Below are 193,428 nucleotides of genomic sequence, written 5' to 3'. Positions count from 1 at the left end.
GGGTCGTGACCTAGCGGCAAGCGGCGGTTCAGGCCGAGTCGGCGCGCCACAGACCGCGGCCCGCGCCGCGCGGGCGCAGCCGCAACGCCAGCAACGCCACAATCGCCCCCATGTAGAACAACGGCTCGAGCTGGAGCCCCTTGGACAGCATGACGAAGTGCAGCGCGCCAAGCACCGCAACCGCATAGGTCACGCGATGCAGGCGCCGCCACATGGCGGCCCCCAGACGGCGCACGGCCCAGTCGTTCGAGGTAAGCGCGAGCGGAACCATGAGCAGGAAGGCGCCCATGCCGATGGTGATGTAGGGGCGTTTCAGGATGTCCGACCAGACCCGCGCCGGATCCTGAACGTCGAGCAGCAGCCAGACGGCGAGGTGCAGCGCGACATAGGTGAACGCGATGAGGCCCAAAGCCCGGCGAAAGCGCAGCAGGTTCACGCCGAGATGCCGGCGCAGAGGCGTGATCGCGAGCCCCGCGATCAGGAACTGCAGCGCGTAAAGGCCGAGGCGGTGCTCCAGGACCTCCACCGGCTCCACGCCCAGCCCGCCCGTGGCCCCGGCCCAGAAGAGCCACGGCACGGGCGCGAGCGCCACGGCCCAGACCGCCCAGACCGGGACGCGCCGCGCCCCGGCAGAGATCGCCCGCGCGAGCGCCATCAGAAGAACTTCGTGAGGTCCATGCCGGCGTAAAGGGGCGCCACCTCATCGGCGTAACCGTTGAACATGAGCGTGGGCTGGCGCGCCGAGAAGAGCCCGCCGCCGATGCGCCGCTCGGTCGCCTGGCTCCAGCGCGGATGGTCGACCTCGGGGTTCACGTTGGAATAGAAGCCGTATTCGCGCGGATTGGCCTTGTTCCAGCTCGTGGGCGGCTCTTCCTCGGTCAGCGTGATCCGCACCACGGACTTGATCGACTTGAAGCCGTATTTCCACGGCACCACGAGGCGGAGCGGCGCGCCGCTCTGGTTGGGAAGATCGCGGCCGTAGATGCCGGTCGCCATGATGGTAAGCGGGTGCATCGCCTCGTCGAGGCGAAGGCCTTCGACATAGGGCCAGTCGAGCACCGGGAAACGCGTGCCCGGCATCTCCTCGCGGTTCAGGTAGGTCTCGAACGCCACGTATTTCGCGCCGGGCTGGACGCCCGCCATATCGAGCAGGTCCGCCAGCTCGAAACCGTTCCACGGCACGACACGCGACCACGCCTCCACGCAGCGGAAACGGTAGATCCGCTCCTCCATCGTCATCCGCGCGAGGATATCCTCGAACGCGTAGTCCGCCGGGCGGTCCACCATCCCGTCGATCCGGATCGACCAGGGCGACACCGTCATCTGCCCGGCGCGGCGCGCGGGATCCTTCTTGTCCGTGCCGAACTCGTAGAAATTGTTGTAGGTGGTGATCTCTTCCCAGCTGTTGGACTCAAGATCCTCCGCGGCGGCCTCGGCAAGGGGGGCGAGGCCCGCCAGCCCCAGCGCCGCGCCGCCCGCGATCAGGCCGCGGCGGCTGATCCAGGCGCCTTCCGGCGTCACGTCATTCTCCGTCAGGTCGTTCTTCCAGCGGTGGGACATGGGGCTCTCCCTGATCCAGTTATCGCTCGCAACATAGGTTACGCCGCCGCGCCGCCCAATGCACGGCGCGTCACGATGGCGTTGGGATCGGCAGAGGCGCGGTGTCACGGTCGCAAGCCCCGTGGTGATGCAGCGCCCGCTCGCGGGCTGGCCATCGGCTGCGAAGCCGGTTGGCCGGGTCGCCCGCATGTTGATTTGCCTCAATGTCACGCGGCCGCGGGGGCCTTACCGTCAAGACCGGATTGGCGGCCCGGTCCCTCCGCGCCGCGCACCTTTCTGGGAGGACACCATGACCGCATTCGCCCGCGCAGCCGCCGCGCTGTGCCTTGCCGCCGGCCCGGCCCTTGCCGAGGACATCGTCACCTACGACACGGATCTGTCCTACGGCGATGTCGTGTTCGGGCTCGAGAACGCGATCCTCGACGAGGGGCTGGTGATCGACCACACCAGCCATGTGGGAGACATGCTGGCGCGCACCCGCGAGGATGTGGGCTCGGACGTGCAGCTCTACGAGGCCGCGGACGTGTTCGGCTTCTGCTCGGCCAAGGTCTCCCGCAGCGTGATGGAGGCCGATCCGATGAACGTGGCATACTGCCCCTACCATATCTTCGTGGTGCAGCAGGCAGGCGAGGACCGGGTGATGATCGGCTATCGCGGCTTCCCCGACGGACCGATGCAGGAAGTCGAGGATCTTCTGGACAGGATCACGCGCGCAGCCATCGCCGAGTAACCGGCGATCACGGCGGATCACGAAAATTTAAGTCGAAACCTGCGAGGCACCGCGCTTAGCGCGCCGTCTTGCGACGTCAAGCCGCATCGGCGGAAATCCCCGGTGAACCGGACCGGTCCGCGTGCCGTAGTCTGCAACGGATGATCGGTGCGGCACGCCGCCGCCCCGGCACCAAGGCCTGCGCCATCGAGCGCAGGGACATGACGTTCAAGGAGGAAACTCGAATGTTCCGCAGAACTTTCTTCGCGATGACCGCTGCAACCGCCCTGGCCGCGCCGGCCTTCGCCGACAACCACATGGGCAAGGACATCGTCGACACCGCGGTCGAGGCCGGCAGCTTCACCACGCTCGCGGCCGCACTCGAGGCGGCAGGCCTCGTCGAGACGCTGAAGGGCGAAGGCCCGTTCACCGTCTTCGCGCCGACCGATGACGCCTTCGCGGCGCTGCCCGAGGGCACCGTCGAGGGCCTGCTCGAGGATACCGATGCGCTGACCGCGATCCTCACCTACCATGTCGTGCCGGGCAAGGTCATGTCGGGCGATCTGTCGGACGGCATGATGGCCGAGACCGTGAACGGCCAGTCGGTGACCATCGGCACCGAGGGTGGCGTGACCGTGGACGGCGCGAGCGTCATCCAGGCCGACGTGGAAGCCTCGAACGGCGTCATCCACGTGATCGACGCGGTTATCCTGCCGGAGTGATCCGGCGCGAACCGCAACGATCTTTTGGCGCGGGGCGGCTCAGCCGCCCCGCCGTCGTATCCTGACAGTGCATTTCGAAAGGAGACAGTGATGAACCGCCGTTTCGCACTTCGCGCCCTCGCCGCCACGGGCCTCGCCGCGGGCCTCGCCGCCTGCGCACCGACGCCGAGCCAGCCCGATATCGTCGGCGTCGCCGCGTCGAACGACCAGTTCTCGACCCTTGTGACCGCGGTGCAGGCCGCCGGCCTCGTGGAGACGCTTCAGGGCCCGGGGCCCTTCACGCTCTTCGCGCCGACGAACGCGGCATTCGAGAAACTGCCCGCCGGCACGGTCGAGTCGCTTCTCCAGCCGGAGAACCGCGACCAGCTCGTGAGCGTTCTGACCTACCACGTCGTCCCCGGCGCGGTGACGTCCGACCAGCTTGCCGGCAAGCGCCTCAGCGCCGAGACCGTGCAGGGCCAAAGCCTTCACATCAACGCGACAGGCAGCGCCGTGCATGTCGAGAACGCCCGCGTCACGCAGGCCGACATCTCGGCATCGAACGGTGTCATCCACGTGATCGACACGGTGCTTCTGCCCGAGTGAGCCGCCGGTCCGGCGCGTGGAAAAAGGCCCCCCGGCAATCGCGGGGGGCCCGTCCGTTTTCGCAAGCCTGCAAGCGTCAGTGCAGGACTGCGTCCTGCGGCGGCTCGCTTCCGGAACTGGCGACATGCCCGCCGATCTCCAGCCCGTCCGGGCCGGCCGTCACCGTCAGCACATCGCCGTCGCGCACGTCGCCGGCCAGCAGCTTCTCGGCCAGCGGATCCTGCAACGCGCGCTGGATCACCCGCTTGAGCGGCCGTGCGCCGAAGACCGGGTCATAACCCTCGTCGGCGAGCCACTTGCGCGCCGTGTCGTCGAGCTCCAGCCGGATCTTGCGGTCCGCGAGACGCCGCGCGAGGCGCGAGAGCTGGATGTCCACGATGCCGGTCATGTCCTCGCGGTCCAGCCTGTCGAAGACGATGATCTCGTCGAGCCGGTTCAGGAACTCGGGGCGGAAGTGGTTGCGTACCGCCTCCATCACCTCGGCCTTGGCGGCCCCCGGATCGGCGCCCTCGGGCAACTGGCTCAGCGCCTGACTGCCGAGGTTCGACGTCAGCACGATGAGCGTCTGCTTGAAGTCCACCTTGTGGCCCTGCCCGTCGGTGAGCTGACCGTCGTCCAGCACCTGGAGCAACACGTTGAACACGTCCGGGTGCGCCTTCTCCACCTCGTCGAAGAGCAGCACCTGGTAGGGCCTGCGGCGCACCGCCTCGGTCAGCACACCGCCTTCCTCGTAGCCGACATAGCCCGGCGGCGCGCCGATCAGGCGGGCGACGGAGTGCTTCTCCATGAACTCCGACATGTCGATGCGAACCATCGCGCCCTCGTCGTCGAAGAGGAAGTCGGCAAGCGCCTTCGTGAGCTCGGTCTTGCCCACGCCGGTGGGGCCGAGGAACAGGAAGGAGCCGAGCGGCCGGTTCTCGTCCTGCAAGCCGGCACGCGCCCGGCGCACGGCGTTCGACACCGCCCGCACCGCCTGCGCCTGGCCGACCACCCGGGCGTGAAGCTCCTGCTCCATGCGCAGCAGCTTATCGCGCTCGCCCTCAAGCATCTTCGACATCGGGATGCCGGTCCAGCGTTCGACCACCGCAGCGATCTGCTCGGGGCGCACGGCCTCCTCGACCATCACGTCGGCCTCGCCCTCGACGGCCTCGGCCTCGGCGAGCTGCTTCTCGAGCTGCGGGATGACCCCGTAGCTGAGCTCGCCCGCACGCGTGAGGTTGCCCTCGCGCTTGGCCTGCTCGAGCTCGTTGCGCGCCTGGTCGAGCTGTTCCTTCAGCCCGCGCGCCGAGGCGAGCTTGTCACGCTCGGCCTGCCATTTCGCGGTCATCTCGGCTGACTGCTCCTGCAGGTCCGAAAGCTCCTTTTCCAGCTTCTCCAGCCGGTCGCGCGAAGCCTGGTCGTCCTCCTTCTTCAGCGCCTCGGCCTCGATCTGCATCTGCAGGATCTGCCGGTCGAGCGCATCGAGTTCCTCTGGCTTGGAGTCGACCTCCATCCGCAGCCGCGATGCCGCCTCGTCCATGAGGTCGATCGCCTTGTCGGGCAGGAAGCGGTCGGTGATGTAGCGGTCGGACAGCTGCGCCGCGGCCACCAGCGCGGAATCCGAGATCCGCACCCCGTGGTGCAGCTCGTACTTCTCCTTGATGCCGCGCAGGATCGAGACCGTGTCCTCGACCGTCGGTTCCGCCACGAAGAGCGGCTGGAAGCGCCGGGCGAGCGCCGCGTCCTTCTCGACATGCTTGCGATACTCGTCGAGCGTGGTGGCGCCGACGCAGAGAAGCTCCCCGCGCGCGAGCGCCGGCTTGAGAAGGTTCGACGCGTCCATCGCCCCGTCGGCCTTGCCCGCGCCCACGAGCGTGTGCATCTCGTCGATGAAGAGGATGATCTCTCCCGCCGCCGCGGTGACCTCCGAGAGGATCGCCTTCAGACGCTCCTCGAACTCGCCGCGGTATTTCGCGCCGGCGATGAGCGCGCCCATGTCGAGCGCCAGAAGCTTCTTGTCCCTCAGGCTTTCGGGCACGTCGCCGTTCACGATCCTCAGCGCAAGGCCCTCGGCGATGGCGGTCTTGCCGACGCCGGGATCGCCGATGAGAACCGGGTTGTTCTTGGTGCGCCGCGACAGCACCTGCATCGCCCGGCGGATTTCCTCGTCGCGGCCGATGATCGGGTCGATCTTGCCCTCGGCCGCGGCCTCGGTCAGGTCGCGGGCGTATTTCTTCAGCGCGTCATAGCCCTCTTCCGCGCTCTCGGTGTCGGCGGTGCGGCCCTTGCGCAGGTCGTTGATCGCCTCGTTGAGCTTCTGCGGGTTCACCGCACCGGCGTCGAGCGCGTCTTTCGCGGGCGAGCGCACCAGCGCGAGCGCGGTCAGGATGCGTTCCACGGGGACGAAGCTGTCGCCCGCCTTCTTGGCAAGCTTCTCCGCCTCGTCGAGCACCTTGGCGGTCTGGGTGTCGAGATACATCTGCCCGGCCCCGTCGCCCGAGACCTTGGGCAGCTTGGCCAGCCCGGCCTCCGCCGCCTCGAGCACGCGCTCCGGCGCGCCGCCGGCGCGGCGGATTAGATTTGCGGCGAGCCCCTGCTCGTCGTCCATCAGCGCCTTGAGCAGATGCTCGGGGCCGAGTTTCTGATGTCCCTCGCGCACCGCGATGGTCTGTGCCGCCTGGACGAAACCGCGCGAGCGTTCCGTGAACTTGGACAAGTCCATGGGTCTTTTCTCCTTTCATCAAGCACCCTTGCCGGGGCCGCCCGCCTTGCGGCACGCCCCCCATCGGGCCTTCTGTTGCAAGATGGCGACACCCCATCGGGGCTTCAAGACGCGGGCCGCGCGTTTTTTCGCCGGCTTGCTCCCGCGCGCGCTTTGCGGCAAGCGGGACACGTGACAGGAAGGGGACCCGCATGAGCGACGACCGCCTCATCGTGGCGCTGGACGTGCCCGACGCGCATACCGGCCTCACCCTCGCGCAGCGCTTGGGCGACGCGGTGGGCTTCTACAAGATCGGGCTCGGCATGCTCACGGGCGGGGGCCTTGCGCTCGCCAACGAGCTGAAGGGTGAGCACGGCAAGCGCATCTTCCTCGACATGAAGCTCTTCGACATCGGCGCCACGGTCGAGGCGGCGGTGCGCGGGCTGGCGCGGTTCGATCTCGATTTCCTGACGGTTCACGGCGATCCTCATGTCGTCCGCGCCGCGAAGGCGGGCGCGGCCGGGTCCGGGATGAAGATCCTCGCGGTCACGATCCTGACCTCGCTCGACCGTGCGGATCTCGACGCGAGCCTCATCCGGGCGGGCGCGGTTCCCGACCTCGTGGTGGAGCGCGCCGCGCGGGCCTTCGAGGCCGGGGCGGACGGCGTCATCGCGAGCCCGCAGGAAGCGGCGATGATCCGCGCGCGGCCCGAGGCGGCGGGCCGGCTTATCGTGACGCCCGGGGTGCGGCCCCCGGGCGCGGGCCTGGGCGACCAGAAGCGCGTGGCCACGCCGGCGCAGGCCATCGGCGCCGGCGCCGACCACATCGTCGTCGGCCGCCCCGTCTGGCAGGCGGCGGACCCGCGCGCCGCGGCGGAGGCGATCCTTTCCACCCTGCCCTGAGCCGCCCGGGATCGCGCCTCGGGGAATCGCGCGCCCCGAAGACCCTGTGCGCGCCGCCGCGCAATGCTATGATCGCGCCATGCCCGCCCTCTGCCGCGACTGCCTGACCACCTTCGAGACCGGACGTCGCTGCCCTGCCTGCGGGCGGCCGCGGGTCACGTCGCATCCCGAACTCTTCGAGCTGTCCATCGCCCACATGGACTGCGACGCCTTCTACGCCAGCGTCGAGAAACGCGAGAACCCCGAGCTGGCCGACCGGCCGCTCATCATCGGCGGCGGCCGGCGGGGCGTCGTCTCCACCGCCTGCTACGTCGCCCGGATCCGCGGCGTGCGCTCGGCCATGCCGATGTTCAAGGCGCTGGAGCTCTGCCCCGAGGCGGTGGTGATGAAGCCGCGGATGGATCTCTACGCCGAGGTCAGCCGCGCGATCCGCGCGATGATGACGGAACTCACCCCCGCGGTGGAGCCGCTGTCGCTCGACGAGGCGTTCCTCGATCTCTCGGGCACCGAGCGGCTGCACGGGCACCCGCCCGCCGTGATGCTCGCGCGGCTCGTCCGGCGAATGAAGGACGAGCTGGGCGTCACTGGCTCGATCGGGCTTTCGCACAACAAGTTCCTCGCCAAGGTGGCCTCCGACCTCGACAAGCCGCAGGGATACTCGGTCATCGGACGGGCCGAGACGCAGGATTTCCTGCACGACCGGCCCGTGCGCCTCATCTGGGGCGTGGGCGAGGCGGGGCAGGAGGCGCTCGCCCGCGCCGGCATCCACCGTTTCAGCGATCTGCGCCGCTGGGAGAAACCGGCGCTCGAGGCGCGCTTCGGGTCCATGGGCGGGCGGCTCTGGCATCTCGCGCGGGGCGAGGACACGCGCCGCGTCTCGGCCGACGGGCCGGTGAAGTCGATCTCCAACGAGACGACCTTCGGGGAGGACACCGCCGACCCGGATCTGCTGGACGGGCATCTGTGGCGCATGTCGGAGAAGGTGTCGGACAGGGCGAAGGCCAAGGATCTGGCGGGCCGCGTCGTCACGCTGAAACTGAAACGCGCCGATTTCCGGACCGTGACGCGCCGCCAGTCCCTGCGCGACGCAACCCAGCTCGCCGACCGGATCTACCGTACCGCGCGCGGACTTCTGGACGCGGCGGGGGCGGACGGGCCCTACCGATTGCTGGGCGTCGGCCTGTCCGAGCTCTGCCCGGCGGCCGAGGCCGAGCGGTCGGGCGACCTGCTCGACCCACAGGCGGCGCGGCGCGGACAGGCCGAGCGCGCGGCCGACACGATCCGCGCCCGGTTCGGACCGGCGGCGATCCTGAAGGGGCGGTCCTTGCGCTAGCGCCTCACTCGGCCGCGAGCGGCCGCGCCTCCGCCTCTCCGATCGCCGCGATGTCCGCGATCACGCCGCGCAGAAGGTCGCGGAAGGCGTTGAAGTTCGCGTTGGGCCGGATCACCTGCTCGTTCATGTAGAGCGCGCGGTCGATCTCGATCTGGACGGCGTGCTGGTTGCGCGAGGGGCGCCCGTAGTTCTGCGCGATGTAGGCGCCGGCGAAGGGCGCGTTGCGCACCACGACCAGCCCCGCGGCGGAAAACGCCGCCTCGATCCGGTCCACGATCTCGGCCGAGGCCGAGGCGCCGAACCTGTCGCCCAGCACGATCTCGGGCCGGCGGGCGCCGGCGCGCGTGATGCCGTCCACCGCCTCATGGGGCATGGAATGGCAGTCCACCAGGATCGCCCGGCCGAAAAGACCGTGGGCCTGCGACAGCTGGTGCTGCAACTCGCCGTGATAGGGCCGCCAGTAAAGCGAGATGCGCCGCTGCGCCTCTTCCAGGGGTATCTTGCCGCGATAGATTGCGCGGCCGTTGGCGACCACGCGCGGGATCACCCCGAGGCCCGAGGACACCCGCGGGTTGTGGCTCGTCCGGCGCACGCCTTCGATGAGCGCCGGGTCGAGCTCCTCGGCGGAGCGGTTCAGGTCCACGAAGGCGCGCGGCACACCCGCCTTGAGCAGGGGCGCGCCGAAGTCCGGCGCGCATTCGAAGAGCCTGTCGACATAGGCGTCCTCCGACGAGCGTATGGAATGCTCGTCGAGAACGGTCCGGCGCAGGAAGCTCCAGGGATAGTCCCGTCCACTATGGGGAGAGGCGAAGACGACGCACGATGTGCGCTGCCTCGGATGGCTGATCTGGTACGGCGAATGGGCCACGCGTTTCTCCCTGCTGAGGGTGATGATAGCGCGATTGCACACCCTGCCAAAAGACCTTGATCCACCCCACGACTCCTTTTATAGAGCGCGCTACCGGCGCGGACACCCGCGCCCCGTTTTGTTTGGGGGCATGGAATCGGTGCCGGTTTTCGGGCGGTTAGCTCAGCGGTAGAGCACTACGTTGACATCGTAGGGGTCACTGGTTCGATCCCAGTACCGCCCACCACCGGCCGCTCCGCCCGCAAGGGCGGCCCGACACAACGGTCTGGCGCATCCGGAAGGCACGCGCCGCGCGAAGAAGGAGAGGACCATGAAGGTCAGAAACTCGCTGCGCTCGCTCAAGACGCGCCACCGCGATTGCCGCGTTGTGCGCCGCAAGGGCCGCGTCTACGTCATCAACAAGTCCCAGCCGCGCTTCAAGGCCCGCCAGGGCTGAAAGAACACCGGCCGCCGTCAGGTGGTCGCCGGGCCGCGCCGGCTGGCGCGGCCCGTTTTCATGTGCGCGGACGCGTCTTCTGGATGATGCGTCATGAAACTGGCATGTTCGGCTGGCACCAAGACGGAAACCAGCACGACAAGGCCCCATGCCCGACGACAAAGCACCCCGCCAACGATTTTCCCCGCCGCCCACGAGCGACGCGCAACGCAACCCGACGCCATCTCCCGCGCCGCGCGCGTCGCACCGCGCGCTCGATCATCCCCACGAGACGCTCGACCGCGCCACCCGCGCGGTCCTCGCGCGGCAGACCGGCGGGATATCCCCGCACGCGGCCTGGGCCGCCTGGGCGGACTGGGCCACGCATCTTGCCCGCGCGCCGGGCCGCCAGCTCGAACTCGTGGAGCGGGCCCAGCAGAACTGGTGGAAACTCGCAGGCTTCGCCGCCGCCGCGACGAACGCCGAGGCGTCACCCCCGTTCGAGCCGGGCTCCAACGATCACCGCTTCGGCCATGCCGACTGGGGCCGGTTCCCCTTCAGCCTCTACCAGCAGGGCTTTCTTGCGGCGCATGACTGGTGGGACCTCGCGACCCAGCCGATCCGCGGCGCGCGGCCCCAGAGCGCGAAGCGCGCGGGCTTCATGGCGCGCCAGATGCTCGACGCCGTCTCGCCCTCGAACATGCCCTGGCTTAACCCGGAGATCCTGGAGACCGTGCGCGAGACGCGGGGCCATGCCGTCCTCGACGGGGCGCGGCATCTCGCCCGCGACATGGGCGACGCGCTGACCGGAGAGACCAGCGAACCGGACTCGGAGTACCGCGTGGGCGAAACCCTCGCCTGTACGCCCGGCCAGGTGGTCTTCCGCAACGACCTCTTCGAGCTGATCCAGTACACCCCGCAGACCGAGACCGTCCAGGCCGAGCCCGTGCTCGTCGTGCCGGCCTGGATCATGAAATACTACATCCTCGACCTGCGCCCGGAGAATTCGCTCATCAACTGGCTCGTGGGCCAGGGCTTCACGGTCTTCGCCATTTCCTGGGTGAACCCCACGGCAGAGCACCGCGACCTGTCGCTCGACGATTACCGCCGGCTTGGCGTGATGGCGGCGATCGACGCCGTCTCGACCATCTGCGAGGGGCAGCGCATCCATGCCTGCGGCTATTGCCTGGGCGGCACGATCCTCTCCATCGCGGCGGCCACCATGGCGCGCAACCATGACGACCGCCTCGCCTCGATCACCCTTCTCGCGGCGCAGACCGACTTCTCCGAGGCGGGCGAGATCATGCTTTTCGTGGACGAAAGCCAGCTCGCCTTCCTCGAGGACATGATGTGGGACGAGGGCACGCTGGACAGCGATCACATGAGCGGCGCATTCCGCGCGCTGCGCCCCGAGGACCAGATCTGGACGCGCTGGGTGCGCCGCTACCTCATGGGCCAGGAGGAGCCCGACGCCGACATCCTCGTGTGGAACCGCGACACCACCCGGATGCCGGCGCGCATGCATTCGGAGTATCTGCGCGCGCTCTTCATGGAGAACCGCCTGACCGGAGGCCGTTTCGCGGTCGAGGAGCGGGTGATCGCGCTGCGCGACATCTCGGCGCCGATGTTCGTGGTCGGCACCGAGAAGGATCACATCGCGCCCTGGCACTCGGTCTACAAGGCGAAGCTCTTCACCGACACCGACATGCGCTTCGTGCTGACCTCGAGCGGCCACAATGGCGGTATCGTGTCGGAGCCCGGTCACCCGCACCGGCATTACCGGATCGGGCACCGCGCCCCCGGCGCGCACTACATGGACCCCGACACCTGGCTTGAATGCGCCGTGAAGGAAGACGGCTCCTGGTGGCCGGAATGGGCGCGCTTCCTGCGCGAGCAGGGCAGCGGGGCAGAGATCCCGCCCCCGCCGATGGGCGCGCCCGGCAAGGGGCTCCGCCCGATCGAGCCCGCACCCGGCAGCTACGTCTTCCAGCGCTGAGCCCCGCGCGCGGCGCGGATCAGTCGTATTTGCGCCGGTCCTCGATCACGAGGCCGTCGCGCGGCAGGCTGCCGGGCTGCACCACCTCGACCCGGCCGCGCATCTTCAGAAGTTCCGCGACGCTCGCCTCGAAGGCGGCGGGATCGCCGCCCTCGGCCTCGACCTGCACGGTCATCGCGTCCATCTCTCCCTCGCGGAGGGCGATGACGCGGGCCTTCGCGATCTCGTCGTGGCGCGCCACCAGCGCGGCCACCTGCTCGGGGCGCACGAACATGCCCTTGATCTTCGTGGTCTGATCCGCGCGGCCCATCCAGCCCCGGATCCGCATGTTTGTGCGGCCACAGGGGCTTTCCCCCGGCATCACCGCCGAAAGGTCGCCGGTCGCGAAGCGGATCAGCGGATAGTCGGGGTTGAGCGTGGTGACGACGACCTCGCCCACCTCGCCGGCCGGCACCGGGTCGCCGGTGCCCGGGGTCACGATCTCCACGAGGACATGCTCGTCGAGGATCATCCCCTCCATCGCCGCGCTCTCATAGGCGATGTTGCCGAGATCGGCGGTGGCATAGCACTGCAGGCAGGCGATGCCCCTGTCGGCGTATTCCTGGCGCAGCGACGGGAAGAGCGCGCCGCCCCCCACAGCCGCCCTCGTGAGCCTCAGCCGCTCGCCCATCTCGTCGGCCTTGTCGAGGATCACCTTCAGATAATCGGGCGTCCCGGCATAGGCCGTGCTGCCGATATCCGCCGCGGCGCGCACCTGAAGCTCCGTCTGCCCGGTGCCCGCAGGCAGCACCGCCGCGCCAACCGCCCGCGCACCGGACTCGAAGATCATGCCGGCGGGCGTCAGGTGATAGCCGAAGCAGTTCTGCACGATATCGTCCGCGCCCACGCCGCAGGCATGCAGGAAGCGGCCCATCCGCCACCAGTCATGCGCGTCACCGCCCGGCTCGTAGATCGGTCCGGGCGACTGGAACACGTGCGCGAAACCCGAGGCCGACCGGGTCGTGTAGCCGCCGAAGGGCGGGTCGCCGGCCTGTGCGCGGCCCAGCCGCGCCTTGCGCAGCACCGGCAGCGCGGAAAGCGCCTCGGCCGATGTGATCGCCTCGGGATCCACCTCCGCGAGCGTCTCGGCATAGCCCGGAAGCGCCTTCGCGCGGGCCATCTGCGCGGGCAGCGCCCCGGCGATCCATGCCGCGCGGGCATCGGCGCTCCGGGTTTCCAGCTCGTCGTAGTGGGTGCCTGTGCGGGCCGTGTCCATCGCCGTCTCCCTTGCTCAGAGCCACCGCTTGCGACGGCGGTAGGAGCGCACGTCGCGGAACGACTTGCGCCCCTCCTCGGACATGCCGAGGTAGAATTCCTTCACGTCCGGGTTCTCGCGCAACTCGTCGGCGGGGCCATCCATCACCACGCGGCCCGATTCCAGGATGTAGCCGTAGCGCGCGAAACGCAGGGCCACGTTGGTGTTCTGCTCGGCCAGCAGAAACGTCACGCCCTCGTTCTCGTTCACCGACTTCACGATGCCGAAGATCTGTTCGACGAGCTGCGGCGCGAGGCCCATGGACGGCTCGTCCAGCAGGATCGTCTCGGGGCGCGACATCAGCGCGCGCCCGATCGCCGTCATCTGCTGCTCGCCGCCCGAGGTATAGCCCGCCTGGCTCTTGCGCACCTGCTTCAGACGGGGAAAGTACTCGTAGACCATCTCGAGATCCTGCTGGATCGCCGCGGCCCCCGCGCTGCGCGTGTAGGCGCCCGTCAGCAGGTTTTCCTCCACCGTGAGATGCTCGAAGCAATGGCGCCCCTCCATCACCTGGATGACGCCGCGTTTCACCAGCGCGGAGGGGTCGAGATGCTGCACGCGTTCCCCGCGGTAGACGATGGAACCCTTGGTGACCTCCCCGCGCTCGGAGGCCAAGAGGCTCGAGATCGCCTTGAGCGTGGTGGTCTTGCCCGCCCCGTTGCCGCCGAGAAGCGCGACGATGCCGCCCTTCGGCACGGAAAGGCTCACGCCCTTCAGCACGAGGATCACGTGGTTGTAGATCACCTCGATGTTGTTGACCTCGAGGAGCGCCTCCTCCGTGCGGCCTGCGTCGAGCATCCTCGCCTCTCTCGTTTCGGGGCCGGTCGGGGCGGCGGTGCCGCCCGGCCGGTCCTCGCTCCCTGGATACCGGGTGCCCGGCCGCCCTTGCAGGCGGGCGGCCGGGGCGGCCGGTTCAGCTCTCGTTGCAGCGCAGATCGATGTCGTTCTCCGCGGCGAAGGCCATGGAGTCCTCCTCGATCAAGGGCTGCAGGATCTCGTCGTCGGGCGCGATGTAGTCGGTCAGCGCCGTCCACTCTCCGGCCGAGGCGTCCCATTGCTGGACGATGCCGCCGCCCGAGCCGCCGTGGTTCGAACAGGTCACGCCGAACTCGGGCCCGATCCCGGGCGCGCCCAGCGCCTCCATCTTCGCGGCCGTCATCTCCAGCGCTTCCATGCCGTCGCGCATCATCGCCGCGTCGATCTGGTCGGTGCCGTGGATCTCCTGCGCGGTCTTGGCCGCCTCGACGGCGAGCATGGCCGCATACATGCCGCGGGTATAGAGCACCTTGCCCACGTTGGATCCGTCGCCGGCCGCGAGGCCCTTGTCGATCACGTGGGTGCGGATGTCGGCGAAGACCGGGTAGTCCGCGATCCGGTTCATGTTGAGCGACTTGTAGCCGTCGGCGGCGGCGCCCGCGGGCGTCACGTCATGCTCGGCGCCCGCCCACCAGTTGCCGATGAAGTTCTCCATCGGGAAGCGGATGTTGGCGGCCTCCTGGATCGCGACCTGGTTCATCACGCCCCAGCCCCACATGATCACGTAGTCCGGCCGCTCGCGCCGGATCTGAAGCCACTGGCTCTTCTGTTCCTGGCCGGGGTGGTCCACCGCGATGGTCGTGAGCTCGTAGCCGTGCTTCTCGGCCAGGCTTTCGAGCGTGCGGATCGGCTCCTTGCCGTAGGCGGAGTTGTGGTAGAGCAGGGTGATCTTGCTGTCCGAAAGATCGCCGCCGTTCTCGTCCAGCAGGTACTTGATTGCCACCGAGGCCGCGTCCCAGTAGTTCGCGGGGTAGTTGAACACCCACTCGAACACCTCGCCGTTCTTCGCCGAGGTGCGGCCGTAGCCCATGGTGTGAAGCGGGATGCCGTCGGCCGAGACCTTGGGGATCAGCTGGTAGGTGATCCCGGTCGAGAGCGGCTGGTAGATCAGCGCACCCTCGCCCTTCGTGGCCTCGTAGCACTCGACCCCCTTCTCCGTGTTGTAGCCCGTCTCGCACTCGATCACGCGGGCGGGCACGCCGCCGATGCCGCCGTCGCGCTCGTTCACCATGGTGAAGTAGTCGCGGTAGCCGTCCGAGAACGGGATGCCGCCCGCGGCGTAGGGGCCGGTGCGATAGCTCAGGTCCGGGAACACCAGGTCGGCGAGCGCCGGCCCGGCGGCCATGCTGGCGGCAAGCGCCAGGGCAGTCAGTGTCTTTCTCATTGGGGTTCTCCTCCCTTTCGATCTTCGTTCAGTGACGGCGGCTCCTCTTCCGCCGTGCCCGCCCCCTCAATAGGGGAAGGGCCAGAGCCTCAGCTTTTCCTTCGCGAGGCGCCAGAGCTGGGCGAGGCCATGCGGCTCGGCCACCAGAAAAAGCACGATGAGCCCGCCCACGATGATGAGTTCCAGATGCGCGGCAAGGTCCGACGGCCAGCCGAGCATGCCCACCAGCACGTTCTTCAGGAAGACCGGCAACAGCACGAGGAAGGCCGCGCCCGCGAAACTTCCGAAGATCGAGCCGAGCCCGCCGATGATGATCATGAAGAGCACCAGGAACGACTTCTGGATGCCGAACGCCTCGCCCACCTCCACCGCGCCGAGATAGACGGCGAAGAAGAGCGCGCCCGCGATGCCGATGAAGAAGGACGAGACGGCGAAGGCCGACAGCTTGGCGGCGAGCGGGCTCACCCCGATGATCTCGGCGGCGATGTCCATGTCGCGGATCGCCATCCATTTGCGGCCCTGCGTGCCGCGGGTCAGGTTCCGCGCGACGATCGCCAGCACGGTGACGAAGACGAGGCACAGAAGATAGGCCGCCCAGGCCGGTGCCTCGGGTCCCGTGACGGCCACGCCGAAGACCGTGCGCTCCGGCGCGGTGATCTGCCCGGAGGCGGAGTAGTTGTAGAACCACGGCACCTTGTTGAAGAGCCAGACGAGGAAGAACTGCGCGGCGAGCGTGGCGACGGCCAGATAGAAGCCCTTGATCCTGAGCGAGGGCAGCCCGAACAGCACCCCCACCGCCGCGGTGATCCCCCCGGCGAGGACGATGTGAAGGACGATCGACACGTCGGGAAAGGCCGTCATCAGCTTGTAGCAGCCGTAGGCCCCCACCGCCATGAAGCCCCCGGTGCCGAGGCTCACCTGCCCGCAATAGCCCGTCAGGATGTTCAGCCCGATCGCCGCGATGGCGTAGATCAGGAACGGCAGCAGGACGGCGTTGGCCCAGTAGTCGTTGACGACGAACGGCACGACGAGGAACGCCACGGCCAGCACCGCGTAGTAGCGCCAGCGATCGAACCGGATCGGGAAGGTCTGACTGTCGGCGACGTAGCTCGTCTTGAAGTCGCCCGCCTCACGATAGAGCATCTCGAACCTCTCCCTGTTCCTGTGCCCTGGCGCGCGCCTGCGGCGTCAGCTGCTTCGAGGGTTTCGCGTAGCCCGTGGCCTCCGCCGCCCGCGCGAGCCAGAGCCAGCAGGTCACGCCCGTCGCAAGCCCGGCGAAGGCCAGCAGCGCCGCGACGGCGATCTGCCCGCCCGACAGCTCCCCCGCGGCGGCGAGGGCGAGGTAGCCGAAGGCCCAGAAGCCCGACCAGGCGACTACATTGGCGATGGCGATCAGCTTGCCCACGGGCTCAGACCCTCTCGATGATCTTCTCGCCGAACAGGCCCTGCGGCCGGAAGACGAGGAAGACGAGCGCGAGCACATAGGCGAACCAGTTCTCGGTTGCGCCTCCGACCATGGGGCCGATGAGGAACTCGAAAAGCTTCTCGCCCACGCCGATGATGAGGCCGCCGACGATCGCGCCGGGGATCGAGGTGAAGCCGCCCAGCATCAGCACCGGTAGCGCCTTCAGCGCGATGAGCGAGAGCGAGAACTGCACGCCCATCTTCGTGCCCCACATGATGCCGGCCACAAGCGCGACGATGCCCGCCAGCGACCAGACCATGACCCAGATGAAGTTGAGCGAGATGCCGACCGAAAGCGCGGCCTGGTGATCGTCGGCCACCGCGCGCATGGCACGGCCTTGCTTGGTGTATTGCGCGAAAAGGATCAGCAGCGTGACCAGCGCCGCGGCGATCAGCGTGGCCGCGATGTCGAGATTGTCGATGAAGAACCCGTAGCCGAACCAGGTGTAGGTCATCTCGTCGATCGTGGTGTTGATGCCCTGCGGCAGCCCGACGTCGAGGTTCTTGATGTCCGCGCCCCACATGACGTCGCCCAGCCCCTCGAGGAAATAGGCCAGTCCGATCGTCGCCATGAACAGGATGATCGGTTCCTGTCCCACGAGGTGGCGGAAGATGAGCTGCTGCACCGCCCAGGCCAGCCCCACCATGACGAGCGCGGTCAGCAGGATCGCGGCCAGCGCCGGAAGGTGCCAGCCGAAATGGTGGATCTCGGTTCCGAAGACGGCGTTGATGAGATGCGAGAAGGGCACCTGCCCGTCCATGATGCCGACCAGCGTCAGCGCCGCGAAGAGCGCCAGCACCCCCTGGCTGTAGTTGAATATCCCGCTCGCCTTGAAGATCAACACGAAGCCCAGCGCGACGAGCGCGTAGAGCACGCCGGCCATCAGGCCGTTCAGCACGACCTCGATGCCCCAGAAGAACTGTTCAGGCATCGCTCGCCTCCCTTGCCGTTCCCGACGCACCGCGCGCCACGCCCGCGGGACGGCGGGCGGGGCGATGGCGAAGCCGAGCGCCGTCCGTCCGTCGCTCAGTCATGGGCCACCCCCAGATAGGCATCGATCACCTCCTGGTTGTTGCGCACCTCGTCGGGCGTCCCGTCGCCGATCTTCTTGCCGTAATCCATCACCACCACACGGTCCGAGACGTCCATGACCACGCCCATGTCATGCTCGATCAGGGCGATGGTGGTGCCGAACTCGTCGTTCACGTCCAGGATGAAGCGGCTCATGTCCTCCTTCTCCTCGACGTTCATGCCCGCCATCGGTTCGTCGAGCAGCAGCAGCGCCGGCTCGGCAGCGAGCGCGCGGGCCAGTTCCACCCGCTTCTTCAGCCCGTAGGGCAAACGTCCGACGGGCGTCTTGCGGATGTGCTGGATCTCGAGAAAGTCGATGATCCGTTCCGCGTTCTCGCGGTTTGCCACCTCCTCGCGCTCGGCCGCGCCCTTCCAGAGCGCCTGCGCGAAGATCCCCGTGCGCATCTGCGTCAGCCGCCCGGTCATCACGTTGTCGAGGACGCTCATCCCCTCGAAGAGCGCGATGTTCTGGAAGGTGCGCGCGATGCCCTGCCGCGCGACCTGGTAGGGCCGCATCCACGGGCGCTTCTCGCCGCGGAACCAGACCTCGCCCTCCTGCGGCACGTAGAAGCCCGAGATGACGTTCAGCATCGAGGACTTTCCCGCGCCGTTCGGCCCGATGATCGCGCGGATCTCGCCCTCGCGGATGTCGAAGGAGATGTCCCTGATCGCGGTGACGCCGCCGAAACGCAGGGTGATGTTCTTCATCTCCATCACCACGCCGCCGATCGTGCGGCCATCGGCGGTGACATGGCCCGCGTCGCGGTGCGCGCCGCCCTCATGGGTGCTTTCATGCACCGTTTCGGCAAGATCGTCTCGGCTGACGACGGGATCGGCGCTCATTCCGCGGCCTCCTTCCGTGGCGCGCGCACCGGCACGACCTCCGCGTCGCGGATCTCCAGCGTCGCCTTGATCTTGCCCTTGCGGCCGTCCTCGTAGGTGACTTCCGTCTCGGTGTAGACGCTCTCCGAGCCGTCATAGAGCGCGGTCACGAGGTCGTCGAACTTCTCGCCGATGATCTTGCGGCGCACCTTGCGGGTGCGGGTCAGCTCCCCGTCGTCGGCGTCGAGTTCCTTGTGCAGCACGAGGAAGCGGTGAACCTGGCAGGCCGACAGCATCTCGTCCTCGGCGATGGAGCGGTTGGTCTCCTCGACGTGGTTCTGGATCATCTCCAGCACCCGCGGGTGGCCCGCCAGCTCCTGGTAGGAGGCGTAGGCGATGTTGTTGCGCTCCGCCCAGTTGCCGACGGCGCTGAGGTCGATGTTGACGAAGGCGCAGCAGCGGTCGCGGCCCGCGCCGAACACCACCGCCTCCAGGATGTTGGGGTAGAACTTGAGCTTGTTCTCGACGTATTTCGGCGCGAAGAGGCTCCCGTCCGCCATCTTGGCCACGTCCTTCGCGCGGTCGATGATGCGCAGGTGCCCGGTATCGGGCTCGAAGAAGCCCGCGTCGCCCGTGGCCACCCAGCCGTCCGGATCCTTCGTTTCGGCGGTGGATTCGGGGTTCTTGTAGTATTCGACGAAGACACCGGGGCTGCGGTAATAGACCTCGCCGTTCTCGCGCACCTCGACCTCCACGCCCGGGGAGGGCACGCCGACGGTGTCCGAGCGCACCTCGCCATCGGGCTGCTGGGTGATGAAGACCGACGCTTCCGTCTGGCCGTAGAGCTGCTTCAGGTTGATCCCGAGGGAGCGGTAGAAGTCGAAGATCTCCGGCCCGATCGCCTCTCCGGCGGTGTAGCCCACGCGGATGCGCGACAGGCCCAGCACGTTCTTGAGCGGCCCGTAGACGAGGATGTTGCCGAGCCAGTAGCGGAACCGGTCCCAGCCGCCCACGGGCTTGCCGTCGAGGATCGCCGGCCCCACCCGGCGGGCGTGCGCCATGAAGGCGTCGAAGATCCGCTTCTTGATCTTCCCCGCGTCCTCCATCCGGATCATCACGGTGGTCAGCTGCGTCTCGAAGATGCGCGGCGGGGCGAAATAGTAGGTCGGGCCGATCTCGCGGAGGTCGGTCATCATCGTGTCGGGGCTCTCGGGGCAGTTCACGCAGAACCCCGCCCAGTAGGCCTGCCCGATCGAGAAGATGAAGTCGCCCACCCAGGCCATCGGCAGGTAGGCCAGCACCTCCTCCTGCCGTGTCAGGGCATCGAACTCGGCGGAGGCCTTCGCCGTCTCGATGATGTTGCGGTTCGAAAGCACGACGCCCTTGGGCTTTCCCGTGGTGCCCGAGGTATAGAGCATCACGCAGATGTCGTCGTAGGTCAGCCGCGCGCGCCGCCGCTCCAGCTCCGGCGCGAACTCCTCTTCCGCGGCGCGGCCCTGATCCTGAACGTGGCTGAACTGGTGCAGCCGCGAATGTTCGTATTTCCGAAGCCCGCGCGGATCGATGTAGATGATGTGCTCGAGCTGGTGCAGGCGCTCCTGCACCTCGATAAGCTTGTCGACCTGCTCCTGGTCGGCGACGACGGCGAAGCGCGCGCCGCAATGCCCCATCACATAAGCCATCTCCTCGGCGACGGCGTCCTGGTAAAGCGGCACGGGCACCGCGCCCACCGACTGCGCCGCCACCATCGCCCAGTAGAGATAGGGCCTGTTGCGCCCGATGACGGCGACGAAATCCCCCTCCGCCACGCCAAGGTTGAGAAGCCCGAGGGCGAACGCGTCGATCTCGCGCGCGGCCTCGGCCCAGCTCCAGCCCTGCCAGATGCCGAATTCCTTCTCCCGGTAGGCCGGGGCATCGCCGAACGCGCGCACATTCCGCTCTAGTAGCGCCGGGATCGACCGAAGATCCGCCGCGCCCGCTGGTGTCGTCGCCAAGATGTCTCCTCCCAGTCCCGGGGTCGTCTCCGGGGCGCCGCCCTCCCAAGCGACGAGGTCATATCTGACCCGTGGGAAAGGCTCGGCGTCAACCTTTTCGGGAAAATGTCGAAATCCTTGCAAATTGTAACAGGCCCGCTGCGGAGGCCCTTTGCGCCCGATGCGTCCGGTGCTAGCCATTCCATCCGGGAGGAGAGGACGCCGATGGCCGAGCACGCGCGCGGCACCGAGGCCCTGATGATGGCGGGGCTCAACCTGATCCAGCAGGCGCTGTCGATCTACGACAGCGATCTGCGCCTTGCGGCCTGCAACCGCCGATTCCAGGAGATGTTCGACCTGCCGCAATGGCTGGTGGAGCCGGGGGCGCGCTTCGAGGACACGATCCGCCACCTCGTGACGCGGGGCGAATACGGACCCGTCGAGGACGTGGAGCAGGCGGTGCGCGACCGCGTCGACATCGCCCGCGCCTTCGAGCCGCATTACATGGAGCGTACCCGCGCCAACGGGCGCACCATCAGCGTCGAGGGCGCGCCGCTGCCCCAGGGCGGCTGGGTCACCGTCTACACGGACATAACGCCGGCCAAGCAGCACGAGGCGCTTCTGCGCGCGCGCTCGGCCGAGCTGTCGGACCGGCTGATCGCCCATTCCGAGGAACTCGCCGCCACGAACCGGCAACTCGCCGCCACGAACGCCGCGCTCGAGGAGGCGACGCGCCAGCTCACCGAGATGGAGGCGCGCACACGCCTCACCGCCGAGATGATGCCGGCGCACATCGCCCATGTGGACGGCGAGCGGCGCTACACCTACTCGAACCGGCGGCTGTCCTTGGTCATGCCGGGCCGCCCGCGCGACATCGTGGGCCGGCCCGTCGCCGAGGTTCTGGGGCTTCAGGCCCATGCCCGGATCCGCCCGCGCCTCGACGCCGCCTTCGAGGGGCGCGAAAGCGTCTTCGAGTTCACCGACGAGATCAGCCAGCGCCGCATCCGCGCGGCCTTCACGCCAGACCGGCGCGCGGACGGGATCGCGGGCGTCTACATACTTTCGATGGACGTGACCGAGGAGACCCAGGCGCGCGCCACGCTCCAGCAGACGAGGCGCCGGGAGATGGCGGCGCGGCTCACCTCGGGGCTCGCGCATGATTTCGCGAACCTGCTCACCATCATTCTCGGCAGCCAGGCCCAGCTCGCGCGGCGGTCGCTCGACACGGACGCGCGCGCGCTGGTGGAGGCGACGCTTTCCGCGGCGCACAGGGGCGGCACGCTGCTCGACCGGCTGGCCGATCTGACCGGCGCGCGGGACTGGCGCCCACGGCCGTGCGACACGTCCGCCTTCCTCGGCGATCTCGCGACGCTGGCGCGCGCCGCGCTGCCCGACGGCGTCGCGCTCTCGGTGGTGAACGGGCTGGAAGGGCGGCGGATCCTGCTCGACGCCGGGCTCGTCCAGGACGCGCTCCTCAACCTCATCCTGAATGCGCGCGACGCCTGCGGCGGCGCCGGGCGCATCTCGGTCGTGCTGGAGGAGGTGCAGGGGACCTGGGCCGAGTTCAGCGTCAGCGACACGGGCCCGGGCTTTTCCGATGCGGCGCTCGCCCGCGCGCTGGAGCCGTTCTATACCACCAAGGGCGGCGAGGGGTCCGGCCTCGGCCTCGCGATGGTCTACGACATGGCGAAGCTCGCCGGCGGGCGCGTGACGCTCGGCAACACCCTCTCCGGGGCGCGGGTGGCGCTGCGGCTTCCGCTTCGGCCCGCGCCGACGCTGGGCGATGGCCGGCTCGTGCTGCTGGTGGAGGACAGCGCCGATCTGCGCGCGTCGCTCCGCGCCATGCTGACGGGACTTGGCCACGCGGTCGCGGAAGCGGCCTCCGTGGCGGAGGCGCGCGCGCTTCTCGACGGCCTGCCGGAAATCGGCGCGGTGCTTTCCGACATCTCGCTCGCCGGTGCCGAGACGGGCCTCGACCTCGCCCGCGCGCTCGGCCCCGACGGCCCGCCGATCTGGTTGATGACCTCGCTGCCGCCCGAGGATCCCCGCCACCGCGAGGCGCTGTCGCTCGCGCCGGTTCTGGCCAAGCCCTTCGGGGTGGAGACGCTCGCCGCCGCGCTCGGCCCCCAGGCCGCGGCATGAGCGCGCCGCTCGTCACCATCCTCGACGACGAGCCGGCGATCCGCGCCATGCTCGCCACCGCGCTGGAGGAGGCGGGGTTCCGCACCATGAGCTTCGCCCGGGCCACCGAATTCGAGGCCGCGCTGCGCCAGTCCGCGCCGGATGTCTGCCTCGTGGATCTCGGCCTGCCCGACCGCGACGGGCTGACGCTCGTGCACCGGCTCGCGCTGCAAAGCGGGGCGGCGGTCATCATCATCTCGGGCCGCGCGCAGGTGCAGGACCGGGTCACCGGGCTGGAACTCGGCGCCGACGACTACATCATAAAGCCTTTCGACCCGACCGAGGTGGTCGCCCGGATCCGCGCGCGGCTGCGCAAGCGCGCGCCCGCGCCCGCCGCATCGGAGACGGCGCGCTTCGAGGGCTGGACCGCGCATTTCGACCGGTACACGCTCGAGGACGACGCCGGGACGGAAACCCCCTTCAGCCATGCCGAGGGCGAGGTGCTGCGGCTTTTCCTCGAAAGCCCGCGCCGGCTCATTTCGCGCGGGCACATGCAGGAAGCGCTCGGCGGCGCGGCCGGCGAAAGCTTCGACCGCGCGATGGATGTCCGCATCTCGCGGCTGCGCACCAAGCTGCGCGAGGATCCGCGCAACCCGCGCCTGATCAAGACGGTCTACGGCGCGGGCTACATCTTCCTCGGCGAGGTGCAGTGGGGCTGAGCCCATGCGAGGCCGCGCGGCGCTTTCGCCCAACGGTTTGGCAAGCCCCGCGAAATCGGCTAGGCGCTGTCGCCGGAACAAGGCGGGACCTTCATGGGCGAGATCATCCTGATTCGGCATGGCCAGGCGAATTCGGCAGCGGCGGACGAGGCGTCCTACGACCGGTTGTCGCCGCTCGGCCACCAGCAGAGCCAATGGCTCGGCAACCACATGCGCGAAACCGGCGAGACCTTCGACGCGGTGCTCACCGGCACGCTGCGCCGCCACCGCGAGACCCACACGGCCATGGGAGAGCTCGGCCCCGCCCCCGAGGCGGATCCGCGCCTCAACGAGATGGACTATTTCAACCTCGGCGACGCGCTGCGGCAGCACCGCGGCACGCCGATGCCGCGCAGCGACGAGGAGTTCGCCGCCCACATCACCGAGGTCATGCAGGCCTGGCACGACGCAGAGATCATGGGCAACGAGACCTTCAGCGAGTTCGAGCTTCGCGTCACCGACATCCTGCACGAGGCCGCGCAGCCCGGCCGCCGGGTGCTCTGCGTGACCTCGGGCGGGGTGATCGGCATGATCGTGCGCAGCCTTCTCGGCCTCGACCCGAAGAGCTTCGCGCGGATCCTGATGCCGATCCTCAACAGTTCGGTCCACCGGATCCTCGTGACCGACCACGGCACGATCCTTTCCGGCTTCAACGCCGTGCCGCATCTCGACCGGCCCGACCGCGCCCACGCGCGCACCCATTACTGACGGAGGCAGCATGGCGCATCTCTGGGTCAGGGCCGAGGAGCGGCCGAACGAGCGACGGGTCGGCATCACGCCCGCCGGCGCGGCCGACCTTCTTCGGCAGGGCATCCGGGTGACGGTGGAGGACAGCGCGACCCGGGTGATCCCGGCCGCCGACTACGCCGCCGCCGGCTGCGGGCTGGCCGAGGCCGGAAGCTGGCGGGAGGCGCCGCGCGACGCGCTGATCTTCGGCCTGAAGGAGCTGCCGGAGGACGGCACGCCGCTCGTGCACCGCCACATCATGTTCGGCCACGCCTTCAAGGGACAGCACGCGGGGCAACGGCTGCTCGCGCGCTTCGCGGCGGGGGGCGGGGCGCTCTACGACCTCGAATATCTCGTGGACGAGGCGGGGCGCCGGGTGGCGGCCTTCGGGTACTGGGCGGGCTACGCCGGCGCGGCGGTCAGCCTCACGGCCTGGGCCGCGCAGGCCCGTGGCGGTCTCTGCCCGCCGGTTGCGCCCCGCGACGACACGGCCGCGCTTCTGGACGAGCTGGGGCAGGACATGGCGGGCCTCGACGCGCCCTCGGCCATCGTGATCGGCGCGAAGGGGCGCGTCGGCACGGGCGCGGCCGACCTCTGCGAGGCGATGGGCATCGCGCCCATGCGCTGGGACATGGAGGAAACGGCCCATGGCGGCCCCTTCCCCGAGATCCTCGGGCACACGCTCTTCTTCAACTGCATCCTCGCGCGGCCGGGCACGCCCGTCTTCGTGGGGCGCGAGGCGCTGGAGGCCGACCGGGCGCTCCGGGTGATCGGGGACATCGCCTGCGATCCCGACAGCGACTACAACCCGATCCCGCTTTACGACGCGGCCACGAGCTGGGCCGCGCCGGTGGTGCGCGTACACGACGCGCCGCCGCTCGACGTCATGGCCATCGACAACCTGCCCTCGCTCCTGCCGCGGGAGTCCTCGGAGGACTTCGCGGCGCAGCTCTTGCCCTCGCTCCGGGCGCTCGACAAGCTGGAGAGCGGCGTCTGGGGCCGGGCGCGGGCGGAATTCGACAGGCATGTGAGGGAGGTGCAGGCATGACGATCCACTGGTGCGGAACGGGGCTTTCGGCGGTGCCCGGGCTCAGGCGGCTGATCGAGGCGGGCCACGACGTCCATGTCTGGAACCGCACGGCGGAAAAGGCGCAGGCCGCGGTGGGCGACCTGACCGACCGGATCTCGGCCTTCGACATCGACGCGCTCGCGGCGGCGCTGGAACCGGGCGACGTGGTGGTGTCCATGCTGCCGGGCGACTGGCACGTGCCGCTGGCCGAGCGCGCGATCGCGGCCGGGGCGGGCTTCGTCTCCTCCTCCTACATCTCGCCGGAGATGCGCACGCTCGACAGCAAGGCGCGGGCGGCGGGCGTGGCGCTCGTGAACGAGGTCGGGCTCGACCCTGGCATCGACCACCTGATGGCGCATCACCTCGTGGCCGAGTACCGCGCCTCGCCGGCCTTCGACCCGGAGAACACGCTCTCCTTCCTGTCCTATTGCGGCGGCATCCCGAAGCAGGCCAACGCCTTCCGCTACAAGTTCAGCTGGTCGCCCCTCGGGGTGCTGAAGGCGCTCCGCTCGCCCTCGCGCTCGATCCGCGACTTCAGCGAGCTTCGCGTGACCCGGCCCTGGGACGCGATCCGCCGCTACGACGCACCGTTGCCGCGCCCCGAGAGCTTCGAGGTCTATCCCAACCGCGACTCGCTGCCCTTCATGGAGGAATACGGCTTCGAGCCGCGCTGGAAGGTGAAGGAATTCGTGCGCGGCACGCTCCGGCTCGAAGGCTGGTCGGACGCCTGGGCCGACATCTTCCGCACGATCGAAACGCTGCCCGAGGGCGAGGAGGGCGAGACGATCCTCCGCGATCTCTCGGAACGGCTCTGGGCCGAGAATGCCTATGACGAGGGCGAGGCCGACAGGGTCGTGCTCTGCGTCTCGCTGCTGGCCGAAAAGGCGGGCGCGCCCGTCTGGCACAAGACCTACGTGATGGATGCCTGGGGCGACGCGCGCGGCACCGCCATGGGCCGTCTGGTCAGCCGGACCGTCGCGCAGGCGGTCGAGTCCGTTCTCGCGCGCGAGATACCGGCGGGCGTTTCCGCCGCGCCTTCGGATCCGCGCCTCGTCGCGCGCTGGCTGGAGGAGATCGACCGGCTGGCCCAGCACCTCGAGGTGGTGGACTACCTTCGCTGAGGGCGTGCCGCGCCTAGCTGTGCCCGAGAAGATCGTCCTCGTCGTCGGCGAGCGGCAGGCCCAGCGCCTCCATGCCCGCCTCGAGGTGATCGGACAGATGCGGCGTGCCGATGAGGTAGTCGGCGGTGGGCGTCGACGCCTCCGCCTCGGCGGTGCGGACCGCTTCCCCGAGTTCCTCGGCGTCGAAGGCGCCCCGGCCGATCCACATCACCGCCACGAGTTCGTATTTCTCGTCCTCGGGCAGGTTGTCGATGAAGGCGCGCAGCTCCGCCTCGGCCCGCCCGAGCTCGCGGTCCATCAGCACGACCTGCGCGACCTTGCGCGACGAAATGCTCAGCATCCTTTCTCTCCTTCCGGCTGGGCGGCGGCTGCCGCGAAGCCGCTCATGCTATGAGAAGACACGGTAGTAAAGCCAGTCCGGCAGAAAGAGGCTTCCCCGGAACAGAAGCGAGAAGAGCGTGGGAAAGTTGCGCGCGAAGCCGCCCGCGCTCATGTGCTCGAAGATCTCCCGCGCCGCGTGCTCGGGTTCCATCAGGAAGGGCATGTGGAACTCGTTCTTGTCGGTGAGCCGCGTGCGCACGAAACCCGGGTTGACGAGTTGCACCTCGACGCCCGTCTTTCGCAGGTCGCAATGCATGCTTTCGGCCAGCGCCATGACGCCGGCCTTCGAGGCGGCGTAGCCGATCGCGCCGGGCAGACCGCGGAATCCCGAGAGGCTGCCGGTCAGCACGATGTGGCCCCGATCGCGCGCCACCATGGCCGGCAGGACGGCGCCCACCGCGCGCACCGCGCCGGTGAAGTTCACGTCGGCCATGGCCTCGACCTGCTCGGGCTTCCACTCCTGCGACGGCATCGGCCAGTAGACCCCGGCGAGGAACACCATCCCGTCGATCTCTCCGATCTCGGCCGCCGCGCGCTCGAGGCTTTCGCGGTCGGTCACGTCCACCGGCACGGCCGAGGCGCGCCCAGGCAGGCCCTCCGCCAGCGCCTTGAGCTTTTCTGCGCTGCGCGCGGACAGGATGAGTTCCACGCCCGCCGCGCTCATCTTGCGCGCGAGCGCCTCACCGAGCCCTTCGCTCGCCCCGATCAGCCAGTAGCGTTTACCAGTCCAGTCCTTCACGCCGTCTCCTTTCCGTGAGTAGTCGCCGGTTCCGCCCGAACGGCCCAGCGGCTGCCGACCGGGTCCGCGTCGTTGTTGTCCGCCGCGCGGACCCGCCGGGCCGCAGCGGCTGCGCGCGCCCGGATGCTTGCCGCGGACGGACGGGTGCTGCCGCGTCGCATGCCCGTCTCGCATTTGTGCCAGCCCGGCTGCGCGTCCACAACATCCACGATGCCGGCGCGGGCGTGTCCGTCCGTGCCGGTCACGGCATTCGGGCGGGCGCTCATCGCCTCACTTCTCGTCGAGGGGCGCGGTGACGAGCAACCCCATGGCCAGGAGTTTCAGCACGCAAGGTACGCCCGCGTAGAGGAAGGTCAGCGTCCAGAGGGCGGTTTCGTCGTTCTCGGTGCCGGCCTCGAAACCCGCGGCCTCGAGCGCGGGCAGAAGCGAGACCGCCGCGATCGCCAGCGTGGCCTTCGACACGAAGGACCACAGCCCGAAGCCCTCCGCCGCCCCGGGCGCGACCACCGCGAGACGGCTCGCGAAGAGCGCGGGCAGCACCACCATGTCGGCGCCGAGCGCCGCGCCGGTGATCACGCAGATCACCGCGAAGGCCGGCCAGTCCCCCGCGCCGAGCCCGAGCGCGAAGATGAAGCCCAGGACCGACAGCGACATCGCGCCAAGAAGCACGCGCCGCGCCCCGTAACGGTCGGCCGCCACGCCCCAGGCGGGCGCCGCCCCGGCCGCGGCCATGAAAAACAGCAGCAGCAACGGCCCCTCGTAGCCCGGCGCCTGAAGGCGGCTTTCGACGAAGAACAGGAAGAGCGTGGATGTCACCGCCACGGGCGTCGCGTTCGCGAGCGCGACAAGCAGCAGCCGGCGCGCGCCCGGGTCAGCCAGCACGGGTCCGAATCCCCCGCCGCCCAGCGCGTCGCCGGCCGGGCCGCGCCATTCGCGCCGCATCGAAAGGCCCGCCGCCAGCGCCAGCGCGGCGAAAACCCAGGCGAAGACCGAGAATCCCAGCACGGCGGGGGCCACCGCCGCCGCGGAAACGCCCAGAAGCGCGCCGGTCTCGCGCCATCGCGCGACACGAAGATGCCCACCCTGTCCGAGGTCGTCCGCCTTGGTCACGCCTTGCGCGTAGAAGGCGATGGTCAGGAAGCTGAACGCGGAGAAGACGAATGTCAGCATCAGCGCGAACCACAGAAGCGGGGCCACCGGCGGCGTCACGCCGAAAAGCCCGACCATCGCCGCGCCGATGATGGCGACGCCTGCCGCGACGGCGATCCGCCGGCGGCCCCGCAGCATCGCGACGAGCCGACCGAGCAGCGGATCCTGCACCACGTCCAGAAGGCGCAGACCGAAGAGCACCGCGCCCAGCGCGGCAAGGCTCACGCCGTATTCGTCCACATAGACCTTCGGCGCGTGGATATAGAGCGGAAGCCCGGCCGCCGCGAGCATCGCGGCGAACAGGCCATAGGCCGGGAGGCGCTGGGTCATCGGGTGATCTCGGCCTCCGGCGGCTCGGGGCGGGAATGGAAGCGTGCGCCCTTCCACCACAGCTTCAGCGCCTGCCAGTGAATGAGCGCGAGCACCCTCCGCGAGCCGAAGGGCCGGCGCAGACCGGTACCGAGAAGCCGGCGGGTGGTCAGTGGGCGACGCGGCCCCGTCAGCGTGGCCAGAAGGCCGCCATCCTCCCGCAGGTAGTCGATCCACACGCCGACACGCTCGCGGGTTATGTCGAAGCGGAAAGTGTAGTCGCCCTCCACCGGCTGGAACGGCGAGACGTGGAAGATCTTGCGCGAGGTCAGCCGGTCCTCGGCCGCGATCGGGCGCAGGTCGTCGTGATGCACGAGATAGGAGTGACGGTCGCCGAAGGTGTTGTTGACCTCCGCGATCACAGCACAAAGCCGCGCCTCCGCGTCATGGCACAGCCAGAAGCTGACCGGGTTGAAGACGTGGCCCAGCACCCGCGGCTGCGCGAGCAGCAGCACCGGTCCCGGCAGATCGAGCCCGTGGGCGGCAAGCACGTCGCGCACCCAGGCCGCCCCGCGCCCCGCGCCCCGCGCCCCGCCGTGATCCACGTCCCAGAGCGAGACGAGGTTCCGCGCGTTGCGGGAAAAGAGCCGCGGCGCGGCAACCTCCGCCTCCGCGTCGAGCAGAAGGTAATCCACGCCGTAGCGGAACGCGTTGCGGACCTCGCCCTTCCGCCCGTGGAAGGTCTGCCCGGCGATATGCTCGATCCGCGCGGTCACGCCGCCGCGATCCCGGCGTCGCGGGCAAGGATCGTCCGCGCCACGTCATGGGCGCTCGACAGGCCGTCCTCGTGGAACCCGTTCTTGACCCAGGCGCCGCAGAACCATGTGCCGTTGGCGCCCTGGAGTTCGGGCAACCGCGCCTGCGCCTCGAGCGCCGCGGTGTCGTAGACCGGGTGCGCGAAGGTGGTCTCTTCGTGGATGAGCTCCTCGCGGATGGGGCGCGCGTCGTTCAGCGTCACGAAAAGCGGATCGTCCTCGGGGATCGGCTGAAGCGAGTTCATCCAGTAGCTCACCCCGATCCGCCCCTGCGGCCCGCCAGGGTCCTCGGTGTAGTTCCACGACGACCAGGCGAGCCGCCGGCGCGGCATCACGCCGGTGTCGGAATGCAGCACCACGCGGTTGGGCTGGTAGCCGATGCGCCCGACCGTGGCGCGCTCCTCGGCGGTCGGATCCGACAGAAGCCGCATCGCCTGGTCCGAATGGGTGGCGAACACCACTTCGTCGAACCGCTCGGGTGGGCCGCCGGGCACCGCCACCTCCACGCCGCCGGCATCCCGGCGCACGGAACGCACCGCGCAGCCCTTGCGGATGTCCACTCCCTGGCCGCCGAGCGCCGCCTCGAGGCGGCGGACATACGCGATCGAGCCGCCGGCCACGGTGTACCACTGGTGCTGTCCGGTGATCCCGAGCAGGTGGTGGTTGCGGAAGAATTCCAGCATCGCGCGGGCCGGGAATTCCAGTATCTGCGCCTTGGGCACCGACCAGATCGCGCCCGAGAAGGGCAGCAGGTAGTAGTCGCGGAACCAGCGGCCCGAGCACAGCCGGTCGAGCAGGCCGCCCACGGTCAGCCCGGCCTCCTGCGCGGTGTCGTACCCCCGCGCGTTGAAGCGCAGCACGTCGCGGATGAGCCGCCAGTAGCGCGGGTCTGCGAGATTGCGGCGCTGCGCGAAAACCGACCCTAGACTGGAAAGACCGTATTCGAAGCGCCCCCCGTCGATCGAGACACCGAAGCTCATGCGGCTTTCCGTCACGGGCACGTCGAGGTCGTCGAACAGCCGGGTGAGAAGCGGGTAATTGGCGTTGTTGAAGACGATGAATCCCATGTCCACCGGCTGGTCGCCGCGCTTGCCCGCGAGCACCGTGCGCGCATGACCGCCCAGCCGCGGCTCCGCCTCGAAGAGCGTCACGCGGTGCGCGTCCGCCAGGTAATGCGCCGCGCCCATGCCGGAAATGCCTCCGCCGATCACGGCGATCCTGCGGGGGGTGGTGGGGGGCTGCTCGAATGGCATGGGGGGCGGACTCCGTCTATTGGGTTGTCTTGTGCACTTCATTACGGTGATCTTGGCCGGGCCGATGACAAGGAATCTTTCGGCCCGGGTGATCCACCGCTTTCGGCGACCCGTAATAAAGGTATGTTTACGGATGTCGACACACTCGACCACGCATTCACACCGCCTCCGGCGCCTGTGCTTTCCAGCTTTCCGGGCGGGCGCGCCGATGCAGCGCGGGCCGCGATCGTGACGGGTGCGGGAGACGCCAAGAGCGATGCCGCCTGCGACTGGACCGCGCATGTCCATCGCATCCGGGACACGCGCGATCAGGGCGCCTTCGCCGAGCTTTTCGGACATTTCGCCCCGCGCGTGAAGGCGTTCCTGATCCGGTCGGGCGCGGATGCCGGCCTTGCCGAGGAATGCACGCAGGAAGTGATGGCGACGCTCTGGCAGAAGGCGCACCAGTTCGACCCGGCCCGCGCCAGCGTCGCCACCTGGGTGTTCACGATCGCGCGAAATCGCCGGATCGACGCGCTGCGCCGCCAGCGCCGCCCCGAGCCCGAGGATCTTCCCTGGGGGCCCGAGGCGGACCCCGACCAGGAAGAGGTGGTGACGCTCCAGCAGGAGACGGACCGCCTGGCCGAGGCGCTGCGCGCGCTGCCGGACAAGCAGAGATACCTGATCGAGCGCGCGTATTTCGGGGAACTCAGTCACACCGAGATCGCCGCCGAGACGGGCCTGCCGCTCGGCACCATAAAATCGAGAATTCGCCTGGCGCTGGAGCGCCTGCGCCACGAAATGAAGTGACCATGCCGATGAGTGCCAAGATCAAGCATCACCTGAGTCCGCAACTGCTGATGGCTTACGCCGCCGGCGCCCTGCCCGAGGCCTTCGATCTCGTGGTGGCGTCGCACCTGTCCCTGTGCGACGCCTGCCGTGCCGAGGCCGAGAGTTACGAAACCCTGGGCGGCGCCGTACTGGAAAACGAGAACGCGGTGGCGCTCGACGAGGACAGCCTCGCCGCGACGCTGCGCCTGATCGAGACGGGTCTTCCCGAGCCTGCCGAAGCTGCCATACCGGAGGCCGCGCCCGGCGAGGCGTTGCCCGCGCCCGTTCGGGTCTATGTCGGCGGCGGTCTCGACGACGTGCGCTGGCAGAACATCGGCCGCGGCGTTAAGCAGGCCCTCCTGCCCATGACCGGCGAGGCGCGCGCGCGGCTTCTCTACATCCCCGCAGGCATGGCGGTTCCGGATCACGGGCACAGCGGTGCCGAGGTCACGCTCGTCCTGCGCGGCGCATTCAGTGACGAGAGCGATCGCTTCGGGCCGGGCGACGTCGAGATCGCCGACGAGAAGCTGCACCACAGCCCCGTCGCCGAAGAGGGCGAGGATTGCATCTGCCTCGCGGTCACCGACGCCCCCTTGCGGTTCTCGGGCCTCGTGCCGCGGCTCGCCCAGCCCTTCCTGCAAATCTGATCCCGGCCGGCGGTCCGCTCACTCCGCCGCGTCCGGGGACGGCGGTCCAGCCGCCGCCTCATCGATCGGGTCGTCGAACTCGAACCGGTCGAGCCGGTGCGCCCGGGCGGCCGCCTTCTCCGCGCTCAGCCTGATCTCGGCGACGTCCCGCGCCGCCTGTCCGAAGTGACGGTCGAGATTCTCCACGCGCTGCCCGAGCCGGGCCATGTCCGACCCCAGCAGCGACAGTTCCCGGCGGATCCGCGCGGCCTCGGCGCGCAGCCGCGCGTCCTTCAGGACCGCGCGCATGGTATTGAGCGTGGCCATGCAGGTGGTGGGCGACACGATCCAGACATGCGCCGCGAAGCCCTCCCGCACGAGGTCCGGGAAGTTGCCGTGAAGCTCTGCGTAGACGGCCTCGGACGGCAGGAACATCAGCGCCCCGTCGGCCGTTTCGCCCTCGACGATGTATTTCTCCGCGATCGTGCGGACATGGGCGCGCACGGCCTGCCGGAACGCTTGCGCCGCGCGCTGCGCCGCCTCGCGCGTTTCCGCGCGCCGCAGCGCCTCGTACGCCTCGAGCGGGAACTTGCTGTCGATGACGATGGGCCCGGGCGGGTGCGGCAGGTGCACGAGCGCATCGGGCCGCGCGCCCGAGGCAAGCTTGCCCTGCACCGAATAGCTGTCGCGCGGCAACGCCTTGGCGAGGATGTCGTAAAGCTGGATCTCGCCGAACGCCCCGCGCGTCTGCTTGTTCGACAGGATGTCCTGCAGGCCGAGCACATCGCCGGAAAGCTGGGCGATCTTCTCCTGCGCGCGGTCGATGGTCTTCAGACGCTCCTGAAGCTCGCCCAGCGAATGGGCGGTGCGCCGCGCGCTGCCCGAGAGGCTCTCGCCGATCCGCTCGTTCACCTGCGCGAGGCGCTCTTCCATCAGGCGCAGCGTCTCCGTCTGCGAGCGGGCCTGCGCCTCGGCGACGTGGGTCAGCCCGCCCGAAAGCCGGTGCTGCCCGTCGCCCAGTTCGCGCACCCGCTGGCCGAGCGCGCCCAGTTGCCGTTGAAGCGGCTCGACCGTGCGCGCCGCCCGGCCCGCGGCGCGCGCGGTCACGACCAGCAGCCACAGGGCGAGCAGGAGAAGCGCCGCCCCGCCGATGAGCGCGAGGGCGAGGGGGTCGTCAAGCGCCACGGCGCGGTCGCCGAGCTCGATCATCGCCGTCCGAAAAGCCGCTCGATGTCGGCAAGCTTCAACTCGACGTAAGTGGGCCGCCCGTGGTTGCACTGGCCCGAAAGCGGCGTCGCCTCCATCTCGCGCAGCAGCGCGTTCATCTCCTCGGCCCGCATCCGCCGTCCCGCACGGATGGAGCCGTGGCAGGCGGCGCGGCTCAGCACCGAGAGCAGCCGCGTCTCGACCGCCTGGCTTTCGCCCTCGTCGGCCAGCTCGTCGGCCACGTCGCGCACGAGCGCGCGCGCATCCACCGCGCCCAGCGCGGCCGGGGTCGCGCGCACGGCGATGGCGTCGCCGCCGAAAGGCTCGAGCGCCAGCCCGAGACGGGACAGATCCTCCGCCGCGTCCAGAAGGCGCGCCCGGTCCGGGCCGGCCAGCGACACGATCTCGGGCATGAGCAGGGCCTGCGACGCGACATCCGCCTCGGCGAGCTGGCGCTTCAGCCGCTCGTAGACCAGCCGCTCATGCGCCGCGTGCTGATCCACGATCACCACGCCGTCTTCCGTCTGCGCGACGATGTAGGTCTCGTGAAGCTGCGCGCGCGCGGCGCCGAGCGGCAGCCGCTCCGCGGGCGCCGCCTGCGCGGTTGGCGCGTCCTCGGCCACGTCCTGCGGCGCGTCGATCCGCGCGCTCCAGTCGTCCGCCATCTCGGCGAAGCCCGGTGCCTGGGCCATGTAGGAGGCGGCCCGCGCCCCGGCGGAGGGCCGGTCCATCTGGTAGCGGGGCGCGGCCGGCGCTTCGGGCCGCGCCGCGCCGAGCGCCGCCCCCGCCACGGTGGTGGACGCCCGGTGCCCGGCCTCGGCCAGCGCATGGCGAAGCGCCGAGACGATTAGCCCGCGGGCCACGCCCGGGTCGCGAAAGCGCACCTCCGTCTTGGCGGGATGCACGTTCACGTCCACGAGCCGCGGATCGCAGTCGATGTAAAGCGCGGCCACCGCGTGGCGGTCGCGCGGCAGCACGTCCATGTAGGCGGCACGCAGCGCGCCCACCAGCATCCGGTCGCGCACCGGGCGACCGTTCACGAAAAGATACTGCGCCACCGCCGCCCCGCGCGAATAGGTGGGCAGCGCCGCGTAACCGCGCAGCCGCAGCCCCTCGCGCTCGGCCTCGATGGGAAGCGCGTTTCGCAGGAAATCCTCTCCGAGCACTGAGGCGAGCCGCCCGGCAAGCGCGTCGAAAAGATCGCCGGTCTCCGCGTCGGCGCGGAAGCTGACCCGCCCTTCGCCGCCACCCGTCACGTCGCGCAGCGTGAAGCCCACGAAGGGTTCGGCCATGGAGAGGCGGCGCACGGCGTCGGCGATGGCCTGCGCCTCTGCGCGGTCGGTGCGCAGGAACTTCAGCCGCGCGGGCGTCGCACGGAAGAGGTCGCGCAGTTCCACCACCGTGCCGCGGTCGAGCGCGGCGGGCCGCACCGGGCCCATGTCGCCGCCCGTGACGGTCAGCGACGCGGCCTCCGCGCCCTGCGCCCGGCTGGTGAGCGTCAGCCGGCCAACCGCGCCGAGCGAGGCCAGCGCCTCGCCGCGGAACCCGAAGCTGCGGATATCGAGGAGGTCCGACCCGTCGATCTTGGAGGTGGCATGACGCGCCACCGCGAAGGGAAGGTCGTCCGCCGTCATGCCGCAGCCGTCGTCGCGGACACGGATCAGCGTCTTGCCGCCGTCGGCCTGGGCGATCTCGATCCGCCCGGCACCGGAATCGATCGCGTTCTCCACAAGCTCCTTCACCGCCGAGGCGGGCCGCTCCACGACCTCGCCGGCGGCGATGCGGTTGATGGCGGCCTCGTCGAGCGCACGAATGACCGGGCGCGACGCGGTTATCTTGTGGCTGAACTCGTTCATTCAACAAGACCTAGCACGCCCATGCACGATTCGACCACCCGGCACGGCCGCGTCGCCGCCCTCTGTGCGGCGGCGCGGCGAACCGCTAGTCTTGGGCGCGCGGGGCCGCATCCGGACCCCGACCGACCATGCAGCCAAGGAGACGTTCATGAAGACCGAGACCGTCGGCGACGCCAAGCTCGAGACCTGGAGCCCCGAGGAGGTGTCCCGCGCCGCCCGGGCCGGGGAGATCGTGCTGATCGACGTGCGCACGCCCCAGGAATACATGTTCGAGCACATCGAGGGCGCGCTTCTGATGCCGCTCGCCTTCTTCGACGCGAAATCCCTGCCCGGCCAGTCGGAGAAGCGGCTCGTGTTCCACTGCGGCTCCGGCGTGCGCTCCGAGAAGACCGCGCGCGCCGCGATCGACGCGGGTTTCGATCGGATCGCGCACATGGAAGGGGGGTTCGCCGCATGGAAGACCGCGAAACTTCCCTATGTCGGCACGAACATGGCAAGCGGCGCGCCGCAGAAGGTCGAGCCCTGAGCCCCGCCGCGATAACCGACGGAAACGAAAAAGGCCCGGGCACGACCATGCCCGGGCCTCTTTTCAGGTTCTTTCGGGATCGGCTCAGGAAGATCCGCCCTTGGAGAACTCGGGGTAGGCCTCCATGCCCAGCTCGGACACGTCGAGGCCGTTGATCTCCGCCTCCTCGTCGACGCGGATGCCGATCACGGCGTTGAGGATCAGCCAGACGATCAGCGACAGGACGAAGGTCGCGCCGATGATGCCGACCATGCCGAGGATTTGCGGGACGATCGTGGAGGTGCCGGTCAGCACGACCGCGAAGGTGCCCCAGATCCCGGCGAAACCGTGCACCGGGATGGCGCCGACCACGTCGTCGATCTTGAACTTGTCGAGCATCGGGACGGTCAGCACCACGATCACCCCGCCCACGGCGCCGATGATGCCCGCAAGCAGAAGCGAGGGCGCGAGCGGCTCCGCGGTGATCGAGACGAGGCCCGCCAGCGCGCCGTTGAGCACCATGGTCAGGTCGGGCTTGCCATAGAGCACTTGCGTCAGGATCAGCGCGGTGACGGCGCCCGATGCCGCGGCCATGTTGGTGTTGGAGAAGATGCGGGAGACATCCGCCACGTCGCCGACCGACCCCATGGCGAGCTGCGAGCCGCCGTTGAAGCCGAACCAGCCGAGCCACAGGATGAACATCCCGAGCGTCGCCAGCGCCAGGTTGGAGCCCGGCATCGGGTGCACCTTGCCGTCCTTGTCGTACTTGCCCTTGCGCGGGCCGAGCACGATCGCGCCGGCAAGCGCCGCGGCCGCGCCGCAGGCATGCACGACGGTCGAGCCGGCAAAGTCGGAGAACCCGGCCTCGGACAGCCAGCCGCCGCCCCACTGCCAGGACGCCGTGAGCGGGTAGATGAAGCCCGTCAGGACGATCGTGAAGATCAGGAACGGCCAGAGCTTGATCCGCTCGGCGAGCGCGCCCGAGACGATCGAAGCGGTCGCCGCGCAGAACATCAACTGGAAGATGTAGTCCGATCCGGTCGAGGCGTAGGAGGCATCATCGGCGTCCGCGAGCGTCACGCCCACGGGCTCGAGCACCGCCCAGGCCGGGAAGAGGCCCGAGAACCAGCCCTCGATAGCCCAGTCGCCCAGCGGATACATCAGGTTGTAGCCGATCAGCCAGTAGAAGATCGCCGCGAGCGAGAAGAGCCCGACGTTCTTCGTCATCTGCATTGTCACGTTCTTAGAACGGACGAGCCCGCCCTCGAGCATGGCGAAGCCGGCGGCCATGAAGAACACCAGGAAGCCGCCGATCAGGAACAGCAGCGAGTTCATGATCCAGACGAATTCGTCCGTCGCCAGCGGCGCCGGCGCCTCGTCCTGCGCCATGGCGAGCGCGGGCAGCGCCGCCAGCACGCCGGCCAGGGCAAGAGTTCTCGTGAGTTTCATAGGTTTTTTCCCCTCTTTCATCCTGTGACCCGCGTCAAAGCGCGTCCGCGTTGGTTTCGCCCGTGCGCACCCGAACGGCCTGCGCAAGATCCAGGACGAAGATCTTCCCGTCGCCGATCTTTCCGGTGCGCGCGGTCTTGGCGATGGTCTCGACCACCTGGTCGACCATGCCGTCGTCCACCGCGATCTCGAGCTTGACCTTGGGCACGAAGTTCACGGCGTATTCCGCGCCGCGATAGATCTCCGTATGGCCGGACTGCGACCCGAACCCCTTGATTTCCGTGACCATCATGCCGCGGACGCCGACGGAGGTGAGCGCCTCGCGCACCTCCTCGAGCTTGAACGGCTTGATCGTTGCTATGATCAGTTTCAACGTCATCCCCTTCGCTTAGGCAGCTGCCGCTGCTCCTGTGCAGATGCAGAAAATCGGTCAGGGGAGGCGGTGCAAAGATTTGCCCCCGCTCGGGGACGGCAAGGCGCGAACATATGCGTAATTTTTGAGCATTAATAAAAATATGCCTTATTTTTAATCTACACGTGAAGCTGCACCGCGGCACGGACGCCCTAAACATCGCGCCGTTTAAAGGATATGCTCGCCCCCAGAGCAGGCGCCGAGAGAAGCATAATGAGTGATTCAGGCCGCAGGCCGCCCCGGCTGGTGGCGGATCGCCGGGGCAAGGGCCGCGGGAAAACCACCTCCAGGACCGCCGCGCGCAAACCCGCGCCGCGCAAACGCAGGACTGGCAGCCGGCGCAAGGCGCCGCGCAATCCCGTCGTGGCGGCCGTCACGGGCCTTTTCGCCTTCGTCACGCGGATGCTCTGGGGGCTGACCTGGCGCGTCACCCTCATCGTCGCGCTGCTGATCGGCGGCGGCGTCGCCTATTATTACGCCACCCTGCCTCCCTACGAGCAGATCCTGGACGGGCGGGCGCGCGGCTCGGTCACCCTGCTCGACCGGCAGGGCGAGGTGTTCGCCTGGCGCGGCGAGGTCTTCGGCGGCGTCGTGACGGCCGATACCGTGTCGCCGCATCTCAAGAACGCCGTGATCGCCACCGAGGACAAGCGCTTCCGCCTGCATCCCGGGGTGGACCCGATCGGCATCGCGGGCGCCATCCGCATCAACCTGTCGGAAGGGCGCGGGCCGCTTCAGGGTCACGGCGGCTCCACGATCACCCAGCAGACCGCGAAGCTGCTCTGCCTCGGCGTGCGATACGACCCCGCCGCATGGGAAACTCAGGCCGCCTACGAGGCCGACTGCCGGCAGACCACGCTCTGGCGGAAACTGCGCGAGGCGCTTTACGCCATGGCGATGGAGGCCAAGTACTCCAAGGACGAGATCCTCTCGATCTACCTCAATCGCGCCTACATGGGCGGCGGCGCGCACGGCGCCGAGGCCGCGGCGCAGCGCTTCTTCGGCAAGCCTGCGCGGAACCTCGCGCCGTCCGAGGGCGCGATGCTCGCGGGGCTGCTGACCGCGCCCACCGCGCTTGCACCCACCAACAACCTGGAACGCTCCCGCAACCGCGCGGCCACGGTGATCCGGCTGATGGAAGAGCAGGGCTACCTGACGGAGGCGGAGGCGCAGGCCGCGCTCGCGCAGCCGGCCGCGCTCTCCGAGACCGCGGAGGCCAAGGCAGGGGGGTATTTCGCGGACTGGGTGATGTCCTCGACGCCAGAATACTTCACGCGCGACACCACCGAGGACGTGGTCATCACGACCACGCTCGACCGGGCCATGCAGCGCGCCGCCGAAGAGGCGCTGCTGCACATCTTCGAAACCAAGGTACGCGAGGGCTCGGAGGCGCAGGCCGCCATCGTCGTGATGTCGGCCGACGGCGCGGTGCGCGCCATGGTGGGCGGCCGAAAGACCCGCGTCTCGGGCGTGTTCAACCGCGCGACGCAAGCCAAGCGCCAGACCGGATCGGCCTTCAAGCCCTTCGTCTACGCCACCGCGCTCGAACTGGGCTACCACCCCAACGACATGATCCGCGACGAGCCGCTCACCATCGACATTCCCGGCTCGGGCCCCTGGTCGCCCGAGAACTACACCAACGATTACGCGGGGCTCGTGACGCTCACCGAGGCGTTCAAGCGCTCGCTGAACATCCCGGCGGTGAAGATCTCCGAACATGTGGGGCGCGAGAACGTGCGGCGCGTGGCCGCCGATTTCGGTATCGAAAGCGATCTCGCCGCCGGCCCCGCGCTGGCGCTCGGGGCGTCGGAGTCGACGCTGCTGGAGATGACGGCCGCCTATGCCGGGATCCTGAACGGCGGATCCTCGGTATCGCCCTACGGCCTGATGGAGCTGCGGCTGAAAGGCGACGCGGGGGCGCTCATCGACAATTCGGAAGGCGGCATCGGCGAACGCGTGATCCGCGAGGAGGCCGCGCGCGAATTGATCTACATGATGGAGAAGGTGGTGAGCGAGGGCACGGGCCGCCGCGCCGCCCTGCCCGATCGCGAGGCCGCGGGCAAGACGGGCACCACGCAGGCCGCGCGCGACGCCTGGTTCGTGGGCTTCACCGCCGATTACGTCGCGGGCGTCTGGATGGGATACGACGACAACACCCCGCTCTCAGGCGTCACCGGCGGCGGGCTGCCCGCCGAGATCTGGCATGAAACCATGCGCCGCGTGCACGCGGATCTGCCGCCGCGGCCCCTGCCGATGCTGCGCCCGGCGGAACGCGCGCCCGCGGCATCGCGCGACGGGCCCGCCGCAGAGCGGCGCGGCCGTGACGATGTCGCCGATTCGGTGCTGGAGCAGGTGCTGCGCGATCTTTTCGGCGCCAACTGACCGGACCGGCGCTCAGCCCGCGCCGCGCAGCTCCGCGATGAGCCGGTCGATGTCGCCGCCCCGCCGGTCGAGCATGGCGCCGATCTCTTCGCGCTCCGTCAGGAGCATGTTCACGCCTTCGATGAACATGTTGAAGAAGAGATCGCGGCCCGACCGATCCGAGACGTGGAAATCCACGATGAAGGGGGACTGGCCCGGCAGGTAGGCGGTGGTGCGGACCTGGTAATAGTTCTTCACCCGGCTCACGGTCTCGACCTCGAGCCGCCCGCCGGAAAACTCCCGGAACCGCTTGCCGTACTTGCGCGAGATGTAACCGGTGAACGCCTCGGTGAAGGCGCGCATCTGCGCCTCGCTCGCCCGGCGCCGGTCCACGCCGAGGGCGTAGGCCGCGATGGTCGGCACGTCGGCGTAGCGCCGGAAGATGCGCTCGAATTCTGGGTACATCTGCCGTTCCGACCGTCCGGACGAGATGACCGCGTTGATCTCTTCGACGAGGCTGTCGACGAGGCCGCGCGCCCGGCCCTCCGTCAGCGCGAAAGCGGGGCGCGGCGCGAGCGAGGCGGCGCTGATGGCGCCGGCAAGGAAGCCGCGGCGGGAGATGTCAGTCGCCATAGAGTTCCTCGTAGGGATCGGTGAAGGTCTCCTCGGCCGGCGCGCCGCCGCTGCGCGCGCCCAGCTCGAAGCGCCGGCTCTGGAGATAGATCAGGCGGGTCTGCGCATAGCTGTCGGCACTTTCATGCAGAACGGAGTCGTAGGTGTCCGAGAAGCGCCCGCGCTCCGTCAGCCCGCCAAGGCCCCGCGCCACGAGCCCCGAATACCGTTCGGGCCGCGGCAGAGCGATGTCGAGCGGGTTGAGGAACCAGCCCACGAGGCGGCCCGCCGAATCGCGTTCGGTGGAGGGCCCGAAAACGGGCGACACGCGATAGGCGCCCTCCGGAACGCCCCAGACCGCCAGCGTCTCGCCGAAATCGGTCGCCTCGGCCGGCAGCCCGAACTCCTTGGCGACATCGAAGATGCCCCCGAACCCGAGAACCGCATTCGTCGCGAACCGCACGGTGTTGAGCCCGGCGCCCCGGAGATCCCCCTGCAGGAGGCGGTTCACGGCATAGCCCGGGGTCGAGAACGTGTCGCCGAACTGAACGATGCTGTCCTCGATCCCGTCGGGCACGGCCCGGGTGTAGCCCCGCGCCAGCGGCCGGACCACGGAGCGGTCGAGGCTCTTGTTGAACTCGTGAACCCGCCGGTTCGCCGGCTCGTAGGGATCGTGGATCCCGCCCTCGTTTCCGGGCTCGGGCACGGAACACGCGGCCAGAAGCGGCAATGCCAGAAGCATCACGAGGCGGCGAAGGCGCAAAGGGGATACCATGGATTTCCTTCAAGGATCATCTAAGCGCGGAAGAGACCCGCCCGGCGCAGACTAGGCGCTTTCATGAGGACAAGCGAGCGGAATGCCCATCACCCTCCGCGCCGTCCTCGCCGCGCTGTGGCGGATGCGCGACAAGTGGACCCGCCCTGCAAACTCTGGCAAAAGCACGTTGAGCGGACAAGAGCGCAGGGCGGAACGACGCGTATGAGAAAGATCGATCCTTCGCCCGGGCTGGAAGAGCTTCGGGCGGCGCGTCGCGAGAACCGCGGCTATTTCTGGTTCGTGGGCGTTTTCAGCTTCTTCGTGAACCTGTTGATGCTGACGGGGCCGCTTTACATGCTCCAGCTTTACGACCGTGTCCTGAGTTCGCGGTCCGAGGCGACGCTCGTCGCGCTCTCGATCCTCGTTGTCTTTCTCTACGGCATGATGGGCTTTCTGGATTACGCCCGCTCGAGGATCATGGCGCGCGTCGGTGCGCGCTTCCAGTCGCGGCTCGACAGGCGGGTCTTCGACGCGGTGATGCGCAAGTCGGCCATCGCGCCCGACCAGCGCTCCGGCACCGGGCTGCGCGATCTCGAATCGGTGCAGCGCCTGCTGACGTCGCCGGGGCTCATGGCCTTCTTCGACATCCCGTGGACCCCCTTCTTCCTTTTCGGCATCGCGCTCTTCCATCCCTGGCTGGGCATCCTGGCCGTGGCCGGCGGCACGCTGCTCATCGCCTTCACGGCGATCAACCAGTGGCTCTCGCGCCGCCCGCTCGACAAGGGCAACACCGCCGTCTACCGCGCCGAGACCATGGCGAACCAGATCCGCGACGAGGCGGAGACGGTGCAGAGCCTCGGAATGCGCGGCGCGGCCTTCGATCGCTGGCGGCAGGCGCGCGACGAGGCGCTCGACAACCAGGTCGGCGCCTCCGACGTGGCCGGGACCTTCACCTCGCTGACCAAGACCTTCCGGCTGATGCTGCAATCGGCGATGCTGGGCCTCGGCGCCTGGCTGGTGCTGCGCGGGGAGCTGACGCCCGGCGCGATGATCGCGGGCTCCATCCTGCTTGGCCGGGCGCTCGCGCCGATCGAGCTTGCCATCGGGAACTGGCCGCTGATGCAGGCCGCCCGGCGCGGCTGGGCCTCGCTTGCCGAACTCCTGTCCGAGGTGCCCCCCGAGACGGCGCGCACCAGCCTGCCCGCGCCGCGCGCGAAGCTCGACGTGCAGCAACTGACCGTCGTGCCACCCGGCCAGACGCAGGCGGCGCTCCGGATCGTCAGCTTCGCGGTGAACCCCGGCGAGGCGCTCGGCGTCATCGGGCCGTCGGGCGCGGGCAAGTCCACGCTCGCGCGCGCGCTTACGGGGCTCTGGCGGCCGGCAGGCGGCAAGGTGCGCCTCGACGGCGCGACGCTGGACCAGTACGCGCCGGAAGTGCTCGGGCGCCATGTGGGCTACCTGCCGCAGAGCGTGGAGCTTTTCGACGGGACGGTCGCCGAGAACATCGCCCGCCTGTCCCTGACCCCGGATCCGGACGCGGTGGTGAAGGCCGCCAAGCTCGCCGACGCCCACGAGATGATCCTGAAACTTCCCGATGGCTACGACACCAAGCTGCGCAACATCGGCGGGCGGCTTTCGGGCGGCCAGACCCAGCGGATCGGCCTCGCCCGCGCGCTTTACGGCGATCCGGTCCTGCTCGTGCTCGACGAGCCGAACTCCAATCTCGACAACGAGGGGAGCCTCGCGCTCAACGCGGCAATCCGCGGCGTCAAGGCGCGGGGCGGCGCGGTGCTCATCATGGCGCATCGCCCGGCGGCGATCGTGGAATGCGACATGCTGCTGATGCTCGACCAGGGCAACCGGGTCGCCTTCGGCCCCAAGGACGAAGTGCTTCAAAGCCAGGTCAAGAACCATCAGCAGATCCTGAAATCCGCGACGCCGGGAGGCATGCGATGAGCGACGAGGCGACCTCTCCGCGCTTCCGGATGCGGATGCCCATGGCCGTGGGACTCGTCGCGCTGGTCACGCTGGTGGGCGGCTTCGGAACATGGTCGGCGATGACCGAGATCTCGGGCGCCGTCGTCGCCTCCGGCCAGATCGAGGTCGAGCGCAACCGGCAGGTGGTCCAGCACCCGGACGGCGGCGTGGTGGAGGGCATCCTGGTCGACGAGGGCGACACGGTGCAGGCCGACCAGGTGCTCATCCGCCTCGACGCCGGCGAAATGCGCTCCGAACTTGCCATCGTCGAAGGGCAGCTGTTCGAACTGATGGCCCGTCGCGGCAGGCTCGAGGCCGAACGCGACGAGGCGGATGCGCCGGTCTTCGACAGTCTGCTCGTGGAACGGGCCGACATCAGCGCCGAGGTGCGCGGCCTCATCGACGGGCAACTGCGGCTCTTCGAGGCGCGGCGCGAATCCGTCGAGACCGAAGCCGGACAGCTGCGCCGCCGCGCAGCGCAGATCGGCAACCAGATAGAGGGGATCGACGCGCAGCAGACGGCGCTGACGCGGCAGCTGAGCCTGATCGAGGAAGAGCTTTCCGACCAGCAATCGCTTCTCGATCGCGGCCTCGCGCAGACTTCGCGCGTCCTCTCGTTGCAGCGTGAGGAAGCCCGGCTCAGCGGGCTGGTGGGCGAGCTGACCGCCCAGCGGGCGCAGGCGCAGGGGCGCATCACCGAGATCGAGATCGAGATCCTGAACCTGCGCTCGCGGCGACGCGAAGAGGCGATCACCCGGTTGCGCGACCTGCAGTTCCGCGAACTCGAACTGTCCGAGCGCCGCCGCACCCTCGTCGAGCGGCTTCGCCGGATGGAAGTGCGCGCACCGGTCGCGGGCATCATCTACGGGCTTCAGGTCTTCGCGCCGCGCTCGGTGATCCGCCCGGCGGACCCGCTGCTCTACATCGTGCCGCAGGATCGCCCGCTCGTGATCGCGGCGCGCGTGGCGCCCATCCACATCGACCAGGTCTATCCCGGGCAGGACGTGACATTGCGCTTTTCCGCCTTCGATCAGCGCAGCACGCCGGAACTCTTCGGGCAGGTGACGCAGGTCTCGGCCGACATCTTTACCGACGAGGCCACGCAGAACGCCTACTACCGGGCCGAGATCACGCTGTCGGAAGCCGAACAGGACCGATTGCCAGACGACCCGGTGCTCGTGCCCGGCATGCCGGTCGAGGCGTTCATCCGGACCGATGACCGCACCCCCATCGCCTATCTGCTGAAGCCGCTCACGGACTATTTCTCGAAGGCGTTCCGCGAGCGCTGAGCGGGCCGCGCCGAACGCCCCGCGCCCGGCCCGATTGGCGCTTTTCGCGGCCGCCGCCAGACTGTAGCGTCCGCCACGACTCTGGAGGAACACGGGAGGACAGCATGAGCGGAAAGATCGAGGCACGGCTGGCGGAGCTTGGGGTGACGCTGCCCGACGCGCCGGCCCCGGCGGCGAATTACGTGCCTTACGTGCAGACCGGGAACCTGGTGCACGTATCGGGCCAGATTTCCATGGACGAGGGCGGCGCGCTCATCACGGGCAAACTCGGCGCGGAGCTGTCCGCCGAGGCCGGCGCGGCCGCGGCGCGGCGCTGCGCGCTGTCGCTTCTGGCGCAGCTGCGCGCGGCCTGCGGCGGCGATCTGGACCGGCTGACGCGGGTCGTGAAGCTGACCGGCTTCGTCAACTCCACCGCCGACTTCACCGAGCAGCCCAAGGTGGTGAACGGCGCGTCGGACTTTCTCGTCGAGGCGTTGGGCGATGCCGGCCGGCACGCGCGCTCGGCCGTCTCGGCGGCGTCGCTGCCGCTGGGCGTCGCCGTCGAGATCGAGGGGATCTTCGAGATCGCATGACGGCGCTCGACCCGGTCTTCCTGAAAACGCCCATCGCCCACCGCGCGCTTCACGGCGAGGGCCGGCCCGAGAACAGCCGCGCGGCGGTGCGCGCCGCCGTCGCGGCGGGCTACGGCATCGAGATCGACCTGCAGCCCTCGGCCGACGGCGAGGCGATGGTGTTTCACGACTACGACCTGCGGCGGCTGACCGGCGAAACCGGCGTGATCCGCACGCGCGACGCGGCGGAACTCGGGCGCATCGCGCTGTCGGGCGGCGACGGCGAGGGCATCCCCACGCTGCGCGAGATCCTCGCGATCGTGGGCGGCCGCGTGCCGCTGCTGGTCGAGCTCAAGGACCAGCACGGCCGCATGGGACCGACCGACGGCGCACTGGAGGCCGCGGCCGCGCGCGCACTTGCCGGTTACACGGGGCCGCTGGCGGTGATGTCCTTCAACGGTCACGCCGTCGCGCGCATGGGCGCGCTTCGGCCCGACATCCCGCGCGGCCTCACCACCAGCGCCTTCGACGAGGCGCTCTGGCCGCACATGCCCGAGGAACTTCGCGCCCGACTGCGCGAGGCGCCCGAATTCGAGCGCAGCGGCGCGATGTTCATCAGCCACGAGCATACCGACCTCGATCGCCCGCGCGTGGCCGATATCCGCGCGACCGGCGTTCCGGTGCTGTCCTGGACGATCCGGTCGGAGGCCGAGGAACGCGCGGCGCGCCGGCTGGCGCAGAACGTGACCTTCGAAGGCTACCGCGCGGCGGTTCCGGCTTGATCGCGGACCGTCGCGGCCCAGTTTCCCGCATGATGGACGACGGTGCACAGGACGAGCCGATCGAGGTCACGGCCCATGCAAGCCTCGCCGACATTGCGGCGGAGGACTGGGATGCCTGCGCCTGCCCCGAGGCCGCCAGCGGCGGTCGGCCGATCGACCCCTTCACGACCCACCGCTTCCTGTCCGCGCTGGAGGAAAGCGGATCGGTCGGGCCCGGCACCGGCTGGGAGCCGCGCCACCTCGTGGCGCGCGCCGGCGGGCGCGTCATCGCCGTGGCACCGCTTTACGCCAAGGGCCACAGCCAGGGCGAATACATCTTCGACCACAACTGGGCGCACGCCTACGAGCGCGCCGGCGGGCGCTACTACCCGAAGTTCCAGATCGCGGTACCGTTCACGCCCGCCACCGGGCGGCGTCTTCTGGTCCGCCCCGGTGAAGAGCTCCGGGGCCGCGCGGCGCTGGTGCAGGGGGCGGTGCAGCTTGCCGCCGACAACGGGCTCTCCTCGGTCCACGTCACCTTCTGCACGGAAGAGGAGGCCGCGGCGGGCGAGAAGATGGGGCTGATGCGCCGCGTGACCGAGCAGTTCCACTGGCAGAACCGCGGTTACGCGGATTTCGACGCCTTCCTCGCGGACCTCTCCTCCCGCAAGCGCAAGACGATCCGCAAGGAGCGCCGACAGGCCAACGAGTTCGGCGGCGAGATCGAGATGTTGACGGGCGACGCGATCCGGCCCGGGCACTGGGACGCCTTCTGGCGCTTCTACCAGGATACCGGCGCGCGCAAATGGGGCCGCCCCTACCTGACACGCGCCTTCTTCGACCTCGCGCAGGAGCGGCTTCGCGACGACATCCTCCTGGTGATGGCCCGCCGCGAGGGCGGCCATGTCGCGGGCGCCATGAACCTGATCGGGCGCGACACGCTTTTCGGCCGTTACTGGGGCTGCGTGGAGCATCACCCCTGCCTTCATTTCGAGGCCTGCTACTATCGCGCGATCGACTTCGCCATCGCGGAGGGTCTTTCCCGCGTCGAGGCCGGCGCGCAGGGGGAACACAAGCTTGCCCGCGGCTACCTGCCATGCGAGGTGCATTCCCTGCACTGGATCGCCGATCCGGGCTTCGCCGACGCGGTCGCGCGCTACCTCGAGGCGGAGCGGCGCGCGGTGACGCAGGACATAGAGGTGCTCACGGCCTACGGGCCATTCCGAAAGGCAGATGTGGAGGAACCCGAATGACCGAGAAGCTCAGCGATACCGCACGCAAGACCGTGTTGCAGCCGCTCCTGGACGCCGGCTGGCAGATGGTGGACGGGCGCGACGCGATCACCCGCACCTACCAGTTCGACAATTTCGTCGAAGCCTTCGGCTGGATGACCCGCGCGGCCTTCTGGGCGGAGAAGTGGGACCATCACCCGGAATGGTCCAACGTCTACAAGACCGTCACCGTCACCCTGACGACCCATGACGTGGACGGGCTGTCGTCGCTCGACGCCAAGCTCGCGCGCAAGTTCGACCAACTCGCCGGCCTGGGGTGAGCGAGACGCACGGGCCGGCCCCCTTCGGACAGGGCACGCGGCTGCGCCCGGCCGAGGGATCGACGGGCGAGGCGGTGCTCGCCGCGCTGCCCGCCGTGGCGCTGGTGGCCCTGCCCGGGCTCTGGGCGCTCGCGACCGGAACGGAGCTGCCCGGCCCGCTCGCCCGTGCACTGCCTGCCATCGTCGCCGCGCTCGGCCTCGCCGGGATTTGGGTCGGCGTCCCGCGCTGGGCGCTCGGCTATCTCGGTTATCCGGTGATCCTCGCGGCGGTGGGCGGGCTGATCCTCACGCTGAAACGCCTGCCGGGGCTGGAGCCGATGGGCTGGCTGGCGTCGGCGCTTTTTCTCGCAGGCCTGCCCCTCGCGCTCGGTGCCGGGCTGGTGGCCGTCGGCCATCGCTGGCCCAGGGCGCGCCCGGCGGCGATGGCGGCGCGCGCCGACCCGTCGCATCTCGCGCTGGTGTTCTTCCCGGCGGCGGCCCATGCGGTGCTGGTGGGCGCCGACCTGCCCCCCGCCGCCGCATCCGCGGCCGCCACGGCGGGCGCGGGCGCGTTGATCGCCGCCGCACAGATCGCGGCGCTGCGGGCGCGACGGCCGGCAGCTCGCGTCGTCCTTCTGTCCGGCGCGCTTCTGGCTGTCTGGGCCGGCACCACTCTCCTGGGCGGGCGCGGGGCGGGCAGCGGCCTTTCGGCGATCCTGTTTCTGGCGCTTCTCGCAGCGCCGCTCCTCGCAGGGTCACGGGGCCGGGGCTAAGCCCGCGGCCCCGCGCCCTTCACATCGCGGCGAGAAGCGCCTCGCCCGCCGAGCTTTCGCAGGCGCCGGGATTGTCTTCGACATGCAAGAGCTTCACCTCGCCGTCCTCGACCAGCATGGCGTAGCGCTTGGAACGCGCGTGCAGCCCCGCGGGCGGCGCGTCGAAGTTCATGCCGATCGCCCTGGTGAAGGCGGCGTCGGGATCGCCCAGCATGGAAAGACCCGCCGCGCTCGCGCCGGTGGCCTCGCCCCACGCGCCCATCACGAACGGGTCGTTCACCGCGACGCAGACGATCTCGTCCACGCCCTTGCCCGCGAACCCGTCCTTCGTGCGCACGAAGCTCGGCACATGGGCCGAATGGCAGGTGGGGGTGAAGGCGCCGGGCACGGCAAAGATCACGACCTTGCGGCCCGCCGTGATATCCTCGAGCGCCACCGCCTCGGGGCCATCCGCGCCCATGCGCATCAGCGTCGCGGCGGGCAGCTTCTCGCCTGTGGAAATGGTCATGTCTGTCCCTCTCTCCAGTTTCATTGCACCTGTCTCCAGCCCCGATATAGGCTCCGGCGCGGGGCAGGACCACGGCAAACGGGAAGGGATGCGGGATGGAGCGGATCGTCATCGTCGGCGCGGGGCAGGCGGGCGCGTCGCTCGCCGCGCGGCTCAGGGCCGAGGGACATGAGGGCGCGATCACCATGATCGGCGAAGAGCCCGTGCCGCCCTACCAGCGCCCGCCGCTGTCCAAGCAGTATCTCATGGGCGAGATGGCGCTAGAGCGGCTCTTCCTGCGGCCCGAAAGCTTCTACGCGGAAAACGGAATCGACCTGCACCTGAGCGAAACCGCGGTGGCGATCGACCGCGCCGACCGGACGGTGATCGCGGGCGGCCACACCCATCCCTACGACGCGCTCGCGCTCTGCACCGGCGCGGTGCCGCGGCGGCTGCCCGGCGCGATCGGCGGGGAACTCGCGGGCGTGCATGTCGTGCGCGACCTCAAGGACGTGGACACCATGGCCCCGGCGATCCGGGCGGGCGGGCGCGTCCTCGTGGTGGGCGGCGGCTATATCGGGCTCGAGGCCGCGGCGGTCTGCGCGAAGGCGGGCATGGAGGTCACTCTGGTGGAAGCGGCCCCCCGCATCCTGGGCCGCGTCGCCTGTTCCGAGACGGCCGACTACTTCCGCGCGCTGCACCGCGCCCGCGGCGTGGACCTGCGCGAAGGCACCGGGCTCGAACGCCTGGTGGGCGAGGACCGGGTGACGGGCGCCGCGCTCTCCGATGGCACCGAGCTTGCCCTCGACATGGTGATCGTGGGGATCGGCATCACGCCCGCGACCGCGCTGGCCGAGGCGGCGGGGCTCGCCATCGAGAACGGCATCCGCACCGACGCGGAGGGGCGCAGCTCCGACCCGGCGATCTGGGCAGCGGGGGATTGCGCCTCGTTTCCCTGGCGCGGCGGACGCCTTCGGCTGGAAAGCGTGCAGAACGCGATCGACATGGCCGAAACCGTGGCGCGGAACATGCTGGGCGCGGGCGTGGCCTACGATCCCACGCCCTGGTTCTGGTCCGACCAGTATGACGTCAAGCTCCAGATCGCCGGGCTCGGCCAGGGGCATGACCGCGTGGTGGTGCGCCCCGGGACGACCGCGGGATCGGTGTCGCACTGGTATTTCGCGGACGATACGCTGCTCGCCGTGGACGCGATGAACGCGCCCCGCGACTACATGGTCGGCAAGCGGCTGCTTGAGGCGGGCCGCTCGCCCGACCGGGCCGCCCTCGCCGATCCCGGGACCGACCTCAAGGCGCTGCTCGCGGCGTGAGGATCGTCGGCGGACGGTGGCGGGGCCGGGCGCTTGCGGGGCTCGGCGCGGGGGATGCGGGCGCGCATCTGCGCCCGACGCAGGACCGTGTGCGCGAAAGCCTTTTCAACGTGCTGGGCGGCGGGCGCTTCGGCGATCCGGTCACCGGGGCGCGGGTGCTCGACCTCTTCGCCGGCACCGGGGCGCTCGGGCTCGAGGCGCTGTCGCGCGGGGCCGCCCGCGCGACATTCGTGGACGAGGGCGCCAAGGCGCGCGCGCTCTTGCGCCGCAACGTCGAGATCTGCGGCGCGGGCGGAGTGACGCGGATCTGGCGGCGCGACGCCACGCGGCTCGGAGAGAACCCGGGGGAGCCCTTCGACCTCGTCTTCCTCGATCCGCCCTACGGCAAGGCCCTGGGCGGGGCCGCGCTGGAAGGCGCACGGCGCGGCGGCTGGCTCGCGCCCGGCGCGCTCGTGGTTTGGGAGGAAGGCGGGGCGGTGGTGCCGCCCGAGGGTTTCGAAACGCTCGAAGCGCGGCGGTACGGCGACACGACCGTCACGCTTCTCCGGGCGCCCTGACCGTCACCGGCGCCCCGGCGGCCAAAGCGCGCGACGGGCGATCCCCGCCGCGCGTGCCGTCCCGATCAGGTGGTCGGGATGATCACCACCTCGACGCGGCGGTTCTGCTGGCGCCCCTCGGGCGTCAGGTTGCTCGCGACGGGCTGGTCCTCGCCGCGACCGATGATGCGCAGGCGCTGGGGCCGCACGCCGTCCGTCACGAGGGTCGAGGCCACCGCCTCCGCCCGGCGCTCGGACAGGCGCTGGTTGTAGGCCGCCTCGCCCGTATTGTCGGTATGACCGATCACCTGGACGGCGCTGTCGGGGTAGCGTTGCAGGCTCTGGGCCAGCACCGAAAGGTCGCCGCGCAGGCCGGGGCGGACCGCCGCGCTGTCGGTGTCGAAGAGGATACCGTTGGGCATCGTCACGATCAGGCGGTCGCCCGTGTTCGTGATGCTGATGCGATCGTCGTCGAATTGCTGGCGGAGTTCCCTTTCCTGTCGGTCGAGGATGCTGCCGGTGATACCGCCCGCGGCGCCGCCGATGATCGCGCCCGCGACCGCGTTCCGCCGGCGCTCCTCGGGGTTGTTGCCGGCGATCGCGCCCGCTGCCGCGCCCAGCGCGCCGCCGAGCAGAAGGCCCTGCTGGGTGTTGCGGTTGGGATCGTTGGGGTCCGTGGTGCAGGCCCCAAGAGCCACCGCCGACGCGGTGGCCAAAATCAGGGAACGCTTCAGTGAAGTCATGTCTGTGCCTCGTCTTTCTGGGTCCGTGTCGGCCCGGTTCCGACACAGTATGCCAAGAGCCCGGCGCCTCCGACACCGGTTTTCCACGAGTCCGGGCGGTTCTTCGCCGGTCGGCATGCGCCGGTCACGCCTCTGCCCGGGCCGATTCCCAAGCGAGTATGGCACGCTTGACCGGCAGGCCCCAATGATATCCCGCAAGCTTGCCGGACCCCGCGATCACGCGATGGCAGGGGATGAGCCAGCCGACCGGGTTGCGCCCCACCGCCGCGCCCACCGCGCGCACGGCACGCGGGCTGCCGATGGCGCGCGCGATCTCGGCGTAGGTCGTCACGTGGCCCGAGGGCACGGCGAGCAGCGCCTCCCAGACCTTGATCTGGAAGGGCGCGCCCAGGACGTGCAGCGCCGCGCGCCCGCCGCCGCCGAAGGCGGCCTCCACCGAGGCGCGGAGCGCGTCCGCATCCTCGGCGAAGCGCGCGGCGGGCCAGCGGGACGAGAGATCCTCGAAAGCCGCCTCACGCCCCGTCTCATCGGTGAAGGCCAGCCCGCAGAGGCCGTGCGCGGTGCCCATGGCGAGCACCTCGCCGAAAGGGCTGTCGAAACACCCCCAGCGGATCGAAAGACCAGCACCCCGTCGCGCGTAGTCGCCCGGCCGCATCGCCTCCCAGCGCAGGAACAGGTCATGGAGACGCCCGCCACCGGAAAGCCCCGCGGCATGGGCGGCGTCGAGCGTGGTGAAACGCTCGCGCAGAAGCGTCTTGGCGTGGCCGAGCGCGAGGTATTGCTGGAAGCGCTTGGGCGAGACGCCCGCCCAGCGCGAGAAGACGCGCTGGAAATGGGCCGGGCTCATGTGCATCCGGGCCGCGAGTTCGTCGAGCGACAGCGGCGTCTCCGCCGCGTCGATCTCGGCGATGGCGCGGCGCACCAGCTGGTAGTGATAGCCCGCCCCCGCCCCGGGGTCCGCGGTGCCGCCGGTTTCCGCGTTGCCGTCCATGCCGTCCTCCCGCGACCGGTGTCCTGATGGCGACAGGGCTAAGCCCGGACGCGCGCCCGCGCGACCCGGTTGTTGCGCATCCCGCCCCGGCGGGGCATGAGGAGCGCCATGGCCGCGCAACTCGACTACCACAGCATCCGGGAGATCTTCACCCGCTTTCGCGCGGCCGAGCCCGAGCCGGAGGGCGAACTCGAGCACACCAACGCCTTCACGCTGCTCGTCGCGGTGGCGCTCTCGGCGCAGGCCACCGACGCGGGCGTGAACAAGGCGACCCGCAAGCTCTTCGAGGTGGCCGACACGCCGCAGAGGATGCTGGAGCTGGGCGAGGACCGGCTGATCGAGCACATCCGGACGATCGGCCTTTACCGCAACAAGGCGAAGAACGTCCTGAAGCTCTCGCGCATTCTCGTCGAGGCGTTCGGGGGAGAGGTCCCGTCCTCGCGCGCGGCGCTCCAGTCCTTGCCGGGAGTGGGCCGCAAGACGGCGAACGTGGTTCTGAACATGTGGTGGCGCCATCCCGCGCAGGCGGTGGACACCCACATCTTCCGGCTCGGCAACCGTTCGGGCCTCGCGGTGGGCAAGGACGTGGTCGCCGTGGAGCGCGCCATCGAGGACAACGTGCCCGCCGAATTCCAGCTCCACGCCCATCACTGGATGATCCTGCACGGCCGCTACGTCTGCAAGGCGCGCAAGCCCGCCTGCGCGGCCTGCCTCATCCGCGATCTCTGCGCCTACGAGGAGAAGACCCTGTGAAACGCTACCAGGTGGTCGGCATCGGCAACGCCATCGTCGACGTGATCAGCAACTGCGACGACGGTTTCCTTTCGCGCCTGGGAATCGAGAAGGGGATCATGCAGCTGATCGAGCGCGACCGCGCCGAGCTGCTCTACGGCGCGATGGAGAACCGCTGGCAGGCGGCCGGCGGTTCGGTCGCCAATACCCTCGCGGGGCTCGGCAATCTGGGGCTGCGCACCGCCTTCATCGGGCGCGTGCGCGACGATGCGCTCGGCCGCTTCTACGCCGAGGGCATGGCGCGGGACGGCACCGCCTTTCCGAACCCGCCCGTGGCAGAGGAGGAGCTGCCCACCTCGCGGTCGATGATCTTCGTCTCGCCGGATGGCGAGCGGTCGATGAACACCTATCTCGGCATCTCGGCCGAGCTTGGGCCCGGCGACGTCGACGAGGGCGTGGCGGGCGACGCCGAGATCCTGTTCCTCGAGGGCTATCTCTACGACAAGCCCGCGGGAAAGGCGGCCTTCACCGCCGCGGCGCGCGCCTGCCGCGCCGCGGGCGGCATGGCGGGCATCACCCTGTCGGACCCCTTCTGCGTGGATCGCCATCGCGAGGATTTCCGCCAGCTCGTGCGCGAGCTCGATTTCGTCATCGGCAACGAGCACGAATGGGAATCGCTTTACGAAACCGATCTCTCTGCGGCGCTCGAGCGGGCCGCGGCGGAGAGCGGGCTGGTGGTGTGCACCCGCTCGGGCCACGACGTGGTGCTGGTGCGCGGCGAGGAGGAGGCAGTGGTGCCGGTGGAGCGTGTCACCCCCGTGGACGCCACCGGCGCGGGCGACCAGTTCGCGGCCGGGTTCCTCTACGGCCTTGCCGGCAACCAGTCGCTGGAGATCGCGGGCCGCATGGGCGTGGTGGCGGCCGGGGAGGTGATCTCGCATTACGGCGCGCGCCCGGAGACCGAGCTGAAGGCGCTGTTCGCCGAGGCCGGGCTGCCGGTCTGAGCCGAAACGCAAAAGGGGGGCTGTCCGCCCCCCTCGGCCCGTTCCGGGCCTCACCCCCGAGAGTATTTCCACCAAGAAGAAGCAGCGCGGGTCGCGCCGCCCCCGCGTCAGGCCGCCGAGAACCCCTTTTCGAGCGCGTCGAGAATCGTGTCGACCTCCGCCTCGGTGATGGTCAGCGGCGGCGACATCAGGATGTTGTGCATGCCGAGCCGGACCATGGCCCCCGCCTCGTAGGTGGCCTGGTGGATGCGCTTCATGGTGGCCGCATCCATCGGCGTCCGGGCGGCGCGGTCCGACACGATCTCGATGCCGGTCATCAGCCCGTGCCCGCCGCGCACGTCGCCCACGATGTCGTGCTTCTCGGCAAGCCGCTTCGCCCCCTCGTAGAGCTGCGTGCCGCGCGGGCCGGCGTTCGAGCGCGTGTCGAGGCGCAGCGTCTCCTCGAGGCAGGCCACCACCGCCGCCGCGCCCACCGGGTGGGCGGAGTAGGTGTAGCCGTGGAAGATCGCGCCCTCGGCGTCGGCGGTTTCGAAGACCTCGGCCACCTTCTCGTTGACGAGCGCGGCGCCCACCGGGAAGTAGCCCGAGGTGATGCCCTTGGCGACGCTCATGAGGTCCGGCTTCACCCCCCAGTGCCGCGCGCCCGACCAGTCGCCGGTGCGCCCGAAGCCGGTGATCACCTCGTCCGAGATCATCAGGATCCCGTGACGGTCGCAGATGTCGCGCATGAGCGGCATGAGCGTCTCGTGCGGCACGATGACGCCGCCGGCGCCCTGGATCGGTTCCATGATGAAGGCGGCGATGGTGCCCGGCCCCTGGAAGGCGATCTCGTCCTCGGCGATCGCGGCGATCTTCTGCGCGAGCCGCGCCGGGTCGATCTCGTCGAAGGGATTGCGGTAGGTGTAGGGCGAGGGCAGGTGGAAGCAGCCGGGCAGCAGCGGCTCGTAGTTTATGCGGAAGCGGTTGTTGCCGTTCACGCTCGCCCCGCCCCAATGGGTGCCGTGATAGCCCTTCTTGAGCGAGAGGAACTTGGTGCGGCCAGGCTCTCCGCGAAGCTTGTGGTACTGACGCGCGAGCCGCAGGCAGGTGTCCACCGAATCGGAGCCGCCCGAAGTGAAGAAGACCCGCGCCATGCCGTCTTCCGCGAAGAACTCGCGCACCATCCAGGAGGCCTCGATCGCCGGCGGGTTCGAGGTGCCGGCGAAGGCGGAGTAGTAGGGCAGTTCCTGCAGCTGGCGGGCGATCGCCTCCTTCACCTTGTCGTTGGAGTAGCCGAGATTGACGCACCAGAGCCCGCCCACGGCGTCCACCGCCTCGTGGCCGTCGATGTCGATGATGCGCACGCCCTGCGCCTTGCGGATGATCTTCGGCGCATCGGTCTGCGCCGCGCCCGGATGGCCCATCGGGTGCCAGAGATGGCGGGCGTTGTTTTCCTTCAGGAAGTTATCGTCCTTCATGGCGGACCTCGCTGTCATGATTTGATCAAATCCTACCAGTCCCTGCGGCAACGTCCAGCCCGCGCGGCGGAAGATGGACAGCGCGCGCCCGCACATGTAGGACACGCCGGTCATGGCGAAGACGAACGCGAAAAAGGACGACGGCAATTACAGGGTCGTGGCGGAGAACCGGCGCGCCCGCTTCGATTATGCGATCGAGGAGGATCTCGAATGCGGGATCGTGCTCGAAGGCTCCGAGGTGAAATCGCTCCGCCAGGGCGGCGCCAACATCGCCGAGAGCTACGCAACGGTGGACGACGGGGAGCTCTGGCTCGTCAACAGTTCCATCGCGCCCTATGCCCAGGCCAAGACCTTCGGCCACGAGGAGCGGCGGCGGCGCAAGCTTCTCGTCAACAGGCGCGAGCTCGCGCGGCTGTGGTCCGAGACCCAGAGGAAGGGCATGACGCTGGTCCCGCTCGTGCTCTATTTCAACCACAAGGGCGTCGCGAAGCTGAAGATCGGCATCGCGAAAGGCAAGAAGCTCGCCGACAAGCGCGAGACGCAGGCCAAGCGCGACTGGCAGCGCCAGAAGGCGCGGCTGCTCAAGGAGCACGGCTGAGCCCCGCCGCAGGCCGCCAGCCGGCCCCAACCTTGCTCTTGCGTGCCCCGGGTAGTAGGCAATGCGCGACGCGGCTGAACGACGGGTGAAGGCGGTGCAGGACGATCCGAAGACGCTGGTTTCCACGGGCTGGCTTGCCAGACACCTCGACGATCCCGACATGCGGGTGCTCGACGCGTCCTGGTACCTGCCCGACAAGGGCCGCGACCCGCGGGCGGAGTACGACGCGGCCCACATCCCCGGCGCGCGCTTCTTCGACCTCGACGACATCTCGGACGCGCGGTCCGAGCTGCCGCACATGGCGCCGCCCGTCGAGAAGTTCATGAGCCGGATGCGCGCCATGGGCGTGGGCGACGGCCACCAGGTCGTCGTCTACGACACCGCCGGCCTCTATTCGGCGGCCCGGGTCTGGTGGCTTTTCCGGCTGATGGGCAAGGACGACGTGGCCGTGCTCGACGGGGGCTTTCCGAAATGGCAGGCCGAGGCGCGGCCGGTGGAGGACCTGCCGCCGGTCCCGCGCGACCGGCACATGACCGCGCGCCGCCAGAACTACCTCGTCAAGGACGTGACGCAGGTGGCCGCGGCCGCGAAACTGGGCGACACGGAAATCCTCGACGCGCGCCCGCCCGAACGGTTCCGCGGCGAGGCGGAGGAACCGCGCCCCGGCCTGCGCGCCGGGCATGTTCCCGGCTCCCGCAACGTGCCGTTCCAGGCGCTTCTGAACGGGGACGGCACGATGAAGGACGCGCCCGGCCTGCGTGCCGCCTTCGAGGCCGCCGGGGTGGACCTGTCCCGGCCCGCGATCACCACCTGCGGTTCCGGGGTGACCGCGGCGATCCTGAACCTCGCCCTCGAACGGCTCGGCAAGACAGATCACGCGCTCTATGACGGCTCCTGGGCCGAGTGGGGCCAGTTCGCCACGCTGCCCGTGGCCACCGGAGAAGACTGATGTTCGAAGAGCTCAAGGCGCTACCCGCCGACAAGATCCTCGCCCTGATGAAGGCGTTCCGCGAGGATCCGCGCGACGACAAGATCGACCTTGGCGTCGGCGTCTACCGCAACGCCGAGGGCGTCACCCCGGTGATGCGCGCGGTGAAGGCCGCCGAGAAGCGGATCTGGGAGGCGCAGACCACCAAGGCCTACACGGGGCTCGCGGGCGATCCGGCCTTCGGCGACGCGATGGTCGACCTCGTTCTCGGCGGCGCAGTCCCGCGCGAGCGGGTGGCGGCGGTGGCGACGCCGGGCGGCACCGGCGCGGTGCGCCAGGCTTTCGAGCTTACGCGGATGGCCAATCCCGGGTTGCGCGTCTTCGTCTCCGACCCGACCTGGCCCAACCACGTCTCGATCCTGAAATATCTCGGCATCGAGATGGTGCCCTACCGCTACTTCGACGCCGAGACGGGCGGGGTCGATTTTGCGGGCATGCTTGCGGATATCGGCGCGGCGCGGCCGGGCGACGTGGTGCTGCTGCACGGCTGCTGCCACAACCCCACCGGCGCGAACCTCAACCGTCCCCAGTGGGCCGAGGTGATCGCCGCGCTTCAGGCTACCGGCGCGACGCCGATGATCGACCTGGCCTATCAGGGTTTCGGCGACGGGCTGGAGGCGGACGCGGCGCCCACGCGCCAGATCGTCGCGTCGATGCCGGAGACGCTCGTCGCGGCGAGCTGCTCGAAGAATTTCGGCGTCTACCGCGAGCGCACCGGCATCCTGATGGGCACGGCGGCGGATCCGGGGCTGCTGCAGGACACGATGGCGTATCTCAATCGCCAGAACTTCTCCTTCCCGCCCGATCACGGCGCACGGATCGTGACCGAAGTGCTGACCGACCCGGAGCTTCGCGCCGACTGGGAGGCCGAGCTCGAGGAGATGCGCACCGGAATGCTGGAGTTGCGCGAGCAACTGGCGGGCGAGCTTCGGCAGCGCTCCGGCTCGGATCGTTTCGGCTTTCTCGCTCAGCATCGGGGCATGTTCTCGCGGCTGGGCGCGGATCCCGACAAGGTCGAGACGCTGCGCGCCGATCACGGCATCTACATGGTGGGCGATTCGCGCATGAACATCGCGGGGCTGAACCGCGAGTCGGTGCCGAAGCTGGCCGAGGCGATCATCGCGGCCGGGCTCTGACCCGTCCGGCGCGGCCCGGCTCACATCGGGACGCGTCCCCGCGGCCCCAGAAGGAAGGCGTCGTCGCCTTCGAAAACCGCGGGCACGAGGTCTCGGCCCCATCCCGCGCCACCGTCCAGATTGACGCGGTTGCCGTAATGGCGCGGATACTCGATCGCGGTATGCCCGTGCACCACGAGCCAGGGGAACGCGCGGGCGTGGTCCAGGAACGGGTCGCGGATCCAGAGAAGATCGTCCTCCGTCTGCTCCTCGAGGGGCACGCCTGGCCGGATACCGGCGTGGACGAAAAGCAACCCGCCGGCCATGTGCCAGAGCGGGCGGGCGCGCAGGAATTGCAGATGCGACGCCGGCACCGCGTCGCGCGCCTCGGCCAGCACCTCCAGCGGGGGGCGGTCGTCGGCCTTTATCCCGTAGGACGCAAGCGTCGCCGGCCCGCCAAGCTGGGGGGTCAGCCAGCCCCGCCCCGACAGGATGCGCGGATCGTGCTCGGCGCCGTGATCGAGGAACCGCTCGAACAGCCGGTCGTGGTTGCCCTTCAGGACGATCCAGGGCCGCCCCTCGGCAAGGCCCCGGATCAGCAGGTCGATGACGCCGCGGCTGTCGGGGCCGCGGTCGACGAGGTCACCCAGGAAGACCACGGGCGCGTCCGGCGCGCCGGGGTCGTCGTCGATGCGGGCCAGCGCCTCTTCCAGCGCGTCACGGTAGCCGTGGATGTCGCCGACGGCGTAGATCGTCATGAGCCATTCCCATTCAAGCCGGACCCGGCCAGCCCGCGCCGCGCGGGGGCGGTCACGCCACGTCGAACTCCAGCGGCTTCACCTGACCGAAAAGACCGGTCGCCCGCAACTCCTCGACCGCCGGGGCCGGGATCGGCGCGTCGACATAGAGAAGCGCGATGGCCTCGCCCTTCGCGGCTTTCCGCCCCAGGGTGAAGTTGGCGATGTTCACGCCGTTCTTGCCCATGGTCTGGCCGAGCGTGCCGATGATGCCGGGCACGTCCTCGTTGGTGGTATAGACCATGTGCCGCCCGATCTCGGCGTCGATGTTGATGCCCTTGATCTGGATGAAACGCGGCTTGCCGTCGGAAAACACGGTCCCGGCGATCGAGCGTTCGCGCTTGCCGGTCACCACGGTCACCTTGACGTAGCCTTCGAATACGCCCGATTTCGCCTGGTTGGTCGTCGAGGTCTTGATGCCCCGCTCCTGCGCGATGAGGGGCGCGGAGACCATGTTCACGTCGGGATTGGCGCGCTTCATGATCCCGGCGATGACCGAGCAGTTGAGCGCCTCCAGGTTCATCTCGGAGACCGAGCCGTCATAGAGGATGTTGATGGCCTGGATCGGCTCGTCGGTCATCTGGCCGATGAAGCTGCCCAGATGATCGGCCAGCTTGAGCCAGGGGCCCATCACCTTGGCCTCCTCCGCGGTGACCGAGGGCATGTTGAGCGCGTTGGTCACCGCCCCAGTCAGCAGGTAGTCCGACATCTGCTCGGCCACCTGGAGCGCGACGTTCTCCTGCGCCTCGGTGGTGGCCGCGCCCAGATGCGGCGTGCAGACCACGCCCGGCAGGCCGAAAAGCGCGTTCTCGGTGGCGGGCTCGACCTCGAAGACGTCGATGCCCGCGCCCGCGACATGGCCGGATTTCACCAGCTCGGCCAGCGCCGCCTCGTCCACCAGCCCGCCGCGGGCGCAGTTGACGATCCGCACGCCCGTCTTCGTCTTTTCCAGGTTCTCGCGGCTCAGGATGTTCTTCGTCTGGTCGGTCAGCGGCACGTGCAGCGTGATGAAGTCGGCCCGGCCGAGCAGCTCGTCGAGCTCGACCTTCTCGACGCCCATCCTGTCGGCCTTCTCCTGGCTGAGGAAGGGATCGTAGGCCACGACCTTCATCCGCAGGCCGCGGGCGCGATCGCACACGATGGAGCCGATGTTCCCCGCCCCGATCACGCCCAGCGTCTTGGCGGTAAGCTCCACGCCCATGAAGCGCGATTTCTCCCACTTGCCGGCATGGGTCGAGGCGCTGGCCTCGGGGATCTGGCGGGCGACGGCGAACATCAGCGCGATGGCGTGCTCGGCGGTGGTGATCGAGTTGCCGAAGGGCGTGTTCATCACGATCACGCCCTTCTTGGAGGCCGCCTCGCGGTCCACGTTGTCCACGCCGATGCCGGCGCGGCCGATGACCTTCAGGTTGTCCGCCGCCTCCAGGAGCTTCGCGGTCACCTTCGTCGCCGAGCGGATCGCGAGCCCGTCATAGCCGCCGATGATCTCCTGCAGCTTTTCCTTGTCCTTGCCCACCTCGGGCATGAAATCCACCTCGATCCCCCGGTCGCGGAAGATCTGCACGGCGGTGTCCGACAGCTTGTCGGAAACGAGAACCTTGGGAGCCATTTTTGTTTTCCTCGAAGAACGGCGCGTGCCGGGCACGCACCCTGCTGTTGGGTTGCTGGTCCCGGCGCCCTTCACGACGCGCCGGGCGGGATATCGGGGGTGGGGCGCGTGCCAGGCACGCGCCTTCGGTATCACGCGGCCTGGGCCTGCTCGGCGATCTGGGTCTCGAACGCCCAGTCGAGCCAGGGCAGCATCGCCTCTATGTCGGCAAGCTCCACCGTGGCGCCGCACCAGATGCGCAGCCCCGGGGGCGCGTCGCGGTAGGCGCCCACGTCGAGCGCCACGCCCTCGGCCTCCAGCCGCTTGGCCACCGCCTTGGCGAAGGCGGCGCCATCGGCGATCCGCGCGTCGGTGAACTTCAGGCAGACGGAGGTGTTCGACCGTGTCGCCGGATCCTTGGCGAGGTTCTCGATCCAGTCGCGGGCCTCGCAGAACTCCCAGACGGCCTTCGCGTTGGCGTCGGCCCGGGCCTTCAGCCCCTCGAGCCCGCCGATTTCGCGCGCCCAGTCGAGCGCGAGAAGGTAGTCCTCCACGCAGAGCATCGAGGGCGTGTTGATCGTCGCGCCCTCGAACAGCCCCTCGTTGAGCTTGCCGCCCTTCGTCATGCGGAAGATCTTCGGCAGCGGCCAGGGCGGCGTGTAGCTTTCGAGCCGCTCGACCGCGCGGGGGGAAAGGATCAGCATCCCGTGCGCCGCTTCGCCGCCCATGACCTTCTGCCAGGAGAAGGTGACGACGTCGAGCTTCTCCCATGGCAGGTCCTGCGCGAAGGCGGCGGAGGTCGCGTCGCAGATCGTCAGGCCGGCGCGGTCGTCCGGGATCGCGGCGCCGTCGGGCACGCGCACGCCGCTTGTCGTCCCGTTCCAGGTGAAGACCACGTCGGCGTCGAAATCGACCTGCGAAAGGTCCACGATCTCGCCGTAGTCGGCCTCGCGCACGGTGGCGTCGAGTTTCAGCTGCTTGACGGCGTCCGTGACCCAGCCCGCGCCGAAGCTTTCCCAGGCGAGCATCTCGCATGTCCGCGCGCCGAGAAGCGACCACATCGCCATCTCGACCGCCCCGGTGTCGGAGGCGGGCACGATCCCGATGCGGTAGTCGTCGGGCACGCCGAGGATTTCGCGCGTGCCCTCGATCGCGGCCTTGAGCTTCTCCTTGCCCACCGCGGCGCGATGGGAGCGCCCGAGCGGCGCGTCGGCCAGCCTGCCGAGGGTAAAGACGGGGGGTTTGGCGCAGGGGCCGGAGGAAAAACGCGGATTGCCCGGCCGCGTCGCCGGTTTGGTCGAAGCCGTCATGTCGATATCCTTCCAGATATTCGCCCCTCGTTGGGGAGGGGTGTCCCGCGAACGGGGTTAGGACCGTTTCGCGCCTTTCACAAGATGGAAAATGTCGCTAGATCGCGCGAAAGCGTCGCATCGGCTCGATGCGCGCCCACGATAGGAAACGCCCCGCCCCCATGCAGACCGTCACGCTTCTGACCGACCCCGCCCGCCCGACGCTGGAGACCGCGCTCGTTGAGAGCCTTCGAAACGCCTGGGGCGGAGGGGTCGCGCGCTGGCTTTCGCCCGGCGAGGCGGCGGAGTTCGAGGTGCCCGCGCCGCCCGGCAACCTCCGGGATGTCTGGGAAGAGCTTCAGCGCCTCGGCGTGGACCTCGCGGTGCAGCAAGCGGGCGATCGGCGCAAGAAGCTGCTGGTGGCGGACATGGACAGCACCATGATCCGGCAGGAATGCATCGACGAGCTGGCCGAGGTCGCGGGCGTGGGCGCGCATGTCCGCGAGATCACCGCGCGGGCGATGAACGGCGAGCTGGATTTCGAGGGCGCGCTCAACGAGCGCGTGGCCCTGCTCGAGGGGCTCGACGAAGCGGTGATCCAGGAGGTGCTCGCCTCGCGCATCACCCCCATGCCGGGAGGCGCTGCGCTGGTGGCGACGATGCGCGCGGCCGGCGCGCACACGCTTCTCGTCTCGGGGGGCTTCACGGCCTTCGCCGGGCCGGTGGCCGAGGCGATCGGCTTTAACGAGGCGCGCGCGAACCTGCTGGAAAGCGTGGACGGCAGGCTCACGGGCACGGTCGCGCGGCCCATCCTGGGACGTGACGCCAAGGTGCGCGCGCTGGAGGAGACCGCGGCGCGCCTCGGGATCACGGACTCCGAAGTGCTGGCCGTGGGCGATGGCGCGAACGATCTCGGAATGCTGGAGCGGGCGGGCCTCGGGGTCGCGCTTCATGCCAAACCCGCCGTGCAGGCGCTTTGCGAGGTCCGGGTGAACCACGGCGACCTGACGGCGCTGCTTTACCTGCAGGGATACGCGCGGTCGGAGTTCACCGCGGCCGGCCGCTAGCGGATGGTGGACGCGGCCGCGGGGCGCGCGCGGTCACGGCGCGGCGCTGCGCGTCGTGGCGGGGGCCCGCAGCGCGTCGGCGGGCCGGATCGATCCCGTCTCGATGCCGCGCCGGTTCCGGATCGGCGCGTCCATCCGCCGCCGCACCGCCGGGTCGCCGGCCTCGAGCACGCCGAGCCGCACGAGCAGTGCGGCCATCGCGCATTCCGAGGCGCGCGTCGCGCCGTCGGCGATCTTGAGCGCGATGCCGAGGCCCATCTCGGGCAGGATCGCGGTAAAGACGCCCTCGGCCCCGGTCTTGATCGCCGCGCGACCGCCGGCGGCGCGCATGAGTTCGGTGCAGGCGCGGCCCTCCCCGGCCACGAGATCCGGATGCGCCATCATCGCCGCCACGAGCTCCGCCGCGGCGCGGCTGGCGGAGTCGGCCCGCTGCTCCGCCGTGGCGAACCACGCCATCGCCCGCGCGAGCGCCGAAAGCCGGGTCGCGAAGTTCGGGACCGAACAGCCATCGATGCCGTAGCCGGGGCTCGGCTCGCCGGTCACCTCCTCGAAGGCGGACCGGCAGGCGCGCTGCACGGGATGATCGGGGGCGACGTAGTCCGGCCCCGCCCCCAGGTGGCGGGCCAGCGTCAGCATCCCCGCATGCTTGCCCGAGCAGTTGTTGTGGATCTGCGAGGGCTGCTCATGGGCGCGGATCAGGGCGAATTTCGCCTCCCTGTCATCGGGCATCTGCGGCCCGCAGCGCAGCTCCGCCTCGCCCATGCCGAGGCTGTCGAGCCACGCCGCGACCCGCCCGGTGTGGATCGCCGCGCCGTTGTGGGAGGCGCAGGCCAGCGCGAGCTGCTCGCTCCCGAGTCCCGCCTCGCGCGCCGCGCCCGAGGCGACGAGCGGAAGCGCCTGGATCATCTTCACCGACGAGCGCGGCAGGATCACGGCATCGGGATCACCCCAGGCCTCCAGCACCCCGGAAAGGTTCGCGATGACCGCGTGGCCGGCGTGCCGGCTTTCCAGGAACGGGCCGCGGTGGACCTCTGTCATCAGCGTTGCGTCCGGCATCCGGTTTTCCCCTCACGAAACGGCGATTTTCCGCCAACCGCTCTTTCGCGCGCCGGGACTTTGACGCTAGATTGCGGCGTGCCACATAGGCATGTGACCGCCCGCGCGCCCGCAACAGAGCCGGCCAACGGCTAGCGCGACAGGCGGTATCGAGGCAAGGACGGCATGGAGGCTGGAGGCATGATGTCACGGATCGCGCTGGGCGTCGTCGGCGCGCTGGCCCTTTTGGCGCCCGCCGGCGCGATGGCCCAGGACGAGCAGAGCACCAACCGGGTCGCGGCGGAGACGGACTGGAGCGTCTTCGTCGAGGATGATCCCACCGAATGCTGGGCGGTGTCCCAGCCGAAGGAGACGGTGAACACCCGCGACGGCCGCGTCGTCGCCGTGCGCCGCGGCGACATCCTGCTCTTCACCTTCTTCCGCCCCGGCGCGGGGATCGAGGGGCAGGTGACCTTCACCGGCGGCTACCCCTTCGCCGAAGGGTCCACGGTGAACGTGAACATCGGCGGCACCGAATTCGAGCTTTACACCGACGGGGAGTGGGGCTGGCCCGCCACCGCGGAGGATGACCGCCGGATCATCGAGGCGATGAAGGCGGGTGTGGATGCCGTGCTCACCGCGCGCTCGAGCCGGGGCACCACCACGAAGGACACCTTCTCCCTCCTGGGCTATACCGCCGCGCTGGAAGAGGCCCAGCGGCGCTGCTCGGGCGACTGATCGGGCGCGCGCCCTGCGCCGGACGCGTCCACCGCCCCGCGACCCCTTTGGCGCGGGCGCGCGAATCCTATATGGGTGGGACGTCTTTCAGTTAGGATAGCCAGATGTCAGCCAGCGCGCCGATCACGCAGGATCTCGTCACCATCCCCCGGAAACTGCCGGAGGGACGGATCAATCTCGTGGGCCTCACCCGCGAGGCGCTGCGCGAGACGCTCGTGGCCCACGGCACGCCCGAGAAACAGGCGAAGATGCGCGTGGCGCAGCTCTGGCAGTGGATCTACCATCGCGGCGCGCGCGACTTCGCGGAGATGACGAATCTCTCCAAGGCCTACCGCGCCGAGCTGGCCCGCCATTTCACCATCGAGATCCCCGAAGTGGTCTCGAAACAGGTCAGCGCCGACGGCACGCGCAAGTATCTCGTGCGGATCGCCGGCGGCCACGAGGTGGAGACGGTCTATATCCCCGAGGAAGGGCGCGGCACGCTCTGCATATCGAGCCAGGTGGGCTGCACGCTCACCTGTTCCTTTTGCCACACCGGCACGCAGAAGCTGGTGCGCAACCTGACCGCCGGCGAGATCGTGGGTCAGGTCATGGCCGCGCGCGACGACCTGGACGAGTGGCCCAGGCCCGGCGAAGGCATGGGCGAGCGGCCGCGCCTCATCTCCAACATCGTGCTCATGGGCATGGGCGAGCCGCTCTACAATTTCGAGAACGTGCGCGACGCCATGCAGATCGCCATGGACGGCGAGGGGATCTCGCTCTCGCGCCGTCGCATCACGCTGTCCACTTCGGGCGTCGTGCCCGAGATCATCCGCTGCGCCGAGGAGATCGGCTGCCTGCTGGCGGTGAGCTTCCACGCCACCACCGACGAGGTGCGCGACCGCCTGGTACCGATCAACAGGAAGTGGAACATCGCCACGCTGCTCGACGCGCTGCGCGCCTATCCGCGGCTGTCGAACTCCGAGCGTATCACCTTCGAATACGTGATGCTGAAGGACGTGAACGACAGCGATGCGGACGCGCGGCGGCTTGTCAGACTGATCGCGGGCATCCCAGCCAAGATCAACCTGATCCCGTTCAACGAATGGCCAAGCGCGCCCTACGAGCGTTCCGACTGGGAGCGGATCGAGGCCTTCGCCGACATCGTGTACAAGGCGGGCTACGCCGCGCCGATCCGCACGCCGCGGGGCGAGGACATCATGGCCGCCTGCGGCCAGCTCAAGTCCGCGACCGAGCGCGCGAAGAAGCGCCGCGCCGAGATCGAGGCAGAGGCCGGCCTCTGAAAGGCGCCGCAGCTCTCGCATCACCGCATGAGGCGGGGTATGTCGGCGCCATGACTCGCTTCGCCCCCCTTCCCAGCCCCGAGAACAGCGATGGGCACGCCCGGCGCACCGGCGTCGAGGTGGAATTCGGCGAGCTGAGCGAGATCGCGGCGGCGGATGTGATCGCGAAGCATCTCGGCGGGCGCGTGGTGTCCGTGGGCGGTCACGACCGGCGGGTTGAGGACAGCCGCATCGGCGGCATCGATGTCTACCTCGACACCGCGCTCCGGGAAAAGCTCGCCAACTGGCCGCGGCTTCTCGATGCCGGGCGCGAGCTTGCCCGCGAGGTCGTTCCGGTGGAGATCGTGACGGAGCCGCTCGACCGCGACGGGCTTCTCGCGCTCGACGACGCACGCAAGGCGCTGCGGGAGGCCGGCGCGACGGGCAGCCGCGCCGGCGTGGTCTTCGGCTTCGGCGTGCATCTCAACGTGGAAATCGTCTCGGACGCGGCGCAGGACGTGGTGCGCCCGCTCCTGGCCTACGCGCTCGTGGAGGATTGGCTTCGCCTCGCCGCCCCGATCAACGAGGCGCGCCGCGTGCTGCCCTTCACCGACCCCTATCCCACGAGCTTCGTCCGGCGTCTCGTCGCGCTGGGCCCCGAGGCCGGGCTGGCGCCGGTGATCGACATCTACCTCGAGGAGACGCCGACGCGAAACCGCGGTCTCGACATGCTGCCGGTCTTCGCCCATCTCGACCCCGATCGCGTCGCGGCGGCGATCACCGGCGCCACCTCGGCGCGCCCGGCCTTCCATTTCCGGCTGCCCGACTGCCGGATCGACGAGTCCGACTGGTCGCTCGACCTGCCATGGCGGCAATGGCGCACGGTCGAACGGGTCGCCGCGGACGGCGATCTTCTCGGGACGCTCGCGACACGGTGGGAGGCTGCGCATGGCGCCGTGACCCTGTTCCGCGGTGCCTGGGGCGAGGAGGCGGGCGCGATCCTCGCCGCCAGGGGGATAGAGACGCCGTGAGCCCCCCGCGCATCGCCGTGACCGTCTCGCGCCGCTCGGGATGGCGGATCTTCCCGTGGATGGCGCTGAACATCTGGTGGGCGGGCGGAAGGGCCGTGCGCTGGGAGGCGGGGCGCCCGGCCGACCTAGACTCGGTGGACGGGCTGGTGATCGGCGGCGGCGACGACATCTCGCCCGATCTCTACGGCGGCCGGATCGTCACCTCGGCCCGCCTCGACCCCGACCGCGACGCGCTGGAACGCGAGCTCGTCAAGGCGGCGCTCGTCCGCGACAAGCCCGTGCTGGGGATCTGCCGCGGCAGCCAGATGCTCAACGTCGCGCTGGGCGGCTCGCTCCACCAGGACGCCTACGCGGTCTACACCCGCAGCGACCGCCGCTGGACGGTGCTGCCGCGCAAGCAGGTGCACGTTCACCCCGGCACGCGGCTTGCCGCGCTCGCCGGCCACGAGCCCATGCGCGTGAACGCGCTTCACACCCAGGCGGTGGACCGGCTGGGGGACGGGCTGCGGGTCGCCGCGCACGACCTCGGCGGCATGGTGCAGGCGATCGAACGGGTGGAGGAGCCCTTCGCCCTCGGTGTGCAGTGGCATCCGGAGCACCTGATCTACGCGCGCCGCCAGCGCCGGCTTTTCCGCGCGCTCGTCGAGGCCGCGGGGGCGCGGCAGCAGGCGGCGCGCCAGATGCCGGCGGTGGACCGGATCGACTGACCGGGCCGTCTACCCGGCCGCCGCGGCGCGCGCCTCCCGCACGCGCCGGGTGACCCGCGCGCAGAAATCCGGATCGGCGGCCTCCAGCGCGTCGAGCAGGGCGCGCAGTTCCGCGCGCACCCCGTGCAGCTGATCGACGAGCGACATCACCAGGCCCAGCGCATCCTCGTCGAGCGCGTGGCTCTCCGCGAGATCGCAAAGAAGCTCCAGCCGCGCGATGTCCATCTGCCGGAACTTCGGCCCGTCTTCGGAGTGGAGCGGGCGGACGAGATCGGCCTCGATGAAGGCGACGAGCTGCGTCTCGGTCAGCCGCGCGACAGCGGACACGGTCTCCGTGCGTGTGTAGAGGCATTTCATGTCGGCATCCCCTCGCGTGGATCGTGGGCGTGCTCCTCGCGCCAGCGCTGCATGAAGGCTTCGAGCTCTGCATCGATCTCGGGCGGCGCCACGATCGACAGCTCGACCAGCTGATCGCCGCGATCCTTTCCGCCCCGCCGCTTCGCGCCCCGGCCGCGCAGCCGCAACACCCGTCCGCTGCTGGCGCCCTTGGGGATGGACAGGTTCACCGGCCCGTCGATGGTGGGCGTGCGCACCTTGCCGCCCAGCACCGCCTCGTCGATGGCGATCGGCAGGGTGACATGTATGTCGTCCCCCTCGCGGCGGAAGATCGGGTGGGGCTCGACCTCCAGCGTCACGTAGGCGTCGCCCGGCGGCCCCTCGCCAAGGCCCGCGCCGCCCTTGCCGCGCAGCCGCAGCGTCTGCCCGTCCGCCGCGCCCTCCGGGATCGTCACCTCGAGCCGCCCGCCCTCGGGCAGCGTGATCTGCGTGCGCGTGCCGCGCGTGGCGTCGAGGAAGGGCACCTTCAGCGTGTAGTGGCGATCCGCCCCGCGGGCGTGGACCTCGCGCGCGCCGCGGCCGAAGCCACTCGCGAAGGGCCCGCCGCCCTGCCCCCGCGCGCGCAGGAACTCCGCGAAGATGTCGGACATGTCGTCCTCTTCCCCGAAGGCGTAGGCCCCGGACCGGGCGCCGCCGCGATAGGGGTTGCCCGGCTGCTCGGCGAAATCGCGGTAGAACGGCTGCGCGCGCTCCTGCCCGGTCTCGTCGATCTCGCCACGATCGTAGCGCGCGCGCATCTCGGGATCCTTGAGAAGCTCGTAGGCCGCGTTGGCGGTCTTGAAGCGCGCCTCGGCGGCCGGGTCGTCGGGCTTGAGATCGGGATGCGACTCCCTCGCGATCTTCCGGTAGGCCTTCTTGATCTCGGCCTCGCTTGCGGTCTTCTCGACGCCCAGCGCCTCGTAGGGATCGAAACTCATGGGCCGGCTCCTCGCGCGTCCGCGTTCCGCCCCCGATGTGATACCGCTTCGCGGCCGGGATACAAGGGGCGCCCCGGGCGCTCAGCGGCCCGGGATGCTGCCGCGCTTGCCCATCGGGCCCCAGTTCTCGATGATCTCGACGGCCTCTTCGGCCGTTTCCGCGTAACGGAAGAGCGACAGGTCGTCGTCCGAGATCGTGCCCGCCTCGGCCAGCGCGTGCCAGTCGATGATGCTCTCCCAGAACTCCCGCCCGAAAAGCAGGAACGGAACCCGCGTCATGCGGCCGGTCTGGATCAGCGTGAGCGCCTCGAACATCTCGTCCATGGTGCCGAAACCGCCGGGGAAGATGCAGATCGCGTTGGCGCGCATCAGGAAGTGCATCTTGCGGATCGCGAAGTAGTGAAAGTTGAAGCAGAGATCCGGGGTCACGTAGGGGTTCGGGATCTGCTCGTGGGGCAGCACGATGCTGAGGCCGATGCTCTCGCCGCCGGCCTCGTGCGCGCCGCGGTTGCCCGCCTCCATCACCCCCGGCCCGCCGCCCGTGACGATCACGTTCTCTCCGGTGCCGAGGCTGCGCTCGGTCATCATGCGCGCGAACTCGCGCGCCACCTCGTAGAAGCGCGAGAGTTCGGCCAGCCGGGGCGTCTTCGCCCCTTCCGCCTTCGCAGGCTCCGGGATGCGCGCCCCGCCGAAGAGCACGATCGTGCTCTGCACGCCGTGGGCGTCCATTAGGAGCTGGGGTTTCAGAAGCTCGAGCTGCAGCCTGACCGGGCGCAGCTCGTCGCGCAGCATGAACTCCTCGTCCACGAAGGCGAGGCGGTAGGCCGGCGCGCGGGTCTGCACCGTGCCGGGCTTGTGCTCGGCGGTGGACCGGTCCGTTCCGGCGTCCGGGAACGGGCTGCGGCGATCGTCCTTCGTCGGGGCGCGTCTGTCCTGCGTCATGGCGCTCTGACTAGCGCAGCCGCCGCGGCTGCGCGAGGCCCGATTGTGCCGCCGTCCCGCTCGGCCTATACCCACCCCGAAGAGGAATTTCCGGAAGGAGAGGCACGGCATGTCCCACGCCCGGCTCGAAGCCGCAATCGACGCCGCCTGGGAGGCGCGCGACACCATCACGCCCGCCACCGGCGGCGAGGTCCTCGAGGCCGTGGAGGAGACGCTCCAGGCGCTCGACACGGGCGCGCTTCGCGTGGCCCAGCGCGGAGAGGACGGCGACTGGCACGTCAACCAGTGGGCCAAGAAGGCGGTGCTTCTGGGCTTTCGGCTGCATGACATGCAGGCGCAGGACGGGGGGCCGCAGGGCGCGCACTGGTGGGACAAGGTGGACAGCAAGTTCAAGGGCTGGGGCGAGACCGACTGGCGCGCGGCCGGTTTCCGCGCGGTGCCGAACTGCGTCGTGCGCCGGTCGGCCTATGTCGCGCCCGGCGTGGTGCTGATGCCGTCCTTCGTGAATGTCGGCGCCTATGTGGACAGCGGCACGATGGTCGATACCTGGGCCACCGTCGGGTCCTGCGCGCAGATCGGCAGGAACGTGCACCTGTCGGGCGGGGTGGGCATCGGCGGCGTGCTGGAACCGCTCCAGGCCGACCCCACCATCATCGAGGACAACTGCTTCATCGGCGCCCGCTCCGAGGTGGTGGAAGGCTGCATCGTGCGCGAGGGCTCGGTGCTCGGCATGGGGGTCTATATCGGCAAGTCCACCAAGATCGTGGACCGCGAGACCGGCGAGGTCTTCATGGGCGAAGTGCCGCCCTATTCCGTCGTCGTCTCGGGCTCGATGCCCACGAAGAACGACCTGAACCTCTACTGCGCGGTGATCGTCAAGCGCGTGGACGAGAAGACCCGCGCCAAGACCGCGATCAACGATCTTCTGCGCGCCTGAAGACGCGCGCCCGGCCCCCGGGCGCGCCGCGACCGCGAAACAGAATTGTCGGTTTGATCGGAAGTGGTGAGCCGTGCAGGATTCGAACCTGCGACCCACTGATTAAAAGTCAGTTGCTCTACCAACTGAGCTAACGGCCCACGAGGCGTGTGTGTATGAATCGCGTTCGGAGGGGTCAACCCCGAAAATAGCCGCCCGTGCCGCGGTGCTCTGGATTCGCCCCGGCGCTCCGATTATATCCGCGCGCATGGGTCAAGGCGCAACTCCCGGCCAGCCGTTCATGAAGATGCACGGGCTCGGCAACGATTTCGTGGTGCTCGATGCGCGGCAGGGCGGGGGCGCGCCGTCGCCGGCGCTTGCGCGCGCGCTCGCCGACCGGCACCGCGGCGTGGGCTTCGACCAGCTCGCCGTCATCCATCCGGGCGAGAACGCCGACGCGCGGCTCGAGTTCCTCAATGCCGACGGCTCGCCCTCGGCGGCCTGCGGCAACGCCACACGCTGCATCGCGCGGCATCTGATGGAGGAGACGGGGCGCGACCGGCTTCGCCTCGCCACGGCGCACGGGGTTCTGGAGGCCGTGGACGCGGGCGGCGGCCTCACTTCCGTCAACATGGGCGCCCCCGGCACCGACTGGCACGACATCCCGCTCGCCGAGGCCATGGACACGCTGGAACTGCCGATCGAGGGCGCGCCCACGGCCACCAGCATGGGCAACCCGCACTGCACCTTCTTCGTGGAGGACGCGGAGGCCGTGCCGCTCGCGCAGTTCGGCCCCCGCTACGAGACGCACCCGCTCTTTCCCGAGCGCGCGAACGTGCAGGTGGCCAGCGTGATCGCCCCGGACCGGCTGCGGATGCGGGTCTGGGAACGCGGCACCGGCATCACGCTGGCCTCCGGCTCCTCGTCCTGCGCCGTGGCCGTGGCGGCCGCGCGGCGCGGACTCGCGGGGCGGCAGGTGGCGGTGGTTCTCGACGGCGGCGAGATCGGGATCGACTGGCGCGAGGACGGCGTGTGGATGACGGGGCCCACGATGCACGTGTTCTCGGGCACGCTCACGCCCGACTTCCTGGAGGAGGCGGGATGAGCGCGCCCCGTTTCACCACGCTCGGCTGCCGGCTCAACGCCTACGAGACGGAGGCGATGAAGGAGCTCTCCGCCGCCGCCGGCCTCGGCGACGCGGTGGTCGTCAACACCTGCGCGGTGACGGCGGAGGCGGTGCGCAAGGCGCGGCAGGAGATTCGGCGCCTGCGCCGCGAGAACCCCGAGGCGCGGCTGATCGTCACCGGCTGCGCCGCGCAGACCGAGCCCGGGACCTTCGCCGCGATGGGCGAGGTGGACGCGGTGATCGGCAACGCCGAGAAGATGCGCGCCGAGACCTGGGCGGGTCTCGCCGCAGACTTCGTGGGCCAGACCGAGCGCGTGCAGGTGGACGACATCATGTCCGTGCGCGAGACGGCGGGGCACCTGATCGACGGGTTCGGCACCCGCTCGCGCGCCTATGTCCAGATCCAGAACGGCTGCGACCATCGCTGCACCTTCTGCATCATCCCTTTCGGACGCGGGAATTCCCGGTCGGTGCCGGCGGGTGTCGTCGTGGACCAGATCGCGCGGCTGGTGGAGGCGGGGTACAACGAGGTGGTGCTGACCGGCGTCGACCTCACGAGCTGGGGCGCGGACCTGCCCGCGGCGCCGCGCCTCGGCGATCTGGTGCTGCGCATCCTGAAGCTCGTGCCGGATCTGCCGCGGCTCCGGCTTTCCTCGATCGATTCGATCGAGGCGGACGAGAGCCTCATGCAGGCGATCGCGACCGAGCCTCGGCTGATGCCACATCTTCACCTCTCGCTTCAGCACGGCGACGACCTGATCCTGAAGCGGATGAAGCGCCGGCACCTGCGCGACGACGCGATCCGCTTCTGCGAAGAGGCGCGGCGGCTGCGCCCCGACATGACCTTCGGTGCGGACATCATTGCCGGCTTTCCCACCGAGACCGAGGCGCATTTCGAGAACGCGGTGCGGCTGGTGGAGGAGTGCGGCATCACCTGGCTGCACGTCTTTCCCTACTCGCCGCGGCCCGGCACGCCGGCCGCGCGGATGCCGCAGGTGGACGGGCGCGCGATCAAGGACCGCGCGCGGCGCCTGCGGGCAGCAGGCGCGGCGCGCGTCGCGGCGCATCTCGCGGCGCAGCACGGGCGCACGCACCGGGTGCTGATGGAGCATCCGCGCCTAGGCCGCACCGAGCAGTTCACCGAGGTGAGCTTCGCCGAGGATCGGCCCGAGGGCGCGATCGTCTCCGCGACGATCGAGGGCGACGACGGCGCCCGGCTTCTCGCCGCCTGAGGCGCGGCGCGGGCGGAGATGGACAGTGCCCCGCCGCGCGCCTAGGCTTCGCGCGACGCCACGGGAGCATCGCAATGCAGCTTCTCACCGCCCCGCCCTCCCCCTTCGCCCGCAAGGCCCGGGTCTGCCTGATCGAGGCGGGCCTCGCCGACGATGTCGAGGAGGTGAACGTCGCGGCCTCCGCCCTCGCGCCCGACCCGGCGATCACCTCCCACAATCCCCTGGGCAAGATTCCTGCGCTGATCCGGGAAGACGGCCCCGCGCTTTACGACAGCCGGGTCATCTGCCGCTGGCTCGATGCGCGTGCGGGCGCAGGGCTCTATCCCGACGCGCGGCTCTGGGAGACGCTCACGCTCGAGGCGACGGCCGACGGGATCATGGATGCCGCGGTGCTGATCGTCTACGAGCACCGTTTCCGGCCCGAGCCGCACCGCTCCGAGGACTGGATCGAGGGCCAGTGGGGCAAGATAGCGCGCGCGCTCGACACGCTGGAGGCGCGCTGGATGAGCCATCTGGCAGGCCGCCTCGACATGGGGCAGATCGCGCTGGGCTGCGCGCTGGGCTACCTCGACTTCCGTCACCCCGACAGGCCCTGGCGGGCCGGGCGCGGCGCGCTCGACGACTGGTACGCGGTGTTCGGCGAGCGCGCGGCGATGCGGGCCACGCGCCCGGCCTGACGCGCCGCCTCAGAACTTGTAGCTCACGCCGACATTGATCGCGTTGGTGTAGAGGTCGGTTTCGAAAGAGCCGCCGCTGTCGAGATCGACGTCGTTCCACGACGCGGTGAACTGGTATTCGCCGAAGGCCGCCCAGCTTTCGGTGAGGTCGTAGCTCGCGCCCGCGAAAAGGCGCACGGCCGGCCCCGTGAGCTGGTAGCCGTAGGTGCGCGGCCCGCCGGCGCTGGCCTGCACGTCGACATGCGGGATCGCGACCCCGACACCCGCACCGACATAGGGCGTGACACCGCCCCACATGTCCTTCCAGCGGCGCTGCGCGTTCACGGTGACGATGTTGTGCCCGTCGGTCAGCTCGAAACGGTCGAAGCCGAGGGCTGCGCGGTCCGAGTCGGGCATGTAGGCCTTGGTATGGGTCGCCTCGAAGCCCCAGCCGAAACTCTCGCTCCGCCAGAACGTGACGCGCCCGCCATAGTAGGGCGGCATGTCGAACGACTTTCCGTCCCAGCCGATTGTGCGGGAAAACGCGCCCGCGTCCGGGTCGCTGCCCTCGACACGGCTGTGCGGCAATGTCTGCCAGCCGATGTAGAGGCCGAGTTCCGTCTCCGCGGCAGCGGGCATCGACAAGAGCCCCGAAAGGGCCGCGCCGAGGGCGATCGTCCACCGTTGCATTCGCTTGTACCTCGCTATCTACCGCGTGGGACCGCGGGGTGCCCGTTCTTTACGCCTCCTCGCGGGCGGGCTCAACCGTCCTGGCGGGCGGGCTGAACCGCGACCAATCGGCGCTCCCGGCCGATGGCGGGCCGGGTTGCGCTGGACGGGGGGACGCCACCCCGCTAAATAGCCACTCGACCGCGGGGGCTTGCGCAAGCTCCCTGGTGGCATGACCATTCCAGGGGCCATGGCCGGCCCAAGCAAGGAGATGACGACGTGTCCCACGCCGAAGACCACGACAGCAGCCGGAGGGATTTCCTCTATTACGCAACGGCGGGCGCCGGGGCCGTGGCCGCAGGCGCCGCGATCTGGCCCCTCGTCGACCAGATGAACCCCTCGGCCGACGTCCAGGCACTCTCGACGATCCGCGTCGACGTGTCGGGCGTCGAGCCCGGAACGCAGCTGACCGTGAAATACCTGGGCAAGCCGGTGTTCATCCGCCGCCGCACCCCCGAGGAGATCGAGGCGGAACGCCAGGTGGAGGTCAGCACGCTGATCGACCGGGAGGCCCGCAACCCCAACATTCAGGGCGACACGGCCGCGACGGACGAAAACCGCACGCTGGACGAAGGTGGCGAGTGGCTGGTGCAGATCGGCGTCTGCACCCATCTCGGCTGCGTTCCCATCGGTGACGGCGCCGGCGACTTCAACGGCTGGTTCTGCCCCTGCCACGGCTCGCACTACGACGGCGCCGGCCGCATCCGGAAGGGGCCCGCGCCCGAAAACCTTCACATCCCCGTCGCCGAATTCGCCGACGAGACCACGATCAAGCTCGGGTAAGGAGACGCACCAATGTCTGGTATCCCGCACGACCACTACGAGCCGCGGAGCGATGGCGAAAAGTGGCTTCACCGCCGTCTGCCCATCGCGGCCCTGCTCTACGACACGATCAAGATCCCCACGCCCATCAACCTGAACTGGATGTGGATCTGGGGCATCGTCCTGACCTTCACGCTGGCGTTGCAGATCATCACCGGCATCGTGCTCGTGATGCACTACACGCCGCATGCCGACATGGCCTTCGCCAGCGTCGAGCACATCATGCGCAACGTGAACGGCGGGCACTTCCTGCGGTATCTGCACATGAACGGCGCCTCGCTGTTCTTCGTCGCCGTCTACGCGCACATCGCCCGCGGGCTCTACTACGGGTCCTACAAGGCGCCGCGCGAGATCACCTGGATCATCGGTATCCTGATCTACCTGCTGATGATGGCGACGGCCTTCATGGGCTACGTGCTGCCGTGGGGCCAGATGTCGTTCTGGGGCGCCACCGTGATCACCGGCCTCTTCGGCGCGATCCCGTTCATCGGCGATTCGCTGCTGGTCTGGCTGCAGGGCGGCCCGGCCGTCGGCAACGCGACGCTGCAGCGGTTCTTCTCGCTGCACTACCTTATGCCGTTCATCATCGCCGGCCTCGTGATCGTCCACATCTGGGCCTTCCACACCACGGGTAACAACAACCCCACCGGCGTGGAGGTGCGGCGCACCTCGAAGGCGGAAGCCGAGAAGGACACCGTTCCCTTCTGGCCCTACTTCGTGATGAAGGACCTGTTCGCGCTCGGCGTGATCTTCATCATCTTCTTCGCCATCGTCGGCTTCATGCCGAACTATCTCGGCCACCCCGACAACTACATCGAGGCCGACCCGCTGGTGACCCCGGCGCACATCGTTCCGGAGTGGTACTTCCTGCCCTTCTACGCGATCCTGCGCGCCTTCGACGACTCGGTCTGGATCGTCCAGTTCACGAGTTTCATCACCGGCGGCATCATCGACGCCAAGTTCTTCGGCGTGCTGGCGATGTTCGGCTCGATCATCGTGGTCGCGCTGGTGCCTTGGCTCGACACGTCGAACGTGCGGTCGGGCCGCTACCGGCCGATGTTCAAGTGGTGGTTCGCGCTCTTCTGCGTCGACTTCTTCGTGCTGATGTGGGCGGGCGCAATGCCGGCGGAAGGCATCTACCCGGTCATCGCCCTGATCGGCGCCACCTACTGGTTCGCCTTCTTCCTCGTGATCCTGCCGCTCCTGGGCGTGCTGGAGAAGCCGCAACCGCAGCCGGCGACCATCGAAGAGGATTTCAAGGCCCATCTCTCGTCCGACGAAGGCACGGCCAAGCCCGCCGCCCAGCCGGCCGAGTGAGAAAGGACGCAAACGACATGCTGAAGAAACTCGCAGCCTCCGCGGCCCTGTCGCTCGCAGCCACCGGCGCTTTCGCCGCCGGTGGCGCCGGGGATGTGCAGGATTTCGCCTTCTCCTTCGAGGGGCCGTTCGGAACCTACGACCAGGCGCAGCTCCAGCGCGGCCTGCAGGTCTATACTCAGGTCTGCTCCGCGTGCCACGGGCTGGAACATGTGCCGATCCGCACGCTCACCAGCGAGACCGGCCCGGGCATGCCGGCCGATCAGGTTCGCGCCTACGCCGAGCAGTTCATGGTCATCGACGCGGCCTCGAATCCCGAACTCGTGGATGACGAAACCGGCGACCTGCGCCCGCTGCGGCCGACGGACCACTTCCCGGCGAACGAAACGCAGGGCGCGCCCGACCTTTCGCTGATGGCCAAGGCCCGGGCGGGCTTCAGCGGCCCCTACGGCACCGGCATCGCGCAGCTCTTCAAGGGCATGGGTGGTGCGGAATACACCGCGTCGCTGCTCCTCGGCTACACTGGAGAGGACAAGGTGGAGGCCGGCGCCGTGCTCTACGAGAACACGGTGATCGACGGCGGCTGGATCAACATGGCCCCGCCGCTTTACGAAGGTGCGGTGGAATACGCGGACGGCACGCCCGCGACGGAAGAGCAGATGGCCAAGGACGTGGCCGCCTTCCTGATGTGGACGGCCGAGCCCAAGATGATGGAACGCAAGCAGGCCGGCTTCACCGGGGTGCTGTTCCTGACCATCCTGACCGTGCTGCTTTACCTCACCAACAAGCGTCTCTGGGCGCCCGTCAAGGCCCGGGCGAAGAAGGGCGAGTGACACCGCTCGCCTGAACCGGATCCCATCGCCCCCCGCGCCCCGGCGCGGGGGGTTTTTTCATGCGCCGTCGCGGCAGTGACGGCGGAAGGCCCGCTTCAGCAGATCCAGCTCCTCGCGCAGCAGCGCGATCTCGGCGCGAATGTCGTGGTCGAGCGCTTCGCCCGCGAGAATGCAGAAGCTTTCCAGCGTCTCACCGCTTGCCCCGTCCCGGATGACGAAGGTCTGCACCCCGTCGGCGATCGCGGCGGCCGGCACCGGCACGCTGAGCCGCCAGAGCGCGCCGTCCTCGGCGGACTGTTCCAGCCGCACGCCTTCGACGGGGCGGGCGTCGTGCAGCACCTCGATCTCGGGCGGGGCCGACGCGCCGGACACGAGGCCCTCCCACAGGCCGCCGGAAAGCCGGGTCTTCGTCACGGTCAGCGTGGACATGGGCTGCCCCTCAGATCTGCGCGCGGACCCTGCGCGACATCGTGACGTCGCGCAGGACGATCTGCGTCATGGCCGGCCGCTCGAAGATCAGGTCGAGCCATAGCCGCTCCGTCCGGCGATCGTTGAGGCGGGTGTAGGCAAGATCGAACTCGGCGACGGCGGGGTCCGCCCCCGGCGTCACCTCCCGGACAAGCTGCTCGGTGTTGGGACCGTGCCGGATGTTCAGCCGGACGAACACCTCGAGCGGACGCTCGGTTTCGATGGCGGCCTCCACGGCGATGACGTGCCGCTTCTGCAGCCCCTGCGCCGCGGCGTCCGGCACCTCCAGCGCGAGGGACAGATAGCTGCCGTCGAAGCCGAAAACATCGGCCTGCAGGGCGTAGGGCGCAAGGCCCGCCGCGCAGCGGTTGCGGACCTGGCGCAACGCGATCTCGGCGCGCGGGCAGTCGTGGAAAAGCCGCGCCTGCGCGCCAAGCGCGCTGCCCGCCGGCACCGACGCCATGCCCGGCGTGTCCAGCGGCCCGTCCCAGAGCTCCGGACGCCACCACCAGTCGGTCCCGGGCCGTGACTGCGGCACCGCGTCACCGGCGGCCGAACCGGCGAGCCGCGCCTCGCCGGTGTGGATCAGCCGGTCGAGTTGCGCGCGCAGACCGCGCGCCGCGTCGATCTGCCGGCGAAGATCGGGAAGCGAGGCGTCTTCGGCGCCGCGTGCGGCACGCGTCCAGGCGCGCAGCGACCGCCGCCGCGCCAGCCCGTCCAGAATGCCGCCATCGCTCGTCATGCCGTTCCCCCGGGAGGAATTCCACCGCTCCTGATAGCGCAAAATACGCGTCAGGTGAACAAATCCCGGATCGCCGCGAATGGCCCGCCACCGGGCGGGACGGTGGCCGGGGCCGTGGCGGTGGCCGGAGCAGGGCCGGCGCGAAGCCGCGCGGCCACGCCCGCAAGAAGCGTGCCGCCCTCTTCCCCCGCCACGGAGCTGCCGAGCGGCGCGTAGGCGGCGAAGCCGACGACGCGGCCGGCCTCGACGGTGGCCCCGCGCCAATGCCGGGGATCGCCGCCGGGCAGCGCCGCGTCACCGCCCTCGCCCAGATGAACGAGCGCCAGCGCCCCGGCCTGGCGCATCGCCAGCACACGCGTGGCCCCTGACGCCGCGGCGAGGGCGCGGGCGTCGGGCTCGGCCAGCGCGGGGTCCCGCGCCGAGACGGTAACCGTCACCAGCGCGGGCGCGACCGCCGGCCCCCGAACACGACCGGAGGCAAGGCTCGCGCAACTCGCGATCAGCACGAAACTTGCCTCCTCGCTGTCGCGCGTCGCGCTCTCGTCGATGCAATAGCCGGGCGGCGCGACGACGACGAGCGCCCCGCGGGCGACCGTGACCTCTCGCGGCGCGGAACCGGCGCCGCCGGGGGCCGTGCAACCCCCGGCCGACACCAACGCGACAGCCCCGAGCGCGGCGACAGCGCCGGCTCTAGAGGTCCATGTAGACATGCTTTTCGGCTTTGCCGCCCGGATGCGTGACCGCGCCCTTGTAGGTCTCGCCCACGATCTGTGCGTATTTCCACAGCGCGCCGGAGGCGTAAATCGTCTCGCGCGGGCCCTGCCACGCGTCACGCCGCGCCTTCAGTTCCTCGTCGGAGACATCCACGCTCAACTCACCCCCGATCGCGTCGATGGTGATCATGTCGCCGTTCCGGATCAGCGCGATCGGCCCGCCATGGGCGGCTTCGGGACCCACATGGCCGACGCAGAAGCCACGTGTGGCGCCCGAGAAGCGCCCGTCGGTGATGAGCGCGACCTTCTTGCCCATGCCCTGCCCGGACAGCGCGGCGGTGGTGGCGAGCATCTCGCGCATCCCCGGCCCGCCGGCAGGTCCCTCGTTGCGGATGACGATCACCTCGCCCTCCTCGTATTCGCGCGCCTTGACGGCGGCGAAGGCGTCCTCCTCGCATTCGAAGACGCGCGCCGGGCCGGTGAAGCGCTGTTCTTCCGCGGCCATGCCGGCCACCTTCACGATCGCGCCCTGCGGCGCGAGGTTGCCCTTCAGCCCGACCACGCCCCCGGTTGCGGTGATCGGCGTCGCGACGGGATGGACCACGCGGCCGTCCGCCTCGCGCTCGACGAGGTCAAGCTCCTCGCCGATGGAGCGGCCCGTGACGGTCAGGCAGTCCTCGTGCAGAAGCCCCGCCTTGCGCAGCTCCTTCATCACCACGGGCACGCCGCCCGCCTCGTAGAGATCCTTGGCGACGAACTGGCCGCCGGGCTTCAGGTCCACGAAATAGGGCGTGTCGCGGAAGATCTCGCACACGTCGTCTAGGAAGAAATCGATCCCGGCCTCGTGGGCGATGGCCGGCAGGTGCAGCCCGGCATTGGTCGACCCGCCCGTGCACGCCACCACCCGCGCGGCGTTCTGAAGCGACTTGAGCGTGACGATGTCGCGGGCGCGGATGTTCTTTCCCAGCAGGTCCATGACGGCGCGGCCCGAGGCCTCGCCGTACTGGTCGCGGCTTTCATAGGGCGCGGGCGCGCCGGAGGAGTTGGGCAGCGCGAGGCCCATCGCCTCGGAAACGCAGGCCATGGTGTTGGCGGTGAACTGCCCGCCGCAGGCCCCCGCCGAGGGGCAGGCCACGCGCTCCAGCACCGCGAGCTGCTCGTCGGAGTAGTCGCCCGCCTGGTGACGGCCCACCGCCTCGAACACGTCCTGCACGGTCACGTCCTTGCCGTCGAGCCGCCCCGGCAGGATCGAGCCGCCATAGATGAAGACCGAGGGCACGTTGAGGCGCACCATCGCCATCATCATGCCGGGAAGCGACTTGTCGCAGCCCGCAAGCCCCACGAGCGCGTCGTAGCAGTGCCCGCGCATTGTAAGTTCGACCGTGTCGGCGATGGCCTCCCGCGAGGCGAGCGAGGAGCGCATCCCCTCATGGCCCATGGCGATGCCGTCGGTGACGGTGATTGTGGTGAACTCGCGCGGGGTGCCCTCGCCCTGACTCACGCCCATCTTCACCGCCTGCGCCTGGCGGGAGAGCGCGATGTTGCAGGGCGCCGCCTCGTTCCAGCAGGTTGCCACGCCCACCAGCGGCTGGTGGATCTCCTCCTCGGACATGCCCATGGCGTAGTAGTAGGACCGATGCGGCGCGCGCGCCGGGCCTTCGGTCACGTGGCGGCTCGGCAGCCGGGACTTGTCGAACTTGCGCTTGAGCATGCGTCGGGCCTCCCTCGGGTCGATTGGATCAAGGGGATACGGAAACGCCCGCCAGCGCACAAGGCCGATTGCGGGAATGCGCGCGGCGCACTAGCTATCGCTGCATGACCGGCCAGCCCTACGCCCGCCACGACGCGTTCGTTGCCCCCGCGAGATCCACGCCGGAGCCGTGGCGCCTGCTGCTCGGGGTGCTCCTGGTGGCGCTGGTGCTCTTCGGGCTCAACTGGGCGATGCGCGCGGTGCTCTACGCGGTCTCGCCCGACAGGCTATACGACGCGCTCACCTTCGAGGACGGAACCGGGACGACCCCGGCCTCGGCGCTGGTGATCCTCTACAGCTTCGTTTTCATGGCGCTCGGTGCCGCGGCGGCGGCGCATCATCTGCACGGCCGCAGCTTCGCGAGCCTTCTCGGCCCCTCGTTGCGGCAGGCGGCGCGCGACTTCTTTCGCGTTCTCGGCGCGCTCGGGCTTCTTTTCCTGCTCGTGATGCTGCTTCCGCCGTGGGGCGCGCCGGGGGCGGCCGCGCCCGAGCCGAACATGGCGCCGGGGCTCTGGCTCGCGCTTTTGCCGTTCACGCTGAGCGCGCTCGTGGTGCAGACCGGCGCTGAGGAAGTGCTGTTCCGCGGCTACCTCCAGCAGCAGCTCGCCGCGCGCTACCGCAGCCCGCTCATCTGGATCGGCGTGCCCTCGGCGCTGTTCGCCTTCGGCCACTACGCGCCGGGCCAGTTCACGGGCAATGCGTGGCTGGTGGCGCTCTGGACCGGCGCCTTCGCCATCGCGCTCGCCGACCTGACCGCGCGGGCGGGCAATCTCGGGCCGGCCATCGCCATGCACTTCTTCAACAATCTCTTCGCCGTGGCCCTCACAGCGATGGAGGGCAACCTCTCGGGGCTCGCGCTCTACGTCTACCCCTTCAGCACGACCGACACCGACGCCATCCGCAGCGCCCTGCCAGTGGATCTGGCCATCATGGGATGTTCCTGGCTGGCTGCGCGCGTCGCGATCCGCCGCTGATTGCAATCCGGCGCTCGCGGGCTTATTTCGCCCCAGTCCCCGCCCAGCAAGGCACCGCCATGAACTGGATCACCAACTACGTCCGGCCCCGCATCAACTCGATCTTCTCGCGCCGCGAGATGCCCGAGAACCTTTGGACGAAGTGCGACGAATGCGGGACGATGCTGTTCCACCGTGAACTCAGCGACAACCTCAACGTCTGCACGAATTGCGGCCACCACATGCCGATCAGCCCGCGCGAGCGCTTCGCCGCGCTTTTCGACGCCGGCGTCTTCAAGGAGGTCGGCGTGCCCCAGCCGGTTGCCGACCCGCTGCAGTTCCGCGACCAGAAAAGATATCCGGACCGCATGAAGGCCGCGCAGAAGGCCACCGGCGAGAAGGAGGCGATGCTGGTCGCCGAGGGCGAGATCGGGCGCACCCCCATCGTCGCCGCCGCGCAGGACTTTTCCTTCATGGGCGGGTCGATGGGGATGTATGTCGGAAACGCCATCATCGCCGCCGCGCGCCGCGCCGTCGAAACGCGGCGGCCCCTGATCCTGTTCTCCGCCGCCGGCGGCGCCCGGATGCAGGAGGGGATCCTTTCGCTCATGCAGATGCCGCGCACCACCGTCGCCGTGGAGATGGTGAAGGAGGCGGGGCTGCCCTACATCGTCGTGCTCACCCACCCCACCACCGGCGGCGTGACGGCGAGCTACGCCATGCTGGGCGACGTGCAGATCGCCGAGCCGGGCGCGCTGATCTGTTTTGCCGGGCCCCGCGTGATCGAGCAGACGATCCGCGAGAAGCTGCCAGAGGGCTTCCAGCGCGCCGAGTATCTTCTGGATCACGGGATGCTGGACCGCGTGACGCCGCGCGGCCAGCTCCGGGACGAGCTCATCTCGATCACGCGGATGCTGCTGAACCTGCCCCCCGCGGTGAAGGGCGACCTGCCGGCGCCCGAGACGCCGGGCGACGACACCGCCGTCGCCGCAAAGGAGCCCGCCGCGCGATGAGCGGACTTGCCTCCGACGTCATCCTCGAACGGATGATGTCGCTGCACCCCAAGGTGATCGACCTCACGCTCGACCGGGTCTGGCGGCTGCTCGCCGCGCTGGGCCACCCCGAGCGCGCGCTCGCGCCCGTCATCCACCTTGCCGGGACGAACGGCAAGGGCTCCACCCTCGCCTTCCTGCGCGCGGGTCTCGAGGCCGGGGGGCAGCGGGTGCACGCCTACACCTCGCCGCACCTCGCCCGGTTTCACGAACGCATCCGGCTTTCCGGCGCGCTGATTTCCGAAGAGGCGCTGACGGCGGCGCTCGACGAATGCGAGGCGGCGAACGGCGGCGCGCCGATCACCTATTTCGAGATCACCACCTGCGCGGCGCTTCTGGCCTTCGCGCGCACGCCCGCCGACTGGACGCTTCTGGAGACCGGCCTCGGCGGGCGGCTCGACGCGACGAACGTGGTCGACGCGCCGCGGCTCACGATCGTGACGCCCATCTCGCGCGACCACGAGCAGTTCCTCGGCGACACGGTGGCGAAGATCGCCTTCGAGAAGGCGGGTATCCTGAAGCGCGGCACGCCCTGCGTCGTCGGCCCGCAACCCGAGGACGCGATGGAGGTGATCGAGCGGCAGGCCGCGCGGCGCGGCGTTCCGCTTCTCGCCCATGGCCAGCACTGGCATGCCCGGGAAGAGCGGGGGCGCCTGATCTACCAGGACGAGCGCGGGCTTCTGGACCTGCCCCTGCCCGTCCTGCCGGGCGCCCACCAGATCGACAACGCGGGCGCGGCGCTCGCCGCGCTGCGCCACCTCGGCTTCGGAGAGGACGCCTGCGAGGCCGCCGTGACGGGCGCGGAATGGCCGGCGCGGATGCAGCGCCTGCGCCGCGGACCTCTGGCCGAGAGCGCGCCCGGCGTCGAACTCTGGCTCGACGGCGGGCACAACGCCTCCGCCGGCGCCGCGCTGGCGCGCCACCTCGCAAGCCTGCCGTCGCGGCCCACCCACCTCGTCTGCGGGATGCTCAATACCAAGGACGTGGCGGGCTATCTCGCGCCGCTAGCGGGCGTGGCCGACAGCCTGACGGCGGTGTCGATCCCAGGCGAGGCGAACACCCTGCCCGCCGAGACCACCGCCGCCGCGGCCGAGGCCGCGGGCCTGCCCGCCCGCACCGCCGAGAGCCCCGCCGCCGCCCTCGCCGCCCTCGCCGCAGAGACGCCCGATGCACGGGTGCTCATCTGCGGCTCGCTCTACCTCGCCGGCGCCATCCTGCGGGAGAACGGGTAGGACGGCGCCCGCACCTCGTTCTTCGCGCGCCCGAGGAGCGCGCGCCTGCTCGGCCCGGGCAAGGTGCCCGAGGGCGATGTAGTATTCCGTGTCGATCGACCCGTCGGGCCGCCTCCGGATCCTTGTCGTTTCGATGTCCATGTCGGCCTCCTTCGTTGCGCGTTTCATCCTGCCGATCGGCCGGTGGCGCGCTTGAAGGCCGCCTTCAGAATTTCGTGAGATTTGCGGCCGTCTCCCCCTTTGACCGTGAGGCGCAGGCCGCGAAGGCGCTCTAATCGCGCCACGACCTATCGGTTCGGCGCCTTCGAGCTCGACACGCCGCGCTTCGAGCTTCGGCGCGACGGCGCTCCGGTGCCGCTCGAGCCGCAGGTGTTCGAACTTCTCGCTCTCTTCGTGTCGCGCGCGGGCGAACTCGTCACGCGGGACGAGATGATCGACGCGGTCTGGGGCGGGTGTATCGTCTCGGAGGCGACCATCTCGTCCCGTGTCAACGCGGTGCGCCGCGCTCTCGGCGACGACGGCCGCCGGCAGGCCATGCTCCGCACCGTACCGCGCCGCGGCTTCCGTTTTGTGGCACCTGTCGAGAGCGGCGACAGCGCGGCGCCCATGACAAGGCTCGCCGGCGGCGACCAGGACGGTGCGCGTCGCGCGGTCCGCCGACGGCACGAGAACCGCCTACGCGGTGAGCGGCGCCGGGCCGCCGCTGCTGCGCGCCGGGCATTTCCTCACGCATCTCGAGCGCGACTGGCACAGCCCGATCTGGCGCCCGCTGCTGGACCGGCTTGGAACCCGGTTCACCGTCATCCGCTACGACCAGCGCGGCACCGGCCTGTCCGACCGCGAGCCGGGCGACCTCGATCTCGACCGGTTGACGGAGGATCTGCGCGCGGTGGCGTACGCAGCGGGGCTGGAGAGGTTCCCGATCTTCGCGGCCTCGCAGGGCGTTCCCGTCAGCCTCGCATTCGCGGCGCGGCATCCCGAACGGGTGAGCCGCCTCGCCCTCTACGGCGGCTACGTCGAGGGCCGCAGCCGTCGCGGCAGCGGCGAGGACCTGGAGCGCGCGTCGGCGATCCTGACCATGATCTGGGAAGGCTGGGGCGTGCCGGACAGCCCGTTCGTCACCGCCTTCGCGACGCTTTACCTGCCCGACGCCGGCCGCGAGGAACGCGAAAGCATCGTCGCCACCCAGCTCGCGTCCGCAACGCCCGCTAGCGCGGTGGCCCTTCGGCAGGCAATCGACGCCTTCGACGTGTCGGCGCGGCTCGGGCAGGTCGCCGCGCCCGCTCTCGTGTTGCACGCCCGCGGCGACGCGGTGCAGCCGGTCAGCGAGGCGCTGCGGTTGGCCGAAGGCCTTCCGGATGCACGTCTGCGAATCCTGGAAAGCCGTAATCATGTTCCGGTGCCCACGGACCCGGCATGGCGCGAGATGACGGAGGCCGTCATCGGCTTCCTTTCCGAAGGCTGACCGCCGTCAGGGATGGCCCCAGCCGTGGCTCATCATCTCGCGCAGCCGGCTCGCGGTGCGCGCGAACTCGAAGCTGCCCTCTCCCTCGACGTAAAGCATCTCGGGCAGGGCGGCGGCGGTGCAGATGAGCCGCACCCGCGCCTCGTAGAGCGCGTCCACCAGGGTCACGAAGCGCCGCGCCTCGTTGAAGTTGGAGCGGCCGAGCTGCGGGATGTCCTCGAGCACGAGCACCCGCACCGCATCCGCGATGGCGAGGTAATCGGCCGGCCCCAGCGGTTGTCCGCAAAGGTCGTGGAAGCGTGCCCGCGCCACCCCGTTGTGGAAGGCGGGCAGCACCACGTCGCGGCCCTGGACGCGCAGCGTGAGCGGCGCGTGATCGCCGCCGGTCAGCCCGTCCCAGATCTCGGCCACGGTGCGCCGTGCCACCGCGTCCACGGGCGTGAAATAGACCGGCGAGCCCGCAAGCCGGTCCTGCCGGTAGTCGGTCGCCCCGGCGAGCTCGTGGACGACCAGGCGCTCCTTCAGGAGGTCGATGAAGGGCAGGAAGAGCGCGCGGTTCAGCCCGTCCCTGTAAAGATCGTCGGGCGCGCGGTTCGATGTCGCGACCACGACGACCCCCGCCGCGAAGAGCTGCTCGAAGAGCCGGCCGACGATCATCGCGTCGGTGATGTCTGTGATCTGCATCTCGTCGAAGGCAAGGCAGCGGATCTCGTCCGCGACGGCGGCGGCCACGGGCCGGATCGCGTCGTCCACCCCCTCGGCCCGCGCTGCGGCCATGCCGGCGTGCACCTCCTGCATGAAGGCGTGAAAATGCACGCGGCGCGTGGGCGCGGGCGAGGCCGCGGCGAAAAGGTCCATCAGCATGGACTTGCCGCGCCCGACCCCGCCCCAGAGATAAAGGCCCCTCGGCGGTTCCGGCGCGCGGCGGAAGAGCCCGCGCTTCACGGGCTGGGCGAGAGCGCGGCGGATACGCTCCAGCTCGGGCAGCACCGCCTCCTGCGCCGGGTCCGGGTCGATCGCCCCGGTCGCCACGCGCGCGGCGTAGAGATCCTGCATCGTCTCGCTCATGCCGTCCGCCATAGCGCGGGCCACGACGCGCCGCCAGAGTCGTGGCTCAGCCGGGCGGGTCCTCGACGAAGTCGCGCATCGCCTCGGCCACCTCGGCGGGGTGGGTATGGACAAGGCCGTGGCCCGCGCCCTCGACCACCTCCTGCCGCGCCACCCGGTTCCACTGCACGAGACGCCCGAGGCCGGAGAGCGGGATCACCGGGTCCTCCCGCCCCCAGATCGCCAGCACCGGCACGCCCGCGCGCGAGATCGCGCGATGCTCGGCCTCCATCGGGCGGGCGAGGATGCCGCGAAGGCTGGCCTTCACCGCCGGGAGGAAGCCGCGCCAGCGCAGCTCCGCCGCCTGGCGCTCGGCCATGTCGGGCACGGCGCTTTCCCGGCCCGCCGCGGCCTCTTCCGCGATGCCGCGGCGAAGCTGGCGGGGATAGCCCGCGAGAAAGAGCCAGTCGCCGAAAAGCGGTGCACCGCGCGCGAAGCGCGCCAGCGGGCCGAGGTCGTGGCCCATGCCGGCCGGCGCGATCAGCACGAGGCTTCGCAGCCGCTCCGGCCGGCGCGCCGCATATGCCGTGGCGATGGCCCCGCCCATCGAGTAGCCGATGAGCGTGATCGCCTCGTCCTCCTCCAGCATGTCGGCGAGCAGGGCGTCGAGCTGACCGGTGAAGAACGCCGCGTCCTGCCGCCCGGCCGGCCGGTCCGAAAAGCCGCGCCCGTAGAGATCGTAGACCAGGACGCGAAACCCCAGGCGCGAAAGCTCGGGCAGAAGCGCCTCCCACACGAAGGAGGGCGTGGTGAGGCCGTGCACGCAGACCGCGACCGGGCCCCGCGCCTGTCCCGCCCAGCGATAATGCGTCTCGCCGAGCGGCAGGGGGGCGAACTCGCCGGGCGCGGCGCGGCGGGCCTGCGCATCCATGATCGGGCGGCGGCGCTCGCGCAGGAAGGGCGCGGCCGCGATCCCCGCAGACGCGGCCCCCACCAGCCAGAGCCACGCGCTCATGCGGCCGCCTGCCAGCGCGACAGGATGTAGCGCGCCGTCATCAGGTCGAGATGTGCCCCGCCGCCGTTCTTGAAAAGCGTGACCTCCTCCGCGCCCTTCCGGGCGAAGGCGTCGGGCTGGTAGAGATCGGCGACGATGTCCTTTTCCGCGAAGGCGCCCGAGGCGATCGGGATGAGAAGCTCGCCGATATGCCCGACCGTCGTGGCGCGGCTGTCCACGAAGACGCGGGCGCGCGACAGCGCGTCGTCATCCGCCTCGCGCATGTCGCGGCGGAAGGCGCCGATGAGGTCAAGGTGCTGGCCGGGGCGCAGCCACGCGCCGCGGATCACCGGCTCGGTCGACATGGTGGCGCAGGTGACGATGTCCGCCCCCGCCACCGCGGCTTCGAGATCGTCGGCCACGGCCATGCCCGGAAAGGCTGCCGCCATCTCCTCGGCCCGCGCGCGGCTGCGGTTCCAGACGGTGAAGCGCGCCCCGGGAAAGCCTGCGCCATAGGCTTCGCGCAGCGAGCGCGCCACCGTGCCCGCGCCGACGATCAGGATCTCGCGCGCATCGGGCCGCGCCAGGCGGCGGGCGGCAAAGAGGCTGTCGCCCGCCGTCTTCCATTTCGTCACGAGGTGGAAATCGACGATCGCCTCGAGAAGGCCGGTCTCGTCGGCATAAAGGCTGACCCCGCCATTGACGCTGGCAAGATCGCGCGCCGCGTTGCCGGGAAAGATCGTCGCCGATTTCACGGCGATGCCCAGCCCGTCGATCCAGGCCGCGCGCGACAGAAGCGTGTCCTCGCCCCGGTAAAGGAAACTGTCGGCCACCTCGGCCTTCGGGCGGCGGTGCCCATCGGCGAACGCGTCGCAGAGCGCGCGCCAGTCGAGCCGCGCCTCGCCCTCGGCGAAGGGGATCACCGGAACCGCGCTCATGCCGCGGCCTCGGCGCCCAGAAGCCCCGCATCGACGAGCCGCCGCGCCCAGCCCTCGGGTCCGTCGAAGCGGTGCGCCTGCCAGCCGCGCGCGGCCGCGGCGGCCACGTTGTCCGCCCGGTCGTCGGCGAAGAGCAGCCGCTCCGGCGCAAGCCCCGTCTCGGCCTCCACCCGCGCGTAGATTTCCGGCTCGGGCTTGATGACGCCCATGTGCCCCGAAACGAAGGCGCGGTCGAACTCGTCGAGGAAGGGGTAGTGGCCGCGCGCCAGCTCGAAGCTGCCGATGCCGAAATTCGTGAGCGCGAAGACGGGCACACCCTGGCCGCGCAGCGCGCGCAGCAGCTGGACCGATCGCGGGATCTCGGGCCGGGCGAGCTCGATCCAGCGATCATGCCACATGCGGATCTCGTCCCGCCATTCGGGGTAGGCCTCGGCCGTTTCGTAGATGGTGTCGCGGAAGTCCCCGCCCCGATCCACGCGGTCGTTCATGCCATGCAGGTCCACCGCCTCGAAGAGCGCGCGGCGCCGGGCCGGGCCGATCTCGGCGTCGTAGAACCGTTCGGGGTTCCATTCGATCAGCACGTTGCCGATGTCGAAGATGACCGCGTCAGGTCGCATCGTTCCGTTTCCCTTTCCGCCAGTTCCTGGGCGTCGCCATGAGCCTAGGCGCAAACGGGCGGGATTTTCCATCCTTCCGTGCCATGCGCGGGGATCACGCCCGCGCGGCGCGCAGCGACCGTTCCAGAGCGTCGAGGAAACGGACGCGATCGGCCTTCCCGAAACCTTTCGCCCCGCCCTGACGGAACGGATCGGCCGCACGCAGATCGGTCATCAGGTCGCGCAGGGCAAGCGCCTCGCCCACGTTGCGCTCGGTCAGGGCGCTGCCGTCGGGCCGCAGGACAAGCGCGCCGGAGGCCACGCAGCGCGCCGCGAGCGGCATGTCGTTCGTCACCACCACGTCGCCCCGTCCCGCGCGCTCGGCGATCCAGAGATCGGCCATGTCGGGCCCCTCGGGCACGATCACCACCTCGACCAGCGGGTTTGCGGAGGGACGCAGGCCGCCGTTGCTGACCAGCTTCACCGGCACCTTGTGACGTGTGGCGACGCGCTCGGCCTCGGCCTTCACCGGGCAGGCGTCGGCGTCGACGTAAAGGGTCACGCGTAAAGCGCCTCGGCATGGAAGCGAAGATGCTCCTCCATGAAGCTCGCGACGAAGAAGTAGCTGTGGTCATAGCCCTTCCGCAGGCGCAGCGCGCCGTCCACGCGGCACGCCGCCATCGCCTCGGCCAGCGCCTCGGGGCGCAGCTTGTCGATGTGGGGATCGGCCGTTCCCTGATCGACCAGCAAGGGCGCGTCGAGCCCCCGGTCGCGCATCGTCAAGGCCGCGTCATGGGGCCGCCACGCGGTCTCGTCCTCGCCAAGATAGGCGCGGAGCTGCTTGCGCCCCCACTCCGCCGCGCTCGGATGCGCGATGGGCGCGAAGGCCGACACCGAGCGGTAGCGCCCGGGCAGCCCCATCGCCAGCGTCAGCGCGCCGTGCCCGCCCATGGAATGGCCGGTGATCGCCTGGCGCTCCGGGTCCACCGCAAAATGCGCACCGATGAGCGCGGGCAACTCCTCGGCCACGTAATCCCACATGCGGTAATGCCGGGCCCAGGGCATCTCGGTGGCGTTGACATAGAACCCCGCGCCCTGGCCGAGGTCGTAGCTCTCGTCGTCGGCCACCTCCGCGCCGCGCGGGCTGGTGTCGGGGAAGACGACCGCGACGCCCTGCTCCGCCGCCCAGCCCTGCGCCCCCGCCTTGATCATCGCGTTCTCGTGCGTGCAGGTGAGCCCCGAGAGATAGAAGAGCACGGGCACCGGCACGTCCTTCGCCTCTTCCGGAAGGAAAAGGCCGAAGGTCATGTCGCAGGCGCAGGCGTCGGAGGCGTGGGTGTAGACGCCTTGCACGCCGCCGAAGGCGCGGTTTTCCGAGACGGTCTGCATGGGCGGGGCTCCTTCCCTTGGGCTTCCGCCCTCTCCTAGCAGGACGGGCGGCGCGCGGAAAAGGGCTCAGGCGTCCCCGTCGGGGCAGATGGTCAGGATCTCGTCGAGCGGCTTCTTGATCTTCGCCGCGCGCGGCACGGTCGCGTCCTCGGCAGGGTGCCCCACGACGAGGATCATCACCGGCTTCTCGTGATCGGGGCGGCCGCAGAGATCGTTGAGAAAACGCATCGGGTTGGGCGTGTGGGTCAGGCAGGACAGCCCCGCCCGGTGCAGCGCGGCGATCAGAAAGCCGGTGGCGATGCCCACGCTTTCCGGCACGTAGTAGTTCTTGTAGCGCTCGCCCTCCTCGGTGAGGCCGTAACGCTGGGCGAAGATCACGACGAGCCAGGGCGCGTTGGTCAGGTGCGGTTTCGATGCGGCGGTGCCCATGGGCTCCAGCGCCTTCAGCCATTCCTCACCCGCGCCCCCCTCGTAGAAGCTTTCTTCCTCCGCCTCGGCGGCGGCGCGGATGCGCGCCTTCATCGCCGGATCGCAGATCGCCACGAAGTGCCAGGGCTGGTGATTGGCGCCCGACGGCGCGGTGCCGGCGGTGCGCACGCATTCCGCGATCACCTCTCCGGGCACGGGCCGGTCGGAAAAGTCGCGCACGCTGTGGCGGGTGCGCATCTCCTCGTGGACGGCGCGCGCCGCCGCGATCATCCGCGCATCGTCCATCTCCCGCCGGTCGGGAAGCGGTAGCGGCTCGTAACGGACTTCGCCCTTGCGGAACATCGGTGGCCTCCCTTTCAGGTCGCGGGCAGGTTGGCGATGACCCAGGTGACGGTGACGATGCTCGCCAGCGTCGAAAGCAGGATCGCCGCCGATACCCGCTGCGGCGCCACGCCGTAGTGCTGCGCAAGGATGTACACGTTGCCCGCCACGGGCAAGGCCGCGGCGGCGATCATCACGCCCGCCTTGTAGGGATCGGCGGGAAAGAGCCAGAGCACACCGAAGGCCACGGCCGCCGGATGCAGCACCAGCTTGCACAGGCTGAGCCAGGCTGCGATTTCCACGCGTTCGGCCGACTTGGTGGCAAGCGACGCCCCGATCGCGAAGAGCGCCCCGGGCGTCGCGGCGGCGCCGAGAATGCCCAGGAACTCGTTCACCGGCCCCGGGATCGTCCAACCGGTGCCCGACCATGCGAGGCCCAGCGTGATCGACACGATCATCGGGTTGCGGACCAGCCCCGTGCCCACCGTCCCGAGAATGGCGAGGCTCATCCGCCCGTCGCGCGCCCCCGTGATCAGGATCACGATGAGCGAGGAAAACACGATGAGGTCCACGGCGAGCGCGAGCATCACCGGCCCGATCGCCCCGGCCCCCAGCAGCAGCGTCAGCATCGGCACGCCGAGAAAGCCGGTGTTGCCGATCACCGCCGTCTGCGCCTCGACCGCGGCGGTGGGAACGTCGAGCCTTCGCAGCAACGCGACGCCGGTGGCGATCGCGTAGACCACCGCGGTGCCCCAGAGATACCCGGCCACAAGGCGCCCGTCGAAGATCTCCGTGATCGAGAGATTTGCGGCGAAGCGAAAGAGCATCGCGGAGAGCGCGAAGTAGAAGACGAACTTCGTCAGGTAGGCGGTGGCCTCGGCGCTGAAGAATCCGCTTCGCCCGGCCCAGAAACCGAGGCCGATCAGCGAAAAGAACGGCAGCGTCTTTAGGAATATCTCGAGCACCGAAGCTTCGTAGCATGCCCCCGGCCCGCGTCAATCCGCCGCCACGCGCGGGGGCTGCGACGACGCCTAGCCGCTGCCGATCAGAACCCCCGCGGCGAAGACGAGCGCGCCGCCCAGCACCACCTGGAAGGTCGCGCGCAGCCAGGGCGTCTCCATGAAACGATTCTGCATCCACGCGATCGCCCAGAGCTCCACGAAGACGACGGCGATGGCGATGGCCGTCGCGGTGGCGAAATGCGGAATGAGATAGGGCAGCGCGTGGCCGAGCCCGCCGAGCGTGGTCATCACGCCCGAGGCGAGGCCCCGCTTGATCGGCGAGCCCCGCCCCGACAGCTCCCCGTCATCCGAGGCCGCCTCGGTGAACCCCATCGAGATACCCGCCCCGACCGAGGCCGCGAGGCCGACGAGAAACGTCGTCGAGGTATCCTGCGTGGCGAAGGCGGTCGCGAAGATCGGCGCGAGCGTGGACACGGAGCCGTCCATCAGCCCCGCGAGGCCCGGCTGCGCCCAGGTCAGGACGAACTGGCGCCGCGCCGTGCGCTCCTCGGCGCTTTTGGCGTCGGCGTCGAGGTGTTCCTCGGCAAGCCGGTCCGCCACCTGCTGGTGGCCCGCCTCCGCGGCGGCAAGGTCGCCCAGAAGCTTGCGCGTCTCCGCGTCCGTGCTCCGCTGCGCGGCGACGTGATAGAAATGCTCCGCCTCCTTCTCCATCATCGCGGCCTCGTCGCGGATCCGCTCGATGCCGAGGTTCTCGACCAGCCAGACGGGGCGGCGCGCGTAATACCCCGCGACATGCTCGCGGCGGATCAGCGGTATGGTCGGGCCGAAGCGTTTTTCGTGCTGCTCGATCAGCCGCGTGCGGTGACGGTCCTCCTCCGCCGCCATTCCCTCGAAGATCCGGGCGGTGTCCGGATAGGCGTCGTGCAGCCGCTCGGCGTAGCTGCGATAGATCCTCGCGTCGTCCTCCTCGGAGGACACGGCGAGAGCGAGGATTTCCCGCTCGTCGAGATCGCTGAAATGCCGCCGCTGGGTGAAGAAACGCATGAGTGCCTCAGTTTAGAATGATTCCAAATTATAGCGGCCCCGCGGCGAAGGCAAGGCCCGCGGTCCGGGGCGGGCGGGGTTGCTGGAACTGAACCGTTCGGTTTATGTTCGCGACATGGAAGACACGCCGATGAACGCATCCTCGAGCACGCCGCGGAAGGGCCGGAAATACGACCAGGTGCTCGAAGGCGCGCGCAAGGTCTTTCTCAGCGACGGGTTCGAGGGCGCGAGCGTGGACGACATCGCCCGCGCGGCGGGCGTCTCCAAGGCGACGCTCTACAGCTACTTCGCGGACAAGCGGCTTCTGTTCATGGAGGTGGCCAAGCGCGAATGCGCCCACGCCGCCGCGGAGTCGCTCGAACTCGTGGAAACCACGGCGCCGCCGCGTTGCGTGCTTCCCGTCGCGGCGCGCAAGATGCTCGGCTTCATGCTTTCCGATCTCGGCCAGCGCGTCTACCGCATCTGCGTGGCCGAGGCGGACCGCTTCCCCGAGCTCGGGCGCGAGTTCTACGACTGCGGGCCGGCGCTCGTCCGCGACCGCATGAAGCGCTACCTCTCCGATGCCTGCGCGCGGGGCGAGCTCGAGATCGACGACGTCGACCTCGCCGCCGACCAGTTCGCGGAGCTCTGCAAGGCCGACCTGCACCCGCGCATGGTCTTCGGCATCAAGCGCAGCTTCACCGAAGAGGAAGTGCAGCGCGTCATCGACGGCGCGGTCGAGACCTTCATGGCGCGCTATGGGCGTCACGATTCTTCTTCCGAAAAATCATGACAGGTTGGAGGGAAGAAGAAGACGTTCCCTATTATCCACCAGACAATGCGGGAGGCCGTCCAACCTGCGTTCGGCCGCTTGGCGGACTTTTCATCACCAGTAAGTCTGTCAGGGGAAAGGGGAACCTCGGTCAAAAGCCGATTTGTGCAACAGAGCCGCTCTGTAGGGCAAAGTGGTCCAGCTGGGCATTCGCACCAACAGGCTTGCGGACTTAGGAGACAGTCGGGGCAAGAACGATGTGGGCTCCGACTAAAGCGGCTTCTCCATGATTACGAGATGACGCGCGATCTCTGGATCTTGCACACTGGCAGGGTCAAAAGGAGCTTCCTCAAAACCCCGAGATTCATAGAACGCGATCGCTTCCCGAAGTCCGCTGCTCGTGTCGAGATAAAGCGCCGAAAGGCCCATCTCTCGGGCTTCTATTTCGAGTCGGTCCAGTAATCGTCTGGCAAGCCCGGTACGCCTGGCTTGCGGCCGCACGAAGAGCCGCTTTATCTCCCCCTTCCCATTGGAAAGCCGGTGCAAGAGCACCATGCCGATCAAGTCTCCCTCTCGACTCCTGGCAACGATAAAGCGGCCATCAGGTTCAAGAAATTCGTCAGTTTGCTCGACAGTCTGGCGAAGTTGCTCCTCTGGGTCGACAACCTGCCCGGTCGCCTCCTTATGACGCGCCACGGCACAACCCAGATATTTCCGTTTCATGTAGATCCAACCGGGCACGTCGGCCAGATCCCTTAACACTTCAATCCGGATCTCGTCGGCAGTCATCACATCCCCCCAGTTTTTGAGCCTAGCAGTTCTTCTCCCTCACCGGAACGGCGGCAACGGGCTCGCAGCGGACCTTCACCCTGAAAGGATCAGGGCCACCGAAGGCCCCACGCGTGTATCGCATCCGACGGCCGATGACCTCGCGGGCCAGCGAAGAGTTCGACCCAGAACCTTCGTCAGTCCACCCGCCGAACGAGAAGCTGGTTGCCCGGCCCCTTCTTCGTCTCGAACACCTTCAGGTCCGCGACGAGGTCCGAAAGCTTCCGCTTGCCATAGGTCCGCGTGTCGAAATCCGGGTAATCCGCCTGGATCTGCTGGCCGATGCGCCCCAGCGGGAACCATTCGTCCTCCTCCTGGTCGATCTTTTCCATCGCGTCGAAAAAGAGCTGCCGCGCCTCCGAAAGCGTCTGGCCGCTCACCTCGCGGGTCCGCGACGGGCCGGTGTCCTCCGGCGCGATGTTCTCGATCGCCACGAAGCGGTTGCAGGCGTTCTTCAGCGCGTCGGGCGCCTTGGCCTCGCCGATGCCGATCACGGTCAGGCCATGTTCCCTGATGCGGCTGGCGAGACGGGTGAAGTCGCTGTCCGAGGACACCAGAACGAACCCGTCGAACCGGCCGGCATGGAGAATGTCCATCGCGTCGATCACGAGCCCGATGTCAGAGGCGTTCTTGCCCCTCGTGTTCGCCGTCTGCTGGTGCTGCACCAGTCCGAGCTCCTGCGCGACACGGGTCCAGCCGGCAAGCCGCTGGTTCGACCAGTCGCCGTAGACCCGGCGAAGCCCGGGCTCCCCGAAGGTGGTGATCTCCTTCAGGATCTGCTTGGCGTGTTTCGCCGGCACGTTGTCGGCGTCGATGAGAACGGCCAGAAGCGGGGTGCGGTCGGGGCTGGGCAAGAAGGTCCTCCATTTTCCGGCAATGTCGCCGATACGGGCGGCGGGCACAATGTGTCCTCAGAGCCGGCGATGCATCACCAGCGCATCCACCAAGCCTTCCGCCGGGTGCCGGAACGCTTCCGGCAGGCGTCCCACCACCGTGAAGCCCGCGCGGTCCCATGTCTCTATCGCGCGGGTGTTGGTGGCGACGACGAAATTGAACTGCATGGCGCGGAATCCGCGCGCCCGCGCCTCCTCGAGGGAATGGGCAAGCATCTTCCGCGCCACGCCCCGGCCTCGCGCCCAGGGCGCCGTGCAATAGCCCGCGTTGGCGACATGGCCGCCGCCGCCTGGCTGGTTGGGCTTCAGGTAGTAGGTGCCGAGGACGCGACCCTCCTCCTCGGCCACGAAAGTCTCCGCGCCGGGCGGGCGCCAGTAGGCGAGGGCGCCTGCGCGTCCGCCCCGCGGATCGGCGACGAGGCTGTCGCCCGCCTCGATCACGGGCTTCAGGATCGCCCAGATCGCGTCGTCGTCGGCCGCGATTGCCGGGCGGATCGCGAGCGCCATGCGGGAAGGCTCCCGGGCGAACGCGTCAGTAGACGACCACCGAGCGGATCGACTCGCCCGCGTGCATGAGATCGAAGCCCTTGTTGATCTCGTCGAGCGAGAGCGTGTGCGTGATCATCGGATCGATCTCGATCTTGCCGTCCATGTACCAGTCGACGATCTTCGGCACGTCGGTGCGCCCGCGCGCGCCGCCGAAGGCCGTGCCCTTCCAGACCCGGCCGGTCACGAGCTGGAAGGGACGGGTCGAGATCTCGGCACCCGCGGGCGCCACGCCGATGATCACCGACTCCCCCCAGCCGCGATGGGTGCATTCCAGCGCCGCGCGCATGACCTGCACGTTGCCGGTACAGTCGAAGGAGTAGTCGGCGCCGCCGATCTGGTCGGCCTTCGTCTTGGTCAGATCCACGATTGCCTGCGTGACGTTCTCGACCTCGTTCGGGTTGACGAAATGGGTCATTCCGAAACGCTCGGCCTGGGCGCGCTTGTCGGGGTTGATGTCCACCCCGATGATCATGTCCGCGCCGGCGAGGCGAAGTCCCTGGATCACGTTGAGCCCGATGCCGCCCAGCCCGAAGACGGCGGCCTTCGCCCCGATCTCGACCTTGGCGGTGTTGATCACCGCGCCGACGCCGGTGGTCACCCCGCAGCCGATGTAGCAGACCTTGTCGAAGGGCGCGTCCTCGCGGATCTTCGCCACCGCGATCTCGGGCAGGACCGTGTGGTTGGCGAAGGTCGAGCAGCCCATGTAGTGGTGCAGCACATCGCCATCCAGCGTGGAGAAGCGCGAGGTCCCGTCGGGCATGAGGCCCTGGCCCTGCGTCGACCGGATGGCGGTGCACAGATTGGTCTTCTGGCTCAGGCAGGACGGGCACGCGCGGCACTCGGGCGTGTAGAGCGGGATGACGTGATCGCCCGGCTTCACGCTGGTGACGCCCTCGCCCACCTCGACGACGATGCCCGCCCCCTCGTGGCCCAGGATCGACGGGAAGAGGCCCTCGGGGTCCGCGCCCGAGCGCGTGAACTCGTCGGTGTGGCAGATGCCGGTGGCCTTGATCTCCACCAGGACCTCTCCGGCCCTCGGCCCCTCGAGGTTGACGTCCATGATCTCCAGCGGCTTGCCGGCCCCTAGGGCCACGGCGGCTTTCGTGCGCATGCGCTCCTCCCCTGCTGTCGCGCCACCAGCCTGTGGCAAGCGCGCGGCCATTTCAACTCGGCATCGACATGTCGTGAGGCTTCCGCGACACTCCCCATGCAGGGAAAAGGAGACCGCCATGCCAGGACGCCTTGCCGCATTTTCGCTCCTGCCGCTCGCGCTGGCCGCCTGCGGGCCCGCGCCCGGCGACCCGGGGGACGCGTGCGGCGCCTCCACCATGCAGTTCCTCGTGGACCGGCCCGCCAGCATCCTGGACGGGGTGGCGCTGCCGGAAAACACGCGCGTGCTGCGCCCGGGCCAGCCCGCCACGATGGATTTCCGCCCCGACCGGATGACCATCACCGTGGACGAGGCGGGCCGCATCGTGCGGGTGGACTGCGTCTAGGACAGGGCCGGGCCTCGACTCGCCGGCCGACTCGGCCTAGATCAGGGCGAGAACATACAAAGAACATCCTTTCGGTCATGTCCCCGCGGCGCATCTTGTCGATCTGGTTTCCCCGGCTCGCAGCCGAGCGGCTGCTGCGGCTCGGCGCATCCTGTCCCGACAGCCCCTTCGCGGTGGTCCGCGACGCGCGGCAGCGCCAGGTGCTCGCCTCGGTCTCGGCGGCGGCCGAAGCGGCGGGGCTTTCTCCCGGCCAGCCGCTCGCCGACGCCATGGCGGTCTGCCCGGGCCTCGTGACACGGCGCGAGACCCCCGCGGCCGAAGCCGCCTTCCTCGCCGCGCTGCGCCGCTGGGCGGAACGCGTCTCGCCCTGGATCGCCGAGGAGCCGCCCGACGGGCTCGTGGCCGACATCACCGGCTGCGCCCATCTCTTCGGCGGCGAGGCGGGGCTTCTCGACCGGATCGTGCAGGATTGCGCGGGCTTCGGCCTGACGGTGCGCGCCGCCATCGCCGACACGCGCGGCGCGGCCTGGGCGCTCGCGCACCACGCCGGGGCGGCCGGCGCGCCGCACCGCTCGGGCGACGAGATCCGCCAGGAGGCACGCGCCACCCGCGCCACCGCCGCCAGACGTCCCCGCAACAGGCCCGCCGCGCCAGCGCCGCAGACAGGCTGCATCGCGCCGCCCGGACGGACGCACAGCGCGCTCGCCGCGCTGCCGGTGGCCGCGCTCCGGCTGGAGCCGGACACCGCCGAGGCGCTCGCCCGGCTCGGCCTGCGCCGGATCGGCGATCTGGCCGGCCAGCCGCGCGCTGCGCTCGCGCGCCGCTTCGGCCCTGCCCTCGTCACGCGTCTCGACCAGGCCTTCGGCGCGGCGCCAGAGCCGGTCTCCCCGGCCGCGACCCCACCGCATTTCGCCGCCCGCCTCACCCTGCCCGACCCGATCGGGCTGGAGGCCGACGTGATGGCCGCGCTCAACCGGCTGCTCGAGCGTGTCTGCGCGCGGCTCGCGACGGCCGGTCGGGGCGCGCGGCGGCTCCGGCTCGAGGCGATGCGCGCCGACGGAACGCACGAGACGGTGGAGGTCGGCCTCGCCCGCCCCGCCGCCGACCCCGACCGCATCCGCCCGCTCTTCGCGCTGAAGATCGGCGGGATCGAGGCGGGCTTCGGGATCGACGCGCTGCGCCTCGAGGCCACGCTGACCGAGCCCGTGTCCGCGCGCCGTCCCTGCGGCCATCTCGACGCGGGCGCGGCCGCGCGCCGCGACGCCACGCCGGAGGGCGCGCTCGAGGACCTGATCGACCGGCTCGGCGCGCGCATCGGGCTCGAGGCGATCACCCGCCGCCACCCGGCCGGAAGCCACGTCCCCGAGAAGACCGCGACGGTGCAGGCCGCCGCCTGGACAGGGCCCTTCGACAGCCGCTGGCCCGCGCCCCCCGCGCCGCGCCCGCTCGCGCTCTGGCGTCCCGAACCGGTGAACGCACCCGAAACCCCCGGGCCGCCCGCGCGGTTCCGCTGGCGCGGGCGTGACCTCGCCACCGCCGCCGCCGAGGGACCCGAGCGGATCGCGCCCGAATGGTGGCTCGACGATCCCGACTGGCGCACCGGGCAGCGCGACTACTGGCGGGTGACGACCTCGGCAGGCGACAGGCTCTGGCTCTACTACGCCCATGGCGGAACCATGTCGCCGGGCTGGTTCTGTCACGGCGCCTTCGCGTGAATGCCGCGCGTCATCGGCTTCTTCTTGGCCCCAATACTCCCGCCGGAGGCCGGCCGCCGCAGGCGGCCCCGGCAAGGATGTCCCGGCGCAGCCGGGTCCGCCGGGACGCGCCCGGCTCAAAGACCGCGCACACCCCCGAGCACCATGTCGGCGGCAAGATCGGCGTAATCCTCGCGCGACAGGCCCTTGCCGGGCCGGTGCCACATGTAGACCCAGTTGAGGATGCCGAAGACCGACATGGTCACCGCGCGCAGCCGGTCGGCGTCGAGCCCCGGCGCCTCCGCGGCGACAGCCTCCGACATCTCCCGCACCACGCGGCGCTGCGCCGCCACGAGCGGCGCCTTCATCTCCTCCGGCAGCGTGGCGAGGGCGTCGAGCTGCAGCTTGTGCTCGGCGTCGGCGTCCTCGTAGGCGGCGAGAAGGGCCGCCATCAGCGCCCGAAGCCCGCCCGGGCGCGCCGCCTCGGCGCGCTCGGCAAGCTCGGTCAGATGCGCCTCGAGGATGTCGAAGAGCAGCGCCTCCTTGCTGTCGTAATAATGGTAGAGCAGCGCCTTCGAAACGCCGCAGTCGCGCGCCGCGCCCGCCATGGAGGCGCGGTCGTAGCCGTGCCGCGCGAAATAGCGCGCGGCCCCCTTGCGCAGCGCCGCGCGCTTGGCATCGTGATCGCGTGCGAGCCCCCGTGCCACCGGCCGCGTCAGCCGTCCTTCGGGCGGTTGTCCACGATGCGCACGGCCTTGCCCTGGCTGCGCGCGACCGAACCGGGGTCCGCGACCTCCACCACCACGGTCACGCCAACCACGCTCTTGATCTTGTGCCGCAACTCCTGGCCCGCGCGCATCCGCGCCTCGGGTTCGGCCGCCAGGGCGGTGCATTCGCATTTCACGCGCATCTCGTCCTTGTGGCCCACGCGGTCGAGTTCCAGCTGGAAATGCGGCGCGAGGCCCTGCACCGTCATCAGCTGCTCCTCGATCTGGGTCGGGAACACGTTGACGCCGCGCAGGATGATCATGTCGTCGGAGCGCCCCGTGATCTTCTCCATGCGCCGCATCGCACGCGCGGTCCCCGGCATCAGCCGCGTGAGGTCCCGCGTCCGGTAGCGGATGATCGGAAACGCCTCCTTGGTCAGCGAGGTGAACACCAGTTCGCCCCGCTCGCCGTCCGGCAGCACCTCGCCCGTCGCCGGGTCGATCACTTCGGGGTAGAAATGATCCTCCCAGACATGCAGCCCGTCCTTCGTCTCGACGCATTCGTTGGCGACGCCCGGGCCCATGACCTCCGAGAGCCCGTAGATGTCCACCGCGTGCATGTCGAAGGTCTCCTCGATCTCGCGGCGCATGGCGTCGGTCCAGGGCTCGGCGCCGAACACGCCCACCTTGAGCGGCGAGTGGCGCGGGTCGAGGCCCTGGGCGTGATACTCGTCGATGATCGAAAGCGCGTAGGACGGCGTGACGGTGATGCCGTCGGCGCGGAAATCCTCGATCAGGCGGACCTGCCGCTGGGTCATGCCGCCCGATATGGGTACGGTGGTCAGCCCCAGTTTCTCGGCGCCCAGATGCACGCCGAGGCCGCCGGTGAAGAGGCCGTAGCCATAGGCGTTGTGCAGAAGGTTCCCGCGCCGCAGACCCGCCGCCCGGAGCGAGCGGGCCACCACCGTGCCCCAGACGTCGAGATCGTTTGCGGTATATCCCACCACCGTCGGCTGGCCCGTGGTTCCCGAGGAGGCGTGGATGCGCGCCACCTGCTCACGCGGGACGGCGAACATGCCGAAGGGGTAGTTGTCGCGCAGGTCCGCCTTCACGGTGAAGGGGAACTTCGCGAGGTCCGACAGCTCGTTCAGGTCGTCGGGATGGACACCGGCCGCGTCGAAACCCGTCTTGTAGAACGGCACGTTCTCGTAGGCGTGGCGCAGCGACCATTTCATGCGCTCGAGCTGCAGCGCCGCGATCTCGTCGCGCGAGGCGGTCTCGATCGGTTCGAGGTCTCCGGGCTTGGGCGAAAGATCTTCCATCACACGGCCTCCAGCAGCAGCGAGATTCCCTGTCCCACGCCGATGCACATCGTGCAGACGGCGCGCCTTGCCCCGATGTCGCCCATGCTGATCGACGCGGTGAGCGCGAGCCGCGCGCCCGACATCCCCAGCGGATGGCCGAGCGCGATGGCGCCGCCGTTGGGGTTCACGTGCTCCGCGTCGTCGGGCAGGCCGAGATCGCGCAGCACGGCGAGCGCCTGGCTCGCGAAAGCCTCGTTGAGTTCCACGAGATCGATGTCGCCGATCGACAGCCCGTGCCGCTCCATCAACTTCTTCGTCGCGGGCGCCGGCCCCATCCCCATGATGCGCGGCGGAACGCCCGCGGTCGCCATGCCGGCGATGCGCGCGCGGGGGGTGAGCCCGTATTTCTCCACCGCCGCGGCGGAGGCCACGATCAGCGCGGCCGCCCCGTCGTTCACGCCCGAGGCGTTGCCTGCCGTGACGGAGCCATCCTCGCGGAAGGGGGTATGAAGGCTCGCCAGTTTCTCGATCGAGGTCTCGCGGGGGTGTTCGTCGCGCGTGACTTCCACCGGCGGGCCCTTGCGCTGGGGCACCGCGACGGGCGTGATCTCGCGCGCCATCCGCCCCGACCCGATCGCGGCCATGGCGCGGGTCTGCGAGCGCAGCGCGAAGGCGTCCTGGTCATGGCGCGCGACGTTGAAATCCGCCGCCACGTTCTCGGCCGTCTCCGGCATGGAGTCGACGCCGAAGCGCGCCTTCATCTCCGGGTTCACGAAGCGCCAGCCGATGGTCGTGTCGTGGATCTCGGCGTGGCGCGAGAAGGCGCTTCCCGCCTTGGGCATCACGAAGGGCGCGCGGCTCATGCTCTCGACGCCGCCCGCGAGCACGACCTCGGCCTCGCCCAGCCGGACGGCGCGCGCGGCCATGCCCACCGCGTCGAGGCCCGAGCCGCAGAGCCGGTTGACGGTGGTGCCCGGCACCTCCTCTCCGAGCCCGGCCAGAAGGGCCGCCATGCGGGCCACGTTGCGGTTGTCCTCGCCGGCCTGGTTGGCGCAGCCCATGATGACCTCGTCCACCGACAGCCCGGGAAAGGGCGCGACGACCTCGCGGATGACATGGGCCAGCATGTCGTCGGGCCGCACCGACGAAAGCGCCCCGCCGAAGCGGCCGATGGGGGTGCGAAGCCCCTCGCAGAGATAGGCGTCGGTCATGTCTCCTCCTCGAAATGCTGCCCCTGGATCTGGCGGGAATGGCCGCGGAACTGCGCCACCTCGCGCCCGTCGGGGGCGGTCACCGCAACGTCGTAGATGCCCGACCGCCCGGCGCGGCTCACCTCGCGGCAGACCGCACTCAGCCGTTCGCCCTGCCGGCCCGGCGACAGGAAGGTGACGACGTTCATCTGCGCCACGACATTCGTGTTGTAGCTGTTGCAGGCGAAGGCGAAGGCGCTGTCGGCGAGCGTGAAGATGTAGCCGCCGTGGCAGATGTCGTGCCCGTTCAGGTGATGGTCCTGCACCTCGAAGCTGAGCGTCGCGGTGCCCGGACCCACGGCGTCGAGCGACATGCCGAGCCACTTCGACGCGCGGTCGTTGGCCCACATGGCCGCGGCGCTCTTCTCGGCGCGTTCCTGAGGCGTCATCGGCCCCTCCTCCCCTGATCGGCCGCACGATGCACATAACCGACCGGGCGGTCAAGAGTGTTGATTTCCGCCGCCGCCGCCCCCATGCTCTCCGCGACATCCGGAGGAGGTTTCCCATGCTCGCACCCGAAAGCTACGCCGCCGGCCACTGGGTCGCGCCAGGGCCTGAGGCCCGCCCGATCCTCGGCCCCGTGGACGGCCGGCAGATCGCCCGCGCCGGCGGCGCCGATCTCGACTTCCAGGCGATGATCGACTGGGCAGTGCAATCCGGCGGCCCGGCGCTGCGCGCCATGACGTTCCACGAGCGCGCGAAGATGCTGAAGGCGCTCGCGACTTACCTGAACGAGCGGAAGGAGGAGCTTTACGCCCTCAACCCGCTCACCGGCGCCACGCGCCGCGACGGCGCGGTGGACATCGACGGCGGCATCGGAACGGTCTTCGTCTTCGCCTCCAAGGGCCGGCGCGAGATGCCCGACGGGCACGTCTATCTCGACGGCGCGGTGGAGCAGCTGTCAAAGGGCGGAAGTTTCCTCGGCCAGCACGTCGCGGTGCCGCTTCGGGGCGTCGCGGTACAGATCAACGCCTTCAACTTTCCGGTCTGGGGCATGCTGGAGAAGCTCGCGCCGACGCTTCTGGCGGGGATGCCCGCCATCGTGAAGCCCGCGACGCAGACCTGCTACCTGACCGAGGCGTGCTTTCGCATGATCGTAGAGTCGGGGATCCTGCCCGACGGCGCGGTGCAGCTCGTCGTCGGCGGCACGGGCGACCTGCTGGATCGCCTCGGCCCGCAGGACGTGGTGAGCTTCACGGGCTCGGCCGACACGGCGGTGAATCTGCGATCCAATCCCAACCTGATCCGTCGCTCGGTGCGCTTCCACGCCGAGCAGGACAGCCTCAATGCCTCGATCCTCGGCCCTGACGCGGTACCCGGCACGCCCGAGTTCGACCTGTTCGTCAAGGAGGCGGCGAACGAGATGACGACCAAGGCGGGGCAGAAATGCACCGCCACGCGCCGCATGATCGTGCCCGAGGCGCAGCTCGACGCGGTGGCCGAGGCGCTCTCCGAACGGCTTGGCAAGACGACGGTGGGCGACCCGGCGGCCGAGGGCGTGCGCATGGGCGCGCTCGCCTCCGCCGACCAGAAGGCCGACGTGCTGGAGAAGATCGCAGCCTTCGCCCACGAGGTGGAGCGCGTCTGCGGCGACCCGGAGCAGTTCGAGCTCTCGGGCGCCACCCATGAGGGCGCGTTCCTGCCGCCCATGCTCTTCCGCTGCCCCGACCCCGATTCGGCCTCTGCCGTCCATGCGGTGGAGGCCTTCGGCCCGGTCTCCACGCTCCTGCCCTACCGCGATCCGGCCCATGCCGCGGCGCTCGCCAATCGCGGCGAAGGCTCGCTCGTGGCCTCGGTCATCACCCACGATCCGGAGGTCGCGCGGGAGATCACGCTCGAGGCCGCGGCCTGGCACGGCCGGCTCTACTTCAACGACCGCGACTCGATGAAGGAATCCACCGGTCACGGATCGCCGCTTCCGCACATGGTCCATGGCGGGCCGGGCCGCGCGGGCGGCGGAGAGGAGCTTGGCGGCGTGCGCGGCGTGCTCCACTACATGCAGCGCACCGCGGTGCAGGGCAGCCCCGATATCCTGACCGCCATCGGCGGCCAGTGGGTCCGTGGCGCGGCGGAGAAGACGGGGCCGGCCCATCCCTTTCAACGGACCTTCCACGAGCTTCGGATCGGCGAGACCATCCACACCGAAGAGCGCGAGGTCACGCTCGAGGACATCGAGCATTTCGCCGAGTTCACCGGGGATACCTTCTACGCCCACATGGACGAGGACGCGGCGCGGGCGAACCCCTTCTTCCCGGGCCGCGTGGCGCACGGCTACCTGCTCCTGTCCTTCGCCGCCGGCCTCTTCGTGCAGCCCGACCCGGGCCCGGTGCTCGCCAACACCGGGCTCAACGCGCTGTCGTTCCAGAAGCCTGTGAGCCCCGGCGACCGCGTGAAGGTGCGCCTGACGGCCAGGCGCAAGACCCGCCGCACCGACGATTACGGCGAGGTCGCCTGGGACGTGGCGATGACCAACCAGGAGGGCGAGCAGGTCGCCAATTACGAGCTTCTCACGATGGTTTCCTATTCCCGCTGATCCGGGGTAGAGCGCGGGGATGGACCCGCTCGCCCCCGTCATCGCCGCGCTTCACGCCGAAAGCCGCCCGCGCGTCTGGTCGCTCGTCATCACGGTCTTCGGCGACAGCGTCCAGCCGCGCGGCGGCAGCATCGCCACGGTGCGCCTTCAGCGTCTGATGGAGCGTGTCGGCGTCACCTCCGGCACGCTTCGCACCGCGCTCTCGCGGCTGCGCCGCGACGGCTGGGTCGAGACCGAGCGCACGGGGCGTCACAGCCGCTACCGGCTGAGCGCCGAGGGGCTCGCCCGCTTCGCGCCCGCGACCGCGCGGATCTATGCCCCGCCGGTGACGGCGCCCGTCACGGAATGGACGCTCTGCCAGGGCTGCGAGGAGGAGGCAGGGTTCCCGGTCGCCCCGGGCCTCCGGCTTCTGCCCGGCAAGGCGCCGGAGGGCGCCACCCTCGCCGTCACCGGGCAGCTTTCCGCCCTCGCGCCCGGGATGCGCGAGGCGCTCTTGCCGCCCGAACAGCAGGCCGCGATCGCCGCGCTTCTCGCGGACGTCGCCGCACTCGACGGGCCGGAGATGGGGCCTCTCGACGCCGCCGCGGCGCGCACGCTTCTCGTGCACCGCTGGCGGCGGCTGGTGCTGCGCTGGCCCGAACCGCCCGCGGAACTTCTGCCCGAGGCGCTGCGACCCCGGGCGGCGGCGAGCCCGCGCGCCGCGGTCGCGAGGATTTATCACGCGCTGACCCCCGCCGCCGACGCGTGGTTCGACACCCCGCTCGACGACGTGCCGCCCATGCCGCCCGCTGGGCCGGCGACGGCCGCACGCTTCGGCGGGCCAGCGCAGGCTTGATTTGTGACGCGAAGGGCGCAAATCTTCTGCAGATGAACTCCTTCACGCCACTGCACGCCGCCGGCGCGCCCGACCGCATCGCCTTCGACCGCGCCGAACTGGGCGTGATCCTGTCGCTCTACGGCCGCATGGTCGCCGCCGGGGAGTGGCGCGACTACGGCATCTCGACGCTGCGGGAGGCCGCGATCTTCTCGGTGTTCCGTCGCACCGCGGAACACCCCCTCTACCGGATCGAGAAGCGGCCGAAGCTGCGGGCCCGGCAGGGACAATACGCGGTGATCGGCATGGACGGCCGCATCCTGAAGCGCGGGCACGACCTCAAGACGGTGCTCCGGGTCCTCGAACGAAAGCTGATCCGGGCGGTGGAGTAGCGGCTCGGCCGAGACGCTTGCGCGCGGTCACCGGCCCGTCGCCCTGCGCCTCGATCCGGGCAAGGGCTTCCCGAAGCGGTTCTTCGGTCACGGCCATGTGGTGGGCGTTGGCGTGGAGGAGCGTCTCAGGGTCCGCCACCCAGGCCACATGCCCTTTCCAGAACAGCAGGTCGCCCCTGCGAAGCGGCGCGTCTTCCCCGAGCGGCCTGCCCAGCGCCGCCTCCTGCATGTCGCTGTCGCCGGGGCAGACGATGCCGCAGGCGGTGCAGGCGATCTGGACGAGCCCGGAACAGTCGATGCCCCATGCGGAATTCCCGCCCCAGAGGTAAGGCGTGCCCAGAAGCCGGGCGGCGACGGCGACCGGATCGGCCTCGGGCGTGTCGAGCGGTGCGAGATGGCAGGACGGCACGAAGCCACCGGGCGTCTCGGCGAAACGCCCGGAGACGCCGGTGACGACGACGCGCGCGCCGAGGCTGAGCGCCCTCCGCTCGCGCCGCTTCATGTCCGCCGCGGGGTAGAGATGCGTGGCCCTCGCGGCGACCCTGTGAGTGGGTCGTGCCGGCGCGCCCAGCGCGTCCTCCGCGACGTATCCCACGTAGCCGTCCGTCGCCGCCTGGACGAAGGCCCAGCCCTCCCGGCGCTCGTAGACCGTGACCGCCTCGCCGAAAAGAAGCTGCCGGTCCCGCGCGCCCCCCGGCGCGGCGAGGAGGTCCGCCAGCCCCGCCGTCACCGAGGCCGGTTCCCCCTCGACGAAGCGCGGCGCGGCCACACGGCCGGCCAGATGCGCCGCCGCCACGCGGGCGTTGACCGGCGTGGTGCGGCGGTCGCTCACAGCCCGAGCGCGCCGGGCAACGCGTCGAAGAGCGCCCGCGCGCCCTGCGCGGCACCGCCGCGGGGGCGGCCGGGCGCGGATTTCGGCTGCCAGCCGTAGATGTCGAAATGGGCGTAGGTCCCGGCCTGCTCCACGAAGCGGCGCAGGAAAAGCGCGGCCGTGATCGATCCCGCGAACCCGCCCGAGGGCGCGTTGTCGAGATCGGCGATGCCGGGCTCGATCATCGTCTCGTAGGGGTCGTGGAAAGGCATCCGCCACACCGGGTCGGCCAGCCGCGCGCCCCCATCCAAGAGCGCCCGGGCCAGCCCGTCCGAGCCGGTGTAGAACGGCGCGAGGTCGGGCCCCACTGCCACGCGCGCCGCGCCGGTCAGCGTCGCCATGGAGACGACGATCTCGGGCGCCTCCTCGTCGGCGAGCGCCAGCGCGTCGGCGAGCACCAGCCGCCCTTCCGCGTCGGTGTTGTTGATTTCCACGGTCAGCCCCTTGCGCGAGGTCAGGATGTCGCCCGGCCGCATCGCGTGGCCCGCCACCGCGTTCTCGACCGCCGGGATCAGCACCCGCAGGCGCACCGGCCAGCCCGCGTCCATGATCATCCGCGCGAGGCCGAGCACCGTGGCCGCGCCGCCCATGTCCTTCTTCATCAGCGCCATGCCCTGCGCGGGCTTGAGGTTGAGCCCGCCCGTGTCGAAACAGACGCCCTTGCCCACCAGCGTCAGCCTTGGCCCCGTCTCGCCCCAGGACATGTCGACGAGGCGCGGCTCCTCCGGTCCCGCCCGACCCACGGCGTGGATCATGGGCAGGTTGGCCGGCGCCAGCGCCTCGCCCCGCGTCACCGTCATGCGGGCGCCGAATTGCCCGGCAAGCTCGGCACAGGCCGCTTCCAGCGCGCCCGGCCCCATGTCTGCGGCCGGCGTGTTCACGAGGTCGCGGGCAAGCGCCTCGCCGGCGGCGAACCGCTCCACCCGCGCGGCGTCCACGCCCTCCGGCGCCACGAGGCGGCGCGGCTTCGGCGGTTCCGACCCCGCGCGGTACCGGTCGAAACGGTAACCGGCGAGCAGCCAGCCCAGCGATTCGGCCTCGGCCGTCCCGGCGGGGAGCGGCGCGGCAAGGCGGTAGTCCCCCGGCGGCAGGGCGCCCGCCGCGGCGGCCAGCGCGAAACGCTCGCGCCGCCGCTGCGCCGGCGTCCCGTACCCCGCGGCCGCGGCCGCGGGCGCGCCATCGGGTCCTGGCAGCAGCAGCGCCTCGCCGAGGCCGCCGCCGAATCCGGCCGCGCGCGCCCAGGCCTGCTGCGTCTCGGGCAGGCCGGCGCGCCACGTCTCGATCTCGTCGCACTGCACGAGCCAGAGCGGCAGCGCCGCGGCGTCCGCTGGGGCGAAGGCGAGTGTCATGGGCGCGATCCTCCTGCGATGGGCGGCGTCAGCCTAGCGGCGCGTCCGCCGCCCGCAAGGGGTTGCGGCGCGGCGCGGCATGACGAAGGATTGCGCGCGACGGAAAATTCCGCTCGAATTCGGTCGTCAAAGGGCGTATCGGCGGTGTCCGACCGCGCCCCGGGGAGGCCCAGCCGCACCATGAAGACCCGCGCCACGCCGCTGCCCGCCTATCTCGTCCAGCGCTATCACGGCTGGAAGGCGACCGGCTACGCCCAGAACCGCGCCTGGTACAAGCACCTCGCGCGCGAGGGCCAGCACCCCCGCGCCATGGTGATCTCCTGCTGCGACAGCCGGGTCCACGTCACCTCGATCTTCGGCGCGGACCAGGGAGAGTTCTTCATCCACCGCAACGTCGCCAACCTCGTGCCGCCCTACGAGCCGGGCGGCCATCATCACGGCACCTCGGCGGCGGTGGAATACGCCGTGAACGCGCTGCATGTCGCGCACCTGATCGTGCTCGGACACTCGAACTGCGGCGGGGTGCAGGGCTGCATCCAGATGTGCCGGGGTCATGCGCCCGAGCTGGAGGATGAGTCGAGCTTCGTGGGCCGCTGGATGGACATCCTTCGCCCCGGCTGGGAGCGCGTGAAGGACGAAACCGACCCCGAGGCGCAGGCCCGCGCGCTGGAAAAGGCAGCGGTGGTGATCTCGCTGGAGAACCTGATGAGCTTCCCGTTCGTGTCGGACGCCGTCGACGCGGGACAGCTCAGCGTCCACGGGCTCTGGACGGAGATCGGGGAGGGCGCGCTGGAATCCTACGATCCACACGCGGGCGGCTTCCGCCCGCTCTGACGGTCAGTTGAGGAACTCGCCCGCCGCGTCAGAGCCCGGCAGCGCGACCACGCAAGGGCGACCCAGACGCGCCGAGAGCGCTGCAAGCGGCACACCCAGAAAGGAGGCGGTGCAGATCGCCCGCCCGCTCGCCGCGCCGATCACCGTGAGCCGGCCGCCCCGGATCGCGAGCTTCAGCCCCCGCGCCGCAAGTTCCGCACGCAGCGCCTGCCAGCTTTCGGCCTCTTCGAAAAGCGGGGCGAGGTGCGCGCGCAGAAGCGTCGCGGTCTCGCAATCCATCTCTGCGCCGTCATGGCGCCACCGGGTGAAGAGATCCTCTTCCGCGCGGTCGGCGGCGTCCTGCCTGCCGTCAAGATCCATGGGCGCCGGCCTCGTTTTCCTGCCTCGTGTCACGTCTGCCTCGCACCGCCGCGGGTTATCGCTCCCGCTTACGGTAGGGGCAGAGTAGCGCGGCAATGAGGCCCAAAACAGGAAACTCGGCGGCGACGTGCCACGTCGCCGCCGCAAGGCCGCATTTCTGCAACGCGATCGGCGGCTTCAGCCTTTCTTCAGGCAGCGGCTGCCCAGCAATTCGGCGATCTGCACGGCGTTGAGCGCCGCGCCCTTCCGGAGATTGTCCGACACGACCCAGATGTTGAGCCCGTTGTCGATCGTCGGGTCCTGGCGGATCCGGCTGACGAAGGTGGCGAAATCGCCGACGCACTCGACCGGCGTGACGTAGCCGCCGTCCTCGCGCTTGTCGATCACCATGATCCCCGGCGACTGGCGCAGGATGTCGCGTGCCTCGTCCTCGTCGAGGTGCTCCTCGAACTCGAGGTTGATCGCCTCGGCGTGACCGACGAACACCGGCACCCGCACGCAGGTCGCCGTGACCTTGATCGCGGGGTCGACGATCTTCTTCGTCTCCGCCACCATCTTCCACTCTTCCTTGGTGGACCCGTCCTCCATGAAGACGTCGATATGCGGGATAACGTTGAAGGCGATCTGCTTCTGGAACTTCTTCGGCGCGATCTCGTCGGTCGGGTTGTAGACGGCCTTGGTCTGGTCCCAGAGCTCGTCCATCCCCTCCTTCCCGGCGCCCGAGACCGACTGGTAGGTCGAAACCACCACCCGCTTGATGCGCGCACGGTCGTGCAGGGGCTTCAGCGCCACCACCATCTGCGCGGTGGAACAGTTCGGGTTGGCGATGATGTTCTTCTTCGCGTAGCCGTCGATGGCGTCGGCGTTCGCCTCGGGCACGATGAGCGGGACGTCGGGGTCCATGCGGTAGAGCGACGAATTGTCGATCACCACGCATCCGGCCTTGGCGGCCCGCGGCGCGTAGGTCTTCGTGGCGTCCGAGCCGATGGCGAAGAGCGCCATGTCCCAGCCCGTGAAATCGAACGTGTCGAGGTCCTGGGTCTTGAGCGTGCGGTCCCCGAAGCTCACCTCGGTGCCCAGCGAGCGGCGGCTCGCAAGCGCGGCGACCTCGTCGGCGGGAAACTCCCGCTCGGCGAGGATGTTGAGCATTTCGCGGCCCACGTTGCCCGTGGCCCCCACGACGGCGATCCTGTAGCCCATCCGGCTCTCCTTTCCCGGCCGGCGCCCGCATCGGGCGCCGCGCAATCGGCGGCGTGATACAGGAACGCCGCGCCGGGTGGAAGGGCCGGGGATGGCGCATGGGCGCGCGGGACGCTATACGGGCGGCCATGAGCCGCGCCGACCACGATGTTTTCATGTTGCTCGTCGAGGTGGGCCGAAAGCCCGGCGACGGGCTGCCCGACGCGGCGAGCGGCGCCGCGCTCGTCTGCTACGCGTCGGGCGTCGACGAGGCGGAGGCGGTGCGCGAGACGGTGGCGGTGCTGCGCCAGGCGGGCCTCGCGCCCCTCGATGTCACCGCCTACGGCACCGCCGCGGAACGCCGCGCCGCCGGTCATGACATCCCCGCCGAGGAAGAAGACCTCATGGCGCGCGCCCGCGACGAGAACGCCGTCATCGTCGCCCAGATCACGCCGCTTCACGACGGGGCGTCCGCGACGGAAGACTGAGCCGGAACCGGGCCGCGCGGGCATCGTCGCATTTGCCCTCGCCCGCGATCCGCGCTAGGCGCCCAGCGAGTTCGACCTGCCGCGGAGCGACGCACATGGCCACCGATCCAGCCCGCCTGACCGCCGACCTGGTCCGCTGCCCCTCCGTCACGCCCGAGGAGGGCGGGGCGCTCGCGCTGCTCGAGTCGCTGCTCTCCGGGGCCGGCTTCCGGTGCGTCCGGGTCGACCGTGGCGGCGTCGCCAATCTTTTCGCGCGCTGGGGCGAGAAGGGCGCGGCGCGGAGCTTCGGCTTCAACGGGCATACCGACGTGGTGCCGGTGGGCGACGAGGACGCCTGGTCGGTGCCGCCCTTCGCCGCGGAGGAGCGGGACGGCGTGCTTTACGGGCGCGGCGCCACCGACATGAAATCAGGCGTGGCCGCCTTCGCCGCCGCCGCGGTGGATTTCGTGCAGGAGACCCCGCCCGAGGGCGGCGCGATCGTCCTCGCCATCACCGGCGACGAGGAAGGCCCGGCGGTGGACGGCACCGCGGCGCTTCTGGACTGGATGGCCGCCGAGGGCGAGGCGATGTCGGTCTGCCTGGTGGGCGAGCCCACCAGCCGCGAGCGCCTCGGCGACACGGTGAAGATCGGACGGCGCGGATCGCTCAACGCCGTCTTCACGGTGACCGGCGTGCAGGGGCACGCGGCCTACCCCCATCGCGCGAAGAACCCGCTGCCGGCGATGGCGCGGCTGATGGACCGTCTGGCCTCGGCCGAGCTCGACGGCGGGACGGAGCATTTCGACCCGTCCACCCTCGCTGTCGTGACCATCGACACCGGCAACCCCGCCACCAACGTGATCCCCGCAGCCTGCCGCGCCACGGTGAACGTCCGCTTCAACGACCGCCACACGGGCGAGAGCCTGTCCGCCTGGCTCCGGTCCGAGGCGGCGGCGGTGGCCGAGACCTTCGGCGTCGGCATCGATCTGCGGATTTCCGTCTCTGGCGAGGCGTTCCTGACGCCCCCCGGGCCGTTCTCCGATCTCGTCGCGCGCGCGGTCGAGGCGGAGACCGGCGTCACGCCGGAACTGTCCACCTCCGGGGGCACCTCTGACGCACGCTTCGTCAAGGATCACTGCCCGGTGGTGGAGTTCGGCCTCGTGGGCAAGTCCATGCACCAGGTTGACGAGCATGTGCCGCTTCCCCACATCCACAGCCTGAAGGCGGTCTACGCGCGGATCCTCCGCGACTTCTTCGCCTGATCCTTTCACCGGGGCCGCATCGCCCGATGCGCCTTTTGCCAGACCACCGCGCCACCGCAGCCGCCCGGCGCCCGCGCCCCGCCCGGGGACGGCCAGGCCGCCATTTCGCGATGACGCCTTTCCCGCGACGTGATACGCCGAGCCCATGACCACACTTCCCTCCAAGGACGAGATCCTGCGCTGGATCGAGGAGCACCCGACGCTCAATTCCAAGCGCGACATAGCCAAGGCCTTCGGCCTCAAGGGCGCCGAACGGATCGACCTCAAGCGCCTGCTCAAGGAGCTCGAGGCCGAGGGTCATCTCGAGAAGCGCAAGAAGACCTACCGCGACCCCGAAAGCCTGCCGCCGGTGACGGTGCTGCAGGTTCTCGCGCCGGACGCCGACGGCGACCTGTTCGCCCGCCCGCTGGAATGGCACGGCGAGGGGGTGGAGCCGCGTGTCCTTTTCGTCCCGCGCGCGAGCGATCCCGCCCTCGGCGAGGGCGACCGCATCCTGGCGCGCCTCACCCGCGTGAAGGGCGGAGAGCACAATTACGAAGCGCGCCTGATCCGCCGGATCGGATCGAACCCGCGCCGCGTTCTGGGCATCTTCCGCGCGCGGGCCGAGGGCGGGCGGATCCTTCCCATCGACAAGGGCGACGGCAAGGAGTGGACCGTGGCGCAGGGCGCCACGCTGGGCGCGAAGGACGGCGAACTCGTAGAGGCCGAACAGGCGGGTCCGGCGGGCCGCATGGGCCTGCCCCGCGCGCGCATCCTGGAACGGCTGGGCGACCCTTCCGCGCCCAGGGCCGTCTCGCTCATCGCGATCCACCAGCACGGCATCCCGCACGACTTCCCCGATGAGGTGGTGGAGGAAGCCGACCGGATGAAGCCCGCCGGGCTCTCCGGCCGCGAGGACCTGCGCGAGCTGCCGCTCGTCACCATCGACCCGTCCGACGCGCGCGACCACGACGACGCGGTCTGGGCCCATGCCGACGACGACCCGAAGAACGCGGGCGGGCACGTCATCTGGGTCGCTATCGCCGACGTGGCGCATTTCGTGCGGCCCGGTTCCACCCTCGACCGCGAGGCGAAGAAACGCGGCAACTCCAGCTACTTTCCCGACCGCGTGGTGCCGATGCTGCCCGACCGGCTGTCGGGCGATCTCTGCTCGCTGCACGAGGGCGTGCCGCGCCCGGTGATCGCGGTGCGCATGCAGATCGACACCGCCGGGCGCAAGATCTCGCACCGCTTCCAGCGCGGGCTGATGCGATCGGTGGCCTCGCTCACCTACGAGCAGGTCCAGGCCGCCGAGGACGGCGCGCCGGACGACAGGACCGGGCCGCTGGTGGACGAGGGCGTTCACCCCCTCTTCGCGGCCTACCGCGCGCTCGTCCGGGCGCGCGAGGCGCGTCAGCCCCTCGACCTCGACCTGCCCGAGCGCAAGGTGGAACTGTCCGAGGAGGGCAAGGTCGTCTCGGTGAACTTCCGCGACCGGCTGGACGCGCACCGCCTCATCGAGGAGTTCATGGTGCTGGCCAACGTGGCCGCCGCCGAGACGCTGATCGCGCGCAAGTCGCCGCTGCTCTTCCGCGTGCACGAGGAGCCCTCGCCGGAGAAGCTCGAAAGCCTGCGCGACACCGCCGAGGCCGCGGGCTTCACGCTGGCCAAGGGCCAGGTGCTGAAGACCGAGCACCTCAACCGCCTGCTCGACCAGGCGGCGGGAAGCGACGAGGCCGAGCTCATCAATCTTTCCACCCTGCGGTCGATGACGCAGGCCTATTACTCGCCCGCGAATTTCGGGCATTTCGGGCTGGCGCTGCAATCCTACGCGCATTTCACCTCGCCGATCCGCCGCTACGCCGACCTCGTGGTGCATCGCGCGCTCATCACCGCCCATGGCTGGGGCGACGACGGGCTGTCGCGGGAAGAGATCGACCGGCTGGAGCAGACCGCGACGCACATCTCCGAGACCGAGCGGCGCTCGATGATGGCCGAGCGCGACACCAACGACCGCTACCTCGCCGCCTACCTGTCGGACCGGGTGGGCGCGGAGTTCACCGGGCGCATCAGCGGCATCGCGCGTTTCGGCGTCTTCGTGAAGCTCGACGAGACCGGCGCCGACGGGCTCGTGCCGATGCGCGCGCTGGGGCACGAGTATTTCCACTTCGACCGCGACAGCGGCACGCTCATGGGCGCGGACAGCGGCACGAAGATCTCGGTGGGCCAGAGGGTCACCGTCCGCCTGACGGAGGCCGCGCCGGTGACCGGCGGGCTCGCGCTCGAACTGGTCGAGCTCGAGGACCGGAAGATGCCGCGCCCCTCGGCGCCGCGGGGCAAGCCGCCGAAGCGCAAGGCCCAGCGCGCCCGGCACAAGGACGCCAAGACCAAGCGCAAGGTCACGCGGAAGGCGCGCCGCTAGGCAAGCGCCCGCCGCTCGCCGGCGGCCCGGCGACGGGCCGCTTTCGGAACCGGCGGGTTCGCGCTATTGTCGGGGAAAACATAGCGAGCCGAGCAGCCCATGACCCGTCTCCGTTCCGCCGGCCTTCTTGCGGCCGCGACACTGCTTCCCGTTCCAGCAGGCGCGGGCCCCGACGCGTCGCCCCGCCCCGAGGCACGCGCCGCCGCCGCGCTCACCACGGAGCTTCGGCCCGCGATAGCCGTGTTCCTGCCGGGCACGTCGCTGCGGCCGCGCCACCGGCCTGCCGACCTCGTGACCGTCGCGACGGAGAACAGGATGCCCGTGCCCGCCGCCAAGGACGCCGCCTTCCGCGACTGGATCGGCGGGTTCCGAGCCCGCGCCCGGGCCCAGGGGATCCGCGACGATGTGTTCGACGCGGCCTTCCGCGGCGTGCGCTACGACGCCGCGATCATCGAGCGTGACCGCAACCAGTCGGAGTTCACCAAGACGATCTGGGACTACCTCGACAGCGCCGTCTCCGAGACGCGCATCCGCAACGGGCGCGCCGCGCTCGAGCGCCACGGCGCCACGCTGGCGCGCATCGAGGCGCGCTACGGCGTCGAGAAGGAGGTCGTCGCCGCGATCTGGGGGTTGGAATCGGCTTACGGCACATTCCGGGGCGAAACCGACGTGATCGAAGCGATGGCGACGCTGGCCTTCGACGGCCGCCGCGGCGCCTTCTTCGAGGAGCAGCTCGTGGCCGCGCTGAAGATCCTGCAAAGCGGCGACACCACCGCGCGCAACATGCGGGGCAGCTGGGCCGGGGCGATGGGCCACACCCAGTTCATGCCCACCTCCTACCTCGCCCATGCGGAGGATTTCGACGGCGACGGCCGGCGCGAGATCTGGGGCGAGGATCCGACCGACGCGCTCGCCTCGACCGCCGCCTACCTGAAGCATTTCGGCTGGGTGAAGGGCATGCCCTGGGGCGTCGAGGTAAAGCTTCCGCAAGGCTTCGACTACCGCCTCGCCGACCGCGAGATCCTGAAGATGCCGTCTGACTGGGCAAGGCGCGGCGTGGTCGGCATGGACGGCCGCCCGGTGCGGGATTTCGGCGCGGCCTCGGTGCTGCTGCCGGCAGGATCGAAGGGTGCGGCGTTCCTGATCTTCAAGAATTTCGAGGTGCTGGAGCGCTACAACACCGCCGACGCCTACGTGATCGGCGTGGGCCATCTTTCCGACCGGCTGCGGGGCGGGCCGCCGTTCCGGGGCGGCTGGCCGCGGGGCGACCGGGCACTCACCTACGACGAGCGCAAGGAGATGCAGCGCCGGCTGACCAGCGCGGGGTTCGACACGCAAGGCGTCGACGGCCGCATCGGGCCGCTGACGATCGCGGCGGTGCGCGCCTTCCAGCAGTCCCGCGGCATCGTGCCCGACGGCTACGCCTCGCTCGCGCTGCTCGAGCGGCTGAGATGAGCCGCCAATGACCCAGGCGCAACACCCGTATCCGGGACTTGGCCTCGCGAACAGACTGATCGGCGGCACGGCGAACCGCCTGACGCCATTCTACCGGCGCCACCCCTATCGCGGCGACCTTTGGTGGAGCGAGGTCGACATGCGCGTCGCGGTCTGTCCGCAGACCGGCTTCCTCTACAATCGTCTTCCGAAGAACGCCAACAGCACCGTCACGAGCCTTCTTGCGAACCGCATCTTCGGCCCGGACGACGCGGTCTCGCCGAAGCATCGTTTCGTGAGGCCCTCCCGGCTTTCGGCGGCGCAGGTGCGCGCGGTCGAGACCGACTATTTCAAGTTCGTCATCTTGCGCGACCCCTACACGCGTACGCTTTCGGCGTTTCTCGACAAGGTCATGAAACCGCGCACGCAGCGACGCGGCCCGTGGCGGTGGTTCGCGCGGCACGGCATCGAGACACCGAGCTTCGAGGACTTCTGCAAGTATCTCGACGATGGCGGGCTGCATGCGGACAATCACTGGGCGCCGCAGGTCGATGGGCTGGTATTGCCGCTGGATCGCTTCGACATGGTTGCGCGTCTGGAGGCGCTGCAAGCCGATCTCGACACGATTCACCGCAGGCTGTTCGGCGCGCCGCTCGGCGAATTGCAGCGCAAGGGCCCCAAAAGCACCGGCGCCGAAGGAGAGATCGCCCGGCATTACACCCCACATGCGGCGGAGATCGTGTCGCGGCTCTTCGCGCGTGATTTCTCGGAACTGGGCTACCCCGTGCGGGACGTCACGGCCTGACAGGGCAAGAGCGCAGGGCGCGCGCGACCTTGTGGAAAGCCCGGGCGACTGCCACAGTGTGCCGCGAACGAAGGGGGCACGTCATGGGCAACGCAGCCGAAACGCCGGCGCAGGCGGCGCAACGGGCCTCGCGATCAGAACCGGCCCGCAATCCCGGCGGGCGTCTGGACTTGCGGTGGCTCGAAACCGTCTCGATGGACGGGGCGGCGCTGGAGCGCGAGGCCGCAGCCAGACCCGACCTGCCCGATGCAGAGCGCACGGCGTGGCTGGCGCGCGCCCTCGGCATGATCGACCTCACCACCCTTTCGGGCGACGACACGCCCGAGCGCGTGCGGACCTTGGCCGCGACCGCGCGCGCGCCGCTGCCGGAGGATCTCGCGCGTCGGATCGGGCAGGAGGAGCGAACGGTCGCGGCGGTCTGCGTCTACCATGCGATGATCCCGGCGGCGCGCGAGGGTCTCGCCGGAACGGACATTCCCGTGGCCGCCGTCTCGGCGGGTTTCCCGCACGGTCTCTCGCCCCTGCGCGCGCGGATCGTGGAGATCGAGGAGAGCGTGCGCGCCGGCGCGGCGGAGATCGACGTGGTGATCCCCCGCCACCTCGCGCTCGCCGGGGACTGGCGGACGCTGCACGACGAGCTCGCCGCCTTCCGGGACGCCTGCGGGCCGGCGCATCTCAAGGTGATCCTCTCCACCGGGGAACTCGGCGACGCGACGACGATCGCGCGCGCGGCGCTGGTGGCGATGATGGCGGGCGCGGATTTCGTCAAGACCTCGACGGGCAAGGAGGCGGTCAACGCCACCCTGCCCGCCGGGCTGGCCATGATGCGCGCGATCCGGGATTACCGCGACCGGACGAGCCATGAGGTGGGTTTCAAACCCGCGGGCGGCATCTCGAAGGCGGAGGATGCGCTCGCCTGGCTCGCGCTCCTGCGCCGGGAACTGGGCGAGGCGTGGCTCACCCCCGCGCGCTTCCGCTTCGGCGCGTCCTCGCTTCTGGCCGACATCGCGCGCGCGCTCGAAGAGGCCGCGCCGGCCTGAGCCTCACGTCCAGTCCAGCACCACCTTGCCGCTCCGGCCCGAGAGCATGGCGGCGAAGCCTTCCTCGAAGCGGTCCACGGGGAAGCGGTGGGTGATGACGCCGCGCACGTCGAGCCCGTTCTCGAGCATGGCGATCATCTTGTACCAGGTCTCGAAGATCTCGCGGCCGTAGACGCCCTTGATGGTGATCGCCTTGAAGACGATGCGGCTCCAGTCGACGGGCGACTTGCCGGGCGGGATGCCCAGAAGCGCGATGCGCCCGCCCATCACCAGCGCCTCCACCATCTGGTCGAGCGCCGCCTGGCTGCCCGACATCTCGAGCCCGACGTCGAAGCCCTCCTTCATGCCGAGCCGCGCCTCCACCGCGGCAAGCTCCTCCTCGGCGACGTTCACCGTCACAACGTCGGCGACCCTTGCAGCAAGCGCGAGCCGGTCGGGGTTGATGTCGGTGATCACGACGTGGCGCGCGCCCACATGCCGCGCCACCGCAGCCGCCATGATCCCGATCGGGCCCGCCCCCGTCACGAGCACGTCCTCGCCCACCAGATCGAAGGAGAGCGCGGTGTGCACCGCGTTGCCCAGGGGATCGAGGATCGCGCCGATCTCGTCGTCGATCCCGTCGGGCAGCGGCACCACGTTGAAGGCGGGCAGACGGAGATACTCGGCGAAGGCGCCGGGCTCGTTCACCCCGACCCCGCGCGTCTCGGGGTCGAGGTGGAACTTCCCCGAGCGGCTCTGGCGCTAGTGCCGCCCGATCAGGTGCCCCTCGCCCGAACAGCGCTGGCCGATCGCCAGGTCCTCGACGTTCCGGCCCATCTCCACGATCTCGCCCGCGAACTCGTGACCGGTGACGAGCGGCACCGGCACGGTGCGCCGCGCCCAGTCGTCCCAGTTCCAGATATGGATGTCGGTGCCGCAGATGCCCGTCTTCCTGACCCGGATCAGCACGTCGTCGGGGCCGATCTCGGGGACGGGCTCCCGGCGCATCCAGAGCCCCTCGCGGGGCTCGGCCTTCACCAGCGCCTTCATGCCGTTCAGCATCAGATCACTCCCTCGGCCTTGCCCGCGAGCTCGAAGGCGGCGAGCGCGCGGTCGAGCTCCTCCCGCGTGAGCGCCGCGTTCATCTGCGTGCGGATGCGCGCCGCGCCCCGCGGCACGACGGGGAAGAAGAAGCCCGAGACATAGACCCCCTCCTCGAATAGCCGCGCGGCCATGGCCTGCGCCGCGCGCGCCTCGCCCAGCATCACCGGCACGATCGGATGCTCGCCCGGCAGAAGGTCGAAGCCCAGCCGCTCGAGCCCCGCCCGCCAGTAGGCGGCGTTCTCGAAGAGCCGCGCGCGCAGCTGCTCGCCCTCCTCCACGATGTCGATGGCCGCGATGCCCGCCGCGCAGACCGCCGGCGGCAGCGCGTTGGAAAAGAGATAGGGCCGCGCGCGCTGGCGAAGCAGGTCGATCACGGGCTGCGGCCCGGCCACGTAGCCGCCGATCGCGCCGCCCAGCGCCTTGCCGAGCGTGCCGGTCAGGATATCGACCTGCACGCCTGCATGCGCCGGCGTGCCGGCGCCGCGCGCCCCCATGAAGCCGGTGGCGTGGCAGTCGTCCACCATGACCATCGCGCCGTAACGCTCCGCCAACCGGGTGATCCCGGGCAGATCGGCGAGATAGCCATCCATCGAGAAGACGCCGTCGGTCGCGATCAGGATGTCGCGCGCGCCCGCCGCGCGCGCCTCGGCGAGCTTCGCCTCGAGATCGGCCATGTCGGAATTGGCGTAGCGGTAGCGCCGCGCCTTGCAGAGCCGGATACCGTCGATGATCGAGGCGTGGTTGAGCGCGTCCGAGATCACCGCGTCCTCGGGCCCGAGCAGCGGTTCGAAAAGCCCGCCATTGGCGTCGAAACAGGCCGCGAAGAGAATTGCGTCGTCCATGTCGAGGAAGGCCGCGAGACGCCGCTCCAGATCCCGGTGCAGATCCTGCGTGCCGCAGATGAAGCGCACGCTCGCCATGCCCCATCCGTGATCGTCCATCGCGGCCTTGGCCGCGTCGATCAGCCGGGGATCGTCGGCAAGCCCGAGGTAGTTGTTGGCGCAAAGGTTGATGACCTCGCGCCCGGCCACGGTGACCTCCGCAGCCTGCGGCGAGGTGATCTCGCGCTCGCGCTTGATCAGGCCCTCGGCCTCCAGCGCCGAAAGCTCGTCCCGGATCCGCGTCAGAAAGCTGTCTTGCATCGCCGTTCTCCCTTTCCCGTCCGTCTGCGGCCCGCGCACCGCGAAGTCAACGCGGGCTCAGGGTGACGCGGCCCGCGCGCGCGGCTAGTCTGCCCCCCGACACTCGGGCGGAGATTCTCACCATGGACGATATCGTGATCCTCGGCGGCGCGCGCACCGCCATCGGCACTTTCGGCGGCAGCCTCGCCGGCACGCCGCCCATCGCGCTCGGGGCGGCGGCCGCGCGCGCCGCGCTGGAGCGCGCGGGCGTGGAGGGTGGCCAGGTCGGGCATGTCGCCTTCGGGCATGTCATCAACACCGAGCCGCGCGACATGTATCTTTCACGCGTCGCGGGGATGGAGGCGGGCATCCCCGAGACGACGCCGGCGATGAACGTGAACCGTCTTTGCGGATCGGGCGCCCAGGCGATCGTGTCGGTGATCCAGTCGCTGGCCATGGGCGATGCGGAATTCGGCCTCGCCGGCGGCGCCGAGAACATGAGCCGCTCGCCCTTCATCGTGCCCGACCAGCGCTGGGGCGCGAAGATGGGCGACGTCCGCACCCTCGACATGATGCTGGGCGCGCTCAACTGCCCCTTCGGCACCGGCCACATGGGCGTGACGGCCGAGAACGTCTCGGAAGAGCACCAGGTGAGCCGCGAGGCGCAGGACGCCTTCGCCCTCGAAAGCCAGCGCCGCGCCACGCGGGCGATCGAGGAGGGCCGCTTCGACGAACAGATCGTGCCCGTCGAGGTACGGGTGAAGCGCGACACGGTCGCTTTCGACACCGACGAACACGTGAAGCGCGACGCGACCTCCGAGGGGCTGGCGGCGCTGCGTCCGGTGTTCCGCAAGGACGGCTCCGTGACGGCGGGCAACGCGAGCGGGATCAACGACGGCGCGGCCGCGATCGTCCTCGCCCGCGCCGAGGCGGCGGAGGCCGCGGGCCTGAAGCCGCGCGCCCGCGTGCTGGGCTACGCCCATGCCGGGGTGCGCCCCGAGGTGATGGGGATCGGCCCGGTCCCGGCGGTGAAGCGCCTGCTCGAACGCACCGGCCTCTCGGTCGGGGATTTCGACGTTATCGAGTCGAACGAGGCCTTCGCCGCGCAGGCGCTCGCCGTGAACGCGGGGCTGGGCCTCGATCCGGAGAAGGTGAATCCGAACGGCGGGGCCATCGCCCTCGGCCACCCGGTGGGCGCCACCGGCGCGATCCTGACCGTGAAGGCGCTTTACGAGCTCGAACGGTGCGGCGGCCGGCGCGCGCTCGTCACCATGTGCATCGGCGGCGGCCAGGGCATTGCGCTCGCCATCGAACGGGGCTGACGCGCGGCGGGATGGCCGCCCCGGTCAGAGCAACCCCTCGGCGCGGAAGCTCACCTCGCGCGCGCGGCCGATCACCAGGTGGTCGTGCAGGGTGATCGACAACGCCTCGGCCGCGGCGCGGATACGCTCCGTCATTGCGATGTCGGCCTGCGAGGGCGTCGGATCGCCCGAAGGGTGGTTGTGCACCAGGATCATGGCAGAGGCGTTGAGTTCGAGCGCCCGCTTGACCACTTCACGGGGATAGACGGGCACGTGGTCGACGGTGCCGCGGCCCTGCGCCTCGTCGGCCACGAGCACGTTCTTGCGGTCGAGGTAGAGCACGCGGAACTCTTCGGTCGCGCGATGGGCCATGGTGGTGCGGCAGTAATCCAGCAGCGCCTCCCAGCTGGAGATCGCGGGCCGACCGATCACGCGCGCCCGCGCCAGCCGGTGCGCCGCGGCCTCCACCACCTTGAGCTCGCAGATGACGGCCGGCCCGACCCCGGGCGTTTCCGCCAGGCGATCCCGGGGCGCGGAGACCACCCCGTTGAAATCCCCGAAGCGTTCGATGAGTGCGCGCGCCAGCGGCTTCACGTCCTGCCGCGGGATCGCGCGAAAGAGGACGAGTTCCAGCAACTCGTAATCCGGCATGGGATCGGCGCCGCCGGCGAGGAAGCGGTCGCGCAGCCGGCTGCGGTGGTCGCGAAGATACGACGGGGGCCGGGCGCCGGCGTTGACGGCTCGCGTGTCCGCACCCGCCTCGTCGGCGTCGAAAAGGGGCAGCGGCCCCTCGCCAAAGGCGGAACGCGAACGCATGGCCCGACCTTTGCCGCAGACCGGTGAACGAAGCGTTAACACCGGGCCGGCGCGCGCCCTCATGCGGTCCCGGACCTGCCGGCTATGCCGGCTGTCCGGGACCGCTCACTGAAGCCGTCGCGCCGAAGGCGCGTCCGCTGGATCAGGACCGGCGGGAGGGGCCCGCGTGGCGGCAGGGCGGAGGAGTGCCGCGGTCGCTTGCCCATGCGCCCTCCCTCCGGGCTGGCGCCTCGCGCGTTCGGGCCTGAAAACGCTCCGCCGGAGCGTTTTCAGGGCGGCCCTCCCTTCGGGACCGGCGCTTCGCGCGTTCGGGCCTGAAAACGCTCCGCCGGAGCGTTTTCCGGGCGGCCCTCACCCCTTCATGCTGTCCCAGAAACTCTTCACCGAGGAAAAGAAGCTCTTGCTTTCGGGATTGTTGTCTTCCGAAAGGGCCTCGAACTCACGCAGGAGTTCCTTTTGCCGCCCGGTCAGGTTGACCGGCGTTTCCACGGCAAGTTCGATGAACATGTCGCCATGCGTGCCTCCGCGAAGGGCCGGCATGCCCTTTCCGCGCAACCGCATCTGGCGGCCGGACTGGCTTCCGGCGGGGATCTTCACGCGGCTTCGACCGCCGTCGATGGTGGGAACCTCGATGTCGCCGCCAAGCGCGGCGGCCGGCATCGACACCGGCACCCGGCAATGAAGGTCCGCGCCCTCGCGCTCGAAAAGCTTGTGCGGCTGCACCTCGATGAAGATGTAGAGATCGCCCGGCGGCCCGCCGCGCATCCCGGCCTCGCCCTCGCCGGCGAGGCGGATCCGCGTTCCGGTCTCCACGCCCGCGGGAATGTTCACAGAGAGCGCGCGCTCCTTTTCGACACGTCCCGCGCCGCCGCAGACATTGCAGGGATTCTTGATGATCTGCCCGAGGCCCGAGCAGGTGGGACAGGTCCGTTCCACGGTGAAGAAACCCTGCTGCGCGCGCACCTTGCCCATGCCCGAACAGGTCGGGCACGTCGTGGGTTCCGCGCCGCCCTCGGCGCCGGTGCCCTCGCACGCGCCGCATTGCACCGAACCGGGAACGGTGATGGTCTTCTGCATCCCGGTATAGGCGTCCTCGAGCGTCACGCGCAGGTTGTATCGCAGATCTGCACCGCGCGCGGCGCGGTTCCGGCGGCCGCCGCGCCCGCCCATGAAATCACCGAAGAGGTCGTCGAAGACGTCCGAGAACGCGGAGGCGAAATCGCCGCCGCCCGGACCGTATCCGCCCGGGCGCGCGCCGCCGCCGCCCATGCCCTGCTCGAAGGCGGCATGGCCGAAGCGGTCGTAGGCGGCCTTTTTCTCGGCGTCGCGAAGCACCTCGTAGGCTTCGTTCGCCTCCTTGAAGTCGGCCTCGGCCGTCGGGTTGTCCTGGTTCCGGTCGGGATGCAGCTCCTTCGCCTTGCGGCGGTAGGCCTTCTTGATTTCCTCGGCCGACGCTCCGCGCGTCACACCGAGCACGTCGTAGTAATCGCGTTTTGCCATCGGCAAATCTCCCTCGCCCGAAACCGCGAAGGGCCGGCCCGGTATCCGGACCGGCCCCAGCGCGTTTCGTCAGGAGCGGGCGTCGTCAGGCCCGCTTGTCATCATCGAGATCCTCGAAATCCGCGTCGACGATATCGTCGTCCCCGCTGCCGGAGGCGTCCGTGGAGTCCGACCCGTCGGAGCCACCCTCCGAAGCGGCTTCTTCCTGGCTCGACTTGTAGATCGCCTCGCCGAGTTTCATCGCGGCCTCGGTGACGTTCTGGATGCCGGCGCGGATCTTCTCGGCGGTGGTGTCGTCCTTCTCGAGCTCTTCCTTGAGCGCCGAAACGGCCAGTTCGATCGCCTCCACGGTCGAGGGATCGACCTTGTCGCCGTGATCCTCGAGCGATTTCTCGGTGGAGTGCACGAGGCTCTCGGCCTGGTTCTTCGCCTCCACGAGTTCGCGGCGCTGCTTGTCCGCTTCCGCGTTCTCCTCGGCGTCCTTCACCATCTTCTCGATATCGGCATCCGACAGGCCGCCCGACGCCTGGATGGTGATCTTCTGCTCCTTGCCGGTGCCCTTGTCCTTGGCCGAGACGTTGACGATGCCGTTGGCGTCGATGTCGAAGGTGACCTCGATCTGCGGCATGCCGCGCGGCGCCGGGGGAATGTCCTCGAGGTTGAACTGGCCGAGCATCTTGTTGTCGGCCGCCATCTCGCGCTCGCCCTGGAAGACCCGGATCGTCACGGCGCCCTGGTTGTCCTCGGCGGTGGAGAAGACCTGGCTCTTCTTCGTCGGAATGGTCGTGTTGCGGTCGATGAGCCGCGTGAACACGCCGCCCAGCGTCTCGATCCCGAGCGACAGCGGCGTCACGTCGAGCAGCACCACGTCCTTCACGTCGCCCTGCAGCACGCCGGCCTGGATCGCCGCGCCCAGCGCCACGACCTCATCGGGGTTCACGCCTTTGTGCGGCTCCTTGCCGAAGAACTTGGTCACCTCCTCGAGCACCTTGGGCATCCGCGTCTGGCCGCCCACGAGCACGATCTCGTCGATGTCGGACTTCGACAGGCCCGCGTCCTTGAGCGCCGCCTCGCACGGTTTCAGCGAGCCCTTGATGAGATCGCCCACCAGGCTTTCGAGCTTCGCGCGGGTGAGTTTCATCACCATGTGCAGCGGCTGGCCGGTGGCCTTGTCCATGGAGATGAAGGGCTGGTTGATCTCGGTCTGCGTCGAGGACGACAGCTCGATCTTGGCCTTCTCGGCGGCTTCCTTGAGGCGCTGAAGCGCCATCTTGTCCTGCGTCAGGTCGACGCCGTGCTCCTTCTTGAACTCGTCGGCGAGGTAGTTGACGACCCGCATGTCGAAGTCCTCGCCGCCGAGGAAGGTGTCCCCGTTGGTGGATTTCACCTCGAAGAGCCCGTCGTCGATCTCGAGGATCGTCACGTCGAAGGTGCCGCCGCCGAGGTCGTAGACCGCGATCGTCTTGCTGTCCTTCTTGTCGAGGCCGTAGGCCAGCGCGGCCGCCGTGGGCTCGTTGATGATGCGCAGCACCTCGAGGCCCGCGATCTTGCCCGCGTCCTTGGTGGCCTGGCGCTGGGCGTCGTTGAAGTAGGCGGGCACGGTGATGACGGCTTGCGTCACCTCGTCGCCGAGGTAGCTCTCGGCGGTTTCCTTCATCTTCTGCAGGATGAAGGCGGAAATCTGGCTGGGAGAGTACGTGTCACCCTTGACCTCGACCCAGGCATCGCCGTTGCCGCCGTCCACGACGCTGTAGGGGAGGTTCTTGAGGTCCCGGGAGAGATCCGGGTCGTCGAGGCGCCGGCCGACGAGGCGCTTGACGCCGAAGATCGTGTTTTCGGGGTTGGTGACGGCCTGCCGCTTCGCCGGCTGGCCGACGAGACGTTCGTCGTCGGTGAAGGCCACGATGGAGGGGGTGGTGCGCGCGCCCTCCGAATTCTCGATCACTCGGGGTTGCGAGCCATCCATGATGGCGACACAGCTGTTCGTGGTCCCGAGGTCGATCCCGATCACTTTGGCCATGGTTTGATCCCTCTTCTGTTCAAGGCGATATCCCGAAGCGGCGGACCCGTTCCGGCATCCCCGCCCCGCATTTCACGTGCCGGGCCGGTGCCCGCCACGCATCTGGCGGGTATATAGGGAGGGGTCCGGGGGCCTGCAAGCAAGCCTTTGGACCCGATGGGAACAATTGCCGCGAGCCGCGAAAGGGAGGTGCCCGCGATGGTCGAGACGGTGGTCCTGAACGGTGTCCGCGTGCTGCGCGGCTGGCTCGACGCGCCCGCGCAGGCGCGGCTCGTTGACAGGTTGCGCGCGCTGGCGCGGGTCGCGCCCTTCGTGACCCAGGTGACGCCCGGCGGGCGCCCCATGTCCGTCCGCATGACCGCGGCGGGCCGCCTCGGCTGGGTGTCGGACAGGTCGGGCTACCAGTACGCCGCGCGCCATCCCTCGGGCGCGGCCTGGCCGCCGATCCCCGCGCAGGTGATGGAGATCTGGAACGAGGTCACGGGCCTCGCGCGCGCACCCGATTGCTGCCTCGTCAACTGGTACGGGGAAGGCGCGCGGATGGGGCTGCACCAGGACCGCGACGAGGCGGATTTCTCCTGGCCCGTCCTGTCGGTCTCGCTGGGGGACGAGGCGCTCTTCCGGGTGGGCGGCGTGGACGCGCCGCGCCCCTCGCGGTCGCTCTGGCTGCGATCGGGGGACGTCGCGCTTCTGGAGGGGCCTGCGCGGCTGGCATGGCACGGGGTGGACCGGATCCGCTTCGGCTCTTCGTCGCTGCTGCCCGGCGGCGGGCGGATCAACCTGACGCTTAGGGTGGTAGAGTGACGGCTCAGCGCGCCAGGGTGCAGCAGCCCGCGTATTGCCGCAGCGCCCCGCCGTCCTGCACGAGCAGGTCGGCGGAAAGCCCGAACAACCGGTCCGACATCCCGTCGCTGCACCGCGCGCGCCGCACCGTTCCGTGGATCGCCTGCCCGCCGCCCGCGCCCCAGCCGACGAAGCCGTAGGCGTCCGGGCGACCGGCCGCGCGCGTGCGTTCGGAAAGCGAGGCGGTCACCGCGCGCGGCACGCCCGGCCCCTCGAGGCGCAGCCCGTCCTCGGCGACCGACAGGCTCCAGAACGGTTCGGTGCCGAAGCAACGCATGGGAACCGGCAGGGCGTTGCCTCCCTGCCGCGGCTGCCGGGCGAGAAAGCGCATCGACACCCAGCCCGCCTGTTCGCCGGCATTGACCCGCCCCCAGCCCGCGGCGGAGTCGATCGCGGTGACCTCGACGCCCTGCGCACCGGGCGCAAGCGCGCCGATGCGCGCCGCGTCCGCCGACGGCGCGGCGCGGACATTCAGCACGTCGTCCGGTGCCACGCCCCGCACGTCGTAGAGCGCGGGCAGGGGCCCATCCTGCGCGGCCGCCGGCGCGGCGGCGGCGAGGGCCAGGGCGAACGCGGCGAGGACGCTCAAGAGGGCACGGGGCATGACAATCTCCTTTGCCTTTCGGCCGCATGGCCTCAGCGCCGCGCGTACCAGCTTGGCGAGGCGTGCTTGCGGGTGACGAATTCGCCCATCAGGCCGATCAGAAGCAGCACGATCCCGACGGTGAGAGGATACTCGATCGAACTGTTGCGCGGGAAGTAGTTGATGAAGGCGAAGCCGCGCGCCTGGTCGATGGCGTGGAAGAGCGGGTTCCAGTCGAACAGCATCAGCATGTGCGGCGGCAGCGCGTTGGCCACGAACATCTTGCCCGAGGCGATCATGTTGGCGCGTTGATAGACGCTCGTCATCAGGGTGACGACGCCGGGCATCCAGGGCTTCAGCGCCAGCAGCACGAGCCCTACCGCCGCCCCGGTGAACCACGCCAGCAGCACCATGGCGAGGCACCCGATCGGGTCGTGGATTTCGACCGGCGTGAAACCCACATGGTAGACGAACAGGATCAGGAACATCGACAGCAACTGGATGTAGAGCATCCCCACGGCCGCCGAGAGGATCGAGATGGCGGTGTTCATCGGCCCGTGCAGCATCATCGGCGAGGCCGGCCCCTCGGAGGCGACGACGGCGCCCACCGTCTTGATGTGCGTCATGAACAGGAAGACGCCCGTCATGATGTAGATGAGGAAATCGCCCCGGATCTTGAGCCCACGCAGGCCGAGGAAGGTGAACATGAAGTAGAAGGCGAGCACGAAGATCGCCGTCTGCATCACGTTGATGAGGATCGACATGATCGGGCTGCCATGCGTCTTGCGGACGCTGCGCACGACGCCGTGATACACCCGTTCCGCCGTCGAGACGGCCGAGCCGATCGTGTTTCGCGGGGGGGTCTGCTGGAACATGGGTCTCTGCTCTCCGACCCGACGATCGCCCGGACGACTTGCGGTTCCGTTACCACGCGATCATAAGGGCGGCGGCCCCGATTGGCAATCTCGCGCATGCCGCGCGCGGGCGACGCGAGCCGAGGAGACGGCGGATGGATCACGATGTGCTGACCGAAACGGTCCGCCGGCTGGCCCTCGAGGCCGGTGCGGAGATCATGCGCCACTACCGGTCCGGGGATCTCCAGGCGCGCGCGAAGAGCGACGAAAGCCCCGTGACCGCCGCCGACGAGGCCGCTGACCGGATCATTTCCGACGGCCTGCGCGCGGCGTTCCCGGACATGCCGCTCGTCACGGAGGAGCAGGCCGAAAGCCACGCGCAGGACGCCTTCACCTTCCTTGTCGTGGATCCGCTCGACGGCACGCGCGAGTTCATCCGGCGCCGCGGCGACTTCACCGTGAACATCGCCTATGTCGAGGAGGGTCTGCCGGTGCGCGGGGTCGTCTACGCCCCGGCCAGGGGCCGCCTCTTCTACACCACGGCCACGGGCCGGGCGGTGGAAGAGACCGGAGAGATGGACCCTGCCCACCCCGGCGAGACGCGGGAGCTTCACGTCGCGGAGCCCGACAATTCGGCGCTCAGGGTCGTGGCCTCGAAGTCGCACCGCGACGAGGAAACCGACGCCTACATCGCGCGCTACGAGGTGAAGGAGCTGGTCAGCGCGGGCTCGTCGCTGAAGTTCTGCCTGCTGGCCGCGGGAGAGGCCGACCTTTACCCGCGCCTGGGGCGCACCATGGAATGGGACACCGCCGCGGGCCACGCCGTGCTCAACGGGGCGGGGGGGCGCGTGGTGCGGTTCGACGACCACACGCCGCTCGCCTACGGCAAGGCCGGTTTCGCCAATCCCTATTTCATCGCCTACGCGCCGGGCGTTTCGCTGGTGTCGGGCTGATCCCGCGCCGGGGCCTCGGGAATTCCACAAATCCGACATGCATCGCCCCCGGAACTTCGCTAGGCTCCGGCCATGGTGAGCCGTCCGGAGGGGCGGACATGCGTGAATTCGTCGATCAGGAGCAGGGCATGCGGAACAAGGTAACGAAGGCGATCTTCCCGGTTGCGGGGCTGGGCACACGCTTCCTGCCGGCCACGAAATCGGTACCGAAGGAGATCATGACGCTCGTGGACCGGCCCCTCATCCAGTACGCGATCGACGAGGCGCGTGCCGCGGGGATCAAGGAATTCATCTTCGTCACCTCGCGCGGCAAGAGCGCGCTGGAGGACTATTTCGACCATGCGCCCGAACTCGAGACCGCGCTGCGCAAGGCGGGCAAGACCGAGCTTCTGCAGATCCTCAAGAACACCAACATGGAATCGGGCGCGATCGCCTATATCCGCCAGCACAAGGCGCTGGGTCTCGGCCATGCCGTCTGGTGCGCGCGGCGTCTCATCGGGGACGAGCCCTTCGCGGTGATCCTCCCCGACGACGTGATCGCCGCGGAGCAGCCCTGCCTTCAGCAGATGACCGAAGCCTACGAGGAGACGGGCGGCGCCATGGTCGCCGCGATGGACGTGCCCCGGGAACGCATCGGCTCCTACGGGGTGCTCGACCTCGAGGACGACAAGGGAGATCTCGTGAAGGTGCGCGGCATGGTGGAAAAGCCCACACCGGACCAGGCGCCCTCGAACCTCGCGGTGATCGGCCGCTACATCCTCACCCCCGACGTGCTGAAGAACCTGAACCGCATGAAACAGGGCTCGGGCAACGAGATCCAGCTGACCGACGCCATCGCCGACGAGATCGCGCAGGGCCGCGACGTCTATGGCTACCGGTTCCGCGGCCAGCGCTTCGACTGCGGCTCCAAGGCGGGGTTCCTGCAGGCCACCGTCGCCTTCGGGCTGGGGCGCGACGACCTGCGCGAGGACCTGCTGCGTTACCTGCACGAACTCGTCTCGGTCGAGAAGGCCGCGCAGTAGGGCGGCGCGGCATCGCCCGATGGCGCGGATCCTGGTCACCGGCGGCGCGGGGTATATCGGCTCCCACGCCTGCAAGGCGCTCGCCGCGGCGGGAGAGATCCCCGTGACCTACGACAATCTCGTCACCGGCTGGGAACAGGCCGCGCGGTTCGGCCCGTTCGAGCGCGGCGACCTGACCGACCGCGCGCGGCTCGACGCGGTGTTCGCGCGTCATCGGCCCGCCGCGGTGATGCACTTCGCGGCGCTGAGCCAGGTCGGCGAGGCGATGGGTGATCCCGGCCAATACTGGCGCAACAACGTGCTGGGCTCGCTCACCCTGGCCGAGGCGGCTGTTGCGGCCGGCTGCCGCGACGTCGTGTTCTCCTCGACCTGCGCGGTCTACGGCGAACAGGACGGCGTCACCCTCGACGAGAAGAGCGCGCTGCGCCCGGTCAACGCCTACGGCGCCTCGAAGCGCGCGGTGGAGGAGATCCTCGCCCAGTTCGGGGCCGCGCACGGTCTTCGCAGCGTCGTCTTCCGCTACTTCAACGTGGCCGGCGCCGATCCGGAGGCCGAGATCGGGGAATTCCACCGTCCCGAGACGCATCTCGTCCCGCTGATCCTTCAGGCCATCGACGGGCAGCGCCCGGCGCTCACCATCCACGGAACGGATTACGACACGCCCGACGGCACCTGCATCCGCGACTACGTGCACGTCAGCGATCTCGTGTCGGCGCATCTGGCGGGGCTGCGCTGGCTGGCGGAGGGACGGGACAGCCGGGTGTTCAACCTCGGCACGGGGCACGGCTTTTCGGTGCGGCAGGTGATCGACGCCGCCCGCGCGGTCACGGGCCGGGACGTTCCGGTGACGGAGGGGCCGCGCCGCGCCGGGGACTGCACGCGGCTCGTCTCCGGATCCGGCCGCGCGGAGGCCGAGCTCGGCTGGCGGCCCGCGCGGTCCACGCTGGAGACGATGATAGAGGACGCCTGGCGCTGGCACCGCATCGGCGGATACGCCAGCTGACCGGCGCCGTCCGCACCGCCGCCCCAGAGCTCTGGCGCGCCTACCGCCTGCGCTGGCGCCGCCGCCGCCTGCTTCTGCGCGCGTGGCGGAAGCGCGCGGAGCTGACCCCCGTCGCGGACCGGACGGGCGCGATCCGGCGCGGCGCGATCCTGTGCTTTTCCACGATGCGAAACGAGGCGGTCCGCCTGCCCCATTTCCTCGACCATTACCGCCGGCTGGGGGTGGATCATTTCCTTATCGTGGACAATGGCAGCACCGACGGCACCGCAGAGAGGCTGTCGAAGGCGCCCGACGTGTCGCTCTGGCGCACGGAAAGCGCCTATCGCGACGCACGTTTCGGGATGGACTGGCTGACATTCCTGCTGCGCCGCCACGGGCACGGCCACTGGTGCCTGACCGTCGATGCCGACGAGATCCTGATCTACCCGGAGTGGGAGCGGCGGGGGCTCGACGAGCTGACCGCGTGGCTCGACCGGGAGAATATCCCGGCCATGGGCGCCATGATGCTGGACCTCTACCCGAAAGGGCCCCTTGGCGCGGCGGCCTACACGCCCGGCAGCGACCCGACGACGACGCTCGGCTGGTTCGACCAGTGGAACTACACCTGGGAATGGCAGCCACGATACCGCAACGTCTCGATCCGGGGCGGCGTGCGCAAGCGCGCGTTCTTCGCCGAGGCGCCCGAGCGGGCGCCGCACCTGCACAAGATGCCGCTGGTGCGCTGGCGGCGCGGCTACGCCTATGTCAGTTCCACGCATATCGCCCTGCCCCGCAGGCTCAACGCCGTGTTCGACGCGCGGCTCGACCGGCCGCGCGGCGCGCTTTTGCACACCAAGTTCCTCGACGTGGTGATCGAGAAATCCCGCGAGGAAAAACGCCGCCGGCAGCATTTTACCCATGTTGAACGATATGACGGCTATTACGACGCGATCCTGCGGAACCCCGTACTTTGGTCGAAGGCGTCGGCGCAGTATAAGGGGTGGAGGCAACTCGAAGACGCGGGCTTGATCGCCCGGGGGCGCTGGGCGGAAAAAGAGAGAGGCTGAATGCGGTTCTGGCGGTCATACCGGCTGCGCCTGCAGCGCAAGGGGTGGCGCGCCCGCGCCATGCTGAAGCGCCGCCAGCTTCGGCCCGTCGCCGACCGCACCGGCGGCATCCGGCCGGGCGACGTGCTGCTGTTCTGCACCCAGCGTAACGAGGGCGTGCGCCTTCCCTATTTCCTGCAATATTATCGCGATCTCGGCGTCGGCCACTTCCTGTTCGTGGACAACGACAGCGACGACGGGTCGCGCGACTACCTCGCCCAGCAGCCCGACGTCTCGCTCTGGCACACGCGGGCAAGCTACAAGCACGCCCGCTTCGGCATCGACTGGATGAACGGGCTGCTCGCGCGTTACGGGCACGGCCACTGGTGCCTGACCGTCGATGCGGACGAATTCTTCGTCTTCCCGTTCTGCGACACGCGGCCCATCGCCGCGCTGACCGACTGGCTCGACGCGCTGCCGATCCGGTCCTTCGGCGCGATGATCCTCGACATGTATCCCAAGGGGCCGCTCTCCGCCCGGCCGTACCGGCCCGGGCAGAACCCGTTCGAGATCGCGTCCTGGTTCGACGCGGGCAACTACCGGATCGAGAAGAACCCCCGGCTGGGCAATCTTTGGATCCAGGGCGGACCGCGCCAGCGCGTCTTCTTCTCCGACGCGCCACGCAAGGCGCCGGCGCTCAACAAGATCCCGCTGGTGAAATGGCACCGACGCTACGCCTATGTCAGTTCGACCCACATGCTGCTGCCGCGCGGGCTGAACCTCGTCTACGACGACCGGGGCGGCGAGAAGCCGTGCGGCGTCCTTCTTCATGCAAAGTTCCTCGACACGCTCGGCGCCAAGGCCGAGGAAGAGCTCGGCCGGGGCGAGCACTACGCCGGCGGGCGCGAGTATCGCGCCTACGCGGCGCTGGCCGAGGACGACCCCGGGCTCTGGTGCCAGTGGTCCGAGCGATACCTGAACTGGCGCCAGCTGGAGATCCTCGGCCTGATGTCCAAGGGCAACTGGGCATGAACGGGGTCGGCGTCATCATGCTGGTGCATACCGCGCTCGGCCGGGCCGTCCAGGTCGCCCGCCACTGGGCGCGCGCGGGCTGCCCGCTCGTGATCCACGTCGACCGCGCGGTGCCGCCCCAAGGCTACGACCGCCTTCGCGCGGCGCTCTCGGACCTGCCAGACGTGCGCTTCTCCCGCCGCTTCCGCTGCGAATGGGGCACATGGGGGATCGTGGCGGCGACCCAGTCCGCCGCGGAGCTCATGCTGACGGCGTTTCCCGACGTCCGCCACGTCTACCTCGCCTCGGGCGCATGCCTGCCGCTGCGGCCCGTGAGCGAGCTTTCGGACTACCTTGCCGCGCGGCCGCGCACGGACTTCATCGAAAGCGCGACCACCGCCGAGGTGCCCTGGACGGTGGGCGGCCTGCACGAAGAACGTTTCACCCTCTCGTTTCCCTTCGCGTGGAAAAGCCAGCGCCCTCTCTTCGACGGCTACGTGTCGCTTCAGCGCCGGATCGGCCGCAAGCGCCGCCTTCCCGAGGGGATCGTCCCCCATCTCGGCAGCCAGTGGTGGTGCCTGACCCGGGACACGCTGGCCAAGATCCTCGGCGACCCGAACCGGGCCTTGTACGACCACTACTTCCGCCGCGTCTGGATCCCGGATGAAAGCTATTTCCAGACCCTCGCGCGGCGCCACTCGCACGAGGTCGAAAGCCGGTCGCTCACGCTTTCGAAATTCGACTTCAAGGGCAAGCCGCACATCTTCTACGACGACCACCTGGAGCTTCTGCGCCGCTCCGACTGCTTCGTGGCAAGAAAGATCTGGCCGCGCGCCGACCGTCTTTACGAGACGTTCCTCGGCCACGCGGGCCAGGGCATGACACGCGCGGAACCCAACCCGTCCAAGATCGACCGCGTCTTCGCCCGCGCGGTGGAGCGGCGGACCCGCGGCCGGCCGGGGCTCTGCATGCAAGGCCGGTTTCCCCGCGAGGGGTTCGAGACAAGCCCCACCGCCGGGCCATATTCCATGTTCCAGGGCTTCGCCGAACTCTTCGAGGATTTCGCGCCCTGGCTTTGCCGGATGACGGGCGCAACGGTGCATGGCCATCTCTTCGCGCCAGACCGCGCGGAATTCGCGGACGGCCAGGACGTCATCGCGGGCGGACTGTCGGACAGCGCGGCGATCCGCGACGCCAATCCCAAGGCATTCCTCACCAGCCTGGTCTGGAACACGCGCGGCCAGCGGCAGTGCTTCCAGTTCGGACCGCGCGACAACCAGGCGATCAACTGGGACATCGCCAAGGACACGAACGCGCAGATCTCGGTCATCACCGGCGCCTGGGCGATCCCGCTTTTCCGTGCGAACCGCGGCTTCACCTCGCACCGCCGCGAGGCGGCGCAGCTGCAGCATGTCGAAGCCCTGCATCTCAAGGTGCTCCGGTCTCCCTGGGTGAAGGCGCGGGTGCGGATCTGGACGCTGGCGGAGTTCATCGAAGGGCCCGTTCAGCCGCTTCAGACCATCCTCGAGGAGATCGCGCCGCGGGGCATGCAACGCCTCGCGGAGATGCCGCGGATGACCGATCTCACCGGATTCGGGCAATTCCTGCAGGACCTCAAGAACGAAGGGATGCACCCCTACCTGATGGGCAATTTCCCGGTCGTGCCCGACCCGGGCGAGGCCACGTCCTGCACCCCCCGCCCCTATGTCGTGAAGTAGCCGATGGCGCGGTTCGACCTCTTCGTCGTTTTCGCCGACATGCGCACCGGCTCGAACTTCCTCGAGGCGAACCTCAACGCGCTGCCCGGCATCCGCTGTCATGGCGAGGCGTTCAACCCGCACTTCATCGGTTACCCGAAGCGGGACCAAATCCTGGGCATCGACAGAACCGCGCGCGATGCGGATCCCGGCGCGCTACTCGCCGCGCTGCGCGCCGCGCCCGACACGCTGGACGGGTTCCGCTACTTCCACGACCATGACCCGCGCATCCTGGACGATCTTCTTGCCGATCCCCGCTGCGCGAAGATCGTGCTGAACCGCAATCCGCTCGAAAGCTATGTCTCGTGGAAGATCGCGCGGCAGACGGGGCAATGGAAACTGACCGACATGTCCCGCCGCAAGGCGGCGCGCGCCGCGTTCGACGGGGCGGAGTTCGAGCGGCACGTCTCGGGACTGCAGGACTTCCAGCTGCGGATCCTGCACGCGCTGCAGGTCACGGGCCAGTCCGCCTTCTGGCTCGACTACGAGGATCTGAAACGGCTCGACGTCGTGAACGGCCTTGCCGCCTGGCTCGGCTCCGAGGCGCGGCTGGAGGCGCTCGACGACACGCTGAAGCGGCAGAACCCGGCGCCGCTAGAGGCCAAGGTCGCCGATCCCGCCGCGCTGGAGAAAGAGCTTGCGCGGATCGACCGTTTCCACCTGTCGCGCACGCCGAACCTCGAACCCCGCCGGGGCCCCGCCGTGCCCTCCTTCGTCGCCGCGCCGGAAACGCCGCTTCTATACATGCCGCTTCGGGGCGGGCCCGAGGCAGAGGTCGCGCGGTGGCTCGCCGCGCTCGACGGCGCCCCGCCCGAAGCGCTGGAGGCGAATTTCACCCAGAAGGAGCTGCGCCAGTGGATGAGGGCGCATCCGGGGCACCGGCGTTTCACCGTGCTGCGCCACCCGCTGGCCCGCGCGCACGCGGTCTTCTGCGCGCGCATCCTGTCCACCGGGGAAGGGGCGTTCCGGCGCATCCGCCGGCACCTGCTGCGCCAGCGCGGCCTGCCCCTGCCCGAGGCGCTGCCGGATCCGCGCTACGACGCCGCCGCGCACCGCGCGGCGTTCGAGGGCTTTCTGGATTTCGTGAAGGACAACCTGGCCGGGCTCACGAACCTGCGCACGGATCCGCACTGGACGAGCCAGGCGCAACTTCTGCACGACATGTCGGCCTTCGCGCTGCCGGACCTTGTCGTCCGGGAGGAGGAGATGGCCGCGTGGCTGCCCGCGCTCGCCGCGGCGGCGGGGCGCGAGGTCGCGTCGGCGCCGGACGGCGCGCCGGGCGACACGCCCTTCACGCTCCGCGACATCCACGATACCGGTCTGGATGCGAAGGCGCGACAGGTCTACGCCCGGGATTTCCGGCAGTTCGGTTTCGCGGACTGGCGGCCTGCCGCCGTCACGCGGCCTGTTCGCGCTGGGCCTCGGTAAGGATCGCGTGAAGCTTCGCCGGGTCGGGGTTGGCGCGCAGCTTGGCGCAGACGGAGCTCTGCCGCAGCGTGCGCGACACCCGCGCCAGGGCCTTCAGATGCTCCACCCCGGCATCCTCCGGCGCGAAGAGGCCGAGCGCGAGGTCGACCGGTTGACGGTCGACCGCGTCGAAATCCACCGGGCGCTCGAGCAGGATGAAGACGCCGGCCATGGTTTCGATCCCGGGCAGACGGCAATGCGGCAGCGCCACGCCTCCGCCCACGCCGGTCGGGCCAAGCGTCTCGCGCTCCTGCAGGGCGGCGACGGCGCTCTCGCCATCGATGCCGTAGACCGCTTCCGCGAGGTCGGCGAGTTCATGAATGAGCCGCTTCTTCGAGGTGGCCGACGTCACGACGCGCACGGCCTGGGGCTTGATCAGTTCCAGAAGGTCCATCTCTTGCCTGCTCTCGGGGACGGGCGGGAGACGTGCCGGGCCGACCCCCTCAGCCGGGGTCCTGCGGTTCGATCCAGCCGATGTTTCCGTCGTCACGCCTGTAGACGACGTTTACCCCGTTCCTTTTTTCGTTTCGGAACACCAGCACGGGTGCGCCGGCCAGTTCCATCTGCATTACGGCCTCGCCGACGCTCAGCAAGGGGATCTTGGTCTGCATCTCCGCGACGATCACGGGCTGAAGGCTTTCGGAATCCGATTCGTCGCTCTCTTCTTTCGATGCGAGGATATACGAGGAGGCTCCGATCAGTTCAACAGGTTCGGCGCGGGCGCGGTGATGGTCCTTCAACCTGCGCTTGTAGCGGCGCAGCTGCTTTTCCATCTTCGCACAGCAGGCGTCGAAGGCGGCATATATCTCTGTCGCGGCGGCCTTGGCGTTGGCGGTCAGCCCGGTCGAGAGATGCACCGCGGCCTCGCAGACGAATTCGTGCGCGTCGCGGGAAAAGATGATCTGGGCATCGGTGGGACGCTCGGCATACTTGCCGATCGCCGCGCCCAGTTCCTGCTTCACATGTTCCTGAAGCGCCTCGCCGATGTCGATCTGCTTGCCACTGATCTGATATCGCATCCCGTCTCCTTTCGTGCCGTCCGGGCCGGTCGCGCCGGTTGGGTCGCGCTGGCCGGGGACGCTAGATGCCGTCCGCGGGAACGCCCGCTCAGGCCGCCGCGGTACATGCCGCGACGCAGGGCGGGTCGTGTCGCAGAACCGTCACGTTCGTATTTGAGAGGAGACCACGGCGCCCTGTCAATCGCTAGCGCGCGGGTCACGAGATCCGGAAGTTCTCTCCGAGATAGACCCGGCGCACGTTTTCGTTGCGCACAACCTCCGCGGGCGAGCCGGACATCAGCATCGTGCCGTCGTGCAGGATGTAGGCGCGATCCACGATCTCCAGAGTCTCGCGGACATTGTGATCGGTGATGAGCACGCCGATTCCCCGCGTCCGGAGATCCGCGACGAGGTGGCGGATGTCGTTGACCGAGATCGGATCCACCCCCGCGAAAGGCTCGTCCAGAAGCAGGTATTTCGGGTTGGCGGCCAGGCAGCGCGCGATCTCGACCCGCCGCCTCTCGCCGCCCGAAAGCGCCAGCGCGGGCGCGCGGCGCAGATGCTCGATGGAGAATTCCGACAGCAGCTCTTCCAGGCGCTCGCGCCGGCGGTGCCGGTCACGCTCGGAGATGTCGAGGATCGCCGCGATGTTGTCCTCGACGCTGAGCCCGCGGAAGATCGACATCTCCTGCGGCAGGTAGCCGATCCCGAGCCGCGCGCGGCGATACATCGGCAGGGACGTGACGTCGACGCCATCCACGAGGACCTGCCCGCCCTCGGGATAGATCAGCCCGGCGACGGCGTAGAAACAGGTCGTCTTGCCGGAGCCGTTCGGCCCGAGCAAGCCGACCACCTCTCCGCGGTGCAGCTCCATGTTCACGTCGCGGATGACGACACGCTTGCGATAGCTCTTGCGCAGGTGGCGGACACGAAGGCCCGAGTCTCCCTCCGTGACGGCGAACTGCGGGCCCTCCATCACTCCGCCTCCGGCTGGATGAGGGTCCGCACCCGGCCCGACATCTCGGCGGTTCCGCCATCGAGGTCGACCGACATCCGTTCCGCGCTGATCGCGTTGCTGCCCTGCGTCAGAAGCACCTTGCCCGTCATCACGATGGTCCCGGCGTCGGGGTCGTAGTCGGCGCGCTCGGCCTCGGCGGCGTCCGTGCCGCTCACGAGCGTCACGCCGCCCGTGGCCTCCATCCGCGCGATGCGGTCGCCGTCCTGATCGTAGGTGATCAGCACGCGCGGCGCGGCGAGGCGGAAGTCGCCCTGCGCGATGACCACGTTGCCGGTGAAGAGCGCGGTGCCCTCCTGCTCGGTGACGGATAGCGCGTCGGCGGTCACTTCGACCGGGGCGTCGGTGTCCTGTGCCGCATCGCCGAACGCGACCGACTGGCCGAAGGCCGGCGCACCCGCCAACCAGATCGCCACCGCGATGATGTGGATTTTCCGCACGGAAGCCAGCCCGCTCCTTACCCCTGAGGTTCGTATACCAGCTTTACCCGGCCGGTGAAAAGCAATCGGGCCTGCCCCGGAATTTCGGCGGCCTGCACCTGCAGCCGGTCGGCGCGGATCGTGCCCGCGGGCGCCCGTCCCTCGACCGCTCCTCCGGTATCCGCGGCATACCGGTCCAGCGTCACCACCATGCGCGCGGTGGTGAGCGCGTAGCCCGCGGAGCTTTCCATCTCCACCCCGCCGCCGAAGACGAGCGCGCCATTCTCCTCGGTCCATTCGGCGCGGCCGGCCTCGAGCCGGAGCCATCCGCCGCCGGAGGTCTGCAACTCCGCCGCCACGGTCGTGGCGGTGACCGGCCCGTCCACCCCGCCCGGCCGCACCTCTGCCGCGCGCACGCTCAGCGCCGCGCCCTCGGCCGTCCTGCCGGTATAGACGGGTTGCCTGACCACCTCCTCGGCGGTGCCGGAGCGCAAACCATCCTGCCCGAAAGGCGCCTGGCCGGGCTGCGTCGGGGGTCGCGCCAGCATGAAGAGCGTGGAAAGCAGCGCCAGCGCGGCGAGCGGCAACAGGATCTTGAGCCACGCGACGAGTCGCGAATGGGCCCGGTCGCCCAGCGCCATCTCAGCGCGCCGCGGCGCCGCGGCCCCGGAGATCCCGGCCCCGGGTCAATGCGCGAACACGTCCTCGTCGGGCCAGCCCTCGAGGTCGAGGCGGGCGCGCGTCGGCAGGAAATCGAAGCATGCCTGCGCGAGCTCTGCCCGCCCCTCGCGCTGCAGCATCGCGTCGAGCGCCTCGCGCAGCCGGTGAAGGTGCAGCACGTCCGAGGCGGCATAGTCGAGCTGCGCGTCGGACAGCGCCTCCGCGCCCCAGTCGCTCGATTGCTGCTGCTTGGAAATGTCGATGCCGAGCGTTTCCTGCAGCAGCGCCTTCAGCCCGTGCCGGTCGGTGTAGGTGCGCGCCAGCTTGCTGGCGATCTTGGTGCAGTAGACCGGCGCGGTCAGCACGCCGAAGCTGTGCAGAAGCAGCGCGATGTCGAACCGGCCGAAGTGAAAGAGCTTCAGGGTGCCCGCGTCCGCGAGCAGCCGTTCGAGGTTGGGCGCCCCGCTCTGGCCGCGGGCGATCTGGACGAGATGCGCCGCGCCGTCGCCTGCGGAAAGCTGCACGACGCAAAGCCGGTCGCGGTGCGGCTTGAGGCCCATGGCCTCGCAATCGATTGCCACCACCGGGCCGAGATCCAGCCCGTCCGGAAGATCGCCCTTGTAAAGGTGGTTCGCCACGCGCCGCTCCGTCATCCGTGTTCCGACGAAGGGGATAGGCCTTCGCCCGCGCTCTTGCAACTCCACGCGGCCGGGCCGATTCGCCGCCGGCGCCGGTTGTTGGGGGATTTTCGCCCGCGCGCAGGCGCCGCGCCCCGCGAAATTGCAACCTATGGGCGAAATTCGTCACAAACCCCGATCGCGCCCCTGCGCCGGGAACAGGTGGCAGGCATGCCGCCGCCGAAAGCGCCCATCACGCCGCAGGACGCGCCGCGGCACGAGGCGTCCTGCCCTTTCCCGCAAACACGGGCGAAATCCCGCGTCGAAACCGGGCCAAGGCGCGGGGTCGCAGTTGGATTGTTTCCCCCGAACGCACGCCACAGCTTCTGCAAGACTTCTGTTTCCCAGGCGAGCCAAGGCGCCGGCAACGCCTCTTCTCGCGTCCGGTCGGGTTGGCGGAAATCTCCGCCGCGCGCACCGGTTGCAAACCGCCGCGACGCCCTTGACCGGACGAGAGGAGAGCCGCATTCTATTCAAACGAAAGAAAAAATGGCTGTATTCTCACCCGCGCGGGACACGCCCCCCGAATTGGGGTCGTCGCGCCGGGCCAAGGGGCCAAAGGGCGAAACCAGTGTTCCATGTGGATCGACGGTGCGTTTTTCCAGTGGCGGGATTTCCGCGCTGAAGCACGATGGCCGGTAGCGGTAAAGGGTATGACGTCGCCATGTTGATGGTCCGGCTTGAAAAGACTGCACCGCCCGAGCAGCACGCCCGGGAAAGGGTGTTCGAGACGTCGCTTCTCGATCGATCGGACCGCGGCCTCTATCGCCATGGCGGCAAGCGCGTGCTCGACGTGCTCGGCGTGCTTCTGATGGCGCTTCCGGCCCTGATGCTTCTGCTTCCGCTCATGATCCTGCTGTCGCTCGACGGGCATTCGCCGCTTTACCGGCAACCCCGCATCGGGCGAAACGGGCGCATTTTCAGCATGTGGAAGTTGCGCAGCATGGTGCCCGACGCCGACCGGATGCTCGAGGCGCATCTGGCCGCCGATCCCGAGGCGCGGGCGGAATGGGAATGGTCGCAGAAGCTGAGGGACGACCCACGCGTCACGCGCCTGGGTCATGTCATCCGGAAATCCTCGCTCGACGAGCTGCCGCAACTCCGGAACGTNCCCACGCGTCACGCGCCTGGGTCATGTCATCCGGAAATCCTCGCTCGACGAGCTGCCGCAACTCTGGAACGTGCTCGTGGGCGACATGTCGCTGGTCGGCCCGCGCCCGATGATGGCGCATCAGCGCGACCTTTATCCGGGTCTTGCCTATTACGCGATGCGCCCCGGGATTACCGGCTACTGGCAGATCACGGTGCGCAACGACTCGGGCTTCGCCGAGCGGGCGCTGCACGACACCCAGTATTTCCGCGACCTGTCGTTCGGAACCGATCTGCGGGTTCTGCTTCGGACCGTGCGCGTGGTTCTGCGCGGAACCGGGCGGTGAAACGGCCGGGCCCGGCTGCGCGCCCCCGGTCCGCACGCCCTTGGCAGCACTGATGGGCCGATGACGTCAGGCAGGGACATGGTGAAGCTCGATCCGATCTTGAAGACGGTGCCGGGCCGTGCGGGCATGACAGGAGGCTGCCGATGAGCCGGCCCGGTTTCGATGCGCTCTCGAAAGAGTCGAGTCGCGGCGTGCCCCGGCGCGGGATGCGGCGTGGCGAGGCGGCGCCCCGACCCACCGCCCCGGGCCCCGGCGCATCGCGGCCGCAGGCCGCGGCAGGACCGCCCCCGCAGCGGCCCGAGCCGGTGCAACAACGGGCCGCGCCCCGCATCCCTGCGGTCCTTCCGCCGAACGCGGTCGACGATGCCTGGGGCAACCTGCCCTGCGTGCCCCTGAACACGCCTAACCTAGAGCGTCATCGGATCATCGCCGCGACGCGCGAGGACCCGGCGCACGGCACCTTCGACGTGCTGCGCTCGCGGCTCTTGAGCACCCTGAAGGAAAATGGCTGGAGCCGGGTGGCGATCACCTCCCCCACCCGGGAATGCGGCAAGAGTTTCCTCGCCGCCAACCTGGCGATCAGCCTGTCGCGGGCGGAACGGGTGCGCACCGTCCTGATGGACCTTGATCTGCGCGACCCGGGACTGGCGAAGCTGCTCGGCGTCGCGGATCCCGGCATCCTGCGGCGCTTCCTGTCCGGCCGGGCGACGGTGAAAGACCACTTCCGGCGTTTCGGGGAAAACGATCTCGGCGTCGGTCGGACCCTCGCCCTTGCCCTGAACGAGCATGTCGAGAGCGATCCCGCCGAACTTCTCTTCGCGCCGGGCACGGACGCGGCGCTCGCGGCGATGCAGGAGGCGTTGCGCCCCGATGTGGTGCTCTTCGATCTGCCGCCGGCGCTTTGTCACGACGATCTGCTCGCGTTCCAGCGCCATTTCGATGGCGTGCTGCTGGTCGCGGGCGGCGGCGTCACGCGTGCCGAGGAGATCGAGGAGGTCTCGCGCCGGCTGGCGCACGACAAGCCGCTTCTGGGTGTCGTTCTGAACAGGGCCGAGGGCGCGACGCTTTCGCGGCACTGCGACTGAAGACCCAGGCACCGGCGGGCGCCCGGTCTGAGCCAGGGCGGCCATGGCAGGATCCACGCAAGGGGCGGAACGGCGGGAGGATACTGCGCCGCGATCCGCGCGATCGCCGGCATCCCCGGGCTTGGCACGATCTAAGCGGCCACGACGGTCAGCCTGCGCCGTCCTCCGCCCGAGGGGCCGCGGATGGTCGGAACAGAGACGATCGGCCGGACCCCCAGCCGGCGCTCCAGCTCGGCCGGAGAGCGGATGGTCGGATCCAGAAGTTCGAGAAAGAGGGCCAGCAGCACCGCGGCGGCAAGACTGGCCGCGGTGCCCACCACGGCAATGTTGCGACGGCTCGCCAGATCGGGCGACGCGGGCGGCATTGCCGTTTCGAGGATCTCGAAGGTCGCGGCCGCCTGCCGGTCGGCAAGCCCCTGCCGCAACTCGGCGTCGGCAAGGTGGCGCGTGACCGCCTCGAAGCGTTCCTCCAGCTGAAGCAGCGCCCGCGACAGCGCACCGAATTGCCGCTCGACCTCGGGGGCCGCGGCAAGGCTTTCCTCGATCCGCTCGATCCGTTCCGCGATCCGCGCCTGACGGGTCTCGAGGCGCTCGATCCGGTCCTCGGTCGCCTCGATGTCCGCGCGGCCGGGGGTGGCCTGAAGGGCGATGATCTGGCCTTCGATCTCCAGCCCGGTCTCGCGCAGCGCGCTCAGATGGGCGCGCAAGACGGGCAAGTTGTCGGGCAGCGCGTCGGTATTCCGGCGCTTGAACTCCGCGATGCGGCCCTCGAGCGCGTCGATCTCCCGGACCAGGCGCCGCTCCTCGTCCTCGAGGAAGGCGCGCGTCATGCGTGTGCGCTCGACAAGGCCCTCGTTGCTCTGCGCGAGAACCAGCCCCATGAGATCGTTCGCCACGATCGCGGCCATTTCGGGATCCTCGAGGCCTACCCGGAGGATCAGGCCGGACGGCGGGCTGCCCCCCTGCATCCACCCGAGCCGGTCACTCGGAAGATCTTCCAGACTTATCGCGCGGCGCAGGCGCGCGATCCTGTCCAGCCTGTCGAGGTCGGGAAGATCCTCGTAAAGCCTGTATCGCTCGACGAGCGAGGCGATGGTATCGCGAGCCAGCATGCGGCGCTCTATGAGCGCGATCTGCCGGGCCACGCGGTATTCGTCGCCGATCATGGGCCCGGAAAGCCCGTCCGCCATGGCGCTGCGGATCTGCACCGTTGCCGAGGCCTCGTAAACGCGCGGTTGCTGCAGCGCGTACCAGAGGGAGGCCGTGCAGCCGAGCGCCGCCACGATGATCATCGCCCAGGCGCGGCGGCGCATCATCGCAACGAACTCGTCCAGCGACTGAAGACCGCGCATAAAGCCCACCCTTGCAGGCGAAGCGAAGAGCCTCGCACCTCTTCCCGGGGCGCCGCGCCGCCATGCATCCCCACATCAGTCGTTTATCGCGTTGACCGCGAGGTCGCCACGGAATCGCCATATGATTGCCGGAAACAAAACGTTTCCGGTCAGCGTCCGGAGCTGTTTCGACTGGAAGACGGGGCTTGCGACTTCGGGGGGAGCAGCGCGCGCGGCCGCCCCGGCGCTTCGCGGGGCGCGCCGGGCGCTGTCATGCCGGGTGGGAGCGGAGGCGGCTCAGGCCACCGCGTGGGCGAGCGCGCACTGCTTCCAAAGCGCGGTGAGCGCCTTGAGCAGGTGGTCGATGTCCGCCTCCGTATGCCAGGGCGAGGGCGTGAAGCGCAGCCGCTCGGTACCCTTGGGCACGGTCGGATAGTTGATCGGCTGAACGTAGATCCCGTAATCCTGCATCAGGATGTCGGCGATCTGCCGGCACTTCACCGGGTCCTTGATCATCACCGGGATGATGTGGCTCGGGTTCGGCAGATGCGGAATGCCCGCGCGGTCGAGCCCGGCCCGAAGCCGCGCGACGTTGCGCCGCTGGACCTGCCGCTCCACGTCCGAGGTCTTGAGGTAGGCGATCGAGGCCTGCGCGGCCGCCGCCACCGCCGGCGGCAGCGCCGTGGTGAAGATGAAACCGCTGGCGAAACTGCGCACGAAGTCGCACAGCGCCTCGGACCCGGTGATGTAGCCCCCCATGACGCCGAACGCCTTGCCGAGCGTGCCCTCGATCAGGGTGATGCGGTCGGAAAGGCCGCGTTCTTCCGAGACGCCGCCGCCGCGCGGCCCGTAAAGCCCCACGGCATGCACCTCGTCGAGGTAGGTCATCGCGCCGTGCGTCTCGGCGACCTCGACGATCTCTTCCATCGGGCAGATGTCGCCGTCCATCGAGTAGACGGACTCGAAGGCCACGATCTTCGGCGCGTTGGCGGGCAGCGCCGCGAGCTTGCGGTCGAGGTCCTCGGGGTCGTTGTGTTTCCAGATCACCTTTTTCGCGCGCGAGTGGCGGATGCCCTCGATCATGCTGGCGTGGTTCAACTCGTCCGACAGGATCACCGCGTCCGGCAGGCGCGCGCCTAGGGTGGAGAGCGCCGCCCAGTTGGAGACGTAGCCCGAGGTGAAGAGCAGCGAGGCCTCCTTGCCGTGCAGGTCGGCGAGCTCGCGCTCGAGCGCGACGTGGTGATGGTTCGTGCCCGAGATGTTGCGCGTGCCGCCCGCGCCCGCGCCGCAGCTTTCGATCACCGCCTTCATGCGATCGGTGACGACCGGATGCTGACCCATGCCGAGATAGTCGTTGGAGCACCACACCGTGACCTCGTCCGGGGCGTCGGCGTCATGGCACCGGGCACGCGGGAAGCCGCCGCACTGGCGCTCGAGTTCGGCGAAGCGGCGATAGTTGCCTTCTTCCTTCAGGGCCTCGATCTGGGTCTCGAACAGCGTGTCAAAGTCCATGAGCGTCCTCCGGTCCGTAAGTCTTTGTTGTCTTGGGGCGCTCGGGAAGCATCCAGCGCCAGAGTTTCGCGTCCTGCCACGGGATCACCATCAGCCAGTGTTCCAGCAGCGCCAGCACGGTGATCGCGAAGAGAAGGGCGAAGCCGACCACCTGCGAGGGCGTGTCGGCCGCGATCAGCCGCTCGGCCCAGCAGGCGCTCGCCGCGGTGAGCAGCGAGACCGAGAGCGGGAAGAGCCGGTTGATCCGCCCGGTGCGGAAATGGCTAGGCAGATGCGCGAGCGCTTCGGGGATGAACTCCACATTGATCTTGGGAACGCCGTAGAAAAGGTTGAGCTTGGCCGAGATGCGCGCGCAGAAGAGTACCGCGAAGGTCCAGAGGCCGAACAGGTTCTCCGCCCCCCAGCCCCAGAGCGCCAGCGCGATCAGCATGCCCGCCAGCAGCATCTCGTGATAGGCGATGGTGCCCCAGGCACGGATGAAACGCTCGCCTTCCGGGACGCCGGGCGGACAGGGCCGCGACATGGGGCCCGTGATCTGCCCGGTGAGGAAGGCAAGCTCGATCCAGCCCCAGATCGCCAGCGCCGCGAGGAACGCACCATAGACCGCGGCGGGCCCCGTGCCGCCGAGCGTCGCGTGATAGCCCCAGATCCCCGCCGCCAGAAGCGGCAGGGACAGAAGCGTGGCCGCGGAATTGGCGCGCGGCCCGCGCCGGTCGGCAAGGCGCACCACGGCCAGGATCGCCCCGGTGGAGAACCACCAGGTGAAAAGCGCGAAGAGCGCCGCGATCCAGCCCGAGTCCGGCATCAGTAGGCAGGCTCCAGACGGGTGCTTTCGGGCACCTGATGCCTTTTCGCCGGGATCGTGTAGAGCGCGGCGAATGTCAGCGCCGCGCGCGCGCTGCCGGCCAGTTGCTTCACCTTGCCGGCAAGGCCGCCCTGCTTCTTGGCGTCCGCGATGGCGACATTGGCCCGGTGCAGACGCTCGAGGTTGCGCTGCCAGCGCGGGTTCTCGATGTCGAGCGTGATCGGGAAGATCTGCTCGGACAGCGCGCTGGTCTTGGTGAAGACCTCGTGCGCGTACCAGTCCGGATCGACGCCGAGCGCCTTGTGGAAGGCGGGGCGCTGGTGATCGCGGACATACATCGTGGCGAAGACGGCGGTGAGGAAGAACTTGATCCACCACACGTTGACGCCGCGCGTGAGTTTCGGGTCGGTCTTCATCAGCAGCGCGAAGGCCTCTCCGTGGCGGAACTCGTCGCCACACCATTCCTCGAACCACTTGAAGATGGGGTGGAAGCGATGCTCCGGGTTCGCCTGAAGATGGCGGAAGATCGTGATGTAGCGCGCGTAGCCGATCTTCTCGCTGAGGTAGGTGGCGTAATAGATGAACTTGGGCCGGAAGAAGGTGTATTTCTTCTTCTGCGTCAGGAACCCGAGATTCACCGCCACGCCCGCCTCGCGCAGGGCGTCGTTGATGAAGCCCGCATGCCGCGCCTCGTCGCGCGCCATGAGCTGGAAGAGCTGGGTGATGTCGTGGTTCTTCCCGCGGCGCTTCATCTCCTTGTAGAGCACGCAGCCCGAGAATTCCGCCGTGCAGGAGGAAATCAGGAAGTCGATGAATTCCTTCTTCAGCGCCGGATCCATGCCGTCCCAGTCGACGTGGTCCCAGTCCTCGTTCTTCTTGAAGTGACCCTTGTTCGGATCGGCCTCCATTTCCGCGATCAGCGCGTCCCAGTCCTCGCGGACGGGCGTGACGTCGATCGCGTCCAGCTCGTCGAAATCGGTGGTGTAGAAGCGCGGCGTCAGCAGGGTGTTCTGCATCGCCACGTCGGTGGCCGCCTTGCTGTCGAACTTCGCCTGCTCCTCCTGGATGGCGAGGCCCTCTTCGGCCGTCGTCGCGTCGGCGGAATGGGCGGGCATGTTCTTCGTGAACGCGTTCATAGCTCGACCTCCTCCGAGAAAGAGAACTCGCAGAGTTCCATCACTTCCAGATCGCCCGTGAGGCGCGTCCAGAGGCGCTCCAGCCGGCTCGCGCGGACGATGATCGCTTCGCGGTCCTCGATCACGATCTCTCCGAAGGGGGCCATGATCTCGGGCCCCTCCACCTTCACCTCGTCGCCGGGATAGACCACGGCTCCGTTGTTGAACCGCACATGCGCGTGCAGGCTTTCGAACTTGTGGCTCACCTCGACCGTGCAAGGCGCCCTTTCCGTTTCTCTCGTCAGTAGTCCCATTGATCCGGTTCCCTTTCGATCACTCGGCCAGAAGCTTGGCGAAGGCCCTGGCATTGTCCCGACCGAACCCCATCAGGTCGGCGCGCCATCCCGTGGAGGGGTCGGAGACGGTGAAGCGCCCGTTCTCGTGGCGCATCAGTTCCACGGGCCCGTCGAGGGCCACGCGGTGCTTGGTGCGTTCGCGCTGAAGCACGCGCCACACACCGGAGACGAAGCCGCCCTCCTCGGGGGAGAGATCGGCGATCAGCGTGCCGTCCTCGGCGCGCACGGTGGCCGCGCCGGACATGTCGCCGCCGAGATAGAGCACCCGGGAATGGGTGACCGCGCTCTCGGGCGGTGTGGAGGTCGTGGGGCGGCCGGTCCAGACCGCGGCCGACACGATCACCAGGACCAGGAGCACGAGACCGAACATCGCGCGCACCATCATCAGCGGAACGATCTGTTCCTGCGGCGTGTAGGTGCGCGGCGGTCGGGCGGTATCAGACATCTTCGGGTCTCCCCCTTGCTTGCGACAGGGTCATTCGGCGGCCACGGCGGCGGGGCCGGGCCTCTGGCCGGCGGGCGCTCGGGCGATCCGCGGCTGTTCGATCCGCGCCTCGGCGGCCTCGGCGAGCAACCGCGCGACGTGCGCGGCATCCGGGATGCAGCGCAGCGCCGGCTCGGGATGGCGCAGGCGCCACGGCCGGGCATGCGGCCAGAGCACGAGGTAGCTGAACTTGGTCTCGCCCAGAAGGTCGAGCGCGATGGTGCCCGTGCCCCGGCGGCGGAGGTCCAGATGCGCGTTCGCGATCTGCGTGTAAGGCAGGTTGAGCGTGACGGTCAGCGCCGCGCCCACCCGCATCGCGACGCGGCGGTTCGTGATGGTGTAGACCGTCGCGCGCGCCTGAACCCACGCGATGAGCGCGAGCAGGGCGCAGACGACGAGGCCCATGACGAGGAACGGCGTCGAGATCGCCAGCGCCTGGGAGAAGGGCATCAGGTCCATCGCGGCGACCAGTCTCCATGCCGCGAGGAAGACGAAATAGCCCATCACCCATTTGAGGTTCAGAGATTCCAGGGCGAGCGCCCACCAGTCCGGGCGGCCCTGCCAGAGGATGTGCTCGCCCTCGGGCGGCGCTTCCGGCAGGCCCTCCACGGGCTCGAAGGCGAAGTCGTCGTGATGATCGTGCGGCATGGGTGTCGCGTCCTTCCGGTCAGAGCTGCGGCTCGAGGCGTTCCTCGTCCGCGTAGAGCACACCGCCCGCGTAGTAGGCGGAGATCTTGTCCTCCTCGAGCTTGGTGACCTGCCGCGGCGAGGCGTGCTTCGGTACGTCGGCGAACTGCTTGGCGTAGATCGTGCGCACCACGACGCGGTCGCGCTTGATGACCGACAGGGTCATCGGCACGAGGCGCTTGCCCTCGCCCCACTCGGCGTCGAGTTCGAATTCGAGGTAGCGCACGAGCTGCTCGGGCTCGTCGATCCACATGTCCGTGACGGTTCCCACCACCGTCCCGTCGCCCGACATCACCGGCAGGCCTTGCGGGTCGCGGCCCGCAGCGACGTGGAAATGCTCGGTCGCCGACATCGGGATGATCTTGGGGTGTCCCTTGCCGTCGAGCTCGGGCACGTCGCCGCGGTGGCACCACGAGGCAGGGCCCACGCCGTCCACCATCGGATCGCCCGTGGGAACGAAGGGATAGCCCCGGACCGGGTGGGTCTGTTCGAGCGCCAGGTTCTCGCGCTCGGGGATCTGGCCGGAGGGATAGGAGACCTCACCACGGCCATGCGGCAGCTTGAAGGTCTTGTCCTCGGGCAGCGGGAACAGGCTCGGCGTGGGGGCCGGGTTGCCCTGCTCGTCCTCGAGCGGATAGCCCTCGCGCATGTTCTCGCGCTGCAGATAGACGACAAGCCCGGCGAAGAAGATGTAGAAGAGCCAGAGCGACAGGCTCGCCAGGTCGAACTCTCCAAAGAATGTCTCAGTCATGGGTCGTTCCTTTCAGGAAGCGCAGGGTCATGTCGGCATCTCGGCGAGGCCCATCCGGGTGGGCGCCGCCTGCCGGCCGACGGGTTTCACGACGGTCTTCACGAGCGGGCCGATGGCCGCGAGCGTGACGAAGAGAAGACCGATCTCGAGGTGGTAGACGACGGAATAGCCGGTCGCCGGGTCGGCGAGCGCCTCGCCCAGGCGGCCCGACAGGGCGGCGTGGTTCACGACATCGCGCAGCCCCCCGCCGAGGGCGATGGACAGCCCCGCCGCCGTGGCCTGCGCCGCGCCCCAGGCGCCGAGCGCGAGGCCGCGCCCCGCGGCGCCGTCGACGGGCATCGTCATCGCGGCGGTCAGCGTCGCCACCGCGAACATGCCGCCGCCGAAACCGATCAGCGCGGCGCCCGAGAAGAAGAGCGCGGCGGATCCGAGCGGCGCGGCGAAGATCACGACGGAGAAGGCCGCGATCCCGACCAGCACGCCGAGCGCCGCCATGCGGTAGGGGTTGGAGCCACGGGCGAGCATCCGCGCCGCGAGCGCGAAGGACAGCAGCGCGCCGCCCGCCCAGGTCGCGGTCAGAAGCGTCGTGGCCGAGACCGACAAGCCGAGGATCTCGCCCCCGTAAGGCTCCAGAAGCACGTCCTGCATGTTGAAGGCCATGGTGCCGAGGAACACCACGGCGAGAAGCCGGCCAGCGGTGCCGCCCCGGGCGAGATCGGCCCAGGCGTCGCGGAAGCGGGGCTTGGGCGCCTCGCGCTCGGCGCGGCTCATCGGGCGCACCTTCTCCTGCTTCCAGAGCGCGACGACATTGAGCAGGAGCCCGGCCAGGGCCACGCCCTGCACGACCCGGACCAGCGTGAAGGACCCGAAATCGCGCAGGAGCCAGCCGATCACGATCGCCGAGACCCCCATGCCGAGCAGGTACATCACGTAAAGAAGCGCCACCACGCGGGGCCGCGTCTCGTCGGTGGCCCGGTCCGCCGCCAGCGCCAGCCCCGCGGTCTGGGTCATGTGCATCCCGAGCCCGGCCATCAGGAAGGCGAGCGCCGCGAGCACCTCGCCCGCCCAGCCCGGGCCCACCGCCTGCTGCCCGCCCAGAACGAGGATGGCGAAGGGCATCACCGCGAGGCCGCCCATCTGCCAGAGCGATCCGAACCACAGATAGGGCACACGCTTCCAGCCGAGCGCGCTGCGATGGTTGTCCGAGCGGAAGCCCAGAAGCGCCCGGAAGGGCGCGATCAGCACCGGCAGCGCGATCATCGAGGCCACCACCAGCGCGGGCACCGAAAGCTCGACGATCATCACGCGGTTCAGCGTGCCCAGCAGCATGACCATCGCCATGCCCACCGAGACCTGGAAGAGCGACAGGCGCAGAAGCTCGCGCATCGGCAGCCCCTCGCTGGCCGCGTCCGCGAAGGGCAGGATCTGCGTCGTCAGCCGCGCGAGCGGGGATATCCGGCGCGGCGCGCTCATGTCGAGACCTCGAGCGCCTCGGAAATGTAGAAGCCGCGGGCCACGCGGCCCAGAATGCGCAGCCGGCCGGGCGTGCCCGCGCCGCGCAGCGCGCCGGCGATCCGGGCGGGCGCGTGCGGCACCATGGTGGGCGAGCGGTCGGACCGCGGGAAAAGCTGGCCCGCCCGCCACATCGTCATCAGAAGCGCGGTGCGCGGCGCGACGGTGAAGACGACCTTCCCGTCCGCCCGCCGTGCCAGCCCGTCGAGGGCCCGCGCGATGTCGTCGAGGCGGTAGTAGATCAGGCTGTCCATCGCCATGGCATGATCGAACCGGCCCAGCGCCGCGTCCAGCATGTCGCCGGAAAGGAAGGTCACGCGCCGCGCGAGCGCGGGATCGAGCCGCGCCTGCGCGATCCGCACGAGCGAGGGCGAGATGTCCACCGCGACCACCTCGGCCCCGCGGCGGGCAAGCTCGGCGGTCATCTGCCCGGCCCCGCAACCGGCGTCGAGCACCCGCGCGCCCGCAAGATCCGCCGGCAGCGCGGAGAGCATCAGCGCGCGCATCTCGTCACGCCCACGGCGCACCGTCTCGCGGATCCGCGAGACCGGCGCATCCGAGGTCAGCCGCTCCCAGGTCCGGGTCGCGGTCTTGTCGAAATAGGTCTCGACGCGGGAAAGGGTGCTCTCGTAGCTCATCAATCGAAGCCCAGCAGCTCGAAGATGTCGCGGTCCTCCATCGGCGCGGGCGCGAACGGCTCGGTGCCGTTCCAGAGCGTCTCCGCCAGGCGCACGTATTCCTTGCGCGCCAGGACGATGTCCTCCTCGTCGGGCATCTCGAAGAGCGTCTTCTTCTTGAGCCGCGAGCGCCGGATCGCGTCGAAGTCCGGCATGTGCGCGATGCGCTTGAAACCGACTTCCTCGCAGTAGCGGTCGACCTCGTTGGTGTCGCGCGACCGGTTCGCCACGCACCCCGCGAGCCGCACCTTGTAGTTGTTCGACTTCGCCTGCACCGCCGCGATGATGCGGTTCATCGCGTAGATCGAGTCGAAGTCGTTCGCGGTCACGATCACCGCCCGGTCGGCGTGCTGGAGCGGCGCGGCGAAGCCGCCGCAGACCACGTCGCCCAGCACGTCGAAGATCACCACGTCGGTGTCCTCGAGCATGTGGTGCTGCTTCAGCAGCTTCACCGTCTGCCCCACGACGTAACCGCCGCAGCCGGTGCCGGCGGGCGGACCGCCCGCCTCGACGCATTGCACCCCGTTGAACCCCTCGGTCATGAAGTCCTCCGGACGCAGCTCCTCGGCGTGGAAATCGACCTCCTTGAGGATGTCGATCACCGTGGGCTGCAGGTGCCCGGTCAGCGTGAAGGTCGAATCGTGCTTGGGGTCGCAGCCGATCTGCAGCACCCGCTTGCCCAGGGTGGAAAACGCCACGCTGAGGTTCGAGGACGTGGTCGACTTGCCGATCCCGCCCTTGCCGTAGACGGAAAAGACCTTCGCCCCCTCGATCTTCATCGCCGGGTCCTGGTGCACCTGCAGCGATCCCTCGCCGTCCTCGCCCTTCCTGATCGTCGGCGGCGCGCCGAGACCGCGTTTCTTCAGCCCCTCCTGCTCGCGGGCGTTGGCTCTCGCGGCCGGGGGCAGCTTGCTGTCGAGCGGGCTCATGGGCGTCTCCTTTTCTCGTCCGTGACGGCGCGTCCCTGTCCCGCGCCGCGCCGATGCTTCTTCTTGGCGGAAATACTCCGGGGATGAGGCCGAAGGCCGAGGGGGCAGCGCCCCCTGGCAACCGTGCCGTATGCGCAGGCCCCGCTCATTCCGCCGCGATCCCTTCCATCCGGTCCTCCAGCGCGTCGGCCGCGTCCTGCAGCGCCGCGAGCGTCGCCGCGTCGGGCTGCCAGTAGGCGCGGTCCGAGGCCTCGAGCAGCCGGTTCGCCATCCGGCTCGACGCCTGCGGGTTCAGATCCGCCAGCCGCTGCCGCATCTCCGCATCCAGCACGAACGTCTCCGAGATCCGCTGGTAGACCCAGGGCTCCACGGCCCCGGTCGTGGCCGACCAGCCCAGCGTGTTGGTCACCTGCGCCTCGATCTGGCGCACGCCCTCGGCGCCGTGGCTCAGGAGCGCCTCGTAGAATTTCGGGTTGAGCGAGCGCGAGCGCGTCTCGAGCGACACCTGGTCGGCCAGCGTGCGGACCTTGCCGGTCCCGCGCGTGGTGTCGGAAATGTAGACCTTGGCCTCCTGCCCGCCGCGCGCGCGCTTCACCGCCCGGCTGATGCCGCCCAGCGTGTCGAAGTAATGATCGACCGTGGTCACCCCCAGCTCGACGGATTCGAGGTTCTGGTAGGCAAGCTCCACGTCCCTCAGCGCCTCCCCCAGAAGCTCGCCCTGCGGCGCGGCCTTGCCGTCGCGGCCATAGGCGAAGCTCTTGCGGGCCTGGTAGGCGTCAGCCAGCTCGTCCTCGTCGCCGAAGGCGGAGCTGTCCACGAGCTGGTTCACGTTCGAGCCGTAGGCGCCCTCGGCGTTGGAGAAGACGCGCAGGCTGGCGGTCTCCATGTCGCAGCCGATCTTCTCGGCATAGGCCAGCGCATTGGCGCGCACGAAGTTCATCTCGGCGGGTTCGTCGGCGGTGGCGGCCTTCCAGGCGGCCTCCGCCAGCATCCGGGTCTGCAGGGGCAGCAGGTCGCGGAAGATGCCCGAAAGCGTCATGATCACGTCGATGCGCGGGCGGCCCAGCTCTTCCAGCGGGATGAGATCGGCGCCCGCGAGCCGCCCGAAACTGTCGAAGCGGGGCCGCGCCCCGAGAAGCGCCAGCGCCTGGGCGAGCGGCCCGCCGTCGGACTTGATGTTGTCGGACCCCCACAGCACGACCGCGATGCTCCGGGGCACCTCCTCGTGGGTCGCAAGCAGGACCTCGGCCTGCCTGGCCCCCTCCCGGCAGGCGAATTCGGTCGGCATCCGGAAGGGATCGAAGGCGTGGATGTTCCGCCCCGTCGGCAGCACGTCGGTGGAGCGGATCAGGTCGCCGCCGGGCACCGGCGCGGTGTAGCGCGCCTCGAGCGCGTTGAGGATCGCGGGAATCTCGTGGTCGCCGCCGATAAGCTCGGCCACCCGCGCCCGGGTCTCCTCGTCCAGGTCCTCGATGAGCGCGAGGTAGTCGGCCTTCTGCGCCTCGGTCATCGGCCGGCCGAGCACATGCAATCCCTCGGGAATGAGCGCGTCCTCGGTCTCCAGCAGCTTCAGCCACAGCGCCTCGGCCGGCTGGCCGCCCATGTCCACCGCCTCCGCCTGCTCGCCGATCAGCGTCTCGAGTTCGGCGCGCGAGGGGTCGTCCCCGGCCATCGCGCGCCAGCGCGTGAGCGAGTCCTTGAGTTCGGACAGCCCCTTGTAGAGGCCCGACGCGGCCAGCGCCGGGGTCAGGTGCGTGATCGTCACCGCGCCGGACCGGCGCTTGGCGAGGCTCGCCTCCGACGGGTTGTTCGAGGCGTAGAGGTAGATGTTCGGCATCTCGCCGATCAGGCGGTCGGGCCAGTCCATCGCGCCCATTCCCGCCTGCTTGCCCGGCATGAACTCCAGCGCGCCGTGCATCCCGAAATGCAGGATGGCGTCGGCCTCGTAGGTGTTGCGCAACCAGAGGTAGAAGGTGACGAAGGCGTGCGTCGGCGCAAAGCCCTTCTCGAAGAGCAGGCGCATCGGATCGCCCTCGTAGCCGAAGGCGGGCTGGATACCCACGAAGACGTTGCCGAACTGGTGGCCCAGCACGAAGACGCCGCGCCCGTCCGACTGGATCTTGCCCGGCGCCGGGCCCCACACGGCCTCGATCGCCTTCAGCGGCGGGGTGTTGCGGACGATCTCGTCGGCGCTGACATAGGCCGCGACATTCGCCTCCTGCCCGTATTGCCGGGCGTTGCCCTCCAGCACCGCCGCGCGCAGCGCCTCGACGCTTTCGGGCGGATCGAGGTCGTAGCCGGCCGCGGCCATGCGGTGCAGCGTGTTGTAGAGGCTCTCCCATACGGCGAGGTAGGCGGCGGTGCCCACGGCGCCGGCGTTCGGCGGGAAGCCGAAGAGCACGACGCCCACCTTCTTCTCGGCGTTCTGCTTACGACGCAGGCGGATCTGGCGCTCCACCCGCTCGGCGAGGCTATCGATCCGCTCGTGGCAGGGCGCCATGTCGCGGCTCTCCTGCTCGACGTGGCAGGCGTAGCGGCAGCCCTGGCAGGGCTCGGTCCCGTGCCGGCCCGCGAAGACGCAGGGGTTCGTCGCGCCGTCCAGTTCGGGCAGCGCGATCAGCATGGTCGTCTCGATCGGGCCGAGGCCCTGCGCGGAGGAGGCCCATTGCGCCAGCGTCTGGAATTCCAGCGGATGCGCGGCGAGATAGGGCACGTCGAGCGCCTTCAGAACGCCCACCGCCGCCTCGCTGTCGTTGTAGGCGGGCCCGCCCACGAGGCTGAAGCCCGTGAGCGAAAGCAGCGTGTCGATCGTGGCGCCGGCCTCGTCGCGGAAGAACTTCTCGATCGCGGGCCGCCCGTCGAGCCCCCCCGCGAAGGCCGGCAGAACGCGCAGCCCCTTCGCTTCCAGCGCCCGGATCACCGCGTCGTAATGCGCGGTGTCGCCCGAAAGGACGTAGCTGCGCATCATCAGAAGACCGACGGTGCCGCGCGCGCCCTGCGGCGCGGGCATCTCTGCGGGATCCTCGGTGATGCGGCCGGGAAGATCGGGGTGATAAAGCCCCGTGTCGGGATACTCCACCGGGGCCGGGGCCTCGCCGCCGCGCCACGCCTCGTGGCGGCAGTAGCGCGAGATCAGGAAGCGCATCAGCGACTCGATGTTGTCGTCCGACCCGCCGAGCCAGTACTGCATCACCAGGAACCAGGCGCGCAGGTCCTGCGCCTTGCCCGGGATGAAGCGCAGGATCTTCGGCAGGCGCCGCAGCATCCGCATCTTGCTCTCGCCCGAATCCGACGAGGGTTTGGACGAACCGCGCAGCCGCTTGATCAGCTTGCGCACGCCGCTGTCGGGCGCGGCCATGTCGAGTGTGCCCATCCGCGTCAGCTTGACGATCTGCGCGTCGGCGATCACGCCCGCCATCGCGTCGCAGTGATCCCGCCGGGCCTGAAGATGCGGCAGGATCGGCTTCACGTGCTCCTCGAGGAACAGCAGGTTGGCGATCACGATGTCCGCGCTTTCGACCGCCTCGACCGCGCGCTCGAAAGCGCCGGGCGTCTCGCCCCACTCGGCCGCCGCGTGGAGGGACACCGACAGCCCCGGAAACTCGTGCGACAGCCGCTCGGCGACCCGGTCGCAGGCGCTCGCCGCGTGGGAATCGAGCGTGATGATCGTCACGCGGTAGCCGGGCATCCGGCCCTTGATCATCCCGTCATCGCGCATAGTGAGCCTTCGCCTCGTAGAGGGTGTCGACGTCGATCTCGGCCACCCCGCGCTCGCGCGCGAAGGCCTCGGTGTTGCGCTTGGCCTTGCCGCGCACGAAGAAGGGGATCTTCTTGAGCTCCTTTTCCGCCGCGGGCCGCCAGACGATCTCGATGCCGCCCGACGTCGCACCCGGCCCTTCTTCTTGGACAGAAATACTCCGGGGGGCGTCCGGCGCAGCCGGACGGGGGGCAGCGCCCCCCTCTTGCACCGTCGCCGCCGGGCGCCGTGCCGGGGAATGCGCCGCGTGATGCGACGGCCCCGCCTCGTCGTGGAACTCGAAATCCTCGCGGAACATGTGCAGCAGGTGCTCCTCGAGGCCCATGACCAGCGGGTGCACCCACGTGTCGAAGATCACGTTCGCGCCCTCGAAGCCCATCTGGGGCGAATAGCGGGCGGGGAAGTCCTGAACATGCACGGGCGCCGAGATCACGGCGCAGGGAATGCCGAGGCGCTTGCCGATATGGCGCTCCATCTGCGTGCCGAGGATCATCTCGGGCGCGGCGGCCTCGATGGCGGCCTCGACCTCGAGATAGTCGTCGGTGACCGTGGCCTCGACGCCGTACTCCTTGGCCACGCGGCGGATGTTGCGGGCCTGCTCGCGGTTGTAGCAGCCCAGGCCCACCACCTCGAAGCCCATCTCGTCCCGCGCGATGCGCGCCGCCGCGGCGACATGGGTGCCGTCGCCGAAAAGGAAGACGCGCTTGCCGGTAAGGTAGGTCGAATCGACGCTCGCCGAATACCACGGCAGGCGCAGGCGGTTTTCGTCGGCGCGGACGGGCAGGCCGGTGATGTCGCTCACCTCCTGCAGGAAATCGCGTGTCGCGCCCACGCCGATCGGCACCGTCTTCGTGAAGGGCAGGCCGAGTTCGCGCTCCATCCAGCGCGCGGCGCTTTCGGCGGTCTCGGGATACATCAGCACGTTGAAATGCGCCGCGCCCAGCCGCGTGAGGTCCTCGGGCGTGGCGCCCATGGGGCCGACGACGTTCACGCCGATGCCCATTTCCTCCAGATGCCGCGTCACCTCGACGATGTCGTCGCGGTGGCGGAAGCCGAGCGCCGTGGGCCCGATCAGGTTGGCGGTGATCTCTTCGGTCTTCTCCACCGGGCGCGCGAGCGCCTTCACCAGCTGGAAGAAGGTCTCGTCACAGCCGAAGTTTTCCTTGCGCTGGTAGCTTGGCAACTCCAGCGGCACGATCGGCACCGGCATGCCCATCGTCTCGGCCATGCCGCCGGGGTCGTCCTGGATGAGCTCGGCGGTGCAGGAGGCGCCGACGATCATCGCCTGCGGCCGGAAACGGTCGTAGGCGTCCTGGCAGGCGGTCTTGAAGAGGTCCGCGGTGTCGCTGCCCAGGTCGCGCGCCTGGAAGGTGGTGTAGGTGACCGGCGGGCGGTGATCGCGCCGCTCGATCATGGTGAACAGCAGATCGGCATAGGTGTCGCCCTGCGGCGCGTGCAGCACGTAGTGCAGCCGGCTCATGCCCGTCGCGACGCGCATCGCGCCGACATGGGGCGGGCCTTCGTAGGTCCAGACCGAGAGCTTCATTCCACGGCCTCCAGCTTCAGCAGGTCGTGCCGGCGGATCGGGCGCGAGAAGAGCCCGGCCAGATCGCCCGCCTGTTCGTAGAAATGCACCGGCGTGAAGACGAGCTCGATCGCCCACTTCGTCGTGAGCCCTTCCGCCTCCAGCGGATTGGCGAGGCCCAGGCCGCAGACCGTGAGGTCGGGGCGCGCGGCGCGCACGCGGTCGAGCTGCAGGTCCACATCCTGCCCCTCCGAGAGCACCGGACCCTCGGCGAGCAGGTCGAGGTCGGCCCCGACCACCTGCTTGTTGATGTAGGGCGCGCCCACCTCTACCGCGTCCATCCCGCATTCGCGCGTCAGGAAGCGCGCGAGCGGGATCTCGAGCTGGCTGTCGGGGAAGAAGAAGACGGAGCGCCCGTTCAGGACCTCGGCCGCCTGGGCGACGGCCTTGCGCGCGCGGGCGCGCGGCGCGGCCGTGACCTCCTCGAAGCGCTCATCCGACACGCCGAACTCGGCCGCGACGGCGCGCAGCCACGCGGTCGTGCCCTCTTCGCCGAAGGGGAAGGGCGCGGGCAGGTGTCGCGCGCCGCGGCGTTCGAGGCATTGCAGCGTTTCGCCCAGGAAGGGTTGCGTCAGCGCGACGACGGTGTTCGGCCCGACCGCCACCTGGTCGCTCGCCCGCGCGGCGGGCAGCACGGTGACCGGCCCGACGCCGAGCTTGTCCAGCAGGTCGCGCGCCTGGTCCTCGACCACGTCGGGCAGCGCCCCCACCAGCATGAGCTGGCGCGCATCGGTTTCAGGCAGCACGGGCACCATCGAGGCGAGGCAAGCGTCCTCTCCTTCCGTGAAGGTCGTCTCGATCCCCGAGCCGGAGTAGTTCAGCACCCGCACCCGCGGGGCATGGCGCTGCGTGAGCCGTTCGGCCGCGCGCGCGAGGTCGAGCTTGATGACCTCCGACGGGCAGGAGCCCACGAGGAAAAGCTGGCGGATGTCGGGCCGGCGCGACAGCAGGCGCTCCACCTCGCGCTCGAGTTCCGCGTGCGCGTCCGCGAGACCCGCGAGATCCTGCTCCTCGAGGATCGCGGTACCGAAACGCGGCTCTGCGAAGATCATCACGCCCGCGGCGGACTGCAGAAGATGCGCGCAGGTGCGCGAGCCGACCACGAGGAAGAAGGCGTCCTGCATCTTGCGGTGCAGCCAGATGATTCCCGTCAGACCGCAGAACACCTCGCGCTGGCCGCGCTCCTTGAGAATCGGCGCGGTCCGGCATCCGGCGGCGGGCGGCGGGGCGAAATTACGGGTCATGCGGCCTCCCGCGCTGCAGCGGCATCGGCGGCCTGCGCTCCGAGGCGCGCCATGCGAAGTTTCCAGAGGAACTGGCCGGCGTTGACGACGTAGGCAGCGTAGGCCGCCAGCGCGATCGCCATCTCCGCGTTCGCGGAAAAGCCGCCCGACCAGACCATGTAGAGATAGGCGGTGTGCAAGGCGATCACCGCGAAGGAAAACACGTCTTCCCAGAAGAAGGCGGGCGCGAAAAGATACTGGCCGAAAACGACTTTTTCCCAGATCGCGCCGGTCACCATGATCGTGTAGAGCACGCCGGTCTTGATCACGACGGACCACGTCGCAGCCGCGTAACCTTCGCCGGTCAGAAGGAAGCGCAGGACGAGGGCGAGCGACACGAGAAACACCAGGAACTGCAGCGGCGCGAGCACGCCCTGGACCGGCGTCCAGATGGTGGAATCGCGGCGGGCGCGCTGCTCCGGGGTGTAAAGCAGGGGCGCGCCGGAGCTTGGCTGTGTCTGCATGTGCGGCGCCATCGGTCCTCCGCGGTTTCCAGTGTGCTTGGATGGATGCTACGGGGCCGGGCGCGAAAGTGTCAATAATAATTTACACCTTGGCGACCCCCAGACTGTCAGTTTTATCCGACTCACACCCCATGCGGCCATGAAACTCCGTTGTTTTTGATTTCCAAACGAAAGCACCTGAAATTTCGGAAAAATTTTTTGGGGCAAAAACAGGGCGCTACGCCGTCGCGCGGGCGCGATGTGTCACGATCGTTTGACAGCGTTGGCGAGCAGTACGCACTGTTTTCGACAGGATCGGCCGGGCGGGTTGCCGGCGAGGATCCCTTGCGCCTGCTGACGGAGGACAGAATGCATCCCGTATCCAACAACCTGGAGTGTGCGCGCGAAGACGAGCGGAACTCGGGCACGACCATCGAGGCGCTGGCAGAGTCCGCGATCCGCCTGCTGGCCGAATCCCGACAGGAAACCGCGCCGGACAGCATCGACGGGTGGGTCGAGCGTCTTTGCGACGCGCTGCTCGCCGAGGTCGAGACCTCTCATCAACTCACGATCACCTCGCTTGTCGCGAGCGGCTTCAGCACCGACACGATCCACGACGTGATCATCCCGCGCGCGGCGGCGCGTCTCGGCGATCGCTGGGTCCGCGACGAGGTAAGCTTCGTGGACGTCACCACGGGCACCGCCCGGCTTCAGCGCATCCTTCGCGACCGCCGCGCCTCCGGCCCCCTTCCCGCCCCGGCCCAGGCCGCGCCGCAGACGCTGGCGACTCTCGTCGTCGTGCCGGAGTTCGAAAACCACGCGCTTGGCGCCTTCGTCGCGGCCGACCAGTTCAACCGGCTGGGCCACCGTGTGCGGATGGCGATCGGCGGCCACCCCGATGAGCTTGCCGGGCAGATCGCGGCGGGCGGTTTCGACATGATCGGCGTAAGCTGCGCGACCGACCGCGCCGTGGACCGCGTGGGAGCGTTGATCGGCCACCTCCGCGCGGCGTGCGGATCGCTTCCGCCCGTCGTGGTGGGCGGCCAAGCCGTGGGCCATGTGCCCGATTTGCTGGCAAGATGCGGCGCCGATCATGCTGCGATGACGACACAGGGCGCGATCGAGGCCTGTGGCCTTGTTGCATCCCGGGTCGAACCACTATCTATAGAGCAGTCGTCATGAACACGGGGTTCATGGCGCAGCGATAGGAAGGACGCCGTGACCAAGCAGGGACGGATGCATGAACGGGTACGCGTCGGCGTACTACCCGCGCCGTCCCGCGTCGAGCGCATCATCGAGCAGTTCGCCGACATCGCGGTGGCAATCGACAGGACCGGCAAGGTCAAGGGCATCTCTGTCAGCCCCGACAGCCCCTATCTCGGCTGCCTCGACCATTGGGTGGGCCGCGATTTCCGGGACTTCCTCTCCGAGGACAGCATGGCCAAGTTCGAAGATCGCATGGCGACGGTCCTGTCGGACCGCGATGCGATCGTGCGACCGATGGAGCTCAACCACGTCGACAACGCGAACTGGGAATTTCCCATTCGCTACACGCTCCACGACACCGGCGAAGACAACGGCATCCTGCTTCTGGGGCGCGACATGCAGCCCTTCGCGGATCTGCAGCAACGCCTTGTGCGCGAGCAGATGGCGCGGGAACGCGACCTCGAGCGGTTCCGCGGCGTGGAGACGCGGTATCGCGTCGTGTTCGATGCCGCCGCCACACCCATGATCACCGTGGATCCCGACTCGGGGCGTGCGATCGACATGAACCGTGCCGCGATGGATCTGCTGGGCGTGAAGACCGACAACCTGAGCGCCAGCGCCCTCGCCCAGTGCTTCGAGGGCCGGCGCAAGGGCGAGTTCGGCGAGAGCCTGAAGACCGCCGCGGCATCCGAACACGGCACCGGCGTTCCGGCCGTGGTGCGCCGCACCGCCCGCGACGTGCGGCTCCTTCCCGAGTTCTTCCGGGCCTCCGGCGAGGTGTCGATGCTGGTCCGGATCGAGGCCCTGTCGGACGAGGAGGGAACCGGGCGCGAGCTTGCCCGCAGTCTCGCCCGGCTTTACGAATATACGCCGGACGCGATCGTGCTGACGGACGCCAAGGGCGTGATCCGCGAGGCCAACGAGGGGTTCCTGCGCCTGACCGACGCGGCGCAGCAGCGCGACGTGGAAGGGCGTTCCATCGCGGATTTCCTCGCCCGCGGCTCGGTCGACATGAAGCTCATTCTCGAAGCGCTCGAGAAGACCGGCAAGATCAAGGGGTACGCGGCACAACTCGAAAGCGTCGTCGGCATGCGCGCGACCGTCGAGCTTTCGGCCGCCAGGCTTCGCGGCCGCGTGGACCGGGGCATCGGCTTCATCCTCCGTGACGTGACGACGTCCCAGCCGCGCGGCATCGCCGAGGCCGGCGCCGCCGTCAGCGACGAGGCCATGCAGAACGTGATGGACCTCGTGGGCACCGCGTCGCTCAAGGAACTCGTCGGCGCGACGACCGACGTCGTGGAAAAGCTCTGCATCGAGACGGCGATCCGCCTGACCGACAACAACCGCGTGGCCGCGGCCGAGATGCTCGGCCTGTCCCGGCAAAGCCTCTACGTGAAGCTTCGCAAATACGGCCTCATCGACAGCAGCAACGACCCCGACGAATAAAGCGCGACAGGCAAGAAAACCCTTTCGCGACTCTCGATTGTATAGTTTACTTGACACATGAGTGTCTTGGAAAACTTACAGTCCGAGCGTCGGCTGCCCGAACCCGGGGCGGTTCTGACGCTGCTGAAACCGATCACCTGGTTCCCGCCGATGTGGGCCTACCTGTGCGGCCTCGTCTCGGTCGGCGCGAACCCTTTCGACAGTCTGGGCCTCGTGCTGCTCGGCGTGGTGCTGGCAGGCCCGCTCGTCTGCGGGATGAGCCAGGCCGCGAACGACTGGTGCGACCGCGAGGTCGACGCCATCAATGAACCGGACCGCCCGATCCCCTCGGGGCGCATTCCCGGCCGCTGGGGCCTCTGGATCGCGCTCGCGATGTCGGCGCTGGCGCTCGTCGTCGGCTGGCAGCTGGGCCCCTGGGGATTCGGCGCGACGGTGGTGGGCGTCATCGCCGCCTGGGCCTATTCGGCCGAGCCGGTGCGGCTGAAGCGGTCTGGCATCGCCGGGCCGGGCCTTGTCGGCCTCTCCTATGAAACGCTGCCGTGGTTCACCGGCGCGGCCGTCCTTTCGGCGGGCGCGCCCTCGCCCGAGATCGTGACCATCGCCCTGCTCTACGGGATCGGCGCGCACGGCATCATGACCCTGAACGATTTCAAGGCGCTGGAAGGCGACCGTCAGACCGGGGTCGAATCGCTGCCGGTCGTTTTGGGCCCGGAACGTGCGGCCCGGGTCGCGGCATGGGTGATGATCCTGCCGCAGATCGTGGTGTTCACGCTGCTCGCCGGCTGGGGCCGCGAATGGCACGCGGCGGCGATCGCGGTGCTGATCCTCGGACAGATCTGGGCAGCGCAAGTGATGATGCGCGACCCGAAGGGCAAGGCGCCGTGGTTCAACGGCACGGGCGTGGCGATGTATGTCTCGGGCATGATGATCGCGGCCTTCGCGCTTCGCGCGCTGGGAGGTGCGGGATGACGCTGTCCTGGCTATCGATCTTCCGGCTGGGGCTCGTGCAGATGAGCCTCGGCGCGATCGTGGTGCTCACGACCTCCACCCTCAACCGCCTGATGGTCGTCGAACTGGCGCTGCCCGCGGTGCTGCCGGGCCTTCTGGTCGCATTGCATTACGGCATCCAGATCACGCGCCCGAACTGGGGCTTCCTGTCGGACGCGGGCGGCAACCGGACGCTCTTCATCGTGGGCGGCATGGCGGTCCTCGCGGCCGGCGGCTTCGGGGCGGCCTGGGGCGTCGTCCTTCTGGACACGAGCTTCGCACTCGGCCTTTCGGTGTCCATCCTGGCCTATGCGCTCATCGGGATCGGCGTCGGCGCCTCGGGCACCTCGCTGCTCGCCCTGCTCGCCACCGCCACGGCGCCGCCCCGCCGCGCCGCGGCGGCCACGATCACCTGGCTGATGATGATTCTCGGCATCGCCGTGACCGCGGGGACGGTGGGCGCCTTCCTGGAGCCTTACAGCCACGCGCTCCTGCTGCGCATCGTCGCCGTCGTGACCTGCGGCGCGGTCCTTCTCACCCTGGTCTCCGTCTGGGGGATCGAGCGTCGCGTCGCGGCGCAGCCGTCGCATGACGAGATGAGCTTTCGCGAGGGCCTGCGCGAGGTATGGGGTGAGCCTCATGCCCGCAATTTCACGATCTTCGTCTTCCTGTCCATGACCGCCTATTTCATGCAGGAACTGATCCTCGAACCCTTCGCCGGCCTCGTCTTCGGGCTGACGCCGGGACAGTCCACCACGCTGTCGGGCGCGCAGAACGGCGGCGTGTTTCTGGGCATGCTGCTCGTGGGCATTGCCGCGACCGGTTTCCGGCTTGGAAGTCTTCGCGGCTGGGTCATCGCGGGCTGCCTCGGCTCGGCGGCAAGCCTCATCGTCATCGCCACCGCGGGCAGTCTCGGGCTTCGGCCGCTGCTGATGCCCGCCGTCGTGGCGCTGGGCTTTTTCAACGGGGTGTTCGCGGTGGCCGCCATCGGCTCCATGATGGCGCTTGCGGGCCGCGGCCGCGAAACGCGCGAAGGCACGCGCATGGGCCTCTGGGGTGCGGCGCAGGCCATCGCGGCGGGCTTCGGCGGGCTGGCCGGCGCGGCCGGCGCCGACCTGATGCGCCGCCTCTTCGACAGCGAGGCGACCGCCTTCGGCGCCGTCTTCCTGGCCGAGGCCACTCTTTTCCTCGTGGCGGCGCTGATGGCGCTCCGCGTGATCGAAACCACCCGCGCCGGACGTGGCGCGGCGCTGATGCCGGGAGAATGAAAGATGTATGATGTCGTCGTCGTGGGGGCTGGCCCCTCGGGTGCCACAGCCGCGGAAGACCTCGCCCGCGAGGGCCGCAAGGTCGCCTTCATCGACCGCGAGGGGCGCATAAAACCCTGCGGCGGCGCGATCCCGCCGCGCGCGATCCGGGATTTCGACATTCCCGAGGACCAGCTCGTGGCCAAGATCACCACGGCGCGGATGATTTCGCCCACCGGCCGCCAGGTCGACATCCCGATCGAGAACGGCTTCGTCGGCATGGTCGACCGGGAGCATTTCGACGCCTTCCTTCGCGACCGCGCGGAGGCCGCCGGCGCGGATCGCTACCGCGGCACGTTCACGAAGATCGAGCGCGACGAGACGGGCACGCATGTCGTCTTCCGCGACAAGGAGACGGGCGAGACCCGGCGGCTGGCCACGACGCTGGTGATCGGCGCGGACGGCGCGCGTTCCGGCGTGGCGCGGCAGGAAGTGCCGGGCGGCGACAAGATCCCCTACGTGATCGCCTATCACGAGATCATCGAGGCGCCCGGCAAGATCGGCAGCTACGACCCCGAGCGCTGCGACGTCGTCTATGACGGGCGCATCTCGCCCGACTTCTACGGCTGGGTGTTCCCCCACGGCAAGTCGGCGAGCGTCGGCATGGGCAGCATGGTGAAGGAGGTGGACGTGAAGCAGGCCACCGCCGATTTGCGCGCGGCCTCCGGCCTTGCCGATTGCCCGACCATCCGGAAGGAGGGCGCGCCCATCCCGCTCAAGCCACTCGACCGCTGGGACAACGGCCGCGACGTGGTGCTTGCCGGCGACGCGGCGGGCGTCGTCGCACCCTCCTCGGGAGAGGGGATCTTCTACGCCATGATGGGCGGGCGCGTCGCCGCCGCGGCCGCCGCCGCGACGCTGACCTCGGGCCAGACCGCCAAGCTCAAGCTCGCCCGGCACCTCTTCATGCGCGAGCACAAGAGCGTCTTCAAGATCCTCGGCGTGATGCAGGACGCCTATTACCGCTCCGATGCGCGGCGGGAACGCTTCGTCTCGCTGTGCCACGACGTGGACGTGCAGCGCTTGACCTTCGAGGCCTACATGAACAAGGAACTCGTGAAATCCCGCCCGCTCGCCCATATAAAGATCGGGCTGAAGAACCTCGCCCACCTCTCCGGGATCGTCAGGGAAACCTATACATGAGCCTCACCGTCCCCGCCTGGGTCAACGGCGCGCTGACGCCGGTCGAGAAGCTGGAGGCGCATCGCCGCGGGCTGCGGCACAAGGCGGTGTCGGTCTTCGTGATGCACGGCGACGAGGTCCTGCTCCAGCGCCGGGCGCTCGGGAAATATCACACGCCTGGGCTCTGGGCGAATTCCTGCTGCACGCATCCGGGCTGGGACGAGGCGCCGCAGGACTGCGCGCGCCGCCGCCTGCATGAAGAACTCGGCATCGAGGGATTGCCGCTGACCTATCGCGGACAGCTGGAATACCGCGCGCCGGTGGGCGGGAACCTTATCGAACACGAGGTCGTGGATGTCTTCGTCGCCCGGGCGGGGCGCCGGATCGCGGCGGCCCCGGACCCAGAGGAGGTCATGGCGACGCGCTGGCTTCCGCTCTCCACGCTCGTGGAGGAGGTCTCGCGCCACGCCGACCGGTTCACGCCCTGGCTCCGGATCTACCTGGAGCGGCACCGGGCGGAGATCTTCGGCCGCGTGATGGCCTAGCCGCGCGCCCCGGGGTCGCGGGCATGCAACCGGGCGATCCGGTCATCCTCGGTCTCGCGGGCAGCCTTGGCGCGGGGCTCATGACGGGCGCCGGCGCGCTTCCGGTCCTTTTCGGACGCCGCGTGTCCGAACGCATGTCGAACACGCTTCTGGGTTTCGCGGCGGGCGTGATGCTTACCGCGAGTTTCTTCTCGCTGATCCTGCCCGCGATCGACCACGCCGGCGAGCGCTACGATGGGCGGCTGCCCCCGGCGCTCATCGCCTCGGCCGGGATCCTGCTCGGGGTGGCCGCGATGTGGGGTCTGAACGAGCGCGTGCCCCACCGGCATTTCGTCTCGGGCCCCGAGGGCCCGTCGGGCACACGACTCGAGAAGATCTGGCTTTTCGTCATCGCCATCACGCTGCACAACTTTCCCGAAGGCATGGCGGTGGGCGTGGGCTTCGCCTCCGGCGACGTGGGCAAGGGTGCCGCGCTCGCCCTCGGGATCGGGCTTCAGAACATGCCCGAGGGGCTCGCGGTGGCGCTCGCGCTCGTGGGCGAGCGCTATCCTCCGGGCCGCGCCGTGCTGATCGCCACGCTGACCGGGCTGGTGGAGCCGGTGGGGGGCCTTCTGGGCGCCGCCGCGCTCACGCTTGCCGAGCCTCTTCTGCCCTGGGGCCTCACCTTCGCGGCGGGCGCGATGCTTTACATCATCAGCCACGAGATCATCCCCGAGACGCACCGCTCCGGCTACCGCAAACAGGCCACCGCCGGGCTGACCGTGGGCCTTGTCGTGATGCTGATTCTCGACGTGGCGTTGGGTTAGCCGGCGCGGCGGCCGCGCATCTCCTGCGAGACCGCGCCCTCGAGCCCGGTGGAACCGTAGAGCCAATCCAACGTGTCGTACCAGTCTTCCGGGCTCTTGGCCCGCATGATCGCGTTCCTCAGCTCCGCATGGGCCCCCGCCGGGTGGTAGACATGCTCGCCCACCGCGCGCGACTGGAGCTGCACCCGCGCGGTGCGCAGCGCGCGGCGCGCGTTGTAGGCCGGAAGCGCCGCCGCGACATCGCCGCCGGCCGCCTCCATCTCGTGGGCGAGCGCCACCGCGTCCTCCATCGCCATGCACGCGCCCTGCGCCATGTATTGCAGCATGGGGTGCGCCGCATCGCCCAGAAGCGCCACGCGCCCGTCCACCCAGTTCGCCACCGGCTCCCGGTCGCAAAGCACCCAGAGCTTCCAGTCCTGTCCCTTTTCGATGATCTGCCGCGCCATCGGCGCGACATGCTCGAAGCCGCGGCGCACCTCGTCGTGCGAGACCGGCTTGCCCGCCGCCGGCTCGGCCGCGTGGTTGTGATAGGTCACGACCAGGTTGAAGAGCTTCCAGCCCGAGAGCGGGTAGTGCACGATATGGCACTTCGGACCGGCCCAGAGCGTCGCGGCGTTCCAGCGCAGCTCCTCCGGCATCTCCTCGACCGGGATCACGCTCCGGTAGGTGGTGTGGCCGGAAACGCGTGGCGCGCCGTCCCCCGCGAGCTGCGCGCGTATGGGCGACCAGAGACCGTCGGCGCCGATAAGCGCGCGGCCCGTCACGCGCTCACCGGACTCGAGGATCGCGGTCGCGGTCTCGCCGTCCTGCGCGTAGCTCGCGACGGCAGACGAGGTTCGCAGCTCCACGAGCGGATGCGCCTCGCACGCCTTGAGGAAGACGCCGTGCAATTCGCCCCGGTGCACCACGGCGTAGGGGTTGCCCATCCGTGTGCGGAACGCCTCTCCGAGCGGGATGCGGCAGATTTCCTCCGCCGTCAGCGCGTCCATCAGGCGAAGGCTGTCCACGTAGACCGCCATCTTGCGCGCCGTCTCTCCGACGCCGAGATAATCGAAGGCGTGGAAGGCGTTCGGGCCAAGCTGGATGCCCGCGCCGATCTCGCCGAGCTGGCGCGCCTTCTCCAGCACCAACACGGGGATCCCCGCACGGGCGAGGCCGATGGCGGCCGCGAGGCCACCGATACCGCCTCCGGCGATCAGGACGGGCCGTTGAGTCACGGGGCTACTCCGCCGGACCGATGGCGAGCGAGATGGGCGCGAGCCCGTCCACCCCGCCCTCGATCCGGTCCCCCGGCTCCACCGGGCCGACCCCCGCGGGCGTGCCCGTCATGATCAGGTCGCCCGGACGCAGGTGATAGAACTTCGAGAGGTCCGCGACGATCTCGGGCACCGAATGGATCAGGTCGGAGAGACGGGCGTCCTGCCTGATCTCGCCGTTGACGGAAAGATGGATGCGCTGCGGGCCGATCTCGCCCAGTTCGGCGGCCCGGGTCATCGGCGCGAAGACAGCGGAGCCCTCGACATCCTTGCCGAGATCCCAGGGCCGCTGCTTCTCGCGGGCCTTGAGCTGCAGGTCGCGCCGCGTCATGTCGAGGGCGCAGCCATAGGCGTAGATCGCGGCCGGCGCGTCGGCCGCGCTCACCCGGAAGGCCGGCGCGCCGATGGCCAGCGCCAGTTCCATCTCGTAATGCAGGTTTTCCGTACCCGGCGGGTAGGGCAGCGTCGCGCCCGAGGCGAGGAAGGCCGAGGGCGACTTGGTGAAGTAGAAGGGCGCCTCGCGGTCGGCCTCCACCCCCATCTCGGCGGCGTGGGCGGCGTAGTTGCGCCCCACGCAGAAGATGCGCCCCACCGGATAGAGCGCCGCCTCGCCCGCAACGGGAACACCCGGCGTGGCCGGCGGTTCGAACAGGAAATCGGTCATGCAGTCCTCCCTTGCCGGCGGTGCCGGCTCTCACACGACCTGTACGAATGATAAGTATACTTGTCAATTATCGGGCACGCGCCTACCCTTCCGGGATGCTGGACCTTCACGAGATGCCGGGCCACCTGATCCGGCGGCTGCACCAGATCTCGGTTTCCGTCTTCGCCGGCGCGATGCGGCGGGCGGGCCATGACCTGACCCCGGTGCAGTTCGCCGCGCTTTCCGCGCTCGCCCGGAACCCGGGCGTGGACCAGGCGACGCTCGCGGGCCTCATCGCCTACGACCGCGTGACGATTGGCGGCGTGGTGGACAGGCTGGAAGCCAAGGGGCTCGTCGAACGGGATGTCAGCGCCCGCGACCGGCGCGCCCGGGTGCTGCGGCCGACACGGGCCGGCGAGGCGCTGCTCGCTGAGGCCGATCCCGTCGTGCGTGCCCTTCAGGACGAGATCCTGTCAGGGCTCGACCCGGCCGAACGCACCGAGCTGGTACGCCTGCTCCGCAAGGCGGCAGAGGCCGGCAACGCGCGCAGCCGGGCCCCCTTGCAGGACGCGGGCAGGCGTGTCGGAAACGGGTGACCCGCGGCGCCCGGGCTGACGGAGAGGCCGAAATGGAGCCTTCAGGCCCGCGCGTGCAAGCCGTGTCTGGCTCCGGCGTGAACGCCCGAGGGCTGCCCTTGCCGGCGCTGCCGTGGTTTCAGCGGTCCCGCCGCCTTGCCTTGCCCTAACGCACGGCAGGGAACGGCACGACGCCCGGAGCGACCGCCTCGCCGCGGCCAAGCGCGTCGCGCACGGCGGAGGCGATGTCCGCCGCGCTCATTCCGGCCGCCGCATACATGTCTTCGGGCCTGGCCTGGTCGATGTAGCGGTCGGGCAGGCCGACGTTGCGGATCGCGAGACCACGGTCGAACGCGCCATGCCGGGCGAGCGCGTGCATGACGAACGCCCCGAAACCGCCCATCGCACCCTGCTCCAGCGTGATCAGCGCGCCGTGGTTCCGCGCAAGTCGCAGCAGCAGCGCCTCGTCCAGCGGCTTGGCGAAGCGGGCGTCGGCGACGGTGACGGAGATGCCGTCGCGATCCAGCACCTCGGCCGCGCGGAGCGCCTCGGAAAGATGCGCGCCGTAGGAGAAGATCGCCGCGTCAGTCCCCTCGCGGAGAACGCGGCCGCGCCCGATCTCGAGGGGTTGGCCCGCCTCGGGCATCGCGACCCCGACGCCCGCGCCACGCGGGTAGCGGAAGGCGATGGGCCCCTCGTCGAACGCCGCCGCGGTGGCCACCATGTGGACGAGCTCGGCCTCGTCCGCGGCGGCCATCAGCGTCATGCCCGGCAACGCGCCGAGATAGCCGATATCGAAGGCTCCTGCATGGGTCGCGCCGTCGGCGCCCACAAGCCCCGCCCGGTCGATGGCGAAGCGCACGGGCAGCCCCTGAAGCGCCACGTCATGCACCACCTGGTCGTAGCCGCGCTGAAGGAAGGTGGAGTAGATCGCGCAGAACGGGCGCAGCCCGCTCGCCGCCATGCCCGCCGCGAAGGTCACGGCGTGCTGCTCTGCGATGCCGACGTCGAAGACGCGGCCCGGGAAACGCTTCGCCATGCGGTCCACGCCGGTGCCGCCCGGCATGGCCGCCGTCACCGCGACGATCTTCGGATCGCGCGCCGCCGCCTGGGTCAGCGCGTCGCCGAACACGGCGGTGTAGGCGGGCGCGGCGGGCGTCGATTTCGCCTGCGTGCCGGTCGCCACGTCGAACTTCGCCACCCCGTGATACTTGTCGGCGGCGCTTTCGGCGGGGGCGTAGCCCTTGCCCTTCACCGTGCAGCAATGGATCAGGACCGGCCCGGTGGCCCGTGCCCGCGCCGCGCGCAGGACGGGCAGGAGCTGGCTCATGTCGTGGCCGTCGATAGGGCCCACATACTCGAAGCCGAGCTCCTCGAAGAGCGTACCCTGCCCGGTCACGCCGGTGACGAGCTGGCGGGCGCGGCGCGCGCCCTCCCGCATGGGCTCGGGCAGCGCGGCCTCGAACCCCTCGGCGAGCGAGCGCATCCGCGCCAGCGGCTCGTTGGCGTAAAGCCGCGACAGATAGCGCGACATCGCGCCGACGGGCGGCGCGATCGACATCTCGTTGTCGTTGAGGATCACGAAAAGGCGCCGCCCCTCGTGGCCCGCGTTGTTGAGCGCCTCGTAGGCCATGCCCGCGCTGATCGCGCCGTCGCCGATCACGGCGATCGCATCGCCCGTGGGCTGACCCATGTCGCGCCCCACGGCGAAGCCGAGCGCGGCGGAAATCGAGGTGGAGGAATGCGCGGCGCCGAAAGGATCGTGCTCGCTTTCGGCGCGCTTGGTGAAGCCCGAAAGCCCGTCCTTCTGGCGAAGCGTCCGGATGCGGTCGCGCCGCCCGGTCAGGATCTTGTGCGGATAGCACTGGTGGCCGACGTCCCAGACGAGCTTGTCCATCGGCGTGTTGAAGACGGCATGGATCGCCACGGTGAGTTCGACGACCCCGAGGGAGGAGCCCAGATGCCCGCCCGTCTCGGAGACGGCGGAGATCACCTCGTCGCGCAGCTCGTCGGCCAGCGCGGCGAGGTCCCGGTCCGGGAGGTGGCGCAGGTCCGAGGGCCCGGCGACACGGTCGAGAAGGGGGGTCTGGGGCAACGTCATCGTGTCCTCCGTCATGTACCGACCCGGGGGTCGGCGCCGCGCCCGAAGTGCAAGCAGCTGGCGCGGCGCCGGTTTCCTGTCGCCAACAGGAAGGGAACCGGGGCCTGGGCCCCGACGCCCGGGCCACCCCTCGCCGGGCCGGCCCGAACGCGGCGTGGGGCGGGGCGGCGCGACGCCGCCCCCGTGCCCCTATTCGGTCAGCGCCGCCTGATCCGCGGGCGTGTCGTAGACCGGCTCCCCGCTCGTCGTGGCGAGCTCGGGCCAGTCGGCGATGACGTTGGTGCCCTGCAGCGGTTGCTGGTAGCCCTGGTGGCAGGTCTTGCAGGCGGCCTTGGGCGCGTCGCCGTGCACCGGGCCCAACCGCTCGGGCGGATAGAGCCCCTCGATCGGGATCAGGTACTCGTTGTTGAGTTCGAGCACCATCTGGATGCCCAGATTGGCGGTGGCCCATTGCGGCGTGATCTGGCCGGACGACGCGTAGAAGGCCCGGCTGTTGTGGCAGAACAGGCAGTTCACGCCGAGCGAGTTGCTGACGTAGTTCATCAGCGAGTAGGTCCGCTCGGTGTGCTGGATCAGCGGGTCGTTGGCGATGTCGTTCTCCACACGGCTTTCCAGATCGTGCACCGCGATCACCCCGTAGTTCACCAGGTACTCCTCGAGCGCGTCGGAGGGCAGCGAGGTGTACTGGCTGAGGGGGGTCACCCGGTTCTGGACGGCCGACCAGCCTTCCATGGTCTCCACCGTGGGCGTGGCGCGGAACCATATGTTGTTCGGCACCGGCTGCCCGCGATGGCAGGTGTAGCAGGTCACGCCCACCTCCTTGTTCGCGTTGACGTGCCCGGCCCAGTTCTCGTTGATATTCTGGGTCATGCCGATCATCACGTGGCCCACCGCGGTCTGGTAGGATCCCGCATCCTCGAAAAGATCCGGAATCCCGGTCCAGGCGCGCATCGCCGTGAGCAGACGGTCGTAGTTCTCGACCGTCAGGTTCTCCAGGCCCGGGGGCACGTTGTCCCGCGCGTCGCCGGCGGTCTCCTCGCCGCCCTGGGGCGGGATTGGCGCGGAGGTGGTCTCGAGAAAGCCGGCGATGGTCGGGTCCGGCGTCGCGAGATCGCTCTCGAACTCCGGAACCGACATCCCCGTGCCGCGCGGACCCGTCTGCAGGCTGTCGGTCGCGTAGGGCTGGCCCCAGCTGACGAGCAGGGCGGCGACGAAGACGGCCCCCCCGACCACGCCAACGCCGATGGCGGGGCCGTAGATGTTCGTGGGGTTCTCACGATTCCACTTGTTGAACCATTGGGGGAGCATCTCAGTTCTCCTGTCCGATGAAGGCCTCGTAGGAACCATAGGCCTCGTAGCCGTAGGAGCCATCGTATGCCGGTGCGAAGTTGTGCTCCTGGGCCCAGATGAACCAGTTGTCCACGACCGTTCCGGTAAGCAGGATCCCGATGCCGCCGGTGATCGGCGTCAGCACCGCGAACCACCACGCCCAGCGGTGGATACCCTCCATCGTGGCGTTGAAGCCCATGGTCCAGCGCCAGAACAGCGCCGCCCGTTCGGAGGCCGTGCCACGGTCGTAGATCTGCTCCAGCTCCCGGTCGCCGCCGAAGCGGGACACCGCGAGGATCGTGCCGCCGTGCATCGCGAACAAGAGCACGGAGCCGTAGAGGAACACGATCGAGAGGCAGTGGAACGGGTTGTAGTAGAGGTTGCCGTAGCGGATCGAGAAGGCGGTCGTCCAGTCGAGGTGCGGGAAGATGCCGTAGGGCACCATCTCGGACCAGGAGCCCATCAGCACCGGACGGAAGAGGCCCAGCACCAGGAAGAGCCAGATCGCCGCGCCGAACGCCCAGAAGACGTGCTTGCCCATCTTGTGTTCCTGCGCCAGCTGGTAGGAGCGCAGCCACCAGGCCAGCACCGAGACCAGAAGGAAGAACGACGCGATCATGAACCACCCGCCGTCGTTGAGCGGCGGCATCGACAGGCCGTATTCCGGCCCCGGCGGCTCGAGCGCAAGCCAGAAGAGCTGGCGGATGAACTCGGGGATCGACCAGCCCACCTGGGCGAGCATGTTGAACCCGATGATGTTGAGCCACAGCGTCCCGGTGACGAGGCTGATGACCCCGGCATAGCCCAGATAGATCGGTCCGAGCTGCGCGTTGCCGATCCAGCCCAGCAGGTTCGAGAACCCTGCGCCGCCGGTACGCTCTTGGGCCATCAGGCCGCTGTCGTCCATTCCCATTTCGGCGGGTCCGCGGACCTGCACCTGCGTGAATATGTTCTGATACTCCGGCATGTCTTACATCCCCACCTGAGAGGGCCAGATCGGGAGCTCGAGCCACCAGTTCCACCATTCGGGCCAGCCCTTGGTCCAGACCGGACCCGAGATGATGATGCAGATGGCTGACCAGAAGCCGGCGTTGAGCGCCAGCAGCAGGCCCAGGCGATGGATGCCCAGCGTGCCCACCGAGTAGCCGATGAAATCGCGGAAGAAGGTGTCCTCGTGGTCCGGCGTCTTGGCCTCCTCGTCCTTCTCGGGGTTGGCCGCCGACAGGATCAGGCCGCCATGAAGGGCGAGCGCCAGGGTGGTGGTGAAGAAGAACGTCACCGCCAGCATGTGCGCCGGGTTGTAGTGGAAGTGCAGGTAGGCGTAGCCCGTGTTCGACACCCAGTCGAGGTGGCTGAAGATGCCGTAGGGAAATCCGTGCCCCCAGGCGCCCATCAGCACCGGGCGGAACACCACCAGCGTGACGTAGGCGAAGATCGCGAAGCCGAAGGCGACGGGCACGTGATAGCCGATGCCGAGCTTGCGGCAGATCTCCACCTCCCGGAGCGCCCAGCTCACGAAGGCGCCGATGGCGCAGATCGTGATGATCTGCCACAGCCCGCCCTCCATGAGCGGCGCCATGCCGAGCCCGTAGCTGAGATCGGGCGGCGCGATGTTGATGAGCCAGGGATTGAAGGTTCCCTGCTCTGCCGCGCCCCAGAAGATGAGGATCGTCCCCAGCGCGGCGAAGAAGGCGGTCGTGACCCCGAAGAAGCCTACATAGAAGGGGCCGACCCAGAAATCGAACAGGTCGCCGCCGATCAGCGTCCCTCCGCGGACGCGGTACTTTCTCTCGAAACTGAGCAAAGCCATTATCTTTCTCCGCGTTTGGCGGCTGGCCGGTGCGACCGAAAGCCGTCAGTGTTGCCGTGTCGGATTGCTGCGGGCGACCCGGGCCGCCCGCAGCCATGTCGGTGTGCCGTGGTCACCGTTCGTATTTCGCCGCAGCGATCTCGAACCAGTTGAAGCCATCGGTGCTGAGCAGCACGAGATGGATCATCACCGCGAGCAGGAAGAGGAACACGCCCTGGGCCACGAACACGCGGCGAGGGTCGAAGATCAGCCAGATCTTGTAGAACTTTGCCATCTTGTTTTCCTCCGATCAGAACCAGGGGAACCAGATGAAGGTCGCGATGTGCGCGACCACTGCAACGGCCACGAACAGCCAAAGGCCGCTCATGTAGACCGAGTGCAGTTCCTGGGCCTGTTCGTCTGTGAGACCTGTGAAGGACAGGTCGGTATTATCAGCCATGAACTTTCCTCCGGAACGTTAGACTGACGCCGCGATCCCCGCGGCCGGGTCCTTTGGAGCAGGATGCCCCGCCGGGTTCTGTCCGCCCCGAAGGCGGGCAGGGCTTTCTCCCGGTCCGAGCGTCACGCTCAGGCCGAGAAGATCACTGGCGTGATCCGGTCCGCCTCGGCCCAGGCGCGGGCGAGCGGCCCGTGCATGTTGAGCGAGCGTTGACCGATCACGTCGCGCACCCACGCGGCGGAGGCGAAGGGGATCGCCGCCGTGAAGATGAGTGCGAAATAGAACTGGAATTCGGCCCCGCGGCGCCGTCCGCAGCGGGTCCGGGTCGGGGGGTTAGAGGTCATGTCTGTCATTTTGTCAGCCCTCCTGAGCGTCGCGTTGTGAGGCCGGCGACAAGGCCTTGACGGTTTCGAGAACCACGCGCTCCGCGCCCTGTTCGAGCGCGGCGCGCTCGGCGGCGTCGCGCAAGGACTTCGCCGCCGAGATGCGTGTGAGAATGGGATGGGTCGCCACGATGCGGTCGAGTTCTGCCTGCGCGTCGGCGTCCCAGGGGAAATCGCGGCGCAGCCGCGTGGGCGTCGCGTCCGCCGCGTCCATCTCCGTGCCCAGCGGCAGGATGTGGAAAAGCGCGTCGAAAAGCCCGTTGCAGACTTCCTGCAGGACATAGGTCGCGCCGGCATAGCCCATCATGGGCGTGCCCGTGGCGCGCCGGATCGCGGCACCCGGGAAGCTCGCCGGGATGAAGGCCGGCTGCGGGCCGTGGCCCTGCTTGAGTTCGGCCAGGTACATCTTCTCGTTGATGCTTCCCATCACGATCAGAGGCCGCTCGCGCGCCATCAGCGCCCGCACCTCCTCGTTGTTGGTCTTGCGGCCCGCCACGCGCGCCACCGCGAAGGCGCAGGGCAGCCCCAGATCTTGCTCGAGGTATTGGCGAAGGCCGCGGGCATAGGTCTCGTTCGCCACCACCGCGAAGCTCGCCGTGGCGAAGAAATCCTGCGTGACCGAGCGCCAGAGATCCCAGACCGGCTTGATGGTCGAGTGCTTCTCCGTCTCGATGAACGGCTCGGGATCGAGGCCCGTGAGCTCGCCCAGCTTGCGCAGGAACTTCGTGGTGCTCTCCACCCCGATCGGCGCCTGCAGGTACGGCTTGCCCAGCACCTCGGCGAGGCCGCGGCCGAACTCGCGGTACATCACCACGTTCACGTCGGCGTTCACGAGATCGCGCATCTCGGCCAGGTGACTGCCCAGCGGCATCACCATATTGACCTCCGCGCCGATGCCCTCGACCAGACGCCGGATCTCGGCGAGGTCCGAGGGCATGTTGAACACGCCGTACATGGGCCCGAGGATGTTGACCCGCGGTTTCGCGCCCTCGGGCCGCTTCTTCTCGGGCGGCATCCGGCCCTTCGTCATGCCGAACTCGGTGAAGATCCAGGTCATTGCCCGGTCGGCCGATTCCCACTGGTCCTCGTCGATGGTGCGCGGCAGGAAGCGCTGGATCGTCGTGCCCTGCGGCGTCACGCCGCCGCCGATCATCTCGGCGATGGAGCCGGTGACGACGACCGAGGGAAGCGCCGGGTCGAGCGTGTCCCACGCGCGCTTCATGGCGCCTTCGGTGCCCTCGCGGCCCAGCTCCTCTTCGGCGAGCCCGGTGACCACGATCGGCAACTCGTGCGGCGGCAGGCCGTCGGTGTAGTGCAGCACGCTCGTCACCGGCAGGTTCTCGCAGCCCACCGGGCCGTCGATCACGACCTGGAGACCCTTCACCGCGGTGAAGGCATAGACCGCGCCCCAGTAGCCGCCGGCCCTGTCGTGGTCCTGGATCAGCATGTGGCCCTCCCGTCGTTTCCGGAGGTGGCGCGCAGGGTGCGTGAGATCACGCATCCTGCAGGGTGGTTGCGGCGGGCGGCGCTCATATCATCTGCTCCGCCTTGGCCGCGCGCGCCTGCTTCTCGAGCTTCTTGCGGTGGCGCTCGGCGAACTCGGGATGCAGGTTGGGCGCACCTTCCCAGATGCCCGCCGTGTCGCCTTCGCCGACACCGTCGAAGAAGGCGCTCATGTGCTCCATGCGGTCCTTGTTCTCCATCGCGGCGCGCATGACCTGCTGAAGCGAGCCGGCGCCCGCGGGCCCCATCAGGGGCCGGGCCGAGATGAGGTTCGTGAAGTAGAGCGACGGGATCGACATCTCCTTGGCCTTCTGCACGACAGGCGTCGTGCCGATGGCGAGGTCGGGCCGGATGGCCTCCATCGCGGCACAGTCGTCCTCGAGGCTCGCGCGGAACTTGACCTTGGCGCCATGCGCCTCGAGCCAGGCGGCGTCCTCCTCGCTCCAGGGCGTTTTCGGGCAGGCGGAGCCGACATAGGCAACCTCCGCCCCGCTCTCGACCAGAAGCCGCGCCACCAGAAGCTCGCTGCCCTCGTAGCCGGAAAGCGTGATCCGTCCCTCCAGCCGCGCGCCCTCGAGCGCGCCCTTGATGGCTGGAAGCACGGCGTTCTGCGCCTCGGCGATCTTCTCGGCCGGGACGCCGTGCGCCTCGCCGATCGCCTTCAGCCAGGCGGCGGTGCCCTCGTAGCCCACGGGCGCCGAGCCCACGATCGGCCGACCGGCCGCCTGAAACTCGCGGATCGCGGCGGTGTAGAAGGGGTGGATCGCCGCGACCACCGCGCCGTCGAGCGCGGCGTAAAGCTCGCGCCACTCGCGGCAGGGCACGACCGGCCCGGCGGCAAGACCCATGGGGTCGAGCATCCGGCCGATCATCATGGGATCGGCGGGGAACATCTCGCCCAGCATCGTCACGGTGGGGCGCGACGCGCGCCCGCCCTCGGGCGCCGCGACCGGCCCGGCCTCGACCTCCGCGCGGGCGTAGTTCAGCATGGCGCCGGCAAGAACATCCTTCGCCTCGGCATGCGTGGGCACGCCGAAGCCCGGCACGTCGATGCCCACGATGCGCACGCCGTTGATCTCGTCCGGCAAGAGCCGCAGCGGCACGCCCGAGGCGGTCGGAACGCAGAGGTTCGTCACCACGATCGCGTCGAAGCGGTCGGGATCGGCCATCTCGTAGACCGCGTCGCGGATGTCCTCGAACAGCTTGCCCGTGACCAGCGTCTCGGAACTGAAGGGCACGTAGCCAACCGAGCGCCGCGCGCCGTAGAAATGGCTCACGAAGGTCAGGCCGTAGACGCAGCAGGCGCTGCCCGACAGCATCGTGGCCACGCGCCGCATCCGAAGACCCACGCGCAGCGAGCCGAAGGCGGGGCACATGCTTTGCGGCTTGTCGTGCGGCCCTTGCGGATAGTCGGCGGCATACTGGTCCAGGATTTCGGACTGGCCGGCCATGCGCGCGGCCTTCTCCATCTCCTGGCCCGAGTGGCAGCCCATCCCGTCGGCCACACCGGCGGCGGCCGCGCCTTCCGGCGCGGAGGCGGTGCGGGTCTCGCCCCGGATCACCACGGCGTCGGCGGCGTCGTCGTAGCGCACCTCGTCGGTCATGCGGTCCTCCCGTCTTCATCCGGGGCGCCGGCGTGGCGGATGTCGTCGAAAAGCCGGCGAAGCTGTTCGGGCTTGGCCTGCGCCAGCATCCGGCGCAGCGCGGCGAGCTGGGGATCGCGAGCGGGCTCAGGCGTCGTCATAGATCACCTCCAGCGACTCCTTGGTCGCCGTGTACTTGCCACGCATGTCCTCGTCGGTCGCCGGCTCGAGCACGAAGTCGGCGCCGGTGTCCTTGCCCTCGAAAAGGCCGAGCAGCCCGTCTTGGGACAGCGGCGTGGGATGCGTCGGCGGGGCGCCGGCCACGTTCTCGGCCAGCTCCGCGAAAAGCGCGCCCCACTGGGTCTCGTTGGTGCCAACGATCTCGTAGGAGGCCGATTTGCGGCGCAGGTCGTCGTCCTGCGGGATCGCGGCGAGAATGGGGATCTCAACCTGCTCGGCGAAGGCCTGGGCCTGGCCGGCCCCGTCGTCCTTGTTGACGACCATGCCGGCCACGCCAACATTGCCACCGAGCTTGCGGAAATACTGCACCGCCGAGCAGACGTTGTTGGCCACGTAAAGCGACTGCAGGTCGTTGGAGGCGACCACGATCACCTTCTGCGCCATGTCCCGCGCGATCGGCAGGCCGAAGCCGCCGCAGACGACATCGCCCAGGAAATCGAGCAGCACGTAGTCGAAATCCCAGTCGTGGAAGCCCAGCTTCTCCAGCAGCTCGAAGCCGTGGATGATGCCGCGCCCGCCGCAGCCGCGGCCAACCTCGGGCCCGCCAAGCTCCATCGCGAAGACGCCGCCGCGCTTGAAGCAGACGTCGCCAATCTTGACCTCCTCGCCGGCGAGCTTCTTCGCGGTCGAGGTCTCGATGATCGTGGGGCAGGCCTTGCCGCCGAACAGGAGCGACGTGGTGTCCGACTTGGGATCGCACCCGATCAGCAGCACGCGCTTGCCCTGCTCGGCCATCATGTGGCTGAGATTGGCCAGCGTGAACGACTTGCCGATGCCGCCCTTGCCGTAGATCGCGATGATCTGGGTGTGTTTGGTCGGCTCCTCCGCGGGAACCTCAAGCGTCGGATCCTCTGCGGCCTCGTCGCGGAGACGCTGATCGAAATCCTTCAGGTTCGGCACTTCGTCCTTCACGCCGCATCCTCCCAGTCCAGAATCATTTTCAGGCATGCCGGATCCTCGAAGGCTGTCCGGTATGCGGTTTCGGCCTCCCGCGCGGGAACGCGGTGAGTGATCAGCCCCGCGAGAGAGAGCGCGCCGCTCTCCACCAGGGCCCGAGTCGCCGCGAGATCCTCGCGCGCCCATTCGGCGGCCACGCGAAGGCGCGCCTCCTTCAGGAAGGCGGGCGGGAAGGCGAAGGAGAGCCCTTCGGGATAGAACCCCGCGAGCACCACCTCGCCGCCTTTCGCCAGGCGTCCGATGAGGTCGTTCAGGATCGCCGCGTTGCCGGACGCGTCGTAGATCGCGCGGTAATCACGCCGCGGATCGTCGTCGGGGTGAATGACCTCGTAGCCCTCGGCGCCCGCGCGCCTGTCCTCGGCGACCTCCCACACGGTGGGAGCGGGGGCGCCCGCCGCGACGGTCAGCCGGGCGAGCAGCCGGCCCAGGACCCCGTGACCGACGACGAGGTCGGGCACCGTCTTGTCGAGGCCGGCCATGGCGTGGCGCGCCGTGGCCGCAAGCGCGAGCAGCGCGCCCTCCGCGCCCCAGCCGGCGTCGATGGGCGTCACCCGGTCGGCCTGCGTGACCAGCGTTCTGGCCGCCCCGCCGAAGAGCCCGAAGGCCCCGTCGAAGCAGTTGGCGCCCGGCACGAAGACGTGCTGGCCGGGCCGGTAACCGGTGGCCGCATCGGCCTCCACGATCTCGCCCGCGGCCTCGTAGCCGGGGACGAGCGGGTAGCCCATGCCCGGAAACGGCGGCATCTGGCCTGTGTAGAAAAGCTTCTCGGTGCCGGTGGAGATGCCCGAATGCCCGATTCGCACGACGAGATCGCCCGCGCCCGGCTCCGCGAGGGGAACCTGGTCCAGATGAAGGTCCCTCGGACCGTTAAGAAGAACAGCAGTCGTATCCATGTTCTCTCTCTCGCCGGCGCCCGTGTACGAGACGGCGCCCGATGCGTTCCCGTGTCTTGAGTGTCAGTTTAGCTTTACAGTCTAATCTGTCAATGCTGTTGGACGGATTCTTCTGCAACGCCGTCAGCTCCGTCGGACGGCGGAGAGCGCGCCGGTGACGTAAGGGCGCGCGGCGCGCGGCACGCGGATCTCCTCAAATCCCGCCTCGGCGACCATTTCCGCGATACGCGCGGCCGAACGCACCCGCCCGGTCCGCATCGCCATCGTGTAGAAGGCAAAGTAGATGTCGGTGGCGCGGTCCGGCCGGTCGCCGCCCGACATAGGTTCGGCCACGACGAGTGTACCGCCCGGCGGCAACGCGGCATGCGCCTTGGCCAGAAGGTCGCGCACCGTCGCGTCCTCGTGATCGTAGAGCACGCGAATCAGAGAGATCGCATCGGCCCCTTGGGGCAGCGGGGCGTCCCGGAACGAGCCCGGGTGAAAGCGGGTCCGCGCCTCGAGGCCGGCGGCAGCCATCTGGCCGCGCGCCTCGTCGATCACTTCGGGCAGGTCGAAGAGCGCGAGCTCGAGCCCTGGATGGCGCGCCGCCGCGGCGCGCAGGAATGCGCCGGTGCCGCCGCCCACGTCGAGAAGCCGCCGAACGTCGCGCAGCGGGACCATGCGAAGGGCGTCCTGCGCCACCAGCCCCTGCGATTGCGTCATGAGGTCGGAATAGGCGCGCGCGGTCGCGGGATGCAGCCCCTCCCGGGCGCCGAAGACATAGGGCCAGACCTGCGCGAGCTCGGTGTCCGCCTCGCCACGCAAGAGCGCCACCGGATCGGCCATGTCGCGGTAAAACGCGCCGTGATGCCGGATCATCGGCACGAGGCCCGGCACGCCGACGAGCGCCGCGCCCCGGGGCCGCACCGCGAAGCGGCCGTCGCGGCGCCGGTGCAGCAGGCCCATCGCCGCCCCGGCCTGCAAGAGCGCCGCCATCCGGTCTTCCGGCACGTCCGCGGCGCGGGCCAGCGCGGCGGGCGCGCGCGGCCCGTCCATCAGCGCGCCGATCACGTCGAGCTCCACAAGCGCGAGCAGGGCCTGGCTCTGCACGAACCCCGAGACGAGATCCATGAGCGCCTCGCCCTCGCGCCGCACGCGGCCGCGCGTGAACGGCAACGCGCTCGCCCAGCGCTGGACGTCCTCGCGCGCGGCGAGCCGGGCGAGCCATGTGCGAAGATCGCCGCGGGGACGCGAGGCCGGGCGCTCCTGCACCGCGTCGGCCATGTCAGGCGAGGTGCCGGACGGCGTCGGGCATGATCCGCTCGGACTGCATGCGAACCATCTGGGCAAGGCGCGCCTCGCCGGGGCAGGACGGGATCGAGGAGATGGCCCCCGCGAGGATGTTGCGCAGCCTGCCGGTGGCGCCGGCGACGCCGAGCTCGGCCACCGCGTTCGGGCGTCCATGCGCCTCGTCCTGTCCCGCGGGCTTGCCCAGCGCGTCAACGTCCATGAGCGCATCGCGCAGGTCGTCGGCCACCTGGAACGCCTCGCCGATGCGGTCGCCCAGCTCGTACCAGGGTTCGGCGTCGTGTCCCGCCGCGATTGCCCCCATCTGGGTCGCGGCGATGAAAAGCGCGCCGGTCTTCGACCGGTGATAAGCGGCGAGATCGACTTTCGCCTCGCTCTCCCAGCCCTGGCCCGCGCAGATCCCGTTCGGCATGCCCGAACACTGCGCCAGCGTGCGCATGAGGCGCACGCCGCGGCGGGGCGCGTCCTCGGCGGCACGGGCGAGCACGTCGAAGGCGAGAATGATGAGGCTGTCGCCGGCAAGAACCGCGAGAGGCTCCGAGTAGGCCCGGTGCACCGACGGCTTGCCGCGGCGCAGTTCGGCATCGTCGAAGCAGGGCAGGTCGTCGTGCACGAGGCTGGCGCAATGGATCAGTTCCAGCGCCGCGGCGGCGGCATCGGTCACGCCGGGCCGGTCGTCGCCGCAGGCCATCGCCACGGAGGCGAGGATCGTAGGCCGGATGCGCGCCCCGCCCGGCGAGGTCGCGTAATCCAGCGCCTCGGAAAGCTGCGCCGGCGCGACACCGCCCCGGCCGATGGCGATCGCGCGGCACACCGCGTCGTCGATACGCGCGTTCAGATCCATGGGGCGGGCTCCTGCTTTCTGGCTGCGTCTTTATAAACTGACACGCAATGTGTAAATTATTCTGGACACTTCGCAAGCCGGAGTCAACAATCAGGGCATGGCGGCGACGAATTTCAGCGACACGCCCACGATCGTGGTGGGCGCGGGGATAGGAGGGCTGGCCGCCGCGGCGCGGCTGGCCGCAGCCGGCCGGCCCGTCCTCGTGCTGGAGCGGCACGCGGCGCCCGGCGGCAAGATGCGGACCGTGCCCACGGCGTCCGGCCCGGCCGACACCGGGCCCACGGTGCTCACCATGCGGTGCGTCTTCGACGATCTCTTCGCCGCCATGGGCGCGCGCCTGGAGGATCACGTCACCCTGCACCGCCAGCATCTGCTGGCGCGGCATTTCTGGCCCGACGGCGCGACGCTCGACCTCTTCGACAGCGAGACGGAAAATGCCGCGGCCATCGACGCCTTCGCCGGACCGCGGGCGGCGGACCAGTTCCGTGCCTTCTCCGCCCGGGCGCGGCGCCTTTACCAGGCGTTCGACCGCCCGATGATGCAGACGGCGGAGCCGCGCCTGCCCCACCTCGCGGCGACGGTCCTGCGCCGGCCGCGGCTGATGGCCGACATGGCGCCCCATGCGACCCTCGCGCAGGCCCTGCGCCGCCAGTTCGACGACCCGCGCCTCGCGCAGCTCTTCGGGCGGTTCGCCACCTATGTCGGCGGCTCGCCCTATGCCGCGCCCGCGCTTCTCGCGCTGATCTGGCAGGCGGAGGCCGCCGGGGTCTGGGTGGTCGAGGGCGGCATGCATGCGCTCGCCGCGAAGATCGCGCGGCTTGCCGAAGAATGCGGCGCTCAGTTCCGCTACGACACCCATGTGGCGCGGATCGAAACCGACGGGGGCCGCGCTGTGGCGGTGTCTCTCGCGGACGGCACACGGCTTCCGGCCGCACAGGTTCTTTTCAACGGCGATCCGCGCGCGCTGGCCACCGGGGCGCTCGGACCCGGCACGGGCAAGGTCGCGCAGGCCGCGGCGCGGGCGCCGCGCTCGCTCTCGGCGCAGGTCTGGGCATTCGCGGCACAGCCGTCCGGGCGCGACCTCGCCCACCACAACGTCTTCTTCTCGGCCGATTACGCGGCCGAATTCGCCGATCTGCGCGCGGGCCGACCGCCCGCCGACCCCACGCTCTACATCTGCGCGCAGGACCGCGGCCTCGGCCGCGCGCCACCCGCGCAGGAACGCTTCGAGATCATCGTCAACGCGCCGCCCCTGGAGGGCCCGTCGCGCGCCGCCGAGGAGTATGCCCCATGCCTGAAACGCACCTTCGACAAGCTGAACCACATGGGGCTTGCGATGGATCCCCTGCCGGGACCGGAGGCGCTGACGACGCCGGGCGGGTTCGAGAGCCTGTTCCCGGCCTCGCTGGGGGCGCTCTACGGGCAGAGCCCGCACGGGATGACGGCCGCGCTGGGGCGGCCGCGGGCGCGGACGAAAGTGGCGGGGCTCTACCTCGCGGGGGGCGGGGCGCACCCGGGGGCGGGCGTGCCGATGGCGGCCCTCTCCGGGCGGCACGCGGCCGAGGCGATGCTGAGCGACCGAACTTCGACGTCGACGTCCCGCCCAACGGCTACGCGTGGTGGTACATCGACGGCATCTCGGACGACGGCCGCCGCGCCGTCTCCGTCATCGGCTTCATAGGCTCGGTCTTCTCGCCCTGGTACCGCTGGTCGGGCCGGCGCGATCCCGAGAACCACGTCTGCATCAACGTGGCCACCTACGGGCCCGGCGGGCGCTTCACCATGACCGACCGGGGCCGCAGCGCGCTTCGCAAGAGCCGCGACAGTTTCCGCGTCGGCCCCTCTGCGATGCACTGGCAGGCGGGCGAACTCGTCATCGACGTGAACGAGATCTCCGCCCCGCCGGTGATCTCGCGCGTGCGGGGACAGATCCGGGTGAAGCCTGCCGCCCTGAGCGACCGCGAACTTCTTCTGACGGAGGACGGCGCCCATGTCTGGCGGCCCTTCGCCCCCAATGCCGGGATCGAGGTCGCGCTGGACGCGCCGGGATGGCAGTGGTCGGGGCACGGCTACTTCGACGCGAATTTCGGCAGCCGGGCGCTGGAGGAGGATTTCGCCTACTGGACCTGGGGGCGCTTCCCGACCCGGAAGGGCGCCACCTGCTTCTACGACGCCACGCGCCTCGACGGCAGCGAGTTGGCGCAGGCGATCCACTTCGACGAGTCCGGCGGGGCGGAACTGGTGGAGCCGCATCCCAAGGCGCCGCTCAAGCGCCCCTTCTGGATGGTCCGCCGCGAGACGCGCGCCGATGCGGGCTACCGGCCGCGGCAGGTGCTCGCAATGCTCGACGCGCCCTTCTACAACCGCTCGGCGGTGCGCACGCGCCTCGACGGGGAAGAGACGGTGGGCGTCCACGAGGCGCTGGACCTCACCCGATTCCGCTCGCCGCTTCTCAAGCCAATGCTCGCCGTGCGGGTCCCGCGCCGCGCCGGCTGGCGCTTTCCGGACTAGCTGGCGAATTCCGGAGGATTGGCGGCGATGTCGGGGTTACGGCGCCACACCGCGAGATTGAGCGCGGCGGCGATGCTGACCCACGCCAGGTAGGGCAGGAAAAGCGCCCCGGCGAGCGGTACGACCTGCCAGAGCGCCGCCATGCAGGCCGCGACCGACAGCCAGAGCGCGCCGAGCACTGCCATGCCGAGCTTGATCCGTCGCAACCCGAAGAAGACCGGCGTCCAGAGGCCGTTGAGCGCGATCTGAAGTCCCCAGAGCGCCATGGCGAGGCCGCTGTCAGGTTCGACCGCGGCAAGGGCCGCGGCGCTCGACATGCAGATGTAAAGCGCGGTCCAGGCGACCGGGAACATCCAGTCCGGCGGGGTCCACCAGGGTTTCGAAAGGTCGCGATACCACGCTCCCGGCGGGAAGAGCCCGCCGGTCGACCCCGCGGCAAAGCAGGCCGCGAGGAAAATCGCGAAGAGAACGAAATCCATGCGAGTTAGCTAGCCCGCGGCATCCCCTGCATCAAGGGCCGCGCACGCTCGAGCTCATGCGCCTTAGCGCGCGCGAGCGTCGCGTAAAGCTTGTCCGACCAATCGGCGCGCCGCGTCTCCGGCGCCGCGGCGGCCTCGACCAGGAAGGCCGTCTCCGGCAACGGGCGCGCGTAAAGCAGCGGCGAGACCGGCATCACCATCGTGGCCGAGGCGCGCAGGATGGCGAGGCTCGCCCAGCCGAGTTTCTCCGCGCCGCTCGTCCGGGCCCGCATGCCGACACTGTCATGCCCTGCGCGCGCGACACGCCCGCCGATCCCCGCGTAGATGTAACGCGCCGCGAAGATGCCCGGCCGCGCCCCGCGCGGAAGGCGCGTCACCCCGGCCTCCGAGCGGGCGTAGAGCGTGTCGGCCTCCCGCAGAAGCCTGCGCACGATGGCGCGAAGCTGCGGGGAGGCGTCCGGGTCAGAGAGGAACGCGTCCGGATCGAGCCCGGCCTCGACGAGCCAGGCGGTGGGCAGGTAAAGCCGCCCCTCGCGCGCGTCCTCGCCGACATCGCGGCAGATGTTCGTCAGCTGCATCGCCACGCCGAGATCGCACGCCCGCGCAAGCGCGCCCCTGTCGCGCACGCCCATAAGCACGCACATCATCGCGCCCACGGCCGACGCGACCCGCGCGGAATAGGCGCAAAGCTCCGAGAAGCTGTCGTATCGCCGCTCCAGCGCGTCCCAGGCAAATCCCTCGAGCAGCGCCTCGGGCAGCGCGCGCGGCATGTCCGTGTCGGCCACCATGGCGGCGAAGGCGCGATCCTCGGGCGCGTTGCGCGGCCGCCCGTCGTAAACGAGCGAGAGGCGCTCCTGCAGGCCGTCCACCGCGGAGGCCTTGGCATCCTGGAGATCCACGGCGTCGTCGGCCAGCCGGCAGAACGCGTAGAGCGCGAGCGCCTTGTCGCGCACGTCGCGCGGCAGAAGCCGCGATGCCGTGTGGAAACTGCGCGACCCGTGCCGTATCGCCCGGGTGCAGTGATCGAGGTCCGCGGGCGCGATCACGCCGTCACCTGCACGGGATCGGGCACGAGCTTGTCCAGCACCTCGGCGGAAGAGACGACGCCCGGAAGCCCCGCGCCGGGATGCGTGCCCGCGCCGGCGAGATAGAGGCCCTCGGCCTCCTCGCTCACGTTGTGGGGCCGGAACCACGCGCTTTGAAGAATGCGCGGCTCGATCGAGAACCCGCTGCCCAGGGGCGAGAGGTACCGGTCGCGGAACTCCTCGGGGGTGAAGATCAGTTCTGCGCTCAGATGATCCTCGAAGCCGGGGATCGTATCCTGGAGCACCTTCGCGACCTTCGCGCGATAGGCATCGCGCATCGTCGACCAGTCCACCGGATGCGCGTGCCCAAGATGCGGGACGGGCGAAAGGACATAGAAGGTGTCGCCACCTTCGGGTGCCACGGTGGGATCGGTGACCGAGGGTCGGTGCAGGTAAAGGCTCATGTCGTCCGCCAGGTGCCCCTTGAGGAAGATGTCCTTCAGAAGCCCCTCGTAGCGCGGCCCGGAAAGGATCGTGTGGTGTCCCACGTCCTTCCACATCCCCGCGGTGCCCTTCGTGCCGAAATACCAGACGAACAGGCCCATCGACCACCGGCGCGACCCGATCTTGCGGTCGGACCAGCGTCGCTTCGGCGCGTTGCGCAGCAACCGGGTATAGGTGTGCCCCGCATCGGCGTTCGACACGACGACGGAGGCCGGCAGCGTCTCGCCGTCGGTCAGGCGCACGCCCGCGGCGCGACCATCCCGGACGAGGATCTCGTCGGCTTCGGCGCCGTGGCGGATCAGCCCGCCCTGTTCCGTTACCACCCTGGCCATCGCGTCGGCGATCGCCTGGACGCCCCCGATCGCGTAATGCACGCCGAACTGCTTCTCGAGGTGGCTCACGAGCGCGTACATCGAGGTCACGTGCATCGGATCGCCGCCGATGAAGAGGGGATGGAACGACAGCGCCATGCGCAACCGCTCGTCCTTCACCCGCTTGCGGGCGAGGCCCAGGATCGACTGGTCCGCCCGAAGCAGCGCGAATTCCGGCAGCACCTTCACCGTGTCCCAGAGCCGGTGCATGGGTTCGGCGACCATACCCTCGAAACCGACGACGTAACGGCGCTCCGCATCCTTGAGGAATTTCCGGTAGCCGGGCACGTCGCCGGGCGAGAGGCGGCGCACCTCTTCCACCATCGCCTCGGTGGATTGGCGCGCGGTGAAATGCGACCCGTCCGGCCAGCGGATCTCGTAGAAGGGATCGAGCGGGCGCAGGTCCACGTCGGCGTGGAAATCGCGCCCGCAGGCCGCCCAGAGCTTTTCCAGGACCTGCGGCACCGTCACGATGGTCGGGCCGAGATCGAAGCGATGACCCTCCTGCGTGATGGAGGATCCGCGCCCCCCGGCGCGGTCGAGGCGATCTATGACGGTGACGCGGTAGCCGCGCGCGCCGAGCCGCATCGCGGAGGCGAGCCCCCCGAGTCCGGCGCCGACGACGATGGCGGATGGGGCGGCGGGCGTGGCGCCGGCGACGAGGTTCGGATCGAGGCGTGTCAACATGCCTGTATGCTACTACTGTCCATTTTGCTTTACAACCAGAACCGCAGGTCGGGGCGGGCTCTTTTCAGGCCCCGCAATCCGTGTCAGAAACATCTGACACCCAAGCCGGAGGGGATGCCATCCAGACCGTCAGCCTCAGCTTTTTCCGCTTCTCCCCGGGCTTCGACAGGGTCTGGGCGTTCACCCAGATGGGAGCCGCGCGCTGGGCGATGTCGCGCCTGCCCGGTCTGGGCTTCTGGAAGCTTTGCGGCTCAGGCACGGGCGAGGGCTTCACCCCGCGCCCCAACTGGGGCGTCTACGCCATTCTCGCCACCTGGCCCGACCTTGAGGCCGCCAAGAGGCAGACCGCCGAGGCGCCCGTCTTCCGCCGCTACCACGACCACGCGGAGGAGGCGATGACCGTCTTCCTCTCGACCACCTCGGTGCGCGGGCGCTGGTCGGGGCGCGAACCCTTCCAGGTGACGGAGGCGGCCCGCCCCGGCCCGGTCGCGGCCCTCACCCGTGCGACGATCCGGCCCACGAGGGCGCGCGCGTTCTGGGGCGCGGGGCCCGACATCAGCGACGTCATCGGCGCCGACCCCAACGTGCGCTTCAAGATCGGCATCGGCGAGGTGCCGTGGCTGCGCCAGGTGACCTTCTCGATCTGGCCGGACACCTCGGCCATGGCCCGCTTCGCCCGGGGCGACGGGCCGCACGGCCGCGCCATCCGCGCCGTGCGCGAGGGCGACTGGTTCAGCGAGGAACTCTACGCACGCTTCCGCGTCCGGTCGGTCCGTGGCACATGGGAAGGCCGGAACCCCGTCGCAGATCTGGAGATCGCCGCATGACCGCCCCGTTCCCGTTTTCAGCCATCGTCGGACAGGAACAGATGAAGCTCGCCATGATCCTGACCGCGATCGAGCCGGGGCTCGGCGGCGTCCTGGTCTTCGGCGACAGGGGCACGGGGAAATCCACCGCCGTGCGGGCGCTCGCCGCGCTGCTGCCGCCGATTCGCGTGGTGCAGGGCTGCCCGGTGAACGCCGAGGCCCCAGAGCAGGTGCCCGACTGGGCGCTGGGCGTGGGCAGCGAGATCGTGGAAAAACCGACGCCCGTCGTCGACCTTCCCCTCGGCGTGACCGAGGACCGCGTGACCGGCGCGCTCGACATCGAACGCGCGCTCACCAGCGGCGAGAAGGTGTTCCAGCCCGGCCTGCTCGCCCAGGCGAATCGCGGCTACCTCTACATCGACGAGGTGAACCTGCTGGAGGATCACATCGTCGATCTTCTCCTCGACGTGGCGCAATCGGGCCAGAACGTGGTGGAGCGCGAGGGCCTGTCGGTCCGCCATCCGGCGCGCTTCGTGCTGGTGGGCTCGGGCAACCCCGAGGAAGGCGAGTTGCGCCCCCAGCTGCTGGACCGGTTCGGCCTTTCGGTCGAGGTCGCCTCTCCAACCAACATCGAGGACCGGATCGAGGTGGTGCGCCGGCGCGACGCCTTCGAGACCCGCCACGACGCCTTCATGGCGCACTGGCAGGCCGAGGACGCCAAGGTGCGCGAGCGGATCCTCGACGCGCGGTCACGCCTGCGCGAGGTGGCGACCCCGGACGACAGCCTGCGCGACTGCGCATCGCTTTGCGTGGCGCTCGGCGCCGACGGGCTGCGGGGCGAGCTGACGCTGCTGCGCGCGGGCCGGGCGCTGGCCGCCTATGAGGGCGCCGACGAGCTGGCGCGGCCGCATCTGCGCCGTGTCGCGCCGATCGCGCTCTCCCACCGGCTGCGCCGCGATCCGCTGGACGAGGCCGGCTCGGGCACACGCGTGGCCCGGGTGGTCGAGGAGATCCTCGCGTGACGGACGGCCGGGCGCGGTGGGAGCGGGCGCTCCATGCGCTCGCGCTTCTCGCGGTGGATCCGGCCGGGCTTCGGGGCATGGTGGTGCGCGCCCGCGTCGGCCCGGTGCGGCGCGCCTTCGAGGACCACGTCGCCGGCCTTTCGGGAGAGGCTCACCGCATCCATCCCGAAACCGGCGATGCCGAGCTTTTCGGCGGCCTCGACGTCGCGGCGACCCTCGCCGCCGGGCGGCCCGTGGTGCAAGGGGGGCTCGCCCAGCGCCCCGGCCGGATCGTGCTGCCGATGGCTGAACGCTGCCCGCCCGATCTTGCCGCGCGGCTGGCGCAGATCCTCGACGCCAGCCCGGGACACGCGCTCATCCTGCTCGACGAGGGCGCCGAGCCCGACGAGCGCGCGCCGAAACCGCTTGCCGAGCGGCTGGCGTTCCGCGTCGACCTGGAGGGGATCGGCAGGCTGGAGGCCCGCGGCGACATGCCCGGCGCGGCGGCGATCGCGGCGGCGCGTGCCCGTCTTCCCGAGCTCGCCACCACGGACGAGCACGCCGCCGCCCTGACCGCGCTTGCCGCGCGCTTCGGGATCGACAGCCTGCGCGCGCCCCTCCTCGCCTTGCGCGCCGCGCGCGCAGAGGCCGCGCTCGCCGAGCGCGACGCGATCTCGGACGATGACCTGCGAAACGCCGCCGAACTCGTCTACCCCGCCCGCGCGACGATGCTGCCCCAGGAGGAGGAAGAAGAGGAGGAGCCACCGCCTCCCGACCCCGATCCGCCGGAAACGGAGGACGGCGAGGACAGGCCCGACGGGGAAGACGAGGGCGCGGAGATCCCGTCGGAACTTTTGGTCGAGGCCGTATCGGCGCTCGTGCCGCGCGACCTGCTCGCGCGGCTCGCCGAGGAAAAGGCCACGCGGCGCGCCATAAGCGGCGCGGGCGCCGGGGCGAAGCGCAAAGGCAACCGGCGCGGCCGACCCCTGCCCTCGCGCCCCGGCCGCCCCGGCGGGCCGGACCGGGTCGATCTCGTCGCGACGCTGCGCGCCGCCGCGCCCTGGCAGACCATCCGCCGGCGACAGCAGCCCGACGCGGGGCGCGTGCTCGTCCATGCCTCCGACGTCCGCCTGCGCCGTTACGAGGACCGCTCGGACCGCCTGCTGATCTTCGCCGTGGACGCGTCGGGATCGCTTGCCATGGCGCGGCTCGGCGAGGCGAAGGGCGCGGTGGAGATCCTTCTGGCAGAGGCCTATGCCCGGCGCGACCACGTCGCGCTGGTGGCGTTTCGCGGCACGGGGGCGGAGCTTCTCCTGCCGCCCACCCGCTCGCTCGTGCAGACCAAGCGCCGCCTCGCCGCGCTGCCGGGCGGCGGCGGCACGCCGCTGGCCGCGGGGCTCGAGGCGGCCACGCGGCTTGCCATGCAATCCGGCGGGCGCGGTCTCAGCCCGAAGATCGCGCTCCTGACCGATGGGCGCGCCAATGTCGGGCTCGACGGGACCGGCGGGCGCGCGCTGGCGGCCGAGGATGCCGGGCGCATGGCCGACACGCTGCGCGCGCAGGGGATCGGCGCGATCGTTATCGACACGGCGACCCGCCCGGGGCAGGAGGGGCGAAACCTGTCCGACCGGCTTGGCGGCGTCTATCTCGCCCTGCCGCGCGCCGACGCGCGGCGGCTGGCCGGCGCCATCTCGCAGGCGCTGGGGG

Annotated in this window: 189 protein-coding genes, 2 tRNA genes and 3 pseudogenes; 86 read left to right on the top strand and 108 right to left on the bottom strand. The window is 69.7% G+C overall.

Going from position 1 to position 193,428, the window contains the following annotated elements:
• Positions 1-28 precede the first annotated feature (28 nt).
• Together msrQ and msrP are read right to left on the bottom strand one after the other, a co-directional pair.
• On the bottom strand, positions 29-655 hold the full coding sequence (msrQ, locus tag AB6A66_RS09410; RefSeq protein ID WP_371039224.1) for a protein-methionine-sulfoxide reductase heme-binding subunit MsrQ: 627 nt from the start codon (positions 653-655) through the stop codon (positions 29-31).
• Positions 655-1,560 (bottom strand): protein-methionine-sulfoxide reductase catalytic subunit MsrP, encoded by a 906-nt coding sequence (msrP, locus tag AB6A66_RS09405; RefSeq protein ID WP_371039225.1) that lies wholly within the window; start codon positions 1,558-1,560, stop codon positions 655-657. Before msrP ends, msrQ begins: the two co-directional genes overlap by 1 nt.
• A gap of 289 nt (positions 1,561-1,849) precedes the next feature.
• On the opposite strand from msrP, the gene AB6A66_RS09400 reads away from it, so the two are divergent.
• From AB6A66_RS09400 to AB6A66_RS09390, 3 genes are all read left to right on the top strand, one after another.
• Positions 1,850-2,290, top strand: a complete 441-nt coding sequence (locus tag AB6A66_RS09400; RefSeq protein WP_371039226.1) for a DUF302 domain-containing protein — start codon at positions 1,850-1,852, stop codon at positions 2,288-2,290.
• 224 nt (positions 2,291-2,514) lie between these two features.
• Positions 2,515-2,991, top strand: a complete 477-nt coding sequence (locus AB6A66_RS09395) for a fasciclin domain-containing protein (protein ID WP_371039227.1) — start codon at positions 2,515-2,517, stop codon at positions 2,989-2,991.
• A 90-nt stretch (positions 2,992-3,081) separates the two neighbouring features.
• A complete protein-coding gene (locus AB6A66_RS09390) occupies positions 3,082-3,576 on the top strand; it encodes a fasciclin domain-containing protein (protein WP_371055668.1) in 495 nt (164 codons plus the stop codon).
• A 76-nt stretch (positions 3,577-3,652) separates the two neighbouring features.
• Here AB6A66_RS09390 and clpB read toward each other — a convergent pair whose 3' ends face one another.
• Positions 3,653-6,277, bottom strand: coding sequence for an ATP-dependent chaperone ClpB (gene clpB / locus AB6A66_RS09385; RefSeq protein ID WP_371055667.1), 2,625 nt, complete (start codon positions 6,275-6,277; stop codon positions 3,653-3,655).
• 191 nt (positions 6,278-6,468) lie between these two features.
• Between clpB and pyrF the strand changes: the two genes are divergently transcribed.
• Both pyrF and AB6A66_RS09375 read left to right on the top strand, forming a co-directional pair.
• The gene (gene pyrF / locus AB6A66_RS09380) at positions 6,469-7,158 is read left to right on the top strand and encodes an orotidine-5'-phosphate decarboxylase (protein ID WP_371039231.1); all 690 of its coding nucleotides are present in this window, start codon (positions 6,469-6,471) and stop codon (positions 7,156-7,158) included.
• Between the two features lie 79 nt (positions 7,159-7,237).
• Entirely contained in the window at positions 7,238-8,491 is a 1,254-nt protein-coding gene (locus AB6A66_RS09375; protein WP_371055666.1) for a DNA polymerase IV, read from the top strand.
• Between the two features lie 4 nt (positions 8,492-8,495).
• Here AB6A66_RS09375 and AB6A66_RS09370 read toward each other — a convergent pair whose 3' ends face one another.
• Entirely contained in the window at positions 8,496-9,359 is an 864-nt protein-coding gene (locus AB6A66_RS09370; RefSeq protein ID WP_371039233.1) for an N-formylglutamate amidohydrolase, read from the bottom strand.
• Between the two features lie 151 nt (positions 9,360-9,510).
• On the opposite strand from AB6A66_RS09370, the gene AB6A66_RS09365 reads away from it, so the two are divergent.
• The 3 genes from AB6A66_RS09365 (at position 9,511) to AB6A66_RS09355 (ending at position 11,770) form a co-directional block, all read left to right on the top strand.
• Positions 9,511-9,585: transfer RNA gene (locus AB6A66_RS09365), tRNA-Val, on the top strand.
• 84 nt (positions 9,586-9,669) lie between these two features.
• Positions 9,670-9,795 carry a type B 50S ribosomal protein L36 gene (ykgO, locus tag AB6A66_RS09360; protein WP_371039234.1) on the top strand — a complete coding sequence of 42 codons (126 nt, stop codon included), beginning with the start codon at positions 9,670-9,672 and terminating at the stop codon, positions 9,793-9,795.
• 148 nt (positions 9,796-9,943) lie between these two features.
• A complete protein-coding gene (locus tag AB6A66_RS09355; RefSeq protein WP_371055665.1) occupies positions 9,944-11,770 on the top strand; it encodes a PHA/PHB synthase family protein in 1,827 nt (608 codons plus the stop codon).
• A gap of 19 nt (positions 11,771-11,789) precedes the next feature.
• Here AB6A66_RS09355 and AB6A66_RS09350 read toward each other — a convergent pair whose 3' ends face one another.
• The 8 genes from AB6A66_RS09350 to AB6A66_RS09315 form a co-directional block, all read right to left on the bottom strand.
• Complete coding sequence (locus AB6A66_RS09350; RefSeq protein WP_371055664.1) at positions 11,790-13,025, bottom strand: phenylacetate--CoA ligase family protein; 1,236 nt, start codon at positions 13,023-13,025, stop codon at positions 11,790-11,792.
• Between the two features lie 15 nt (positions 13,026-13,040).
• On the bottom strand, positions 13,041-13,862 hold the full coding sequence (locus AB6A66_RS09345) for an ABC transporter ATP-binding protein (protein ID WP_371055663.1): 822 nt from the start codon (positions 13,860-13,862) through the stop codon (positions 13,041-13,043).
• Between the two features lie 115 nt (positions 13,863-13,977).
• The gene (locus tag AB6A66_RS09340; protein ID WP_371055662.1) at positions 13,978-15,264 is read right to left on the bottom strand and encodes an ABC transporter substrate-binding protein; all 1,287 of its coding nucleotides are present in this window, start codon (positions 15,262-15,264) and stop codon (positions 13,978-13,980) included.
• A 66-nt stretch (positions 15,265-15,330) separates the two neighbouring features.
• On the bottom strand, positions 15,331-16,407 hold the full coding sequence (locus AB6A66_RS09335; RefSeq protein WP_371039240.1) for a branched-chain amino acid ABC transporter permease: 1,077 nt from the start codon (positions 16,405-16,407) through the stop codon (positions 15,331-15,333).
• On the bottom strand, positions 16,394-16,669 hold the full coding sequence (locus tag AB6A66_RS09330) for a hypothetical protein (protein ID WP_371039241.1): 276 nt from the start codon (positions 16,667-16,669) through the stop codon (positions 16,394-16,396). Before AB6A66_RS09330 ends, AB6A66_RS09335 begins: the two co-directional genes overlap by 14 nt.
• Before the next feature lie 4 nt (positions 16,670-16,673).
• The gene (locus AB6A66_RS09325) at positions 16,674-17,660 is read right to left on the bottom strand and encodes a branched-chain amino acid ABC transporter permease (RefSeq protein ID WP_371055661.1); all 987 of its coding nucleotides are present in this window, start codon (positions 17,658-17,660) and stop codon (positions 16,674-16,676) included.
• 95 nt (positions 17,661-17,755) lie between these two features.
• Complete coding sequence (locus tag AB6A66_RS09320; RefSeq protein ID WP_371055673.1) at positions 17,756-18,514, bottom strand: ABC transporter ATP-binding protein; 759 nt, start codon at positions 18,512-18,514, stop codon at positions 17,756-17,758.
• Between the two features lie 125 nt (positions 18,515-18,639).
• Positions 18,640-20,616, bottom strand: coding sequence for an AMP-binding protein (locus AB6A66_RS09315; protein WP_371055660.1), 1,977 nt, complete (start codon positions 20,614-20,616; stop codon positions 18,640-18,642).
• Positions 20,617-20,820: 204 nt separating this feature from the next.
• Between AB6A66_RS09315 and AB6A66_RS09310 the strand changes: the two genes are divergently transcribed.
• The 5 genes from AB6A66_RS09310 to AB6A66_RS09290 all read left to right on the top strand — a co-directional run bounded on the left by AB6A66_RS09310 (position 20,821) and on the right by AB6A66_RS09290 (position 26,390).
• Positions 20,821-22,737 carry a PAS-domain containing protein gene (locus AB6A66_RS09310; protein WP_371055659.1) on the top strand — a complete coding sequence of 639 codons (1,917 nt, stop codon included), beginning with the start codon at positions 20,821-20,823 and terminating at the stop codon, positions 22,735-22,737.
• Complete coding sequence (locus tag AB6A66_RS09305; protein ID WP_371055658.1) at positions 22,734-23,435, top strand: response regulator transcription factor; 702 nt, start codon at positions 22,734-22,736, stop codon at positions 23,433-23,435. The genes AB6A66_RS09310 and AB6A66_RS09305 overlap by 4 nt, the downstream gene beginning before the upstream one ends.
• A gap of 93 nt (positions 23,436-23,528) precedes the next feature.
• Positions 23,529-24,182 (top strand): histidine phosphatase family protein, encoded by a 654-nt coding sequence (locus tag AB6A66_RS09300; RefSeq protein WP_371039247.1) that lies wholly within the window; start codon positions 23,529-23,531, stop codon positions 24,180-24,182.
• Positions 24,183-24,192: 10 nt separating this feature from the next.
• A complete protein-coding gene (locus tag AB6A66_RS09295) occupies positions 24,193-25,248 on the top strand; it encodes a saccharopine dehydrogenase (protein WP_371055657.1) in 1,056 nt (351 codons plus the stop codon).
• Positions 25,245-26,390, top strand: a complete 1,146-nt coding sequence (locus AB6A66_RS09290) for a saccharopine dehydrogenase family protein (protein WP_371055656.1) — start codon at positions 25,245-25,247, stop codon at positions 26,388-26,390. Before AB6A66_RS09295 ends, AB6A66_RS09290 begins: the two co-directional genes overlap by 4 nt.
• Before the next feature lie 13 nt (positions 26,391-26,403).
• Here the strand turns inward: AB6A66_RS09290 and AB6A66_RS09285 are convergent, their stop codons facing one another.
• The 5 genes from AB6A66_RS09285 to AB6A66_RS09265 all read right to left on the bottom strand — a co-directional run bounded on the left by AB6A66_RS09285 (position 26,404) and on the right by AB6A66_RS09265 (position 31,036).
• On the bottom strand, positions 26,404-26,730 hold the full coding sequence (locus AB6A66_RS09285) for a DUF3775 domain-containing protein (RefSeq protein ID WP_371039249.1): 327 nt from the start codon (positions 26,728-26,730) through the stop codon (positions 26,404-26,406).
• A gap of 48 nt (positions 26,731-26,778) precedes the next feature.
• Entirely contained in the window at positions 26,779-27,510 is a 732-nt protein-coding gene (locus AB6A66_RS09280) for an SDR family NAD(P)-dependent oxidoreductase (RefSeq protein WP_371055655.1), read from the bottom strand.
• Between the two features lie 270 nt (positions 27,511-27,780).
• Complete coding sequence (locus tag AB6A66_RS09275) at positions 27,781-28,989, bottom strand: MFS transporter (protein WP_371055654.1); 1,209 nt, start codon at positions 28,987-28,989, stop codon at positions 27,781-27,783.
• Positions 28,986-29,744, bottom strand: a complete 759-nt coding sequence (locus tag AB6A66_RS09270) for a DUF1365 domain-containing protein (RefSeq protein ID WP_371055653.1) — start codon at positions 29,742-29,744, stop codon at positions 28,986-28,988. The genes AB6A66_RS09275 and AB6A66_RS09270 overlap by 4 nt, the downstream gene beginning before the upstream one ends.
• Positions 29,741-31,036 (bottom strand): NAD(P)/FAD-dependent oxidoreductase, encoded by a 1,296-nt coding sequence (locus AB6A66_RS09265; RefSeq protein WP_371055652.1) that lies wholly within the window; start codon positions 31,034-31,036, stop codon positions 29,741-29,743. The genes AB6A66_RS09270 and AB6A66_RS09265 overlap by 4 nt, the downstream gene beginning before the upstream one ends.
• Before the next feature lie 123 nt (positions 31,037-31,159).
• Between AB6A66_RS09265 and AB6A66_RS09260 the strand changes: the two genes are divergently transcribed.
• Both AB6A66_RS09260 and AB6A66_RS09255 read left to right on the top strand, forming a co-directional pair.
• The gene (locus tag AB6A66_RS09260) at positions 31,160-31,825 is read left to right on the top strand and encodes a sigma-70 family RNA polymerase sigma factor (RefSeq protein ID WP_371055651.1); all 666 of its coding nucleotides are present in this window, start codon (positions 31,160-31,162) and stop codon (positions 31,823-31,825) included.
• Positions 31,826-31,833: 8 nt separating this feature from the next.
• On the top strand, positions 31,834-32,493 hold the full coding sequence (locus AB6A66_RS09255; protein ID WP_371055672.1) for a ChrR family anti-sigma-E factor: 660 nt from the start codon (positions 31,834-31,836) through the stop codon (positions 32,491-32,493).
• 18 nt (positions 32,494-32,511) lie between these two features.
• Here the strand turns inward: AB6A66_RS09255 and AB6A66_RS09250 are convergent, their stop codons facing one another.
• Both AB6A66_RS09250 and mutL read right to left on the bottom strand, forming a co-directional pair.
• Complete coding sequence (locus AB6A66_RS09250; RefSeq protein ID WP_371055650.1) at positions 32,512-33,681, bottom strand: DNA recombination protein RmuC; 1,170 nt, start codon at positions 33,679-33,681, stop codon at positions 32,512-32,514.
• On the bottom strand, positions 33,678-35,534 hold the full coding sequence (gene mutL / locus AB6A66_RS09245; RefSeq protein ID WP_371055649.1) for a DNA mismatch repair endonuclease MutL: 1,857 nt from the start codon (positions 35,532-35,534) through the stop codon (positions 33,678-33,680). The genes AB6A66_RS09250 and mutL overlap by 4 nt, the downstream gene beginning before the upstream one ends.
• A gap of 148 nt (positions 35,535-35,682) precedes the next feature.
• Here mutL and AB6A66_RS09240 point away from each other — a divergent pair, with 148 nt between their 5' ends.
• Positions 35,683-36,060, top strand: a complete 378-nt coding sequence (locus tag AB6A66_RS09240) for a rhodanese-like domain-containing protein (protein WP_371055648.1) — start codon at positions 35,683-35,685, stop codon at positions 36,058-36,060.
• Positions 36,061-36,144: 84 nt separating this feature from the next.
• On the opposite strand, the gene AB6A66_RS09235 is transcribed toward AB6A66_RS09240, so the two are convergent.
• Positions 36,145-37,488 carry an ammonium transporter gene (locus AB6A66_RS09235; RefSeq protein WP_371055647.1) on the bottom strand — a complete coding sequence of 448 codons (1,344 nt, stop codon included), beginning with the start codon at positions 37,486-37,488 and terminating at the stop codon, positions 36,145-36,147.
• A 34-nt stretch (positions 37,489-37,522) separates the two neighbouring features.
• Positions 37,523-37,861, bottom strand: a complete 339-nt coding sequence (locus AB6A66_RS09230) for a P-II family nitrogen regulator (RefSeq protein ID WP_371039259.1) — start codon at positions 37,859-37,861, stop codon at positions 37,523-37,525.
• Positions 37,862-38,113: 252 nt separating this feature from the next.
• Here AB6A66_RS09230 and AB6A66_RS09225 point away from each other — a divergent pair, with 252 nt between their 5' ends.
• A complete protein-coding gene (locus tag AB6A66_RS09225) occupies positions 38,114-40,282 on the top strand; it encodes a transglycosylase domain-containing protein (RefSeq protein ID WP_371055646.1) in 2,169 nt (722 codons plus the stop codon).
• Positions 40,283-40,294: 12 nt separating this feature from the next.
• Here the strand turns inward: AB6A66_RS09225 and AB6A66_RS09220 are convergent, their stop codons facing one another.
• Both AB6A66_RS09220 and AB6A66_RS09215 read right to left on the bottom strand, forming a co-directional pair.
• On the bottom strand, positions 40,295-40,894 hold the full coding sequence (locus AB6A66_RS09220; protein WP_371055645.1) for a phospholipid-binding protein MlaC: 600 nt from the start codon (positions 40,892-40,894) through the stop codon (positions 40,295-40,297).
• Positions 40,884-41,648, bottom strand: a complete 765-nt coding sequence (locus tag AB6A66_RS09215; RefSeq protein ID WP_371055644.1) for a VacJ family lipoprotein — start codon at positions 41,646-41,648, stop codon at positions 40,884-40,886. Before AB6A66_RS09215 ends, AB6A66_RS09220 begins: the two co-directional genes overlap by 11 nt.
• A 204-nt stretch (positions 41,649-41,852) precedes the next feature.
• On the opposite strand from AB6A66_RS09215, the gene AB6A66_RS09210 reads away from it, so the two are divergent.
• The 7 genes from AB6A66_RS09210 to AB6A66_RS09180 all read left to right on the top strand — a co-directional run bounded on the left by AB6A66_RS09210 (position 41,853) and on the right by AB6A66_RS09180 (position 48,512).
• On the top strand, positions 41,853-43,586 hold the full coding sequence (locus AB6A66_RS09210; RefSeq protein WP_371055643.1) for a type I secretion system permease/ATPase: 1,734 nt from the start codon (positions 41,853-41,855) through the stop codon (positions 43,584-43,586).
• Positions 43,583-44,896, top strand: coding sequence for an HlyD family type I secretion periplasmic adaptor subunit (locus tag AB6A66_RS09205; RefSeq protein WP_371055642.1), 1,314 nt, complete (start codon positions 43,583-43,585; stop codon positions 44,894-44,896). The genes AB6A66_RS09210 and AB6A66_RS09205 overlap by 4 nt, the downstream gene beginning before the upstream one ends.
• 104 nt (positions 44,897-45,000) lie before the next feature.
• Positions 45,001-45,468, top strand: a complete 468-nt coding sequence (locus tag AB6A66_RS09200; protein ID WP_371055641.1) for a RidA family protein — start codon at positions 45,001-45,003, stop codon at positions 45,466-45,468.
• Positions 45,465-46,229 carry a glycerophosphodiester phosphodiesterase family protein gene (locus AB6A66_RS09195; RefSeq protein ID WP_371055640.1) on the top strand — a complete coding sequence of 255 codons (765 nt, stop codon included), beginning with the start codon at positions 45,465-45,467 and terminating at the stop codon, positions 46,227-46,229. Before AB6A66_RS09200 ends, AB6A66_RS09195 begins: the two co-directional genes overlap by 4 nt.
• 32 nt (positions 46,230-46,261) lie before the next feature.
• Positions 46,262-47,461: a GNAT family N-acetyltransferase gene (locus tag AB6A66_RS09190; RefSeq protein WP_371055671.1), complete on the top strand. Its 1,200-nt coding sequence runs from the start codon at positions 46,262-46,264 to the stop codon at positions 47,459-47,461.
• The gene (locus tag AB6A66_RS09185) at positions 47,458-47,760 is read left to right on the top strand and encodes a 4a-hydroxytetrahydrobiopterin dehydratase (RefSeq protein ID WP_371039267.1); all 303 of its coding nucleotides are present in this window, start codon (positions 47,458-47,460) and stop codon (positions 47,758-47,760) included. The genes AB6A66_RS09190 and AB6A66_RS09185 overlap by 4 nt, the downstream gene beginning before the upstream one ends.
• Complete coding sequence (locus AB6A66_RS09180; RefSeq protein WP_371055639.1) at positions 47,757-48,512, top strand: hypothetical protein; 756 nt, start codon at positions 47,757-47,759, stop codon at positions 48,510-48,512. The genes AB6A66_RS09185 and AB6A66_RS09180 overlap by 4 nt, the downstream gene beginning before the upstream one ends.
• Before the next feature lie 19 nt (positions 48,513-48,531).
• Here AB6A66_RS09180 and AB6A66_RS09175 read toward each other — a convergent pair whose 3' ends face one another.
• Positions 48,532-49,020, bottom strand: coding sequence for a peroxiredoxin (locus tag AB6A66_RS09175; RefSeq protein ID WP_371055638.1), 489 nt, complete (start codon positions 49,018-49,020; stop codon positions 48,532-48,534).
• Positions 49,021-49,115: 95 nt separating this feature from the next.
• On the opposite strand from AB6A66_RS09175, the gene AB6A66_RS09170 reads away from it, so the two are divergent.
• Entirely contained in the window at positions 49,116-50,327 is a 1,212-nt protein-coding gene (locus AB6A66_RS09170) for an NAD(P)/FAD-dependent oxidoreductase (protein ID WP_371055637.1), read from the top strand.
• Positions 50,324-50,884 carry a 16S rRNA (guanine(966)-N(2))-methyltransferase RsmD gene (gene rsmD, locus AB6A66_RS09165; RefSeq protein ID WP_371055636.1) on the top strand — a complete coding sequence of 187 codons (561 nt, stop codon included), beginning with the start codon at positions 50,324-50,326 and terminating at the stop codon, positions 50,882-50,884. The genes AB6A66_RS09170 and rsmD overlap by 4 nt, the downstream gene beginning before the upstream one ends.
• A gap of 65 nt (positions 50,885-50,949) precedes the next feature.
• On the opposite strand, the gene AB6A66_RS09160 is transcribed toward rsmD, so the two are convergent.
• Together AB6A66_RS09160 and AB6A66_RS09155 are read right to left on the bottom strand one after the other, a co-directional pair.
• Positions 50,950-51,606, bottom strand: coding sequence for an OmpA family protein (locus AB6A66_RS09160; RefSeq protein WP_371055635.1), 657 nt, complete (start codon positions 51,604-51,606; stop codon positions 50,950-50,952).
• A 124-nt stretch (positions 51,607-51,730) separates the two neighbouring features.
• On the bottom strand, positions 51,731-52,597 hold the full coding sequence (locus AB6A66_RS09155; protein ID WP_371055634.1) for a methylated-DNA--[protein]-cysteine S-methyltransferase: 867 nt from the start codon (positions 52,595-52,597) through the stop codon (positions 51,731-51,733).
• Between the two features lie 108 nt (positions 52,598-52,705).
• On the opposite strand from AB6A66_RS09155, the gene nth reads away from it, so the two are divergent.
• On the top strand, positions 52,706-53,350 hold the full coding sequence (gene nth, locus AB6A66_RS09150; RefSeq protein ID WP_371055633.1) for an endonuclease III: 645 nt from the start codon (positions 52,706-52,708) through the stop codon (positions 53,348-53,350).
• A complete protein-coding gene (locus tag AB6A66_RS09145) occupies positions 53,347-54,333 on the top strand; it encodes an adenosine kinase (RefSeq protein WP_371055632.1) in 987 nt (328 codons plus the stop codon). The genes nth and AB6A66_RS09145 overlap by 4 nt, the downstream gene beginning before the upstream one ends.
• Positions 54,334-54,440: 107 nt before the next feature.
• Here AB6A66_RS09145 and AB6A66_RS09140 read toward each other — a convergent pair whose 3' ends face one another.
• Positions 54,441-55,790 carry an aminotransferase class III-fold pyridoxal phosphate-dependent enzyme gene (locus AB6A66_RS09140; protein ID WP_371055631.1) on the bottom strand — a complete coding sequence of 450 codons (1,350 nt, stop codon included), beginning with the start codon at positions 55,788-55,790 and terminating at the stop codon, positions 54,441-54,443.
• 112 nt (positions 55,791-55,902) lie between these two features.
• On the opposite strand from AB6A66_RS09140, the gene smpB reads away from it, so the two are divergent.
• From smpB to AB6A66_RS09125, 3 genes are all read left to right on the top strand, one after another.
• Positions 55,903-56,388 carry an SsrA-binding protein SmpB gene (gene smpB, locus AB6A66_RS09135; protein ID WP_371055630.1) on the top strand — a complete coding sequence of 162 codons (486 nt, stop codon included), beginning with the start codon at positions 55,903-55,905 and terminating at the stop codon, positions 56,386-56,388.
• A 61-nt stretch (positions 56,389-56,449) separates the two neighbouring features.
• The gene (gene sseA, locus AB6A66_RS09130) at positions 56,450-57,337 is read left to right on the top strand and encodes a 3-mercaptopyruvate sulfurtransferase (RefSeq protein WP_371039277.1); all 888 of its coding nucleotides are present in this window, start codon (positions 56,450-56,452) and stop codon (positions 57,335-57,337) included.
• The gene (locus tag AB6A66_RS09125) at positions 57,337-58,512 is read left to right on the top strand and encodes an aromatic amino acid transaminase (RefSeq protein ID WP_371055629.1); all 1,176 of its coding nucleotides are present in this window, start codon (positions 57,337-57,339) and stop codon (positions 58,510-58,512) included. The genes sseA and AB6A66_RS09125 overlap by 1 nt, the downstream gene beginning before the upstream one ends.
• Before the next feature lie 20 nt (positions 58,513-58,532).
• On the opposite strand, the gene AB6A66_RS09120 is transcribed toward AB6A66_RS09125, so the two are convergent.
• From AB6A66_RS09120 to AB6A66_RS09110, 3 genes are all read right to left on the bottom strand, one after another.
• Positions 58,533-59,249, bottom strand: a complete 717-nt coding sequence (locus tag AB6A66_RS09120; protein ID WP_371055628.1) for a metallophosphoesterase — start codon at positions 59,247-59,249, stop codon at positions 58,533-58,535.
• A gap of 52 nt (positions 59,250-59,301) precedes the next feature.
• Entirely contained in the window at positions 59,302-60,897 is a 1,596-nt protein-coding gene (serA, locus tag AB6A66_RS09115) for a phosphoglycerate dehydrogenase (RefSeq protein ID WP_371055627.1), read from the bottom strand.
• A 131-nt stretch (positions 60,898-61,028) separates the two neighbouring features.
• Positions 61,029-62,186 (bottom strand): phosphoserine transaminase, encoded by a 1,158-nt coding sequence (locus AB6A66_RS09110; protein WP_371055626.1) that lies wholly within the window; start codon positions 62,184-62,186, stop codon positions 61,029-61,031.
• Between the two features lie 161 nt (positions 62,187-62,347).
• Between AB6A66_RS09110 and serB the strand changes: the two genes are divergently transcribed.
• Positions 62,348-63,232, top strand: coding sequence for a phosphoserine phosphatase SerB (gene serB, locus AB6A66_RS09105; RefSeq protein WP_371055625.1), 885 nt, complete (start codon positions 62,348-62,350; stop codon positions 63,230-63,232).
• Between the two features lie 33 nt (positions 63,233-63,265).
• On the opposite strand, the gene AB6A66_RS09100 is transcribed toward serB, so the two are convergent.
• The gene (locus AB6A66_RS09100; RefSeq protein WP_371055624.1) at positions 63,266-64,288 is read right to left on the bottom strand and encodes an asparaginase; all 1,023 of its coding nucleotides are present in this window, start codon (positions 64,286-64,288) and stop codon (positions 63,266-63,268) included.
• Between the two features lie 180 nt (positions 64,289-64,468).
• Here AB6A66_RS09100 and AB6A66_RS09095 point away from each other — a divergent pair, with 180 nt between their 5' ends.
• The 4 genes from AB6A66_RS09095 to AB6A66_RS09080 all read left to right on the top strand — a co-directional run bounded on the left by AB6A66_RS09095 (position 64,469) and on the right by AB6A66_RS09080 (position 68,005).
• The gene (locus AB6A66_RS09095; protein WP_371039284.1) at positions 64,469-65,005 is read left to right on the top strand and encodes an invasion associated locus B family protein; all 537 of its coding nucleotides are present in this window, start codon (positions 64,469-64,471) and stop codon (positions 65,003-65,005) included.
• 104 nt (positions 65,006-65,109) lie between these two features.
• Positions 65,110-66,288 carry a 23S rRNA (adenine(2503)-C(2))-methyltransferase RlmN gene (gene rlmN, locus AB6A66_RS09090; protein WP_371055623.1) on the top strand — a complete coding sequence of 393 codons (1,179 nt, stop codon included), beginning with the start codon at positions 65,110-65,112 and terminating at the stop codon, positions 66,286-66,288.
• A gap of 50 nt (positions 66,289-66,338) precedes the next feature.
• Entirely contained in the window at positions 66,339-67,298 is a 960-nt protein-coding gene (locus AB6A66_RS09085; protein WP_371055622.1) for an amidoligase family protein, read from the top strand.
• The gene (locus tag AB6A66_RS09080; protein ID WP_371039287.1) at positions 67,295-68,005 is read left to right on the top strand and encodes a gamma-glutamyl-gamma-aminobutyrate hydrolase family protein; all 711 of its coding nucleotides are present in this window, start codon (positions 67,295-67,297) and stop codon (positions 68,003-68,005) included. Before AB6A66_RS09085 ends, AB6A66_RS09080 begins: the two co-directional genes overlap by 4 nt.
• A 9-nt stretch (positions 68,006-68,014) precedes the next feature.
• On the opposite strand, the gene AB6A66_RS09075 is transcribed toward AB6A66_RS09080, so the two are convergent.
• From AB6A66_RS09075 to AB6A66_RS09065, 3 genes are all read right to left on the bottom strand, one after another.
• Positions 68,015-68,362, bottom strand: coding sequence for a hypothetical protein (locus AB6A66_RS09075; RefSeq protein ID WP_371055621.1), 348 nt, complete (start codon positions 68,360-68,362; stop codon positions 68,015-68,017).
• The gene (locus AB6A66_RS09070; RefSeq protein ID WP_371055620.1) at positions 68,359-69,318 is read right to left on the bottom strand and encodes a DnaJ C-terminal domain-containing protein; all 960 of its coding nucleotides are present in this window, start codon (positions 69,316-69,318) and stop codon (positions 68,359-68,361) included. Before AB6A66_RS09070 ends, AB6A66_RS09075 begins: the two co-directional genes overlap by 4 nt.
• A gap of 81 nt (positions 69,319-69,399) precedes the next feature.
• Complete coding sequence (locus AB6A66_RS09065; protein ID WP_371055619.1) at positions 69,400-70,260, bottom strand: TIGR00730 family Rossman fold protein; 861 nt, start codon at positions 70,258-70,260, stop codon at positions 69,400-69,402.
• Positions 70,261-70,369: 109 nt separating this feature from the next.
• Between AB6A66_RS09065 and dapD the strand changes: the two genes are divergently transcribed.
• A complete protein-coding gene (gene dapD / locus AB6A66_RS09060) occupies positions 70,370-71,197 on the top strand; it encodes a 2,3,4,5-tetrahydropyridine-2,6-dicarboxylate N-succinyltransferase (RefSeq protein WP_371055618.1) in 828 nt (275 codons plus the stop codon).
• A 64-nt stretch (positions 71,198-71,261) separates the two neighbouring features.
• Here the strand turns inward: dapD and AB6A66_RS09055 are convergent.
• A tRNA-Lys gene (locus AB6A66_RS09055) sits at positions 71,262-71,337 on the bottom strand.
• Between the two features lie 140 nt (positions 71,338-71,477).
• Here AB6A66_RS09055 and dapF point away from each other — a divergent pair.
• The 3 genes from dapF (at position 71,478) to AB6A66_RS09040 (ending at position 74,211) form a co-directional block, all read left to right on the top strand.
• A complete protein-coding gene (dapF, locus tag AB6A66_RS09050) occupies positions 71,478-72,281 on the top strand; it encodes a diaminopimelate epimerase (protein ID WP_371055617.1) in 804 nt (267 codons plus the stop codon).
• On the top strand, positions 72,278-73,534 hold the full coding sequence (gene mtaB / locus AB6A66_RS09045) for a tRNA (N(6)-L-threonylcarbamoyladenosine(37)-C(2))-methylthiotransferase MtaB (RefSeq protein WP_371055616.1): 1,257 nt from the start codon (positions 72,278-72,280) through the stop codon (positions 73,532-73,534). The genes dapF and mtaB overlap by 4 nt, the downstream gene beginning before the upstream one ends.
• A 74-nt stretch (positions 73,535-73,608) precedes the next feature.
• Positions 73,609-74,211, top strand: coding sequence for a glutathione S-transferase (locus AB6A66_RS09040; RefSeq protein WP_371055615.1), 603 nt, complete (start codon positions 73,609-73,611; stop codon positions 74,209-74,211).
• Between the two features lie 9 nt (positions 74,212-74,220).
• On the opposite strand, the gene AB6A66_RS09035 is transcribed toward AB6A66_RS09040, so the two are convergent.
• Positions 74,221-74,880 (bottom strand): outer membrane protein, encoded by a 660-nt coding sequence (locus AB6A66_RS09035; protein ID WP_371055614.1) that lies wholly within the window; start codon positions 74,878-74,880, stop codon positions 74,221-74,223.
• A 258-nt stretch (positions 74,881-75,138) separates the two neighbouring features.
• Here AB6A66_RS09035 and petA point away from each other — a divergent pair, with 258 nt between their 5' ends.
• The 3 genes from petA to AB6A66_RS09020 are packed head-to-tail and all read left to right on the top strand — an operon-like array spanning position 75,139 to position 77,891.
• Positions 75,139-75,702 (top strand): ubiquinol-cytochrome c reductase iron-sulfur subunit, encoded by a 564-nt coding sequence (gene petA / locus AB6A66_RS09030; protein WP_371038675.1) that lies wholly within the window; start codon positions 75,139-75,141, stop codon positions 75,700-75,702.
• A gap of 12 nt (positions 75,703-75,714) precedes the next feature.
• On the top strand, positions 75,715-77,058 hold the full coding sequence (locus AB6A66_RS09025; protein ID WP_371038676.1) for a cytochrome bc complex cytochrome b subunit: 1,344 nt from the start codon (positions 75,715-75,717) through the stop codon (positions 77,056-77,058).
• 17 nt (positions 77,059-77,075) lie between these two features.
• Positions 77,076-77,891 (top strand): cytochrome c1, encoded by an 816-nt coding sequence (locus tag AB6A66_RS09020; RefSeq protein WP_371038677.1) that lies wholly within the window; start codon positions 77,076-77,078, stop codon positions 77,889-77,891.
• A 57-nt stretch (positions 77,892-77,948) separates the two neighbouring features.
• Here the strand turns inward: AB6A66_RS09020 and AB6A66_RS09015 are convergent, their stop codons facing one another.
• The 4 genes from AB6A66_RS09015 to ilvD are packed head-to-tail and all read right to left on the bottom strand — an operon-like array spanning position 77,949 to position 81,525.
• Complete coding sequence (locus tag AB6A66_RS09015; RefSeq protein WP_371038678.1) at positions 77,949-78,320, bottom strand: hypothetical protein; 372 nt, start codon at positions 78,318-78,320, stop codon at positions 77,949-77,951.
• A gap of 10 nt (positions 78,321-78,330) precedes the next feature.
• A complete protein-coding gene (locus tag AB6A66_RS09010; protein ID WP_371055613.1) occupies positions 78,331-79,101 on the bottom strand; it encodes a DUF6478 family protein in 771 nt (256 codons plus the stop codon).
• Positions 79,102-79,151: 50 nt separating this feature from the next.
• Complete coding sequence (locus AB6A66_RS09005; RefSeq protein ID WP_371055612.1) at positions 79,152-79,811, bottom strand: dihydroxy-acid dehydratase; 660 nt, start codon at positions 79,809-79,811, stop codon at positions 79,152-79,154.
• Complete coding sequence (gene ilvD / locus AB6A66_RS09000) at positions 79,792-81,525, bottom strand: dihydroxy-acid dehydratase (protein WP_371055611.1); 1,734 nt, start codon at positions 81,523-81,525, stop codon at positions 79,792-79,794. Before ilvD ends, AB6A66_RS09005 begins: the two co-directional genes overlap by 20 nt.
• Positions 81,526-81,629: 104 nt before the next feature.
• On the opposite strand from ilvD, the gene AB6A66_RS08995 reads away from it, so the two are divergent.
• The 5 genes and pseudogenes from AB6A66_RS08995 (at position 81,630) to AB6A66_RS08975 (ending at position 86,266) form a co-directional block, all read left to right on the top strand.
• The gene (locus AB6A66_RS08995; protein WP_371038682.1) at positions 81,630-82,538 is read left to right on the top strand and encodes a lysostaphin resistance A-like protein; all 909 of its coding nucleotides are present in this window, start codon (positions 81,630-81,632) and stop codon (positions 82,536-82,538) included.
• A 59-nt stretch (positions 82,539-82,597) separates the two neighbouring features.
• A complete protein-coding gene (gene accD / locus AB6A66_RS08990) occupies positions 82,598-83,530 on the top strand; it encodes an acetyl-CoA carboxylase, carboxyltransferase subunit beta (protein ID WP_371055610.1) in 933 nt (310 codons plus the stop codon).
• Entirely contained in the window at positions 83,527-84,801 is a 1,275-nt protein-coding gene (locus AB6A66_RS08985) for a folylpolyglutamate synthase/dihydrofolate synthase family protein (protein ID WP_371055609.1), read from the top strand. Before accD ends, AB6A66_RS08985 begins: the two co-directional genes overlap by 4 nt.
• A gap of 246 nt (positions 84,802-85,047) precedes the next feature.
• Positions 85,048-85,359 (top strand): annotated as a pseudogene (locus tag AB6A66_RS08980) (transcriptional regulator); the annotation flags it as partial.
• A 79-nt stretch (positions 85,360-85,438) separates the two neighbouring features.
• Entirely contained in the window at positions 85,439-86,266 is an 828-nt protein-coding gene (locus AB6A66_RS08975) for an alpha/beta fold hydrolase (RefSeq protein WP_371038685.1), read from the top strand.
• A 6-nt stretch (positions 86,267-86,272) separates the two neighbouring features.
• Here the strand turns inward: AB6A66_RS08975 and zapE are convergent, their stop codons facing one another.
• The 9 genes from zapE to mbfA form a co-directional block, all read right to left on the bottom strand.
• Positions 86,273-87,334, bottom strand: coding sequence for a cell division protein ZapE (gene zapE / locus AB6A66_RS08970; RefSeq protein WP_371055608.1), 1,062 nt, complete (start codon positions 87,332-87,334; stop codon positions 86,273-86,275).
• Between the two features lie 46 nt (positions 87,335-87,380).
• A complete protein-coding gene (locus AB6A66_RS08965; RefSeq protein WP_371055607.1) occupies positions 87,381-88,328 on the bottom strand; it encodes an alpha/beta fold hydrolase in 948 nt (315 codons plus the stop codon).
• On the bottom strand, positions 88,325-89,245 hold the full coding sequence (locus AB6A66_RS08960) for an ornithine cyclodeaminase family protein (RefSeq protein ID WP_371055606.1): 921 nt from the start codon (positions 89,243-89,245) through the stop codon (positions 88,325-88,327). The genes AB6A66_RS08965 and AB6A66_RS08960 overlap by 4 nt, the downstream gene beginning before the upstream one ends.
• Entirely contained in the window at positions 89,242-89,862 is a 621-nt protein-coding gene (locus AB6A66_RS08955; RefSeq protein WP_371055605.1) for an HAD-IA family hydrolase, read from the bottom strand. Before AB6A66_RS08955 ends, AB6A66_RS08960 begins: the two co-directional genes overlap by 4 nt.
• 94 nt (positions 89,863-89,956) lie before the next feature.
• Positions 89,957-90,403 carry a YaiI/YqxD family protein gene (locus AB6A66_RS08950; RefSeq protein WP_371055604.1) on the bottom strand — a complete coding sequence of 149 codons (447 nt, stop codon included), beginning with the start codon at positions 90,401-90,403 and terminating at the stop codon, positions 89,957-89,959.
• Positions 90,400-91,230, bottom strand: a complete 831-nt coding sequence (gene fghA, locus AB6A66_RS08945; protein WP_371055603.1) for an S-formylglutathione hydrolase — start codon at positions 91,228-91,230, stop codon at positions 90,400-90,402. The genes AB6A66_RS08950 and fghA overlap by 4 nt, the downstream gene beginning before the upstream one ends.
• Positions 91,231-91,296: 66 nt before the next feature.
• Positions 91,297-92,001, bottom strand: coding sequence for a nitroreductase family protein (locus tag AB6A66_RS08940; RefSeq protein WP_371055602.1), 705 nt, complete (start codon positions 91,999-92,001; stop codon positions 91,297-91,299).
• 14 nt (positions 92,002-92,015) lie between these two features.
• Positions 92,016-92,945: an AEC family transporter gene (locus tag AB6A66_RS08935; protein ID WP_371038693.1), complete on the bottom strand. Its 930-nt coding sequence runs from the start codon at positions 92,943-92,945 to the stop codon at positions 92,016-92,018.
• A gap of 66 nt (positions 92,946-93,011) precedes the next feature.
• Entirely contained in the window at positions 93,012-93,986 is a 975-nt protein-coding gene (mbfA, locus tag AB6A66_RS08930; RefSeq protein ID WP_371038694.1) for an iron exporter MbfA, read from the bottom strand.
• A gap of 130 nt (positions 93,987-94,116) precedes the next feature.
• Here mbfA and AB6A66_RS08925 point away from each other — a divergent pair, with 130 nt between their 5' ends.
• Positions 94,117-94,758: a TetR/AcrR family transcriptional regulator gene (locus tag AB6A66_RS08925; RefSeq protein ID WP_371055601.1), complete on the top strand. Its 642-nt coding sequence runs from the start codon at positions 94,117-94,119 to the stop codon at positions 94,756-94,758.
• Positions 94,759-95,007: 249 nt separating this feature from the next.
• Here the strand turns inward: AB6A66_RS08925 and AB6A66_RS08920 are convergent, their stop codons facing one another.
• The 4 genes from AB6A66_RS08920 to AB6A66_RS08905 form a co-directional block, all read right to left on the bottom strand.
• Positions 95,008-95,526 (bottom strand): GNAT family N-acetyltransferase, encoded by a 519-nt coding sequence (locus AB6A66_RS08920; RefSeq protein WP_371055600.1) that lies wholly within the window; start codon positions 95,524-95,526, stop codon positions 95,008-95,010.
• A gap of 176 nt (positions 95,527-95,702) precedes the next feature.
• Complete coding sequence (locus AB6A66_RS08915) at positions 95,703-96,419, bottom strand: NYN domain-containing protein (RefSeq protein WP_371055599.1); 717 nt, start codon at positions 96,417-96,419, stop codon at positions 95,703-95,705.
• A gap of 57 nt (positions 96,420-96,476) precedes the next feature.
• Positions 96,477-96,965, bottom strand: coding sequence for an N-acetyltransferase family protein (locus AB6A66_RS08910; protein ID WP_371055598.1), 489 nt, complete (start codon positions 96,963-96,965; stop codon positions 96,477-96,479).
• A gap of 25 nt (positions 96,966-96,990) precedes the next feature.
• A complete protein-coding gene (locus AB6A66_RS08905; protein ID WP_371055597.1) occupies positions 96,991-98,118 on the bottom strand; it encodes an S-(hydroxymethyl)glutathione dehydrogenase/class III alcohol dehydrogenase in 1,128 nt (375 codons plus the stop codon).
• A gap of 118 nt (positions 98,119-98,236) precedes the next feature.
• Between AB6A66_RS08905 and AB6A66_RS08900 the strand changes: the two genes are divergently transcribed.
• Positions 98,237-98,503: an I78 family peptidase inhibitor gene (locus AB6A66_RS08900; RefSeq protein WP_371038700.1), complete on the top strand. Its 267-nt coding sequence runs from the start codon at positions 98,237-98,239 to the stop codon at positions 98,501-98,503.
• 77 nt (positions 98,504-98,580) lie between these two features.
• Entirely contained in the window at positions 98,581-100,218 is a 1,638-nt protein-coding gene (locus tag AB6A66_RS08895) for a DUF6504 family protein (protein WP_371055596.1), read from the top strand.
• A 116-nt stretch (positions 100,219-100,334) separates the two neighbouring features.
• Here AB6A66_RS08895 and AB6A66_RS08890 read toward each other — a convergent pair whose 3' ends face one another.
• Genes AB6A66_RS08890 through paaI form a run of 4 tightly spaced genes read right to left on the bottom strand, consistent with a single transcriptional unit; the run spans position 100,335 to position 103,847 of the window.
• Positions 100,335-100,904: a TetR/AcrR family transcriptional regulator gene (locus AB6A66_RS08890; RefSeq protein WP_371038702.1), complete on the bottom strand. Its 570-nt coding sequence runs from the start codon at positions 100,902-100,904 to the stop codon at positions 100,335-100,337.
• 8 nt (positions 100,905-100,912) lie between these two features.
• Positions 100,913-102,226, bottom strand: a complete 1,314-nt coding sequence (gene paaK / locus AB6A66_RS08885) for a phenylacetate--CoA ligase PaaK (RefSeq protein ID WP_371055595.1) — start codon at positions 102,224-102,226, stop codon at positions 100,913-100,915.
• The gene (gene pcaF / locus AB6A66_RS08880; RefSeq protein WP_371055594.1) at positions 102,226-103,419 is read right to left on the bottom strand and encodes a 3-oxoadipyl-CoA thiolase; all 1,194 of its coding nucleotides are present in this window, start codon (positions 103,417-103,419) and stop codon (positions 102,226-102,228) included. The genes paaK and pcaF overlap by 1 nt, the downstream gene beginning before the upstream one ends.
• Positions 103,416-103,847: a hydroxyphenylacetyl-CoA thioesterase PaaI gene (gene paaI, locus AB6A66_RS08875; RefSeq protein WP_371055593.1), complete on the bottom strand. Its 432-nt coding sequence runs from the start codon at positions 103,845-103,847 to the stop codon at positions 103,416-103,418. The genes pcaF and paaI overlap by 4 nt, the downstream gene beginning before the upstream one ends.
• Before the next feature lie 116 nt (positions 103,848-103,963).
• On the opposite strand from paaI, the gene paaZ reads away from it, so the two are divergent.
• The 3 genes from paaZ to AB6A66_RS08860 are packed head-to-tail and all read left to right on the top strand — an operon-like array spanning position 103,964 to position 107,197.
• Positions 103,964-105,991 carry a phenylacetic acid degradation bifunctional protein PaaZ gene (gene paaZ / locus AB6A66_RS08870; protein WP_371055592.1) on the top strand — a complete coding sequence of 676 codons (2,028 nt, stop codon included), beginning with the start codon at positions 103,964-103,966 and terminating at the stop codon, positions 105,989-105,991.
• A gap of 19 nt (positions 105,992-106,010) precedes the next feature.
• Positions 106,011-106,826 (top strand): PaaX family transcriptional regulator C-terminal domain-containing protein, encoded by an 816-nt coding sequence (locus AB6A66_RS08865; protein ID WP_371055591.1) that lies wholly within the window; start codon positions 106,011-106,013, stop codon positions 106,824-106,826.
• 32 nt (positions 106,827-106,858) lie between these two features.
• Positions 106,859-107,197, top strand: coding sequence for a DUF2794 domain-containing protein (locus AB6A66_RS08860; protein ID WP_371055590.1), 339 nt, complete (start codon positions 106,859-106,861; stop codon positions 107,195-107,197).
• On the opposite strand, the gene AB6A66_RS08855 is transcribed toward AB6A66_RS08860, so the two are convergent.
• Positions 107,145-108,029: a C40 family peptidase gene (locus AB6A66_RS08855; protein ID WP_371055589.1), complete on the bottom strand. Its 885-nt coding sequence runs from the start codon at positions 108,027-108,029 to the stop codon at positions 107,145-107,147. The two genes, AB6A66_RS08860 and AB6A66_RS08855, sit on opposite strands and share 53 nt — an antisense overlap.
• The gene (locus AB6A66_RS08850) at positions 108,026-109,417 is read right to left on the bottom strand and encodes a M17 family metallopeptidase (protein ID WP_371055588.1); all 1,392 of its coding nucleotides are present in this window, start codon (positions 109,415-109,417) and stop codon (positions 108,026-108,028) included. Before AB6A66_RS08850 ends, AB6A66_RS08855 begins: the two co-directional genes overlap by 4 nt.
• Positions 109,418-109,597: 180 nt before the next feature.
• Here AB6A66_RS08850 and AB6A66_RS08845 point away from each other — a divergent pair, with 180 nt between their 5' ends.
• Complete coding sequence (locus tag AB6A66_RS08845; RefSeq protein ID WP_371038711.1) at positions 109,598-110,251, top strand: carbonic anhydrase; 654 nt, start codon at positions 109,598-109,600, stop codon at positions 110,249-110,251.
• 3 nt (positions 110,252-110,254) lie between these two features.
• On the opposite strand, the gene AB6A66_RS08840 is transcribed toward AB6A66_RS08845, so the two are convergent.
• Both AB6A66_RS08840 and AB6A66_RS08835 read right to left on the bottom strand, forming a co-directional pair.
• Positions 110,255-110,611 (bottom strand): hypothetical protein, encoded by a 357-nt coding sequence (locus AB6A66_RS08840; RefSeq protein WP_371055587.1) that lies wholly within the window; start codon positions 110,609-110,611, stop codon positions 110,255-110,257.
• Positions 110,612-110,788: 177 nt separating this feature from the next.
• Positions 110,789-111,811 (bottom strand): aspartate-semialdehyde dehydrogenase, encoded by a 1,023-nt coding sequence (locus tag AB6A66_RS08835; RefSeq protein ID WP_371038713.1) that lies wholly within the window; start codon positions 111,809-111,811, stop codon positions 110,789-110,791.
• A 128-nt stretch (positions 111,812-111,939) separates the two neighbouring features.
• On the opposite strand from AB6A66_RS08835, the gene AB6A66_RS08830 reads away from it, so the two are divergent.
• The 6 genes from AB6A66_RS08830 to deoC all read left to right on the top strand — a co-directional run bounded on the left by AB6A66_RS08830 (position 111,940) and on the right by deoC (position 119,199).
• Positions 111,940-112,278 carry a hypothetical protein gene (locus AB6A66_RS08830; protein ID WP_371055586.1) on the top strand — a complete coding sequence of 113 codons (339 nt, stop codon included), beginning with the start codon at positions 111,940-111,942 and terminating at the stop codon, positions 112,276-112,278.
• A 95-nt stretch (positions 112,279-112,373) separates the two neighbouring features.
• Entirely contained in the window at positions 112,374-113,519 is a 1,146-nt protein-coding gene (gene dapE, locus AB6A66_RS08825) for a succinyl-diaminopimelate desuccinylase (protein ID WP_371055585.1), read from the top strand.
• Between the two features lie 145 nt (positions 113,520-113,664).
• On the top strand, positions 113,665-115,920 hold the full coding sequence (gene rnr / locus AB6A66_RS08820) for a ribonuclease R (RefSeq protein ID WP_371055584.1): 2,256 nt from the start codon (positions 113,665-113,667) through the stop codon (positions 115,918-115,920).
• A gap of 99 nt (positions 115,921-116,019) precedes the next feature.
• Positions 116,020-117,375, top strand: coding sequence for a lytic murein transglycosylase (locus AB6A66_RS08815; protein WP_371055583.1), 1,356 nt, complete (start codon positions 116,020-116,022; stop codon positions 117,373-117,375).
• Between the two features lie 7 nt (positions 117,376-117,382).
• A complete protein-coding gene (locus tag AB6A66_RS08810) occupies positions 117,383-118,159 on the top strand; it encodes a sulfotransferase family protein (RefSeq protein WP_371055582.1) in 777 nt (258 codons plus the stop codon).
• A gap of 170 nt (positions 118,160-118,329) precedes the next feature.
• Entirely contained in the window at positions 118,330-119,199 is an 870-nt protein-coding gene (gene deoC, locus AB6A66_RS08805) for a deoxyribose-phosphate aldolase (protein ID WP_371055581.1), read from the top strand.
• 3 nt (positions 119,200-119,202) lie between these two features.
• On the opposite strand, the pseudogene tdh reads toward deoC, so the two are convergent.
• Positions 119,203-120,228, bottom strand: a pseudogene (tdh, locus tag AB6A66_RS08800) (L-threonine 3-dehydrogenase).
• An 11-nt stretch (positions 120,229-120,239) separates the two neighbouring features.
• A complete protein-coding gene (locus AB6A66_RS08795) occupies positions 120,240-121,424 on the bottom strand; it encodes a glycine C-acetyltransferase (protein WP_371055580.1) in 1,185 nt (394 codons plus the stop codon).
• Between the two features lie 122 nt (positions 121,425-121,546).
• Here AB6A66_RS08795 and AB6A66_RS08790 point away from each other — a divergent pair, with 122 nt between their 5' ends.
• A complete protein-coding gene (locus tag AB6A66_RS08790) occupies positions 121,547-122,725 on the top strand; it encodes an acetyl-CoA C-acyltransferase family protein (protein ID WP_371055579.1) in 1,179 nt (392 codons plus the stop codon).
• A 24-nt stretch (positions 122,726-122,749) separates the two neighbouring features.
• On the opposite strand, the gene radC is transcribed toward AB6A66_RS08790, so the two are convergent.
• The 3 genes from radC to dnaK all read right to left on the bottom strand — a co-directional run bounded on the left by radC (position 122,750) and on the right by dnaK (position 127,040).
• Positions 122,750-123,520 (bottom strand): DNA repair protein RadC, encoded by a 771-nt coding sequence (gene radC / locus AB6A66_RS08785; protein ID WP_371038723.1) that lies wholly within the window; start codon positions 123,518-123,520, stop codon positions 122,750-122,752.
• Positions 123,521-123,871: 351 nt separating this feature from the next.
• A complete protein-coding gene (gene dnaJ, locus AB6A66_RS08780) occupies positions 123,872-125,020 on the bottom strand; it encodes a molecular chaperone DnaJ (RefSeq protein ID WP_371055578.1) in 1,149 nt (382 codons plus the stop codon).
• A gap of 85 nt (positions 125,021-125,105) precedes the next feature.
• Positions 125,106-127,040 carry a molecular chaperone DnaK gene (dnaK, locus tag AB6A66_RS08775; RefSeq protein ID WP_371055577.1) on the bottom strand — a complete coding sequence of 645 codons (1,935 nt, stop codon included), beginning with the start codon at positions 127,038-127,040 and terminating at the stop codon, positions 125,106-125,108.
• A gap of 198 nt (positions 127,041-127,238) precedes the next feature.
• Here dnaK and AB6A66_RS08770 point away from each other — a divergent pair, with 198 nt between their 5' ends.
• Entirely contained in the window at positions 127,239-127,844 is a 606-nt protein-coding gene (locus tag AB6A66_RS08770) for an alpha-ketoglutarate-dependent dioxygenase AlkB (protein WP_371038726.1), read from the top strand.
• Positions 127,845-127,848: 4 nt separating this feature from the next.
• On the opposite strand, the gene AB6A66_RS08765 is transcribed toward AB6A66_RS08770, so the two are convergent.
• Both AB6A66_RS08765 and AB6A66_RS08760 read right to left on the bottom strand, forming a co-directional pair.
• Positions 127,849-128,487, bottom strand: coding sequence for a COG3650 family protein (locus AB6A66_RS08765; protein ID WP_371038727.1), 639 nt, complete (start codon positions 128,485-128,487; stop codon positions 127,849-127,851).
• A gap of 32 nt (positions 128,488-128,519) precedes the next feature.
• Positions 128,520-129,341 carry an ABC transporter permease gene (locus tag AB6A66_RS08760; RefSeq protein ID WP_371038728.1) on the bottom strand — a complete coding sequence of 274 codons (822 nt, stop codon included), beginning with the start codon at positions 129,339-129,341 and terminating at the stop codon, positions 128,520-128,522.
• A 134-nt stretch (positions 129,342-129,475) separates the two neighbouring features.
• Here AB6A66_RS08760 and cysQ point away from each other — a divergent pair, with 134 nt between their 5' ends.
• The 7 genes from cysQ (at position 129,476) to AB6A66_RS08725 (ending at position 137,519) form a co-directional block, all read left to right on the top strand.
• Positions 129,476-130,273, top strand: a complete 798-nt coding sequence (gene cysQ / locus AB6A66_RS08755) for a 3'(2'),5'-bisphosphate nucleotidase CysQ (RefSeq protein WP_371055576.1) — start codon at positions 129,476-129,478, stop codon at positions 130,271-130,273.
• A 128-nt stretch (positions 130,274-130,401) separates the two neighbouring features.
• A complete protein-coding gene (gene galU, locus AB6A66_RS08750; RefSeq protein WP_371055670.1) occupies positions 130,402-131,295 on the top strand; it encodes a UTP--glucose-1-phosphate uridylyltransferase GalU in 894 nt (297 codons plus the stop codon).
• 19 nt (positions 131,296-131,314) lie between these two features.
• Positions 131,315-132,298: a UDP-glucose 4-epimerase GalE gene (gene galE / locus AB6A66_RS08745; protein WP_371055575.1), complete on the top strand. Its 984-nt coding sequence runs from the start codon at positions 131,315-131,317 to the stop codon at positions 132,296-132,298.
• 164 nt (positions 132,299-132,462) lie between these two features.
• Entirely contained in the window at positions 132,463-133,344 is an 882-nt protein-coding gene (locus AB6A66_RS08740) for a glycosyltransferase family 2 protein (protein ID WP_371055574.1), read from the top strand.
• On the top strand, positions 133,345-134,355 hold the full coding sequence (locus AB6A66_RS08735; RefSeq protein ID WP_371038732.1) for a glycosyltransferase family 2 protein: 1,011 nt from the start codon (positions 133,345-133,347) through the stop codon (positions 134,353-134,355).
• Positions 134,352-136,052: a beta-1,6-N-acetylglucosaminyltransferase gene (locus tag AB6A66_RS08730; protein ID WP_371055573.1), complete on the top strand. Its 1,701-nt coding sequence runs from the start codon at positions 134,352-134,354 to the stop codon at positions 136,050-136,052. Before AB6A66_RS08735 ends, AB6A66_RS08730 begins: the two co-directional genes overlap by 4 nt.
• A 3-nt stretch (positions 136,053-136,055) precedes the next feature.
• The gene (locus AB6A66_RS08725; RefSeq protein WP_371055572.1) at positions 136,056-137,519 is read left to right on the top strand and encodes a nodulation protein NodH; all 1,464 of its coding nucleotides are present in this window, start codon (positions 136,056-136,058) and stop codon (positions 137,517-137,519) included.
• On the opposite strand, the gene AB6A66_RS08720 is transcribed toward AB6A66_RS08725, so the two are convergent.
• The 6 genes from AB6A66_RS08720 to AB6A66_RS08695 form a co-directional block, all read right to left on the bottom strand.
• Positions 137,488-137,952, bottom strand: a complete 465-nt coding sequence (locus AB6A66_RS08720; protein ID WP_371038735.1) for a PTS sugar transporter subunit IIA — start codon at positions 137,950-137,952, stop codon at positions 137,488-137,490. The genes AB6A66_RS08725 and AB6A66_RS08720 overlap by 32 nt on opposite strands.
• A gap of 49 nt (positions 137,953-138,001) precedes the next feature.
• Entirely contained in the window at positions 138,002-138,577 is a 576-nt protein-coding gene (hpf, locus tag AB6A66_RS08715) for a ribosome hibernation-promoting factor, HPF/YfiA family (RefSeq protein WP_371055571.1), read from the bottom strand.
• Positions 138,578-138,773: 196 nt separating this feature from the next.
• Positions 138,774-139,532, bottom strand: a complete 759-nt coding sequence (lptB, locus tag AB6A66_RS08710; protein WP_371038736.1) for an LPS export ABC transporter ATP-binding protein — start codon at positions 139,530-139,532, stop codon at positions 138,774-138,776.
• Entirely contained in the window at positions 139,532-140,011 is a 480-nt protein-coding gene (gene lptA / locus AB6A66_RS08705) for a lipopolysaccharide transport periplasmic protein LptA (RefSeq protein WP_371055570.1), read from the bottom strand. Before lptA ends, lptB begins: the two co-directional genes overlap by 1 nt.
• Before the next feature lie 17 nt (positions 140,012-140,028).
• Positions 140,029-140,631 carry a hypothetical protein gene (locus AB6A66_RS08700; RefSeq protein ID WP_371055569.1) on the bottom strand — a complete coding sequence of 201 codons (603 nt, stop codon included), beginning with the start codon at positions 140,629-140,631 and terminating at the stop codon, positions 140,029-140,031.
• A 45-nt stretch (positions 140,632-140,676) separates the two neighbouring features.
• Entirely contained in the window at positions 140,677-141,288 is a 612-nt protein-coding gene (locus tag AB6A66_RS08695; RefSeq protein WP_371055568.1) for a ribonuclease D, read from the bottom strand.
• Positions 141,289-141,958: 670 nt separating this feature from the next.
• On the opposite strand from AB6A66_RS08695, the pseudogene AB6A66_RS08690 reads away from it, so the two are divergent.
• From AB6A66_RS08690 to AB6A66_RS08680, 3 genes and pseudogenes are all read left to right on the top strand, one after another.
• Positions 141,959-142,378: pseudogene (locus AB6A66_RS08690) on the top strand (sugar transferase); the annotation flags it as partial.
• A 10-nt stretch (positions 142,379-142,388) separates the two neighbouring features.
• Entirely contained in the window at positions 142,389-142,763 is a 375-nt protein-coding gene (locus AB6A66_RS08685; RefSeq protein ID WP_371055567.1) for a sugar transferase, read from the top strand.
• Between the two features lie 143 nt (positions 142,764-142,906).
• A complete protein-coding gene (locus AB6A66_RS08680) occupies positions 142,907-143,848 on the top strand; it encodes an exopolysaccharide biosynthesis protein (protein WP_371055566.1) in 942 nt (313 codons plus the stop codon).
• Positions 143,849-143,979: 131 nt separating this feature from the next.
• On the opposite strand, the gene AB6A66_RS08675 is transcribed toward AB6A66_RS08680, so the two are convergent.
• The 15 genes from AB6A66_RS08675 to bchF all read right to left on the bottom strand — a co-directional run bounded on the left by AB6A66_RS08675 (position 143,980) and on the right by bchF (position 161,096).
• On the bottom strand, positions 143,980-145,200 hold the full coding sequence (locus tag AB6A66_RS08675; RefSeq protein WP_371055565.1) for a Wzz/FepE/Etk N-terminal domain-containing protein: 1,221 nt from the start codon (positions 145,198-145,200) through the stop codon (positions 143,980-143,982).
• A gap of 276 nt (positions 145,201-145,476) precedes the next feature.
• The gene (gene hemA, locus AB6A66_RS08670) at positions 145,477-146,691 is read right to left on the bottom strand and encodes a 5-aminolevulinate synthase (protein WP_371055564.1); all 1,215 of its coding nucleotides are present in this window, start codon (positions 146,689-146,691) and stop codon (positions 145,477-145,479) included.
• Positions 146,681-147,496: a putative photosynthetic complex assembly protein PuhE gene (gene puhE, locus AB6A66_RS08665; protein WP_371055563.1), complete on the bottom strand. Its 816-nt coding sequence runs from the start codon at positions 147,494-147,496 to the stop codon at positions 146,681-146,683. The genes hemA and puhE overlap by 11 nt, the downstream gene beginning before the upstream one ends.
• Positions 147,496-148,632, bottom strand: coding sequence for a magnesium-protoporphyrin IX monomethyl ester (oxidative) cyclase (acsF, locus tag AB6A66_RS08660; protein ID WP_371038744.1), 1,137 nt, complete (start codon positions 148,630-148,632; stop codon positions 147,496-147,498). The genes puhE and acsF overlap by 1 nt, the downstream gene beginning before the upstream one ends.
• On the bottom strand, positions 148,629-148,925 hold the full coding sequence (locus tag AB6A66_RS08655) for a hypothetical protein (RefSeq protein ID WP_371038745.1): 297 nt from the start codon (positions 148,923-148,925) through the stop codon (positions 148,629-148,631). Before AB6A66_RS08655 ends, acsF begins: the two co-directional genes overlap by 4 nt.
• 19 nt (positions 148,926-148,944) lie before the next feature.
• Positions 148,945-149,412: a photosynthetic complex assembly protein PuhC gene (gene puhC / locus AB6A66_RS08650; protein WP_371055562.1), complete on the bottom strand. Its 468-nt coding sequence runs from the start codon at positions 149,410-149,412 to the stop codon at positions 148,945-148,947.
• A 30-nt stretch (positions 149,413-149,442) separates the two neighbouring features.
• Complete coding sequence (puhB, locus tag AB6A66_RS08645; protein WP_371055561.1) at positions 149,443-150,099, bottom strand: photosynthetic complex putative assembly protein PuhB; 657 nt, start codon at positions 150,097-150,099, stop codon at positions 149,443-149,445.
• A 19-nt stretch (positions 150,100-150,118) separates the two neighbouring features.
• Positions 150,119-150,889 carry a photosynthetic reaction center subunit H gene (gene puhA, locus AB6A66_RS08640; RefSeq protein WP_371038748.1) on the bottom strand — a complete coding sequence of 257 codons (771 nt, stop codon included), beginning with the start codon at positions 150,887-150,889 and terminating at the stop codon, positions 150,119-150,121.
• Between the two features lie 27 nt (positions 150,890-150,916).
• The gene (locus AB6A66_RS08635) at positions 150,917-152,362 is read right to left on the bottom strand and encodes a PucC family protein (RefSeq protein WP_371038749.1); all 1,446 of its coding nucleotides are present in this window, start codon (positions 152,360-152,362) and stop codon (positions 150,917-150,919) included.
• Positions 152,359-153,039, bottom strand: coding sequence for a magnesium protoporphyrin IX methyltransferase (gene bchM, locus AB6A66_RS08630; RefSeq protein WP_371055560.1), 681 nt, complete (start codon positions 153,037-153,039; stop codon positions 152,359-152,361). Before bchM ends, AB6A66_RS08635 begins: the two co-directional genes overlap by 4 nt.
• Positions 153,039-153,857, bottom strand: a complete 819-nt coding sequence (bchL, locus tag AB6A66_RS08625; protein ID WP_371055669.1) for a ferredoxin:protochlorophyllide reductase (ATP-dependent) iron-sulfur ATP-binding protein — start codon at positions 153,855-153,857, stop codon at positions 153,039-153,041. Before bchL ends, bchM begins: the two co-directional genes overlap by 1 nt.
• A 295-nt stretch (positions 153,858-154,152) precedes the next feature.
• Positions 154,153-157,725, bottom strand: coding sequence for a magnesium chelatase subunit H (locus AB6A66_RS08620; protein WP_371055559.1), 3,573 nt, complete (start codon positions 157,723-157,725; stop codon positions 154,153-154,155).
• The gene (bchB, locus tag AB6A66_RS08615) at positions 157,715-159,310 is read right to left on the bottom strand and encodes a ferredoxin:protochlorophyllide reductase (ATP-dependent) subunit B (protein WP_371038752.1); all 1,596 of its coding nucleotides are present in this window, start codon (positions 159,308-159,310) and stop codon (positions 157,715-157,717) included. Before bchB ends, AB6A66_RS08620 begins: the two co-directional genes overlap by 11 nt.
• On the bottom strand, positions 159,307-160,593 hold the full coding sequence (locus AB6A66_RS08610) for a ferredoxin:protochlorophyllide reductase (ATP-dependent) subunit N (RefSeq protein WP_371055558.1): 1,287 nt from the start codon (positions 160,591-160,593) through the stop codon (positions 159,307-159,309). The genes bchB and AB6A66_RS08610 overlap by 4 nt, the downstream gene beginning before the upstream one ends.
• Complete coding sequence (gene bchF, locus AB6A66_RS08605; protein ID WP_371038753.1) at positions 160,590-161,096, bottom strand: 2-vinyl bacteriochlorophyllide hydratase; 507 nt, start codon at positions 161,094-161,096, stop codon at positions 160,590-160,592. The genes AB6A66_RS08610 and bchF overlap by 4 nt, the downstream gene beginning before the upstream one ends.
• A 150-nt stretch (positions 161,097-161,246) precedes the next feature.
• Between bchF and AB6A66_RS08600 the strand changes: the two genes are divergently transcribed.
• From AB6A66_RS08600 to AB6A66_RS08570, 7 genes are read left to right on the top strand one after another with little or no spacing between them, the layout of a single operon-like run.
• A complete protein-coding gene (locus AB6A66_RS08600; RefSeq protein WP_371055557.1) occupies positions 161,247-162,257 on the top strand; it encodes a B12-binding domain-containing protein in 1,011 nt (336 codons plus the stop codon).
• 36 nt (positions 162,258-162,293) lie between these two features.
• Positions 162,294-163,727, top strand: coding sequence for a transcriptional regulator PpsR (gene ppsR, locus AB6A66_RS08595; protein ID WP_371055556.1), 1,434 nt, complete (start codon positions 162,294-162,296; stop codon positions 163,725-163,727).
• A gap of 57 nt (positions 163,728-163,784) precedes the next feature.
• Entirely contained in the window at positions 163,785-164,696 is a 912-nt protein-coding gene (gene chlG, locus AB6A66_RS08590; RefSeq protein WP_371055555.1) for a chlorophyll synthase ChlG, read from the top strand.
• Positions 164,693-165,982, top strand: coding sequence for a BCD family MFS transporter (locus AB6A66_RS08585; RefSeq protein WP_371055554.1), 1,290 nt, complete (start codon positions 164,693-164,695; stop codon positions 165,980-165,982). Before chlG ends, AB6A66_RS08585 begins: the two co-directional genes overlap by 4 nt.
• Positions 165,983-165,985: 3 nt before the next feature.
• Positions 165,986-167,164, top strand: coding sequence for a geranylgeranyl diphosphate reductase (locus tag AB6A66_RS08580; protein WP_371055553.1), 1,179 nt, complete (start codon positions 165,986-165,988; stop codon positions 167,162-167,164).
• Complete coding sequence (idi, locus tag AB6A66_RS08575; RefSeq protein ID WP_371055552.1) at positions 167,161-167,688, top strand: isopentenyl-diphosphate Delta-isomerase; 528 nt, start codon at positions 167,161-167,163, stop codon at positions 167,686-167,688. The genes AB6A66_RS08580 and idi overlap by 4 nt, the downstream gene beginning before the upstream one ends.
• Before the next feature lie 23 nt (positions 167,689-167,711).
• A complete protein-coding gene (locus AB6A66_RS08570; protein WP_371055551.1) occupies positions 167,712-168,494 on the top strand; it encodes a ZIP family metal transporter in 783 nt (260 codons plus the stop codon).
• Here AB6A66_RS08570 and AB6A66_RS08565 read toward each other — a convergent pair.
• Positions 168,491-169,711, bottom strand: coding sequence for a 3-hydroxybenzoate 6-monooxygenase (locus AB6A66_RS08565; protein ID WP_371055550.1), 1,221 nt, complete (start codon positions 169,709-169,711; stop codon positions 168,491-168,493). The genes AB6A66_RS08570 and AB6A66_RS08565 overlap by 4 nt on opposite strands.
• A gap of 4 nt (positions 169,712-169,715) precedes the next feature.
• Complete coding sequence (locus AB6A66_RS08560; RefSeq protein ID WP_371055549.1) at positions 169,716-170,414, bottom strand: fumarylacetoacetate hydrolase family protein; 699 nt, start codon at positions 170,412-170,414, stop codon at positions 169,716-169,718.
• Positions 170,415-170,461: 47 nt separating this feature from the next.
• Here AB6A66_RS08560 and AB6A66_RS08555 point away from each other — a divergent pair, with 47 nt between their 5' ends.
• Entirely contained in the window at positions 170,462-170,989 is a 528-nt protein-coding gene (locus AB6A66_RS08555; protein WP_371055548.1) for a MarR family winged helix-turn-helix transcriptional regulator, read from the top strand.
• Positions 170,990-171,134: 145 nt separating this feature from the next.
• Here AB6A66_RS08555 and dxs read toward each other — a convergent pair whose 3' ends face one another.
• The 14 genes from dxs to AB6A66_RS08485 form a co-directional block, all read right to left on the bottom strand.
• Positions 171,135-173,069, bottom strand: coding sequence for a 1-deoxy-D-xylulose-5-phosphate synthase (dxs, locus tag AB6A66_RS08550; protein ID WP_371055547.1), 1,935 nt, complete (start codon positions 173,067-173,069; stop codon positions 171,135-171,137).
• Positions 173,070-173,258: 189 nt separating this feature from the next.
• Positions 173,259-174,377 carry a photosynthetic reaction center cytochrome PufC gene (gene pufC / locus AB6A66_RS08545; protein WP_371055546.1) on the bottom strand — a complete coding sequence of 373 codons (1,119 nt, stop codon included), beginning with the start codon at positions 174,375-174,377 and terminating at the stop codon, positions 173,259-173,261.
• Position 174,378: 1 nt separating this feature from the next.
• A complete protein-coding gene (pufM, locus tag AB6A66_RS08540) occupies positions 174,379-175,365 on the bottom strand; it encodes a photosynthetic reaction center subunit M (RefSeq protein ID WP_371038766.1) in 987 nt (328 codons plus the stop codon).
• Positions 175,366-175,368: 3 nt separating this feature from the next.
• The gene (pufL, locus tag AB6A66_RS08535) at positions 175,369-176,208 is read right to left on the bottom strand and encodes a photosynthetic reaction center subunit L (RefSeq protein ID WP_371038767.1); all 840 of its coding nucleotides are present in this window, start codon (positions 176,206-176,208) and stop codon (positions 175,369-175,371) included.
• Between the two features lie 112 nt (positions 176,209-176,320).
• Positions 176,321-176,482, bottom strand: a complete 162-nt coding sequence (gene pufA / locus AB6A66_RS08530; protein ID WP_371038768.1) for a light-harvesting antenna LH1, alpha subunit — start codon at positions 176,480-176,482, stop codon at positions 176,321-176,323.
• Positions 176,483-176,497: 15 nt separating this feature from the next.
• Positions 176,498-176,647 (bottom strand): light-harvesting antenna LH1, beta subunit, encoded by a 150-nt coding sequence (gene pufB, locus AB6A66_RS08525; protein WP_371038769.1) that lies wholly within the window; start codon positions 176,645-176,647, stop codon positions 176,498-176,500.
• Positions 176,648-176,775: 128 nt separating this feature from the next.
• A complete protein-coding gene (gene pufQ / locus AB6A66_RS08520; protein ID WP_371055545.1) occupies positions 176,776-177,000 on the bottom strand; it encodes a cytochrome PufQ in 225 nt (74 codons plus the stop codon).
• Positions 177,001-177,004: 4 nt separating this feature from the next.
• The gene (gene bchZ, locus AB6A66_RS08515) at positions 177,005-178,477 is read right to left on the bottom strand and encodes a chlorophyllide a reductase subunit Z (protein ID WP_371055544.1); all 1,473 of its coding nucleotides are present in this window, start codon (positions 178,475-178,477) and stop codon (positions 177,005-177,007) included.
• Positions 178,478-178,559: 82 nt separating this feature from the next.
• Complete coding sequence (bchY, locus tag AB6A66_RS08510; RefSeq protein ID WP_371055543.1) at positions 178,560-180,137, bottom strand: chlorophyllide a reductase subunit Y; 1,578 nt, start codon at positions 180,135-180,137, stop codon at positions 178,560-178,562.
• On the bottom strand, positions 180,134-180,277 hold the full coding sequence (locus AB6A66_RS08505) for a hypothetical protein (protein ID WP_371038773.1): 144 nt from the start codon (positions 180,275-180,277) through the stop codon (positions 180,134-180,136). Before AB6A66_RS08505 ends, bchY begins: the two co-directional genes overlap by 4 nt.
• Positions 180,264-181,268: a chlorophyllide a reductase iron protein subunit X gene (locus tag AB6A66_RS08500; protein WP_371038774.1), complete on the bottom strand. Its 1,005-nt coding sequence runs from the start codon at positions 181,266-181,268 to the stop codon at positions 180,264-180,266. The genes AB6A66_RS08505 and AB6A66_RS08500 overlap by 14 nt, the downstream gene beginning before the upstream one ends.
• Positions 181,265-182,206, bottom strand: coding sequence for a chlorophyll synthesis pathway protein BchC (gene bchC / locus AB6A66_RS08495; protein WP_371055542.1), 942 nt, complete (start codon positions 182,204-182,206; stop codon positions 181,265-181,267). Before bchC ends, AB6A66_RS08500 begins: the two co-directional genes overlap by 4 nt.
• A gap of 123 nt (positions 182,207-182,329) precedes the next feature.
• A complete protein-coding gene (locus AB6A66_RS08490; RefSeq protein ID WP_371055541.1) occupies positions 182,330-183,469 on the bottom strand; it encodes a methyltransferase in 1,140 nt (379 codons plus the stop codon).
• Position 183,470: 1 nt separating this feature from the next.
• Complete coding sequence (locus tag AB6A66_RS08485) at positions 183,471-184,337, bottom strand: polyprenyl synthetase family protein (RefSeq protein ID WP_371055540.1); 867 nt, start codon at positions 184,335-184,337, stop codon at positions 183,471-183,473.
• 97 nt (positions 184,338-184,434) lie between these two features.
• Between AB6A66_RS08485 and crtD the strand changes: the two genes are divergently transcribed.
• Complete coding sequence (gene crtD, locus AB6A66_RS08480; RefSeq protein ID WP_371055539.1) at positions 184,435-186,018, top strand: 1-hydroxycarotenoid 3,4-desaturase CrtD; 1,584 nt, start codon at positions 184,435-184,437, stop codon at positions 186,016-186,018.
• Positions 185,973-186,848 (top strand): carotenoid 1,2-hydratase, encoded by an 876-nt coding sequence (crtC, locus tag AB6A66_RS08475; RefSeq protein WP_371038790.1) that lies wholly within the window; start codon positions 185,973-185,975, stop codon positions 186,846-186,848. Before crtD ends, crtC begins: the two co-directional genes overlap by 46 nt.
• On the opposite strand, the gene AB6A66_RS08470 is transcribed toward crtC, so the two are convergent.
• The 3 genes from AB6A66_RS08470 to AB6A66_RS08460 are packed head-to-tail and all read right to left on the bottom strand — an operon-like array spanning position 186,845 to position 189,914.
• Positions 186,845-187,327, bottom strand: coding sequence for a TspO/MBR family protein (locus AB6A66_RS08470; RefSeq protein WP_371055538.1), 483 nt, complete (start codon positions 187,325-187,327; stop codon positions 186,845-186,847). The two genes, crtC and AB6A66_RS08470, sit on opposite strands and share 4 nt — an antisense overlap.
• Positions 187,328-187,332: 5 nt before the next feature.
• Positions 187,333-188,373 carry a 15-cis-phytoene synthase gene (gene crtB, locus AB6A66_RS08465; protein WP_371055537.1) on the bottom strand — a complete coding sequence of 347 codons (1,041 nt, stop codon included), beginning with the start codon at positions 188,371-188,373 and terminating at the stop codon, positions 187,333-187,335.
• Positions 188,370-189,914, bottom strand: coding sequence for a phytoene desaturase (locus tag AB6A66_RS08460; RefSeq protein WP_371055536.1), 1,545 nt, complete (start codon positions 189,912-189,914; stop codon positions 188,370-188,372). The genes crtB and AB6A66_RS08460 overlap by 4 nt, the downstream gene beginning before the upstream one ends.
• A gap of 80 nt (positions 189,915-189,994) precedes the next feature.
• On the opposite strand from AB6A66_RS08460, the gene crtA reads away from it, so the two are divergent.
• The 3 genes from crtA to AB6A66_RS08445 all read left to right on the top strand — a co-directional run.
• Positions 189,995-190,741 (top strand): spheroidene monooxygenase, encoded by a 747-nt coding sequence (gene crtA, locus AB6A66_RS08455; protein ID WP_371055535.1) that lies wholly within the window; start codon positions 189,995-189,997, stop codon positions 190,739-190,741.
• Positions 190,738-191,742, top strand: coding sequence for a magnesium chelatase ATPase subunit I (bchI, locus tag AB6A66_RS08450; protein ID WP_371055534.1), 1,005 nt, complete (start codon positions 190,738-190,740; stop codon positions 191,740-191,742). Before crtA ends, bchI begins: the two co-directional genes overlap by 4 nt.
• The coding region (locus AB6A66_RS08445) for a magnesium chelatase subunit D (protein ID WP_371055533.1) at positions 191,739-193,428 on the top strand (1,690 nt) is incomplete at its 3' end. The genes bchI and AB6A66_RS08445, both read left to right, overlap by 4 nt.

The sequence above is a fragment of the Rhodosalinus sp. K401 genome (assembly GCF_041365735.1).
Lineage (GTDB): Bacteria > Pseudomonadota > Alphaproteobacteria > Rhodobacterales > Rhodobacteraceae > Rhodosalinus.
This window is presented reverse-complemented; position numbering and strand designations above follow the sequence as displayed.

Coding starts and splice junctions, on each gene's coding strand:
- rnr (WP_371055584.1), top strand. CDS start 113,665: ATGACCACACTTCCCTCCAAGGACGAGATCCTGCGCTGGATCGAGGAG.
- AB6A66_RS08985 (WP_371055609.1), top strand. CDS start 83,527: ATGAGCGGACTTGCCTCCGACGTCATCCTCGAACGGATGATGTCGCTG.
- AB6A66_RS09185 (WP_371039267.1), top strand. CDS start 47,458: ATGACCGAGAAGCTCAGCGATACCGCACGCAAGACCGTGTTGCAGCCG.
- AB6A66_RS08910 (WP_371055598.1), bottom strand. CDS start 96,965: ATGGCGCTCGCGATCCGCCCGGCAATCGCGGCCGACGACGACGCGATC.
- AB6A66_RS08940 (WP_371055602.1), bottom strand. CDS start 92,001: ATGTTCCGCAAGGGCGAAGTCCGTTACGAGCCGCTACCGCTTCCCGAC.
- zapE (WP_371055608.1), bottom strand. CDS start 87,334: ATGAGCGAGACGATGCAGGATCTCTACGCCGCGCGCGTGGCGACCGGG.
- serA (WP_371055627.1), bottom strand. CDS start 60,897: ATGGCTCCCAAGGTTCTCGTTTCCGACAAGCTGTCGGACACCGCCGTG.
- accD (WP_371055610.1), top strand. CDS start 82,598: ATGAACTGGATCACCAACTACGTCCGGCCCCGCATCAACTCGATCTTC.
- AB6A66_RS09345 (WP_371055663.1), bottom strand. CDS start 13,862: ATGCTCGACGCAGGCCGCACGGAGGAGGCGCTCCTCGAGGTCAACAAC.
- mutL (WP_371055649.1), bottom strand. CDS start 35,534: ATGAACGAGTTCAGCCACAAGATAACCGCGTCGCGCCCGGTCATTCGT.
- AB6A66_RS09350 (WP_371055664.1), bottom strand. CDS start 13,025: ATGGACACGGCCCGCACAGGCACCCACTACGACGAGCTGGAAACCCGG.
- galU (WP_371055670.1), top strand. CDS start 130,402: ATGCGGAACAAGGTAACGAAGGCGATCTTCCCGGTTGCGGGGCTGGGC.
- AB6A66_RS09195 (WP_371055640.1), top strand. CDS start 45,465: ATGACGGCGCTCGACCCGGTCTTCCTGAAAACGCCCATCGCCCACCGC.
- AB6A66_RS09390 (WP_371055668.1), top strand. CDS start 3,082: ATGAACCGCCGTTTCGCACTTCGCGCCCTCGCCGCCACGGGCCTCGCC.
- AB6A66_RS08485 (WP_371055540.1), bottom strand. CDS start 184,337: ATGGATCTGAACGCGCGTATCGACGACGCGGTGTGCCGCGCGATCGCC.
- AB6A66_RS08955 (WP_371055605.1), bottom strand. CDS start 89,862: ATGCGACCTGACGCGGTCATCTTCGACATCGGCAACGTGCTGATCGAA.
- hpf (WP_371055571.1), bottom strand. CDS start 138,577: ATGCGATATCAGATCAGTGGCAAGCAGATCGACATCGGCGAGGCGCTT.
- AB6A66_RS08860 (WP_371055590.1), top strand. CDS start 106,859: ATGAACTCCTTCACGCCACTGCACGCCGCCGGCGCGCCCGACCGCATC.
- pufQ (WP_371055545.1), bottom strand. CDS start 177,000: ATGACAGACATGACCTCTAACCCCCCGACCCGGACCCGCTGCGGACGG.
- AB6A66_RS08720 (WP_371038735.1), bottom strand. CDS start 137,952: ATGGACCTTCTGGAACTGATCAAGCCCCAGGCCGTGCGCGTCGTGACG.
- nth (WP_371055633.1), top strand. CDS start 52,706: ATGGCCGCGCAACTCGACTACCACAGCATCCGGGAGATCTTCACCCGC.
- AB6A66_RS09160 (WP_371055635.1), bottom strand. CDS start 51,606: ATGACTTCACTGAAGCGTTCCCTGATTTTGGCCACCGCGTCGGCGGTG.
- AB6A66_RS09325 (WP_371055661.1), bottom strand. CDS start 17,660: ATGCCTGAACAGTTCTTCTGGGGCATCGAGGTCGTGCTGAACGGCCTG.
- AB6A66_RS09290 (WP_371055656.1), top strand. CDS start 25,245: ATGACGATCCACTGGTGCGGAACGGGGCTTTCGGCGGTGCCCGGGCTC.
- AB6A66_RS09260 (WP_371055651.1), top strand. CDS start 31,160: ATGTTTACGGATGTCGACACACTCGACCACGCATTCACACCGCCTCCG.
- bchZ (WP_371055544.1), bottom strand. CDS start 178,477: ATGCTGATCCAGGACCACGACAGGGCCGGCGGCTACTGGGGCGCGGTC.
- AB6A66_RS09225 (WP_371055646.1), top strand. CDS start 38,114: ATGAGTGATTCAGGCCGCAGGCCGCCCCGGCTGGTGGCGGATCGCCGG.
- AB6A66_RS08770 (WP_371038726.1), top strand. CDS start 127,239: ATGGTCGAGACGGTGGTCCTGAACGGTGTCCGCGTGCTGCGCGGCTGG.
- AB6A66_RS09200 (WP_371055641.1), top strand. CDS start 45,001: ATGAGCGGAAAGATCGAGGCACGGCTGGCGGAGCTTGGGGTGACGCTG.
- dnaJ (WP_371055578.1), bottom strand. CDS start 125,020: ATGGCAAAACGCGATTACTACGACGTGCTCGGTGTGACGCGCGGAGCG.
- puhA (WP_371038748.1), bottom strand. CDS start 150,889: ATGACTGAGACATTCTTTGGAGAGTTCGACCTGGCGAGCCTGTCGCTC.
- crtD (WP_371055539.1), top strand. CDS start 184,435: ATGGCGGCGACGAATTTCAGCGACACGCCCACGATCGTGGTGGGCGCG.
- AB6A66_RS09140 (WP_371055631.1), bottom strand. CDS start 55,790: ATGAAGGACGATAACTTCCTGAAGGAAAACAACGCCCGCCATCTCTGG.
- msrQ (WP_371039224.1), bottom strand. CDS start 655: ATGGCGCTCGCGCGGGCGATCTCTGCCGGGGCGCGGCGCGTCCCGGTC.
- AB6A66_RS09235 (WP_371055647.1), bottom strand. CDS start 37,488: ATGAAACTCACGAGAACTCTTGCCCTGGCCGGCGTGCTGGCGGCGCTG.
- bchY (WP_371055543.1), bottom strand. CDS start 180,137: ATGACCGACGAGGTGCGCTACGACGACGCCGCCGACGCCGTGGTGATC.
- AB6A66_RS08490 (WP_371055541.1), bottom strand. CDS start 183,469: ATGGCCGACGCGGTGCAGGAGCGCCCGGCCTCGCGTCCCCGCGGCGAT.
- bchI (WP_371055534.1), top strand. CDS start 190,738: ATGACCGCCCCGTTCCCGTTTTCAGCCATCGTCGGACAGGAACAGATG.
- AB6A66_RS09255 (WP_371055672.1), top strand. CDS start 31,834: ATGAGTGCCAAGATCAAGCATCACCTGAGTCCGCAACTGCTGATGGCT.
- pufC (WP_371055546.1), bottom strand. CDS start 174,377: ATGCTCCCCCAATGGTTCAACAAGTGGAATCGTGAGAACCCCACGAAC.
- sseA (WP_371039277.1), top strand. CDS start 56,450: ATGCGCGACGCGGCTGAACGACGGGTGAAGGCGGTGCAGGACGATCCG.
- AB6A66_RS09310 (WP_371055659.1), top strand. CDS start 20,821: ATGGCCGAGCACGCGCGCGGCACCGAGGCCCTGATGATGGCGGGGCTC.
- AB6A66_RS08585 (WP_371055554.1), top strand. CDS start 164,693: ATGACGCTGTCCTGGCTATCGATCTTCCGGCTGGGGCTCGTGCAGATG.
- AB6A66_RS08700 (WP_371055569.1), bottom strand. CDS start 140,631: ATGGCGCTGGGCGACCGGGCCCATTCGCGACTCGTCGCGTGGCTCAAG.
- pyrF (WP_371039231.1), top strand. CDS start 6,469: ATGAGCGACGACCGCCTCATCGTGGCGCTGGACGTGCCCGACGCGCAT.
- cysQ (WP_371055576.1), top strand. CDS start 129,476: ATGGATCACGATGTGCTGACCGAAACGGTCCGCCGGCTGGCCCTCGAG.
- dxs (WP_371055547.1), bottom strand. CDS start 173,069: ATGACGTTGCCCCAGACCCCCCTTCTCGACCGTGTCGCCGGGCCCTCG.
- AB6A66_RS09170 (WP_371055637.1), top strand. CDS start 49,116: ATGGAGCGGATCGTCATCGTCGGCGCGGGGCAGGCGGGCGCGTCGCTC.
- AB6A66_RS08560 (WP_371055549.1), bottom strand. CDS start 170,414: ATGACCGATTTCCTGTTCGAACCGCCGGCCACGCCGGGTGTTCCCGTT.
- puhC (WP_371055562.1), bottom strand. CDS start 149,412: ATGTCTGATACCGCCCGACCGCCGCGCACCTACACGCCGCAGGAACAG.
- bchM (WP_371055560.1), bottom strand. CDS start 153,039: ATGAGCTACGAGAGCACCCTTTCCCGCGTCGAGACCTATTTCGACAAG.
- rlmN (WP_371055623.1), top strand. CDS start 65,110: ATGTCAGCCAGCGCGCCGATCACGCAGGATCTCGTCACCATCCCCCGG.
- AB6A66_RS08460 (WP_371055536.1), bottom strand. CDS start 189,914: ATGTTGACACGCCTCGATCCGAACCTCGTCGCCGGCGCCACGCCCGCC.
- AB6A66_RS09300 (WP_371039247.1), top strand. CDS start 23,529: ATGGGCGAGATCATCCTGATTCGGCATGGCCAGGCGAATTCGGCAGCG.
- AB6A66_RS09005 (WP_371055612.1), bottom strand. CDS start 79,811: ATGTCTACATGGACCTCTAGAGCCGGCGCTGTCGCCGCGCTCGGGGCT.
- AB6A66_RS09215 (WP_371055644.1), bottom strand. CDS start 41,648: ATGGTATCCCCTTTGCGCCTTCGCCGCCTCGTGATGCTTCTGGCATTG.
- msrP (WP_371039225.1), bottom strand. CDS start 1,560: ATGTCCCACCGCTGGAAGAACGACCTGACGGAGAATGACGTGACGCCG.
- AB6A66_RS09205 (WP_371055642.1), top strand. CDS start 43,583: ATGAGCGACGAGGCGACCTCTCCGCGCTTCCGGATGCGGATGCCCATG.
- radC (WP_371038723.1), bottom strand. CDS start 123,520: ATGCGTTCGCGTTCCGCCTTTGGCGAGGGGCCGCTGCCCCTTTTCGAC.
- pcaF (WP_371055594.1), bottom strand. CDS start 103,419: ATGACCGACGCCTATCTCTGCGAGGGGCTTCGCACCCCCATCGGCCGC.
- dapF (WP_371055617.1), top strand. CDS start 71,478: ATGAAGATGCACGGGCTCGGCAACGATTTCGTGGTGCTCGATGCGCGG.
- clpB (WP_371055667.1), bottom strand. CDS start 6,277: ATGGACTTGTCCAAGTTCACGGAACGCTCGCGCGGTTTCGTCCAGGCG.
- AB6A66_RS09240 (WP_371055648.1), top strand. CDS start 35,683: ATGAAGACCGAGACCGTCGGCGACGCCAAGCTCGAGACCTGGAGCCCC.
- mtaB (WP_371055616.1), top strand. CDS start 72,278: ATGAGCGCGCCCCGTTTCACCACGCTCGGCTGCCGGCTCAACGCCTAC.
- AB6A66_RS08925 (WP_371055601.1), top strand. CDS start 94,117: ATGAACGCATCCTCGAGCACGCCGCGGAAGGGCCGGAAATACGACCAG.
- AB6A66_RS08680 (WP_371055566.1), top strand. CDS start 142,907: ATGAGCCGGCCCGGTTTCGATGCGCTCTCGAAAGAGTCGAGTCGCGGC.
- AB6A66_RS09100 (WP_371055624.1), bottom strand. CDS start 64,288: ATGCCGGACGCAACGCTGATGACAGAGGTCCACCGCGGCCCGTTCCTG.
- puhB (WP_371055561.1), bottom strand. CDS start 150,099: ATGCCGCACGATCATCACGACGACTTCGCCTTCGAGCCCGTGGAGGGC.
- bchF (WP_371038753.1), bottom strand. CDS start 161,096: ATGCAGACACAGCCAAGCTCCGGCGCGCCCCTGCTTTACACCCCGGAG.
- dnaK (WP_371055577.1), bottom strand. CDS start 127,040: ATGGCCAAAGTGATCGGGATCGACCTCGGGACCACGAACAGCTGTGTC.
- AB6A66_RS09285 (WP_371039249.1), bottom strand. CDS start 26,730: ATGCTGAGCATTTCGTCGCGCAAGGTCGCGCAGGTCGTGCTGATGGAC.
- AB6A66_RS08730 (WP_371055573.1), top strand. CDS start 134,352: ATGAACGGGGTCGGCGTCATCATGCTGGTGCATACCGCGCTCGGCCGG.
- AB6A66_RS09040 (WP_371055615.1), top strand. CDS start 73,609: ATGCAGCTTCTCACCGCCCCGCCCTCCCCCTTCGCCCGCAAGGCCCGG.
- AB6A66_RS08815 (WP_371055583.1), top strand. CDS start 116,020: ATGACCCGTCTCCGTTCCGCCGGCCTTCTTGCGGCCGCGACACTGCTT.
- puhE (WP_371055563.1), bottom strand. CDS start 147,496: ATGCCGGACTCGGGCTGGATCGCGGCGCTCTTCGCGCTTTTCACCTGG.
- AB6A66_RS08920 (WP_371055600.1), bottom strand. CDS start 95,526: ATGACTGCCGACGAGATCCGGATTGAAGTGTTAAGGGATCTGGCCGAC.
- AB6A66_RS08655 (WP_371038745.1), bottom strand. CDS start 148,925: ATGGGACTACTGACGAGAGAAACGGAAAGGGCGCCTTGCACGGTCGAG.
- paaI (WP_371055593.1), bottom strand. CDS start 103,847: ATGACGCCTCAGGAACGCGCCGAGAAGAGCGCCGCGGCCATGTGGGCC.
- AB6A66_RS09295 (WP_371055657.1), top strand. CDS start 24,193: ATGGCGCATCTCTGGGTCAGGGCCGAGGAGCGGCCGAACGAGCGACGG.
- AB6A66_RS09335 (WP_371039240.1), bottom strand. CDS start 16,407: ATGCTCTATCGTGAGGCGGGCGACTTCAAGACGAGCTACGTCGCCGAC.
- AB6A66_RS09070 (WP_371055620.1), bottom strand. CDS start 69,318: ATGAGTTTCGATCCCTACGAGGCGCTGGGCGTCGAGAAGACCGCAAGC.
- AB6A66_RS08840 (WP_371055587.1), bottom strand. CDS start 110,611: ATGGATCTTGACGGCAGGCAGGACGCCGCCGACCGCGCGGAAGAGGAT.
- AB6A66_RS09155 (WP_371055634.1), bottom strand. CDS start 52,597: ATGGACGGCAACGCGGAAACCGGCGGCACCGCGGACCCCGGGGCGGGG.
- bchC (WP_371055542.1), bottom strand. CDS start 182,206: ATGGATACGACTGCTGTTCTTCTTAACGGTCCGAGGGACCTTCATCTG.
- AB6A66_RS08570 (WP_371055551.1), top strand. CDS start 167,712: ATGCAACCGGGCGATCCGGTCATCCTCGGTCTCGCGGGCAGCCTTGGC.
- AB6A66_RS09020 (WP_371038677.1), top strand. CDS start 77,076: ATGCTGAAGAAACTCGCAGCCTCCGCGGCCCTGTCGCTCGCAGCCACC.
- AB6A66_RS08995 (WP_371038682.1), top strand. CDS start 81,630: ATGACCGGCCAGCCCTACGCCCGCCACGACGCGTTCGTTGCCCCCGCG.
- ykgO (WP_371039234.1), top strand. CDS start 9,670: ATGAAGGTCAGAAACTCGCTGCGCTCGCTCAAGACGCGCCACCGCGAT.
- AB6A66_RS09210 (WP_371055643.1), top strand. CDS start 41,853: ATGAGAAAGATCGATCCTTCGCCCGGGCTGGAAGAGCTTCGGGCGGCG.
- AB6A66_RS08735 (WP_371038732.1), top strand. CDS start 133,345: ATGCGGTTCTGGCGGTCATACCGGCTGCGCCTGCAGCGCAAGGGGTGG.
- bchL (WP_371055669.1), bottom strand. CDS start 153,857: ATGAAGATCGAGGGGGCGAAGGTCTTTTCCGTCTACGGCAAGGGCGGG.
- chlG (WP_371055555.1), top strand. CDS start 163,785: ATGAGTGTCTTGGAAAACTTACAGTCCGAGCGTCGGCTGCCCGAACCC.
- AB6A66_RS09305 (WP_371055658.1), top strand. CDS start 22,734: ATGAGCGCGCCGCTCGTCACCATCCTCGACGACGAGCCGGCGATCCGC.
- AB6A66_RS08635 (WP_371038749.1), bottom strand. CDS start 152,362: ATGAGCGCGCCGCGCCGGATATCCCCGCTCGCGCGGCTGACGACGCAG.
- AB6A66_RS08960 (WP_371055606.1), bottom strand. CDS start 89,245: ATGAGCGCGGTTCCGGTGATCCCCTTCGCCGAGGGCGAGGCGCGGCTC.
- smpB (WP_371055630.1), top strand. CDS start 55,903: ATGGCGAAGACGAACGCGAAAAAGGACGACGGCAATTACAGGGTCGTG.
- AB6A66_RS08795 (WP_371055580.1), bottom strand. CDS start 121,424: ATGCAAGACAGCTTTCTGACGCGGATCCGGGACGAGCTTTCGGCGCTG.
- AB6A66_RS08555 (WP_371055548.1), top strand. CDS start 170,462: ATGATAAGTATACTTGTCAATTATCGGGCACGCGCCTACCCTTCCGGG.
- bchB (WP_371038752.1), bottom strand. CDS start 159,310: ATGAAGCTCTCGGTCTGGACCTACGAAGGCCCGCCCCATGTCGGCGCG.
- ilvD (WP_371055611.1), bottom strand. CDS start 81,525: ATGCTCAAGCGCAAGTTCGACAAGTCCCGGCTGCCGAGCCGCCACGTG.
- AB6A66_RS09010 (WP_371055613.1), bottom strand. CDS start 79,101: ATGACGAGCGATGGCGGCATTCTGGACGGGCTGGCGCGGCGGCGGTCG.
- AB6A66_RS08830 (WP_371055586.1), top strand. CDS start 111,940: ATGAGCCGCGCCGACCACGATGTTTTCATGTTGCTCGTCGAGGTGGGC.
- serB (WP_371055625.1), top strand. CDS start 62,348: ATGCAGACCGTCACGCTTCTGACCGACCCCGCCCGCCCGACGCTGGAG.
- AB6A66_RS08610 (WP_371055558.1), bottom strand. CDS start 160,593: ATGACCCGTAATTTCGCCCCGCCGCCCGCCGCCGGATGCCGGACCGCG.
- AB6A66_RS08810 (WP_371055582.1), top strand. CDS start 117,383: ATGACCCAGGCGCAACACCCGTATCCGGGACTTGGCCTCGCGAACAGA.
- pufB (WP_371038769.1), bottom strand. CDS start 176,647: ATGGCTGATAATACCGACCTGTCCTTCACAGGTCTCACAGACGAACAG.
- AB6A66_RS09340 (WP_371055662.1), bottom strand. CDS start 15,264: ATGAGAAAGACACTGACTGCCCTGGCGCTTGCCGCCAGCATGGCCGCC.
- AB6A66_RS08790 (WP_371055579.1), top strand. CDS start 121,547: ATGGACGATATCGTGATCCTCGGCGGCGCGCGCACCGCCATCGGCACT.
- AB6A66_RS09275 (WP_371055654.1), bottom strand. CDS start 28,989: ATGACCCAGCGCCTCCCGGCCTATGGCCTGTTCGCCGCGATGCTCGCG.
- paaK (WP_371055595.1), bottom strand. CDS start 102,226: ATGGAAGATCTTTCGCCCAAGCCCGGAGACCTCGAACCGATCGAGACC.
- AB6A66_RS08845 (WP_371038711.1), top strand. CDS start 109,598: ATGAAGACCCGCGCCACGCCGCTGCCCGCCTATCTCGTCCAGCGCTAT.
- AB6A66_RS09035 (WP_371055614.1), bottom strand. CDS start 74,880: ATGCAACGGTGGACGATCGCCCTCGGCGCGGCCCTTTCGGGGCTCTTG.
- AB6A66_RS09125 (WP_371055629.1), top strand. CDS start 57,337: ATGTTCGAAGAGCTCAAGGCGCTACCCGCCGACAAGATCCTCGCCCTG.
- AB6A66_RS09375 (WP_371055666.1), top strand. CDS start 7,238: ATGCCCGCCCTCTGCCGCGACTGCCTGACCACCTTCGAGACCGGACGT.
- AB6A66_RS09250 (WP_371055650.1), bottom strand. CDS start 33,681: ATGATCGAGCTCGGCGACCGCGCCGTGGCGCTTGACGACCCCCTCGCC.
- AB6A66_RS09085 (WP_371055622.1), top strand. CDS start 66,339: ATGACTCGCTTCGCCCCCCTTCCCAGCCCCGAGAACAGCGATGGGCAC.
- dapE (WP_371055585.1), top strand. CDS start 112,374: ATGGCCACCGATCCAGCCCGCCTGACCGCCGACCTGGTCCGCTGCCCC.
- AB6A66_RS08725 (WP_371055572.1), top strand. CDS start 136,056: ATGGCGCGGTTCGACCTCTTCGTCGTTTTCGCCGACATGCGCACCGGC.
- AB6A66_RS08740 (WP_371055574.1), top strand. CDS start 132,463: ATGCGAAACGAGGCGGTCCGCCTGCCCCATTTCCTCGACCATTACCGC.
- AB6A66_RS09110 (WP_371055626.1), bottom strand. CDS start 62,186: ATGACGGCTTCGACCAAACCGGCGACGCGGCCGGGCAATCCGCGTTTT.
- AB6A66_RS09190 (WP_371055671.1), top strand. CDS start 46,262: ATGGACGACGGTGCACAGGACGAGCCGATCGAGGTCACGGCCCATGCA.
- AB6A66_RS08760 (WP_371038728.1), bottom strand. CDS start 129,341: ATGTTCCAGCAGACCCCCCCGCGAAACACGATCGGCTCGGCCGTCTCG.
- hemA (WP_371055564.1), bottom strand. CDS start 146,691: ATGGACTTTGACACGCTGTTCGAGACCCAGATCGAGGCCCTGAAGGAA.
- AB6A66_RS09015 (WP_371038678.1), bottom strand. CDS start 78,320: ATGTCCACGCTGACCGTGACGAAGACCCGGCTTTCCGGCGGCCTGTGG.
- AB6A66_RS08470 (WP_371055538.1), bottom strand. CDS start 187,327: ATGGATTTCGTTCTCTTCGCGATTTTCCTCGCGGCCTGCTTTGCCGCG.
- acsF (WP_371038744.1), bottom strand. CDS start 148,632: ATGAACGCGTTCACGAAGAACATGCCCGCCCATTCCGCCGACGCGACG.
- AB6A66_RS08895 (WP_371055596.1), top strand. CDS start 98,581: ATGTCCCCGCGGCGCATCTTGTCGATCTGGTTTCCCCGGCTCGCAGCC.
- pufL (WP_371038767.1), bottom strand. CDS start 176,208: ATGGCTTTGCTCAGTTTCGAGAGAAAGTACCGCGTCCGCGGAGGGACG.
- pufA (WP_371038768.1), bottom strand. CDS start 176,482: ATGGCAAAGTTCTACAAGATCTGGCTGATCTTCGACCCTCGCCGCGTG.
- AB6A66_RS08905 (WP_371055597.1), bottom strand. CDS start 98,118: ATGCGCACGAAAGCCGCCGTGGCCCTAGGGGCCGGCAAGCCGCTGGAG.
- AB6A66_RS08675 (WP_371055565.1), bottom strand. CDS start 145,200: ATGCGCGGTCTTCAGTCGCTGGACGAGTTCGTTGCGATGATGCGCCGC.
- AB6A66_RS08965 (WP_371055607.1), bottom strand. CDS start 88,328: ATGAGCGCGTGGCTCTGGCTGGTGGGGGCCGCGTCTGCGGGGATCGCG.
- dapD (WP_371055618.1), top strand. CDS start 70,370: ATGTCCCACGCCCGGCTCGAAGCCGCAATCGACGCCGCCTGGGAGGCG.
- galE (WP_371055575.1), top strand. CDS start 131,315: ATGGCGCGGATCCTGGTCACCGGCGGCGCGGGGTATATCGGCTCCCAC.
- AB6A66_RS08580 (WP_371055553.1), top strand. CDS start 165,986: ATGTATGATGTCGTCGTCGTGGGGGCTGGCCCCTCGGGTGCCACAGCC.
- fghA (WP_371055603.1), bottom strand. CDS start 91,230: ATGCAGACCGTCTCGGAAAACCGCGCCTTCGGCGGCGTGCAAGGCGTC.
- AB6A66_RS09095 (WP_371039284.1), top strand. CDS start 64,469: ATGATGTCACGGATCGCGCTGGGCGTCGTCGGCGCGCTGGCCCTTTTG.
- AB6A66_RS09395 (WP_371039227.1), top strand. CDS start 2,515: ATGTTCCGCAGAACTTTCTTCGCGATGACCGCTGCAACCGCCCTGGCC.
- AB6A66_RS09120 (WP_371055628.1), bottom strand. CDS start 59,249: ATGACGATCTACGCCGTCGGCGACATCCACGGCTACCGTGACGCGCTG.
- AB6A66_RS09065 (WP_371055619.1), bottom strand. CDS start 70,260: ATGACGCAGGACAGACGCGCCCCGACGAAGGACGATCGCCGCAGCCCG.
- AB6A66_RS08505 (WP_371038773.1), bottom strand. CDS start 180,277: ATGACGACGCCTGAGCCCGCTCGCGATCCCCAGCTCGCCGCGCTGCGC.
- paaZ (WP_371055592.1), top strand. CDS start 103,964: ATGCTCGCACCCGAAAGCTACGCCGCCGGCCACTGGGTCGCGCCAGGG.
- AB6A66_RS09220 (WP_371055645.1), bottom strand. CDS start 40,894: ATGGCGACTGACATCTCCCGCCGCGGCTTCCTTGCCGGCGCCATCAGC.
- lptB (WP_371038736.1), bottom strand. CDS start 139,532: ATGGAGGGCCCGCAGTTCGCCGTCACGGAGGGAGACTCGGGCCTTCGT.
- AB6A66_RS09355 (WP_371055665.1), top strand. CDS start 9,944: ATGCCCGACGACAAAGCACCCCGCCAACGATTTTCCCCGCCGCCCACG.
- AB6A66_RS08850 (WP_371055588.1), bottom strand. CDS start 109,417: ATGACACTCGCCTTCGCCCCAGCGGACGCCGCGGCGCTGCCGCTCTGG.
- AB6A66_RS09025 (WP_371038676.1), top strand. CDS start 75,715: ATGTCTGGTATCCCGCACGACCACTACGAGCCGCGGAGCGATGGCGAA.
- AB6A66_RS08620 (WP_371055559.1), bottom strand. CDS start 157,725: ATGCGCGATGACGGGATGATCAAGGGCCGGATGCCCGGCTACCGCGTG.
- AB6A66_RS09075 (WP_371055621.1), bottom strand. CDS start 68,362: ATGAAATGCCTCTACACACGCACGGAGACCGTGTCCGCTGTCGCGCGG.
- AB6A66_RS09175 (WP_371055638.1), bottom strand. CDS start 49,020: ATGACCATTTCCACAGGCGAGAAGCTGCCCGCCGCGACGCTGATGCGC.
- AB6A66_RS09400 (WP_371039226.1), top strand. CDS start 1,850: ATGACCGCATTCGCCCGCGCAGCCGCCGCGCTGTGCCTTGCCGCCGGC.
- idi (WP_371055552.1), top strand. CDS start 167,161: ATGAGCCTCACCGTCCCCGCCTGGGTCAACGGCGCGCTGACGCCGGTC.
- AB6A66_RS09265 (WP_371055652.1), bottom strand. CDS start 31,036: ATGCCATTCGAGCAGCCCCCCACCACCCCCCGCAGGATCGCCGTGATC.
- AB6A66_RS08835 (WP_371038713.1), bottom strand. CDS start 111,811: ATGGGCTACAGGATCGCCGTCGTGGGGGCCACGGGCAACGTGGGCCGC.
- AB6A66_RS08765 (WP_371038727.1), bottom strand. CDS start 128,487: ATGCCCCGTGCCCTCTTGAGCGTCCTCGCCGCGTTCGCCCTGGCCCTC.
- AB6A66_RS09320 (WP_371055673.1), bottom strand. CDS start 18,514: ATGGAGATGAAGAACATCACCCTGCGTTTCGGCGGCGTCACCGCGATC.
- AB6A66_RS08900 (WP_371038700.1), top strand. CDS start 98,237: ATGCCAGGACGCCTTGCCGCATTTTCGCTCCTGCCGCTCGCGCTGGCC.
- AB6A66_RS08865 (WP_371055591.1), top strand. CDS start 106,011: ATGGACCCGCTCGCCCCCGTCATCGCCGCGCTTCACGCCGAAAGCCGC.
- pufM (WP_371038766.1), bottom strand. CDS start 175,365: ATGCCGGAGTATCAGAACATATTCACGCAGGTGCAGGTCCGCGGACCC.
- mbfA (WP_371038694.1), bottom strand. CDS start 93,986: ATGCGTTTCTTCACCCAGCGGCGGCATTTCAGCGATCTCGACGAGCGG.